The organism is Leifsonia xyli (assembly GCA_001647635.1).
Classification (GTDB): domain Bacteria; phylum Actinomycetota; class Actinomycetes; order Actinomycetales; family Microbacteriaceae; genus Leifsonia; species Leifsonia xyli_A.
The window spans coordinates 2,624,574-2,855,259 of the sequence record CP014761.1; the positions used below are offsets into that span (position 1 = coordinate 2,624,574).

Annotated in this window: 203 protein-coding genes, 2 tRNA genes and 17 pseudogenes (2 of these 222 only partly in view); 133 read left to right on the plus strand and 89 right to left on the minus strand. The window is 69.0% G+C overall.

What is annotated here, in order from left to right:
- From A0130_12985 to A0130_12995, 3 genes are all read left to right on the plus strand, one after another.
- Window positions 1–171 carry the end of an alcohol dehydrogenase gene (locus A0130_12985; protein ID ANF32468.1) on the plus strand. 786 nt of this gene lie to the left of the window's left edge, so the window shows 171 of its 957 coding nt (coding positions 787–957); the start codon falls outside the window, past its left edge; the stop codon is at window positions 169–171.
- An 85-nt stretch (window positions 172–256) separates the two neighbouring features.
- Window positions 257–331 (plus strand) — tRNA-Thr (locus A0130_12990).
- Window positions 332–378: 47 nt separating this feature from the next.
- Window positions 379–455: transfer RNA gene (locus A0130_12995), tRNA-Met, on the plus strand.
- Between the two features lie 206 nt (window positions 456–661).
- Here A0130_12995 and A0130_13000 read toward each other — a convergent pair.
- A pseudogene (locus A0130_13000) lies at window positions 662–1,078 on the minus strand (hypothetical protein).
- Between the two features lie 33 nt (window positions 1,079–1,111).
- Window positions 1,112–2,080: an NADPH:quinone reductase gene (locus A0130_13005; GenBank protein ID ANF32469.1), complete on the minus strand. Its 969-nt coding sequence runs from the start codon at window positions 2,078–2,080 to the stop codon at window positions 1,112–1,114.
- 168 nt (window positions 2,081–2,248) lie between these two features.
- On the opposite strand from A0130_13005, the gene A0130_13010 reads away from it, so the two are divergent.
- Both A0130_13010 and A0130_13015 read left to right on the plus strand, forming a co-directional pair.
- Complete coding sequence (locus A0130_13010) at window positions 2,249–2,920, plus strand: AcrR family transcriptional regulator (protein ID ANF32470.1); 672 nt, start codon at window positions 2,249–2,251, stop codon at window positions 2,918–2,920.
- A gap of 225 nt (window positions 2,921–3,145) precedes the next feature.
- Window positions 3,146–3,463: pseudogene (locus A0130_13015) on the plus strand (AAA family ATPase).
- A 21-nt stretch (window positions 3,464–3,484) separates the two neighbouring features.
- Here the strand turns inward: A0130_13015 and A0130_13020 are convergent.
- Both A0130_13020 and A0130_13025 read right to left on the minus strand, forming a co-directional pair.
- Window positions 3,485–4,204 (minus strand): hypothetical protein, encoded by a 720-nt coding sequence (locus A0130_13020; GenBank protein ANF32471.1) that lies wholly within the window; start codon window positions 4,202–4,204, stop codon window positions 3,485–3,487.
- A 2-nt stretch (window positions 4,205–4,206) separates the two neighbouring features.
- Entirely contained in the window at window positions 4,207–4,623 is a 417-nt protein-coding gene (locus A0130_13025; GenBank protein ANF32472.1) for a hypothetical protein, read from the minus strand.
- A gap of 454 nt (window positions 4,624–5,077) precedes the next feature.
- On the opposite strand from A0130_13025, the gene A0130_13030 reads away from it, so the two are divergent.
- Window positions 5,078–5,506: a hypothetical protein gene (locus A0130_13030; GenBank protein ANF32473.1), complete on the plus strand. Its 429-nt coding sequence runs from the start codon at window positions 5,078–5,080 to the stop codon at window positions 5,504–5,506.
- Between the two features lie 710 nt (window positions 5,507–6,216).
- Here the strand turns inward: A0130_13030 and A0130_13035 are convergent.
- Complete coding sequence (locus A0130_13035) at window positions 6,217–6,537, minus strand: AsnC family transcriptional regulator (protein ANF32474.1); 321 nt, start codon at window positions 6,535–6,537, stop codon at window positions 6,217–6,219.
- An 85-nt stretch (window positions 6,538–6,622) separates the two neighbouring features.
- Between A0130_13035 and A0130_13040 the strand changes: the two genes are divergently transcribed.
- Genes A0130_13040 through A0130_13060 form a run of 5 tightly spaced genes read left to right on the plus strand, consistent with a single transcriptional unit; the run spans window position 6,623 to window position 12,128 of the window.
- Window positions 6,623–8,143, plus strand: a complete 1,521-nt coding sequence (locus tag A0130_13040) for a hypothetical protein (GenBank protein ANF32475.1) — start codon at window positions 6,623–6,625, stop codon at window positions 8,141–8,143.
- The gene (locus A0130_13045; protein ID ANF32476.1) at window positions 8,140–10,554 is read left to right on the plus strand and encodes a hypothetical protein; all 2,415 of its coding nucleotides are present in this window, start codon (window positions 8,140–8,142) and stop codon (window positions 10,552–10,554) included. Before A0130_13040 ends, A0130_13045 begins: the two co-directional genes overlap by 4 nt.
- Entirely contained in the window at window positions 10,554–10,871 is a 318-nt protein-coding gene (locus A0130_13050) for a transcriptional regulator (GenBank protein ANF32477.1), read from the plus strand. The genes A0130_13045 and A0130_13050 overlap by 1 nt, the downstream gene beginning before the upstream one ends.
- On the plus strand, window positions 10,868–11,710 hold the full coding sequence (locus A0130_13055) for a hypothetical protein (protein ID ANF32478.1): 843 nt from the start codon (window positions 10,868–10,870) through the stop codon (window positions 11,708–11,710). Before A0130_13050 ends, A0130_13055 begins: the two co-directional genes overlap by 4 nt.
- 46 nt (window positions 11,711–11,756) lie before the next feature.
- Entirely contained in the window at window positions 11,757–12,128 is a 372-nt protein-coding gene (locus A0130_13060; GenBank protein ID ANF32479.1) for a bleomycin resistance protein, read from the plus strand.
- 615 nt (window positions 12,129–12,743) lie between these two features.
- On the opposite strand, the gene A0130_13065 is transcribed toward A0130_13060, so the two are convergent.
- Window positions 12,744–13,694, minus strand: coding sequence for an aldo/keto reductase (locus A0130_13065; GenBank protein ID ANF33437.1), 951 nt, complete (start codon window positions 13,692–13,694; stop codon window positions 12,744–12,746).
- Between the two features lie 134 nt (window positions 13,695–13,828).
- Between A0130_13065 and A0130_13070 the strand changes: the two are divergent.
- Window positions 13,829–14,706: pseudogene (locus A0130_13070) on the plus strand (transcriptional regulator).
- A gap of 294 nt (window positions 14,707–15,000) precedes the next feature.
- Here A0130_13070 and A0130_13075 read toward each other — a convergent pair.
- Window positions 15,001–15,234, minus strand: a complete 234-nt coding sequence (locus tag A0130_13075; protein ANF32480.1) for a hypothetical protein — start codon at window positions 15,232–15,234, stop codon at window positions 15,001–15,003.
- 32 nt (window positions 15,235–15,266) lie between these two features.
- Entirely contained in the window at window positions 15,267–15,821 is a 555-nt protein-coding gene (locus A0130_13080; GenBank protein ID ANF32481.1) for a hypothetical protein, read from the minus strand.
- Window positions 15,822–15,931: 110 nt separating this feature from the next.
- Here A0130_13080 and A0130_13085 point away from each other — a divergent pair, with 110 nt between their 5' ends.
- Window positions 15,932–17,032, plus strand: coding sequence for a Zn-dependent oxidoreductase (locus A0130_13085; protein ANF33438.1), 1,101 nt, complete (start codon window positions 15,932–15,934; stop codon window positions 17,030–17,032).
- A 19-nt stretch (window positions 17,033–17,051) separates the two neighbouring features.
- Here A0130_13085 and A0130_13090 read toward each other — a convergent pair whose 3' ends face one another.
- Window positions 17,052–17,933 (minus strand): hypothetical protein, encoded by an 882-nt coding sequence (locus A0130_13090; GenBank protein ANF32482.1) that lies wholly within the window; start codon window positions 17,931–17,933, stop codon window positions 17,052–17,054.
- Window positions 17,934–18,053: 120 nt separating this feature from the next.
- Between A0130_13090 and A0130_13095 the strand changes: the two genes are divergently transcribed.
- Window positions 18,054–18,974 (plus strand): hypothetical protein, encoded by a 921-nt coding sequence (locus A0130_13095; protein ID ANF32483.1) that lies wholly within the window; start codon window positions 18,054–18,056, stop codon window positions 18,972–18,974.
- Between the two features lie 47 nt (window positions 18,975–19,021).
- Here A0130_13095 and A0130_13100 read toward each other — a convergent pair whose 3' ends face one another.
- From A0130_13100 to A0130_13155, 12 genes and pseudogenes are all read right to left on the minus strand, one after another.
- Window positions 19,022–19,297, minus strand: coding sequence for a hypothetical protein (locus A0130_13100; protein ANF32484.1), 276 nt, complete (start codon window positions 19,295–19,297; stop codon window positions 19,022–19,024).
- A 107-nt stretch (window positions 19,298–19,404) separates the two neighbouring features.
- On the minus strand, window positions 19,405–19,611 hold the full coding sequence (locus A0130_13105) for a hypothetical protein (GenBank protein ANF32485.1): 207 nt from the start codon (window positions 19,609–19,611) through the stop codon (window positions 19,405–19,407).
- Between the two features lie 180 nt (window positions 19,612–19,791).
- Entirely contained in the window at window positions 19,792–20,064 is a 273-nt protein-coding gene (locus tag A0130_13110) for a hypothetical protein (GenBank protein ANF32486.1), read from the minus strand.
- Window positions 20,065–20,645: 581 nt separating this feature from the next.
- Window positions 20,646–21,755, minus strand: a pseudogene (locus A0130_13115) (hypothetical protein).
- A complete protein-coding gene (locus A0130_13120; protein ID ANF32487.1) occupies window positions 21,745–23,580 on the minus strand; it encodes a hypothetical protein in 1,836 nt (611 codons plus the stop codon). The pseudogene A0130_13115 and the gene A0130_13120 overlap by 11 nt, the downstream one beginning before the upstream one ends.
- 26 nt (window positions 23,581–23,606) lie before the next feature.
- Window positions 23,607–25,271 (minus strand): glucose-methanol-choline oxidoreductase, encoded by a 1,665-nt coding sequence (locus A0130_13125; protein ANF32488.1) that lies wholly within the window; start codon window positions 25,269–25,271, stop codon window positions 23,607–23,609.
- Complete coding sequence (locus tag A0130_13130; GenBank protein ID ANF32489.1) at window positions 25,268–25,900, minus strand: hypothetical protein; 633 nt, start codon at window positions 25,898–25,900, stop codon at window positions 25,268–25,270. Before A0130_13130 ends, A0130_13125 begins: the two co-directional genes overlap by 4 nt.
- A gap of 11 nt (window positions 25,901–25,911) precedes the next feature.
- A complete protein-coding gene (locus A0130_13135; protein ID ANF32490.1) occupies window positions 25,912–26,367 on the minus strand; it encodes a hypothetical protein in 456 nt (151 codons plus the stop codon).
- Window positions 26,364–27,695, minus strand: coding sequence for a pyridine nucleotide-disulfide oxidoreductase (locus tag A0130_13140; protein ID ANF32491.1), 1,332 nt, complete (start codon window positions 27,693–27,695; stop codon window positions 26,364–26,366). Before A0130_13140 ends, A0130_13135 begins: the two co-directional genes overlap by 4 nt.
- Before the next feature lie 66 nt (window positions 27,696–27,761).
- A pseudogene (locus tag A0130_13145) lies at window positions 27,762–29,471 on the minus strand (glucoamylase).
- Between the two features lie 26 nt (window positions 29,472–29,497).
- The gene (locus tag A0130_13150) at window positions 29,498–30,292 is read right to left on the minus strand and encodes a sugar dehydrogenase (GenBank protein ID ANF32492.1); all 795 of its coding nucleotides are present in this window, start codon (window positions 30,290–30,292) and stop codon (window positions 29,498–29,500) included.
- Window positions 30,293–31,305: 1,013 nt separating this feature from the next.
- Window positions 31,306–32,187: pseudogene (locus tag A0130_13155) on the minus strand (aquaporin).
- A 172-nt stretch (window positions 32,188–32,359) separates the two neighbouring features.
- On the opposite strand from A0130_13155, the pseudogene A0130_13160 reads away from it, so the two are divergent.
- Window positions 32,360–32,917 (plus strand): annotated as a pseudogene (locus A0130_13160) (flavin reductase).
- A 149-nt stretch (window positions 32,918–33,066) separates the two neighbouring features.
- Here A0130_13160 and A0130_13165 read toward each other — a convergent pair.
- From A0130_13165 to A0130_13185, 5 genes and pseudogenes are all read right to left on the minus strand, one after another.
- Entirely contained in the window at window positions 33,067–33,507 is a 441-nt protein-coding gene (locus tag A0130_13165; protein ANF33439.1) for a MarR family transcriptional regulator, read from the minus strand.
- A 976-nt stretch (window positions 33,508–34,483) separates the two neighbouring features.
- Window positions 34,484–35,548, minus strand: a complete 1,065-nt coding sequence (locus tag A0130_13170) for a sodium:proton exchanger (GenBank protein ANF33440.1) — start codon at window positions 35,546–35,548, stop codon at window positions 34,484–34,486.
- Window positions 35,549–36,750: 1,202 nt separating this feature from the next.
- A complete protein-coding gene (locus tag A0130_13175) occupies window positions 36,751–36,930 on the minus strand; it encodes a hypothetical protein (protein ID ANF32493.1) in 180 nt (59 codons plus the stop codon).
- Between the two features lie 369 nt (window positions 36,931–37,299).
- On the minus strand, window positions 37,300–38,157 hold the full coding sequence (locus A0130_13180) for a hypothetical protein (protein ID ANF32494.1): 858 nt from the start codon (window positions 38,155–38,157) through the stop codon (window positions 37,300–37,302).
- A gap of 11 nt (window positions 38,158–38,168) precedes the next feature.
- A pseudogene (locus tag A0130_13185) lies at window positions 38,169–39,355 on the minus strand (hypothetical protein).
- Between the two features lie 262 nt (window positions 39,356–39,617).
- Between A0130_13185 and A0130_13190 the strand changes: the two are divergent.
- The 8 genes and pseudogenes from A0130_13190 to A0130_13225 all read left to right on the plus strand — a co-directional run bounded on the left by A0130_13190 (window position 39,618) and on the right by A0130_13225 (window position 48,949).
- Complete coding sequence (locus A0130_13190) at window positions 39,618–40,835, plus strand: hypothetical protein (protein ANF32495.1); 1,218 nt, start codon at window positions 39,618–39,620, stop codon at window positions 40,833–40,835.
- 163 nt (window positions 40,836–40,998) lie between these two features.
- Window positions 40,999–41,862, plus strand: coding sequence for an ABC transporter permease (locus tag A0130_13195; GenBank protein ID ANF33441.1), 864 nt, complete (start codon window positions 40,999–41,001; stop codon window positions 41,860–41,862).
- Entirely contained in the window at window positions 41,859–42,683 is an 825-nt protein-coding gene (locus A0130_13200; protein ANF32496.1) for a sugar ABC transporter permease, read from the plus strand. The genes A0130_13195 and A0130_13200 overlap by 4 nt, the downstream gene beginning before the upstream one ends.
- Window positions 42,680–43,645 (plus strand): 1,4-beta-xylanase, encoded by a 966-nt coding sequence (locus A0130_13205; GenBank protein ANF32497.1) that lies wholly within the window; start codon window positions 42,680–42,682, stop codon window positions 43,643–43,645. Before A0130_13200 ends, A0130_13205 begins: the two co-directional genes overlap by 4 nt.
- On the plus strand, window positions 43,642–44,580 hold the full coding sequence (locus A0130_13210) for a hypothetical protein (GenBank protein ID ANF32498.1): 939 nt from the start codon (window positions 43,642–43,644) through the stop codon (window positions 44,578–44,580). Before A0130_13205 ends, A0130_13210 begins: the two co-directional genes overlap by 4 nt.
- Window positions 44,580–45,341, plus strand: a complete 762-nt coding sequence (locus A0130_13215) for a glutamine amidotransferase (GenBank protein ANF32499.1) — start codon at window positions 44,580–44,582, stop codon at window positions 45,339–45,341. Before A0130_13210 ends, A0130_13215 begins: the two co-directional genes overlap by 1 nt.
- 71 nt (window positions 45,342–45,412) lie before the next feature.
- Window positions 45,413–46,489 (plus strand): hypothetical protein, encoded by a 1,077-nt coding sequence (locus A0130_13220; protein ID ANF32500.1) that lies wholly within the window; start codon window positions 45,413–45,415, stop codon window positions 46,487–46,489.
- Window positions 46,490–46,504: 15 nt separating this feature from the next.
- A pseudogene (locus tag A0130_13225) lies at window positions 46,505–48,949 on the plus strand (beta-mannosidase).
- 307 nt (window positions 48,950–49,256) lie between these two features.
- Here A0130_13225 and A0130_13230 read toward each other — a convergent pair.
- Window positions 49,257–51,185, minus strand: coding sequence for a hypothetical protein (locus A0130_13230; GenBank protein ID ANF32501.1), 1,929 nt, complete (start codon window positions 51,183–51,185; stop codon window positions 49,257–49,259).
- Between the two features lie 301 nt (window positions 51,186–51,486).
- Here A0130_13230 and A0130_13235 point away from each other — a divergent pair.
- Window positions 51,487–51,966 (plus strand): annotated as a pseudogene (locus A0130_13235) (GCN5 family acetyltransferase).
- Between the two features lie 36 nt (window positions 51,967–52,002).
- Here the strand turns inward: A0130_13235 and A0130_13240 are convergent.
- From A0130_13240 to A0130_13255, 4 genes and pseudogenes are all read right to left on the minus strand, one after another.
- Entirely contained in the window at window positions 52,003–54,684 is a 2,682-nt protein-coding gene (locus tag A0130_13240; GenBank protein ANF32502.1) for a hypothetical protein, read from the minus strand.
- An 89-nt stretch (window positions 54,685–54,773) separates the two neighbouring features.
- Window positions 54,774–55,427, minus strand: a complete 654-nt coding sequence (locus tag A0130_13245) for a hypothetical protein (GenBank protein ID ANF32503.1) — start codon at window positions 55,425–55,427, stop codon at window positions 54,774–54,776.
- A 413-nt stretch (window positions 55,428–55,840) separates the two neighbouring features.
- Window positions 55,841–59,148 (minus strand): annotated as a pseudogene (locus A0130_13250) (glucan 1,4-alpha-glucosidase).
- A 73-nt stretch (window positions 59,149–59,221) separates the two neighbouring features.
- The gene (locus A0130_13255; GenBank protein ID ANF32504.1) at window positions 59,222–60,148 is read right to left on the minus strand and encodes a hypothetical protein; all 927 of its coding nucleotides are present in this window, start codon (window positions 60,146–60,148) and stop codon (window positions 59,222–59,224) included.
- Window positions 60,149–60,238: 90 nt separating this feature from the next.
- Here A0130_13255 and A0130_13260 point away from each other — a divergent pair, with 90 nt between their 5' ends.
- Together A0130_13260 and A0130_13265 are read left to right on the plus strand one after the other, a co-directional pair.
- Window positions 60,239–60,856 (plus strand): hypothetical protein, encoded by a 618-nt coding sequence (locus A0130_13260; protein ANF32505.1) that lies wholly within the window; start codon window positions 60,239–60,241, stop codon window positions 60,854–60,856.
- 278 nt (window positions 60,857–61,134) lie between these two features.
- Window positions 61,135–61,455, plus strand: coding sequence for a hypothetical protein (locus A0130_13265; protein ANF32506.1), 321 nt, complete (start codon window positions 61,135–61,137; stop codon window positions 61,453–61,455).
- Window positions 61,456–61,465: 10 nt separating this feature from the next.
- Here the strand turns inward: A0130_13265 and A0130_13270 are convergent, their stop codons facing one another.
- Window positions 61,466–62,206, minus strand: coding sequence for a transcriptional regulator (locus A0130_13270; GenBank protein ANF32507.1), 741 nt, complete (start codon window positions 62,204–62,206; stop codon window positions 61,466–61,468).
- A 9-nt stretch (window positions 62,207–62,215) separates the two neighbouring features.
- Window positions 62,216–62,866: pseudogene (locus A0130_13275) on the minus strand (hypothetical protein).
- A gap of 595 nt (window positions 62,867–63,461) precedes the next feature.
- On the opposite strand from A0130_13275, the gene A0130_13280 reads away from it, so the two are divergent.
- On the plus strand, window positions 63,462–64,559 hold the full coding sequence (locus A0130_13280) for a delta fatty acid desaturase (protein ANF32508.1): 1,098 nt from the start codon (window positions 63,462–63,464) through the stop codon (window positions 64,557–64,559).
- A 1,131-nt stretch (window positions 64,560–65,690) separates the two neighbouring features.
- On the opposite strand, the gene A0130_13285 is transcribed toward A0130_13280, so the two are convergent.
- The gene (locus tag A0130_13285) at window positions 65,691–66,329 is read right to left on the minus strand and encodes a hypothetical protein (protein ANF32509.1); all 639 of its coding nucleotides are present in this window, start codon (window positions 66,327–66,329) and stop codon (window positions 65,691–65,693) included.
- A 758-nt stretch (window positions 66,330–67,087) separates the two neighbouring features.
- Between A0130_13285 and A0130_13290 the strand changes: the two genes are divergently transcribed.
- Window positions 67,088–68,071 (plus strand): glutaminase, encoded by a 984-nt coding sequence (locus A0130_13290; GenBank protein ANF33442.1) that lies wholly within the window; start codon window positions 67,088–67,090, stop codon window positions 68,069–68,071.
- A 24-nt stretch (window positions 68,072–68,095) separates the two neighbouring features.
- Here the strand turns inward: A0130_13290 and A0130_13295 are convergent, their stop codons facing one another.
- Window positions 68,096–68,722 carry a TetR family transcriptional regulator gene (locus tag A0130_13295; GenBank protein ANF32510.1) on the minus strand — a complete coding sequence of 209 codons (627 nt, stop codon included), beginning with the start codon at window positions 68,720–68,722 and terminating at the stop codon, window positions 68,096–68,098.
- A gap of 75 nt (window positions 68,723–68,797) precedes the next feature.
- Here A0130_13295 and A0130_13300 point away from each other — a divergent pair, with 75 nt between their 5' ends.
- The 9 genes from A0130_13300 to A0130_13340 all read left to right on the plus strand — a co-directional run bounded on the left by A0130_13300 (window position 68,798) and on the right by A0130_13340 (window position 76,705).
- Window positions 68,798–69,556, plus strand: coding sequence for a short-chain dehydrogenase (locus tag A0130_13300; protein ANF32511.1), 759 nt, complete (start codon window positions 68,798–68,800; stop codon window positions 69,554–69,556).
- Between the two features lie 188 nt (window positions 69,557–69,744).
- Complete coding sequence (locus A0130_13305; protein ANF32512.1) at window positions 69,745–70,740, plus strand: ABC transporter permease; 996 nt, start codon at window positions 69,745–69,747, stop codon at window positions 70,738–70,740.
- On the plus strand, window positions 70,740–71,573 hold the full coding sequence (locus tag A0130_13310) for an ABC transporter permease (GenBank protein ANF32513.1): 834 nt from the start codon (window positions 70,740–70,742) through the stop codon (window positions 71,571–71,573). Before A0130_13305 ends, A0130_13310 begins: the two co-directional genes overlap by 1 nt.
- 37 nt (window positions 71,574–71,610) lie before the next feature.
- Window positions 71,611–72,678, plus strand: a complete 1,068-nt coding sequence (locus A0130_13315; protein ANF32514.1) for a spermidine/putrecine ABC transporter substrate-binding protein — start codon at window positions 71,611–71,613, stop codon at window positions 72,676–72,678.
- 35 nt (window positions 72,679–72,713) lie between these two features.
- The gene (locus tag A0130_13320; protein ANF32515.1) at window positions 72,714–73,853 is read left to right on the plus strand and encodes a spermidine/putrescine ABC transporter ATP-binding protein; all 1,140 of its coding nucleotides are present in this window, start codon (window positions 72,714–72,716) and stop codon (window positions 73,851–73,853) included.
- Window positions 73,854–73,891: 38 nt separating this feature from the next.
- On the plus strand, window positions 73,892–74,686 hold the full coding sequence (locus A0130_13325; GenBank protein ID ANF32516.1) for a carbon-nitrogen hydrolase: 795 nt from the start codon (window positions 73,892–73,894) through the stop codon (window positions 74,684–74,686).
- A gap of 32 nt (window positions 74,687–74,718) precedes the next feature.
- Window positions 74,719–75,387: a demethylmenaquinone methyltransferase gene (locus A0130_13330; GenBank protein ANF32517.1), complete on the plus strand. Its 669-nt coding sequence runs from the start codon at window positions 74,719–74,721 to the stop codon at window positions 75,385–75,387.
- 38 nt (window positions 75,388–75,425) lie between these two features.
- Entirely contained in the window at window positions 75,426–76,157 is a 732-nt protein-coding gene (locus A0130_13335; protein ID ANF32518.1) for a hypothetical protein, read from the plus strand.
- A gap of 59 nt (window positions 76,158–76,216) precedes the next feature.
- Window positions 76,217–76,705 carry an AsnC family transcriptional regulator gene (locus tag A0130_13340; protein ID ANF33443.1) on the plus strand — a complete coding sequence of 163 codons (489 nt, stop codon included), beginning with the start codon at window positions 76,217–76,219 and terminating at the stop codon, window positions 76,703–76,705.
- A gap of 10 nt (window positions 76,706–76,715) precedes the next feature.
- Here the strand turns inward: A0130_13340 and A0130_13345 are convergent, their stop codons facing one another.
- A complete protein-coding gene (locus A0130_13345) occupies window positions 76,716–77,234 on the minus strand; it encodes an AsnC family transcriptional regulator (protein ANF32519.1) in 519 nt (172 codons plus the stop codon).
- A 105-nt stretch (window positions 77,235–77,339) separates the two neighbouring features.
- Here A0130_13345 and A0130_13350 point away from each other — a divergent pair, with 105 nt between their 5' ends.
- The 4 genes from A0130_13350 (at window position 77,340) to A0130_13365 (ending at window position 81,813) form a co-directional block, all read left to right on the plus strand.
- Window positions 77,340–77,705: an META domain-containing protein gene (locus A0130_13350; protein ANF32520.1), complete on the plus strand. Its 366-nt coding sequence runs from the start codon at window positions 77,340–77,342 to the stop codon at window positions 77,703–77,705.
- 162 nt (window positions 77,706–77,867) lie between these two features.
- Window positions 77,868–79,031 carry a hypothetical protein gene (locus A0130_13355; protein ANF32521.1) on the plus strand — a complete coding sequence of 388 codons (1,164 nt, stop codon included), beginning with the start codon at window positions 77,868–77,870 and terminating at the stop codon, window positions 79,029–79,031.
- A 1-nt stretch (window position 79,032) separates the two neighbouring features.
- The gene (locus tag A0130_13360; GenBank protein ANF32522.1) at window positions 79,033–80,493 is read left to right on the plus strand and encodes a hypothetical protein; all 1,461 of its coding nucleotides are present in this window, start codon (window positions 79,033–79,035) and stop codon (window positions 80,491–80,493) included.
- Window positions 80,494–80,502: 9 nt separating this feature from the next.
- Window positions 80,503–81,813 carry an amine oxidase gene (locus A0130_13365; protein ANF32523.1) on the plus strand — a complete coding sequence of 437 codons (1,311 nt, stop codon included), beginning with the start codon at window positions 80,503–80,505 and terminating at the stop codon, window positions 81,811–81,813.
- 13 nt (window positions 81,814–81,826) lie between these two features.
- Here the strand turns inward: A0130_13365 and A0130_13370 are convergent, their stop codons facing one another.
- Window positions 81,827–82,411, minus strand: coding sequence for a hypothetical protein (locus A0130_13370; protein ANF32524.1), 585 nt, complete (start codon window positions 82,409–82,411; stop codon window positions 81,827–81,829).
- Window positions 82,354–83,019 (minus strand): hypothetical protein, encoded by a 666-nt coding sequence (locus A0130_13375; GenBank protein ID ANF32525.1) that lies wholly within the window; start codon window positions 83,017–83,019, stop codon window positions 82,354–82,356. The genes A0130_13370 and A0130_13375 overlap by 58 nt, the downstream gene beginning before the upstream one ends.
- 88 nt (window positions 83,020–83,107) lie before the next feature.
- On the opposite strand from A0130_13375, the gene A0130_13380 reads away from it, so the two are divergent.
- From A0130_13380 to A0130_13415, 8 genes and pseudogenes are all read left to right on the plus strand, one after another.
- Window positions 83,108–85,906 carry a hypothetical protein gene (locus A0130_13380; GenBank protein ANF32526.1) on the plus strand — a complete coding sequence of 933 codons (2,799 nt, stop codon included), beginning with the start codon at window positions 83,108–83,110 and terminating at the stop codon, window positions 85,904–85,906.
- A gap of 28 nt (window positions 85,907–85,934) precedes the next feature.
- Entirely contained in the window at window positions 85,935–86,705 is a 771-nt protein-coding gene (locus A0130_13385) for a hypothetical protein (GenBank protein ID ANF32527.1), read from the plus strand.
- 127 nt (window positions 86,706–86,832) lie between these two features.
- Entirely contained in the window at window positions 86,833–88,326 is a 1,494-nt protein-coding gene (locus A0130_13390) for an MFS transporter permease (GenBank protein ANF32528.1), read from the plus strand.
- 25 nt (window positions 88,327–88,351) lie between these two features.
- Complete coding sequence (locus A0130_13395) at window positions 88,352–89,956, plus strand: choline dehydrogenase (protein ID ANF32529.1); 1,605 nt, start codon at window positions 88,352–88,354, stop codon at window positions 89,954–89,956.
- Window positions 89,957–89,985: 29 nt separating this feature from the next.
- Window positions 89,986–91,313 (plus strand): annotated as a pseudogene (locus A0130_13400) (hypothetical protein).
- Between the two features lie 2 nt (window positions 91,314–91,315).
- Window positions 91,316–92,797 (plus strand): pyruvate formate-lyase, encoded by a 1,482-nt coding sequence (locus A0130_13405; GenBank protein ANF32530.1) that lies wholly within the window; start codon window positions 91,316–91,318, stop codon window positions 92,795–92,797.
- Window positions 92,798–92,807: 10 nt separating this feature from the next.
- On the plus strand, window positions 92,808–93,305 hold the full coding sequence (locus A0130_13410) for a hypothetical protein (protein ID ANF32531.1): 498 nt from the start codon (window positions 92,808–92,810) through the stop codon (window positions 93,303–93,305).
- Complete coding sequence (locus A0130_13415; GenBank protein ID ANF32532.1) at window positions 93,227–93,724, plus strand: hypothetical protein; 498 nt, start codon at window positions 93,227–93,229, stop codon at window positions 93,722–93,724. Before A0130_13410 ends, A0130_13415 begins: the two co-directional genes overlap by 79 nt.
- A gap of 1 nt (window position 93,725) precedes the next feature.
- On the opposite strand, the gene A0130_13420 is transcribed toward A0130_13415, so the two are convergent.
- A complete protein-coding gene (locus A0130_13420) occupies window positions 93,726–94,661 on the minus strand; it encodes a LysR family transcriptional regulator (GenBank protein ANF32533.1) in 936 nt (311 codons plus the stop codon).
- A 193-nt stretch (window positions 94,662–94,854) separates the two neighbouring features.
- Between A0130_13420 and A0130_13425 the strand changes: the two genes are divergently transcribed.
- From A0130_13425 to A0130_13540, 24 genes and pseudogenes are all read left to right on the plus strand, one after another.
- The gene (locus A0130_13425) at window positions 94,855–96,144 is read left to right on the plus strand and encodes a hypothetical protein (GenBank protein ID ANF32534.1); all 1,290 of its coding nucleotides are present in this window, start codon (window positions 94,855–94,857) and stop codon (window positions 96,142–96,144) included.
- A 95-nt stretch (window positions 96,145–96,239) separates the two neighbouring features.
- A complete protein-coding gene (locus tag A0130_13430; GenBank protein ID ANF32535.1) occupies window positions 96,240–97,160 on the plus strand; it encodes a sugar ABC transporter permease in 921 nt (306 codons plus the stop codon).
- 4 nt (window positions 97,161–97,164) lie between these two features.
- On the plus strand, window positions 97,165–98,007 hold the full coding sequence (locus A0130_13435; protein ANF32536.1) for an ABC transporter permease: 843 nt from the start codon (window positions 97,165–97,167) through the stop codon (window positions 98,005–98,007).
- 2 nt (window positions 98,008–98,009) lie between these two features.
- On the plus strand, window positions 98,010–99,521 hold the full coding sequence (locus A0130_13440; protein ANF32537.1) for a xylan 1,4-beta-xylosidase: 1,512 nt from the start codon (window positions 98,010–98,012) through the stop codon (window positions 99,519–99,521).
- Entirely contained in the window at window positions 99,518–101,683 is a 2,166-nt protein-coding gene (locus tag A0130_13445) for a glycosyl hydrolase (GenBank protein ID ANF32538.1), read from the plus strand. Before A0130_13440 ends, A0130_13445 begins: the two co-directional genes overlap by 4 nt.
- Window positions 101,680–104,307 carry a hypothetical protein gene (locus A0130_13450; GenBank protein ID ANF32539.1) on the plus strand — a complete coding sequence of 876 codons (2,628 nt, stop codon included), beginning with the start codon at window positions 101,680–101,682 and terminating at the stop codon, window positions 104,305–104,307. The genes A0130_13445 and A0130_13450 overlap by 4 nt, the downstream gene beginning before the upstream one ends.
- Entirely contained in the window at window positions 104,304–104,687 is a 384-nt protein-coding gene (locus A0130_13455) for a hypothetical protein (protein ID ANF32540.1), read from the plus strand. The genes A0130_13450 and A0130_13455 overlap by 4 nt, the downstream gene beginning before the upstream one ends.
- A 12-nt stretch (window positions 104,688–104,699) precedes the next feature.
- Entirely contained in the window at window positions 104,700–105,494 is a 795-nt protein-coding gene (locus A0130_13460; GenBank protein ID ANF32541.1) for a hydroxypyruvate isomerase, read from the plus strand.
- Entirely contained in the window at window positions 105,491–107,035 is a 1,545-nt protein-coding gene (locus A0130_13465; GenBank protein ANF32542.1) for a choline dehydrogenase, read from the plus strand. Before A0130_13460 ends, A0130_13465 begins: the two co-directional genes overlap by 4 nt.
- Before the next feature lie 51 nt (window positions 107,036–107,086).
- Window positions 107,087–107,485, plus strand: coding sequence for a flagellar biosynthesis protein (locus A0130_13470; GenBank protein ID ANF32543.1), 399 nt, complete (start codon window positions 107,087–107,089; stop codon window positions 107,483–107,485).
- Window positions 107,482–108,600: a sugar phosphate isomerase gene (locus A0130_13475; protein ANF32544.1), complete on the plus strand. Its 1,119-nt coding sequence runs from the start codon at window positions 107,482–107,484 to the stop codon at window positions 108,598–108,600. The genes A0130_13470 and A0130_13475 overlap by 4 nt, the downstream gene beginning before the upstream one ends.
- The gene (locus A0130_13480) at window positions 108,597–109,574 is read left to right on the plus strand and encodes a sugar phosphate isomerase (GenBank protein ID ANF32545.1); all 978 of its coding nucleotides are present in this window, start codon (window positions 108,597–108,599) and stop codon (window positions 109,572–109,574) included. Before A0130_13475 ends, A0130_13480 begins: the two co-directional genes overlap by 4 nt.
- Window positions 109,571–110,569 carry a sugar phosphate isomerase gene (locus A0130_13485; GenBank protein ANF32546.1) on the plus strand — a complete coding sequence of 333 codons (999 nt, stop codon included), beginning with the start codon at window positions 109,571–109,573 and terminating at the stop codon, window positions 110,567–110,569. Before A0130_13480 ends, A0130_13485 begins: the two co-directional genes overlap by 4 nt.
- Window positions 110,563–111,597 carry a sugar phosphate isomerase gene (locus tag A0130_13490; protein ID ANF32547.1) on the plus strand — a complete coding sequence of 345 codons (1,035 nt, stop codon included), beginning with the start codon at window positions 110,563–110,565 and terminating at the stop codon, window positions 111,595–111,597. Before A0130_13485 ends, A0130_13490 begins: the two co-directional genes overlap by 7 nt.
- 20 nt (window positions 111,598–111,617) lie before the next feature.
- A pseudogene (locus A0130_13495) lies at window positions 111,618–112,399 on the plus strand (peptide ABC transporter permease).
- Between the two features lie 9 nt (window positions 112,400–112,408).
- Window positions 112,409–112,825: a hypothetical protein gene (locus tag A0130_13500; protein ID ANF32548.1), complete on the plus strand. Its 417-nt coding sequence runs from the start codon at window positions 112,409–112,411 to the stop codon at window positions 112,823–112,825.
- Window positions 112,822–114,003: a dehydrogenase gene (locus A0130_13505; protein ID ANF32549.1), complete on the plus strand. Its 1,182-nt coding sequence runs from the start codon at window positions 112,822–112,824 to the stop codon at window positions 114,001–114,003. The genes A0130_13500 and A0130_13505 overlap by 4 nt, the downstream gene beginning before the upstream one ends.
- A gap of 15 nt (window positions 114,004–114,018) precedes the next feature.
- Window positions 114,019–115,026: an AP endonuclease gene (locus A0130_13510; protein ANF32550.1), complete on the plus strand. Its 1,008-nt coding sequence runs from the start codon at window positions 114,019–114,021 to the stop codon at window positions 115,024–115,026.
- Entirely contained in the window at window positions 115,026–115,895 is an 870-nt protein-coding gene (locus A0130_13515) for a hypothetical protein (protein ANF32551.1), read from the plus strand. Before A0130_13510 ends, A0130_13515 begins: the two co-directional genes overlap by 1 nt.
- A 1,046-nt stretch (window positions 115,896–116,941) precedes the next feature.
- Complete coding sequence (locus A0130_13520; protein ANF32552.1) at window positions 116,942–118,021, plus strand: hypothetical protein; 1,080 nt, start codon at window positions 116,942–116,944, stop codon at window positions 118,019–118,021.
- A 956-nt stretch (window positions 118,022–118,977) separates the two neighbouring features.
- Entirely contained in the window at window positions 118,978–120,312 is a 1,335-nt protein-coding gene (locus A0130_13525) for a hypothetical protein (protein ID ANF32553.1), read from the plus strand.
- Window positions 120,273–121,877: a hypothetical protein gene (locus A0130_13530; protein ANF32554.1), complete on the plus strand. Its 1,605-nt coding sequence runs from the start codon at window positions 120,273–120,275 to the stop codon at window positions 121,875–121,877. Before A0130_13525 ends, A0130_13530 begins: the two co-directional genes overlap by 40 nt.
- 80 nt (window positions 121,878–121,957) lie before the next feature.
- Window positions 121,958–123,841: a hypothetical protein gene (locus A0130_13535; protein ID ANF32555.1), complete on the plus strand. Its 1,884-nt coding sequence runs from the start codon at window positions 121,958–121,960 to the stop codon at window positions 123,839–123,841.
- 1,183 nt (window positions 123,842–125,024) lie between these two features.
- A complete protein-coding gene (locus A0130_13540) occupies window positions 125,025–125,312 on the plus strand; it encodes a hypothetical protein (GenBank protein ANF32556.1) in 288 nt (95 codons plus the stop codon).
- 1,263 nt (window positions 125,313–126,575) lie between these two features.
- Here A0130_13540 and A0130_13545 read toward each other — a convergent pair.
- Window positions 126,576–127,301, minus strand: coding sequence for a hypothetical protein (locus A0130_13545; protein ANF32557.1), 726 nt, complete (start codon window positions 127,299–127,301; stop codon window positions 126,576–126,578).
- Window positions 127,302–127,876: 575 nt separating this feature from the next.
- Between A0130_13545 and A0130_13550 the strand changes: the two genes are divergently transcribed.
- Both A0130_13550 and A0130_13555 read left to right on the plus strand, forming a co-directional pair.
- Window positions 127,877–128,332, plus strand: a complete 456-nt coding sequence (locus A0130_13550; protein ID ANF32558.1) for a hypothetical protein — start codon at window positions 127,877–127,879, stop codon at window positions 128,330–128,332.
- 834 nt (window positions 128,333–129,166) lie between these two features.
- Window positions 129,167–129,541, plus strand: coding sequence for a hypothetical protein (locus tag A0130_13555; GenBank protein ANF32559.1), 375 nt, complete (start codon window positions 129,167–129,169; stop codon window positions 129,539–129,541).
- A gap of 79 nt (window positions 129,542–129,620) precedes the next feature.
- Here the strand turns inward: A0130_13555 and A0130_13560 are convergent, their stop codons facing one another.
- Window positions 129,621–130,631: a restriction endonuclease subunit R gene (locus A0130_13560; protein ANF33444.1), complete on the minus strand. Its 1,011-nt coding sequence runs from the start codon at window positions 130,629–130,631 to the stop codon at window positions 129,621–129,623.
- Window positions 130,632–130,954: 323 nt separating this feature from the next.
- Window positions 130,955–132,220 carry a transcriptional regulator gene (locus A0130_13565; GenBank protein ANF32560.1) on the minus strand — a complete coding sequence of 422 codons (1,266 nt, stop codon included), beginning with the start codon at window positions 132,218–132,220 and terminating at the stop codon, window positions 130,955–130,957.
- 203 nt (window positions 132,221–132,423) lie between these two features.
- Between A0130_13565 and A0130_13570 the strand changes: the two genes are divergently transcribed.
- The 6 genes and pseudogenes from A0130_13570 to A0130_13595 all read left to right on the plus strand — a co-directional run bounded on the left by A0130_13570 (window position 132,424) and on the right by A0130_13595 (window position 138,597).
- Entirely contained in the window at window positions 132,424–133,443 is a 1,020-nt protein-coding gene (locus A0130_13570; GenBank protein ID ANF32561.1) for a catechol 1,2-dioxygenase, read from the plus strand.
- A gap of 5 nt (window positions 133,444–133,448) precedes the next feature.
- Entirely contained in the window at window positions 133,449–134,447 is a 999-nt protein-coding gene (locus A0130_13575) for a cyclase (protein ID ANF32562.1), read from the plus strand.
- Window positions 134,448–134,493: 46 nt separating this feature from the next.
- Window positions 134,494–135,627, plus strand: coding sequence for a 2-polyprenyl-6-methoxyphenol hydroxylase (locus A0130_13580; GenBank protein ANF32563.1), 1,134 nt, complete (start codon window positions 134,494–134,496; stop codon window positions 135,625–135,627).
- Window positions 135,624–136,621: pseudogene (locus A0130_13585) on the plus strand (hydroxylase). Before A0130_13580 ends, A0130_13585 begins: the two are co-directional and overlap by 4 nt.
- Entirely contained in the window at window positions 136,618–137,403 is a 786-nt protein-coding gene (locus A0130_13590) for a 3-oxoacyl-ACP reductase (GenBank protein ID ANF32564.1), read from the plus strand. Before A0130_13585 ends, A0130_13590 begins: the two are co-directional and overlap by 4 nt.
- A gap of 24 nt (window positions 137,404–137,427) precedes the next feature.
- A complete protein-coding gene (locus A0130_13595; protein ANF32565.1) occupies window positions 137,428–138,597 on the plus strand; it encodes a hydrolase in 1,170 nt (389 codons plus the stop codon).
- Between the two features lie 30 nt (window positions 138,598–138,627).
- Here A0130_13595 and A0130_13600 read toward each other — a convergent pair whose 3' ends face one another.
- From A0130_13600 to A0130_13610, 3 genes are read right to left on the minus strand one after another with little or no spacing between them, the layout of a single operon-like run.
- Window positions 138,628–139,179: a hypothetical protein gene (locus A0130_13600; protein ID ANF32566.1), complete on the minus strand. Its 552-nt coding sequence runs from the start codon at window positions 139,177–139,179 to the stop codon at window positions 138,628–138,630.
- The gene (locus A0130_13605) at window positions 139,179–141,176 is read right to left on the minus strand and encodes a tyramine oxidase (protein ID ANF32567.1); all 1,998 of its coding nucleotides are present in this window, start codon (window positions 141,174–141,176) and stop codon (window positions 139,179–139,181) included. Before A0130_13605 ends, A0130_13600 begins: the two co-directional genes overlap by 1 nt.
- A 12-nt stretch (window positions 141,177–141,188) precedes the next feature.
- On the minus strand, window positions 141,189–142,691 hold the full coding sequence (locus tag A0130_13610; GenBank protein ID ANF32568.1) for an amino acid transporter: 1,503 nt from the start codon (window positions 142,689–142,691) through the stop codon (window positions 141,189–141,191).
- 195 nt (window positions 142,692–142,886) lie between these two features.
- On the opposite strand from A0130_13610, the gene A0130_13615 reads away from it, so the two are divergent.
- Complete coding sequence (locus tag A0130_13615; protein ANF32569.1) at window positions 142,887–144,383, plus strand: hypothetical protein; 1,497 nt, start codon at window positions 142,887–142,889, stop codon at window positions 144,381–144,383.
- Window positions 144,380–145,051, plus strand: coding sequence for a hypothetical protein (locus A0130_13620; protein ID ANF32570.1), 672 nt, complete (start codon window positions 144,380–144,382; stop codon window positions 145,049–145,051). Before A0130_13615 ends, A0130_13620 begins: the two co-directional genes overlap by 4 nt.
- 27 nt (window positions 145,052–145,078) lie before the next feature.
- Here A0130_13620 and A0130_13625 read toward each other — a convergent pair whose 3' ends face one another.
- Together A0130_13625 and A0130_13630 are read right to left on the minus strand one after the other, a co-directional pair.
- On the minus strand, window positions 145,079–146,248 hold the full coding sequence (locus tag A0130_13625) for a hypothetical protein (protein ANF32571.1): 1,170 nt from the start codon (window positions 146,246–146,248) through the stop codon (window positions 145,079–145,081).
- A 127-nt stretch (window positions 146,249–146,375) separates the two neighbouring features.
- The gene (locus A0130_13630) at window positions 146,376–147,920 is read right to left on the minus strand and encodes a Puromycin resistance protein pur8 (GenBank protein ANF32572.1); all 1,545 of its coding nucleotides are present in this window, start codon (window positions 147,918–147,920) and stop codon (window positions 146,376–146,378) included.
- Between the two features lie 59 nt (window positions 147,921–147,979).
- Between A0130_13630 and A0130_13635 the strand changes: the two genes are divergently transcribed.
- The 3 genes from A0130_13635 to A0130_13645 are packed head-to-tail and all read left to right on the plus strand — an operon-like array spanning window position 147,980 to window position 151,465.
- A complete protein-coding gene (locus tag A0130_13635; GenBank protein ANF32573.1) occupies window positions 147,980–148,609 on the plus strand; it encodes an AcrR family transcriptional regulator in 630 nt (209 codons plus the stop codon).
- A 10-nt stretch (window positions 148,610–148,619) separates the two neighbouring features.
- On the plus strand, window positions 148,620–148,850 hold the full coding sequence (locus A0130_13640; GenBank protein ID ANF32574.1) for a hypothetical protein: 231 nt from the start codon (window positions 148,620–148,622) through the stop codon (window positions 148,848–148,850).
- An 8-nt stretch (window positions 148,851–148,858) separates the two neighbouring features.
- Entirely contained in the window at window positions 148,859–151,465 is a 2,607-nt protein-coding gene (locus A0130_13645) for a glucosidase (GenBank protein ANF33445.1), read from the plus strand.
- A gap of 193 nt (window positions 151,466–151,658) precedes the next feature.
- Here the strand turns inward: A0130_13645 and A0130_13650 are convergent, their stop codons facing one another.
- Window positions 151,659–152,765, minus strand: coding sequence for a hypothetical protein (locus A0130_13650; GenBank protein ANF32575.1), 1,107 nt, complete (start codon window positions 152,763–152,765; stop codon window positions 151,659–151,661).
- A 122-nt stretch (window positions 152,766–152,887) separates the two neighbouring features.
- Between A0130_13650 and A0130_13655 the strand changes: the two genes are divergently transcribed.
- A complete protein-coding gene (locus tag A0130_13655) occupies window positions 152,888–153,313 on the plus strand; it encodes a hypothetical protein (GenBank protein ANF32576.1) in 426 nt (141 codons plus the stop codon).
- Between the two features lie 10 nt (window positions 153,314–153,323).
- On the opposite strand, the gene A0130_13660 is transcribed toward A0130_13655, so the two are convergent.
- The 4 genes from A0130_13660 to A0130_13675 are packed head-to-tail and all read right to left on the minus strand — an operon-like array spanning window position 153,324 to window position 155,128.
- Window positions 153,324–153,587 carry a hypothetical protein gene (locus A0130_13660; protein ID ANF32577.1) on the minus strand — a complete coding sequence of 88 codons (264 nt, stop codon included), beginning with the start codon at window positions 153,585–153,587 and terminating at the stop codon, window positions 153,324–153,326.
- 52 nt (window positions 153,588–153,639) lie between these two features.
- Window positions 153,640–154,116, minus strand: coding sequence for an ATPase (locus A0130_13665; protein ANF32578.1), 477 nt, complete (start codon window positions 154,114–154,116; stop codon window positions 153,640–153,642).
- A gap of 15 nt (window positions 154,117–154,131) precedes the next feature.
- Complete coding sequence (locus A0130_13670; protein ID ANF32579.1) at window positions 154,132–154,788, minus strand: deaminase; 657 nt, start codon at window positions 154,786–154,788, stop codon at window positions 154,132–154,134.
- A gap of 1 nt (window position 154,789) precedes the next feature.
- A complete protein-coding gene (locus tag A0130_13675; protein ID ANF32580.1) occupies window positions 154,790–155,128 on the minus strand; it encodes a transcriptional regulator in 339 nt (112 codons plus the stop codon).
- A 48-nt stretch (window positions 155,129–155,176) separates the two neighbouring features.
- Between A0130_13675 and A0130_13680 the strand changes: the two genes are divergently transcribed.
- From A0130_13680 to A0130_13755, 16 genes are all read left to right on the plus strand, one after another.
- Window positions 155,177–155,374 (plus strand): hypothetical protein, encoded by a 198-nt coding sequence (locus tag A0130_13680; GenBank protein ANF32581.1) that lies wholly within the window; start codon window positions 155,177–155,179, stop codon window positions 155,372–155,374.
- Between the two features lie 280 nt (window positions 155,375–155,654).
- A complete protein-coding gene (locus tag A0130_13685; protein ID ANF33446.1) occupies window positions 155,655–156,563 on the plus strand; it encodes a hypothetical protein in 909 nt (302 codons plus the stop codon).
- 41 nt (window positions 156,564–156,604) lie between these two features.
- Window positions 156,605–157,498, plus strand: coding sequence for an ABC transporter permease (locus A0130_13690; GenBank protein ANF33447.1), 894 nt, complete (start codon window positions 156,605–156,607; stop codon window positions 157,496–157,498).
- Window positions 157,495–158,256, plus strand: a complete 762-nt coding sequence (locus tag A0130_13695) for an ectoine/hydroxyectoine ABC transporter ATP-binding protein EhuA (GenBank protein ID ANF32582.1) — start codon at window positions 157,495–157,497, stop codon at window positions 158,254–158,256. The genes A0130_13690 and A0130_13695 overlap by 4 nt, the downstream gene beginning before the upstream one ends.
- A gap of 5 nt (window positions 158,257–158,261) precedes the next feature.
- On the plus strand, window positions 158,262–159,473 hold the full coding sequence (locus A0130_13700) for a hypothetical protein (protein ID ANF33448.1): 1,212 nt from the start codon (window positions 158,262–158,264) through the stop codon (window positions 159,471–159,473).
- A 62-nt stretch (window positions 159,474–159,535) separates the two neighbouring features.
- Complete coding sequence (locus tag A0130_13705; protein ANF32583.1) at window positions 159,536–160,390, plus strand: RpiR family transcriptional regulator; 855 nt, start codon at window positions 159,536–159,538, stop codon at window positions 160,388–160,390.
- 38 nt (window positions 160,391–160,428) lie between these two features.
- Complete coding sequence (locus A0130_13710; protein ANF32584.1) at window positions 160,429–161,274, plus strand: short-chain dehydrogenase; 846 nt, start codon at window positions 160,429–160,431, stop codon at window positions 161,272–161,274.
- 353 nt (window positions 161,275–161,627) lie between these two features.
- On the plus strand, window positions 161,628–162,101 hold the full coding sequence (locus tag A0130_13715; protein ANF32585.1) for a hypothetical protein: 474 nt from the start codon (window positions 161,628–161,630) through the stop codon (window positions 162,099–162,101).
- Between the two features lie 99 nt (window positions 162,102–162,200).
- Window positions 162,201–163,364 (plus strand): 4-hydroxybenzoate 3-monooxygenase, encoded by a 1,164-nt coding sequence (locus A0130_13720; GenBank protein ID ANF32586.1) that lies wholly within the window; start codon window positions 162,201–162,203, stop codon window positions 163,362–163,364.
- Between the two features lie 9 nt (window positions 163,365–163,373).
- Window positions 163,374–164,138 (plus strand): protocatechuate 3,4-dioxygenase subunit beta, encoded by a 765-nt coding sequence (locus A0130_13725; GenBank protein ID ANF32587.1) that lies wholly within the window; start codon window positions 163,374–163,376, stop codon window positions 164,136–164,138.
- The gene (locus A0130_13730; protein ANF32588.1) at window positions 164,131–164,676 is read left to right on the plus strand and encodes a protocatechuate 3,4-dioxygenase subunit alpha; all 546 of its coding nucleotides are present in this window, start codon (window positions 164,131–164,133) and stop codon (window positions 164,674–164,676) included. Before A0130_13725 ends, A0130_13730 begins: the two co-directional genes overlap by 8 nt.
- Window positions 164,669–165,784, plus strand: a complete 1,116-nt coding sequence (locus A0130_13735; GenBank protein ID ANF32589.1) for a hypothetical protein — start codon at window positions 164,669–164,671, stop codon at window positions 165,782–165,784. The genes A0130_13730 and A0130_13735 overlap by 8 nt, the downstream gene beginning before the upstream one ends.
- Before the next feature lie 11 nt (window positions 165,785–165,795).
- Window positions 165,796–166,965 carry a hypothetical protein gene (locus A0130_13740; protein ANF33449.1) on the plus strand — a complete coding sequence of 390 codons (1,170 nt, stop codon included), beginning with the start codon at window positions 165,796–165,798 and terminating at the stop codon, window positions 166,963–166,965.
- A complete protein-coding gene (locus A0130_13745) occupies window positions 166,958–167,740 on the plus strand; it encodes a succinyl-CoA--3-ketoacid-CoA transferase (GenBank protein ID ANF32590.1) in 783 nt (260 codons plus the stop codon). Before A0130_13740 ends, A0130_13745 begins: the two co-directional genes overlap by 8 nt.
- 2 nt (window positions 167,741–167,742) lie before the next feature.
- A complete protein-coding gene (locus tag A0130_13750; GenBank protein ID ANF32591.1) occupies window positions 167,743–168,393 on the plus strand; it encodes a succinyl-CoA--3-ketoacid-CoA transferase in 651 nt (216 codons plus the stop codon).
- A gap of 1 nt (window position 168,394) precedes the next feature.
- Window positions 168,395–169,600, plus strand: a complete 1,206-nt coding sequence (locus tag A0130_13755; protein ANF33450.1) for an acetyl-CoA acetyltransferase — start codon at window positions 168,395–168,397, stop codon at window positions 169,598–169,600.
- 37 nt (window positions 169,601–169,637) lie between these two features.
- On the opposite strand, the gene A0130_13760 is transcribed toward A0130_13755, so the two are convergent.
- Together A0130_13760 and A0130_13765 are read right to left on the minus strand one after the other, a co-directional pair.
- Complete coding sequence (locus tag A0130_13760; protein ANF32592.1) at window positions 169,638–170,621, minus strand: alcohol dehydrogenase; 984 nt, start codon at window positions 170,619–170,621, stop codon at window positions 169,638–169,640.
- A gap of 104 nt (window positions 170,622–170,725) precedes the next feature.
- On the minus strand, window positions 170,726–172,114 hold the full coding sequence (locus tag A0130_13765; protein ID ANF33451.1) for a 5,10-methylene tetrahydromethanopterin reductase: 1,389 nt from the start codon (window positions 172,112–172,114) through the stop codon (window positions 170,726–170,728).
- Between the two features lie 142 nt (window positions 172,115–172,256).
- Here A0130_13765 and A0130_13770 point away from each other — a divergent pair, with 142 nt between their 5' ends.
- The 3 genes from A0130_13770 (at window position 172,257) to A0130_13780 (ending at window position 174,146) form a co-directional block, all read left to right on the plus strand.
- Complete coding sequence (locus tag A0130_13770) at window positions 172,257–172,673, plus strand: hypothetical protein (protein ANF32593.1); 417 nt, start codon at window positions 172,257–172,259, stop codon at window positions 172,671–172,673.
- 161 nt (window positions 172,674–172,834) lie between these two features.
- Window positions 172,835–173,842 (plus strand): hypothetical protein, encoded by a 1,008-nt coding sequence (locus A0130_13775; GenBank protein ID ANF32594.1) that lies wholly within the window; start codon window positions 172,835–172,837, stop codon window positions 173,840–173,842.
- A 13-nt stretch (window positions 173,843–173,855) separates the two neighbouring features.
- Window positions 173,856–174,146, plus strand: a complete 291-nt coding sequence (locus A0130_13780) for a hypothetical protein (GenBank protein ANF32595.1) — start codon at window positions 173,856–173,858, stop codon at window positions 174,144–174,146.
- Between the two features lie 77 nt (window positions 174,147–174,223).
- Here A0130_13780 and A0130_13785 read toward each other — a convergent pair whose 3' ends face one another.
- Window positions 174,224–174,673, minus strand: coding sequence for an ATPase (locus tag A0130_13785; protein ANF32596.1), 450 nt, complete (start codon window positions 174,671–174,673; stop codon window positions 174,224–174,226).
- A 60-nt stretch (window positions 174,674–174,733) separates the two neighbouring features.
- On the opposite strand from A0130_13785, the gene A0130_13790 reads away from it, so the two are divergent.
- Together A0130_13790 and A0130_13795 are read left to right on the plus strand one after the other, a co-directional pair.
- Window positions 174,734–175,327, plus strand: a complete 594-nt coding sequence (locus A0130_13790) for a hypothetical protein (GenBank protein ANF32597.1) — start codon at window positions 174,734–174,736, stop codon at window positions 175,325–175,327.
- A gap of 10 nt (window positions 175,328–175,337) precedes the next feature.
- Window positions 175,338–175,874, plus strand: coding sequence for a hypothetical protein (locus A0130_13795; GenBank protein ID ANF32598.1), 537 nt, complete (start codon window positions 175,338–175,340; stop codon window positions 175,872–175,874).
- Here A0130_13795 and A0130_13800 read toward each other — a convergent pair.
- Both A0130_13800 and A0130_13805 read right to left on the minus strand, forming a co-directional pair.
- Window positions 175,871–176,191, minus strand: coding sequence for a hypothetical protein (locus A0130_13800; GenBank protein ANF32599.1), 321 nt, complete (start codon window positions 176,189–176,191; stop codon window positions 175,871–175,873). The two genes, A0130_13795 and A0130_13800, sit on opposite strands and share 4 nt — an antisense overlap.
- 344 nt (window positions 176,192–176,535) lie before the next feature.
- Window positions 176,536–177,630, minus strand: coding sequence for a delta fatty acid desaturase (locus A0130_13805; protein ANF32600.1), 1,095 nt, complete (start codon window positions 177,628–177,630; stop codon window positions 176,536–176,538).
- 130 nt (window positions 177,631–177,760) lie between these two features.
- Here A0130_13805 and A0130_13810 point away from each other — a divergent pair, with 130 nt between their 5' ends.
- Together A0130_13810 and A0130_13815 are read left to right on the plus strand one after the other, a co-directional pair.
- Window positions 177,761–179,020, plus strand: a complete 1,260-nt coding sequence (locus tag A0130_13810; GenBank protein ANF32601.1) for a hypothetical protein — start codon at window positions 177,761–177,763, stop codon at window positions 179,018–179,020.
- 48 nt (window positions 179,021–179,068) lie between these two features.
- Entirely contained in the window at window positions 179,069–179,635 is a 567-nt protein-coding gene (locus A0130_13815) for a GCN5 family acetyltransferase (protein ANF32602.1), read from the plus strand.
- A 123-nt stretch (window positions 179,636–179,758) separates the two neighbouring features.
- Here A0130_13815 and A0130_13820 read toward each other — a convergent pair whose 3' ends face one another.
- From A0130_13820 to A0130_13865, 10 genes are all read right to left on the minus strand, one after another.
- On the minus strand, window positions 179,759–180,796 hold the full coding sequence (locus tag A0130_13820) for a hypothetical protein (protein ID ANF32603.1): 1,038 nt from the start codon (window positions 180,794–180,796) through the stop codon (window positions 179,759–179,761).
- A 424-nt stretch (window positions 180,797–181,220) separates the two neighbouring features.
- Window positions 181,221–182,072: an alpha/beta hydrolase gene (locus A0130_13825; protein ID ANF32604.1), complete on the minus strand. Its 852-nt coding sequence runs from the start codon at window positions 182,070–182,072 to the stop codon at window positions 181,221–181,223.
- Window positions 182,073–182,176: 104 nt separating this feature from the next.
- The gene (locus tag A0130_13830; protein ANF32605.1) at window positions 182,177–183,448 is read right to left on the minus strand and encodes a hypothetical protein; all 1,272 of its coding nucleotides are present in this window, start codon (window positions 183,446–183,448) and stop codon (window positions 182,177–182,179) included.
- 85 nt (window positions 183,449–183,533) lie between these two features.
- Window positions 183,534–183,770 carry a hypothetical protein gene (locus A0130_13835; protein ANF32606.1) on the minus strand — a complete coding sequence of 79 codons (237 nt, stop codon included), beginning with the start codon at window positions 183,768–183,770 and terminating at the stop codon, window positions 183,534–183,536.
- Entirely contained in the window at window positions 183,767–184,165 is a 399-nt protein-coding gene (locus A0130_13840; protein ANF32607.1) for a hypothetical protein, read from the minus strand. Before A0130_13840 ends, A0130_13835 begins: the two co-directional genes overlap by 4 nt.
- A gap of 59 nt (window positions 184,166–184,224) precedes the next feature.
- Window positions 184,225–186,381 carry an alpha-galactosidase gene (locus A0130_13845; protein ANF32608.1) on the minus strand — a complete coding sequence of 719 codons (2,157 nt, stop codon included), beginning with the start codon at window positions 186,379–186,381 and terminating at the stop codon, window positions 184,225–184,227.
- 80 nt (window positions 186,382–186,461) lie between these two features.
- Window positions 186,462–187,793 carry a sugar ABC transporter substrate-binding protein gene (locus A0130_13850; protein ANF32609.1) on the minus strand — a complete coding sequence of 444 codons (1,332 nt, stop codon included), beginning with the start codon at window positions 187,791–187,793 and terminating at the stop codon, window positions 186,462–186,464.
- Window positions 187,794–187,860: 67 nt separating this feature from the next.
- Entirely contained in the window at window positions 187,861–188,685 is an 825-nt protein-coding gene (locus A0130_13855; GenBank protein ID ANF33452.1) for an ABC transporter permease, read from the minus strand.
- A gap of 104 nt (window positions 188,686–188,789) precedes the next feature.
- Entirely contained in the window at window positions 188,790–189,719 is a 930-nt protein-coding gene (locus tag A0130_13860; GenBank protein ANF32610.1) for an ABC transporter permease, read from the minus strand.
- Window positions 189,716–191,737 (minus strand): beta-galactosidase, encoded by a 2,022-nt coding sequence (locus A0130_13865; GenBank protein ANF33453.1) that lies wholly within the window; start codon window positions 191,735–191,737, stop codon window positions 189,716–189,718. Before A0130_13865 ends, A0130_13860 begins: the two co-directional genes overlap by 4 nt.
- Before the next feature lie 204 nt (window positions 191,738–191,941).
- On the opposite strand from A0130_13865, the gene A0130_13870 reads away from it, so the two are divergent.
- The 5 genes from A0130_13870 to A0130_13890 all read left to right on the plus strand — a co-directional run bounded on the left by A0130_13870 (window position 191,942) and on the right by A0130_13890 (window position 195,877).
- The gene (locus A0130_13870; protein ID ANF32611.1) at window positions 191,942–192,952 is read left to right on the plus strand and encodes a LacI family transcriptional regulator; all 1,011 of its coding nucleotides are present in this window, start codon (window positions 191,942–191,944) and stop codon (window positions 192,950–192,952) included.
- Window positions 192,953–192,969: 17 nt separating this feature from the next.
- A complete protein-coding gene (locus A0130_13875) occupies window positions 192,970–193,512 on the plus strand; it encodes an RNA polymerase subunit sigma-24 (protein ID ANF33454.1) in 543 nt (180 codons plus the stop codon).
- Entirely contained in the window at window positions 193,502–194,275 is a 774-nt protein-coding gene (locus A0130_13880; protein ANF32612.1) for a hypothetical protein, read from the plus strand. Before A0130_13875 ends, A0130_13880 begins: the two co-directional genes overlap by 11 nt.
- Before the next feature lie 82 nt (window positions 194,276–194,357).
- Window positions 194,358–195,212 carry a hypothetical protein gene (locus tag A0130_13885; protein ANF32613.1) on the plus strand — a complete coding sequence of 285 codons (855 nt, stop codon included), beginning with the start codon at window positions 194,358–194,360 and terminating at the stop codon, window positions 195,210–195,212.
- A gap of 221 nt (window positions 195,213–195,433) precedes the next feature.
- Window positions 195,434–195,877: a hypothetical protein gene (locus A0130_13890; GenBank protein ID ANF33455.1), complete on the plus strand. Its 444-nt coding sequence runs from the start codon at window positions 195,434–195,436 to the stop codon at window positions 195,875–195,877.
- 16 nt (window positions 195,878–195,893) lie between these two features.
- On the opposite strand, the gene A0130_13895 is transcribed toward A0130_13890, so the two are convergent.
- The 3 genes from A0130_13895 to A0130_13905 all read right to left on the minus strand — a co-directional run bounded on the left by A0130_13895 (window position 195,894) and on the right by A0130_13905 (window position 197,297).
- Window positions 195,894–196,079: a hypothetical protein gene (locus A0130_13895; GenBank protein ID ANF32614.1), complete on the minus strand. Its 186-nt coding sequence runs from the start codon at window positions 196,077–196,079 to the stop codon at window positions 195,894–195,896.
- Entirely contained in the window at window positions 196,060–196,497 is a 438-nt protein-coding gene (locus A0130_13900) for a hypothetical protein (protein ID ANF32615.1), read from the minus strand. The genes A0130_13895 and A0130_13900 overlap by 20 nt, the downstream gene beginning before the upstream one ends.
- A gap of 65 nt (window positions 196,498–196,562) precedes the next feature.
- Window positions 196,563–197,297: a hypothetical protein gene (locus A0130_13905; GenBank protein ANF32616.1), complete on the minus strand. Its 735-nt coding sequence runs from the start codon at window positions 197,295–197,297 to the stop codon at window positions 196,563–196,565.
- A gap of 162 nt (window positions 197,298–197,459) precedes the next feature.
- Here A0130_13905 and A0130_13910 point away from each other — a divergent pair, with 162 nt between their 5' ends.
- Together A0130_13910 and A0130_13915 are read left to right on the plus strand one after the other, a co-directional pair.
- On the plus strand, window positions 197,460–198,191 hold the full coding sequence (locus A0130_13910; protein ID ANF32617.1) for an alpha/beta hydrolase: 732 nt from the start codon (window positions 197,460–197,462) through the stop codon (window positions 198,189–198,191).
- Window positions 198,188–198,550: a hypothetical protein gene (locus A0130_13915; protein ID ANF32618.1), complete on the plus strand. Its 363-nt coding sequence runs from the start codon at window positions 198,188–198,190 to the stop codon at window positions 198,548–198,550. Before A0130_13910 ends, A0130_13915 begins: the two co-directional genes overlap by 4 nt.
- Here A0130_13915 and A0130_13920 read toward each other — a convergent pair.
- Both A0130_13920 and A0130_13925 read right to left on the minus strand, forming a co-directional pair.
- On the minus strand, window positions 198,543–199,436 hold the full coding sequence (locus A0130_13920; GenBank protein ANF32619.1) for a hypothetical protein: 894 nt from the start codon (window positions 199,434–199,436) through the stop codon (window positions 198,543–198,545). The genes A0130_13915 and A0130_13920 overlap by 8 nt on opposite strands.
- 51 nt (window positions 199,437–199,487) lie before the next feature.
- Window positions 199,488–200,159, minus strand: a complete 672-nt coding sequence (locus tag A0130_13925; GenBank protein ID ANF32620.1) for a hypothetical protein — start codon at window positions 200,157–200,159, stop codon at window positions 199,488–199,490.
- Between the two features lie 322 nt (window positions 200,160–200,481).
- On the opposite strand from A0130_13925, the gene A0130_13930 reads away from it, so the two are divergent.
- Entirely contained in the window at window positions 200,482–200,778 is a 297-nt protein-coding gene (locus tag A0130_13930; protein ID ANF32621.1) for a hypothetical protein, read from the plus strand.
- Window positions 200,779–200,787: 9 nt separating this feature from the next.
- Here A0130_13930 and A0130_13935 read toward each other — a convergent pair whose 3' ends face one another.
- Window positions 200,788–201,231 carry a MarR family transcriptional regulator gene (locus A0130_13935; protein ANF32622.1) on the minus strand — a complete coding sequence of 148 codons (444 nt, stop codon included), beginning with the start codon at window positions 201,229–201,231 and terminating at the stop codon, window positions 200,788–200,790.
- Window positions 201,232–201,293: 62 nt separating this feature from the next.
- Here A0130_13935 and A0130_13940 point away from each other — a divergent pair, with 62 nt between their 5' ends.
- Both A0130_13940 and A0130_13945 read left to right on the plus strand, forming a co-directional pair.
- A complete protein-coding gene (locus A0130_13940) occupies window positions 201,294–201,662 on the plus strand; it encodes a glyoxalase (GenBank protein ID ANF32623.1) in 369 nt (122 codons plus the stop codon).
- A gap of 112 nt (window positions 201,663–201,774) precedes the next feature.
- Complete coding sequence (locus tag A0130_13945; protein ID ANF32624.1) at window positions 201,775–202,896, plus strand: hypothetical protein; 1,122 nt, start codon at window positions 201,775–201,777, stop codon at window positions 202,894–202,896.
- A 57-nt stretch (window positions 202,897–202,953) separates the two neighbouring features.
- Here the strand turns inward: A0130_13945 and A0130_13950 are convergent, their stop codons facing one another.
- The 4 genes from A0130_13950 to A0130_13965 form a co-directional block, all read right to left on the minus strand.
- Complete coding sequence (locus A0130_13950; protein ANF33456.1) at window positions 202,954–205,125, minus strand: glycosyl hydrolase; 2,172 nt, start codon at window positions 205,123–205,125, stop codon at window positions 202,954–202,956.
- 250 nt (window positions 205,126–205,375) lie between these two features.
- Entirely contained in the window at window positions 205,376–206,401 is a 1,026-nt protein-coding gene (locus A0130_13955) for a hypothetical protein (protein ID ANF33457.1), read from the minus strand.
- A gap of 57 nt (window positions 206,402–206,458) precedes the next feature.
- Entirely contained in the window at window positions 206,459–208,255 is a 1,797-nt protein-coding gene (locus tag A0130_13960) for a hypothetical protein (protein ANF32625.1), read from the minus strand.
- The gene (locus A0130_13965) at window positions 208,252–210,852 is read right to left on the minus strand and encodes an alpha-L-rhamnosidase (GenBank protein ANF32626.1); all 2,601 of its coding nucleotides are present in this window, start codon (window positions 210,850–210,852) and stop codon (window positions 208,252–208,254) included. The genes A0130_13960 and A0130_13965 overlap by 4 nt, the downstream gene beginning before the upstream one ends.
- 238 nt (window positions 210,853–211,090) lie before the next feature.
- On the opposite strand from A0130_13965, the gene A0130_13970 reads away from it, so the two are divergent.
- The 4 genes from A0130_13970 to A0130_13985 all read left to right on the plus strand — a co-directional run bounded on the left by A0130_13970 (window position 211,091) and on the right by A0130_13985 (window position 214,813).
- A complete protein-coding gene (locus A0130_13970) occupies window positions 211,091–212,398 on the plus strand; it encodes an ABC transporter substrate-binding protein (GenBank protein ANF33458.1) in 1,308 nt (435 codons plus the stop codon).
- Window positions 212,399–212,462: 64 nt separating this feature from the next.
- Window positions 212,463–213,347: an ABC transporter permease gene (locus A0130_13975; GenBank protein ID ANF32627.1), complete on the plus strand. Its 885-nt coding sequence runs from the start codon at window positions 212,463–212,465 to the stop codon at window positions 213,345–213,347.
- A gap of 3 nt (window positions 213,348–213,350) precedes the next feature.
- Window positions 213,351–214,253 (plus strand): ABC transporter permease, encoded by a 903-nt coding sequence (locus tag A0130_13980; protein ID ANF32628.1) that lies wholly within the window; start codon window positions 213,351–213,353, stop codon window positions 214,251–214,253.
- A 68-nt stretch (window positions 214,254–214,321) separates the two neighbouring features.
- Window positions 214,322–214,813, plus strand: a complete 492-nt coding sequence (locus A0130_13985; GenBank protein ANF32629.1) for a hypothetical protein — start codon at window positions 214,322–214,324, stop codon at window positions 214,811–214,813.
- Here A0130_13985 and A0130_13990 read toward each other — a convergent pair.
- On the minus strand, window positions 214,801–215,214 hold the full coding sequence (locus A0130_13990; protein ID ANF33459.1) for a hypothetical protein: 414 nt from the start codon (window positions 215,212–215,214) through the stop codon (window positions 214,801–214,803). The genes A0130_13985 and A0130_13990 overlap by 13 nt on opposite strands.
- Window positions 215,215–215,318: 104 nt before the next feature.
- On the opposite strand from A0130_13990, the gene A0130_13995 reads away from it, so the two are divergent.
- Together A0130_13995 and A0130_14000 are read left to right on the plus strand one after the other, a co-directional pair.
- The gene (locus A0130_13995; GenBank protein ANF32630.1) at window positions 215,319–215,861 is read left to right on the plus strand and encodes a hypothetical protein; all 543 of its coding nucleotides are present in this window, start codon (window positions 215,319–215,321) and stop codon (window positions 215,859–215,861) included.
- Window positions 215,861–216,868, plus strand: coding sequence for a hypothetical protein (locus tag A0130_14000; protein ID ANF32631.1), 1,008 nt, complete (start codon window positions 215,861–215,863; stop codon window positions 216,866–216,868). Before A0130_13995 ends, A0130_14000 begins: the two co-directional genes overlap by 1 nt.
- Window positions 216,869–216,931: 63 nt before the next feature.
- Here the strand turns inward: A0130_14000 and A0130_14005 are convergent, their stop codons facing one another.
- The 6 genes from A0130_14005 to A0130_14030 are packed head-to-tail and all read right to left on the minus strand — an operon-like array spanning window position 216,932 to window position 219,262.
- Entirely contained in the window at window positions 216,932–217,102 is a 171-nt protein-coding gene (locus A0130_14005; protein ID ANF32632.1) for a general stress protein CsbD, read from the minus strand.
- A gap of 40 nt (window positions 217,103–217,142) precedes the next feature.
- On the minus strand, window positions 217,143–217,772 hold the full coding sequence (locus tag A0130_14010; GenBank protein ID ANF32633.1) for a hypothetical protein: 630 nt from the start codon (window positions 217,770–217,772) through the stop codon (window positions 217,143–217,145).
- Window positions 217,769–218,341 (minus strand): hypothetical protein, encoded by a 573-nt coding sequence (locus tag A0130_14015; protein ID ANF32634.1) that lies wholly within the window; start codon window positions 218,339–218,341, stop codon window positions 217,769–217,771. The genes A0130_14010 and A0130_14015 overlap by 4 nt, the downstream gene beginning before the upstream one ends.
- Window positions 218,338–218,661: a hypothetical protein gene (locus A0130_14020; GenBank protein ANF32635.1), complete on the minus strand. Its 324-nt coding sequence runs from the start codon at window positions 218,659–218,661 to the stop codon at window positions 218,338–218,340. The genes A0130_14015 and A0130_14020 overlap by 4 nt, the downstream gene beginning before the upstream one ends.
- Window positions 218,658–218,849: a hypothetical protein gene (locus tag A0130_14025; protein ANF32636.1), complete on the minus strand. Its 192-nt coding sequence runs from the start codon at window positions 218,847–218,849 to the stop codon at window positions 218,658–218,660. Before A0130_14025 ends, A0130_14020 begins: the two co-directional genes overlap by 4 nt.
- Window positions 218,846–219,262 carry an alkaline-shock protein gene (locus tag A0130_14030; GenBank protein ID ANF32637.1) on the minus strand — a complete coding sequence of 139 codons (417 nt, stop codon included), beginning with the start codon at window positions 219,260–219,262 and terminating at the stop codon, window positions 218,846–218,848. The genes A0130_14025 and A0130_14030 overlap by 4 nt, the downstream gene beginning before the upstream one ends.
- A 144-nt stretch (window positions 219,263–219,406) precedes the next feature.
- Between A0130_14030 and A0130_14035 the strand changes: the two genes are divergently transcribed.
- From A0130_14035 to A0130_14045, 3 genes are read left to right on the plus strand one after another with little or no spacing between them, the layout of a single operon-like run.
- Complete coding sequence (locus A0130_14035) at window positions 219,407–219,970, plus strand: RNA polymerase subunit sigma-70 (protein ANF32638.1); 564 nt, start codon at window positions 219,407–219,409, stop codon at window positions 219,968–219,970.
- A complete protein-coding gene (locus tag A0130_14040) occupies window positions 219,967–220,560 on the plus strand; it encodes a hypothetical protein (protein ANF33460.1) in 594 nt (197 codons plus the stop codon). Before A0130_14035 ends, A0130_14040 begins: the two co-directional genes overlap by 4 nt.
- On the plus strand, window positions 220,557–220,844 hold the full coding sequence (locus A0130_14045; GenBank protein ANF32639.1) for a hypothetical protein: 288 nt from the start codon (window positions 220,557–220,559) through the stop codon (window positions 220,842–220,844). The genes A0130_14040 and A0130_14045 overlap by 4 nt, the downstream gene beginning before the upstream one ends.
- Before the next feature lie 2 nt (window positions 220,845–220,846).
- Here A0130_14045 and A0130_14050 read toward each other — a convergent pair whose 3' ends face one another.
- Both A0130_14050 and A0130_14055 read right to left on the minus strand, forming a co-directional pair.
- Window positions 220,847–221,302: a hypothetical protein gene (locus A0130_14050; GenBank protein ANF32640.1), complete on the minus strand. Its 456-nt coding sequence runs from the start codon at window positions 221,300–221,302 to the stop codon at window positions 220,847–220,849.
- Window positions 221,303–221,529: 227 nt separating this feature from the next.
- A complete protein-coding gene (locus A0130_14055) occupies window positions 221,530–222,711 on the minus strand; it encodes a TetR family transcriptional regulator (GenBank protein ID ANF32641.1) in 1,182 nt (393 codons plus the stop codon).
- Between the two features lie 124 nt (window positions 222,712–222,835).
- Between A0130_14055 and A0130_14060 the strand changes: the two genes are divergently transcribed.
- Together A0130_14060 and A0130_14065 are read left to right on the plus strand one after the other, a co-directional pair.
- Window positions 222,836–224,140: a hypothetical protein gene (locus A0130_14060; protein ID ANF33461.1), complete on the plus strand. Its 1,305-nt coding sequence runs from the start codon at window positions 222,836–222,838 to the stop codon at window positions 224,138–224,140.
- Entirely contained in the window at window positions 224,137–225,909 is a 1,773-nt protein-coding gene (locus A0130_14065) for a beta-glucosidase (protein ANF32642.1), read from the plus strand. Before A0130_14060 ends, A0130_14065 begins: the two co-directional genes overlap by 4 nt.
- A gap of 16 nt (window positions 225,910–225,925) precedes the next feature.
- Here A0130_14065 and A0130_14070 read toward each other — a convergent pair whose 3' ends face one another.
- Complete coding sequence (locus A0130_14070) at window positions 225,926–226,834, minus strand: polyphosphate kinase 2 (protein ID ANF32643.1); 909 nt, start codon at window positions 226,832–226,834, stop codon at window positions 225,926–225,928.
- 82 nt (window positions 226,835–226,916) lie between these two features.
- Between A0130_14070 and A0130_14075 the strand changes: the two genes are divergently transcribed.
- Window positions 226,917–227,357, plus strand: a complete 441-nt coding sequence (locus tag A0130_14075; protein ANF32644.1) for a hypothetical protein — start codon at window positions 226,917–226,919, stop codon at window positions 227,355–227,357.
- Between the two features lie 38 nt (window positions 227,358–227,395).
- A pseudogene (locus A0130_14080) lies at window positions 227,396–228,168 on the plus strand (3-oxoacyl-ACP reductase).
- A 3-nt stretch (window positions 228,169–228,171) separates the two neighbouring features.
- On the opposite strand, the gene A0130_14085 reads toward A0130_14080, so the two are convergent.
- Both A0130_14085 and A0130_14090 read right to left on the minus strand, forming a co-directional pair.
- Window positions 228,172–228,684 carry a GNAT family N-acetyltransferase gene (locus A0130_14085; GenBank protein ANF33462.1) on the minus strand — a complete coding sequence of 171 codons (513 nt, stop codon included), beginning with the start codon at window positions 228,682–228,684 and terminating at the stop codon, window positions 228,172–228,174.
- 68 nt (window positions 228,685–228,752) lie between these two features.
- Window positions 228,753–230,686, minus strand: a pseudogene (locus A0130_14090) (hypothetical protein) (it continues 663 nt past the right edge of the window).

A 230,686-nucleotide genomic window follows, 5' to 3' on the forward strand; every position in this document is an offset into this window, starting at 1 on the left:
GCATCCGTCGCTCTCGCCTGGCTCGCCGCGCAGCCGACCATCACCGCGCCGATCGCCAGCGCCCGCACCACGGACCAGCTGCCCGACCTGCTGGCCTCCGTCTCGCTGGAGCTGACCTCCGACGAGCTCGCCGCCCTCGACGGCGCCTCGGAGCAGGCCAAGGCAGCCTGACCCGGTGGTTCGGAGCAGGCCGTCGCAGATGGTATCCTCGTACGGTTGCCGAAAAGCGACGGCCTCTCCGGCCGGCTTCGGCTGCGCCCCCTTAGCTCATTGGTAGAGCACTTCCTTGGTAAGGAAGAGGTAGTGGGTCCGATTCCCACAGGGGGCTCCGTCTCCCCGCCGCGCGGCGCACCGCACCGCACGACGGAGGGATGCCACGGCGGGGTAGCTCAGGTGGTTAGAGCACACGGCTCATAATCGTGGTGTCGCGGGTTCGAGTCCCGCCCTCGCTACAACAGTTGAAAACACTGGAAACGGCGGTCCTCATCGGATCGCCGTTTCGTCGTTCTCCCGGTTTCGGAGCGCCTGGCACGAAATGTCGCGTCACCAGGGATCGCTCCGATCGGGCGCGGCTCGAATCAGCGCCGGTCTCTCCCTCCGGCGGGGAGCGTCCTCGTCGAGGTTCCGGTCCGCACGCGGTTGTCGCCCCGGGGGCTGCAACCCATGACCATCGCACGATGAGGGCGAGGAGCGCGAGCTCGACGCCGATGGAGAGGGCGTAGAAGGGCAGCCATTCGGCGGTGGCTCCGGCGACGTTGAAGACGGAGAACGGTGCGTAGAGCGCCGCGACGACGGTGTTCACGATGCGGTTCGCGCGGGCGGGAAGCATCACCGAGAGCACGACCATCACAGCGGGGATCGTGACGGAGGCCAGTATCCCTGTCAGAAGCGGCGGGCTGACTTCGAACTTCCAGACGAAGCCGTCGAGGATGCCGGCGACGACACCCGGCTTGTAGAAGTTGAGGACGTCCACGTAGAGGTACAGGAACATGAAGCTCGTCCACGCGGCGGCGATCTTGCCGTGAATCGGGACGATCGGGCGGGCGAGCGCAGGCTGGGGCTGATGGGTGAGTGACACGGTGGTTTCTCCTCGTTTCGGTGGGGCGTCGTCTCAGAGAGCGACGACGATCTTGCCGCGCGTGTGGCCGGTGGCCACCTGGCGGAGGGCGTCCGCGGCATCCGCGAGCGTGAATGCGCGGTCGATCACCGGGGTGACCTGGCCGCTTGCGAGCATCGCCGCGAGGGCGAGCAGGTCGTCCCGGTTACCGCGCGAGGTGAAGGGCGTCAACCGCTGCCGGGTGAAGGCGGACCGGACGCGCGCTGCGAGGATGCGGCCCAGCGGTCCGATCCAGGGGCCGCCGTTGCCGCTGTTCGGGATCAGGGTCCCGTTCGGGGCGAGGATCCGACGCATCGCCGCGAGCGGCTGCGCCTCCACGTTGTCCAGGATGACGTCGAACTGCGTGCCGACGCCGGCCAGGTCGGTCGTCCCGTAGTCGACGACCCGGTGAGCTCCGAGGGAGCGGACTAGCTCGACGTTCCGGCCGCTGCACACGCCGGTGACGTCCGCTCCCATCGCGGCGGCGAGCTGCACCGCGAAGGAGCCGACGCCGCCGGACGCGCCGGTGACCAGCACGGTCTGGCCGCGCTGCAGCTTCGCGATGTCGCGCAACGCCTGCAGGGCAGTCATCGCTGATGTGGGGACCGCAGCCGCCTGGGCCGCCGAGAGGCGATCCGGGAGGGGCGCGAGGTCCGTCTCACGTGCTCGGGCGTACTCGGCGACGGACCCTGTGGTGGTCCTGCCGAACACCCGATCGCCGATGCGCAGCGAGGTCACGTCCTGGCCGACGGCCGCTATGACGCCGGCCGCGTCCATGCCGGGAGTGGGGCGCCGCGGCTTCCGCAGCCCGAACGCCAGCCGGACGATCCGCGGCCGGCCGGACATGATGAAGACGTCGCCGGGATGCACGGACGCCGCCTGCACCTTCATGAGCACTTCGCCTCGGCCGGGCACCGGGATGTCGACCACCGTCGGTTCGAGGACGCTCGGCGGTCCGTAGCGGTCCTGGATCAGAGCGCGCATCCGTCCCGCGGAAGGCATCGCCCCCGCATCCGCCCCGCGCTGTGTTTCGAGCTCCACCATGCCGTCCTCTCGCTTGCTTCCAATTCGTACACCGTACGTCGTACACCGTACTATGAAACGTACGCTGTACGATTGTCAAGTCCTGGATCGAAAAAGAGAGGGAGTTCGATGGCACGACGACGTCAGCCTGCCGCTGAGGCTCCCAGCCTGAGCAAGGAACGGGTGGTGGCCGAGGCGATCCGCATCGCCGACCGCGACGGCGTCGACGGACTGAGCATGCGCGGGCTGGCCGGCGCGCTCGGCGCTGGCGCCATGTCGCTGTACCACTACGTCGCGAACAGGGACGAGCTGGTGGACGCGATGATCGACGTCGTCTTCGAGGAGATCGAGCTGCCGCCGCTCGACGCCGACTGGCGCACCGCGATGCGGGTGGAGGCTGAGTCGGCGCGCCGGGTCCTGGCGCGCCACCCGTGGGCCATCAGCCTGATGGAGTCGCGGACCACCCCGGGACCGGCGAATCTGCGGCACCGTGAGGCCGTGACCGCGTGCCTGCGCCGGGGAGGTTTCTCGGTTGTCATGGCGACGCATGCCAACTGGCTGATCAACAGCCACGTCTACGGGTATGCCCTGCAGGAGGCGACCCTGCCCTTCGCCACGGCCGACGAGTTGGCGGACATGACGGCGGATGTGTACCTCCCGCAGCTTCCGCCCGCCGAGTTCCCGTACCTGAACGAGTCCGGCGCTCACCTCATGGGAATCGGCTACGACCCGTTCGAGGAGTTCTCGTTCGGCCTCGAGCTCGTCCTCGACGCACTGGAGAGCCTGCGCACGGCGGACTGACTGGTATCGACCCCTCTCCGGGAGGCCCTCCGCATCAACACGGAAGGTCGGCGGTGAGGGGTCGATCAGACGCTAGCGGCCGTCGTGGCCGTGGCGGCGCCGATGACCCTGACACGTCACCCAGGTGTGAAGCGAAGAGGAAATCGGCGGGGTGTTCGACGACACCACCGGCCACTACCGCGACAACGTCATCGCCACCGCGACCCGGTCGCGGTCTGATCGGCCGTCGAGGCCGCCGACGAGAAACAACTCGCCCGCACGATCGCCCGCTACGGCCGCGTCGACCTGCTCTGCATCGACGAACTTGGCTACATGGAACTCGACCGCCGCGGCGCCGAACTCCTCTTCCAAGTCCTCACCGAACGGGACGAGAAGGCCTCCGTCGCGATCGCCTCCAACGAATCGTTCTCCGGCTGGACCAAAACCTTCACCGACCCGCGGCTCTGCGCCGCGATCGTCGACCGGCTCACCTTCAACGGCCACATCATCGAGACCGGAACCGAGTCCTACCGGCTCGCCCACACACGAACCAACAGAAGCTGAACTGATCGGGCCAAGAGCGCGTCAGCCTCGTTCTGGCGTCGAGGGCTGCAGGAAGCTGGTGATGGAGACCAGCCCGGAGGGGAGCTCCACCATCGCAGCGACCAGGCTCGCACGAATCAGTTTCACGCTGAGGGTGATGTGTGCTTCAGCGTCCTCGTCGTAACTCTCGCCCGCGGAGAAGAGTTCCCCTTCGGGAACGGACAGCGCCAGCCCTCTGGCTTTGCGAAGATGCTCGCTTGTCCACCTGCTGCGTCGAATAGTGAACTGATCGGGGGCCGCATGGCGGTCCACGATTTCGTGGGCGAGCTGCGGGTCGCTCACGCTGACCAGAACGGTGTCGCGCATAGGGTGATACTCAATCCGCCGACCGGAGAGGATGCCGGCCACGTCGAGTTCACGAAGTATCTGAGCTCCGGCGCCCGAAAACGGCTTCGGCGCGTCCGGTAACGAGGCCGACCCAACCGCGGTCGGTCGTATTGAGATCTCCTCTTCGGAGATGACCTCGGCAGCACTAAGCCGGCGACCATCCCATTGCCCAGTAATGCGGATCAGATCTCCGAGCGCTACACCATCCGGCAGGCTGGTCAAAGAGACGGCAGCAGCCCAGTCAAGCGAACCCACCTGTTCGAGCGGGACACGATCGTATGCCAGGAGCAGACCGGGCTGCTCCTGGCACACGATCAAACGCCCGACCGCGGTAACATCATCGCCCGCGCGAACAGGCGTCAGAGTGAGAGTCACGACTAGTAATTCGTCCCTACCATGACCATCCAAGAGGCGGACGACGATCCGCAGCCGCCCTGGTTGAACTGCTGGCAGTCTGAGTGGGTGATGTCAGGACGGATCCCCTTGAGATAGTTCATCCGGTTCAGGCACTTTTGATAGGTGGTGATCGCCGCCCAGTCATATGGATCCCACTGGATCATCCGAGGCTGGACCGAGTTCGTCGTCGAGTTCGCCGTCGCCGAGGACGGAGTGACGACCGCATGCGCGGGCCGGCTCTGGACCTGCGCAGTCTGCTCAGCCTGGCTCTGCACCGACAAACACGCAGCGGACGCGGCTGGAGCGCCCACCACAAACAGGCCCGTGACCAATCCGACGGCTGCCATGACCTGCGCCAACCGTCCCCCGACGCGGCCCAGCAACTTCTTCGTTAGCATCTGATTCGCTTCTTGAGGCAGGGAGCGTCCCCAACGCGATCGCGATGTTGACCCCCCAACGAGCGCGACCCTGACCCCGCGTTTTACCGTTCACAAGGACCGACAGATTCGCTTCTCTCACTCGCTCCCGCTTCACCTACACACCCACTTACAAACGGCCGAACTGGTCGCGCTGGCGCACGTCGGCTCCGCATCGACCCCAACGCTCGCGAGCCTGACCTGGGCCAAATGGAGGCGACGACAATGGGCCAAATGAGCTTGACAAAGCCAGACCTCAGGGTTCTGGGCAGTTCGGACAATAGTGCACGGTGCGCTCCTCCTCGTCGATCAAGTTGTCCTCGTCCGTCCGCTTGGCGGTCTTGGTGCTGTAACCGAAGATTTTGATCGATGTCTCGCCTTTGCGTACCTGGCGGCCCTTGGCCTGCCATTGCCTAAACCCGGCGACCATGGTCGCGTGCAAAACGTCGAGGACGCCAAGACGCTGACCGACCTGGGCGTGGACGGGATCGTGCTCTCCAACCACGGCGGCCGGCAGCTCGACCGCGCCCCGATCCCCTTCCACCTGCTCCCCGAGGTCGCCCGCGAAGTCGGCCACCACACCGAGATCGCGATCGACACCGGCATCATGAACGGCGCCGACATCGTCGCCGCCTACGCGTTGGGCGCGAAGTTCACGTTGATCGGCCGCGCGTACCTCTACGGGCTCATGGCCGGCGGGCGGGAAGGCGTGGACCGCACCATCCACATCCTCACCGACCAACTCATCCGCACCATGAAACTCCTCCAAGTCAACTCGCTCGCCGAGCTCACCCCCGCACACGTCACCCAACTCACCCGACTGCAGCCCCTGCGTCGCGAGCAATCTGAACACGACTCCGCATAACGTTGAGTTTCGCGTCAGCAGAGCAATCATCTCTTCGACGAAGCACTCTTTAGCGGCGGTGACCTCGACCGCATCCGACCGCTTGTCAGACGGGCTGGTGGAAACCAAAGATGGCGTTCCGCCTGATCGCCTTGGATCCTTCGGTGCGTAGTTCGGCTTGATCGGCGCGGCCTGTTTCCGGAAACAGGTTTCCGCCTAGTCGGCCCGTTCAGCGAGTACCTTGGTCGACACCGTGGGGACCTCCGCCAAGGAGGCACCCCCTAGTCAGCATGTCTACTTGTGTGGGCCCAACAGTCTCGTTCAGCAGATCACGCCCCTGCACGCAATGCGCCGTCTTGCCCAACAACAGCCGCGAAGTAACCTTCACTGTCGGCAGTCAAACCGTTTTCTGGTCCGACCCTGGCGAAACATTAGCGGACTGCGCAGAAGCAGCGGGAGCAGAGGTCCCGTCCTGTTGCCAACCAGGAGCTTGCGGACCTGCCGCACCCGCATCATCTCCGGTAGCGTCGCATACGTTCGCGATCCCCAGTACCCCATCGAGCACGGCTTCTGCCTTCCGTGCATCGCCGTTCCAGCATCCCGACTCGCACTCGACGCGTGAGCACGAGGAGTCCACCTCCACTCACGTGAACTGCAACCTTGGCCTCCGGCCCGTGTGCCAAAGGGAGAATGGGCGTGTTCGGACAAACCGCCCGATCAGCCGCGGAACCCTAGTCCTGTGGGGTGGGAGAGGTGGATGGCTTGGCGAGCAGGTCGACGAGTTCGCCGATGTGGTGTTCCTGGTCCATCGGGTGGCGCATGCGCACTCCGGGGTTGACCGAGTAGCGATTGCGGCGGCCGTCGCGCGTCTTGGAAATGTAGCCGGCTTCTTCCAGCTCGGTGAGGATGCGCTGCGCCGCGCGTTCGGTCACGCCGACGGTCTCCGCGATCTCCCGCACGCGGACGTCGGGGACCTCCGCCACGCACAGGAGCACGTGCGCGTGGTTGGTGAGAAAGGTCCAGTGCGTCACCCTCCCAGCGTAAGACGCCAAGTGACCGTTTCAAGAGATGGTTTACACGATTTCTGTTTCCGGTTATGGTTAACGCATCTTATAATTCCGGTATTGGAGGGCGCTGATGATTCTCGTGGGCATGACGGTTGCGGTCTGGCTGATCGGAGCCGGGATCGCTGCGATCCCGAAGATCGCCGGCGGCCGGGCGGCTCGTACGGCCGTCGGGATCGGGGCCCTCGGCGTCCTCGCGGCCGGGGTGCTCCTCGTGCTGCAGGGCACGGGCGCCGTCCGGGTCGGGTGGTTCGCCGCGATCGCCGCGGTGTTCGTGGCCGGCCTGAGCGTGTGGATCCAGAGCTTCTCCGTCGCGCACCTGCGCGCGGACACCCGCCAGCGCTGGTTCGTGGTCTGGGTGAACGTGCTCACGGCGGCGTCGATCGGGGTGGTGCTCTCGCCCTCGGTGCTATGGTTCGCCGCGGCCTGGACGGTCGCAGGTGCGGCCCTGCTCCTCCTGCTCGCCACCTACCCGGCCTCGCGGCAGGCCCGGCAGGGGATCGCGCGCACCGCCGCGCAGCTCGCCACGGGCGACATCGCGCTCTGGCTCGCGTCCGCGGCGCTGGCGGCGGCGGCGGGCGGCGACGTCACCTGGAGCCGGCTCGGCGCGGCGACCGGGGCGCTGCCCGGCTGGGCGGCGGTCTCCGTCGCGCTGCTCCTGGTCGTGGCCGGGGCCTCCCGGGCCGCTCAGGTGCCCTTCCACACGTGGCTGCCGGTGACGCTCGCCGCTCCGACGCCGGTCTCGGCGATCATGCACGCGGGTCTGGTCAACGCCGCCGCCTTCCTCGTCATCCGCTTCTCCGACACCATCACGGCGCACCCGGCCGCCGTGATCCTGCTCGCGGTCTGCGGCGCCGCCAGCATGCTCTCCGGCGCTGCCGGCTACCTGGTGCGCCCCGACCTCAAGGGCCGCCTCGTCGCGTCGACGACCGCGCAGATGGGGTTCATGCTCGTGACACTCAGCGTCGGGGCGTGGGGCGCGGCGGTGTTCCACCTGATGGGCCACGGCATCTACAAGGCGACCCTGTTCCTCCGCGCGGGCGACCACATCGACGAGAAGCGCCGGGCCCGGTCCGCCCCCGCCGCCGCCCCCGCCTCCGCCCGCCGGCGCGCGACCGCCGGGGCCGTCGCGGTGGTCGTCCCCGGTCTCGGCATCGCCGCCGCCGTGCTCCTGCTCGCGGCGCCCGTCACGACCTCCGGCCTGCTGCTGGCGGCCTACGGGTGGACCACCGTGGCGGTGCTGCTCTCCGGTGTGCTCACGCACGGCGGATGGCCGGGCTGGGCGCGCATCCTGGCCGTGCCGGCCGCCGTCGCCGTGACTGCGGTCTACGTCGCGATCGTGCACGCCTTCGACGTTCTCGTGTCCTCCGACATCCCCGCCGCCCTCCGCCCGGTGCCCGGCTGGGCGGTGCTCGTGCCGCTGCTGCTGGCGGGCGGGATGTCGCTGCTGCCGCGTCTGCGCGCCGGCCGCGCCGCGCGCGCCTACGGCTGGCTGACGCTCCTTGCCGGAGCGCCTGTGCCCCGGCTGCGACCCCGGCGCACCGCACGACCCGCCTTACCTATCACCCCGAGCCCTGTTCAGGAGATCGCATGAGCCTGCTGTCCGCACCCGAGATCCGTGCCCGCGTCGCGGGCGCCGCACGCACGGTCACCCCCACCTGGCCGCTCACGTCCTTCATCGCGGTCAACCCGGTCGCCGGGCACGAGAGCCGCCCGATGAGCGAGCTGGCGACCGCGCTGGGGGAGACTCCGACCCGTCCCGAGAGCGACTACCTCCGGTCGTACACGGACGGCGAGATCTCCCCGTCCGCGCTGCGGGCCGCCCTCCGCCAGCTGATCCCGGAACTGGCCGGTCTGGGCGAACTCGCGGCCGCCGGGCGCACGGTCTCCGCCCACGACGTGGCGGTGGCGGCGCTGCAGCATCCCCCGTCGGGCGCGACCGCGGGCGGGGGCGGGGTCGAGGACGACGCCGGCACGCCGCTGGACCAGTACCTGGCCGCTGCGCTCGGCCGGTTCTTCGCCGACCCGATCTGGGCGCCACCGGTCTCCGGGACGCTGTACAACCGCTTCCGGGAGCTGACCGCTCACGACCGGACCCTGCCCGGGCGCGTCCGGCGGATCCTGGCCGCGCTGCCGGACAGCCCGGAGGACGCGATCTCCCGCATCCTGCACCACCGCACCGGCGACCCGCGGGGCATCGAGCCCGTGCTCGCGGCGCAGCTGCGCGCTCTGCCGGGCTGGGCGAGCCACCTCGCGTGGCGGGCGACGCACGTCGGCGACGCCACGCTCACCGACTTCGTCGCGTGCCGCCTCAGCCTGGCCTCCGCCCTCGGCGTGGACCCGGTGGGCGCCGGCACGACCGGCCCCGCGGCCGCTGGCATCGACCCCGAGTGGGTGGACCGCATCGCGCAGTCGTGCTTCGGCGACCGTGGGGAGGCTGCGGCCGTCACCGTGCGGGTGCTGATGCTGCTGGATGCGGCGACCCGCGCCATGGTGTGGCAGACCGCCGCGGAGATCACCTACCGCGACCGGCTCTTCGACGCCCTCGAGCAGCCCGCGTGGACCGCACCGGCGGCGGAGGCGCAGCTCGCGTTCTGCATCGACACACGGTCGGAGGGCATCCGGCGGCACCTCGAACGGCGCGCCGACGTCCAGACATTCGGGTTCGCCGGGTTCTTCGGCGTGCCTCTCCGTCACACCGCGCTGTTCGCCCAGGAGGCGAGGGAGCAGTATCCCGCACTGCTCAGCTCCGGCTACGCGACCGGGGAGCGGGCCGTCGAGCCGGACGACGCCCACCGCGCCGAGGCCCGCGCCGCACTGGCCGGCGCCGCCCGCAGGACGGTCAAGCAGGTCGCCGGAACGCCCGCCTCCGCGTTCAGCTGGGCGGAGCTGTCCGGGTGGGGCGGTCTGCTCGCCTCGCTCGGCCGGGCCGTCGTCCCCGGCCGCAGCGGCGACCGGGAGGAGACGGTCGAGACGGTCGTGGACGTCTGCGAGCGGATGAGCCTGGACGAGCAGGCCGTCGCCGCCGAGGCGATCCTGCGCATGATGGGCCTCACCCGGTTCGCCCCGCTGGTGGTGCTGACCGGCCACCGCTCCGCCACGGTGAACAACCTCTACCGGGCGGCGCTCGACTGCGGGGCCTGCGGCGGGAACCCGGGCGGAGCGAACGCCCGCGCGGCTGCGGCGATCTTCAACAACCCGGACGTCCGGCGGCGGCTCGCCGACCGCGACCTGAGCATCCCGCCGACCACCTGGTTCGCCGCCGCCGAGCACGAGACGACGACCGACACCCTCACCGTCCTGGACCGGCAGCTCGTCCCGGAGTCGCACCGCGAGGCCGTGGCCCGGCTGGAGGCCGCGGCTGCGGAGGCCGCGGACGAGCTGACCAGGGAGCGCAGCATCGACCTCCCCGGTGCGGGCGGGGACACCCCGCTCGCACGGGTCCGCCGGCGGGCGACCGACTGGTCGGAGATGTATCCCGAGCTCGGGCTCGCGAACAACGCGGCCCTGCTCGTCGCCCCGCGGTCGGTCAGCCGGGGCATCGACCTCGGGCGCCGCGTCTTCCTGCACGACTACGACCCGGCGGCCGACCCGGATGGCTCGGCGCTGGAGAACATCATGACCGCGCCGCTGATCGTCGCGCAGTGGATCAACGCACAGTACTACTTCTCCACGATCCGCCCCGAACGCTACGGAGCCGGCAGCAAGACGGTGCACAACCCGGTCGGCGACCTCGGCGTGCTCGCCGGGCACACCGGCGACCTGCGCACGGGCCTGCCGTGGCAGTCCGTCGCGGCGGGGGAGCGCCTGCTGCACGCCCCGCTGCGGCTCAGCGTCCTCATCCAGGCGCCGCTCGACCGGATAGGACGGATCATCTCCGCGACCGATGCCCTGCGCGCGCTCCTCGACGGCGAGTGGATCAGCCTCCACGCGCGCGCGGACGCCCACCATCCCTGGCGGCGCTACGGCCGCTACGGCTTCACCACCGACGAAAGGACCTTCTGATGACGCAGCTCGCCGAGATGACCCGGATCGAAGTGATCGCGCCCGCCGACACGAGCGCGGCCGTGCGCGAACTCGTCCGCTCCGCCGGAGCCACCGGCTACACCAGCGTCGCGGGGGTCTCGGGGGTCGGCCACTCGGGCGCCCACAACGGCCCGCACCTGTTCAACGATCACGACGCGCTCGGCATGACCATCACCGTCCTGCCGCCGGAGCGCGCCGCAACCCTCATCGACGCGCTGCGCACCCTCCTGGACGGCGGAAGCGGCGTCATGTTCATCACCGACACCCGCGTCTCCCGCCCGGAGTACTTCCAGTGATCGACGCCGCTAACCCGTATCGGGGCGCCACCGTCGTGTTCGCCACCCGGCACGGCAAGGAACGGCAGGCCGCGGACGCCTTCCGCGACCGGCTGGCGGCCCGGGTCGTCGCCCCGGACGATATCGACACCGACCAGTTCGGCACCTTCACCGGCGACGTCGAACGCACTCGGACGCCGCTCGGCGCGGCCCTCGGCAAAGCCCTGCTCGGGGCCGCGCTGACCGGTCGCCCGTACGCGCTCGCCTCCGAGGCGACCTACACCAGCACGTGGTGTGTGCTCGCACGCCACCACGAGCTGCTGCTGTTCCACGACCGGGAACGCGAGATGACCCTCACCGAGAACGCGGTCGTGACCGTCCGGGGGCACGGCACCACAACGGTCGCCGGAGCGGAGGACGCGCTGGCCGCCGCCGGCCGGTTCGGGTTCCCCGCCACGTACGCCGTCGCGCTCGTCGAGGACGGGACAGGCGTGGTGGCCCGCAAAGGGCTCGCCGACCCGGACGCGCTCCGCGCCGCCGTGACGGAGCTCCTGGCGCGCGGCGGCCCCGTCCACATCGGGCCGGACTACCGCGCCCACGGGAACCCCGAGCGCCGACTCGTGCTCACGGGCCTCGCCGAGCGCATGGCCTACCGGCTCACCCAGTCGTGTCCCGCGTGCCGGACGCCCGGATGGGGCGTCGTCGGAGTGGAACGCGGCCTGCCCTGCGAGGTCTGCGGGGAGCCGACCGCCGGAATAACCGCCGACGTGTTCGGCTGCGGGATGTGCGACGCGACACGACCGTCGCCGCGGCCGCACGCGACGATCAGCGCGCAGTGGTGCGACGCCTGCAACCCGTGATGCCGGGGGTTCCCGGGAACCAGGGCGGGGTGGTTAGGCTTCGGATATGACCGATCGCACGGTGCCGAATCTGCCGTCCCGCGACTTCGACGGCACGGTCGCGTTCTACGGCGGGTTCGGATTCGAGACTGCCTACCGGGAAGACCGCTGGCTGATCCTGCGTCGCGGGGAGCTGCAGCTCGAGTTCTTCCCGCTGCCCGGTCTGGTGCCGGAGGAGAGCTCCTTCATGTGCAGTGTCCGCGTCGACGACCTGGACGACCTGTACCGGCGGATCGCGGCCGCGGGGGTGCCCGAGCAGGCCGCCGGCAGGCCGCGGCTGCATCCCGTGCGGCGGCAGCCCTGGGGTCAGCGGGCGGGATTCCTCATCGACCCCGATGGGACGCAGCTGCACCTCATCGAGAACGCGGTCACACCCTAGGTCCCCCGCCGTCGAACTGGTCGCGGTCCTCCACGATCGACGGTATCTGGCTACCCGGAAGCGGCGTCCTCCCGCTTCCACGACGCATCATCCTGCGGCGCATCAGCCGCGGACGACCACGTCGTCGACGGAGGCTGTCGAGGCGGCCGTGCGAAGCCCGACTGCGCCGGCGATCAGCTGCCCAAGCGGGGATGGAGGACGGCACACCGGCGCGGCGCGTTCTCAGCGACGCGGCCTCGACGAGGCTTACCGAAGGCGCGTAGCGTCATCGTGGAATTTCTTGTCGACGATGTCGACGGACTCATTCATAGTCTCCCGCTCGGCGAGGGTGAACTGGTGATGGGGCCCCGAACGATGCTCTGGGGGAATCGCTCCGCCTTCGTTCAGGACCCCGACGCCAACCTGGTCAACCTCCACTCGACGCCGTCGACGGACAACGAGTCGTCGACCGTGAAACACTGAATAGCTGCGGGGGGGGTCCCGACGCGGGCATCACCGCACAAATTCGTTGTAGTGTTTTTGTGACTGGTGCGGCCTTCGACGGCCGCCTCCGGCGTGGGGACAGCCGCCTTCGATGAAGAGGGCAAGAGGTGTCGGCGAGCCGGATTTTGACCTCTATGCGTGCTGCTCCCACCAACCGCGGGTGTCCACCCCGGTTGCGTCCGCAAGCGCCTCGAGGTCGGCGATCTCGTCGGCGTTCAGTGTGAGGGCGCGCGCTCTCACGAGACCGTCGATGTAGTCGGCTTTGGTGATCCCGATGATGGGCGTGGTGCCTTTAGCGATCGCCCACGAGGTGGCGACGTCGGCCGCGGAGGCGCCACGAGCGCTCCCGATTGCGTCAAGCCGTTCGGTCAACGCCTCCAAGCGGGGGAGCACGCTGTTGTATGCCGCTGCGCGGTTGGTCCCCGCGGGCATGGGCGACGAGGGGCTGTACCTTCCGGTGAGGGCGCCTTGCTCGAGAACCATGTAGGAGAAGAAGTCCATTCCACGCTCTCGGCAGTAGTCGAGGATTCCTGAGCGCTCCGAGTTCCGGTAGAGCAGGCTGAAGTGGTTCTGCACGGCCTCAACGCGGAAGCCGGCTCCCCGGAGGATCGAGTCGGCGAGTTCGATCTGTTCCAGGTCGTGGTTCGAGACGCCCACGTGCCGCACCGCGCCCTTCTCGAGCAGGGGGATCAGCAGGGGTGTCCAGCGTGCGACGTCCGCCGGGTTGTGGATCCAGAGCAAGTCGACGTAGTCCGAGCGCAGCCGCCGAAGGCTCTGCTCCAGCATGTCGGCGACGGGATTCTCCCCCTCACCGGCAAGCTGGGGCGTGAACTTCGTGGACAACCGGTACCCGCTGCGATCATGGCCCGCGAGCGCCTCACCGAGGGTGGACTCGGCTCGCCCCATGCCGTACGCCACAGCGGTGTCCCAGAGCGTGAATCCGCTGGCGTGCGCTCTATCGACGATGCCTTGAAGCGCCGGCCCGGTCAGCCCGCTCCCGAAGTACCCGTCACCGACATCGCCGCTGTCTCCCCAGGCCCAGGTGCCCAGTGCGATCGTGGGCGTGTGCAGCTCGTTCGTCATCTGTCGTTCCTCCATTGTTTCTTCCCGAGCCCCGGTGTGGTGCCCGACACCAGTACAACGCGTTCGGCGGCGGGCTTGGAGGTCGCGTCTATGGGGGTAGATCTACGACCCCTCTCGGGTCGCGGAGTCTGGGTATCCTGGGTCGCGTGCAGCCGGAACCCGTGCGCCGCGGCGAGATCCGCGATTTCCTTGTGAGCCGCCGCGCGCGGATCACACCCGAGCAGGTCGGTCTTCCGGCGAGTACCCGCCGGAGGGTGCCCGGGCTGCGTCGCGAGGAGGTCGCGGTTCTCGCGGGGTGAGCACCGAGTGGTACACCCGGCTCGAGAAGGGACACATCGGCGGTGTGTCCAGCGAGGTGCTCGCTGCTGTCTCCGGTGCGCTACGACTGAACGACGACGAGCGCCGCTACCTGTTCGACCTCGCGAGCGCCGCGCGGGGGCAGGGTCGCCCGCGAGCCGATCGGCGGGACATCGCGGTGCCGGCCGCGATGCAGTGGGCGCTCGACTCCATCACCCTCTCCTCGGCATTCATCCGCACCGGCCGCACGGACATCGTGGCGAGCAATGCAGTCGCTCGGGCTTTGTTCGCGCCCATGTTTCGGAGCGAGACGGTGGACCGGGCCGGTCGGCCCAACATCGCCCGTTATGCGTTCCTCGACCCCGGCGCTCGCCGCTTCTTCGTCGACTGGGAGGCAGCCGGCTCCTCCACTGTGGCGCTACTCCGGGCCGAAATCGCACGAGACCCGGGCGATCGGCCGCTCCGCGACCTCGTCCGGGAACTCTCAGCTGGCAGCGAGGCGTTTCGAAGCCACTGGAAGGCCCACGACGTGTTGATGCGCCACGACGGCCTCAAACACCTCGACCACCCCCATGTCGGGAATCTCGAACTGGCGTTCCAGTCGCTCGACCTGCACCTTCCGGAGGGCGGGGTGCGTCAGCTGGTCCTCTACACCGCGGAGCCGGGCACGCTGTCGGACGACCGCCTCAAACTCCTCGCCATCATCGCCGCCTCTGAGCTAGGCCCGGGTCGCCCCGGAGCGGGAACCCCCGGGGACGCCCAGATCAGCATCGCAAGCGACGAGATCGGCTGATGCCACCCGCCGGCCCTAGGCCGCTGCGGGCGCTCCGGCCGTTGGGGCCTGGGCGGCTTCGACGGCCGCGCATCGGAGGGCCCGTGGTGACCGTGGGAGCAGCGCGACACCGAGAGCGTAGTAGAGCGCTTCCGTCGCGGTCATCGACCAGATGACGCCCGTCATCCCGAAACGAGGACGGTGCTTTCTGAGTGAGGGGAACTGGGTGGCGCCGGCTCAGCCGCGAGAGCGACCGGCGGACGAGGGAGGCGCTGCCGATGGGTCGGCGTGCGGAACCTCCTCGAGAAGGGCGATGAGCTGATCCTGCTCGGCCTCGACGAGGGTTCCGAACAGCTCGCGCTGCGCGGCGGCCATGGCTGCGTTGTCGCGGACCCACGCGTCGCCGGCTGACCGGCCGGCGGAGCCGACGACTCGGACCAACTGGTTCAGTCGCTCGATCCTCGCCGACATGGTTAGAACTTCAATGCTTAGAATTCAAACTGTCATCGGCTCGGCAGGAGGTCGGCGCATGTTGCCTCGACGACGTCCGCCAGGCGGCGGGAGGGGTCGTCCAGCCATTCGTCGAGGCTCAGCTCGAAGACGAGCGCTGAGAGCCGGCCGAAGAGGAGCGCCTCCCGCGGGCCCGTCCTGCGCTCGAGGAGGGCCGCGCGGACGGCGTTCGATAGGCGGTCGTACTGTAGCAGCTCCCGCTCCCGGAGTTGCGCCTCGCGCCGGATGATCCGGCGCCGCCTGGCTATCGGCCGTCGCAGCGGCTCGAGTTCGAGTGCCGCATTGCGGAGGCCGAGGCGCACGAGGTCGAGCGGTCTCATCGTCTGGGGTGCAGCGGCCAGCGATGCGCCGACCACCTGGGGAAACTCTCTTTCCCGGAGGAACAGGACGTCGCGCTTGTCGGCGAAGTGGCGGAAGAACGTACGCGTGGTCAGACCGGCCCGCTCGACGATCTGCGGCACGGTCGTCGCCTGATAGCCCTGCTCGTCGAACAGGGACATGGCGGCCTCTTCGAGCCGGAGCGCAGCGTTCGGAGACCAGCGGGGCATGACCCCATGATGACACATCGTGTCGTCAGAGGTACAGTGATGACATTACGTGTCGTCACTCGAATGGAGCTCACGTGCCGATCCCCGCCTCTCTTCCCAACGTCGCCGCGATGCTCGATCGACCGTACGGCGAGCTAGCGGTGCGCGAGGCGCCGTTCCCCGAACCCGCAGTCGGCCAACTTGTCCTTCGAGTGCGGGCGGTCGCTATCAATCCGCTCGACGCAATCGTCCAATCGAACGGGCGGCTGATGTACGGCTGGCTCGATTACCCCGTCGTGCTCGGGGAGGACGTCGCGGGCGAGGTCGTTGCCGTCGGCCCCGGTGTCGACGCCTTCGCCGTCGGAGACCGTGTGTGCGCTTACGCAATGGGCATCGAAAAGGGCCGGGACGCGCGCGCGGGCGGCGGGTTCCAGCGGTACGTGGCTGTGGAGGCCTCGATGTCCGCGCGCATCCCTGCCGGACTTCCGTTCGAGCGGGCGGCTGTCCTCCCGCTCGCCTTTTCGACGGCTTCTGCCGCGCTCTTCGAGGCCGGGCAGCTGGGGCTCGACTACTCGTCTCTCGGGGCTGGGGCCGCGCGAGACGAGATCGTAGTCGTGTGGGGAGGCGCCACGTCGGTCGGCGGCAACGCCATCCAGCTGGCGAAGGCCGCCGGTTACCGGGTCATCACGACCGCCTCCCCAGCCAACCATGAGCGAGTGCGGGCGCTCGGGGCGGAGGCCGTCTTCGACTACCGGTCGCCTGATGTCGTTCGGGCGATCGTGGAGGCGGTGCGCGGCTCGGTCGTTGCGGGTGTGGTCGCCATCGCGGTCGGTTCTGCCGAACCGTGCGTAGCCATCGCCGCGCTAACCCGGGCGAGGAGGGTGGCGCTCACGAGCCCCTCCGTCTCCTTCTACGACCAACCGCGCCGTGGGGGACTCTCCTGGCAACGGAGCAGGCTGCTCGCACGGTTGGTGCTCTCCAATGTTTCGCTGCAGGCCAGGTGCGCTGTCAGCCGGGTTCGCGCGCGTTTCGTGTGGGGAAGTTCCATCGCGACGAGCCCCGTCGGGGCGGCGCTGTGGGGCGGCTACCTGCCCGTTGCGTTGGCCCGAGGGGAACACCGCCCCGTCCCGCAGCCGCGGGTGATCGGCTCGGACCTGGCGGCCGCGCAGCTCGGGCTGGATCTGATGCGCCAGGGCGTCTCGGCCGAGAAGCTCGTGATCGCACTCGAGTAGGAGCGCATCAGCGAGGGGCTCACGATCCGTTGCGATGGCGGAGGCTCGCCTCGACGAAGTCGGCGACCAGCTTCCGCTGCACGGGAGCCCGGAACGCGACCTGGACCGGTACCGCGATGCGCGGGTGCGTCGGCTGAACCCGGACGCTCGGGGGAGCCGTCAGCGGGGCCGATGAGTAGAGCAGCGTCCAGCACTCTCCCGCGGCGACATGCCCGCTGAGCGTGTCCTGGGGGGTCGTGAAGGCGGGACCGGGCCGGGGCGCGAACCCCGCGGCGGCGCACGCCTCCCAGATAAGAGCGTGGAAGCCCGGGTTACGGCTCCCGTCGGCGAGAGACAGCGGCAGGTCGGCGAGGCGCGCAAGGTCGATCGTCCCGGACGGGTCCGCCCACCCGGCCGGCACCGCGGCCAAGAGGTCGTCGCTCCAGAGCCGCCGCACGACGATGCCGGCGCGGGGTTCGGCGGCACGCACGAAGGCGACGTCGAGCCGACCCTCCTGCAGGTCGTCGAGCTTGGAGGCGGTCGGTTTCGAGTCGAAGCTCAGCCGGACCTGCGGGTGCCCCGCCCGGAAGGCCTCGAGGATCGCGTCGAGGCGCGGACCGAGAAGCTCGCTGGTGCCGATCCGCAGCTCACCGCGCCGCCCGGCAGACAGGTCGGCTGCGATGCGTTGCGCCTCGTCCGCCGCGGCGAGCACCTTCCGCGCGTGCTTCAGGAACACCTCCCCGTCGCGCGTGAGGGTAACCCGACGGTGCGAGCGGTCGAACAGCTGGAGGGAGAGCTCACGCTCCAACCGGCTGATCTGCTGGCTCACGGCGGCTTGCACAATCCCGAGGCTCTGCGCGGCCCGGCCGAAATGGAGGTACTCCGCCACCTCCACGAAGTAGCGGAGCTGTCGTAGTTCCATCGATCCTCCCGGGCCACGAACGATCACCGTGAGTGATCGTTCCGATTCCATTGTGGCCCTTGGTCGTGGGCTTTCCCGGTTCTTACCGTGGTCATGCAACGACAGAAAGGTAGGCATCACATGCGAGCAGTCTTCAATGCACCTGAAGATCCGGCGCGGATCGTGATCCGCGGTGACACGCCCGAACCGGCGGCAGCCCCCGATGAGGCGATCGTGGAGGTGCACGCCTTCAGCCTGAACCGGGGCGAGCTCGCTCTCCTCCGCTCTCGCCCGGTCGGGTGGCGGCCGGGTCAGGACATCGCGGGCATCGTCATCCGCGCCGCGGCGAACGGCACGGGCCCGGCGATCGGCTCGCGGGTCGTGGCGCTCGTCGAGCAGGCGGGCTGGGCGGAGCGTGTCGCCGTGCCGACGGATCGGCTGGCCGAGATCCCGGACGGGGTGGACCTCGCCGCCGCCGCCACACTCGGCATCGCCGGAAGGACGGCCCTCAACACCGTCCGGCTGGGAGGCGCGCTGCTCGGCAGGCGCGTCCTCGTCCTGGGCGCCGCGGGCGGCCTCGGTCGGTTCCAGGTGCAGCTCGCGGCTCTGGGCGGGGCGGAAGTGGTCGCGGTTTCACGGCGTGGTAGTGCTGCCGGGGAGCTCGCGGCCCTGGGAGCGCAGGAGGTGGTCTCCGACGCCGACGACGCCCCAGGACTGTTCGACCTGGTCCTCGACGGCATCGGCGGTCGTGCCGTCGAAGCCGCGATCCGGAAGGTCGCGCCGTCCGGGACGGTTGTCCTCGTGGGCGCTTCCGACCGCGAGCCCGGTCGGGTGTCCCTGACGAGCTTCTTCGGGCACGAGAACGCGACAATCCGGACGTACTTCTCGGCTTTCGCGCCATCGCCTATCAGCGCGGACCTCGGGTACCTCGTGGGGCGGCTCGGCGATGGCCGGCTGCGGGCCGACCTCGGGTTCAGCGCCCCCTGGGAGGAGCTCCCTCGCGCGATCGAGGCCCTGGCCGAGGGGCGGGTCGCCGGTAAGGCGGTTCTCACCCTGCGGTGATCCCTCCGGTGGCAGCGGGGCGGTTGCCCCGCCGCGCTGCCACCGACTCAGGCCGCCTTGCGCTCGATCCCAACCGCGTCGCCGGTGGACGCGTCGCCTGTCGACGCCTCGATCGTCGAGACGGCCCGTTCCCACGCGGACTCGTCGACCTTCAGTGCTGATCTCAGGTAGGCGGTGGTGAGGCGCTGGAGAATCGCGACGCGCTCGGGGTTCTCATCGGTGGTCTCGGCGACCTCGTACCCGGGGTGGAATATCGAGTTCGAGGGCGAAATGTCCGTTAGGGGAACCTTCCACGGCTTGCAGAGGTATGTCCAACCGGTCACCGAGGGCAATGGATGCGCTGTCAGGCGGCCCCATCCACGGAGGCGATGCGACCCCGACAATCCGCTGGCGTCTCTCTGCATCGCGTGGGACAATTGCGATATCGCAACTAGGAGGCGGTGACGTCATGGGAGAGCAAGAAGGGCGGGACGACCGGGAGGGTCGCTACACGCAGTCGGATCCCGAGGTACCTGAGCCACGCGGTGTACATGGTCAGTACACCGAGCGAGAGAGCGAGGGCCCGCAACCCGATGTCCTCGGTACGTACATTGGAACGGAACGCGAGGGGACAGAGCCGCTGGTGCGGAGCACCCACCAGCGGATCGGCAACTACCCGGCGTCGGAGCGTTATTCGGCAAGCGAGCAGGGTTCCGATTCTGCAGAGCACCAGAGAGAGCATCGCCACCACAAGCAGAACTGAGTCAGGAATATCGCATTCCCCGATTGCGAACGCTGCCCAGGCTCCGCCGGGGATGTTTGACGAGCGGGGCAACCGTCATCCGTGGTTAGCTTCAGCGTTGACGAAGTCGATGATGCGCTGCCAGTGTCGTCCGATGATGTCTGCACCGCCGCTGAGGCGTTCGACTCGCGCTTGGGGCGCGGCGTGGGCGTACCACTGTGCGTCGTGGACCGTGGCGTAGGCGTCCACGGTCCCGTACAGGATGAGCGTGTCGGCTTCCACGTGCAGGGGAGTCGGGCTGGGCTCTTCGAACGCGTGATGGTCGACGATGGTACCGGCCTCCCCTTGTGTGAACGCGGTGTTCAGCATCCGCTTCACGCGGTCGGGGTAACCGAGCGGCTCGCCGGACGCGCCGTTGGGGGTCAGTTCGGCCTGCCAGGCCGGCCCGTTGGCCGCTCGTGATGGGGCGGGCGCTGCGACTAGGACGAGCCGATTGACGAGGTGTGGGTGACGGGCGGCAAGTGCGGCTGCGTAGATTCCGCCTTCCCTCCAGCCGATGACGCCGATTCCGCCATAGGTGGTGTGCGCTGGCCGTTCTCGGGCGCTTGTCTCAGCTTCGCGCAGGTAGCCGGCGAGGTCGTCCACCCATTGGGCGACGCTGATGATTTCTTGTTCGGTTGCCCCGTAGCCAGGGCGTTCGAAGGTCAGCAGGTGGAGCCCTGAGCGCGCCGTCACATCGGGTGCGGGGTCGAAGCCGGAGGCGCCGGGTGTCGGGTGTAGGAGCACGGCTAAGCGTTCTCCGGCGGGGTCGCCGAGGCCGGTCATGCCCACTTCTCGGCCGCTGGGAAGCCGAACCAGCCGATATGTCATCTCGTTCCTCCTTGTTGTTCTTGCTGGATGTCGGGTGCTTCGCCGGCCGCGCTCGGGTCAGTTGCGCGGGTGAAGGATGCGACCCGATACGGACGGGCGTCCGCTTCTTTGAGTTCGAGCCCGTGTCCGGGGGCCGCCCGGTCCGGTACCAGGTCGCCATGGCGTAGGGCCGGGACCCCGTCGAAGAAGGCTCCTGCGATGCGGGCGTGGTCGTGGAAATATTCGACGTTGATCGCGCCGTCGAATGCGGCGGCCACGGAGGCGTGTAAGGCGGGTGCTGTGTGGGCGCTAAGGGGGATGCCGTGTGTGCGCGCGAGCGTGGCGGCGACACGGAAGCCCGTGATGCCGCAACGGGTGGCGTCGGCCTGCAGTACGTCGACGCATCCTGCCGTGACGAGGTCACGGAAGTCAGCCGGCGTGTATCCGTACTCGCCGGCCGCGACCCGGATTGGGGCGGGCATCCGGTCGCGGAGTAGGCGCAGACCGGCACGGTCGTCGCTGGACACCGGCTCTTCGAACCAGGTGACGCCGAGGTCGGAGAAGCGGTCAGCGAGGTGGAGGGCTTGTTTGCGTTCGTAGGCGCCGTTCGCGTCGACGAAGAGTTCTACGTCGGGGCCGATGGCCTCGCGGGCGAGGGCGACGCGGCGCGGGTCGTCGTCTGGCTGGGATCCGACTTTCATTTTAACGGCGCGGAGTCCGTGCTCGGCCCAGGAGCTCAGCTGTTCGGTCAGTTCTCGGTCGGTGTAGTCGGTGAAGCCTCCGCTGCCGTAGGCGGCGATGGTGTCGTGCGCTCCGCCAAGGTAAGAGGTCAGCGGTACTCCGGCGAGCCGAGCGGCCAGGTCGTGCGCGGCGATGTCGACGGCCGCGATTGCGCTCGCGCACAGGCCACGCCACCCGATGTTGCGGACGCCGCGGGCCATCGCCCAGAAGAGGCGTTCGGTGTCGCGGGTGTCCATCCCGTCGATGATCGGCCAGAGGACGTCGCGGATGATTCCGAGAGCGGCGGTGGGGGCGTGGGTGAAACCGAGCCCGGTTTCGTCGCCTGCGCACAGCCTCACGACGATCAGGCCGGTCGAGTTCCATGTGATTGTGCCGTCGCTTTCAGGCCGTTCGCGCCCACCGGTAGCAGTGGGGACGTCGAATGCATCCGTCGTGATGGCGCGGAGCCGCGCCCCATCATCAGTTCCCATGGTCGTGGTGGTGGTCGACGTGCAGTGCGTCCTTCACCCGCTCCACCCCCTCGGTGATGAGCGATGCGGCGGAGTCCTTGATCGCGCCGATGCCGTCCGGGTCGCCCTTCAGCAGTGCGAGGCCGGTGTTCTTGGCGAACTCGTACGTGATGTGTGGCGGAAGCGGTGGGATGTTCTTGCCCGTGTACGCGTCGATCACGGTCACACCGCGGTGGGCGAGCGCGGTGTCCCAGGCCGCCTCGATCTCGTCGTCGGAGTGCACGGCGATGCCCTGGAACCCGAGCAGCCGGGCCCAGCCCGCGTAGTCGACGGACTCGACGTCCTGCGACGTCGGCCACACGGGGTTGCCGTCCTCGGTCCTCATCTCCCACGAGACCTGGGTGAGGTCGTCGTTGTGCAGCACCAGCACGACGAAGGTGGGATCGTCCCACCTCGACAGGTACTTCTTGAGGGTGATGAGCTCGTTCATCCCGAGCATCTGGAACGCGCCGTCGCCGATGGTGCAGACCACGGTCCGGTCGGGGAAGGCGAACTTGGCTGCCTCGGCGTAGGGCATGGCGGCGAGCATGGAGGCGAGGCGGCCGGAGAGGTCGCCGCGCATCCCGTCGCGCAGCCGGATGTAGTGGCCGTACCAGTCGGCGGTGGTGCCGGCGTCGCAGGTGACGATGGCGCCGGCGGGGAGGCGCTTGTTCAGCTGCGCGTAGACCTTCCGCGGGTTGACGCCGTCGTCGTAGTGGTTCTCGGCCTGGGCAGCGAGCTCCTCATCCCAGTCCCGCATCTTCGCGGCGACCTTCTCCTGCCAGGACAGGTCGTCCTTCTGGCGCAGGAGGGGGAGGAGGCCGGCGAGGGCCGTCTTGACGTCCGCCCAGATGCTCACCTCGGTGGGGTAGCGCAGCCCCAGCTGCTCCGGACGGAGGTCGATCTGAACGGCCCGCGCCTGTCCCGTCTCCGGCAGGAACTGGCCGTACGGGTAGTTCGTGCCGAGCAGCACGAGCGTGTCGCACTCCCGCATCTGGTCGTAGCTGGGCCGTGAGCCGAGAAGGCCCACCTGCTGGGTGTGGAAGGAGATGTCGCCGGGCACCACCTGCTTGCCGCGCAGCGACGTGACGACACCGGCGCCGGACAGCCGCGCGGCCTGCAGCACCTCATCCGTCGCGCCGACCGCACCGGCGCCGACGAGGAAGGTGACGCGCTCGCCGGCGTTGATGATGTCGGCGGCTGCCTGCAGCTGCTCGAGTGGAGGCGCGATCGCGGTGGACGGGGCCACGGCGCTCGAGCGCGAGACCCACATCTCCGCTCCCGGCTCCGCCATCTTCAGCCCCTGCACGTCGTGGGGCAGGATGATCACGCACGGCTGCTTACGGGTGATCGCCGTGCGGAACGCCGTGTCGACCACGGCCTGCGCCTGCTCCGGCGACACGATCGTCTGCACGTACTCGGCGACGTCGTCGAACGCCCGCTCGAGGTTGCTCTCCTGCTGATTGAAGGTGCCGAACGAGTTCAGACCCTGCTGGCCGACGATCGCGACCACCGGCTGGTTGTCCATCTTCGCGTCGTACAGGCCGTTCATCAGGTGGAAGCCGCCGGGGGAGGAGGTGGCGATGCACACGCCGACCTCGCCGGTGAACTTCGCGTGCGCCGTCGCCATGAAGGCGCAGATCTCCTCGTGCGTGGGGCGGATGTACTCCAGGCCCTCGCCCGCGCGCTCCGCTTTGCCGAGCATCCCGTCGAACTCGCCGATCCCGTCGCCGGGGTAGCCGAAGACGCGTCGCACGCCCCACTCCCGCAGCCGTCCGATCACGAACTCGCTGACCGTCTGTGCCATGTGTGTCTCTCCTTAGGTCGCCCGATTCAGGGTTCCGGGCGCTCGATGAGCCGGTCGGCCGCGCGGGCGGCTACGGCCATGATGGTGAGGGCGGGGTTGGCGCTGCCCTGGGTGGGCAGCACGCTCCCGTCGGTGATGAGCAGGTTCGGGACGGCGAACGTCCGGCAGTTCGCATCCACAACCCCTTCCGTCTCGTCGGCGGCCATGCGTGCGCCGCCGACGAGGTGGGCGTAGCGCTGGACGGTCATGGTCTCCTGCGCGCCAGCGGCCTCGAGGATCCGCTCCATGGTCGCCTGCGCCGCCTTCGCCAGTGCCCGATCGTTGTCGCACTGCGTGTACGAGAAGTGCGCTACGGGAAGGCCGTACCGGTCCTTCTCGTCGGCGAGCGTCACCCGGTTGTCCGGCTGGGGGAGGAACTCGCAGAGTGCGCCGAGGCACGCCCAGTGCACGTAGTCGGACATGTAGCGGCGCAGGTCGGCGCCCCAGTGGCCCTGCGCCATGACGTGCTCGGCCCAGGTGATCGGCAGCGGGGACACCGTCTGGATGGAGTAGCCGCGCTTGTACGGCTTCGTCGGGTCGGTCTCGTAGAACTGCTCCGTGCTGACCTCCGGCGGTGGCGCCTTCCACATCCGGATCTCGTCGGAGAACCGGCCCGCGGTCTGCGGCGCGCCCTGGACCATCAGGTAGCGGCCGACCTGGTCGAATTCGTTGCAGAGGCCGTCGGGGAAGCGCGTTGAGGCCGAGTTGAGCAACAGCCGCGGCGTCTCGATCGAGTACCCGGCGATCGCGACCATCCGCGCCTGCTGGAACCGCGGGACGCCGTCGCGGAAGTAGTGCACGCCGATCGCGCGGCCGGTGCGCTCATCCACCTCGATGGAGGAGACCATGCAGTCGGCGCGCACCTCGGCTCCGTGGTCGAGCGCGTCCGGGATGTGCGTGATGAGCGGCGACGCCTTGGCGTTGACCTTGCAGCCTTGGAGGCAGAAGCCGCGGTAGATGCAGTGCGGCCGGTGCCCGAACCGGCCGTTGGTGATCGCGACCGGGCCGACCTTCGCCGTGATCCCGGCCACGTTCGCCCCACGCAGGAATGTCTCGCCGTTGCCGGAGACTGGGTGCGGTCCGTGCGGGTAGGAGTGCGGGTCGCCCCACGGCCAGTCCTCGCCGGCGACGGGGAGCTCGTTCTCGATGTCCTCGTAGAACGGACGGAGTTCGTCGTAGGAGATGGGCCAGTCGGCTCCCACGCCGTCGTTCGTCCGGGTGAGGAAGTCGCTCGGGTGGAACCGGGGGACGTAGCCGGCGTAGTGCACCATGGACCCGCCGACGCCGCGGCCGGAGTTGTTGGAGCCGAGCGGGACGGGGTCGCCGCCTCCGATCTGGCGCGGCTCGGTCCAGTAGAGGTGGTGCGATCCGGCCTCGTCGCTCACCCAGTCGCGGCCCGGTTCCCAGAACGGGCCGGCGTCGAACGCGACCGCGCTCCAGCCGGCGCGCGCGAGGCGCTGGAGCAGCACCGAGCCGCCGGCGCCGCAGCCGACGATCGCGATGTCGACCTCGTCGGTGTCGGCGTAGCGGCGCATCCCGTCACGGAGGTCCGGACGGGTGCGCGACCCGTCGGGCGTGAGCAGCCACGCCGACTGGTTGCGGTCGCGGACACCGTCGAGAGCCGCCGCAGCGGCCCCGCGCAGCGCGGTCACGAGTCGCCTTCGACCGTCGTGATGGGCAGCTGGGCGGGATGGGCGTCCTCCACCTCGAACGGCTCCCGCTTCCCTACTCCGAGGTTCTTGTAGCCGCGCGGGTACGCGGGACCGTCGAAGCCGATCTCGTCCCAGGCGCGGGGATGGCTGTAGAACGCGGTGCAGGCGTAGCGCGTCCACAGGCTCCACACTTGCCCGCGGTGGAGCCCGTGCCAGTCGCCGTCGCCGGTGTGGATGACCTCCAGCAGGGCGCGCCTGCGCTCGTGGTCGCAGTCGGCGAAGGTGCACCCGTGCGCCGCGCGCGCGTCGTCGTCGAGGGCGGCGAGGGTGCGGTGCCACGACTCCTGGTCCGTCGGCATGGTGTCGTAGTGCCAGCCGTCGGTCTGCTTCTCGGCGAGTCGCGCATCCACCATCGCGGTCACGGGGATTCGGTCGTCGCCTTCCTGGCCGAGGATCTCGTCGAACAGGGCGGTCGCCGTCGCCTGCTCCGTCACGTCGAAGAAGCGGATGTCGGAGGGGCGGCCCACGCGGGCCAGCACGACGGCCCGGGTCTCCTCGTCCCAGTGCCGCGCCTGGTCGAGCACACGGAACCCGGGGAACCGTTCCGGCACGTCGTCCCCGCGCTGCACTGGCGGGGTGCTCACTTCTCGCGCCTCAGGATCGCGGCGAGAAGTCCCATCCCACCGACGACCGTGACGAGCAGGGGCGCAAGGAGCGGGGGACCCATCTCCAGGTTGTAGAGGGCGTTACGCCACCCCCCGGGCTTCTGCGCGATGCCGCGGGCGTGCAGGTAGGTGCCCTGGAGGCCGTTCGCGACGATGGTCGCCGCGGCGATCGGGAGGAACGTCTTGGCCGCCCGCTTGCTGAACGCCCCGGCGATCCCGGCGGCGGCGCCGACCGGTCCGAGCGCGATCGGCGCCCACATCCACGGGTTGCCGAAGCTGGCCTTGTCGTGCTCGAAGTAGATCTCCGCCGCGGTCACCAGGGAACCGGCCGCTGACAGGCCGGACAGGGAGCGCTCGAAGCGTCCCGTCTCGATGTTCCGGACCATGCGGTCGATGCCATGGAGGGCCGTGGTGGTCTTGCGTGGGGTCATTTGCTGTCCTGTTCGTTCGCTGCCCGACGGAAACGGTGTTTCGGGTCCGGGAAGGAGCTGACCGGGGCGACCTGGTTGCCGGTGAGCCCGTTGCCGATCCAGCCGAGCACGAGCCGAAGCCGGCGTCCTGGGCTGGGGAGTGCGAGGGCGTGATACACCTTGTCGACAGCCCAGGCGGTCAGACCACGAAGCGGCAGCCCGCGCAGGACTGCGGCGCCGCGCATGCCCCCGTAGCTGGCGAGAGTGCCCAACGACCGGTGCCTGTATGCGACGGGCGCGTCGCCGGCGAGGGCGTTCCGGAGGCTGCGAGCGAGTGTCCTCGCTTGGCGGATGGCGTTCTGCGCGTTCGGGGGATAGAAGGCGGGCTGTTGATGCACGGTCAGGTCGGGCACCTGCGCGTTGTCGCCGAGACCCCAGGCTCCTTCGACGGGGGTCCCGTCGTTGCGGACGACGCGCAGGTACGCATCGCATTGCACGTGGCCCTTGCGGCCGCGGGGCACGTCGATGTGATCGAGGACCGGGTTCGGGGTGACGCCGGCGACCCACACGATGGTGTCCGACGCATGGGTGGAGCCGTCGCTCAGGACGACTTCGCCGTTGTGGCAACTGTTCATTTCGGTGTGGAGCAGCACCGTGATGCCGCGGCGGCGGAGGAGGTCGAGCGTCCACGAGGACAGTTTTTCGGTGAGTTCGGAGGCGATGCGCCCAGCCGCCTCGACCAGCATCCAGTGCATGCGTTCCCCGTACAGTTCCGGGTAGCGACGGAATTCTGTGACCGCGAGTCGTTGGAGTTCGGCGATCGCCTCGACTCCGGTGTAGCCGCCGCCGACGAACACGAAGGTCAACGCCCGCCGCCGCTCGGCCGGGTCGGTGCTGGCGGCGGCGAACTGGATACGGTCAAGGACGTGATCACGGAGGAAGGCGGCCTCCTCGATGCTGGAGAAACCGATTCCGTTCTCGATCAGACCGGGGATGGGCAGCGTCTTCGTCACCGCACCGAGCGCGAACACGACATGGTCATAGTGAATGGGTCGCTGTGTGCCGTCGAGGGTGCAGATGACCGCGACTCTGCCGCCCGTGTCGACCGAGGCGACCGACCCCGGCACCAGCTCGGCGTGCCTAAGCGGGTGGCGGAGGGGGACGACGGTGTCACGCGGCTGGGTCTCGCCGCCGGCGACCTCGGGTAGCAGCGGTTTGTAGGTCAAGTACGGCTGCGGGTCCACCACGGTGAGCCGGATCCGGTTACGGGCGGCCTCCCGTTGCAGCGCCCTGGCCACGGTGAAGCCGGCGAACCCGGCGCCGAGCACGAGCACATGGGGTGGGGTCATCGGTCACTCCTTGCCGATCGGGATGCGGTCTTGGGTGGTGGTCGTGGTGCCAGAGAGCAGATGGAAGGCGCTGCGTACGAGCGCGAAGTGGCTGTACGCCTGGGGCATGTTTCCCAGCTGCCGGGCAGTATGCGGGTCCCACTCCTCGCTGAGCAGGCCGACGTCGTTGCGTAAATCCAGGAGTCTCTGGAATAAGGCTTCGGCGTCGTCTCGTCGGCCGGCGCCGATCAGTGCGTCCACCAGCCAGAACGAGCAGGCGAGGAACACCCCCTCCCCGCCCGGGAGGCCGTCGTCGCTGGCTTGGGGGCGGTAGCGCAGGACCAGCCCGTCGTCGGTGAGGTCTTTCTCGATGGCTTCGATTGTGCCGACGACTCGTGGATCGTCGGGCGGGAGGAACCCGACCCGGGGGATCAGCAGCAGGGAGGCGTCTAGATCGCTCGACCCGTATGCCTGCACGAACGTGTTCCGCTTTGGGTCGAAGCCGTTTTCCAGGATGTCGCGGCGGATTTTCGCCCGCAGCCGCTCCCACTGGCGTACCGGGCCGGGGAGATTGAACTGGTGGGCGCCGTCGATCATCCGGTCGACGGCAACCCATGCCATGACTTTCGAATGGGTGAAATGTTGGCGTGGGCCGCGCATCTCCCACAGCCCGTTGTCCGGTTCTTGCCAGTGCTCAGCCAGATGGCTGACGAGGGCCCGCTGCACGTCCCACGCCTCCTCGCCTGCGCCGATCGTGGTGCGGGTGAGAGAGAGGCCATCAAGAACTTCACCCCAGACATCGAGTTGCAGTTGCTGCGCGGCGGCGTTGCCGACACGGACGGGCGTGGAATGATCGAACCCGGCCAGCCAGTCCAGTGTCTGTTCTGGGAGGCGGCGACGACCGTCCAGTCCGTACATGATGCGCAGGTCGGCGGGGTCACCGGCGACGGCGCGGACCAACCAGTTGCGCCACGAACTGGCCTCGTCGGTGTAGCCGGCGGTCAGAAGAGATTGCAGGGCGAGGGTCGCATCGCGCAGCCAGCAGAAACGGTAGTCCCAGTTGCGCGGCCCGCCGGGCTGCTCCGGCAGGGAGGTGGTCGGCGCGGCCACAATGCCGCCGGTCGGGAGGTAGGTCAGCGCCTTGAGAGTGATCAGTGAGCGCTGGATCGCGTCGCGATGTGCCCCGTACGCGTTGCTCTGACTGCTCCAGCGGGTCCAGAACAATTCCGTCGAGGCCAACGCCGTCTCCGGATCGGTTGGCTCTGGTTCCTCCTCGTGGCTGGGGTACCAGCTGAGCGTGAACGCGACGCGGTCGCCCGGGCTAACGGTGAAGTCGGCGACGGTGCGGAAATCGTGGCCGGCCAGGGGCACGTCTGAGGAGATCAGAACCGCGTCCGGGCCGGCGACGGCGCGAACCCCGCGGTCCGTCTTGGTCACCCAGGGAACGACATGCCCGTAGTCGAACCGCAGTATCAGCTGGAACTGCATCGCGACCGTCCCGGAGACGCCCTCGACGATTCGTACGAGGTCGGCCGCCCGGTCACGCACCGGCATGAAATCGATGATGCGCACGACCCCGTCCGCGGTCTCCCACTCGGTCTCCAGGACCAGGGTGTCGCCGCGGTAGCGGCGACGCGTGCAACGACCGCTACCGGCGGGTGCGATCCGCCACCGTCCCGCCGCCTCCGTGTCGAGCAGGGCGGCGAAGCACGCGGCGGAGTCGAACCGGGGCAGACACAGCCAATCGATCGACCCGGTAACCGACACCATCGCCGCCGTGTGCAGGTCGCCGATCATCGCGTAGTCCTCGATCCGCGGTGCGCTCACAGGCCCACACTTCCGTGCATGATGCCGCCATCCACGAAGACGGTGGTGGCGGTCAGGTACGAGCCGCCGTCGGAGATCACGAAGGCAACGACGTCGCCGATCTGCGAGGGGTCGGCCACCGTGCGCAGCGGGATGCTGTTCTCGAGCTTCTGGCGGAGCGAGTCGTCTTTCATCGTGGCGGAGTTGATCGGCGTGTTCACCGCTCCGGGTGCGACGGTGACCACACGCACGCCGTGCGGTCCCAGCTCCACTCCGGCGGTGCGGGTCAGCATCCGCATCCCGCCTTTCGCCACGCAGTAGCTGAGGTTGCCGGGCATCGGCCAGTCCTCGTGCACCGACGATACGTTCACGACGATGCCGCCTGAGCCTTGTTCGATGAACTGCTTCGCGGCCCGTTGCGTGCCGAAGACCGCGCTCTTGAGATCGACGGCCATCACCTCCTCGAAGGCATCCTCGGTGACCTCCAAAAGGCTGTGCCGCTTTTCGATGCCGGCGTTGTTGACGAACGCGTCCAGGCTCCCGAACTCGTCGACGGCGGTCCGGATGAGCTTGTCGATGTCTGCCGGTGAGCTGACGTCAGCCTCGACCCCGACTGCGCGTCCTCCCGCGGCGGTGATTTCTGCGACCAGGTCCGCGGTGTCCTCCGGCCGCGCCACGTAGTCGATGACCACGGCGGCTCCCGCCGCGGCTAAGCACCGTACGATTGCGGCCCCGATTCCGCTGTTGCCTCCAGTCACCACGACGCTTTTGCCGGTCAAGTCCACTGGGTCCCTCCTTGGTTTGCCGCCCATTGAACCATTCAGTTGCGCAAATGCAACTGTTTTCGGCGAGCGTCCAGCGAACGCCTCGCTCCCGCAGGGCTTGGGTAGTCGCCCGCTCTCGGAATCCGCTCAATAGAGCTTCATTTGGCTTGGGAGTCGGCGTGTGAACGCGTCGGAGCGAATGGTGGCTACGAAACCGTTCTTGGCATGGCAGTGTCGGGTCGGCGACCATCCCTGCAGGGTGTCGATCGAATGTTGTCGCCGAAGCTGAGCGTCCCGTCCTTCCTGCCGCCTCCGTTCCCGCGCGGCGCTCTGTGCGAGAGGTCGCCCCTCTGAGCGATTTCTCACGCTGACAGGATGGTCGCCGGGTAAGCCCTTCGGTAATATGCAGCCTGATGATTGCGGATGCGCAATGAGCTTGTCAGTGGACCGCAGTGGTCCGGTGCCCGGGAGCAGACGGTAGTCGAAGTGATGGTGTCGTACGTTCACATTCAAGGCAGGCGCTTCGGCCCTCTCGCTGACCTGGCGTCCGTACGGCAACGCATTCAGTCGGCTGTGATCAGTGGAGGTGACTTCGTCTCACTGCCGGTAGCGGGGCGGACGCTCGACGTATTGGTCACAGGGCGAATGCACCTGCGATTCGAGACTGTCGATGTGGACGAGGACGCGCCGACCGGCGGATCCATCGGCGTCGGTTCGCTTGTGCTCGACGAGGACAACTTCGATGAGTGGGGACTGTAGCTCACTGTCGCAACCCGGCTCTCCGCCCGCCGGTGGCAGGGCGGGTGCGGCGCCCGTGGATACATTCGGCTCTGCCCTCACCGTCAGCCGTCGGCCCGCGTCGGGGACTGTCGGGTAATCGCGTCTGCAAGGTTCCCGAAGCGGGGAGGGGGGTGGGGGAGCACCCCTCCCCGCCCGCACCGGTCGTTTGCCCGACGGGTGGCTCAGGCCGGGGAATGGGCCCGAGGTTCTTCGGTGTCCGGTCCGGGTGGCTGGAAGGGTGGCCCGGTGGTTTCCGGGGCGGGGCGCCCGGCGCGGAGCAGGCGGCTGTGCAGGACATCGCCGATGAACAGATCGTAAATCAGCACACCGATGACCCCGCCGATCAACGGTCCCAGGATGGGAACCCACATGTATCCGCTGAACCAGGGCCCGTTTCCGGGCACGGCCAGATCGCCCCATCCTGCGAGCCAGGCCAGGAGCCGTGGGCCCAGGTCTCTGGCGGGGTTGATGGCGTATCCGGCGTTGGCGCCGTAAGACATGCCGATCGCGGCGACCGCGAAGCCGATGATCAGTGGCCCCAGGTTCGATTGGACGGCGGTGTTCCTGAGGTCGATGACCGCCACGACGAGCAGCACCAGGAACATGGTCCCGACGATCTGATCGAACAGTGGCCCCCACATGTTGCCGTCATAGTACGGGGCGGGGAAGGTGGCGAAGATCGAGAAGGAGGCAAGCGTATGCCCGTTGACCTTGGGTCCCTTGCTCGCCGTATCGAAGGCACCGATCGCGGCCGCGTACACGCCCAGCACGAGGGCTGCTCCGACGAAGGCCCCGAGCAGCTGCGAGAGCATGTATGGAAGCACCTTCACCCACGCGAAGCCGCGGCGCACTGCGAACGCCAGTGTCACGGCGGGATTCAGGTGGGCGCCGCTAACCCCGCCGGCGACGTAGATGCCGAACACGACTGCCATCGCCCATCCCCACGTGATCAGGAGCCAGTCACCGGTTCCCAAGAAGAATGTGGTCGGTCCTTCAGTGCGGCCTGATCCCGGTAACGCGGCCACCGCCATCGCGACAACACCGTCGCCGAACGCGATGAGGACGAATGTTCCCAGAAACTCCGCGAGGCACTCGCCCCACAGGCCGCTGCGGCGTTTGAGCCCCCAGCTTCGGACTAGCACCGGGATGGTGTCATCGGACATTACACACCTCCAGGGGGAAGCGGCGTGTCGCCACGTCGATATGATGATTGTTACGCAACGTTTGCGATTGCGCAATGAAAACCTGGGAACCGAGTTGGATGGGGATGAAATCCAGGGCGGATACCTCTTGCCCGGCTACCGGGCTGGGGAAGGCGGGGGAGGAGCTCATTCCGTGGCGAACCCTCCGAATCTTTACGCGGCCTCACCGGTGGTGTTGCTGGCCACCAGCAACGGGGACGGCAGCGCGAACCTCGCTCCCGCGTCCTCGTATTGGGCGCTCGGTCGGATGCTGGTTCTTGGGCTGGAGACCGACGGTCAGACTCTGGTCAATCTTGGTGATCGGCCGCAGTTGACTGTGAACTTCCCGTCGCCGCCACTGTGGTCTGCCGTCGAGCGGATCGCCGGCCTGACCGGCCGGAGGGAGGTCCCGGAAAAGAAGGCCGACCGGTACGCATATAGTGCCGACAAGTTCGCCGCTGCGGGCCTGACCCGGCAGCCCTCCGATCTCGTCGGCCCGCCGCGGGTGCGTGAGTGCTTGCTGCAGCTGGAGGCGGAGGTGCGGAGACTGACGCGCGGCGTGAATGGTGACTACGCTATCGCTGAGGCCGAGGTTGTCCGCGTGCACGCCGATCCGCGCATCGTCGGTGCCGGCGACCGCATCGACCCGCTGGTATGTCAGCCGATCGTCTACAGCTTCCACAGGTATTTCTCGCTCGGCGAACCACTGGGAACACGTGGCTCCCCCGCTTCGGCGCCCGCCTACGAGAACGGAGCGGCCGAGGTGGAGGGCGGCGACGCGGCCTGCTGGCTCACGTCGGTGTGCCCTGAGTGTGGCGCCATGCGGGAGGGGCCCGGCGCCTGCTGGCGGTGCGGAGCCGCTTAGGCCTGCGCGTCTCCGGTAAGGCCCGGGCGGACAAGGGTGAACCGGCCGTCGTCGGCGTGCTGCTCTCCGGCGGCGCGGGCGAACGCGCGGAAGCCGTCGGTCGCGCGCGCCCGGTCTTCTGGCTTCATCGCTGCCAACACGTTCGCCAGCGCCTTGCGGCGGTGCCCGATCACCTGGTCGACAAGTGCGGCGCCTTGGCCTGTGAGAGTCAGCCGGACGAAACGTCGGTCGACGGGATCCTCGGTCCTTGAGATCAGCCCGGCGTGCACAAGCTTTTCGCTGGTGCGTGTTGCGTTGGAGGCGTGAACGCCGAGCTCTGTGGCGATCTCGCCGAGGTTCTGCGGGCCTCGGGTCGCGATGGTCACGAGCACTCGCAGCTGCGGGGAGGTGACGATGTCTTCAACCTCGGCCACCGATCGAGCTGCGACACCCATCATGACGTCCACGGCGATGAGCGCAGCATCCACATCCTGCAGTTCGACATTCTCGGCATCCACTCTCTCAGTTGTACCGCCAATCGTTTGCGCACGCGCGAGAACTGCGCAACCGCGCGGTCGTTCCCATCGTCCGCCGCCGAACAGGGTGTACCAGGCACCGAATCCGCCTGCGGCATACATGACGATCGCGGTGGTCCAGCCAAGGGTTTGTGACAGCCACCGATTACGGTATTCGCCCATGATCCTGCCGTCGCGGGCGATCAGCACAACGATGACGACGAAGGGTCCCGCGGCGATGCCGTTCACGATCGCAGAGAACACCAACAGTTCGGATGGGGTTACGAACATGTAGGGGCTAACCGTCGTGCCGAGCACCGCCACAGCAAGAGCGGGATAGGCCGGCTCCAGCCGGAACTGGGTTCCCAACACGCCGCGAAGCACGCTGGCCCAGTCGACGTGCGTGACGAACGGAACGCCGATATAAACCAGGAGGGCGAGGCACAGCCATTTGAAGATTCGTCCGATCCAGCGGAACGACCCTGCCTCCAAGGCGATAGCGATCTCGGCCCCGGCGATCGCTGACCACAGCGGTGCCGGGCCGGCCCCGAGAAGGCGCATGCCCGGCCGATGGCCATCAGGTCGGCTGAGAGGCTGAGCACGTTGGCAACGATGAGGGCAGCTAGAAGAACTCCGATGACAGTCTGTGCTACGCGACCGAACCGGCGCCGGATGAGTTTTCTGAGGCTGTCACCTGTAGCGAGCGCCACCCGGTCGCACCTCTCTCGGACCGCCATCATCATGGGCAGCGCGACCGGAACGGTCGAAAGCTGCGCGCTGCCGTAGGCGCCGCCCTCCTGGGTGTATGGCGCAACTCCGGCCGGGTCGTCGTCGGCGGCGCCAGTCACGATGCCCGGGCCCTAGACGCGCAGGAAGCGGGTTATCGGATTCCTTAGATGGTGCGATTTCTCTCTCCCCTTTAGGACGCGGCGACGGTAAAGAGGCCGGCGACGCCGAGCAGGTAGACCAGGAGCACAGTGAAGGAATCCACACCCATTCCGAGGATCCGCTTAGTTGGACGGAACACCAGCCCGACGCAGTAGATGAGCGTGAGGAGAGCCGCCAGCGCAGTGAGGTAGATGTCGCTGGCGTTCGCCTGGGGCAGTACCGCACGTCCGGAGATCACAGTTGCTATTAAAAAGAGCACCGGGAGGAAGGCGTTGCCACCGAAGATGTCGCTCATCGCCAGGTTGTCATCGCCCTGCTTGACCGCCTGCAGCCCCGTCGAGATTTCGGGCAGTGAGGTTGCCAGAGCGAGGACAGTGGCGCCGAAGAGAACCCCCGAGAGGCCCACCTGTTTCGACGCGGCATCTCCGCTCACCTCCAGAACGACGCCGGCTCCAAGCGTGGCGAGCGCGGAGACGCCGAATACGAGCCAGACGCGGGCGGTACTCCAGTTCTGATGAGGAGCTTCGGGCTTGCTACGGCGGTGCCCGGCGATATGGGGTGACGCGTCTGGCGGGTTTCCCTTCTGCTCCCACGGCAACTGCTTCCCCGCGCGCTTCACGAGCAGAAGCCCGACGACCCACACCACGGCGATCAGCACGACATCGGGAGTCAGGCGAAGGAATACCAGGGATGGAAGCTGGCTGCCTGCCATTACGATCGTCAGCACGGCGACGACCACCACTGCTTCAAGCACCAGGACCAGCGACGCCGCCCGATACGTGAGCGGTCGTAGGCCCTTTCCTCTCTTGCCGAACCCGTCCAGGATGACCAGCACCGCGGTCTGAAGCGCGATGCCGCCCAGGATATTGCCGAGCGCGACCGAGAGGTCACCGGAGAAGGCGGCGCTCACGGTGATCGCGATCTCGGGGAGATTTGTTGCCATGGCGAGAACGATCAAGCCGCCGAGCGCACTACCGATGTGGAGGCGCGAGTCAAGCACATCTGTAGTGCGGGAAAGCTGAATGCCGGCCACCCACACCACGGCTGCCGCGACAACGAAAACTAGGATCAACAGCCACATCGGCCACCCCATCATTTGTCTACCGCCGAACCGCATCGCTGGGTTTGCTGATGGCTAATCAAGAGACTCCTTCGCTCGTCGACGCGTCCACCTTCGGCCGCCGTTGCCATTGCAAACGTATGCTTTAGTTGCGTTTTCGCAAGTAGTCGGGCGATTCGTCGTCAGCGTGGTCCAACAAATGGCCTCGTGCTCGCCGGTGAGCCGTCGGGCCGGGTATTCCGGCGCCGCTGCCCTCCTCCGCGCTGGTGGTCTTCGTTGTGCTGTAGCCGAAGATTTTGATCGAGTGCTCGCCTTTGCGGACTTGGCGGCGTTTGGTCTGCCATTGCCGGAACCGGCGACCATCCTCGCGTCCGGTTGGGCGAGGATCACGAGGACGTTGTTCAGGCTGTACCTGCGGAAGGAGCGGGCGAAGTCGAGGAACCACCCCCATTGGCTGCTATTGGCGTGTTGTTGAACTTGGCGGTTCAGCGACGCGTTGAGTGCTTCGGCTTGGAATTCCTGCGGTGCGTTCCTTCGCGTTGTTCATGATCTGTGCTCCCTGGTGGTCAACCTGTTTGTGTGGGCTGTTCGATAGAGGGAGTCGGTGGGAACGGGAGCACCGTAAGTGCCAACCGCGCTCTGGCGAGGTAGCCCGAAGGGCGCGTCAGAGCGCGATTGGCACGGCAAGGTGCGTCAGCGACCTACGATGCACGCTCGGCCAGCTCACACCGCAGTTTGAAAAGCACTGCCCTCCGCAGCAGGACCACACCCGACGCTTGCAGATCTTGGTCGGGCGGTCGGATCCGCGCGATCCTCTCGACGGGATCCTGGATGCGGTCGCCGCCGACGTGGGTCGCACCGATTTCCGGGGCTGTCTGTTCGGGAACGCCGCCGCCGAATTCGCTGCGCCAGTGCAGCCTGCCTAACTGGCTGCTACTCACTGCCGAGCCGACGTGCGCACCGGGTTGATCGACCTGGTTCTGCGGTCCGGAGGCGAGCAGAGTCGTGCGGATGAGCTCGCGAACCTCATCGACGGCGTATACCTCAACGCGGCTCACCTCGGCGCCGATGGGCCGGCCGTCGCCGCTCTCGCCTTGGCGCGCCGCCTGGTCCGGCAGCTGCCTGGCTGATCACGGAAGGGTGGATCGGGGAGTATCGGCCTCGCCTGACACCGCGCACGGCAGGCTCAGTGTGACCGCTTGGGCCGCTGTCCGCAATGTTGTTATCTCATGTCAGCACTACGAGAGGTCGACAACCTCGGCGTCTTGCGCGTTGGTCTTCACGGATTCGATTCCGCTTTTTGCTGACGCCTTCGAGGAGTACCCCTCGGAAGTGGCGATGATCTCGCCGTTACCGGCCTTGAGTCGGAAGCGGTATTCGCCGTTCGAGGACTTGTACAGTTCGAATTTGCCAGCCATTATCTGCTCCCAGTTGCTCGAGGTGTACCTGAATCGGGTCACACGATAGCGCCGCGCTCGCTATCGGTGCCAGGGCCATTGCAGCGCCGCGGACATAGCTTCCTGAGAAGGCGCACAGTTCCCGGTAGCCGGGTGAGGGTCTGAGCAACCCGAATGCTCAGACCCTCGCCGGAACGGCCTAGGCCTCCGGCGGCCAACGTTTATGGGGGGCTTGGCGTCGGCCCCCCGGAACCTACTCAGCCGGGAAGCGTGGGGTCAAGGTCGCGCACTACGGACTATTCGATGAGCGATCGTCGACAATGCGCGACTCTCTGGGTCACCTTCGCCCGTGCAATGAGACCATCACCACGGGGGCCCGAGATGGTCTGGTCAGCTGCCCGTCGTCGAGGACTTTGAAGCTCGCCCCACGGACTCGCGTTTCACGAAGGTTGCTATCGCCCGCTCGTGCGACTCGCGGACCCCGGAGAGCTCGGAGAGCATCGATCGCGCGCACAACTCGCCGATGGACTGGATGTCATGGCCCATCACGGCTAGCGGGGGCTCGGAGAGCATGCAGAAGGGGGAGTCATCCCACGCCAGAATGGAGACGTCGCCGGGCACGGCGAGTCCGCGCGCTTTTAGCTCTTCGAGTCCACCGATCGCCATCACGTCGTCGTCGTAGATGATGGCGGTAGGCGGGGTCTCTCGTGCCACGAGCGCCGCAGTCGCGGCGCGCCCGTTCGCCTCCGTGTAATCGTGTGCTTCGTTGATGTCGCCGATGACGCCGAGTTCGGCGCACTTGGATTCGAACGAGGCGGTGCGGATGATGGTGTGCGCGAGCTGCGTTGGTCCGCTCACCCTGCCTATACGCCGGTGACCGAGGTCGAACAGTCGCTGAACCGCTAGCTCCATCGCCGACGCGTCGTCCGTCCAGACGGCGGGGAATTGTCCGGCGGTCTCGGGGAAGCCGACGACGACGGTCGGCAGGTTCAACTCGGTCAAGAGAGTGACCCGTGGGTCGTCGATGCGGAGGTTCAGGAGAAACACCCCGGCAACTGCCCCGGAGTCCTTCCAGTAGCGGTAGGTCTCCAGCTCGGTTTCCGCGTCCGGAACGATCTTCACCACCAGCGACGTGCCTGCACCCAGAAGGACATTTTGCATACCCGCTGTCAGTTCGTGGTAGTACGGCTCCTCGCCGTACTGTTGCTCCAGTTCCAGCACCAGACCCAGCGGCGCGTTATCTGTCATGCTGCGACTCCTCACGATCGCGGGGCCAGCTGATGCTGCAGGACGAGCGCTGACGCGCCAAGAGCTGCGGCGTCGCGCGGATTCTTGGAGAACCTAACGTCGATGGTGTGAGCCCGACGCGCGAAGAACCGGTCTTCGAGAACGGCGCGGATTGCGCCGACGTATATGGCGCTCGCGATAGCGAAGCCGGGGCCGGCGAGAACGACGAGGTCGAGGTCGGTGATATTCACCAACGTCAGCACGCCTTCGGCGATGTACTGTGCCGACTCCTGGATGAGTTCCTGGGCGAGCGGATCCTGGCTGACCGCACGCCTAGAGATCTCGTCGAACAGACGTGCTACCGGCATGGTGTCTCCGCCTGGTAGGTCCATTCCCCGAGCGCGCGCCTTGCGCACCACCTCGGTGGGTGCGGCAAAGAGCTCGAGGCAGCCACGATTCCCGCATCGGCAGGTGTCGCCGTGGACGTCGAGCGAGACGTGACCGATTTCGCCGGCATTCGATGCGGAACCGCGGAATGCTGAGCCGTTGACGACGATTCCCGAGCCGATTCCCTCGCCCATGTAGACGCAGGCGAAGGAGAGGGGTGCATCCACACGTCCGCCCCAGAACTCTCCGATCGCGGCGGCAGTGGCGTCCTTGTCTACGACGACCGGCAGCCCCGTCCGTCGGGAGAGCTCTTCCCGCAAGGGGTAGGAGGACCACTCGGCCGTGCCGGGGCCGCCGAGCATGCGGCCGCCGGGGTAGTCGATCGGTCCCGGTGCGACGATGCCGATCCCTACAACGCCAGCGGGGTCGACCGCGAGGGTGCGGAGGAGGGCGCCCACATCCTCGCTGACCACATCGACGGTCTCGGAAGGGGGAGCCGCGCCGGACGCGACACGCATTGAGTGCCGACGACGCGCCCAGCCATGTTGGAGACCACGTATGTCGTCTCGTTGGGTCCGAGGTGAACGCCGACCCCGTAGCGAGCGCCGGCGGTGATCGCGAGAAGCGTGCGCGGCTTGCCCCCGGCGGAGGCGACTTGGCCGACCTCTTCGATGAGGCCTTCGTCCAGCAGTGCGCGCACGATGAAGGAGACGGCGGCGGGGGTGAGGGCCATCCGTCTGGCGAGCTCGACTCTGCTGATCGGCCCGGCCGAACGGACGATGTCGAGAAGGCGAGTGCTGTTCGACGCGGGTCGCGCCGGCTGGAGTGTCACGGCCGTCTCCTTCAATCAGATCCGAACGCAGAGCGACTGTTGACATGGTCGCGCCGATAAGAGACTATCAGTGCAGCACCTTTGGTAAGTAACTAAATTTACATCTGGTGTGGACACGAAGCATCACCGCCTAGCACTCATTTGCAATGAAGGGAATGACATGCAAACCACACGAGCTCTCGGCGCTCTTGCCCTCGCCGGCTCGATCGCCCTCGTCGTTGCCGGATGCTCCTCATCCGGCAACGCGGCCGCCGGTGGATCATTGAAAGACAACGGCGATTGCAAGACCATCACCGTTCTGACGAACCGCACGGACATCGTGAAGACCACGTTCGCCGACTACGCCAAGACGTTCGAGAAGCAGAACCCGGGCCACACAGTCAAGTTCCAGGCCATCACGAACTACGACGGCGACGTCCGCACGCGGATGAACACGAAAGACTACGGGGATGTTCTGCTCATCCCGAGCACGATTACCCCCTCGCAGTTCCCCCAGTTCTTCACCCCTCTGGGCGACTCGAACGATCTCTCGAAGGACTACTACTTCACTGCGGCGGCTTCATACGGCGGCAAGACCTACGGGATCTCCCAGACCGGCAATGCCACCGGCTACGTAGTGAACAAGAAAATCTGGGAGCAGGCGGGGGTCACGACGCCGCCGACCACTCCGGATGAGTTCATGGCCGATCTGGCCGCCATCAAGTCCAAGACCAGCGCTGTCCCGCTCTACACCAATTACAAAGACGGCTGGCCGCTCACCAATTACAGCAACGAGTTCCTCGGAGCCGTCCAGGGCGCCGACGGACAGAACCAGCTGGCGACCGACAAAGCCCCCTGGACGGATGGAAAGGATCTCTACGTCGGCAACTCGATCCTGTTCGACGCCGTCCACGACAAGCTCACTGAATCAGATCCCGCCACCACCGATTGGAACACGAGCAAGACGCTCCTGGGTGGGGGCAAGATCGCCACGATGATGCTCGGCTCCTGGTCCGTCATTCAGATGGACGATGCCGCGAAGCAGGCAGGTGCGTCCGCCTCCGACATTGCGTTCTGGCCGCTGCCCGTGCAAACCGATGGCAAGTTCACCTCGGTGCTCTCGGGTGACTACAACGTGGCGATCAACAAGAGCTCGCAGTGCCAGGCGACCAGCAAGAAGTGGTTGGACTTCTTCGTCAACGACTCGGGTTACGCCGCGGACCAGGGCGGGATCAGCCCGAAGAAGGGCGGCACGATGCCGGCCACGCTGGCGGCATTCGACCAGCTGGGCGTGAAGACCTTCGAGCTCACCCCGGCCCCGAAGGGCAAGGAGAACCTGCTCCCGAGCATCCAGAAGGCGGCCAATCTGCAGCTGACCGACCAGACCTGGTACCAGAAGATGGTCGACATCGCCCGCGGTGCGGCTCCGGGAACGAAGGCGGACTACTTCAAGCAGCTCAACTCGGAATGGGCGAACGGCATCCAGACAGCCGGCAACTGACTCCCATCCCCGACGGTCCGGGCGCGGCGGGCGCCGCGCCCGGACCTTGAGAAAGGTATCGACGACGATGACCCTCTCCCGTCCGGTAGCCGGAGTCGTGAACGCTACAACCGACCTGGCATCTGCCGAGCTCAGCAACAAGACTCCGCGCAAGCGCAAGCCGCTGGTGCGTCAGCTGGTCCCGTGGCTCTACCTGGCGATCCCGCTCGCGTTCCTGATCGTGTTCACCTACGCCCCTGTGGGCAACATGTTCTGGTACAGCGTGACGTCCTGGGATGGCCTGGAGCCCGACAAGCCGTTCGTCGGACTCCAGAACTACGTGACGATTTTCACCAACCCGGTGTATTTCAACGTGTTCTTCGTCAGCATCTACTACCTCCTCGGGGCCGCCGTACAGCTGCTCTTGGCGCTCTACTTCGCTACGATCCTGAGCTTCAAGCTGCCGCTGCGGAATCTCTTCAAGGGCATCCTGTTCTTCCCCTATTTGATCAACGGGGTCGCGATTGCCTTCATCTTCCTGTTCTTCTTCCAGCCCGGCGGGACCCTCGACCTCACCCTGCAGTTCCTTGGTTTGAACGGGTTGACCCGCCAATGGTTGGGAGATCCCGCTGTGGTCAACTGGTCCCTTGCCGGGGTCTCGGTGTGGCGGTACATGGGATTGAACGTCGTCCTCTTCATCGGCGCGATCCAGTCGATCAATCCCGACCTCTACGAGGCGGCCGAGATCGATGGCGCCTCGTCCTGGCACCGGTTCCGCTACATCATCCTTCCCAGCATCAAACGCATCATCGGACTGACATCGATCCTCGCGATCTCGGGCAGCCTCGCCGTCTTTGAGATCCCGTACATCATGCTCGGGGGCGCGAACGGAACGACCACCTTCGTCATCCAGACGGTGAAGACGGCTTTCGTGAACAACAAGTTCGGGTTGGCGTCGGCCATGGCCGTCGTTCTCCTGCTGATCGTGGTGATCGTCACGGTCGTCCAGCGATTGCTGATCAAAGACGACGATGTGGACCTCGCATGAGCCGCGTCCTCTCCCGAACGCTGGTCTACCTGTCCCTGATCGTGGCGGCGATCGTGGTGGTATTGCCTCTGACCACCCTGTTGTTCGCCTCACTGAAGAGTTCGCACGAGTACGCAGTGACCACCGCGTTCACTCCTCCGTCGAACTGGTTCAACCTCGCCAACTATTCGCTTGCCTTCACCCAGGGCGGGATGCTGCTCGGCTTCTTCAACACGACCTTCATCCTGTTGTTCTCGATCGTCGGGACGATCCTTCTGGGAACGGCGGCCGCGTACGCGATCGACCGCTTCCAGTTCCGCGGCAAGGGCCTGGTGCTGTCCCTGTTCCTGCTCGCCGCGCTCGTGCCCGGCGTGACCACACAGGTCGCAACATTCCAGATCGTCAACGCGCTCGGATTGTTCGACACCCGCTGGGCGGCCATCGCTCTGTTCGTCGGCACTGACATCATCGCGATCTACATTTTTCTGCAGTTCATGGCTTCGATCCCGCGATCCTTGGATGAGGCGGCACGACTGGACGGCGCCGGTCACTTCCGGATCTATCTCCAGGTGATCCTCCCGCTGCTGCGGCCCGCGATCGCCACCGTGGTGATCATCAAGGGAATCGCGATCTACAACGAGTTCTATATCCCGTTCCTGTACATGCCGGATCCGGATCTGGGTGTCATCTCGACCTCGTTGTTCCGTTTCACCGGTCCTTATGGGGCCCACTGGGAGATCCTCTCGGCGGGAGCGATCGTCGTGATCGTCCCGACTCTGGTGATCTTCCTCATCCTCCAGCGGTTCATCTACCGCGGACTGTCGGCAGGAGCTGTCAAATGAGCCACCCCTCTCTCACCACCGAGAAGTTCGCAGGTGTCACCTGGGGATGGGTCGGCCACACCGAGGACTGGAGCTCGCCTGCGGCAGGGGAAAGCATGGAAGAGCTCGCCGGCCTGGGCGGCAACTGGGTGACGATCGCCTTCCAGGGGGTGCAGGAGAACGCGCAGTCGACGACGATTCGCTGGGGTTCGGCACCGCTGGTCACGGACGACGACCTCCGATCCGCGATCCGCCACGCACAGCAGCTCGGTTTGAAGGTGTGCCTGAAACCCGTCGTCAACTGCGCGTCCGGCACCTGGCGAGCGCACATCGGCTTCTTCGACGCCGACGTGCCCGGTGAGCCCACCTGGGCGGAATGGTTCGCCGCCTACACCGAATTCATCCTCCATTACGCCCGCATCGCCGAGACTGAGGGGTGCCCTCTGTTCTGCATCGGTTGCGAGATGGTCCGCGCCGACAGCCGAGAGGGCGAATGGCGAACCCTGATCGAGAAGGTTCGGCAGGTGTACTCGGGGGCTATCACCTACAACTGCGACAAGTACCAGGAAGACCGGCTGACCTGGTGGGACGCCGTCGATGTGATCTCCTCCAGCGGCTATTACCCGGCTGGAACTTGGACGGCCCAGTTGGACCGCATCCAGGAGACGGTTCTCAGCGCTGGAAAGCCGTTCTTGTTCCTGGAGGCGGGCTGTCCCTCGCGAGAAGGATCGGCAGCACGACCAAACGACTGGGAGCTCAAGGGTGACGTCTCCCTTGAAACCCAGGATGCCTACTACGCAGAGATGTTTGCAGAAACGGCGAAGCGGCCCTGGTTCGGCGGCTTCATGTTGTGGGACTGGCCCGCCCGGCTCTATGACGTCGTCGATGCTCCCCGGAACGACGACTATTGCCCGTTCGCTAAGCCCGCGGCGGAACGGATTCGCGCGCATTTCACCAGCATGATGGTCGGCGACGGGCGGTGAGGCGGCCACTGCTGGACGCCGGGCAAACGGGGATCCGGGCTCGGGTCGTCGAAGGAGGGGTCGTCATCGACACGACTCTCGGCCCCCTGCGAACGAGCGAGAGCATCCCCGAGCAGATCGTCAATGCGGTCGGCTCAGTGCTCGAGGGCAGCCCCGTCGACACGACGGTGTCCTGTGCGATTTCCGGTCTGACCGATCCGGAGCGGCTGGCCCGACACGTTGTGGCGCGATCATCGGGGCTCGGTGTCGTGCGTGTTCTCGTCGCCCACGACTCGGTGACCAGTTACCTGGCATGCGTCGGACGAGATCACGGTGCGGTCATCGCTGCCGGAACCGGAGTAGTGACCCTTGCGGTCGGTCCGACAGGCCAAGCGCGGATCGACGGATGGGGCAACATCATGGGCGATTCCGGGAGCGGCTATTGGATCGGCCGGGCGGGTCTCGAAGCAGCGATGCGAGCGCATGATGGGCGCGGACCGCACACCTCCTTGCTCGACGCACTCCGTCGCGACTTCCCGGACCCGGAGCTCGCCTATGTCAGCTTCCAGTCGGATCCGAACCGCATCGCACGGGTCGCCTCCTTCGCCCACAACGTCCTGGACAGTATTCAGCAGGATGCGGTTGCAGCACGCATCGCCCGGGCAGCGGCCTCAGAACTCGCGCTGTCGGTGACCACGGGCTTGAAACGCACCGGTTGGAGCCCCCAGGACTCCCCGGTGATCAGTTGGAGCGGGGGTGTGATGAAGAACCCGTTCATTCGCGAGCAGCTCGAGGTCGCCCTTCGGCAGGCTTGGCCCGCCGCCGCTGTCGTCGCTCCCCGGGGAGACCCGCTCGACGGGGTTGCCCTGCTCGGGGTGATTCCAGCCGATCATCCTCTGTCTTCCTCGATCACCGCGTCGGGGAACCGCCGATCGACCCCAATAGAAGGACGCTAATGACGCATCAGGGCCGCCCACTCCGAGTCACGGTATGGGGCGAAAACCGACACGAGCAAACCGACGCGACGATCGCCGAACGCTATCCCTCCGGGATGCACGGAGCCATCGCCGAGGGGCTACGCGAATCGCTCGGGACTGATGCGACTGTTCGAACGGCCACCCTCGACGAGCCTTCGCACGGGCTCTCCGACGAGATCCTCGACCAGACGGACGTGCTCACCTGGTGGGGCCATATGGCCCACGACGACGTCGCCGATGCTGTCGTGGACCGGGTCCACGAGAGGGTCCTGGCTGGCATGGGGCTTGTCGTCCTCCATTCCGGGCACTTCTCGAAAATCTTCAAGAAGCTGATGGGCACGACCTGCAGCCTGGCCTGGCGTGGCGCGCACGACACGGAGCTGGTCTGGACGGTGGATCCGACTCATCCGATCGCGGAAGGTGTCCCGCAGCCGATCGTCATTCCCGAACAGGAGATGTACGGGGAATTCTTCGACATCCCTGTCCCGGACGAACTGATCTTCATCAGCTCGTTCAGCGGTGGCGAAGTGTTCAGAAGTGGCTGCACCTTCCGCCGAGGGCGCGGGAAGATCTTCTACTTCAGCCCCGGCGACCAGGAGTACCCGGTGTACTTCCACCCTGACATCCGGCGCGTGATCGCCAACGGAGCCCGATGGGTTGGACCCGTCCACGGGGATGGCGAGATGCCCGAACTGCGCCACGCACAGACGGAGGCCTTCGCGCAGGCGGGTACCCGGTGAGTGCCAGCGCTTTTCGCACCCTGGAAGACCCGAACCGCCCCGTACGAATCGTCCAAGTCGGAGCGGGCGGGATGGGACAGACCTGGCTCCAGACCCTCCAGCTGCACTCTGATATCGAGCTCGTGGGTGTCGTCGACCTGAACGTGGACGCCGCCGAAGCGGCCGCCGGACAGTATGTGGCGGATGCGCGGGCATACTCGAACGACTTGTCGCAGCTCATTTCGGACGTGGCACCGGATGCGGTGCTCGACGTGACGATTCCGGCCGCCCACCATGCGGTCACAGTAGAGGCACTTTCCCACGGCATACCGGTGTTGGGCGAGAAGCCAGCTGCCGAGACGGTCGCGCAGGCGCTTTCACTAGCTGCCGCGGCTGACGTGGCCGGCGAACTGTTCATGGTGAGCCAGAGCCGACGATACGACCGGAACCTCCGCATTCTCCACGACGCGATCCGGAGGTGCGGGCCCGTCGGCTTTCTCACCTCAGAGCACTTCCGCGCGACGCGCTTCGGCGGATTCCGTGACCAGATGGATCATCCGTTTCTCCTCGAAATGGCGATCCATCCCTTCGATGCCGCACGCTATCTGCTGGACGCGGATCCGGTCGCCGTATATTGCGAAGAGTTCAATCCGGCCTGGAGTTGGTACAAGGGCGCCGCCGCGACCTCCGCGATCTTCGAGATGACGGACGGGAAGCGGTTCAGTTACCAGGGCAGCTGGTGCTCTCCGGGGCTGGAGACGTCGTGGAACGGGCGATGGCGTGCGAGCGGCCCGAACGGATCCGCTCTGTGGGATGGCGAGGGGGCGCCCGCAGCGGAGTACGCCGGCGAATCGTTCGATCCCTTCATCGAGCCTTCCCTGACCGAGGGCCTTGCCGGAGCGCTCGATGAATTCGTGGCCGCGCTTCGCTTCGGTGCGCTCCCTTCCACGATCATTCACGAGAACATCCCCAGCCTTGCGATGGTGGAAGCCAGCGTCAGCTCCGCTTTTCGCGGCGCCCGCGTCAGCATCGCCGACGTCTTGGATGAGGCAAGGGGGAGGCGCTCAGCACCGAGAAGGACGGCAACGTGCGAAGTCGGCTCGCCGATCCCGGTTTCATGGACAGACGCCACGACAGGCGATCGGACGACGACGATTCCCCAGCGCTGATCAAGGAGATGACTCATGACCAGGATTGAGTTCGACAGGCCGTGGCGGGCGCGCGCGGTCGCCGGTCCGGTCCCGGACGGTCTGACCGATTACTTCCCCGCGACCGTGCCCGGGAGCGTCCACACCGATCTGCTTGCATCGGGTCTGATTGCAGACCCCTACCTGGATTCCAACGAGTCGGAACTGCAGTGGATCGGCCGGAGCGACTTCGCATACGAGAACACCTTCGACGCCCCGGCTGGGACGTTCGAGCGCGTCGATCTCGTCTGCGACGGTCTGGACACGATCGCCGCAATCGATCTCAACGGGAGGAGAATCGGGGAAACCCGTAACCAGCACCGCTCTTATCGGTTCGATGTGGGAGAGCTCCTGCGCGACGGGGACAACGATCTGCGCATCACCTTCGCCTCGGCGCTCGATTGGGCTGAGCGCGCAGAGTCTCGGATCGGTGCGAAACCGTATGTCGGGAACGCTCACCCGTACAACGCGATCCGTAAGATGGCCGCGAACTTCGGCTGGGATTGGGGTCCAGATCTCGTGACCGCGGGAATTTGGCGGCCCATCTATCTGGACGCGTGGTCGAGGGCGCGCCTGGCCTCGGTCGTCCCCGTGACCAGTGTGACACCGGGGGGCCAGGGAGTGGTCTCGATTGCGGTCGCGATCCAGCGAACCTCGGATGCGCCGGTCACGGTGCGCGCGAGGCTGCGTGGGCACGGTGCCGAGGTCGCCACGATCTTCAGTGCCCGTCATGACGAGAGCTCGCTCAAGCTGCGGGTGGACTCTCCAGAACTCTGGTGGCCGCGCGGATACGGTGAACAGGCTGTCTATGATCTCGACGTCGAGCTCGTCCACGACGGGGTCGTGTTGGACGCGTACCGCCGGTCGGTGGGCTTCCGGAGTATCGAGGCGCGAGACGAACCGGATCAGTTCGGGACCGGTTTCTCCTTCTATGTGAACGGGGAGCGCATCCTGGTGAAGGGTGCTAACTGGATTCCTGACGACTGCTTCCTGCCCCGTGTGACGGAGAAAGATTACGCCGCCGGGGTGCGGGATGCGGTCGAGGCCGGTTTCAACCTTCTGCGCATCTGGGGTGGGGGGATTTTCGAATCCGACACTTTCTACGAGGAGTGCACCCGGGCGGGCGTGATGGTGTGGCAGGACTTCCTGTTCGCATGCGCGGCGTACTCGGAAGCGCCGGAGCTGTGGGACGAGGTGGAAGCCGAGGCCCGGGAAAACGTGGCCCGCCTCGCACCGCACGCCTCGTTGGTGTTCTACAACGGCAGCAACGAGAACATAGAAGGATTCTACGAATGGGGCTGGAAGGAGTTGTTGGCTCCTGGCGAGGACTGGGGGAACGGCTACTACTCGCGGCTGCTGCCCGAGGTTCTTGCCAGCATCGATCCGAGCAGACCTTATCGGCCCTCCAGCCCGTTCTCACCCACCGACCCCGCCCATCCGCAAGACCCCGACCAGGGGACCGTGCACAGTTGGGAGGTGTGGAACCGGCAGGACTACACCACCTACCGCGACCACGTTCCCCGGTTCGTGTCGGAGTTCGGCTTTCAGGCTCCGCCGGCTATGTCCACCATCCGGGAGGCAATCCATGACGAGCCGTTGGCCTCCGACTCGCCAGGTATGCTGCACCACCAGAAAGCCGAGGACGGCAACGGCAAACTCGAGCGCGGCTTCGTCCGTCACCTTCCCGCGCCGACCTCGTTCGACGACTGGCACTTCACAACCCAGCTCAACCAGGCCCACGCCATCACCTATGGCGTGGAACACTTCCGCTCTCATTTCCCTCGCAACACGGGGACGATCATCTGGCAGCTCAACGACTGCTGGCCCGTCACGAGCTGGTCCGCGGTCGACAGCAGCCGGCGCCGGAAGCCGCTCTGGTACGCGCTCCGTGCGCTCAACGCGCCGCGCCTGCTGACGATCCAGCCGCGGGGGGACAAGCTCGCCCTCGTTGTCGGAAATGACAGTCCCGCGCCGTGGACCGAGATCATCTCGGTGCGCAGGGTCGGCTTCGACGGCGAGGAGTACGCAGTCCAGTACGTCAGCGTTCACGTGCCGCCTCGTTCGGCGTCGACGCACGTTCTGGCCGCCGACATCGCCGTACCTGCGCGCCCCGACAGGGAGGTGCTTGTCGCGGAGAGCGGGCACGCACGGCTCGCGTTCTGGTATTTCGCCGAAGACCGATCGCTCGAGCTGAGCGCTCCGCGTTTCACATCGACGGTCACCCGTACGGCGGAGGGCTACGAGATCGAGATCGCTGCGGGCACGCTGCTGAAGGACGTGAGTCTTTTCCCTGACCGGCTGGACCCAGCCGCAACCGTCTCCGACATGCTGGTGACTCTGCTTCCCGGCGATCGGGTCACCCTGTCAGTCACCACCGAGCGTGATCTGGATCCGGACGCGCTGGTATCGTGGCCGGTCCTCAACAGCGTCAATCACCTGCTCATGGACGCTGCGGCCACCCGCGCCAGCGGCTACGGGCTCGGCGAGCAGCTTGACGTGCCGTTGTGACACGGTGAACATCGTCGATGCGGTGCAGCGCCGCACCGGAACTGCTGCACGGCTGGGATCCGAGGCTCGGTAAAGGTCTCCTCTTTCGCGCTCGACGACGAGCGATGTTCCGCGACCCCGCCGGCGGGCTCGCCGCACCGGTCGACGGAACCCGGCTGTCGGGCAACCCGGCCCGATTCCGCGGTAGAAATGGGACCGGCCCGCCGCCTGGATGGGCGACGGGCCGGTTGTTGCTGCTGAACTACTCTGCGTGGATATCGTCCAGTCCGATGCTGCCGCTTCGTGGCGCGCCGACACTGTTGAGATAGACCCAGAACTGCGTCACGCCCTGGAGCTGTGAGACAGTCGGAGCCGGGCGGGCGCCGGCCTTGTCCTGGAACTGTGACAGCGGGACGTCGAGGCTCTCGGGTGTCGTGCCTGCCAGCGACGGGTACGCCTCGAACGTGTGTCCGTCAGCGGTCGAGAACTGCAGCACGAACTTCTGGTTCGATCCGTCGGGTACCAGGTGTAGGTGCACAGCTGTGAATCCGGACCAGTCCTCCGTGGAGGCGAAGTTCTTGCCGAATCCCCCGTAGTCGCGCGTGGTGAAGTCGTACGCGAAGCGGATGCCGTTCTTGCCGTGCGACGCGGTACCGGGGTCGAGGCTGAGATCGGAGGGCTGAGCGTTGTTGTACGAGTAGGCGGCTTGGAGGGCGGCGTTGTCTCCGTATCCCTCGAAGTCATCGACGACGCCGTTGGCGAAGGTGGGCGGGGCACCCAGCACGACCCCGGAGGTGGCGGTTCGGGTGTCTCCCTTCGGGTACGTCGCCGTCACGGTCAGGGTGCTCGACGCGTTGGTGAGGTTCTCAGCGCCGATGTTCCATTTGGCCTCCCAGTACCCGTCTTGGGCGGGGCGAAGCACCAGTGGTGTCGCGGTGGTGGCGACTGCCGCTGTCACGGTCTTGGGTCGTTCGGCTCCCGCTTTGACACGGATGGTGACAGTCGGCTCGGTGATCCGGACGCCGTCGGCGGGGGCGACGATGTGGATGCTCGGGGCTTGTGGCGCCACGGTTGTGCGGATGTCGTAGCGGGTGGGCGCCAGGTCGTTGCGGAAGACCGTATAGGGGTCGGCGTAGAAGGCCTGGAAGTCGTTGAGCATCTCGTGGGCCGGCGTGGTGCCGAATGCCGGATACGGCGTGTAGAACTGATCGAGGCCCCAGTTGACCCAGGTCATCATGTACGCGATACGCCTCGCACCGGCATTCGCCTCGATGCCATGGATCACGTCGGTGAACCAGCGCACGCTCTTGTTGCCGGACGGCTTGAGCGTCCGGTCGCCGTTACGGCCGAACTCGGTGAGAGCCGGGATCTTGCCGTGCTCTTCTGCGATCGTCGAAAGCATCGACAGGTCGGCAACGGTGGAAGCGATGTAGGCGCTGGAGTCGTCCGGGGCGTTGTTGTAGTCGTAGGCGTCGTAGCCGAGCACGTCCACCCACTGGTCTCCGGGGTAGGTCGCCAGGTACCTCGACGAGTCGCCGCCGAATGACGCGTTCGGAGAGAACGCGCACAGCAGGTTGTGAAGGTTGTCCGCGTCGCGGAGGTGCTCCACTGTGTAGCGGAACAGCTCCTTGAACTCACCGGTCGTCGCATTCGATGTGCCCCACCAGAACCAGTTGCCGGTGTTCTCGTGGAAGGGCCGGAAGATGATCGGAATCGGTCGTCCGTGGTCGTCCTTCGCGCCGGCGAACACCTGTGCCAGACCGTCGAGGTAACGCAGGAAGTCGGCGTTCTTGTCGCCGCCGGGGAGGACGTGGCCGACGGTGCGCCCGGTCGTGTCGTAGTAGCCCTTGCCTGTGGCGAAATTGGGCATGTGCGCGCTGACCGTGACGATGCCACCGAGACGGTGCGCGTTCTGGATATCACCGACGAACCGGGTGATTTCGTCGTTCGTCGGAGGCGCGGGCTTGTCGTATCCGAAGTAGTCTCCGCCTTCGAATCCGAACACAGCGGGGTAATCGCCGACCGCGGCACGGACGTCGGATTGTGTTCCGTCACCGTGACCGGTGAAGGTGATGCCGTTGGTGGTCGTGTTCTGTTGACCGAAGAGAGCGCCGGAACCGAGCGTGGAGTCGAGGTATGCGCTCAGGGACCGCGTCTCCCGCGTGGCGTGGATGTCGGCCGTATGAACCACAGCAGGGGTTGTGTGGCCCGGGGGTTGATGATCGTCGGATCGGGGTGATGCCGCCGCTGCGGTCACGCCGGTCAGGGTGAGAGCTGTCGCCGCCGTGGCAGCGAGCAGCGCGAGGGCAGGGGTACGTCGGTGATTCGCCACGGCCTGTTCTCCATCGAACTCGGAAAGGGATGACCGAACGATAACCTAGTTAATTCATTTAATAAAGATCTGGGAAGGCAGTACTTCGCCGGGTTTCCCAGCCCTCTCTTCACCCGATCGTTGTGGTCGGGTTTCGGAGGGCAGCAGTACGCTGTGCGACATGGGTCACCCCTATACCGCTGGCGTATTGAGCGCCGCGGACGCCGGCGAGATCATGACGCTCCAGCGCGCGGCCACGTCACGGAGGCGGAGGCGTACGCGGACCTCAACCTGCCGCCGCTGAGACAGACCCTCGAAAAGCTTTGCGAAGAACTGAGCGAACCGGAGGTGATCGCCCTAGGGGTCCGCGAGCGAAGCCGCCTCGTCGGCGCGGTGCGTCTTCGTCATCGGAACGCGGTCGTGGAGCTCGGCCGGTTGACTGTGGCGCCCGACCGGCAGGGGAGCGGCATCGGCACCTTTCCCCTCGGCGAGGCCGAGACAGTCTTCCCCCACATTCAGGAGATCCGGCTGTTCACCGGGGGAACGATCCCATGCGAACATCCGGCTGTAGTGGCGCAGCGGCTACCGCGAGACAGCGCTCACTAGAGCCGGCGACTACTCACTCGTCCACTTCGCCAAGAGGCTCTCTTCGGCGACGTGACTGTCTCCGTCCGGGCGTTAGCCGTCAATGGTCTCGTCAACCGTCCTGATCGATTGCCGCAGCGAGCTGCGACCTGCTGGTTACGCCGAGTTTCGGGAAGATGCGGTAGAGGTGGGCGCTGACCGTGCGGTGGGAGAGAAAGAGCCGTTCCCCGATTTCTCTATTGGACAGTCCCTCGGCCGCTAGTCGCGCCACCTGGAGTTCCTGCGCCGACAGGGTCTCCCACGGACGGTTTCTGATAGCTGGTGACTCGACTCCGCTTGCGCGCAGTTCGCCGCGTGCTCGCTCTGACAATGGGTGCATCGCGTAGCTATCCGCGAGTTCGCGGGCGATGCGCAAGTGGTCGCGCGCTTCGGCGATGCGTTGGCGGCGCCTCAGCCACGATCCGTACTCGAGGGTCAATCGTGTGCGGTAAGTCGGCCATCCTGCCACGACACCCCTCAGGGCCGTCTGAAACTCGTCCTCCGTGGCCACGTCGCCGTCGGCGAGAAAGGGGCGCGCGTAGCTCTCCGCCATGGTCCGCCATGGGGAGGACGCCGGAGAGAGCCCTGGCAGTAGAGCCCGCACTTCCTCCACCCGGCCGGTGTGTGAAGCGCACTCCAACAGGTCTCCGATCATCCACGGTGTCTGCACCGGGTGATGCGAGGGGTCGCTGGGGTCGAACGGTCTGCGGAACGCGATGTAGGCGTCTTCGTATCGGCCTTGGGCGAGGTGGTTCACCCCCTTCGTGAGCTGCACTCCGGTGAGGACGCCGCTCGCGCCCGCGATCGTTGCGCCGTCCTCGGACTCACGGATGAGGTGATCGGCCCGAAGCCGGTCGCCGCGGATGGCGGCGACGAAGGCTTCGCCGATCAAGGTTCCAGTGGCCCATCGTGGGAGCCCGATTTCGCTTGCCAGCCGGGAGCCTTCCTCGGCGGACCGCGCTGCTTCGGGCCAGTTCGCCAGCGTGATCTCGATCCACGTGTGCACGGGTTGCAGGAACGCGATGGAACGGAGTTGTCCGCGTGACCGGTAGAACTCGAGGAGGCGTCGCTGCAGGTGAGCGAGCGCGGGGTCGGCGTCGACGTTGGAGCGCACCCGGATCAGCAGCTCGGCACCCCGAGTCATCCGAAGCGGGTCGATGGTGGTCAGAGCTTCGCTCACCTGCGGCAGATACCGGCCGGGATCAGCCGCGGCGAGTACTGCGAGCCTCCGAGGGTCATCGCCGTTCATGTGTGCTGCGATCAGGTCGGCAAGGTCGGATGCTGCCGTGTAGCCGGCGTGGTCGACGTTCTCGCTGACGACGAGGGAGACATCGATGGCGAGTTCCAGGTCTCCGCGGTTGACCGCGTCCCGCCCGCGTTGGATCAAGGAACGCAGTTCTGCGGGCGTTTGTGCGCGGGGTTGTACCGAAGCCTCCAGGAGCGCGAGTCGGGTGGCGTCGCTCGAGGTGAGGCTGTCGACGTGGATCTGAGTGATCACGTCTGATGCGACATCCGGTCGTCCGAGTTCGACCGCCACCTGTGCTGCCCGCAGTCGGCGGCGCGCCCGATGATCAGGGTCGGGGGTCCGTGTGGCAGAGAGATCGAGGGCGCGGTAAGCCACCGCGAGGTTGCCTTGAGCGAGCGCTCGGTCCGCCGCCGCCTCGAGATCGGCCGCCGATCCAGCGTCCGTGCCGCGAACCGAGGCTGCCCGGTGCCAGACCGAGCGGTCACGATCTTCGCGGAGAGCATCGGCGAGAGCGGCATGGGCCTGCCGGCGTTCGTCGGGAGTCGCCGCAGTGGTGATCGCTGAGCGGACGAGAGGGTGCCGGAACCGGTAGTGATCGCCATCGACACCGACGGTACGACGGGCTTCGGCTTCATCCAGGGCCGCGTTCACGATGTCTTCGGCCATACCCGTGGTGGTTGCCGCTTCCCGCACCTCGACGAGGCTGTCTCCATCGTTCACTGCAGCGATAAGGAGAAGTCGCCGCGTCTCCGGCGACGCATCCTTGAAGCGGTCGAGGAACGCGCGGTGCACGGTCCGGTTGAGGGTGCTCGTGTCGTCACCGGCGAGGTTCGGTGGCAGCTCGAGGAGCGCCAGCGGGTTCCCGCTCGCGAGGTCCGACACCTGGCGGCGTGCCCGCGGAGCGAGCTCGGGGCGTTGTTCGCGAAGCAACTCCTCAGAGTCCTCCGGGGTGAGGGCTTCGACGGAGAGGCTGTTCACGTCAGAGTCCAGAAGAGGGGACCGGTATCCGTCTCTAAGTGCGAGAACGATCGCCACGGGATCTGCGGCGATCCGCCGGGCGACGAAGCCCAGCACGCGAGCTGTGGAGCCGTCGACCCATTGGGCATCGTCCAGGAACACGAGCAAGCCCGTCTCCGCGGCGGCATCCCCGAGCAACTCGAGCACGGCGGTCGCGACGGCGAACAGATCGGGGGCGGCCCCGTCGAGAATTCCGAACGCCGCCTCCAGCACGGTGCGTGGCCGGAACCGCATCGCGCGGATGTTGACCTCGAACGGGTGGAGCAGGGCCTGCAGTGCCGAGTAGGGCACGCTGGCTTCCGACTCGGTGGCGGTCACCGACGAGACGGCGCACCCGCGCGCGGCCGCTCGACGGGCAGCATGCTCCCCGAGCGCCGTCTTGCCGATACCAGCCTCGCCGTGGATGACGAGTGCGCCACCCGCTTCTGGTAAACGATTCACCAGGTCGTCCAGCAGGCTCAACTCCTCGGAGCGCCCGTAAAGCTTGCCCATCCAGCACCTTCTCCATGCCTCGCGGGGTCCGTTGATGCTCAGCTAGAGCATGCCATCCGGACCCCGCGAGCACGAGAGTGCTGGTCGGTCTACTGCGGGACGGTGTGGCTGACCGGAGTACCCACTCCGTTGGCGACAGGGTCGCCGGGGAAAGTGTAGAACCGGCCGGGCTCGTCGGTCTCGACGCCGTAGCCGACGCCGAGCCCTTCGAGGGCATCACGGACCTGCCGGAGCGTACGCCAGTCGAAGTTCTCAAAGCCCACGTCGTTGGGCACGCCGACCTCGCGGCCGAGCTCATTCTGCGCGTGACGGACCAGGGCTCGGTGCACGGCCTCCGTCCCAAGGGCTTCGGCACACAGCCTGGCGCCGAACTCCTCGCGCCCGCGGGCGTACGCGCTGACGCCGAGCAGGTAGAGGCTGATCTCGACAGTCTCGATCACCTCCAGTGAGGAGAACAGGCCGACTCCGCCGTTGTCGAAGATCGCGTCGGGGAACCAGTACTTCTGCACCAGGGCGTTGCCGCCCGCGTCCTTAAGCGCTTCGACGTGGTGATACTCCTGCGTGACGGCGTTGCGCAGGACGGGAAGGAACGCCTCCGACGGCGTTCCAGGAGCGCGCTCGATCGCGGCGCTGACCAGAGTGACACCCAGGCCTTCCTCGGTCACGAGGAAGTCGAGGACGTCCTTCAGGCTCTCTTTGTCACCGCTGGTTGCCGCGTTCGCGGCTGCATCGAGGATGGACATGCTGCCTCCGGGGTTCGATGGGATCCAGATTGTCGCCCGCAACAGTGGCGGCATAAACGAGGCTAGGAATCCCTCAGGCGCGCGGCTTCAGTCGTATGACTTAATCCATCCGGTCGGCGTGCCCACATTTTGCCCACAACTGGATGCGAGACCTGGTGATCACAGTCGTCTCGAGTGCACCCGCTTCCCGTAGGTTTCGGCCAACTCTGGGGAGACACCGCCCCTCCGTGGGAGCCAACTAGAGCACACGGCTCATAATCGTGGTGTCGCGGGTTCGAGTCCCGCCCTCGCTACAGACTCGATACATGGGAACGGCGGCTGATGATCAGCCGCCGTTCTTCGGTTCCGGGGCGATTGGAGAAGTACCCGCGGGGATTCGCAATGGCGCGCCATCGCGCTGGATGCGAGACCGCTCAGGGCACCACCACGCCACGCACCACCACGGGGCTGTGCGCCGCGTAGTCCAGTTCGTCCGCCTGCGTCACTCCGCTGGGTGTGATCGTGTCCATGACCTTGGGCACCGTGTTCGGGTCGGCGGCGCAGAGCGGGCCCGAGCCTCCGGCCGCGCACTCGCCGAAGCTGTACGCCCCCGGCGTGCTCGTGAAGGCGCGGGTCTGGTCGACGCCGTGCGTGCCGTCTTGGCCGGTGAGCGTGACGGTGAAGGCCCATCCGGAGGTGGGCGTGCCGCCAAGAGCTGTCTTGGTCACGCTGAAGGTGGTGTAGCGGGAGACCTGGTTCGCGCTGACGGTCACGGTGCCGGTCGAGGCTCCGGAGGCATCCACGATCTTGCTGCTTGTGAAGCCCTGGGCTTCGACGAGGCGACTCCAGGCGGGCGCCACCTGGTAGTTCATCCCGGGATAGGAGGCAGTGGTGGAGGTGGATGCTGCGCCAGGCTGAGCGACGTACACGTCCACGAGCTGGGCGCCGTTGGTCGAGCCGAACGTGGGGGTCAGGTCGGCCGTCTGCACGCGGAAGGTGACGGTCGAGCCGGTGTCGTAGACCTGGAATCTGGTGAGATCGAACGCGCCGGGGTGGAAGTCGCCGGACGTCGGATAGGCGTAGGTTCCTGGGCCGTTGTCGTCGCCGGTCGGGTCGTCTGCACTGAACAGCAGCGTGCCGTTCACCACGTCGTTGACGACGGAGCGCACGGCTTGGGCAGTGCCGCCGTTGGGTGCGGTCGACGTGATGACGAGCACGTTGGTGCCGGCAGCGGACGTGATGGTCGCGGTGAACGAGCCGTCGGCGGCAGCCGTGGTGTGGCTGACCGTCGTGGCGGAGTCGCCGTCGGTCGCCACATCCGCGATGTCGACGCTTGCACCAGATGCGGCGGTTCCCGACACGGTGATCGTGCTGCCGGCTGCCGTCCCGTCGGCGGGGGAGGTCACCGTGAGCGGGGTGCTGCCTTGGGTGTGGGTGACGTAGCGGTCGCGGACCTGCGACGGCTGCTCGAGGCTGCGGCCGGCGGAGAGGTCGGCGGTCAGGCGGACCTGTGACGCCGAACCCCAGGTCAGGGGCGACGCGGAACCGTCGGCCCGGCCGTTGACGAAGCCGATGGAGGCGGTGGCCGGGTCGCTGCCGTACGGCGAGCGCGGCAGGTTCGGCTGGTCCCAGACCTGCTCGGGGACCAGTCCAGGACCGGAATTCTCGCGGTTGATGGAGGCCAGCACGGAGGAGGCGGCGCTCGCCTGCCCGATTGCGAGGAACTGCTGGGCGCGCTCGGCGGCCAGCACCGGCCACGGGTGGCCGGTGCCCACGTTGCCGTCGGTCCAGGGTGCGCCGGTGATGGTGCAGCTGGTGCCGGAACCGGCAACGCAGTCGCCGTACCCGTCGCCGTTGTAGCGCAGCCAGCCCGGTCCGCTGGCAGTGGGGCGCTGAATGGTCGCGTCGGTCACCGCCAACGAGTTCGCGATGACGGGGTCGGTGGCGGGGAGGATGCCGAGGCGCACGTACTCGAGGAAGCCGTTGTCCACCACAGCTCGTTGGTCGAGGGTGGGTCCGCCGTTGCCGACGTTGTAGCTGATGGCGGCGTTCGGATCCCCCGTCTTGGAGAGGCGGATGAAGTAGGGCGCCGGAGAAAGCGGTCCGTTCGTGGTGACGCCCCACGCCTTGATCGTGCGCTGGTACTGGTCGGCGGTGGCTCGGTAGACGCGGGCGCTCGCCGCATCCCCGTGGGTGTCGGCGATGCTGCCAGCGGCGACCAGACCGGCGATCTCGGCGGCGATGGTGGACGGCGAGTATCCGGTCTGCTCCTCCCAGCGCTCGACGCCGAAGCTCGGGCCGTGGCTGATCAGGAAGTTCGCCGCTGCCTTCACATGCGGCCAGAGGGTGTTGTCCCGGCCAGGCCGGACTGCAGGGCCATCAGGATGGGGTAGGCCGTCTCATCCAATTGGTCGTTGAAGGCGTCGGCGGCCTTCGTGCCGTCGAGGAGCGAGTTGCGCGGCTGGGAGCCGTTGGCCTGCTGGCTCTTGGTGAGCAGGTAGCGCACGGTGTCTCGCGCCGTCGCGAGGTCGCCGTCGGTGTAGAGGGCGGTCCAGGCCTCGTAGAGGTCGCGGGAGAACACTTCGCGGTAGCCGCTGGTGAACAGGTTGTTCGGGTCGTTGGCGGCGATGGACTGTCCCCACGGGGCGTCCAGGCCCGCGACGATGGCGCCGGGGAAGGTCTTGTCTTCGGACGCTTTGACGACGTTCGCGGACTGGTAGTAGTTCTTGACCGCCGTCAGCCGCTGACTCGGGGCGAGACCGGGGGCGGTGAGGATCGGCGGCTTGAGCGAGGCGTCGTACTTCACCCAGCCGGCGAGGTAGCCGGCTGTGAGCGCCGCGAGCTTCGTCCTGACTGTCGCCGTGGCCGTGCCGACCGCTGCGGCCTGGTCGGTGCCGAAGCCGAGCGCGATGGTGGCGCTCCCGCTGCGGTCGCGCTGGAGGCCAGCGGTCTGCTCGACGTTCCCGGAGGTGGCGGTGTCCGTCACGGGAGTCAGCGAGTGCGAGGCGTCGAGCTGGCTGATGGAGTCGCTGGCCGTTCCGACGAACCCGCTGCTGACCGACGAGAACGTCTGGTCCGCTCGAAGCGCCAGGTAGGAGGGCACGGCGTAAGCGGCTCGGTTGGCCTGGCTCGTGGTGTTGGTGTCGAACGAGACGGGCACGCGGGTGCCGGTCGAGGTGTCGACGACCGCGGTGTCGGCCCCGCCGTTCGCCGAACCGCCGCCGCCGTTGCCACCGGCGTTCGCATCCAGGCGCACGAAGAGCTGGTACTTCGTGGCGCTCGACTTCAGAGCGTCGTATCGGGTGTGGACGACGACGCTGTCTCTAGCGGGGTCGGTGAGGTACGTGGTCACGAGGCGGTAGGCCCCGCTCTTCGCGGTCGAAGTGACGGTGCACATCATGCCGGTGGGGTCCGAGGTCGCCGTGTACGTCATGTCGCGCGTCTGCAGATCGGTGAAGCTCGAGCCGTCGGTCACGAGGAACTGCATCGTCTCCACGTTCGTCGCATCGACGGTGGGAGCGTAGACGTCGCTGAGCACGCCATTGGCGATCGTGAACCAGATCTTCGAAGTCGTGTTGCGGGCGGTGCCGACGCAGTCCTTCCGCGACTGGGACTGGTGGCTCACGGCTCCCGGTGACCCGGAAGCTTCCGTGGTGGCGGATGCGCTGGTGGCGCTGAGTCCGACGGTGGCGAGTGCGAACGCCGTGACGATGGCGGGAAGAGTGAAGCGACGACGAATCATTCTCGGACTCCTTCGAGCTCGCACCGATGCGCACTCACCATCGGGAGGCTACCCCCGTCCGGGGCCCGAGCAATCAGAGTCGTGTCCGCCGTCGCTGGTTGATCCGCTGCACTATCAGGGTCGCTACCCCGCCAAGCGTGATCGCGGCGAGGTTGATGACCAACTGGATGAGCGCACCGACGGACTGCTCGGTGGCCCCGTAAGCCAGGGCGACGGCAGCATTCGCGGCAGCCGGGATCGTCGTCACCGAGATCAGCACCCCGATGAGAGCGCCCGACTTCGCGGTCGAGAGGGATAGCAGACCGGCGATGCCGGCGAGGAAACCGACCACCCAGCTGAGCACGTTCGGTCGCCAGATGAAGTCGGTCAGCGGCCGGGAGTGCAGCAGGTCGGCGGGCGACATCAGGTGGAGAGCGGTGAGCAGCAGGGTGAACAGGATGGTGATCGCGATGGCGACCGCGAATCCGACGGCGAGTGCGAGGACGGATTGAGCGATCATCCGGCCTCGCCGCCGCACGAGACCCACCGAGAGGGCAGCGAGCGGGCCGAAGTCCGGGCCGACGACCATTGCGCCGACGATGAGGATGGGTTCGTCGAAGACCACGCCGATCGCGGCGATCATGGTGGCGACGGACATGAAGGTCAAGAATGTGGGGGAGAGGCTGGTCTCCTCATGCGTGCGCTGCTCGATCTCCTGCCACACCACCGCGTCGGCGGCGTGCCCGGGCGCGGCGCGGCTTGCACGCTTGGCCGCATCCGAGATCTCGACGCCGATGTCGTCGACGGAGATCGAGCCCTCGTGCTGCACCCCGAGCTGCTGAAGCCGGTCGAGCAGGATGCTCAGCCCTTCGCGGGCGACATCGCAGAGCACCAGGTCGCCGGGCGGCCGCGTGGCGGCCTTCGGGATGCGAACGATGTTCGTCGTCGCAACGCTGTCCTGCAGGGTCGTGAGCACCTGGTCGACGAGGTTTGCGGGCGCGATGATTCGCAGATGCTGCACGTGGCAAGTGTTACCGCTATCGAGCCAGGCGTCTGGCGATCGGAGGCGTGTCGACGAACACGGCACCGCGCCGCACTCATGTCGTAGGGTGTGACCGTGAGTGACGAGGGGGCGGACGCGGCCCAGTTCCTCGGGGTCCTGAACACCGAGTACTTCGTGTTGCAGGGCGCGTCGAACGCGTCGATCAGCGAGTCCAGCAGCCGGTCGTCGCTCTACCTGGTGACGCTGTCGAGCGCACTGGTGTCACTCGGTTTCGTCTCGGGCGCGTCGCCCGACCTGTTCCTGCCGTTCGCGGCCGCGGCTCTGACGACCGTGTTCGTGCTCGGCTGGTTCACCATCGCCCGCCTCATCGACACGGCGATCGAGAACCTCCGGGCGCTGCGTGGGATGGCGCGCATCCGCCGCTACTACGCCGGGGTGCACCCTGCCGCGCCCCCGTTCTTCGTCTCGGCCGGGGACGACGCCTCCGATGCATACGACATGCTCGGCATGCGATCGTCGCGGCGATGGGTCGTGGGGACGATGGCGAGCATGGTCGGCGCAGTGAATGCGGTCGTCGGCGGCTCCGGTGTCGCGATCTTCCTCGGCGCAGCGGGTGCCGCCACGGCGATCTGCTTCGCGATGGGCGTCATCGTGGGCGCCATCCTCTTCGCCGTCTCCGCCGCGCTGCAGATCCAGAGGTTTAATCGCGCGTTCCCGTCGGGGTGAATGGAGTGGCTGTCCACGCGACGAGGCCGCGCCGGCGCATCTATCGGAGGGCGAGGACCGAGAATGGGGGCTCCGTCACGCCGTCGAGGTGCGCCCACCTCGCACGGTGTCGTGGCGAGCGCAGGAAGCCGACGAAACGGGTGATTGACCGATTGTCGGCCCTTCCACGGTGACGGCGAAGGTGACTAGAGTGAGTCACGACCCCGGACCCCGGTCACGAGCGTGGTACGCATGTCGCCTTTCCCAGGCCCGACCACGCGTCGACGGGGAGCGGCATCATGGGGATCCTGTACTACGGACAGTCCGATCACGAGATCGAGATCGACGATCGGACACTGGCTCACCTCAAGGTTGCGATTCTGACGCAACTCCGGAGCGCGCACGGGGTCGCCTTCACGTACAACCGAGGGATGAACGATGGATCCGGACGAGAGACCATCTGGATCCCGCCGACGGCCGAGATCCGATTCCAGTTCTCCGGGAGCCGTCCGCCGCGGCTGAACCGCCAGTGGATCGAGGAGATGCTCCGAGCGGCGTCAGGACTCTCGGGATTGACAGTGACCGAAGAACCGGTCGAGGCCACCCAGCTGGTGAACTAGGCGCCCGGGCTCAGGGCTCGATCCGCTTCGGATTCGCCGTCTCGTCGAACGGGTTGGCGACGATGTGGGCGGCGAGCACGGACAACCGGGTTCCTGTGCTGCGGGCGCGGGTGCGGATCATCTGGAAGGCGACGTCCATGTCGACGTTCTGGGAGTGCGCCACGACGCCTTTGGCTTGTTCGATGACGACCCGGCTATCGAGCGCGTGCTGGAGCTGGCTGCGCGCGATATGCGATTCGCGCAGCGAGCGCTCGTGCAGGATCCCGATGGTGGCGATGTCCGCGAACGCTTGCGCCGTGACAGCGTCGTCCTCCGAGAAGCCCCCGGTGCGATCGCGGAAGAGATTGAGCGAGCCGATGGTGTCCTTCCGAAGCCTGAGAGGGATGGCGTGCATGGACGCATAACCGGACTCCGCGGCCGCGACGGCGAACGACGGCCAGCGGGCGTACGACCCGGCGATGTTGTCCACCGTGACCAGCGACCCGCTCAGGTAGGCGTCGACGCACGGCCCCTCGCCTTCTCCGAGCTGAAGCAGACCGATGAGATGGCTGCGCTCGCTGCTGGACGCCGCGACCTCGAGCTCGCCGGCGGAGTTGGGGAGCAGGATGCCGGCATCCGTGGCATCGAGCATCGAGGCGCAGAGCTCGACGACCGTATGCAGCAGGTCGACCACGTCGTACTCGTCGACCAGGGTGTCGGCGAGCGTGACGAAGGCTTCGGCGAGTCGCCGCTCCTTGTTCCCGGCCGTCATGGATCTATTTTAGTCTCCGCCGGCGCCGTCGTTCGGGGTGAAGACGATTCGGCGGGAAACGACATCCGCCGCGACGTCGCGGACAGGTCGCCCGACGGCGAACGCATGGGCCCGGAGCAGGGCGAACGCGTCGTCGGCGTTGAGGCGCATCTGGGCGATGATCATGCCCGTGGCCTGGTGCACCTCTCGTCGCGAGAACGTTCCGGGATCGTCGTCGTCGTCGTGGCCGGCGACGGGAAGCTTGCGGACGACCTGGCGCACGACGTGGGCGGTCGCCGCGTCCGCCAGGGCCGAGGCGCGCTCGATCTGCGCGGTGTTCAGCGCGGAGGGCTCCAGCGCGTAGAGGTCGAGGGCCCCGACATCGAGGGGTCCGATCGTCAGGGGGAAGGCGTAGACCGCGCGCACACCCCTCTCGCGCAGCGCATTCCGGAGCCACGGCCAACCCGTCTCCGACGCCCGGTCGAGGTCCGCATCCACAAAGGGTGCGCGTGTTCTCAGTGCGTCCCAGCAGGGCCCGGCGCCGAAGTCGATCTGGAGTTCGTCCAGTCCCGCCGCGTGATCGTCGGACGCGCACACGGTCTCCGACCCGAAGGGCGCGCCGAGGGTGGAGATCGAGGCGTGCGAAACGGGGAGGGCGCCGAGGAACGGGAGGCAGAGGTTCGTCCCTGCGGCTCCTGCGGCCGAGAGCGCCGCGACCGCGTCGGCGAACCCCGGGTCAGACACGGGGACCACGCAGAGGCGGCGGCGATCTTCGAGCGGGTTCGATGGCGTCCTCCTGACCAGTGCGGCAGCGATCTGTGCCGGCGGCGAGCGGTCGGGGTCCAGGACGACTGTCCCTCCAGTCTACCTCCGCGGGGGTGGCGCGATCAGACGGACTTCTTGCGGCGCGCGCTGCGCCGGACGAAACCGAAGATGAGCGTGCCGATGAACAGGATGATGCCGATGATGGCCAACCAGAGCAGCCCTTGGATCGCGAACCCGACGACAGCCAGGACCGCCCACACCACGAGGAGGATCACGATTACCGTCAACATGCTTCTCACGCTACGCGCGTCCCGGCCGTCGGCCTATGGCGGGATGGTCCCGAAGTTGCCGACGATCACGGTGTGCGCCGACAGTGCGTGCGCGCGGCCCTTGTCCACCCGGTAGTGGAAGTGGATGTGGCTCGAATTCACAGCTGGCCCCGGTCCTGCACGAGTAGTCTGAGAGTACGTCGTCCCAGACCTTGACGCCCCGAACGTGATCGGACGTCACCATGTCTGAGGTCTCCGTCGGCCGGCCGAAAGCTCCGTCGGCCGGTGGCGAGTACACCGCCCTCGCATCCTTGATCAGAGACTCCGGTCTGCTGAGACGCCGCTACGGCTACTACTGGACGAAACTGATCCTGGTGCCGGTGCTCACGATCGCTCTGATGGCTGTCTTCGTGTTGGTCGGCGACAGCTGGTGGCAGATGTTCACCGGCGCGCTCTTCGCCTTCCTCTTCACCCAGATCGCCTTCCTGGGGCACGACAGCGCGCATCGCCAGATCTTCCGATCCGGCAGGTGGAACGACTGGGTGAGTCTCGTGCTCGGAGACCTGTTCGTCGGCATGAGCTACGGCTGGTGGCAGCACAAGCACACGCGCCATCACGCCAATCCCAATCAAGAGGGCTCCGATCCCGACATCGACCTACCGGTGATCGCCTTCACCCCGCGGCAGGTGGCGGACCGGGCCGCGCCGCTGCGCTGGTTCATCAGCCATCAGGGCTGGTTCTTCTTCCCGATCCTGCTGCTGGAGGGGCTGTCTCTGCACGCGTCCAGCGTGCGCCGCGTGCTGGCGCGCGAGCCGGTCAAGCGGCGGCCGGTCGAGATCGCCTTCCTGACGATTCGTATCGTCGGCTACCTGGCGCTGGTGGTGTGGGTCCTCTCGCCCGACAAGGCGGCCGTCTTCCTGGCGGTGCAACTGGGGCTGTTCGGCTTCTACATGGGGATGTCCTTCGCGCCTAACCACAAGGGGATGCCGCTGGTGCCTCACGGCGTACGGCTGGACTTCCTTCGCCGGCAGGTGCTGATGAGCCGCAACATCCGGGGCGGCCGCGTCGTGGACTTCCTGATGGGCGGCCTGAACTATCAGATCGAGCACCACCTGTTCCCGTCGATGCCGCGCCCGCACTTGAGGCGCGCGGCGCCGACGATTCGGGAGTTCTGCCGGGAGAACGATGTGGTGTACACCGAGACGAGCCTGTTCCGTTCCTACGCGATCGTGACTCAGCACATCAACCGGGTAGGGCTGGGCGACAAGGATCCCTTCAGCTGCCCGCTGCTGGAGCTGCGTCAGACACCCGCCGTGGCAGTTCCGCGACCTACGCGGTGAGGGAGGATCAACCGGCGATGTCGACCTGGGGCCGGCCGCCTCGCTGTCAGGAGCGATCCTCCGTCTCCGAGCGAGCCTGGGTCTCGCCCGTGTAATCGACGCTGTGCCAATGCTCCGCTTTGGCGTCAGTCCACCGCTTGTCGCGGTCGGTCCCACGGTTGATGTCGGTGTTGCCTTCAGTCTCCACACGGGACTTCATGGCCCCATCGCCGCCGCGGTCCGAACCCTTTCCCGTCTGGTGTGGTTCCTCTTGTGCACGCATCTTGGACCACCTGTCTTCCCGCCGCGGCTTACGACGCCGAGTGCGGCAATGAGGGTGTGGCGGGGTCGTCACGATCGGCACGAGGTCCGCCCACAGCGGCTGATCCGCCTTCATCCTCCCAGCGCGATTCAGGTTCTGGTGTGGCAGAGTCGGCTCGCACGAACGTGACGGCCGCAGCGGCAAGCGCGACAAGCGCTGTCCGATCGGCCTCCCGCTGCGTCCTCTCCAGGACTTCGGCTTCAAACCGGTCGTGGGCAGCAGCGGTACCCACGCTGATCTCGTGCAACCGCTCGGCGATCACCGAGGCGAGCCCGCCGGTGAGCTCTTCGAGGTTGGTGTTGGATATTTCCAATCGGCGGTCGGAAACCCGTAGTTCCACGGTGGGGTAGCCGGCTGTGCTGAGAGTCTCGCGTGTGCGGTTGTCATGGATAGCGTCGATCTCGGTCCTGGCGGGCCGTCGGGTGAAGACGGCGGCCACGGTGTACCGTTCGGGGGACTCCGGGGTGAGCAGGGTGGCGGGCAGTGCGTTGGCGAGAACGGCACCGACTTCGAGTTCTGCAGACGGTGAGCGATTTTGAGTGTTCATAACCGGACGGTACGCGCTCAAAATGTGCGCGCACACAGGCTCGTGCAACGAACCCAGCGGGTGACCGACGAGGCACACGTGAGATCGCGCCTCACGATGGTCGCGATCGCTGAGTCCTCCCGGAGGGATCACGACGACGGTCGAGGTGTCCGCTCGGCATGATGTTTCTAACTCAGGTTCCTCAGCATGCGCGTCGCCTCATGTGCTGATCAGGAGGGCGGCTCATCCGCCTGCTCGGAAGCGGCGCGGCGATTGCGTGTGCGCGTTCCGGATGGGTCGCCGTTCAAGCGGCGACGAGCTGGTCCATCGCGTCCGGTGGCATGGGCCGACCAAGAAGAAAGCCCTGTGCGCGGTCGAATCCCAGACGCGTGATTCGATCCAGCTGTTCGTGGGTCTCGATACCTTCCGCGACTGTCCGTACCCCGTTCGTGCGCGCCGCATCGACCGCTTGAGTGATGAGGCCCGCGGCGTTCTCGTCCACCACCAGCGACCGATCGATCTTGAGCTCCGTCGCGTGCAACCGGCGGAGTTGTTTGAGCGAACTCTGGCCGGCCCCGAAGTCGTCGATGGCGAGGCCGACGCCCAACGCCCGTAGGCGATCGAGCCGGCGCACCGCAGCGGCGACGTTCCGCATCGGCTGCTCCTCGGTGATCTCGATCGTGAGAGAGCTGTTGCCTGTGCTGACTCCTCGGAGCTGGTGTTCGAGCCAGTTCGTGAAGGCTGCGGTCTCCAGTTGTAGCGGCGAGACGTTCACGGAGATGTCGATGCGCCAGCGTTCGATGGCGAGGCAACTCTGTCTCGCCATGAAGACGCCGATTTCCTCGATCAGCCCGGATTCCTCGGCTGCGGGAATGAAGTCGGCAGGTGAGACCTGACCACGGACAGGGTGGACCCACCGGCATAGCGCTTCCGCCGCGACCATTCGGCCATCGCGAACGTCGAACTGGGGCTGGAACCATGCAGCGATCTCGCCGCGACGAACCGCCCCCGCCAGGTCCTTTGCGATCGTCGACACGACCCGATGGTAGACGGGTACCTGCCCGGGACAACCGATTCACCGCTGGTTCTCCGTGTCGGGGCCGGGTGACTGTTCGCACGGGATGCCAGCTGTGTGCGGCTGGTAATGCGGAACGCTTGCGAGTAGCGTCGAAAATACGGGCAGCTCCCGCGCCTCCCGCTGCTGCGATGCGGCAGCCTGGGTTGTGACGGCGACGGCCGATCGTTCTGGTCGGGTGGGTCGTGTAGCAGACAGCATCTGCGGGGAGCGTGTGCCATGGCAGATGAATTGTTTCCAGAGGATACTCCGGAACAAGCGGAGGAACGCGTCGACCGTGTCTGGGAGATGTTGCGGGCGACCCCGCTGGATGATCCGGACAGAATTCAGAAGGCGCGTGACGCGTATCTGATGGACCCGAACCTCGGCGGCGGGTGACGTTCTTCTGATCGGCCGGGATGGCAGACCGTTTCCGTGACTGACGCGGGGGCATGACACGAGAATCCGCGCGATGCGATGGAGTGCATCCGAGCCACCCTGCCCTCCGCCCGTCGAGCTGCCTATCATGAGCGTGCACGGGCGTCCCCGGGTGCCCTGCGGCGATCATGACGGAGGACCCGATGGCCTACCTCGAGCGACAGACCCCGCTGCCCGACTTCTCGACCGACGCCGTCCAGTCGGACGCCGTGCCCACGCCAGGGAACGCGGTCTCCACGGGAGCCCTACCCGGGGCCGCACGAGTCCACGAACTCATCGAGACGGCCCACGAGCGCTACCGGGGCCTGGACGACGGGAAGGTCGCCGACTACATCCCCTCGCTCGGCAAAGCGGACCCGGCCCTCTTCGGCATCAGCGTCTGCGGCGTCAGGGGGCAGACGACGAGCGTCGGCGACTCCGCCCGCCCCTTCTCGATCCAGTCGATCTCCAAGGTGTTCGTGTTCGCCCTGGTCTGCCACGAACTGGGGCACTCCGAGGTGTCGCGTCGCGTCGGCGTCAACAACACGGGCCTCCCGTTCAACTCGGTCATGGCTCTCGAACTGAGCGACGGCGACCCGCGGAATCCGCTCGTCAACGCCGGCGCGATCACGACGACCAGCCTCGCGCCCGGCTCGACGGCCGCCGAGAAGTGGGACTTCGTGCAGCGCGGCCTGTCCCGGTTCGCCGGCCGAGAGCTCGAGGTCGACGAGGAGGTCTACGCGTCGGAGTCGGCGACGAACCAGCGCAACAGGGCGATCGCACGGCTCCTTCAGAGCTACGGGCGGGTGGAGTTCGACCCGCTTCAGGCGACCGACGTCTACACGAGACAGTGCTCACTTCTGGTGACGGCCGAGGACCTGGCGGTGATGGGCGCCACCCTCGCCAACGGCGGTGTCAATCCGATCACCCGGGAGAAGGTGATCGACGCATCCGTCTGCCGTGACACCCTCGCCGTGATGGCGACGAGCGGGCTCTACGAGTTCTCGGGGGACTGGCTGTTCGAAGTGGGCATCCCCGGCAAGAGCGGCGTCTCGGGCGGTATCGTCACGGTCGCACCGGGCAAGGGCGGCCTCGGGACCTTCTCTCCACGACTCGACCCCGCCGGCAACAGCGTGCGAGGGCAGCGCGCGGCCCGCTTCCTCTCCCACTCGCTCGGACTCGACATCTTCGCATCGACTGCGGGTACAACCTGAGCCGTTCGGGCGCCGGCCGGCGTGCTACTGCAACCGGGGGATCGGCCCCGCCAGAACGACATCCAGGGCCTCCACCACCACCGACGCGGGATCGCCGTCGTCCCGGTTCGTCGCCCACCACAGCAGGGCCGAGAAGTTGGCCGAGCTGATCGCGTCGGAGAGGACGGCGACCTGCAGGTCGGAGAGGGGCCGGCCGAGCGTCCGGGCGACGAACTCCGCGAGCGCGTCGCGGTTGTCGCGGAGACGCGCGACACCGAAGGCGATGAGGGCCGGGTCGGAGGCCATCAACCTCAGTCGCAGCCGGGTCGCCTCCATGGCCTCGGCGTCCAGGGCGAGCGACTCGCGGACGGCCCGCGCCATGACCTCGCGAGCGCTCTCGTCGGGGGAGGCCGCGTCGAGGACCCGGCGCATGCGCTCGACGACGGGCTCCATCCCGCCCCACACCAGGTCGGGCTTGGAGGGGAAGTAGCGGAACAGGGTGCGGCGGCTGACGCCCGCCAGCCCGGCGATCTCCTCCATGGTGGTGGCGTCGTACCCGTGAGAGGCGAAGTGGCGCAGGGCCAGGAGGGCGACTCTCTCGGGGTCCACATCGGCGGGCCGGCCGCGGCGGGGCGCGCTCGACGCAGGATCGGCGGGGTTCACAGTCGTCATTATGGCACTCGGTGTTATAAATGGAGCGACGCCCGATCGAGCGCCGACGATGTCATCGACGAGGAGTACAGCACTATGAGCAACAACGAAACCGGACGCTTCGCCGGGAAGACCGCGATCGTCACCGGGGCGGGGTCCGGAATCGGCAAGGCGACGGCACTCCGGCTCGCGCAGGAAGGCGCCCGCGTCATCGCGAGCGACATCTCCGCCGAGCGGCTGACCGCGCTCACGGAAGAGAGCCCCGGCCTCGAGATCACCGTGGTGCCCGGCGACATCTCCACCGAGGAGGCCATCGCCGCCGTCCTCGACGCTGCCGGAGGGCGTGTCGACGCGCTGGCCAACGTCGCCGGGATCATGGACGGCTTCCTCCCTACGGCGGAGGTGGATGACGCCACCTGGGATCGGGTGTTCCTCGTGAACGTGACCGCCATCATGCGACTGACCCGCGCGGTCCTCCCGCTCATGCTGGAGGCGGGCAGCGGCTCCATCGTCAATGTCGCGTCCGAAGCGGGCCTTCGCGGCTCGGCGGCGGGCGCCGCCTACACCGCCTCCAAGCACGCGGTCATCGGCCTCACCAAGAACACCAGCGTCTTCTACGCGCCGAACGGCGTTCGCACGAACGCCGTCGCGCCCGGAGGGGTCGCCACCAACGTGGACGGCGCCTTCCGGTCCCAGCTCGCCGGCGAGCGCCTCGGGCCGATCATGCAGACCAACGTCGGATCGGTCGCCCAGCCGGAGCAGCTCGCCGCGGCGATCACGTGGCTCCTCAGCGACGACTCGGCCAACATCTCCGGCGTCGTGCTCGCCTCCGACGGCGGGTGGTCCGCGATCTGACGCAGGCGGCGGCATCGCTGCGCAGCCCCCGGAATCTCACGGTTCCGGGGGCTTTCTCGTGTCCGGGGGAGACACCCGCGCCGACCGACACCGGCTCTGGGCCGCTGCGATTCGCGAAAGCATGTAACGAGTACGCCACTGATTGCGAAGGCACCTCGCGTATCGGCCGGGTGAACAGGACACCAACAATGGAACAACCCCGCAGCCCCCGAGACCCCGCCCAGAGGAGGACCGACGTGACGACAGAGACCATCGTCCGCGCCGAACCTGACGCCGACCGTCCGCCTGTCGCCGCCGCGCCGTCCGCCCGACGACGCGGCGGAACGCGCGGCTCCCGACGGAAGGCCTCGATCGGTCTCCTGCTGATGGCGCCGGCGATCGTCGCGGTGCTTGGACTCGCGATCATCCCGATCGTGATCGTCGCCCGGAACTCCTTCGCCGAGAGCAACCTGTACGGCGGGATCACCGGAGGCTTCACCTTCGCCAACTACGCGCAGCTGTTCGATCCCGCGTACGGGAAGGTGCTCGGCTACAGCCTCGGCATGGCCGCGATCAACACCATCGTCTGCCTGGTGATCGGCTACATCGTCTCGTACTACATCGTCTCGCGGCCGCCGCACCGTCAGTCGCTCCTGTTGCTGCTGATCATCGTCCCGTTCTGGACGGACTTCCTGGTGCGCACCTTCGCCTGGATCTCAGTGCTCGGCCGCGGCGGCCCGGTGTACGGCCTCCTCGGCGCTCTCGGCGTGGACACCGGCAGTCTGTCGCTCATCCCCAGCCAGGGCGCGGTGATCATGGGACTGCTCTACGCCTTCCTGCCCACGGCGATCTTCCCCATCTACGCCAGCATGCGGGCGATCGACCCGTCGGTGAAGGAGGCGGCCGCGGACCTCGGCTGCGGCTGGTGGCAGACCCACTTCCGTGTGCTCGTGCCGCTGAGCAGCACCGGGATCGTCGCCGCGGCGATGCTCACGTTCGTTCCGACGCTCGGCGTCTTCGTCATCCCGGTCCTCCTGGGCGGAGGCAAGGACCAGCTGGTCGGCAACCTGATCGTCACGCTGTACACGGAGTTCCGCAACCAGCCGATGGGGGCGGCCGTCTCGATGGTGCTCCTGGTGCTCATGCTGGTCGCAATGGCGGTCGCGGGCCTCATCGCCCGCCGCGGACGGAAGAGGGTCGCCTGATGGATCGCGTCACCTCGTGGATCGCCCGCATCGTCTTGGTCTTCCTCTACATCCCGATCGTCGCCGTGATCGTGTACTCGTTCAATTCGGCGTCCGGCGGCTACCAGTGGAAGGGCTTCACCCTGGAGTGGTACGGCCAGCTCTTCGGCGACGGCGCCCTGCTGCAGACCCTCGGGATCAGCGTGATCGTGGGCGTGCTCGCCGCGTCGGTCGCGACCGTGATCGGGCTTCTGGCCGCCATCGGGATGGTGCGGTTCCCCTTCCGGGGCTCCGCCGCGATCCTCGGTGCGATCGCCCTGCCGCTGATCGTTCCCGAGATCGTGCTCGGCGTGGCGCTGCTCAGCGTGTTCAGCTTCCTCCACATCCCCCTCGGCATCCTCACCCTCGTCCTCGGGCACATGATCATCACGCTGCCGCTGACGACCCTCATCCTGATCGGGGCGTTCCGCACCCTCGATCCCAGCCTCATCGAGGCGGCGGCCGACCTCGGCTGCACGCCGTGGCAGACCTTCACGCGAGTGCTGTTCCCGCTGCTGCGGTCGTCCATCCTCGCGTCCTGGCTCCTCGCCTTCACGGTCTCGCTCGGCAACATCGTGATCTCGACCTTCGTCAGCGGCGTCGGATCCACCACCATGCCGCTGCGGGTCTACTCGCTGCTGAAATCCGGGCTCACCCCAGAGCTCAACGCCCTCGGGACTCTGCTGATCGTCCTGACCTTCGTCATCGTCCTCTCCGTCGGCATCCAACAGATGCGACGCATCCTGGCGAGCCCATCCGGCACCACCGCCGCAGCACCGCCCGACACCAGCACCACCTCCACCCCCACCCGCTAGCCCACCCCCCGCACCCCTGATGAACGGGAGAAGACCCATGAAACGCACCACAGCACTCGTCGCTGTCGCAGCCGTGGCCGCCCTCGGCCTGACCGCGTGCTCCTCCGGCTCCGGCGGTTCCTCCACAGGAAGCGCCTCCACCCAGCTCAACATCTACGCGTGGGCCGACGAGATCCCGAAGACGGTGATCTCGGCCTTCGAGAAGGAGACCGGGATCAAGGTCACCGTCGACACGTTCGACGCCAACGAGACGATGATCTCCAAGCTCGCTGCCGGCGGCTCCGGCTACGACATCGTCGAGCCCAGCCAGTACGCCGTCCAGCAGCTGGTCGGCCAGGAGCTCGTGCAGAAGCTCGACCACTCGAAGATCACCGGCCTCGACAACCTCGGCAAGAAGTTCGCCGACCCCAGCTACGACAAGGGCAACGAGTACAGCGTCCCGTGGATCTGGGGCACCACCGGTCTCGCGTACAACCAGAAGTGCACCGGCAAGGCCGTGGACAGCTGGGACGCGCTCTGGGACCCGGCCTACAAGGGCAAGATCTACATGCTCGACAACATGCTGAGCGCGTACATCCCCGCCCTGCAGTACAAGGGGCTCAAGGCCACGACGACCAGCGAGAAGGACATCGAGAAGGGCACCCAGGCGCTCCTCGACCAGAAGCCGCTGCTCGCCGGCTACAACTCCTCAAACTACGCCGACCTGCTGGCCTCCGGTGACGCCTGCGTGGCCGAGGCGTACGGCGGCAGCGGCATCGCCAAGGTCACCGCGGCGAACCCCGACGTGAAGTTCGTCATCCCCAAGGAGGGCGGCACGCTCTGGGTCGACGGTTTCTCCATCGCGAAGGACGCCCCGCACTCCGACGCCGCCTACAAGTGGCTCAACTTCACCCTCAAGCCCGAGATCGCGGCCATGGCCACGAACGACGGCGGCAGCGCCTCTGCGAACGAGGCCGCGAAGGCGAAGATCACGGACAAAGCCCTCCTCGAGAACGTCGCCGTGTACCCGACCGACGAGCAGCTCGCGAAGAGCGAGTTCATCGTCGACCCGGGCAAGGCGCTCGCGTGGTTCCAGCAGGGCTGGACCAAGGTCAAGGCGTCCTAGGCACGATCGATCACGGAACACGCGAGGAGGACACCATGACCACGCCCGCCAGCTCGGCACCGCCCGTCGTCCAGGACACGACCGGCGCGCAGCCCCCGGCCATCCGCCTCACCGGCGTCACCAAGACGTTCGGCAGCAACACCGTCGTCCAGCCCGTGGAACTGACGATCGGGGACAACGAGTTCTTCTCGATCCTCGGCCCTTCGGGATGCGGCAAGACCACGCTGATGCGGATGATCGCCGGTTTCGAGACGCCCACCGGCGGTTCGATCGAGCTGGCGGGCCGGTCGGTGGAGTCCCTCCCCACCCGTAAGCGTGACCTGAACATGCTCTTCCAGAGCTACGCGCTGTTCCCGCACCTCTCGGTACGCGACAACATCGGGTTCGAGCTGAAGGTCCGCGGCCGGAAGCGGTTCCCGGACCGGGAGTCCGCGGTCGACGCCGCGCTCGCCCTGGTGCACATGGAACGGTTCGCCGACCGAAAGCCGAGCGAGCTCTCGGGCGGACAACGGCAGCGCGTCGCGCTCGCCCGGGCCGTGGTCTCGCGTCCTGCGGTCGTCCTGCTCGACGAGCCGCTCGGGGCCCTCGACCAGCAGCTCCGCAAGGAGATGCAGGTCGAGCTGAAGCGCATGCAGCGCGAGGTCGGCATCACCTTCGTCTACGTCACGCACGACCAGGAGGAGGCGCTCACGATGTCCGACCGCATCGCCGTGATGTCGGAGGGCCGCGTCCAGCAGGTGGATGCGCCGCGCGAGATCTACGACCGTCCCGCGAACCGTTTCGTCGCCGGATTCATCGGCACGTGCAACCTCTTCGACGCCGTCTATCACGGCACGCCCGCCGGGGCGACCGTCGAGGTGGCGGGGCTCGGAACCGTGGCGGCCGCACCCGGTGCCGCCGGCCCCGGCGCGAACGTCACCGTGGCCGTCCGTCCCGAGCGGGTCGAACTGCGGCCGGGGGGCGTGGACGGCAGGTCCCCGGCGCACCCCGCGACCCTCCTCGACGCGGTCTTCCTGGGTGACGAGTGGCGGTACATCGTCCGCGCCGACCAGGGCCGCGAACTCGTCGTGACCCGTCCGAGCCGCCGCGAGGACGACGCGCTCACCCGCCTGCTCCCGGGCGACCCGGTCACCGTCTCCTGGCAGCCGGACGACGCGCGCGTCCTCGCCGCGTGACCCCGACGCTCTCCGAACAGACCCACGAAAGGACCGCCATGAAGGTCGCCGCAGGCCAACTCGCTCCCACCACGGATCTCGCCGTCAACCGCCGCACGATCGAGACGCTCGTGGAGGAGGCCGCGTCGGAGAACGTCGATCTGCTCGTCCTGCCCGAGGAGGCCATGCTCCTGGCCGACGGCGTGGATGTGCCGCTGGGCGAGATCGCGCGCGCCGAATGGCCGGGGTTCGTGGAGTTCGTCAGCGGCCTGGCCGAGCGCCACGGCATGGCGATCATCGCTGCGGGTTACGAGGGGACGGACGGAGACCGTCCGTACAACACGATCGTCGCGATCGACGAGCGCGGCAGTGAGCTGGCTCGCTACCGGAAGCTCCACCTCTACGACGCCTTCGCGTACCGGGAGTCCGACTACGTCACCCCCGGCGACGCCAATCCCGTCGTGGTCGAACTCGCCGGCGCGTCCGTCGGTCTGGTCAACTGCTACGACCTCCGCTTCCCGGAGCTCACGCGCAACCTGATCGATCAGGGCGCCGACCTGATCTCGGTCTCCGCCGCGTGGGTCTCCGGCCCGATGAAGGAGGACCACTGGCGGACGCTCCTGCGCGCGCGGGCCATCGAGTCGACGACGTGGCTCGTGGGGGCCGGCTCCGCATCCCCGGACTGCATCGGCCAGAGCATGGTCGTGGACCCGTTCGGCGTCGTCCGCTCCGCCCTGGGCGGGGAGACCTACGGCCTCGCGGTCGCGACCGTCTCGCAGCAGCGCACCGACGAGGTGCGCGCTGTGCTCCCGGTGCTCGAGAACCGCCGGCTCAACACCTCCATCAGCCTCTGACCCGCCCCGCACCGCCACACGAGGAGACCACTGTGCCCATCCGCATCGGCCCCACCCCGCCTGCACTCGACCGCGTCCTGCTGGAGAAGCTCGGGCGGGTGTCGTTCCCGACGCTCGGCCACTACCTGGAGGAGGGCTTCGCCGACCCCGGCATCTCGCGCCTCACCGGGTCGACCCGGGTGGTCGGACGCGCGGTGACGGTCCGCACCACGTCCACGGACTCGACGATGCTCCACCATGCCGCGGGGCTCGTGGAGGCCGGTGACGTGATCGTCGTGGACACGGGTGGCGACCTCCGGCACGCGCCGCTGGGGGAGGTCGTCGCGTCGGCGCTCTCGTTCCGGGGCGCCGCGGGCGCGATCGTGGATGGCAGCGCCACCGACCTCGATGAGATCGCGCCGCTCGGGCTACCCGTCTACGCGCGCGGGCTGAGCATGCTCACCACGAAGCTGCACGACATCGACGCGGGCGGCCTCAACATCCCGGTCGTCTGCGGCGGGGTCGTGGTGCAACCCGGGGATGTCGTGCTCGCCGACGTCAACGGCGTGCTGTTCGCGCCGCCCGCGGTGCTGGAGGCGCTCATCGACGTGGCGCTCGCCGACGATGCGGAGGAGCCGGAGCTCGTCCAGGCCCTCCGCGACGGAGCGCGCCTCGGCGACCTCACCGGCGCGAGCGCCACCATCGCCGGTTTCGTCTCCTGACCCCCCGCATCCCCGAACCACCACACCGAAAGGACCCCATGCTCCTCAAAGCCGCCATCAACGGAGGGAGGACTCGCGACGAGTTCCCCGCTGTCCCGCTGACCGCGGAGGAGATCGCCCAGGAGTCGGCTGCCGCGTGCGCCGCGGGCGCCGACGTCGTCCATGCACACGCGCGCACGCCGGACGGCGGACAGACCATCGACCCGGTGCACGTCGGTGCGATGGTCCGCGCCTTCCGGGCCGCGGTTCCGGGCGGGATCATCGGCACGACGACCGGTCTCTGGACGTGCTCGGGGCATGAGGAGAGGATGCGGCTCGTCGCCGCCTGGCCGGACGACGCGCTGCCCGACTTCGCCTCCGTGGCCTTCAGCGAGGAGGGTGCGGCCGAGGCCGCGCAGCTCGTCCTCGACCGCGGGATGGTACTGGAGAGCGCGGTCTGGTCTCTCGCCGACGTACCGGCGCTGCTGGCGTCGCCGACCCTCCACCGCAACGTCCGCATCCTCATCGAGCCCGAGGTGGAGGACCCGGCGGAGGCCGTCGCAGCCTGTCGCGAGATCGCGGCGGCACTGCGGGCGGCCGGTGTGGAGGCGCCCATCCTGTATCACGGGTTCGACGGCACGGTCTGGCCCGTGGTGCGCGCGGCGATCGAGGACGGCTGCGAGGCGCGTGTCGGACTCGAGGACGGGCTCACCCGAGAGGACGGCGCTCCGTGTGCCGGGAACGCGGAACTCGTGGCTGCGGTCCGCGCCCTCGAGCCGGTCGTCGCGTGAGGAATGAGGAGCGGTCGTAAGGGCGGCCGCTCCCAGGATCGCCGTCTAGGGTGCTCTCGATGATCGACGACACCGACCGCAGGCTCATCGAGCTGCTCATGCGCGACGGCCGGCGCCCCTTCACGGAGCTGGGCGCCGAGCTCGACGTGAGCGAGGCGACGGTGCGGGGTCGCGTGGCGCGCCTGCAGGAGTCGGGCATCCTCAAGATCGTCGCGCTCTGCAATCCGCTGACGCTCGGCCACCAGTCGGTGCGGTTGATGATCGGCGTCGCCGGCCATTCACCGCGCGCGGTCGCGAAGGCGCTCGCGGACATGGCGATGGTGAATCACGTCGCCCTCGGCACCGGCGCCCACGACGTCTACGTCGAGGCCACCTGCCGCGACCTCGACCAGCTGGTCACCCTCCTCGACGACGTGCGCCGGGTGCCCGGCGTGACGGAGATCGACCAGTTCGTCTTGCTGGAGCTGTTCAAGGACTACTCGTGGGTGGGACTGCGCGACAAGTCCGGCCAGAGCGCCGGGCAGAGCGCGGGCCAGGTCGCCGACTGAGGCAGCGTTGTCAGAGCTTCGGCAGCGGCGCGCGCTGCGTCCGGCGCTTGATGATGGCCTCGTCGACGGGGGCCGGGTCTTCACGGAAGCCCGCCCAGAGGTAGGAGTCCTTCATCACTTCGAGGACGGTCATCGTCTCGACGTGCTGCACGCCGTTCACCCGTCGTACCCGCTCGTTCAGGATGGTGGACAGGTGGACGACGTCGTCGCAGCGGAGGTCGGCGATGAGGTCGAACGCACCCACGGCGCTCGCGACGAACTTGATCTCGGGAACCGCGGCGAGCTGCTTGGCGACCGCCGAGACGCCCACCCCGCGGATGCGGATGGCGATGTGGACCTCGATCTCGCCCAGCTTCGGCGCGTCCGGCATCCCCACGACCTGCACGATGCCGGCCTTCGACAGCCTCCGGTAGCGCGCGCGGACGCTCGGCTCGGACAAGCCGACGTTCCGTCCGATGACCGCGAACGACCGGCGCCCGTCGATGCGCAGTTGATCGATGATCTTGCGGTCGATGGTGTCGATGTCCATGGGCGCTCCGGGGTCGGTGAAGAGAGTCTACGGCGTGAACTCCGGTAGGGCGTCAGGCGATCTCGGCCCTGGTGTGGCCGGAGCACCCTCCACTAGGGTCTGGCCATGAGCACCCGATCCGCCCGCGCGGGCTTCGCGATCGCTGCCGTTACGGCACTCCTCCTCCTTTCCGGATGCTCCTCATCCGCATCCTCCTTCGCCGGGGATTGGGGGCAGGTCGCGGCCGGGCAACCGTCGCTGACGATCCGGTCGGATGGGTCGTTCTCAGGCTCCGACGGGTGCAATCCGCTCACGGGCAAAGGGACGTTCTCCGGGGACACCTTCACGTTCGGGCCCTTCGCGTCCACGCTGAAGGCGTGCGAGGGGGTGACGCCGTGGCTCAACCTCGCCGACACGGCGAAAGTCGACGGGGACACGCTCACCGTCTATCGGTCGGGCGGCACGAGGATCGGCACGCTTCAGAAGCGCTGAGCCGCGCGAGCGTCGCCCGGTCCATCGGCGAGGCTGATATGCATCATCGGCGAAATCGGATTCCTCGGGTGTGGCCGTCCCGTGAGACTGGAGGACAGCCGATGCCCACATCGAGGTGGGCCGGGCGCTGTCGCCCGTGGTCAGGCTGGTAAAGGAATGCAGATGGGGAACCCGCAGAAGATCCTGGTGGTCGGAGCCGGCATCGGCGGTCTGAGCGCCGCGATCGCCTTGGCGCAGACCGGCGCCGAGGTCGACGTGATCGAGATCAAGAACGAGACCGCCGCGCAGGGCGTGGGCTTCGGGCTCCGGCCCAACGGCTTGAAGGCGATCGAGGAGATCGGGCTTCTCGACGAGTGCCTCGCCTTCGGGAACGTCACCACCGGGATCACCTACTACGACACCACGGGTCGCCACGTCTGCGATCTGGATTACGGGCACACCGACGGCCGACCCGACCACAACATCATCATGCCGCGCCTGGAGTATCTGGAGGCGGCGACCGCCCGAGCGCTCGCGGTCGGCTGCGACCTCCGGCTCGGCACGACCGTCGTGGGGTTGACCCAGGATGCGGACGGCGTGGACGTCGCCTTCAGCGACGGCGAGACCCGGCGCTACGACCTGGTCGTCGGGTACGACGGCATCCACTCGCAGATCCGCCACGACTACTTCGGCAGCCAGTTCGATCCGACGCCTGCCGGCGGAGTGGCCTGGCGCTGCGCTCTGCCACTCGCTCCCGGCCTGACCGACACCATGTTCATCCAGGGGCACGGCGGCAAGATCGTGCTCGCCCCGCTTGCGGGGGGCCAGATGTACATGGTGTTGACCGTCGCCGAGACCGGTCGCCCCCGGCACGACCCCGAGAAGTTCAGGCAGATCATGTACGACCGCGCGCGGGCGCTCCTGGGCGATTCGGAGTTCATGTCCGAGTCCATCGAGCACATCCTGGACTCCGACAATGTCGCCTACTCGCCGTACTCGCTGACCTGGGTTCCGTATCCCTGGTTCCGCGGCCGGGTGATGATCATGGGCGACGCGGTGCACGCGATGACCCCGTACCTCGGCTCGGGTGCGGCGATGAGCATCGAGGACGGCGTCGTCCTCGCCCAGGAACTGAGGAAGGACCAGTCCCTGCTCGACGCCCAGCTGGCCTTCATGGCGCGCCGGCTCCCGCGGGTGCGCGTCATCCACGAGCTGTCCACGCAGGCGATGCTGGCGGAATTCGATTCGGTCACACCCGATGCCCTGCAACGGCGCCTGGACTATCTGGCCACCGACGAGCCGATCGCGAACGAGTTCTCGAACCGCTTCCTGGCGCAGGGGTACTGAGATGCAGCAGACACGAGCCGATCAGACCGTCCGGGTGGTGGAGGTCGACGCTGGAGCCGCCCGGGAATGGAAACCTCTGCGGGGCGCGGCCGGCATCCCCGGTCCGGTGCCCGAGCATCCCGGCTTCCCCGACGTCACGCCCTTCTGGAAGGACGCGGGCGTGACTTTGGTGCGTTCCTACGACTGGGTCTCGCGGCTGGACACGCAGAACAATCCGCTGAGCCTCTTCCCCGACTGGGACGCGGACCCGGCCGATCCCGCCGGCTATAACTTCGCCGCCACCGACGCCTGGGTGGATGCGGTCCACTCCAGCGGTGCGGAGGTGCTGTTCACCTTCGCCAGCGCGATCCCCTCCGGCACCGCCCCCGCGGCCGACCCCGAGAAGTACGGGCGGGTTGTCGAGGGGATCGTCCGCCACTACGCACGCGGCTGGGCCGGTGGCCCGGAGCGGCCGATCCGGATGTTCGAATTCGGCGATCAGCCGGATTTCGGACTCCTGCACTTCTCTGGGACCCCGGAGCAGTTCTTCGAGATGTACGAGGCCTTCGCGTCCGCCGTCCGACGGGTCGGCGATGAGCTGATCGTCGGCGGTCCGTCCCTGGCGTTCCCGCTCAACGCGGACAACCCGTTCCGCGAAGACTTCCTGTCGTTCATCCGGGAGCGGCGCCTGCCGCTGGACTTCTTCTCGTTCCTCGCGTTCGCGGACGCCACCCGGGACCCGATGGACTTCCCGGTGGTGGCACGCGAACTGCGCGGACTGCTCGACAGCCACGGCTTCGCCGACACCGCGCTGATGCTGTCCTACTGGAACTATCTCGGGATCCCCACGAGCACGGCTCCTTCGGAGGAGCGAGCGGCATTCCAGGCTGCTGCGGCGATCTACCTGCAGGACGCTCCGCTCGACTACGCCATCTTCTTCCGTGCCGACAGCGGCGCCGACCCGCACTACGACGTCGTCGATCCGGCCGGGATCTTCACGGAGGGCGGCGACTCCGACGAGCAGGCCGTCGCCTTCTCGATGGTCGGCCGCGCGATGACCGGCGGGAGACTGGATGCGACGGGGAGCGACGAGTCGGGGTTCGCCTCCGCCGCGAGCCGCGACGGCGACACGGTACGCGTCCTCATCGCGAACTTCGTCGCCCCGGAGTCGGCGCTGGCGCCGCGGGCGAGCGACGAGCTGCGCTTCCGGGTGCCCTACGGCACGAAACATGTGGAGATGGCGTTCCGCCTGCCCCCTCAGCGGGACGGGCTGGCCTCCGCCGGTGTCGAGTCGGCGCACCTCCGGCTGACGAATCTGCCCTGGAAGGGGCAGCCTGTGTCGGTACGGCTCCGCACGCTGCGCGGTGAGCCTCGCGTGGTCGCGGGTGAAAAGGTATCGGAATCGGGCGCGCTGGAGCTCGACGTGCCGATCGAGCCGCAGTCCGTGATCCTGGTGGAGATCGCAGAGGCGCACATCCGGTAGAAAAGCGGTGTGACTTCGGAGCGGACGGATGTGGTCGTGGTCGGCGCGGGCGTCGCGGGGCTTGCCGCCGCATCCCGACTGGTGACAGCGGGGCTCGGTGTCGTCGTACTCGAGGCGCGGGACCGCATCGGCGGGCGCGTCTGGACCGACCGACGCTTCGGGACGCCGGTCGACCTCGGCGCGTCGTGGATCCACGGCATCACCGACAACCCGGTGTGGGAGGCGGTGCAGACCTCCGGCATCCGCACGCGCGAGTTCACCGTGGGGAGCTACCAGCCCGGCGGGCGCCCGATCGCCTACTTCTCGCCGGCCGGGGCACGGCTCACCGAGGACGAGGTGGCGGCGTTCGTCACCGACGTGTCGACCGCGACGGCGGCGCTCGAGCGCCTGGTCGCGACGCTCGAGCCCGGTGTGCCGTACGCGGCGGCGGTCGAGCAGGCCCTGGGAGCGCTTCGGTGGCCGCCGGAGCGGGCGCAGCGGGTGCGGGAGTTCCTGGGACACCGAGCAGAGGAGCAGTACGGTGTCTCGGCGGCGCGGCTCGACGCGCACGGGCTCGACGACGACGCCATCGAGGGCGACGAGGTCGTGTTCCCCGACGGGTACGACCAGCTCACGCGGATGCTGGCCGAGGGGGTGGATGTGCGGCTCGGCTCGGAGGTGTCGTCGGTCGCGTGGTCGGAGGCCGGCGCGGAGGTGGCGGCGGGGACGGTTGTGCTGTCGGCGCCACAGGTGATCGTGACCGTCCCGGTGGGCGTGCTCAAAGCCGGTGGCATCTCTTTCGACCCGCCGCTCCCCGAGCCCGTCGCAGGTGCGATCGACCGGCTGGAGATGAACCGATTCGAGAAGGTGGTGCTGCGCTTCCCGCACCGGTTCTGGCCGGAGGGCGTCTACGCGATCCGCCGACAGGGGCCGGCGGCCGCGTGGTGGCACTCCTGGTACGACATCACCGGCCCGGACGGCGCGCCGACCCTACTGACCTTCGCCGCGGCCGACTGTGCAGAGCAGACCGCGTCGTGGCAGGATGACCGGACCATCGGCGACGTGCTGGATGCGCTTCGCGAGGTCTTCGGCTCGGCGGTGCCGGAACCGACCGGCAGCGTGGTGACGCGCTGGCAGCTCGACCCGTACTCGTGCGGCTCGTACGCCTACCTCCCCGTCGGCGCACGGCGCCAGGACCACGACGACCTCGCCGAACCCATCGGGGGCGGTGTCCTGCAGCTCGCGGGCGAGGCCACCTGGACGGACGACCCCGCCACGGTCACGGCCGCCCTCGAGTCCGGACGGCGTGCCGCCGAGCGCATCCTGGCACGACGGCGCTGACCGGTCCGCGCGGTCAATTCTGCTTGGGCTGCCGCCACTGGTTCGCGCGGCGGTTCTGCTCCGCCTCGGCCACGATGGTCTCCAGGCGCCGCTGCCTCGTCGCGTCCGTCTTCGCACTGAGCAGCCACTCCAGGATGGCGCGGCGGGCCGATCGTGGGAACGCGTCCCAGTTGCCGCGCGCAGCCGGGGCAGCGTCGAGCGCTCGCCGCAGGTCGTGGGGCTCGGTCAGCTCCTCCACCTCGTCGAGCGCCGCCCATCGTCCGCTGCGGACGGCGGCCTCCACCACGGCCTCGCCCGCGGGGGTCATCAGCCCGCGCTCGCGCAACGACGCGACACGCTCCTTGTTGCGGCGCGACCAGGCGCTCGAGGGCTTGCGCGGGTTCAGGCGCAGCATGGCGTGAGTGTCGTCGAGAGACCGGGGCAGGCTGTCCACCCATCCCGCGCAGAGCGCCTCCTCGACGATCTCGTCGTAGCTCAGCGTCCGTCCGGCGCCCTTCTCGTACACGAGCCAGACGCCGGGCGAAGACTCGCCGTTCTCCGTCAGCCAGCGTCGGAGCTCGTCGCGGCCGGCGACGCTGATCCGTTCGAGTTCGGCCACCCCGTCCCTCCTCGATCCTCCCGCGCGGTCAGCACGCGCACGATCGACTGCACCAGCTCTCGTCGTCGCGCGTCCGTGCGGCCGTCCGCATCCTCCACCCGGAAGGGCGCGAGCTGCCACACCTCGCACAGGCCCCAGATGACGACATACAGGTCGCGGGGGTCCCACGCCCGCGAGACGCCGCCTTCGCGCTGCCACCGCGCGATCAGCTCCTCCGGCACCGGGAGCCCGCGCAGTTGTGCGGTCGCCTCCTCCCACGGGTCTGTCTCGAGGCGCGCCCAGGAGAGCAGACGCAACGTCTGGGGGTGGCCGGCGATGAAGTCGTAGACGCGTCCCGCGAAGTCGACGATGCCGTCCGCGTCGCCGCCGACCGTCTCGGCGACCTCGGTGATGACCGAGGCGATCGTGGCGACGAAGAGGGCGCGCTTGTCGCCGAAGTAGGCGTAGATGCGCTCCTTGTTCGCGCCGGCGCCCACGGCGATCCGGTCGATCCTTCCGCCGCCGAAGCCGTACTGGGCGAATTCGGCGCGGGCGGCCTCCAGGATGCGCTTGCGAGTCGCGATGGCGCGGTCGGAGATGGTGGCCGTCGCGTCCGTGGGTGCTGCCATCTCGTCCCGTCCTCGGCTTCTGTTGCTTTCCGTGTACGTAAGGGTATCATTGCCCAACCGAATAGTTGGTTGGCTTCGAAGGAGAACCATGGCCGCGCATCAGCCCGCCGTCTCGATCACACGTGTCGGGTATCGCGCAGATACCGTGTTCGCGGCGACGCCCGAGCCGCCGCTCACCTGGGCGACAGAGACCGACGCACCCGGATGGCGCCAGGCGTGGGCGGAGCTCGAGAGCGACGGCAAGGTCGTGCGGATCGAGAGCGATGAGTCGGTGCGCGTTCGGTGGCCGTTTCCGGCGCTGCGCCCCCGTGAGCAACGCGTCCTGCGGGTCCGTGTCGGCGGCACCGACGGCTCGGTCTCCACGTGGAGCGACGGCTGCGTCGTCCGGGCCGGCTTCCTCGCGCCGGGGGAGTGGACGGCGTCGATGATCGCCCTCGCCGAGCCGGTTCGTCAGGGTCAGCCGGCGCTTCTGCGCACCGAGTTCAGCGTCGAGAAGGAGGTCGCGTCCGCCACGCTGTACTCGACGGCTCAGGGGGTCTACCAGGTCGAACTCAACGGCGTCCCCGTGGATGCGGACACGCTGAAGCCCGGATGGACCTCCTACCAGTGGCGGCTCATCCACGAGACCCAGGACGTGACGCGTCTGCTGAAGCAGGGCCGCAACGCCGTGGGCATCGAGCTCGCCGCGGGTTGGTTCGCCCAGCCGTACGGGTTCGGCGACGACGCGATCCCGTTCTACGGCGACCAGCCGGGCGCGGCGCTGCACCTGGTGATCGAGTACCGGGACGGTGACATCGTGGTGATCGACACCGACGGCCGCTGGACGGGATCCGGGGAGGGTTCCGTGATCGAGGCGGGACTCTACGCCGGGCAGCACGACGACGCCCGCCGTGAGCAGAGGGGATGGTCGAGCGCGGGCTTCGACGACGGCGAGTGGTCGCCTGTGGCGACGCGCCCTGCGCCGGTGCCGGAGCCGCGGATCGCGCCGCCGGTCCGCCAGATCGAGGAGGTCTCTCCCGTCTCTGCGACGGTGTCGCCGTCCGGCGCGACGATCCTCGATTTCGGTGTGAACATCGTCGGGCGGCTCCGCGTCCGGGCGCAGCTGCCGAGCGGTACGAAGCTCGTGTTCCGTCACGCGGAGATCACGAGCGGCGGCGAGTTGGACACGAGCTCGATGCGGGGCGCAGCCGCCACGGACTCGTTCGTTTCGGCCGGCGAGCCCGTCGTCTGGGAACCCCGGTTCACCTTCCGCGGCTTCCGTTTCGCGAGCGTCGACGGCTGGCCCGATGGCCTCCCCGTCGACGCGATCACCGCCGTCGTGATCTCCAGCGACCTGGAGCGCACCGGCTGGCTGGAGACGTCGGACCCGCTGGTGAACCGCCTCCACGAGGCCATCGTCCGCAGCACCCGGGGCAACTTCGTCTCGCTTCCCACCGACTGTCCGCAACGGGACGAGCGCCTCGGCTGGACCGGCGACATCGAGGTGTTCGCGCCGACCGCAGCGACCCTGTTCGACGTCGACGGATTCCTCGCGAACTGGCTGCGCGACGTCGCTCACGAGCAGTCCGCCCTGGCAGGGATCGTGCCGTTCATCGTCCCCAACGTCATGGGTCTCTTCACCGCGCCGACGGCGGGGTGGGGCGACTCGTCGGTAGGGGTCCCCTGGACGCTGTACCAGCGCTTCGGGGACCGGACGGTGCTCGAACGCCAGTACCCGAGCATGAAGGCGTGGGTCGACCAGGTGGCCGAGCGGGCCGGGGACGGCCGCCTGTGGAAGGGCGGATTCCAGTTCGGCGACTGGCTCGATCCCACGGCCCCGAAAGACGATCCGACCGCCGCGAAGGCGGACAAGGAGCTCGTCGCGACGGCGTACTTCTACCGGTCGGCCGGCATCGTGGCTCAGACGTCGGCTCTCCTCGGGGAGGCGGAGGACGCGGAGTACTACGGCCGGCTCGCCGGGGAGATCAAGCACGCCTTCACCCGCGAGTACGTGACGGCGAACGGGCGCCTGAGCTCCGACGCGCAGGCGGCCTACGCGCTGGCGATCGCCTTCGGCCTGGCCGAGAACCCGGAGGTCGAGCGGTCGATGGGCGTCCATCTGGCGCGCCTGGTCCGCCGTAACGCCTACCGGATCGGGACCGGGTTCCTCGGAACCCCGGTCATCGCCGGGGCGCTCACGCGAACCGGGCAGCTCGAGGCGGCGGACCGCCTGCTGACCCAGACGGAATGCCCGTCATGGCTGTACCCGATCACTGCCGGAGCCACCACGACCTGGGAGGCGTGGGACGCCCTCCTGCCCGATGGCTCGCCGAGCCCGGCAGCCACGTCCTTCAATCACTACGCATTCGGTGCGGTGGCCGACTGGCTGTATGCCTCGCTGGCCGGTCTGAGCGCCGCGGAACCGGGCTACCGCACCATCCGTATCGCTCCGGTGCCCCTGCCGAGCTTCACGCGGGCATCCGCGGTGCACATCACCCCCTACGGCAGGGCTTCTGTGGAGTGGGAGCGAGACGGGTCGGGGCTACGGGTGCGCGCGGTGGTGCCGCCCAACACGTCGGCCATCGTCCAGCTGCCGGACGGCCGGGAGCCGTTCGAAGTCTGGGCCGGACGCCACGAGTGGTCTGTCGTCGACGAACGCGCGCCGCGCCCGTCGGTCGAGCGGCTCACGATGGAGAGCGACCTGGCCGACATCGTCGACGATCCGGCGGCGTACCGGGCGGTGCTGTCGGCCCTCGACAAGCATGCGCCCGACGCGGCGGAGGCTCTCCGCTCCCGCACCCGCTGGGACGAGGGTGTCGCTCTCGGCGTCGAGCTCTTCATCCTTCCCCGCCATGTCCAGGCCGCGGTCGACGAGGAGCTGCGGCTTTTCGTCCCGACCGCCCGGTGACACGAGAGAGAGAGAGAGAGAGACGGACATGCTGACCCTCACCGCCAACCTTGAACTGAACTTCCCGGATGTCGACGGCTTCCCCTCGCGTATCGAGGCCGCGACGACGGCCGGCTTCCATGAGGTCGATATCTGGTCGACCTTCGACAAGGATCTTCCCGGCATCCGATCGGCGCTGAACGCGACCGGCGCCCGCCTGATGTCCGTGCTCGCCGAGCCCCGGACCGACGTGGCGTGGCCGGACGCCGACCGGGACGCGTTCTTCGGCGGCCTGGAACGGACCGTCGAGAACGCCCGCTTCCTCGGTGCACCGTTCGTGATCGTCGACTCCGGACTCGGCTTCCCCGGCCAGTCGCGGCGCGTCCAGCTCGACCGCCTCGCAGACGTGTACGCCCAGGCGGTCGAGCGCATCCGCGGTTCGGGGATCACGTTGCTCCTGGAATCCGTGAACACCCGCATCGATCATCCGGGGCTGCTTCTCGATCGCAATGCCGACTGTCGGGCGCTGATCCGGGCGGTCGACGATCCGTCGCTCCGCTGGCTGTACGACGCCTACCATTCCTTTGCCGAGGGCGAGGACTATGCTGCCGAGCTGCAAGCGGGGGCCGATCTCATGGCATACGTACACCTGGCGGACGCCCCTGGTCGTCAGGAGCCGGGTACCGGTGCAGTCGACTGGAGCGGGTGGCTCGACGCCCTCGTCGCCACCGGCTACTCGGGATCGGTTCAGCTCGAGTTCGCGCCCTCCACCGACTTCGGCTCCGCGGTGTCGTACATCCGCTCGCTCGTGGATGCTTAGGTTGAAAAACAACCAAAGTGTGTCTTAGAATGGCAATGACGTCGGGGCTTCGGCCCGTTCCTCACCGCGATGTCGCGGCGAGGGCACAAACCGTCGCGTCGATCCCCCGATCGTTCGGGTCTCGCGTATGCCGCTCTCGCCAGTGAGGTTCCGTCTCCTCGTCATCTCCCTCCTCGTCGTCTCGTTCCTCGGGGCGCTCGACAACACCGTGGTCAGCACGGCGATCGCCACGGTCGCCGGGCAGCTCGGCGCGCTCGAGCACATGAGCTGGATCGTCGTCGGCTACACGCTGGCGAGCACGGTCCTCCTTCCGGTGCTCGGCAAGCTCGGCGACCGGATCGGGCCCCGCGCCGTGTTCCTCGCGTCCGTCGTCGTCTTCATCGTCTCGTCGGTCGCTTGCGGTTTCGCGAACGGCATCACCTGGCTGATCGTCGCCCGCGTGGTGCAGGGGATGAGCTCGGCCGGCCTGCAGCTGATGTCGCAGACGATCATCGCCGAGACCACGACGCCGAGGCAGCGGCCCAAGTACCTCGCGATCATCGGGGCCGCCTTCCCGGTGGCCATCCTCGTCGGCCCGGTGCTCGGCGGTGTCATCACCGACTACTGGGGCTGGCCCTGGGTGTTCTGGATCAACGCCCCGGTCGGGCTGGTCGCCCTCGTGCTCGCGCTCGTCGCCGTGCCGCACATCGAGCCCGGCCGCGCGGGGCGGTTCGACCTGGCGGGGACGATCGCGCTCACGATCGGGCTCGTCGCGCTCGTGCTCGCGGTGACCGCGGTCGGCGACGGCTCCCAGGCGGCCGTGACCGTGATCGAGTTCGCGATCGCCGCCGTCGCGCTGACCGCCTTCTTCGTCATCGAGACCCGGGTCGCCGAGCCGCTGGTTCCGCTCCACCACTTCCGCAACCGGACGGTGGCGACCGGCACCGTCATCTCGGCCATCGTCGGCGTCGGGTTGTTCTCGATCACGGCGTATCTACCCACCTACTTCCAGATGGCGTACCGGACGACGGCGACGGTGTCGGGCCTGGTGCCGATCGCGACGGTGTTCGGGATGCTCGTCAGCAACCTCGCGACGGGCTGGCTCGTCAGCCGCACCGGCCACTACCGCGTCTATCCGCTCATCGGCACCGCCCTCGGGGCGGCAGGCCTCGCCGCGATGGCGCTGCTCCCGGCCGGGTCCCCGTTGTGGGCGCCCACCGTGGCGATGGCCGTCGTCGGCCTCGGCACGGGAGCGTTCATGAGCCTCATCGTCGCCGTTGTCCAGAGCGCCGTCCCGCGCAGCGAGACGGGGACGATCACGGCAACCACGAATCTCGTCCGCCAGGTGGGCGCCACGGTCGCCACCGCCCTCATCGGAGGGATCATCGGCACGAGCGTCATCGCGCTGCTCCCGGCCGGACTGGACGCCGCCACCCTCACGCCGGCCGTGGTGCACGCACAGGATGCTGCGGCGCAGGAGCAGATCGCGCAGGCGTACCACGGCGTCTTCGTGCCGCTCTTCGTCGCGCTCGCCGCGACCTATCTCGTCGGGGTGGCGGCGTCCATCCTGCTCCCGAACAGCCGGCTGTCCGACGACCGCGTCACGGCGCCGGACGCCGAACCGGCATCCCTCACCACCTGAACACCGCACCGCACAGGAGACCAGCATGAGCACCACACCGGACACGACCGTCGCCGTCGTCGGGAGCGGCCCGATCGGATCCGCCTACGCCCGACTGCTGCTCGAGGCGCTGCCCGGCGCCCGCGTCGTGATGCTCGAGGCGGGACCGCAGCTCACCGCCATCGCCGGCGAGAACGTGCGCAACATCCCCGACCCGGACGAGAAGGAGCGGGCGCGCGAGCGGTCGCAGGGCCCGCAGGCGGGCGCGTTCCGCGAGTCGCTCGGCATCCCGTCCTCTGTCGTGGTGGAGGGGATGTTCACCGCCCGCGGCGGGACGCACCTCCTCGACTTCGGCGGCCCGGGGTCGGCCCACGCGGAGAGCTTCCCGGCGGCCGCCGCCTCCACCAACGTCGGCGGGATGGGCGCGCACTGGACGGGCGCGACGCCCAGCCCGGCGTTCAGCGAGCGCATCCCGTTCATCCCCGACGAGGAGTGGGACGACCTCCTCGCCGAGGCCGGCCGGCTGCTGCACGTGCAGACCGCGGCGTTCGCCGACTCGGCGATCGGCGAGGCGATCCGGTCGCTGCTGGCGGAGGAGTTCGCGGGCGAGCTGCCCGAGGGCTACGGGCCGAGCACGCTGCCGGTCGCGGGCGACCCCCAGCCCGACGGCACGATGCGCTGGGCGGGTGCCGACACGGTCCTCGGACCGCTGCTCGACCCCGCGAGTCCTCTCGCCGAGCGGTTCGAGCTGCGCGACCTCTCGCTGGTGCGACGCGTCGAGCACGCCGACGGCCGCGCGACCGGCGTCACCGTCGAGGACCTGCGCACGCACGAGGTCTACGAGCTGGATGCGGACCTCGTCGTCGTCGGCGCCGACGCCTTCCGCTCGCCGCAGCTGCTCTGGGCGTCGGGTATCCGCCCGCGGGCGCTCGGGCACTACCTGACCGAGCATCCGGTCGTGATCTCCACCGTCGCCCTCGACGGCGAGCGGATGGGCCGGTTCGCGACCGAGGAGGACCTCGCGCAGGAGCACGCCCGCCGTGCCGTCAATCCGGCCGATCCGGTGGCCGCGGTGAACCGCATCCCCTTCTCGGAGCCCGCTCACCCGTTCTCGCTGCAGGTGATGTACGTCGAGACTCCGCCGTTCCCCCTCGACCCGCAGCACCCGGCGGCCGGCAACCGGTGGGGCTACGTGAACATGGGCTACGGGATGCGCAAGCACCCTCGCTTCGAGGACGCGGTCACCTTCGACGACAGCGAGCCCGATTACCGGGGCTTCCCGAACATGACGATCACGTACGCGCTCACCGGCGCCGAGCAGGCGGAGATCGCCGAGGCGACCGAGCGCCTGCGCCGCGCCGGCAACGCGTTGGGGACGTTCGTCGCCGAGCCGCGGCTGCTGCCGAACGGATCCAGCCTCCACTTCCAGGGCACCATGCGCCTCGGCGAGGACGACGACGGCACCTCCGTCGCCGACCCGTACTCGCGGGTGTGGGGCTACGAGAACCTGGTTGTCGGCGGCAACGCGCTGATCCCGACCGCCACCGCCATGAACCCCACGCTGATGAGCGTCGCGATCGCCGTCCGCGGAGCCCGCGAAGCCGCCCGCCGGCTGACCGCCGCCGCCGAGACGGCCGAGATCGCACACTGAGCACACCCCGAGATCTGAGGAGGATCGAAATGCTCGAAGAACAGTTGATACAGACGGCGGGTTTCCGCAACGTCGGACCGGAGGGCGCGCGCACGGGCTTCCAGCTCCGGGTGCGCAGCCCGTACTACCGGGGCCTGTGGGCGGATCTCATCGAAAAGCCGACGGTGACCGTCGACGGTGAGCGCTTCGACGGCGAGACCATCCGCTGGACGCTGCCGGCCGGCGAGTTCTCGTTCGGCGAGCTGCAGGAGTCGACCGACGCGCGCTGGCCCCTGGGGCACGCGGCCACGCTCACGGTGCCCCGCGAGGGCGGGCTCTCCCGCGGCATCCACGACGTCACGCTCGAGCTGCGGCTGCGGATGTCGTACATCCCGGAGGAGCTGCAGCCGTCGATCTGGACCGCGTCGCGGAAGGCGGTGATCGTACTGTGACTACGGAACACGCAGGGACCACCGACGACCTGCCCTTCGGCCTCGGCGTCTCGCTGTACTCGTACACCGACGACATCGGCGTCACCATGACGGTCGAGGAGTGCATCGAGGATGTCGCCGACCTCGGCGCCTCCGGCATCGAGATCCTCGGCGAGGGCCATATCCAGGACTACCCGAACCCGTCGACCGCGTGGATCGACGCGTGGCACGCGCGGACCGAGCGGCTGGGCCTCACGCCCACGCTGTACGGCTCGTGGATCGACACCCGGCGGTTCCCGGGCCGTGACATGACGGCGGCCGAAGGCGCCGCGCAGCTGGAGCTCGACCTGCGCCTCGCCTCCCGGCTCGGCTTCTCGTTCGTCCGGCCGAAGATCGGCGTCATCTCGGAGGACCTGCGGGTCGACCCGATCTGGCAGGAGGCCGTCGAGCGCAACCTGCAGCTCGCCGCAGACCTCGACATCGTGATCTGCCCCGAGATCCACTGGCCGACCGTCATCAAGTCCCCGGTCGTGGAGGAGTACGTGGCGTTCAAGGAGCGCACCGGCTCGGATCACTTCGGGCTGCTCATCGACACCGGCGTCTTCGAGCTGTCGTCGTACCCGCGGCGAGGCGGCAGCGCGTCGTTCCGGATGGGCGACGGGACCGCCCGGCCCCCGGTGGTGCCGTTCGTGCCCGTGTCGGACCTCGCGGACGTGATGGAGCACACGGTCTACTTCCAGGCCAAGTTCTACGAGGTGGACGACGAGCTCGTCGACCACTACATCCCCTGGCGGGAGATCATCGACGTCGTCGTCGACTCCGGGTACACCGGGTGGCTGTCGAGCGAGTACGAGGGGCACCACGAGCCCTACCGCGCGCCCGACCAGCTTCGCCGCCAGCACGCCCTCATCCGCACCATCGCGGCCGAACGCGCCGGAAGGAGCTGATCATGCCCAACGGGCTCATCGACGACGCGAGCCTGCGCGTCCACCCGGACGGCCTCGCGCTCTCGCTCACCATCCCGTGGTACCGCAGCCTGTGGCTGTCGTCGGTCACGACGCTGCGGCTGACCCTCGACGGCGCGGAGGTGCCGGAGGAGGACCTCGCGTTCGAGCTGGACGGCGTGCGCTACGCGATCCCGGACCTTCCGCAGCAGAGCGACGTGCTCTGGTACCTGCAGTCGCATCCGTTGCTGATCGTCCGCCGGGACCCGGCCGTCGCGCTGGGCGAGACGCACGAGGTCGAGCTGCATGGCGAGCTCCGGCTGCCGTACATGCAGATCGCCCCGGGAGCCGACGGCGGTCCGGGCGTGTACGTGCCGAACGTCGTGCACCAGCGGCTCACCCTCAGCGCCGGTGACCGCGACGCGACGCCGCCCGCCCTCGCGACGGAGGTGCCGCCGGCACCTGCGGCGACCGACGAGGACCCGTTCCGGCTCGGCCTCACCCTCTACTCGGCGAGTGCGGAGTTTCGGGCCGGGTGGTACGACTTCGACGGCCTGCTCGACCGGGTCGCCGAGCTCGGCATCGGGCCGGGCATCGAGATCGTCGCGTCCCAGATGCTCCCGGCCTACCCGGCGCTCTCCGACGAGTTCGTCTCGAAATGGCGGGCCGCCTTCGACCGGCACGGCTTCGACGCCAGCTCGTTCGGCGCGAACCTCGACATGGGCAAGCGCCGCGACCGCGACATGACCCCCGACGAGGAGTTCGAGGTCAGCGAGCTGCTGTTCCGGGATGCGAAGACGCTGGGCTTCCCGCTGGTGCGCATCCAATCGGCGAAGCCCGAGCTGCTGCGGCGGCTCCTGCCCGTCGCGGAGGAGCTCGAGCTGAAGCTGGCCTACGAGATCCACGCTCCGATGGGCCCGAACTCGCCCGAGATCATGAAGGTGCGCGACGTCTACGCCGAGCTCGACTCCCCGCTGCTCGGCTTCGTCGCCGACTTCTCCTCGACGATGCACAGCATGTCGCCCACGCTGCTGCGCGCGGTGAGCCGCGCCGGGCTCGACGACGAGGGTGTGCAGCGCCTGCAGGACATCTGGGCGACGGACGCGCCCATGCGCGCGCGTCAGGAGGAGTTCATCCAGTACCTGCGCGGCCGCGACTTCGACCCCGGCCGGCTCGGCGCCTTCGCCCGTCTCGCGTTCAACATGCACGGACACGTCGACCCGCACGAGTGGGCGGACATCATGCCGCAGATCCTTCATGTGCACGCCAAGTTCTACGACATCGACGAGCGCGGCCAGGAGCCGGCGATCGACTACCCGGAGCTCGTCCGCATCTTCGTCGAGGGCGGCTACCGCGGCTACTGGTCGAGCGAGTGGGAGGGCCACGCCTTCGCGGAGCTCGGCGAGGTCGACCCGCTGCTGCTGGTGCGGAAGCAGCACGACCTCATCCGGGCGAGCATGCGGGCGCTGCAGCCCGCAGGACGGTAGCGGGGCGCCGATGACCGATGTGCAGCTCAGCGACCTGCGGACCATGCCGCTGCCGGACACGCTCGCCTGGCTGCGCGAGCACGGCGAGCCGGCGGACCCGCGGCCGGGAATCGACACGGCGTCGCTGCGACGGCGCTTCCCGCGGCTCGCGCATGTGCGCACTCGCGACCTGGTCGTGGAGGCGCCGAGCGGACCGCAGCCCGCTCGGCTGTACCGCGACGACACGGTCGCGCCCAGCGGAGCGGCGCTGGTCTGGGCGCACGGTGGCGGATTCATCGGCGGTCATCTCGACATGCCGGAGTCGAACTGGGTGGCGCTGGAGCTGGCTGCACGGGGCATCCCGTCGCTGGCCGTCGACTACACGAAATGCCTCGGGACGTCCATTATCCCGTGCCGTCCGACGACGTCCTCGCCGCCTGGCAGTTCGCGGTGGCGAACAGCGCCGAACTTCTCGGGGTCGGACCCGACGAGCTGCTCCTCGGCGGCGCGAGCGCGGGCGGCAACCTGACCGCGGGCGTTGTCGCGCGACTCCGCGACGCGGGGAAGCCGCTGCCGGCCGGCCTGATCCTGGTCTACCCGGCGCTCGACCCGGACGGTGCGCATCCGGGCGCGGCTCCCGACCCGGACTCCCCGTTCGCCCGGCTCTCGGTGAACTACGCCGGGTCGGCCCGCGCCCTGCAGAACCCGTACGCCTTCCCGGGCCTGGGCTCCGTCGGCGGCTTCCCGCCGACCCTCGTCGTGGTGAGCGAGAAGGACGGGCTGCGGCCCTCCGGCGAGACGTTCGCACAACGACTGGTGCGGGCGGGGCGCGACGCCACCCTCCATCTGGAGCCGGACGCCGACCACGGGCACATCGACGAGCCGTCGGATCCGGCCGCCCTCCGGACGATCGAGGCGATCGCGGACTGGGTCCGCGGCCGCGCCTGACTCAGGCGCGGACGCCGGCGGCGACGATGCGGCCCGCCTCCTCGAAGAGGCCGCGCATCCACGTGTGCTCGGGGTCGTGGGTGTGCACGGGATGCCACCACAGAGCGTTCATGATCGGCGTCGGCTCGAACGGGAGGCCGACGACGCGCACCGCGCCCGCCTGCTGGGCCAGCGGCACCAGCGCCCGATGGATGATACCGACGCGCCCGGTGCCGGCGATGAAGTGGGGGATGGCGAGGAAGCTCTCGACCACGACCTCCACGTTCGGCTCGATGCCGAGCTGCTGAACCTGGCGTTCGGCCGACGTGAAGGCCGAGCGGGACTGGTAGTTCATCACCCAGGGCAGCGTGGACAGCTCCTCGCGCGACAGTGTGTCGCCCACCGTGTCGTTCGTCTCGGCGACGATCGCGGCCCATTCGTCCTGCCACAGGTCGACGAACGGCAGCTCGGTCAGGAAGCCGTGGGGGATGACCATGCCGTCGACCGACCGGAGCCGGTTCGCCGCATCCTCGACCACGGTCGGGTTGTGGAGCATGAAGCGGAAGTGGACACCCGGCGCCTGCTGCGCGGCCAGCTCGGAGACCACGCGCCCGATGGTGGTGAAGCCGTAGTCGGACCCGAAGATGGAGAACTGGCGCACCGACTCCGACGGGTCCCACGCCGCCTGGCTCTCGAACACGCGGCGCGCGGCCTCCAGCGCGATGGTCGTGTGGTCCGCCAGCCGCAGGGCGAGCGGCGTCAGCTCGTACGTGTTGCCCCGGCGGGCGAGAATCGGGTCGTTGAAGTGGATGCGGAGCCGCGAGAGCGACGCGCTGAGGGCCGGTTGGCTCAGCCGGAGCCGTTCGGCGGCGCGCGTGACGCTGCGCTCGGTGAGCAGCGCGTCGAGGGCGATCAGCAGGTTCAGATCGAGCCGCGACATCAGCGGATAGTCGGTCACGACGGTGTGATCCTTTCCGACGAGGGCCAGGCGATCTCACTATAACGAGTCGGGTATCGACCTAGCTTATGTCTGGGATAAGCAGAAGGCGCGTTGTTTATCTGCTTTAGCGCTGCGACACTCAAATGGCACCCGGAGGTCGGCGCAGTCGCCGCCCTCGCCGACAACGAAGTCTTGGAAGAGGTCAAACCCGATGAAGATCACACGCAGGAGCCGGACCGCTCGGCTCGCCTGGCTCGCCATTCCGGTCAGCGCCGGACTCGTCCTCGCCGGCTGCTCCTCGAGCGGCACCTCCGGCAAGGAGCCCCAGACCATCACCTTCGCCTTCGGCGCCACCAACGACCAGGACAAGGCGGCGTACACCGGCCTCGCCAAGGCGTTCGAGGCCGAGAACAAGGGCGTCACCGTCAACACCGAGAACCTCCCCACCCAGAGCTACGGCACGACGATCGCCACCCGCGTCCAGGGCGGGAACGCCCCCGACACGTTCTACGCAGAGGGCGGCACGGGCCAGGCCCAGTCCGTGATCCCGTTCGCGAAGTCGGGACTCGTGCTCGAGCTCAACGACCCCGGCCTCACCTCCAAGATCCCGGAGGCCGCGAAGCCCCTCTGGACCTACAACGGCAAGACCTACGGCGTTCCGCTGGGGACCCAGCTCAACGGCACCATCTACAACGACGAGCTCGCCAAGTCGATCGGCGTGAACATCGACGCGACCACGAGCCTCGACGACATCATCGCCCAGTGCGGCAAGGCGCGGGCGGCGGGCAAGACGATCTACGGCCTCGCGGGCTCGACGTTCCAGAACAACGGCATCCTCGCGATCGCGATCGCCACATCGACGGTGTACGGACCGGACAAGGACTGGAACAAGAAGCGCTCCGAGAACAAGGTGACCTTCGCCGGGACGAAGGGGTGGGTGACCGCGCTCGAGTCGATCAAGAAGATGTACGACGCGGGATGCTTCCAGGATGGTGCGACGAGCGCCGGCTTCGACGCCCTCACCAACGGCGCCTCCTCCGGCAAGGTGCTCGGCTTCTTTGCTCCGAGCGCTGCGGCCGCGTCGATCATGCAGGCGGCGGGAGGCCACGTGAAGCTCGTGACGCTCCCGGTCGGCGCCCCGGCGGGCTCCAAGACCTACCTGTCGCTCAGCGAGGACCAGGGGGTCACGGCCAGCTCGAAGACCAAGAGCCCGAAGCTCGCGGAGAAGTTCCTGAAATACATCATCTCGGACCAGGGCCAGGAGGAGTACTCCAAGCTGGTCGGCACCATTCCGGCGAACGCCAGCAGGACGTCGGCGCTGCTGCCGCAGTACGCGCCGATCAAGGACCAGCTGGCAAAGGACGACATCCGTGGGTACGCCCCCACCGAATGGCCGAACGCCAAGATCTACACCGACCTCGGCAACGGCGTCCAGGGAATCCTGACCGGTCAGATGACCGTCAAGCAGGTGCTCCAGCAGATGGACAGCGACTGGGGTTGAACCGGTGACCTGAGGCGGCCGGCTCCGCGGGAGCCGGCCGCCCGATCCGGTAGGAAAGGAACGAGTCGATGACGACGCAGTCAGGGGTACGGACCATGACGAAGACCCAGACCCAGGTGCGCGCGCCCCACCGCGCTCCCCACACGAAGGCCTATCGTGTACGGCTCGGCAGCTGGTGGTGGGCCCTTCCGGCCCTCGTGCTGACCCTGATCGTCATCTACGTCACCACCGTGACCGGCGGCTTCTTCGCCTTCACCAACTGGTCCGGCCTCGGGCCGTTCGACTTCGTCGGGCTCCAGAACTTCGTCAAGATCTTCCAGACGCCGGAGCTCATCGGCTCCCTCTGGCACACGCTGTTCCTCGCGTTCGGCTTCCTCATCTTCACGAACGTCTTCGGTCTGCTGTTCGCCCTCGCCCTCAACCGCTCGCTGAAGTCGCGCTATGTCCTGCGGACGCTGATCTTCATGCCCGTGGTGGTCAGCCCGATCGCCGTCTCGTACATCTGGAAGTTCATCTTCGACTACAACGGCCCCCTCAACCAGGCGCTGACCGCGGTCGGCCTGCCCAAGCAGAACTGGCTGGCCGACCCGACGCTCGCGATCTGGTGCGTGCTGGTCGTCATGGTGTGGCAGAACATCGGTTTCGTCATGGTCATCTACCTGGCCGGCCTCGCGACCGTGCCGATCGAGATGGAGGAGGCCGCGGCGCTCGACGGGGCCGGCCCCTTCAAGCGGTTCCGCTTCGTCGTCCTGCCCCAGATCCAGCCGTCGGTCGCTATCGCCACCACGCTGACGCTCATCCAGGGCCTGCGGGTCTTCGACCAGGTCGTCGCCCTCACCGGCGGAGGCCCGGCCGGTGCGACGCAGACGCTGGCACTCGAGGTCTATGAGCAGGCGTTCACCTACCAGCAGTTCGGATTCGGCGCGGCTCTCGCCCTCATCCTCAGCTTGCTGATCCTGCTCTTCTCCATCGCGCAGCAGTACGCGACGCGCGACCGCTCGCTCAAGGAGGCGTGAGCCGATGTTCCGCTACACCAAGAAGACGCTCACTATCGAGATCATCACGCTGATCGCCGCGGTGATCATGCTCTTGCCGTTCTGGATCCTGCTGGTCGGGTCGCTGAAGACCCTCCCGGCCATCCTCGACTCCGCCGCCATCGCACCGCCGACGAGCCCGACTATCGACAACTTCGTCCAGCTCTTGTCGCCGGCGTCGTCGTCCTCGGGCAACATCTGGGCCGGCCTGTTCTCCAGCGTGATCATCACGGCGGGGAGCATCGTGCTCCTGGTCGCGCTCGGCTCGGTCGCCGCCTACGGTATCGCCCGCTCCACCAGCAAATGGAGCCGCCGCTCGTACTACCTGTTCCTCACGGCGATCATCCTCCCCACGCAGCTCGGCACCCTCCCGCTCTACATCGGAGCACGGAACGTCGGCCTCGTCGGCAACCCCTGGGGAATGATCCTCATCTACACCGGGATGCTGATGCCGCTGTCGGTGTTCCTGTACGCCAACTTCTTCCGCAACCTCACCCCGGAGTACGAGGAGGCGGCGATCATCGACGGCGCCAACCGTTACCAGGTGTTCCAGAAGGTCGTCTTCCCGCTGATGTCGCCGGCGACCGGAACGGTCGCCATCCTCGCCGGGCTCATCGTCTGGAACGACTTCTTCACGTCGCTGATCTTCCTGAACGGCACCGCCTGGCAGACGCTGCCCGTCGTGATGTACAGCTACGTCGGGTCGCTGGTCTCCCAGTGGAACCTGATCTTCGCCGTCGTCATCGTGTCGATGATCCCGATCCTGGCCTTCTACGCCTTCGCGCAGAAGCGGTTCATCCAGGGCTACGCGGGCGGGCTCAAGGGCTGACCGTGGCGACCGACAGCCGTCGCGGACCCGATCGAGGGGACGGGACGTTCCTCAACCCCGTCCTGCCCGGGGACCGGCCGGACCCGTCGGTGCTGCGCGTCGGCGATGCCTTCTACCTGACCTACTCGTCGTTCGACGCGTCACCGGGGCTGACGGTCTGGCGCTCGCCGGACCTCGTCAACTGGACCTTCGTGACCTGCGCGCTCGCCGAGCCGCACAGCACGGTCTTCGCTCCGGATCTGGTGGAGCACGACGGGCGGTACTTCATCTACTTCCCGTACATCCCGAGCGCCTGGTCGGAGGAGATCGCGGCGCCGGAGGTGTGGGTGGTCCACGCCGACAGCCCCGAAGGGCCGTGGAGCGAACCCGTTTTCACCGGGATCTCGGGTGCCATCGACCCGGGGCACATCCAGGGTGAGGACGGCGAGCGCTACCTGTTCGTCAACGGCGTCCGGCGCTGCCGGCTGAGCGCGGACGGGCTGACAGCGGTCACCTCGCTGGAGAAGGTCTACGACGGCTGGCGCTACCCCGACGAGTGGATCACCGAGGCCTACGCGCTCGAGGGGCCGAAGCTCTTCCGGCGCGGCGACTGGTTCTACCTCGTGAGCGCGGTCGGCGGCACCGGCGGCCCGGCGACCGGCCACATGGTGATCGTCGCGCGCTCCCAGTCCGTGCACGGCCCGTGGGAGAACGCGCCGCACAACCCCGTCGCCCGCACCTGGTCAGCGGACGAGGCATGGTGGTCCCGGGGCCACGCGACGCTCGTCGACGCCGGGGACGACTCCTGGTGGATGGTGTCCCACGGCTACGAGAACGGATACCGGACGCTCGGGCGCCAGGCTCTTCTCGAGCCGGTCGAGTGGACGGAGGACGACTGGCCGACGGCGCCCTCCCGCGACCTCGGCGCCCCGATCCGGAAGCCGGTCGACGGCGCGTCGCCGGTTGCAGTTCCGGCGCCCTCGGACGACTTCACGGCATTCGCATGGGGCGAGCGCTGGGTGTTCGACAACCCGGCCCGCGACGAGCTCGGCCGCGCACGGCTCGAGGGCGGTCTCGTCCTGCGTGGCAAAGGCCGCGGACCCGCCGATTCCTCCCCGCTGACGACCTGGTCGATGGATCGCGCGTACGAGGTCGAGGTCGAGCTGGAGGTGCGCGACGGTTCCACCGGCGGCCTCCTGCTGTACTTCGACGACCGGCTGTTCTACGGGATGGGCTGGGACGGCGAGGCCATGCAGAGCTACGCCGGCGGCATCCGGACACACTGGCGCGAGCCCGCGGAGCCCGGCGCGACGATCGAGCTGCGCCTGCGGAACGACCACCACCTCGTGACCGGCTGGCACCGTCGGCCGGGTGGCGAGTGGACGCGGCACGGCATCCGCTACGACACCTCCGGCGCCCACTCGGCGACGATCAACGACCTGAAGAGCCTGCGCCCGGCCCTCTTCGCCTCAGGCGACGGCGAGGTCGTCTTCCGGGGCTTCCGCTACCGCGCGCTCGGCGAGGTGGCGTCATGACCGTCGACCTCGACGCGCTCATCGCGCGGATGACCTGGGAGCAGAAGCTCCTCCAGCTGCAGATCGTGTGGCGGCCGGACGCCGCGGAGCGCGAGGCGCTGCTGCGGCGCGGTATCGGCTCGACGTTCTGGCCGCCGAGCGCGGAGGAGACCAACGCCGCGCAGCGGATCGCGGTGGAGGAGTCCGAGCTCGGCATCCCGGTGCTCGTGGGCCTCGACGTCATCCACGGGCAGTTCACGATCTTCCCGACGCCCCTCGCCCAGGCGGCGAGCTTCGACCCGGCGGTGGCGGAGCTGGATGCGCGGGTCTCCGCCTCCGAGGCGCGCTCGGCGGGCGTCACCTGGACCTTCTCGCCGATGGTCGATGTGTCACGCGATCCGCGCTGGGGACGGGTCGTCGAGGGATACGGCGAGGATGTGTACCTCGCCTCGGTCTTCGCCGCCGCGAAGGTCGCCGGCTATCAGGGCAGGACTCTCGCCGCGGGCGATGCCATCGCCTCCTGCCTCAAGCACTTCGTCGCGTACGGCGCGGGGGAAGCGGGCCGCGACTACAACAGCGCGGACGTCTCCGATCGCCGCCTGCGCGAGACGTACCTCGAGCCGTTCCGCGCCGGGGTCGAAGCGGGCGCGGCGACCGTCATGGCCGCATTCACTTCGCTCAACGGAACCCCGATGCACGCCAACCGCGCGCTGCTGACCGGTGTGCTGAAAGACGAGTGGGGGTTCGACGGCGTGGTCGTCGGCGACGCCGACGGCGTTGCGCAGCTCGTGCAGCACGGGGTCGCCGCGGACGAGAGGGCCGCCGTGGTCGCCGCGCTCGAAGCGGGGGTCGACATCGTGATGGGAGGCAGCATCCTGGTCGACGCCGACGGGGTCGCCTTCGTGACGCCCGAGGAGCTCTCGGAGGATCGCGTGGACGATGCGGTGCGCCGCGTCCTCCGTCTCAAGCAGCGGCTCGGGTTGTTCGAGCACCCGTTCGTCGACGAATCGGCGGCCGCACACGAGACCACGGAACGCTACCGGGATCTCGCGCGCCAGGCGGCCGAACGCTGCACCGTCCTCCTGACGAACGGCGGCGCGCTGCCGCTTCCCGACCACGGGCGCATCCTGCTCGCGGGGCCGTACGCCCGGAGCCTCGACCACCTCGGCACCTGGGTCCAGCACTTCGCGTCGCCGGTCCGCGAGTCGCTCGTGGACGCTGTCGCGACCGAGCTTCCCGCGGTGGACTGGGACGTTGTCGACGGCTGCGGATTCTTCGACGCCACCGACGCCTCCCTCGGCGAAGCCGTTTCACGTGCGGCTGACGCCGACCTCGTCGTCGTGGCCGTCGGCGAGCCCAGCCGCATCTCCGGCGAGGCCAGCTCGCGCGCCGACATCAGCCTCCCGGAGGCCCAGCGGCGCCTCATCCACGCCCTCTGCGACGTCGGCGCACGCGTCGTGGTCGTGCTGGTCACCGGGCGACCGCTCGTGGTAGAGGACTGGATCGACCGGGTGGATGCGGTGCTGTGCGTCTGGCACCTCGGCTCCGAGGCGCCGGCGGCCATCGCACGCGCGCTGTCGGGCCGCGTGAACCCGGGCGGCCGCGTGCCGATGACCTTCCCGCGGGCGGTGGGCCAAGTCCCCATCCACTACGACCACGAGCGCACGGGGCGTCCGGCGCGCACCGGCGGCGCGCTGCTGCCGGAGACGATCCAGGAGTTCACCGGCCCGAACAACACCGACGACTACTACACGTCGAAGTTCCTCGACCTCCCGCTGGGACCGCGCTTCGATTTCGGGCACGGCCTCAGCTACACCTCGTTCGCCCTCGACGGCGTCGTGTTGTCGGCCGACACCGTCACCGCCGACGGTCTGAAGGCGGGCCTCCGTGCGGAGGTGACGGTCGCCAACACGGGCGACCGCGCGGGCGACGACGTGATCATGCTGTTCGTCACCGACGAAGTCGCCACGGTGACCCAGCCGGTGCGCCGCCTGCGCGCCTTCTCCCGCGTGACCCTCGCGCCAGGCGAGAGCACTACGGTCGCGTTCCGGCTGGACGCCGACGACCTCACCTTCTGGGCCGACGGCGCCCGGCGGGTGCTCGAGCCCGGCGAGTTCACCGTCACCATCGGCGACGGCACGTCCGAGCAGCGGCTCGCGCTGCGCCTGACGGAGGCAGCATGACTCTCCCGCAGCTCCGCGACGCCGTCACCGGCAGCGTCCCCAACGCGATCATGCCGCTCTTCTGGCAGAAGGGCGGCCCGGTCGAGGCCGTCCGCGAGGAGATGGAGCGGATCGGCGACGCCGGGATCGGCGCCGTGATCCTGGAGGCGCGGCCGCATCCCGACTTCCTCGGCGAGGGCTGGTGGCGCGACGTGGACGCGGTGCTCGAGATCGCGCGCCGCCGCGGCATGACGGTGTGGTTCTTCGACGACGACACGTTCCCGACCGGCCACGCGGGCGGCGCTGTGGAGACCGCCCCGGCCGCCCTACGACGGCGCTTCCTGACCGAGCGGCACACGGACGCGGTCGGGCCGGCGCGCGGCGCATCCTTCATCGTCGAGCGCCGGAAGTTCTGGGGCCCGGAGGCCTCCCAAGGCACCGGAGAGCTGATCCGGGTGGTGGCCTTCCGCCGTGCCGAGGACTCCGACCAGCTCGTCGGCGACCCGATCGACCTCACCGACCGCATCGTCGACGGGACGCTGCACTGGGACGTCCCGGACGGCTGGTGGCGCGTCTTCTTCCTGTCCGTCGGCGCGGCCGGCGGCAGCGAACCGCACGCGAACCACATCGACTACCTGAACCGGGACTCGGTCCAGCTCCTCGTGGACGGCGTCTACGAGCGGATCCACGAGCGCTACGAAGACGAGTTCGGCACGACGATCGGCGGGTTCTTCAGCGACGAGCCGGGCCTCTACAACGACCCCGACACCTTCGACTTCGGCTCGGCGCTCGGCAAGCCCGTGCCGCTGTCGTGGAACGACGAGGTCGCCGCACGCCTGGAGGAGCGGCTCGGCCGCGACGCCGCGCTGCTGCTGCCGCTGCTCTGGGCTCCGGCCGGGGGTCGCGAGCGGCCGGTCCGCTACGCGTACATGGACACCGTGTCGCGGCTGTACTCCGAGAACTTCGGGCAGCGCCTCGGCGACTGGTGCCGCGCTCACAAGGTGGAGCACATCGGCCATGTCATCGAGGACAACGGCGCGCACGCGCGGCTCGGACCCGGCGCCGGCCACTACTTCCGGGCGATGGCCGGCCAGGACATGCCGGGGATCGACATCATCGGCGGCCAGGTGGTGCCGGGCTTCTCGCGCGGGCCCTTCGGCAACATGACCGGGGCGGCGGACGGGGAGTTCTTCCACTTCGGCCTCGCGAAACTGGCGTCGTCGGCCGCGCATCTCGATCCGCGCACCCACGGGCGGGCGATGTGCGAGACCATCGGCGCGTACGGCTGGTACGCCGGGCTGCGGCTGTTCACCTGGCTCACCAACCACCTGCTGGTGCGCGGGGTCACGCACGTCGTGCCGCACGCGTTCTCGCCCGCGCCGTTCCCCGACCCGGACTGTCCGCCGCACTTCTACGCGCGCGGCGCGAACCCGCAGTACCCGCACCAGCGGGTGCTGAGCGACTACACGAACCGGCTGAGCCACCTGCTGCAGGCGGGCATCCACGTCGCCCCCTTCGCGGTGCTCTACCACGCGGACGCGGAGTGGCTGGGCGACGCGATGCCGTCGGAGCGGCCGCTGCGGCTGCTGATGGAGGCGCAACTGGATGCCGACATCGTTCCGGCGGACGCGCTGCCCGAGGCTGTGGCGGAGGGCTCGCGACTCGGCCTGGGCGGCGAGACGTACGACGCGCTCATCGTCCCGGGCAGCGCCTACCTGCCGGCCGCCGTCGCGGCCGAGCTGCTCCGTCTCGACGACGAGGGCGTGCCGGTCGTCTTCGTCGGCTCGGTCCCGGAGGTGGAGGTCATGAACGGGTCGGTGGATGCTGCCGCGCTCCGCGTCCGCTTCCGCCACGTCTCGCAGAAGCGTCTCGTGGACTCCGTCGCGGGCATGACCGACCGGGCTGTCCGAATGGACAGGCCCGCCCCGGATCTGCGCGTGCTCCGCCGCGACCTCGGCGACGGCGACGTGCTCATGCTCGTGAACGAGTCGGTCCGGGATGCGGTGCGCGGGCCCGCGACGCTGCCGCGCGGCGGCGGAGTGGTCGCCTACGACGCCGTGACCGCCACCCTCACGGCGGTTCCGGCACATGCGGCAGGAGGGACGACCCGGATCGACGTCGACCTCGCGCCCGGCGAGGCGATCGTGCTCGTGGTCGGCGACCCCGCGCTGTGGGAGGGCCTCCCGGTGCGACCGGCCACCCAGGCCGTCGCGGAGCTCGAGCTGTCGCCGGAGTGGAAGGTCGCCACGGCGACCGCGGGGGAGTCCCGGTACTCCGACTGGGGCACGCTCGACGATCTCCGTCCGCTCAACGAACCCGACCTCCTGCCGCGCTTCAGCGGCACCGCGCGCTACACGGCCGAGTTCGAAACGGAGCAGACCGAGGGCGGCCACACTCTCGACCTGGGTCAGGTGTTCGAGCTGGCCTCGGTGCGGCTCAACGGCGTCGACCTCGGCACGCGGGTCGCGCCTCCCTACGTCTTCGACATCCCGGACGGGGTCGTCCGCGACCGCAACACCCTCCAGATCGACGTGACCAACACGCTGGCGAAGGCGCAGCCGGACTTCTTCTCCGCGTTCGCGCAGCAGGAGCCGAGCGGACTTCTCGGGCCGGTGACACTGATCACGAGGAGGGAGCGGGGATGAGCGGCGCCGATACGTCCGTACGGGAGGCGTTCGAGCGCTTCTGCGACCTCTTCTATACGCAGAAGCGCGTCTCGGACGCGTTCGCCTTCCTCGTGGCGGACGACTACCGGCAGCACAACCCGACCATCGCCGACGGGCCGGAGGCCGCCGTGGCGATGCTGACGCCGAAGTTCGACGGAAGCCCGGACGCCCGCTTCGAGATCCAGCGGATCCTCGTCGACGGTGACCTGGCGATGGTCCACGTGAAGGCTTCGCGACCCGGCGCCCCCGATGCCGCGGTCGCGGACATCTACCGATTCGAAGGCGGCCGGATCGTCGAGCACTGGGACGTGCTGCAGCAACTCCCGGCGCACGCCGCCCACGACCATCCGATGTTCTGAACAGGAGAAGCCATGTATCAACTCGCACCCAACATCGAACTGCTCTTCACCGAGGCGGGCGACTACCAGGACCGGGTGCGCGCCGCCGCCGCCGCGGGCTTCACCGCCGTGGAGATGTGGGGGCCGACGGGCGTCGACGCGCCCGCGACGCCCAAAGACCTCCCGGCGCTGAAGGCCGCGCTCCAGGAGACGGGGACGGTGCTCACCGCCCAGCTCTCCGAGCCCCGCACCCAGTTCATGATCCCGCCGTGGGACCACTCGGAGTTCTTCCGCAAGCTCGACGAGGGCGTCGCCATCGCGCAGGACCTCGGCTGCCCGCGCATCGTCGTCGGCAGCGGGACGGGCTTCGGCGGCTGGAAGCGGCAGGTCCAGCTCGACAAGCTGATCGAGATCTACCAGAAGGCGGTCGCACAGATCGACGGCTCCGGCGTGACGCTCGCGCTGGAGCCCGTCAACATCCGCGTGGACCACCCCGGCTCGCTGCTCGACCGCACGTCCGAGGCCGTCTATGTAGCACGCGGCGTCGACTCGCCGTTCTTCGGCGTGCTCTACGACATCTACCACTCGGCCGTCGAGGGAGAGGACATGGCCGCCGAGCTCCAGAACGCCGGCGACCTGATCGCCTACGTGCAGCTCGCCGACGCCCCCGGGCGAGGCGAGCCCGGCACGGGCGACCTCGACTGGACGGAACGGCTGCGCATCCTGCGCGCGTCCGGGTACGACGGGCCCATCGGTCTCGAGTACTACCCGACCCAGGAGTCCGCGGCTTCGGTCGCGCTCATCCGCGACCTGGCGGCTGCGGCATGAGCCGGTACCCGGACGTCGTGGACGTCGTCATCGTCGGGAGCGGACCGACGGGCGCGGCCTACGCGCGCATCCTGAGCGAGGAGGCGCCGGACGCGACGATCGCCGTGTTCGAGGTCGGCCCCACGGTGTCGGATCCGCCCGGCGCGCACGTCAAGAACATCGAGGACGCCGCGGTCCGTGCCCAGGCGCAGGAGCGCTCCGAGGGTCCCGGCGCCGGAGCGGACACGGTCAGCTCCCCGGGGGCGGTCACCGCCGGGCAGCGCCGGGCGCGACCGGGCACGTACCTGCTCGACGAGGGCTACCAGGAGCCCGGCGAGGACGGCATGCCCGTCGTCGCGTTCTCCAGCAACGTCGGCGGGATGGGGGCGCACTGGACGGGCGCCTGCCCCCGCCCGGGAGACAGCGAGCGCATCGCCTTCCTGCCCGACCTCGACGAACTCCTCGACGAGGCCGGCCGGCTGCTCAACGTCACGACCGACGCCTTCGACGGCGCCCCCTTCACCGCGCTCGTCCGCGAGCGGCTGGCGGCCGCGGTCGACGACGGGCGACCGGAGGAGCGGCGCGTGCAGCGCATGCCGCTCGCCGTGCATCGGCGCGACGACGGCCGGCTCGTCTGGTCCGGATCGGATGTGGTGTTCGGCGACGTGACGCGCAGCAATCCGCACTTCGGCCTCTACGACGAGTCGCTCGTCACGCGCGTCCTCCTCGAGGACGGCCACGCGTCCGGCGTCGAGGTGCGCGACCGGCGCAGCGGAGAGACCCACGTCGTCCGCGCACGGTTCGTGGTCGTCGCGGCCGACGCGCTCCGGACACCGCAGGTGCTGTACGCCTCCGGCATCCGCCCGCCCGCGCTGGGCCGGATGCTCAACGATCAGTCGCAGGTCGTCTACGCCACGCGCATCCGCGACGCGGAGAGCGCCGCGGGCGGCGCCGGCGGCAAGACGGCCGGCGAGCACGGCCTCGACGAGGTCGTGGACGGCGCGATCAGCGAGCGCAGCGGCGTCACCTGGGTGCCCTACACCGATGACATGCCGTTCCACGGCCAGGTCATGCAGCTGGACGCGTCCCCCATCCCGTTGGCGGAGGACGACCCGGTGGTGCCGGGGTCGATCGTCGGCCTCGGGCTGTTCTGCGCGAAGGACCTGCAGTGGGACGACCGCGTGGAGTTCCGCGACGACGAGCTCGACTGGTACGGGATGCCGGCCCTGCGCATCCACTACACGCTGACCGACCGCGACCGCGAGGCCCTCGATCGTGCGCGGGCGCAGATCACCGCGCTCGCCGAGGCGGTCGGGGACCCGCTCGGCGATCGTCCCTTCACCCTGCCTCTCGGCGCATCCCTGCACTACCAGGGGAGCACGCGGATGGGCGAGACGGATGACGGCCGCAGCGTCTGCAGCCCGGACAGCGAGGTGTGGGGCGCTCCCGGCGTGTTCGTCGCCGGCAACGGCGTCATCCCGACGCCGACGGCCTGCAACCCGACGCTCACCTCCGTCGCGCTGGCGGTCAGGGGCGCTCGCCGAATCGCTTCTTGCCTTTAGTAACAAATCGACATTAGTGTGTAGAAACAAGGAAGAAGTCAAGGAGGACTTGTGATCCCCGACCGCATCATCGAGCAGGGAACGCTCACCACGACGGGCACCCGTGCCGCCGTCGAGGTGCGCATCCCCTGGTACCGCGCGCTCCCGGCGTCCTGCATCGCAGGCGCGACGCTGTCCGTGGACGGCGTGCCCGCTCCGGCCGAGACGCTCCGCTGGGAGCTCAACGGCCGCGAGCGCACCTTCGACGACATGAAGGACGACACCGAGGAGTGGTGGTTCCCGCTCGACTCGGCCGTGCTCTCGGGGGACATCCCGGTCACGGCCGACGACAGCGAGCACGAGGTGGCGGTCGACCTGACCGTGTTCATCCCGTACATCGTCATCGGCGACGACGAGGTGCTCCACATCGAGGAGCAGGACACCAAGACCATGAAGGCGGTGACGGCATGAGCCCGACGACCTCCGGCCTCGGATCCCCGATCCAGGGCGTGACCCTCTACAGCTTCACCCGGGCGTTCCACGGCCGCGAATACGACCTGGAAGGCCTCATCCGCAAGGTCGCCGCCGACGGCTACGGCCCCGGACTCGAGGTCATCGGCTTCTCCAGCTTCCGCGGGTTCCCGGCGATCGACGACGCGTTCGCCGGCTGGTTCCGCGACCTGGTCGCCGAGCTCGACCTGGTGCAGACGTCGCTCGCGATCAACGCCGACATCGGCATCCACCGCGACCGGATGCTCAACCAGGACGAGCTCATCGAGTACATGCGCCGCCAGATCGAGGCGGCGGCGAAGCTGGGCTTCCCGATCGCCCGCGTCCAGATCTCGATCACGCCCGACTCGATGGCCGCCCTCGCTCCGATCGCCGAGCAGTACGGCGTGACGCTCGCCCTCGAGGTGCACGCCGACCAGTACGCGTCGCATCCGCGCATCCTCGCGCTGCGCGACCGCTACGAGGAGGTCGGGTCGCCGTTCCTCGGCTTCACTGCGGACTGGGGCGCGACCACCGTCGGCTTCGCGCCGTCGCTGCTGGAGGCCTACCGCCGCCGCGGGGCGAGCGAGGAACTGCTCGCCCAGGTGGTCGACCTGTGGAACGAGTTCTACGAGGCCGGTCCTCCCGCCGACCAGGCAGACCACGGCCAGCGCTTCGGCCGCTTCATCGGGCTCGCCGCGCAGAACGGCCGGCCCGACCTCGGCATCGACTTCGGCATCAACGGCACCGGCCTGTTCGGCCCGGCGCGCGTGGACGACTGGCTGGAGATCATGCCGTGGATCAAGCACGTGCACGGCAAGTTCTTCGGCATCGACGAGAACCACGAGGAGCCCTCGGTGCCGGTGCGCGACTTGATCGCCCTGCTCGTGCGGAACCGCTACAACGGCGCCATCTCGAGCGAGTACGAGGGCTGGCACTGGAACTACTGGGACTCGCCCTTCGAGATCATCCGCGACGAGCAGGCCGTGCAGCGGTCGGCGGCGCAGGACGCCGGGAGCCGCATGGTCACCGACGCGGCCGAGGCGCGCCTCCAGCTGGGCCAGTGGCTCCCGAGCACCGAAGGGGTGAACCGATGAGCCAGGACGCGCAGGCGACGAGCACGGCTCCGATCAAGTGGAGCTACATGGACCACTGGCGTGCGAACGGCCCCCGCGGTCCATACGACCAGTGGCACTCCCGCCGGACCATGACGCGCTTCCTCCGCCAGGTGAGGGCTGTCGGCTTCGACGCCATCGACACGTTCGACTTCCGGATCTGGCAGATCCTGGAGCAGTACGGCTCGGTGGCGAACTACCAGGAGTTCGTGCAGGAGCAGGGCCTCGAGCGGATCGTCAACACCTTCCACGGCGTCTACTACGACCCGGAGCGCTACGCGCCCGAGGTGCCCGCGACGCATGACAACATCATCGAAGACTTCAAGCGCACCCTCGACATGTGGTCGGGCATCCAGCTCGACAACATCATCGTCATGCCCGGTTCGCGGTTCTTCGACGAGCAGGGCGTGACCGACGACGGCCTCAAGCACGCGGCCGACATCTGGGGGAAGGTCGGAGAGCTCACGCAGCAGTACGGCGTCAACCTGACCTGTCACCACGAGTTCTACGGTGGCATCCGCACCCGCGCCCAGATCGACACGTTCTACGGCTATGCCGATCCGCAGTACGTGAAGTTCTTCGTGGACACCGCCCAGCACTGCATCGCCGACGTCGACCCGGTCGCCGTGTACGAGGCCCACCACGAGCGCGTCACGGGCTTCCACTTCAAGGACACCCGCACCAAGGACGTGAACGAGGACTACCGCCTGTGGCCGGACGCCGAGCTCTCGGCGGTCACCACCGAGAAGTGGTTCTACGAGATGGGCACCGCGGAGGGCCTGGTCGACTTCGAGTCGATGATGCGCTCGGTGCGCGACCACGGCTACACGGGCTGGATCAGCGTCGAGCACGACAAGGCCGACAAACTCGGCGGCGACTACTCCGAGAGCACGGCGGTCGCGCGCTGGTACGCCAAGAACGTCCTCGACCGCATCTACCTGGAGAAGACGGCATGAGCGACATCCGGTGGGGCTACGCCCTCAACCAGTGGGACACGAACATCGACGCGTTCGTGCGCAAGCGCGACCACGAGCGCGCCTTCAAGACGATCTCGATCAGCGGGTTCTCCGGGGTGGAGCTCACCGCCGAGAGCTTCGGCCCCTGGGAGCCGCTCGGTTCGCCCGAGCAGATCGGCAACCTCTACGGATCGCTCGAGGGCTTCCGCCAGGTTCTCGCCGACTGCGCGCTCGACGCCGTCTCCAGCTACGTCTACGACCCGTTCATCGGGTTCGACGTGGAGATGGGCCGCGGGCCCGATCCGCTCGATCCCAACGCCGCGCCCCGGATCACGGCCACTGCGATCTGGTTCGCGGAGGCCCTGGAGGCTCTCGGCGGCGCCGTGCTCGTCGTCCGTCCCTGCGGGTCGGCTTGGCAGACCGGCGCCCTCGACGACGGCCAGATCGCGACACTCGCGGCGCTGTGGAACGCCGTCGGCGCGGCCATTGCGCCCTTCGGAGTCTCGCTCGCGCTGCATTTCGACTTCCTCTCGGCGCTCCGCCTCGAGGACGGCCTCGCCCAGCTGCTCGACGCCACCGACCCCGCGCTCGTCGGGCTCGCGCTCGACACGGCCGAGTTCGCGGTCGCCGGCGTCGACCCGGTGGCGGTGCTCGAGCGTCACGCCGACCGTGTCCGCCACGTCCAGCTCAAGAACGCGTACGACGTCGTGGACGACGCCGAGGCCGTGACCCCGCACGCCGAGCAGTTCGTGCGCACCGAGGGCGGAAGCCGGCGCGTCGAGCGCTGGTTCTTCGAGCCGACCGACGAGGGCGGCCTGGTCGACTTCGAGTCGTTCGTCCGCACGCTGGCCCGGCTCGATTACACCGGCTGGATCGTCGTGGAGTCCGACCAGAGTCCCCACCCCGCCGAGAGCGCGATGGTGAGCGGCTGGTACGTGCAGAACGTCCTCGCACCGATCGTCGAAACAGCGCGGAAGGAAGTACCGACATGGTGAACGGCGGCATCGCGGGCTCGGGGATCGAGCTCGGAACGACCCTCTACTCGATGACGAGCGAGTTCGCGGCGGGCGTCTACACGCCGGAGACGCTCATCGCCGCCGTCGCCGAGAACGGCATCGGGCCGGGCGTGGAGTTCAACATCGCCCAGCTGCTGCGCACCTACCCGGATGTCGACGACGAGTTCGTGAAGCTCTGGTTCGACTCGCTCGAGAGGTACGAGCTGGAGCCGAGCGCCATCGGCACGAACCTCGACATGGGCCGGCGCAAGGACCGCGACATGACCCCGGACGAGGAGCACGACTTCCTCGCCCGGCAGCTCAAGACGGCGCACACCCTCGGGTTCAAGCGAGTGGTCATCCGCTCGGCCGGACGCGATCTGCTGCGCAGCCTCCTGCCGCTCGCCGAGGAGTACGACCAGAGGCTGGGATACGAGATCCACGCGCCGCAGGGGCCGAACGACCCGAAGGTGCTCGGCATCCGCGAGCTGTACGACGAGCTCGGCAGCGACCGGCTCGGCTTCACGGCGGACTTCTCCTCGACGATGCACAGTCTCTCGCCGACCCTGCTCTCGCAGCTGGAGAAGATGGGCATGGACCCGAAGCACTTCGCCGTGATGGACGAGATCTGGCACGAGCCCACGCCGATGCACGTGCGCAACCAGAAGTTCGAGGACTACCTCACGGGCGAGGGCGTCGATCCGGTCGGCTTCGGCCCCTTCACCCGCCTGGCGTTCAACATGCACGGCCTGGTGCCGCCGGAGGAGTGGCGGGACATCATGCCGCAGATCTTCCATGTGCACGCCAAGTTCTATGACATCGATGCGAATGGGCAGGAGCCCGCCATGGACATCCCGCGAATCGTCCGCCAGTTCGTCGAGGGCGGCTACCGGGGATATCTGTCGAGCGAGTGGGAGGGTCATGCCTTCCAGGACCTCGGGGAGGCCGATCCGATCGACCTCGTGAAGAAGCAGCACGCGCTCATGCGGCGCACCATCGAAGACGCCGTCGCCGGCGTCCCAGCCTGACCCACGAAGGAGTAGACACCATGTCGGACACCACCACCGAGACGTCCATCTCGGACCTCGTCGCCGAGGTCGCGCGGCTGCGCGAGGACGTCGCCGCAGCGCAGCGCCTCGCCCAGCGGGCTGAAGACCGCGGGCAGGTCGAGAACCTGTTCAACCGCTACATGTTCCTGCACAACGCGTTCGAGGACGAGCAGATCATCCCGCTCTGGGTCAAGGAGGGCACCGAGGGCATCCGCGCCCGGTACACCAACGCCGGGCAGTACACCACGTGGGAGAGCGTCACCCGCTACCACCGCGACCGGCCGCATCCTGTCGGCAAGCTCATCCTGCACGCGGCCACGACGCCGGTGATCGAGGTCGCCGGCGACGGCGAGAGCGCCAAGGGCGTCTGGATCATGGCCGGCACCGAGTCGGGCCTCACCGACCCTGCGGTCGCCGAGGAGTTCCCGGACATGTACTCGCCGAAGGAGGTGCTCGGCAAGAAGGTCTGGGCGCACTGGGTGTGGTGCAAGTACGCGGTCGACTTCCTCAAGCAGGACGGCGAGTGGAAGTTCTGGAAGTTCCGCTGCTACGAGCTGGCGCGGGCGCCGTTCGAGGAGAACTGGATCAGCTTCGGCCTGAAGAACCAGGGCGCGTTCGACCTCGACCTGATGTACTTCGGCGACGACGGCAAGCCCGTCTTCATGCCCCCGGCCGACGAGCCGGCGCCCAGCGAGAACCACCCGTACAGCCCGGAGACGGTCCAGAAGCTCGAGCCGGCGCCCCCGCGCGGTACGACACCTTCGTCGACACGTACGAGTAGGAGAGGACCATGGCAACCCACAACTCCCTCTTCTCCGAGAAGGATGTGCGGCGCACGGAGGACGGCATCGCCGTCTCGGTGCAGCTCCCCTGGTACCGCAGCCTGTGGCTGTCCGCGGTCGACGGCGTCGCCGCGACGGTGAACGGCGTGCCGGTTCCGCGCGAGGACCTGCGCTTCGTGCTGAACGGTCGTGCGTACCGCATCGAGGAGCTGCCCGAGCAGTCCGAGACCCTGTGGTTCGTCGCCGACCGCCCTGACATCCTCATCGCGCTGGGCCGTGCGCCCGAGGCGGGGGAGAAGCTCACAGTCGAGGTGGTGCTCACCATGCGCCTGCTGTACATGCAGATCATGCCGGGCGTCGACGGCGCACCGGGACGGTACGTGACGAACCGCGTGCCGGTCGAGCGGGAGCTGGTGCTCACATGACGCTCCGCGTGGCCATGATCGGCTACGGCTTCATGGGCGCTGCGCACTCGGTGGGGTGGCGGCAGGCGCCTCGGGTGTTCGACCTCCCGGAGGCCGTGGAGCTGGCGGTCGTCGTCGGCCGCAACGAGGAGGCGGTCGCCCACGCCGCCGAGAAGTGGGGATGGGCGGAGTACGCGACGGACTGGCGCGAGGTGATCGCGCGCGACGACATCGACCTGGTCGACATCGTCACGCCCGGCGACTCGCACGCCGAGATCGCGATCGCGGCGCTGGAGGCAGGCAAGCACGTCCTGTGCGAGAAGCCCCTCGCCAACACCGTCGAGGAGGCCGAGGCGATGGCTGCTGCCGCGGAGCGAGCGGCCGAGCGCGGCGTCCGTGCGATGGTCGGCTTCACCTACCGGCGCGTCCCGGCCGTCACCCTGCTGCGGGACCTGATCGCCGAGGGGCGGATCGGGCGCGTCCAGCAGGTGCGCGCGGCGTACCGCCAGGACTGGCTGGTCGACCCGGAGATGCCGCTCGCCTGGCGCCTGCAGAAGGAGCACGCGGGTTCCGGCGCCCTCGGCGACATCGGCGCGCACATCGTCGACATGACGCAGTTCGTGACCGGTCAGAGCGTGGAGGCGGTGTCCGGCATCCTCGACACCATCGTCAAACGCCGGCCCCTGCAGGCGTCCGGGTCCGGTCTCGCCGGGGAGGCGGGCGAGGGATACGGCGACGTGACCGTCGACGACCTCGCGATCTTCACCGGCCGCCTGACCGATGGCGCCCTGGTGTCGTTCGAGGCGACCCGCTTCGCAACGGGTCGGAAGAACGCGCTGTCGATCGAGGTGTCGGGGACGCTGGGCGCCCTCCGCTTCGACCTGGAGGACCTCAACGTCCTGAAGTTCTACGACCGCACCGACCGCGCCGAGCTCCAGGGCTTCACGACCATCCTCGTGACCGAGCCCGTGCATCCCTACGTCGCCGGCTGGTGGCCGGCCGGGCACATGCTCGGCTACGAACACGGGTTCGTGCACCAGGTCGTCGACCTCGTGGGGGCGATCGCCGAGGGGACCGACCCCCACCCCACCTTCGCCGAGGGGCTGAGCGTGCAGCGCGTGCTGGCGGCCGTCGAGGCCAGCTCGGAGAACCAGTCGTCGTGGGTCCGCGTCGCTGCGGACGCCGCGGTCGCCGTCTGAAAGAGGAGAACAAGCATGCCGCGTCCGATCACCCTGTTCACCGGCCAGTGGGCCGATCTGCCGTTCGAGGAGGTCGCCCGCCTCGCCGGCGAGTGGGGCTACGACGGCCTTGAGATCGCCTGCTGGGGCGACCACCTCGACGTCTCCCGCTGGGACGACGCCGACTACGTCCAGTCGCGCAAGGACATCCTCGAGCGCAACGGCCTGCAGGTGTGGACCATCTCCAACCACCTCGCCGGCCAGGCCGTCTGCGACGACCCCATCGACCAGCGCCACCGCGACATCCTGAACGACCGGGTGTGGGGCGACGGCGATCCCGAGGGCGTCAGGCAGCGCGCCGCGGAGGAGCTGAAGCTCACCGCGCGCATGGCCGCGGCGCTCGGCGTGAAGACGGTCACCGGCTTCACCGGGTCGTCGATCTGGAAGGCGGTGGCCATGTTCCCGCCCGCCTCCGACGAGTGGATCGCCGCCGGCTACCGCGACTTCGCCGACCGCTTCCACCCGATCCTCGACGTCTTCGAAGAGGTCGGCGTGCGGTTCGCGCTGGAAGTGCATCCCTCGGAGATCGCCTACGACTACTGGACGGCGAAGGCGACGCTGGAGGCGATCGGCCACCGCGAGAGCTTCGGCATCAACTTCGACCCGTCCCACTTCATGTGGCAGCAGCTGGACCCGGTGGCGTTCGTGCTGGACTTCGCCGACCACATCTTCCACGTGCATGTGAAGGAGTCGATCACCAACCTCGACGGCCGCAACGGCGTGCTCGGCTCGCACCTGCCGTGGGCGAACCCGCGACGGGGCTGGACGTTCGTGTCCACCGCGCACGGCGAGGTGCCGTGGGAGCCCATCTTCCGCGCCCTCAACTTCATCGGCTACACCGGGCCGACGAGCGTGGAGTGGGAGGACGCCGGGATGGATCGTCTGCAGGGCGCCCCGGAGGCGATCGCCTTCGTGCGCGAACTGAACGCGATCACGCCGCCCGACGCCGCCTTCGACGCGGCCTTCTCGACGAAAGCCGACTGATGACAGACCTGCTGAACGTCCTCATCCTCTCTGGGCACATGACCCGCGAGCACGACAACGAGCACCGCAGCTTCCGCCTCCACAACCAGTGGCTCACCACGCTCCTGGAGGACACCGGTCGCTTCCGCGTGCGCGTGGTCGAAGACCCGCGCGGGCTCGGCGCCGAGATCATCGACAAGTACGACGTCGTGATCGTCGTCTTCGAGGGACGGGACGGCTACTTCGACAAGGCGGTCGGGTTCGGCGCCGAGACGGACGCCGCACTGCTGAAGTTCGTCCGCGACGACGGCAAGGGCATCGTCTGGTTCCACGGGTCGGCCGCGCAGGAGCCCGACTGGGGCTACCCGGACGAGTACAACGTGCTCCGCGGCTCCCGGATGACCGTCGCGGGGGGCCTGCGTCCCCGGCCGTGGGGCGAGGCGCAGCTCGACACGGCCGAGCCGCGACACCCGATCACCGAGGGCATCAACTCACGCTGGACCGTCACCGGCGACGACATCCTCACCGGTGTGGAGATCCTCGACGGCGCCCAGGTGCTGCTCACGACGTACGACGACCTGGAGTCGTACGAGAAGGCGCCCGTCTGGCCGATGTCGCACTACCCGGTGGCCATCCCCGAGGAGGGCATCGCGGCCCTCCCGGGCATGAACACCGACCAGCCGATCGCCTGGATCAACGAGTACGGCGCGGGCCGCTCCTTCACCATCACGATCGGCCACGACATCGACACGTTCCGCCGGATCGAGTTCATCCGGATGTTCCCGCGCGGCGTCGAATGGGCCGCCACCGGCGAGGTCACGCTCACCGGCCCGGACCGCCGTGGCGAGCGGCGGTTCCTGCCGTGGCCGTACTACAACCGGGAGGGGTGAGTCCGGCTGTACCCGCGGAAAGGGAGGAAGTTTCGGCATCTCGTCGCAGCAGCTTCCTCCCTTCCGCAGTCTTCACGGACTGTCGCCCCCGACCCTCCTCCGTTCTGCGCTTCCTGGAGGATGCCGCACGCTTCCGTAGCCGCGCAAAACCCTTCCCCCTGGCTGCCCAAAAACGGAGGATGAGGGTCGGCGCGCGCGGCGCGTTGACGCGAAACGGAGGTGTTCGGTCCCGAGTGGCTCGAAGCCATCCTCCGTTTTGGACGCCGATCGGAGCTGTGACCCCATCCCGGCCCGGCTCGAACAACGGCTGCCTCCCTCTCCAGATGGCCGCTCAGCGGGGGTGCGCGTTGCGACTAGGGCGGGACCGGTGAAGAGCCTACCTGCGCGGGCCTCGGGCTACCCAGAAATCACTTTCACCCCCAAACGGGTGACTGGGTATCAGCTGAGAATTGCGTACGAATTCTCAGAAACGCTAGGGTTGCCCTCGGCTCCGCGACACTCACCGCGACCTTTAACCCGAAACCACCGCGTTGGTCGACGGGCAAGCGTATGCGTGGAACGCGCGCGGCAGCGACAACATCCAGGACTCCGCGACGTACTCACCCTGGTGCTACTTCGTGGTGGACAACACAAAACCGGGAATTCCCAGCCTCACTCTGACGTCTCCCTCGGAGCCGATGGACGGGGCCGTCAACACCTTGCAGGTGCCCTCTGGGCCCGGACAGCCGATCACTGTGACAGTCGCCCCGCCAGCGGGGGAGGCGATCGCGGGGTATCAGGTGTGGTGGACGGAGGGACGCCCGACCACCCCGAGTCGGGCTGCCCCGGTGACTGATTACACGACCAGCCTTCCGCCGTGCGACAGTGTTGCCGGAGCTGACGCCCGCATCGTGTGCGCAGCCGCAGATGGCACACTCGCGCTGACTGTCGCTCCTCCCTCCGAGCTGGCCACATTGTGGGTAGCCGCGTATGACCGCGCCGGCAACGTTTCGTGCGACAGCGCGGAAGACGCATGCGACACCGCCAACGCAACGTCATCGGCCGGCGTGGGAGTCGCCACCCAGGGCGAGATCGATTTGACGAGCGGACACCGGTGGACCGCGATGGATACCGACCAGGCGAGCATCGATGACGCTCTCAGTAACGCGAAGCTCAAAGTAGGGAGCATCGCGGGTTGGGAGGCGACGAACATCTTCGAGGACCCCCAGTTCCTCACCCCGGCGCTGGTGTCACTGAACCGATTCGTCAAGCCCGGAGTATCCCACGCGGTGGACTCAAGCGAAAACGGAACACCTGCCGGTCACGTGCTCGAAATGACCTTGGGACAACTGGCAAAGGTGATTCCCGGCCAGGACGCCCCGCTCGGCAGCCGAGCGCTGTACATCTGCGCCTACGGGCTGGGCAAGAACATGCTCTCGACCTATCAGAACTGCGAGGGAACCGGTGCCGCTTCCCGCCTGCTGGGCTATGGCTGGCCGAGCGCAGAGTCCGTGCCCAAGCAGTACTCGGCGCGAGAGATCTTCCGGTGCCGGGTCGGCACGGACTATTTCGTATCGCTGCAGAGCAATTGCGAGGGACAGATCAACGAAGGGTCCCGCGGATTCGTCGCGGTCTTCAGTGCGACGGTCTCCGACCAGCAGGTGGTGGACCTTCGGACGACCTTCTCCGTGTCGGCACGCGTCAAACCCGGATCGAACCAGGGCACTCAAAGCCTGGTCAGCGCCCCCGGCACCCGTGACTCCGCGTTCTCCTTGCAGAGCACCAACGGTTCCTGGCAGTTCTGCATACGTTCGCAGGGCCCAACCAAGACGAGTGCCTGCGCGACCCAGCCGCTGGCGCAGGTGGACACCACCAAGTTCGTCACGGTTACCGGTCATTGGGATGCGGTCAATCGGCGTATCGGAATCACCTTGCTGATCGGGAACACCGCTCAGGGGACGCAGTGGGCCAGTTATGTGCCGCCTGCTGACAACACCGCTGCCCTGAGCGCGATCACGGTCGGGTCCGCCGTGTCCGAGGGGTACCCCTCGAGCTTCTTCGGGGGCGCGGTGGCCGGTGTGGCGATCTACCCGTCGCTGCTACCGGAGGAAGCCTCGCGACAACCGCTTCCCGGACCGAACCTCTAACCGCACGCACCGCCCCCGCGTACTCACCTCACTGACACGAAGGCCACTGCCATGTCTGCACGTCACCGGCGCAACACGTCCCCGTCCCTCACCTGGCGGTCGATCATCGGAATGACTGGCGCAGTAGCGCTGACCGCTGGACTGGTTGCCTATGTGCCCTCGCTGCTGGCCGAAGGAGCACCGGCCATTCCGGGTTTCGCACCGGCCGTCACCGGCACAGCCGTAAACGAGGGGCTACAGACCTCAGTAACTGCCCCCCGTTCGGCTGCGATCGAGAACACCACACTGCGTCCTGGAACGTACGCGGTCGATCTCGGCAACGGATCCGGCGATACCGGGGCGAAGACCGTCAGCTCGGGCTCTTCATGGCGTCCGCTGGCGGACACGGGACTGTCCGTCGCAGCCGGGTCGACGCTGCCCGGGGACGGGGAGACGGCACGCGCCTCGACCACAGCCGTTTCGGGTGGGAGCGTCGCGGTCACCGTGTTGGACGGTCGGCGTTCTGCATCCGCGGCGGCCGGTGGGCTTGCCCTCAGTATCGCGGCCAAGCGTGAGTCCACAGCCGACAGCTCCATCAGTGTGCGTATCCCTCGTCGCGTCCTGAACGGACTGTATGGAGCGGACTTCGCCTCCCGGATCCGCTGGGAGCAGACCAGTCCCGCCGAGGCGGGAGTCATTCCGGCGTCGCAGATGACCGGCGTGTCCGGTGGTCGGGTTCCGGCTGCTGCGCGCACCAGCGGCGAGGCAGTCATCGTGACCGTGCACCTGAACGGGCGGTCCGCGACGGTGCTGACAGCGGCGGCGTCTCCGAGCAGCTCCAGCGGAACGGGGACTTCTCCGCGACCTCGCTCAAGCCGGTCTCCACGTGGGACGTCTCGGCGCAGACCGGGACGTTCTCGTGGGACTATCCGCTGCGGGTGCCGCCGGCTCCGGCCGGGCCCGCACCGGATTTGGCCTTGTCCTACGACTCCCAGTCCGTCGACGGGCTGACCGGGTCGACGAACAATCAGCCCAGCGCGATCGGGGAGGGGTGGGCCCTGGATGGCACCGGGTTCATCGAACGCTCCTACGTTGGCTGCGCCCAAGACGACGGGCCCACCGGGCCGGTCAAGACCAGCGGCGACCTGTGCTTCAAGAACGCGAACGCTTCCGTCTCGTTCGCCGGGCATTCCGGCCCGCTGGTCCGGGTCGGCGCAACCAACCAGTACCGCCTGGCTAACGATGACGGCACCCGGTTCACCGAGTACACCGGCGCCCCCTGCCAGGCCAACGGCACCGCCAACACCGCCTGCTGGCAGATGGTCACCACCGATGGGACGCAATACTTTTTCGGCCTGAACCGTCTGCCCGGATGGAGTTCCGGCAAGCCCACCACCAACTCCGCCTGGACGGTGCCCGTGTTCGGCAACGATCCGGGCGAGCCCTGCCACGCGGCCACCTTCGCCGCGTCGGCGTGTGATTCCGGGTGGCGGTGGAACCTGGACTACATCGTGGATGTCCACGGCAACGCCCAAGCGCTCTACTACAACGCCCAGACGAACCTCTACGCCCGCAACGGTGCCACACCAGTGTCGTACGTGCGCGGCGGAGAGATCGAGCACATCGACTACGGCCTGACCGCAACAACCATCTACGCGGCCAACGCCGCAACCGGCCGGGTGCTTTTCAGCTACGACGGCAACGGTCGCTGCTCGGATGGCGCGGGTTCCTCCTGCACCCCGCAACCCGTGACCGGACCCGCGGTCAAGCCGTCGAACCCGGCCTCCTACCCCGATGTGCCCTTCGACCAGCTGTGCACCTCCGGCACCTGTGCAGACCAGATCGCGCCGACGTTCTGGACCACCGCCCGGCTGGCCTCGATCAAGACCCAGGTGCAGACGGCTGGCGGGTACAAGGATGTGGACTCGTGGGCACTGAAGCACGCGTTCCCTGCGCCGGGTGATGGCACGTCACCGGCGCTGTGGCTCTCCAGCCTCACCCACACCGGCTACTCCGGATCCTCCTCGCTGACCGAACCCACCGTCACTTTCGCCGGCACCACCATGCAGAACCGGGTGTGGGCGATCGATGGGCTGGCGCCGCTGGACAAATGGCGGATCAGTTCGATCAAGACCGAGCTCGGTGGGACAGTGTCCATCAACTATTCCGACCAGGAATGCACTCCGCCGACCGTGACGCGATTTTCGCCAACCCGGCGGCGAACACGAAACGGTGCTACCCGCAATGGTGGTCCCCGTCCACGAACCCGCCGATGCCGGCGCAGCAGGACCTGTTCCACAAGTACGTGGTGACCTCCACCGTCGAAAACCCCAACACCGGCGGCGCCAGCGCCGCGGGACACCCCACCTATTACTTCTATGGAACCCCCGCCTGGCGGTACAACGACTCCCCGCTGACCCCCGCTGACCGGCGCAGCTGGTCCGTCTTCGCCGGCTACAACACCGCCGAGGAACGCGAGGGTGACGCCAACAAACCGGCCGAGCAGGCCGTGACCAAGTACATCTTCTTCCAAGGTCTGGACGGCGACCGCGCCGCCCCTGCGGGCGGTACCCGGTCCGTCAGCGTCACCGGCACCCCAGGACTGCCGGATTCGCAGCAGTACGCCGGCCGCACCCGCGAGGTGGTCTCCACCAACGGTGTCAGCGGAGCCGTTCTCTCCCGCACCGTAATCACCCCCTGGTCCTCCGCCCCCACCGCGTCCGACGGTGTGCGGGTCGCCCGCTACACGGGGGATGCTGTCACGGTCGAAAGCGAACCGGTGTCCACCGGAGGCGACCGAACCACCACCACCACGGTCACCTTCGACGCGTCCAGCGGTCTTCCGCTGACCGAGCAGGTTGCCCCCTCGGATGCCCCCGCCACGTGCACCACCACTATTTACGGGGCGAACAACGACAGCAAAGTCATCACCGGCAGCATCGCCGAGGTCCTGAAAACCGCCGGAACCTGCGACCAAGCCCCGACCGCCGGCGCCGACCGGCTGATCAGCGACGTGCGCACAAGCTATGACGGCCAGCCGGTCGGAGCGGCCCCCGTGCTCGGACTTGTTACCGGCACAGACGTCGTCACCGGCTTCACCGGCGGAACCAAGGTATGGACCACCTCCTCGACCACCAGCTACGACGCGTTGGGTCGCCCCACCGCGACAACCGACGCGTTGAAGCGGACGACGAAGACCAGTTACACGCCTGCCGGGCCCGGAGCTCCCACCACCGCCACCCAAACAACGAACCCGATGGGGTGGACCACCACCACGACAGTGGACCCGGCGTGGGGCGCCGAACTGACGGTGACCGACGAGAACGGCAAGGTAACCTCCGCCTCCTACGACGCTCTCGGCCGCCGCACCGGTGTGTGGTTGCCCAGCCAGCCGCAGTCGGCCAACCCAACCACCCCCTCGACCAAGTACACCTACACGGTCTCCCAGACCGCAGCCTCGGTGATCACCACGGAAACTGCCCTCACCGACACGGTCAAGACCTCCTACGAGATCGTCGACGGGCTCGGCCGAACCGTCCAAACCCAATCCCCGTCGGCCAGCGGCGGAAGTGTCGTGTCCGACACTGTCTACGACACGCAAGGCCGTGTGGTCACCACGCTCGGCCCGTATTGGGCGACCGCGTCCCCGTCAGGCACCATCTTCGTCCCGACCTCGTGGTCGCAAGTGCCCACCCGCACCGACACCCGCTATGACGCGGCCGGCCGAACCCTCGACACCGTCCTCTACACGTTCGGGGACGAAACCCGCCGCACCAGCTATGCCTACCCCGGCGCCGACCGTGTCGACGTGATCCACCAGCGGGTGGGATCCCCTCCACCACGATCAGCAACTCGCTGGACCAGCGCACCGCCCTGACCCAGTATCAGAACACCACGCCCACCGGCGATGGTCTCACCACCCGGTACGAGTACAACCCGTCCGGCTTAATGACAGCCATGACCGACCCGGTCGGGAACCGGTGGAGCTGGGCGTTCGACCTCCTGGGCAACCAGGTGTCCTCCACCGACCCCGACTCCGGAACCAGCACCTCTACCTACGACCTCGCCGGCAACGTGCTCACCACCACAGACGGGCGCGGCCAAACCCTCGCGTACACCTACGACGAGCTCAACCGGCGCACCGGCAAGTACTCCGGTTCCACGACTGGCCCGCTGCTGGCCTCCTGGGTGTTCGACAGCGTCGCCAAGAACCAGGTGACCTCCGCCACGAGCTACACCGGGTCCGCTCCCGGGAAACCCGGACTGGCGTACACCACCTCCGTCGCCGGCTACGACGACTTCTACAACGCCACCTCCACCACCGTCAGCATCCCCGCCGGAGCGCCCGCGTTCGCAGGGACCACCTACACGGTGGCCTCCTCCTACGGTCGTAACGGCGCACTGCTCGGCCGGGTCCTCCCCGCGGCCGGCGGGCTCCCGTCAGAGCGCATGCGCGTCCTCTACAACGGCGTCGGCGACCTGGACTCCATGTCCGGAAGCTCCACCTACGGCATCCTGTCCTACACACCGCTCGGGCAGGTATCCCAGATCGCCCGCTCCTCCACCTCCGCCCTGTACACCGGGTTCGGCTACCACCCCGGAACCGGGGAACAGACCGAAGTGGTCGACACCATGAAATATGGTGGCGTCTGGACCTCCCTCGCCGACCGGACCCTGCAACGCGACCAAGCCGGCAACGTGACCAGCATCGCCACCACAGGCGCCGCCGGGAACGAAACCCAGTGCTTCACCTACGACCGTCTGCAGAACCTCACCGACGCGTGGACGCCCACCTCCAACGACTGCGCGGCCGCACCCACCGCCACCGCACTCGGCGGGGCCGCACCCTACTGGATGTCCTACAGCGTCGACCCGGCTACCGGGAACCGGACCTCCACCACCAAGCACACCGCCACAGGCGACACGGTCAGTACCTACGCCTACCCAGCAGCAGGGGCTGCCCGGCCGCACGCGGTCACCGCGATCGATGGCGGCCAATACCAGTACGACGGTGCCGGTTCCGTGATCTCCCGGCCCGGTCAGACCCTCACCTGGGATGAGTCCGGGAAACTCTCCACCGTCACCGCCGGCACGAACTCGGAGTCCCGCATCTATGACGCGGACGGGAACCTGTTGCTTTCCGTGTCCACGACCGGGTCGACTCTGTTCCTGGGCGACACGGAGTTGAGCGTGGCGGCCGGGACCACGACCGTGGCCGGTGTGCGCACGTATGACCTGGCGGGTATCCCGGTCGCGGAACGCAAAGCGAAGGCGGGCACCACCGGTTCGACTCTGACTTGGATTTCCGGTGACCTGCAGCACACACAGGATCTCTCGGTCGGTGCCGCTGATGGGAAGGTCACCCGCCGTTTCTCGGACCCGTTCGGGAACCCGCGTGGGGGAGCGGTGTCGTGGGGATCCGCGCACGGGTTCTTGAACGCGCCGACCAGCGCGGTGACCGGGTTGACCCAGTTGGGTGCGCGGGCGTATGACCCGGCAGCAGGCCGGTTCCTCTCGGTGGACCCGGTGCTGGATGCCGCTGATCCGGCGCAGTCCAACGGGTATTCGTACTCCCACAACTCACCGGTCACTCTGTCTGACCCGTCCGGGTTGAAGCCGTCGAAGCAGAAGACGACCGCGAAGTCCAAGACGAAAGCCAAGACGAAGGCGGCGCCGGCGGGAAGACCAAGCCCAAGCAGTCGGCGACCGGGTCGAAGACGAAGTCGTCGTCGAAGGGTTCGTCGGCGAAGAAGAAGGAGGACTGGTGGAACCCGTTCTCCTGGTCCGGGAAGACCTGGCAAAGCGTTGGCGCTGTCGCGGGCGGCATCGGCGTCGGCATAGCGGTGACCGCTGCGGTCCTCGGGCGGCGGCGTGCACAGCTGCCACATTCGGTGCGTGCGGGGCTGCGATCCTCGCCGCGGGAATGATCGGTGGTATCGCGGCCGCCGGGACCACGTACGCACTCCAGCCCGGACCGAAATCCGTCCAAGGCGCCGTCCAGGCCATGACCTGGGGTGCCGCCGGAGGCCTCCTCGGCTCCGCCATCGGCGCCGCCGCCGGATCACTCGCCGCGGCAGCAGGAAGTAAGACTCTTGGCGCTGTTGCGAACAAGGTCGTGGGCAATGGTGTTTCACGCCCCGGAGGCAGTGCCGCTGCAACCACGGGCTCTGACGTTCCCACTCCGTACTCTGGGCAATCCTTGTACCGCGTTTATGGAGGAGACTCAAAAGCAGGTGGGGCCTCGTGGTCCCCGGTGAACCCTTCCACGGTGTCGAATTATCGAGACGCCGCGGGTCTGCCCTCAGGAGGGTCGAGCGGATACTTCAACTCCGGACGATTCGTACTGGAAGGGACGCTGACCGATCCCAGCAAAGTTGTTAAGACTCGATCCGCCGTGGAGCTAGACGGCATGCGTGGAGGGTTGCCCGAGTACATCATCCCGGGATGGCAGGATAGTGGCGCGGTGCGCCTGACAAGGGTGAGCGGTGCAAATCCGGAATTTTAGGAGAGCCATTGAAGGCGTACTACTACATGAGTTCCCTCGACAGTTCGCAATTCGAACAGGTCAGATGCTGCGAGGTCAAGGAAGTGTTGACTTTCGAGACGGGGAAGCCGGCGCTGCTTGTGAACGTAGAACCTGCGGTTCTTGGACAAGCGGTGGACCGGTCTGCTGACATTGACGAGTTGATCCTCACAGCAAGATTTGAAGGCGATAACGTAGCCGCAATCACAACGTTCCCGTGCTTTGTGTACGTCTGCCTGCCGAAGCCCGGCGGCACAATAGAGCATGGACTCAGAGCTGATTCGCTCGACATCGTTGCGTGGGCCGAACTTTATCGCACCGCTGAAGACGCCCGCCTGAAGCGATTTGACACGGGCGCGGGGTAAACAAGAAGGCTCGAGTGGTCTGACGGCTGGTCAGCCGACTACACGCCAGCCGGAGCTTCCAAATACACACTCAAAATACGAATTGGAAACCCGGGTGATTGACAACGAAAATGCCGAAGGCAGATTCGCGCAAGCGATGGACGAGTACAGCCAGCGGATACTACGCGGCGGTCCAGGGGACGTCTACGAGACACTCCTCGCCGGAGGGTACGCGTTTGGAGAAATGTTCGAAGCGCCGCACGGACCCGACACATATCGGATATTCATGAGCATCAGCGATCTCGTAGACGACCCCCAAGGGCCCCATTCGGAGGTTGACGCCTTCGAGGCAGCACGTAAGCTCGCCGAGGAGTGGAATGGGCTGGATGCGAGCGACGAGAGCCTCGTGCACGAATACTTCGAGCGTTGGAGTGCTCAGGTTTAGATATTCACCCAATAGACGCGAGGGATATTTCCCTATCGCATGCCAGCACGAAGTAGGACGACTGGTGGAACCCGTTCTCCTGGTCCGGTAAACCGGAACAACTGGGACGAGTGGTGAGGCTGCGTAATCGTGAGCGGCGTATTCGGCATATTGGTGACGCTCTCGGTCCTCGGGGCGGCGGCGTGCACAGCGGCCACATTCGGTGCGTGCGGGGCGGCGATCCTCGCCGCAGGAATGATCGGCGGGATCGCAGCAGCAGGAACCACCTTCGCACTCCAGCCCGGGCCGAAATCCGTCCAAGGCGCCGTCCAAGCCATGACCTACGGTGCCGCAGGAGGCCTCCTCGGCTCCGCCATCGGCGCCGCCGCCGGATCACTCGCAGGATCGGTTGCCGCCTCAGGAGCGGGGAAGTCTCTGGAGCCGTCGCAAGCAAGGCGAGCGGTGGAGGTAAAGCATCGCCCGGACTGCTTGCTATTGAGGCGCCCACACGGGTGAGCCCTTGGGCGGGCAATTCTGTGAGCCGCCTTTCCAGCCCCGGTGAGAGGATGTATCGCGTGTGGGGCGGCGGAGCTAGCGAGGAGGGTGCATGGCTCACGCCCGTCAAGCCAGCCACGTCCGCGGCGGCACGGCAGGGCCTGGCGTTGCCAGCGGAGAATGCAGCTACATGTCAGCGAAGTAACGCTGCCTGCGGGCGTGCGTATGCAAGTCGGGCAGGCCGCGCCGGCCTTCGATCAACTTGGAGGGTGGCCTCAAGTGCAGCTCCTCGAAAGAATTCCTTCTGGTTCATTTGGGTCGAAAGGAGCCCTGCGATGAAGGACGATCAAATCTTTGAGGTTGACCGTGGGATGCTTCGAATCAATCGCCGCTTCTACAGTTTTGACGAAATGCCGGTGGTGGACGCAAGGAGGACTCGAGACAACGATTCAGCGGTAGTGCTACTCAATGCTCCGTCAGGCGCTGGTCGTGTCCGCAATCTACTTCGTGTAGACCGTGCGGGCAACGTTATTTGGCGTGCGGAGCTCCCCGACAGGGAACCAACTGACTCCTTCACCGCCTTCGAAATACGAGACGGTGCCGTGTCCGCATCGACTTGGAGTGGGCATCGTGTCTTGATTGAAATGAGCTCAGGCCGCATCGTAGGCCAACAATTTACGAAATGAATGGGGGCTGCGATCCTCGCCGCAGGAATGATCGGTGGGATCGCAGCGGCCGCGTCCCGCTTCGTGGTGGAGTTTCTCGACACCGTGCGGGTCAGTTGTTTGATTATGCCGCAGCGAGTTCGGGGATGGTGGCCTCCTCGGGTTCACTGGTTAGTTGGGCCATGGAGTGCTCGCTGAAGTAGCGGCGGCCTGTGCCGTCCCATTCGTCGTGCTGCGCGAAGGCGGGCACCACCGGTTCGACTCTGACTTGGATTTCCGGTGACCTGCAGCACACACAGGATCTCTCGGTCGCCGCCGCTGACGGGAAGGTCACCCGCCGCTTCTCGGACCCGTTCGGGAACCCGCGTGGGGGAGCGGTGTCGTGGGGATCCACGCACGGGTTCTTGAACGCGCCGACCAGTGCGGTGACCGGGCTGACCCAGTTGGGTGCCCGGGCGTATGACCCCGCCGCAGGCCGGTTCCTATCAGTAGACCCGGTGCTGGATGCCGCTGATCCGGCGCAGTCCAACGGGTATTCGTACTCCCACAACTCACCGGTCACTCTGTCTGACCCGTCCGGGTTGAAGCCGTCGAAGCAGAAGTCCACGCCGAAGTCCAAGACAAAGGCGAAGACGAAGGCGGCGCCGGCGGGCAAGACCAAGCCCAAGCAGTCGGCGACCGGGTCGAAGACGAAGTCGTCGTCGAAGCGTTCGTCGGCGAAGAAGAAGGAGGACTGGTGGAACCCGTTCTCCTGGTCCGGGAAGACCTGGCAAAGCGTTGGCGCTGTCGCGGCCGGCATCGGCGTCGGCATAGCGGTGGCCGCCGCGGTCCTCGGCGCGGCGGCGTGCACAGCTGCCACATTCGGTGCGTGCGGGGCTGCGATCCTCGCCGCGGGAATGATCGGCGGGATCGCAGCAGCAGGAACCACCTACGCGCTGCAGCCCGGGCTGAAGTCCGTGCAGGGAGCCGTCCAGGCTATGACCTGGGGTGCCGCCGGAGGGCTCCTCGGCTCCGCCATCGGCGCCGCCGCCGGCTCCGTGGCGGGATTGGTCGCCGCCTCCAGCAGCGGGAAAACCCTCGGAAGCATCGCCAGCAAGGTGGAAAGCGCGGGGCCGGTTCGGCACCCCAGATCAAGGCGGGCTCTGCGGGCGGTCCTACGGCGGGCAAGTCCTTCCCGCGTAGCATCAAGGAGCAGACTCTCAACGAGAACCCTGACACGTGCGTCTACTGCCAAATGAAGACGGACAGCCCCCAAATCGATCACGTCATCCCCAAGTCGCGAGGTGGAAATGCAACCCTTGAAAATGCCCAAACCACATGCGGCTGGTGTAATCCATCCAAAGGCGCTAGGGACTTTCCAGTGAATCCTCCTCCGGGTTATCGCGGCGCTTGGCCACCAGAGTGGTGGCGAAACGAGTGAACGCGATGAGAGAGGCAATCCACCGGGATCCTGTTTGGCGCAGTCAAGCGGACTTCGTTATCGGGGTGTCGATCGATCCTCAGTCAACTTCCGTCTCTACCGAGCAGTTGTGGGCGAAGAAGGTGGGGCCGACGCGGTATCAAGTCTGCTGCGTCCCATTCTTCGCGTATGACTTGGCGCTTGGGGACATCGTCGAAGTGGACGCCTCCTACATGATCGAGCGGGTCGTCGCGCGTTCGGGCCGGTTCGTGTTCCGCGTTTATTTTCCTGAGGCGATGTTCGGTGTGCGTGACGAGGTGATTGCGGAGCTGACAGGGCTCGGTGCACTTGTGGAGTGGTCGTCGTCGAGCATGTTTGCTGTAGATGTGCCCCATGAGCGCAGCGCACGTGCTGTATCGGACTACCTGTCCGCGCAAGAAGCTCAAGGGCGGCTGATCTACGAGACGGGGAAGACGCGCTAATCGAAGCGCTGCGGCCGCTGGATCGGGCCGCACCACAGTTGGAAACGCTCCCGACACGCAAAATGGCGCCTGGGAGGCGGTAACGCGGCAAGGGATACCGATTGCGTGTACGCCGGAAGAGCTCGTGGCGATAGTTACCGAGATGCGATGAAGAGCGCCTTCATTCTTTCGGAGGACCCGGCTCTGTTCGAGACATTCGTTCTTGTCGTCGCGGAGAGTAGTAGCTGCGCAGTAGTGCTCGATAGATTTGGAGTTGGCCGATGACTGCGGACGAGATAACGGTGAGAGCGCGGGAGCGCGCCGACCATCATGGAGTCGCGCAGTGGGTCGGGCTGATGAGAGTGTTGCTAGACGAACTGGCTCGGACTCGCTTGCCGGTTGAGGTCCTTCCCGCATACACGTTTGCGCAGGGGTATTGGCGCGGCGAGACGAGCAATATCTCACCACTGGACGAACAAAGAGCCCACGTGTGGTCCTACCTTGACCAGTTTCCCGGCCAGACTGATGTGCAAGATAGAAATGGTCGAGTTGCCCGGGCACTTCTCTGCGTCCTCAGCCCAGATGGGGATGACGAACGTTTTTCGATGACCGCTGAATGGTTCGCGGCGATGACAGATCGCACTGTTCCCGAGCAGCCTCAAGGCGGCTGAAGTTCCTTCAGAAGCCGTACCGGCGCTCCATCGGGCGTGGGGACTTCCACCGCGGCATCGACCACTGGCCGCACTACAGTCGGATACGCGCCCGACATGCCGGTGCTTGGGAGGCAGCAGAACGGCAAGGAGTACCTAGCGGGCGTATGCCCGCCGAGTTCGTAGGGATCTTTAAGGAGATGCGATGAAGAGCGCCTTCATTCTTTCGGAGGACCCGGCTCTGTTCGAGACCTTCAGTGCTCTTATCGTCGCGGAGGGCGGCCGGACCGCCGGCCACGACTACGCTCAGATCTCTGACCGTCAGGGACGAATCATGACGGTATTCGCGCTCGAATCCGACGACGACCTCTCGATACCGCCTGATCGAGTTGTCGGCATGCCGCCGTTGTCGCCGCTCTCGTCTCTTGCTGCATGCTCGGTCGAATTCAGGTGGGAGCAGATCGTCGTTCATTGGTTCAAGGCGGTTGCACGTGAAGTCGAGGGCGGAGCCTGGTTACTGGACAGTGACGGAGTGCTTTGGTCGGTCCACTCAATCGATCCGGAGCATGTGAACCTGTGAAACCAGAATTGCGGTTGCAAAGGGCGCAGTGTCAGGCGCGCTGCACAATCTAGAGGGGTGTGAACGGAAGCACTCTGAGTCACAGGATTGAGCGCTGCGGGTCGCCGAGGGAGGCACCCGCGAGCGCCAGGTGCGCGCGGGTCTGCTCGGCGGGGTCGGCGTCGAGCCACTCGTGGCCGCCCCACTCGCTGCACAGGATGCCGTCGAAGGCGGGAGCCGCGTCGCGCAGCAGTGCGCCGAGGTCGCGCAGCGGCTGGGAGACGCGGCCGTCGGCGTCGTCGAGGTCCCAGAACTTGAGGTGGAAGCCGCCGACCAGCGGCAGGATCTCGCGGACGACCCCCACCGGGGAGCGTCCGAACCGGACGAGCAGGTCCATGTACAGCGCCATGGAGGTCGGCGGCACCGCGCCCGAGCGCAGGTGCGACGCGACCGCGTCCAGCGTCTCCGGCTCCAGCCACGCGACCGTCAGTCGCTCCAGCAACGGGCGGGGGATGCTCGGCGCGAGCGCGGCGAGGTAGGTGACCGGCAGCGCGGGCATGAACATGCTGGTGTCGACCAGCAGCCGGATGCGCGCGTCGTCCAGCGCCACGATGTCATCGAGCGCGTGGGCGACGTGCGGCGCATCCGGGGTCTGCTGCCCCTGCACCTCTTCGTACAGGGTCAGCCCGAGCTCGTGCAGCACCGGCTGCAGGCGGCGCAGCAGCGCCGGTCCCGCCTGGCCGATCGGCAGGCGCACCCCCTCGGCGCCGAGGTCCTGGGCGGTCCGAAACTGGGGGAGGAGGAAGTCGTAGCGCTCGTCGTCATCGCGCCGGCGGGTGGGACTCAGCCAATCGTCGAGGCTGGCGCCGACGATGCCGACCCGGCCGCCCGCGGCCGCGATCCGCTCGCGCAGATCGACCGCCTCCACGCTCGAGGTCCCGGGGTACGAGCGCCACAGCTGGCCCGGCTCCAGCTCGACGACGGGTGCGATTCCAGTGGCGACGATCCCGACCGCGATGTCGGTGGCGGGCCGTTCGGCGCGGAGCACCTCGGGCGTCCAGTTGAACGCGCTGGCGGCGAGCGTCCACGGCGCGCCGCCGGTCGCCTCCACCTGCCGCTCGTCGCGGAAGTCGAGTACGAGCGGCGCGTCCGGGCCTCCCGGGAGGTACGGGATGAGGAGCCGGAACGACACGACGACGTGGTGCGAGCCGACCCGCAACGGTCGGGATCCGCGAAGCGCGATGCGGTCCTGGAGAAACCACCAGCCGTCGCCGTCCGGTACCTCGACCGTGCACTCGTCGCCGTCGATGCGGACGCGGACGTCGGAGACGCTGGAGAGCGGCAGCGACCGGATCCACGGCAGGCTCACCCGCAGGACGAAGCCGGCGGCGTCGGCCGTCAGCGCGTCGTCCCGCAGGATCGGCAGGGCCATTCTCAGGCAGCCGCCTTGACGCCATCGACCGTCGGGCGGCCGTCGGCGAACCAGCGGGGGAAGGTCACGTCGAACAGCTCCTCGATGGCGAGCTGGGCGCCTCCGCGCAGCGGCTCCTTCTCGTCGCCGATGGAGCGCACGATCGACAGATCCCGCGTCGCCAGCGGGAGCGAGAGCTCGTAAACACGCTGCCGGACCTCGGCCAGGAAGATCTCGCCCGCCGAGGACACGGCACCGCCGACCACGATCACGCTCGGGTTGAACATGTTGACGAGAGCCGCAATGGACTCGCCGATGAGCCGTGCGGACCGCTGGACCAGCGAGATCGCCAGGGCGTCGCCGTCCATCGCCGCGAGCGCGATGTTCGCCGGAGTGATCGGCTCGCCCCGCTCGGCCAGGCCGGCGAGGATGCCGCCCGCGCCGTCGGCGATCGCCTGCTCCGCGTCGCGTGCGATCGCCCAGCCGGAGGCCTCCGCTTCGAGGCAACCGATCTTGCCGCACCGGCACTGAGCGGTCGAGTCCTGCACTCGGACGTGGCCGATGTCACCGGCCGCGCCGTTCGCACCCCTGTGGATGCGGCCGTGCGAGACAAGTCCGGCGCCGATCCCGCTGCCCACCTTGCAGTAGATGAGGTCGACGTTGTCGTCGTGGCGGTGGCTGCGCTCGGTGAGCGCGAGGAGGTTGACGTCGTTGTCGACCCAGACCGGTGCGTCGAAGCGCTGCTCGAATCGGCCCCGTACGTCGAAGCCGTTCCAGCCCGGCATGATGGGCGGCGCCACGGGGGAACCGGTCTCGAAGTCGACGGGACCGGGGACGCCGACCGCGACCGCCCACACGGGACGGCTCTCGCTCTGCGCCAGGAGCTCGTCGAGCATCCCGAGGGCCGTCTCGATGGTCTCCGTCGGACCGCGGCCGATGTCCCAAGGACGATGGGCCTCGGCCGACACGTTCCCCGCGAGGTCGGAGAGCCCGACGCGGATGTGGAGGGCGCCGAGCGCGCAGACGACGATGTGGCCCTGATCGGCGCGGAAGCGCAGTGTCCGCGGCGCGCGACCTCCCGACGACGGTCCGTATTCGCCGTCCTCGAGGAATCCCATCTCGATCGCCGCATCGACGCGCTGCGTCACGACGCCGCGGCCGAGGCCCGTGAGGCGCCCGATCTCGGGGCGCGTGTCGGCCTCCCCTGTGCGCACGAGATTGACCACGCGGAGCAGGCTCATCACCTCGTCCGTCTGCGCGCCGAATCGGAGTGCGGATTCCCTGGCCATGCTCGATTCTGACACAAGAGCGGGTGCTTTCGTCGCGCGCGCCCCCTTCTTGAGTCGTACTGCGACTGAAGTTTGACCGATACGCACCTTGGAAATCACTCTCATTGATCCCCCGCATAGCCGATATGCGGTTCCCCGATGAAAGCGCGCCCCCGAGAGTTGATACCGGGCACCCACCTCCGCCCGTCTGGAAAGGATCAAGGATGATCAAGCTTCTCTCCCACCTGTCGTATGTGGAGATCACGTCCCCCGATGTCGAGGCGTCCGTGAAGTTCTACGAGGAACAGGTCGGGCTGACCGTCGTCGATCGCATCGACGGCTCCGTCTACCTCCGCTGCTGGGGCGACTACTACGCCTACTCGGTCGTCGTCTCGCCCGGCCCCGAGCCGACGCTCGTGACGATGGCCTGGCGCACTTCGAGCGCCGAGGCTCTGGAGGAGGCGGCTTCGCGCGTCCAGGCCGCCGGCATCGAGGGCGAGTGGCTGGATGACGTGCACACCATCGGCCGCGCATTCCGGTTCACGGGTCCGTGGGGTCACTCGATGACCCTGCACTGGGACGTGACGCGCCACCAGGCACCCGGCCACGTCGCGTCGATCTACCCGGACCGCCCGGAGAAGCGCAGCAAGGTCGCGGGCGCTCCGCGTCAGCTCGACCACGTCACGATCGCGACCAGCGACGTCGACGCCTTCGCGGCCTGGTACAACGACGTGCTCGGCTTCCGCATCATGGCCCGCACGGTGCTCGACGAAGCGCCGGTCTCGATCTTCTCGGTGCTGACCACGAACGAGAAGTCGCACGACCTCGGAGTCGTGCTCGACGGATCCACCCGGGCCGGCCGCGTCAACCACTACGCGTTCTGGGTCGACACCTACGAGGAGCTGCTGATCGCGGCCGACACCCTGATGGAGAACGGGGTGCCGATCGAGTACGGCCCCTCCATCCACGGGATCGGCGAGCAGACGTTCCTCTACTACCGCGAGCCGTCGACGCTGCGGATCGAGCTCAACACCGGCGGCTACCGCAACTACGTGCCGGACTGGCAGCCGAACACCTGGAAGCCGTCGCTCGGCTCGAACAACTTCTACCGCAACGGCGCCATGCCGATGTCGATGACGGAGTCGTTCCCCGCGGCCGACGGCCCGAGCGCGACGGAGGAGGGCGTCCCGGACGAGATCAAGGACGCGCTGCTCAACCCGTACGCCGTCCAGGGCCGGGGCTGACCGCCGTGGCAGCGCCGAGCGCGAGCCCTGCCGACCTGGACCGCAACGACCCGGAGGCCGAGATCGCCGCGCGCGCCGACGCCTACCGCAACTGGGGCCGCTGGGGTGAGGACGACGTGCTGGGCACGCTCAACTTCATCGGCGCCGACGTACGGGCACGCGCTGCCGGGCTGGTCCGCGAGGGCATCGCGGTGTCGCTCTCGCAGTCGTTCGACATGAACGGCCCGCAGAAGGGATGGCGCCGCCGCACCAACCCGGTGCACACGATGCTCGACACCGGGACCGACGCCGAGCGCGGCAGCCAGGGCTTCCCGCACGGACTGGGCGGCGCCGACGACGTCATCGCCATGCCGCTGCAATGCTCCACCCAGTGGGACGGCCTCGGCCACATCTTCGACCACGGCTTCGCCTGGAACGGCCGCCGCGCGGGCGACGTCGTGACCAGCGACGGCGACCTGGTGACCGGCATCGAGAACGCGGCCGCCGCGATCGTCTCGCGCGGCGTGCTGCTCGACGTCGGACGGCACCTGCGCCCCGAGTCCGGTGAGCTGGAGGACGGCTACGCCATCACGGCGGCCGACCTCCGATCCTGCGCCGAGGCTCAGGGTGCGACGAGCACGGTGCGCACCGGAGACATCGTCCTGGTGCGCACCGGCCAACTCGCCCGCGTGCGGCGGGACGGCTGGGGCGAGTACGCGGGAGGGCCGGCGCCGGGGCTCTCGCTGACTACGGCGGGCTGGCTCCACGACTCCGAGATCGCCGCGATCGCGACGGACACCTGGGGGTTCGAGGTGCGACCGAACGAGTTCGACGTGCCCGCCTTCCAGCCGCTGCACCAGGTCGTCATCCCGAACATCGGGCTCACGATCGGCGAGATGTGGGACCTGGAGGAGCTCGCGTCCGAGTGCGCGCGGCTCGGGAGATACGATTTCCTCCTCTCGGCGCCGCCGCTGCCGATCACGGGAGCGGTCGGATCGCCGGTCAACCCCATCGCAGTGCTGTAGTCGCCCCACGCGGGGCCGCTGAAGAGAGAACAGAGAGGTTCTTGACGTGACCGCTGTCACCAAGGTCGCCATCGCCGGAGCCGGCGTCGCCGGTCTGGCCGCCGCCATCCAACTCGCCAAGGCGGGCGTCGACGTCGACGTGTTCGATGCGAAGCCGGAGCTCAGCGCGCTGGGCTCGGGCATCACCCTCCAGGGCAACGCCCTGCGGGCGTTCGACGCGCTGGGCGTCTGGGAAGACGTGCAGTCCGCGGGCTACTTCTTCGAGGGGCTCACCCTCCGCGCGCCGGGTCCGGATGCGCCGGTCGTCGCCGAGCTGCCGGATGTGAAGACGGGCGGCCCCGACTTCCCGGCGACCGGCGGGATGTACCGGCCGGATCTCGCGCGCATCCTGCTCCGTCACGCCGAGGCCGCGGGCGCGACCGTCACCTTCGGCGCCCCCGTGACCGCGGTCTCCGAGGGACCCGACGGGGTCGCCGTCGAGGTGGGCGGACGTCCGGCCGGCACCTACGACCTGCTCATCGGCGCCGACGGGCTCAACTCGGGCGTGCGGCGGCTGATCGGCATCGAGACCGAGCCGCAGCGGACCGGCATGGGGATCTGGCGCGCCTTCGTCTCGCGGCCCGCGTCGGTGGAGCGCAGCGAGCTCTACTACGGCGGCCCGGTCTACATCGCCGGCTACACCCCCACCGGCGAGGACACGATGTACGCCTTCCTCGTGGAGGCGGCGCAGGACCGCCAGGGCCTGACGGACGAGCAGGCTACGGCGATCATGATCGAGGAGTCAGCGGCGTACGGCGGCCCGTGGAACGACATCCGCGCCGACCTGGAGCGCGGGGCGCACGTCAACTACACCTGGTTCACGCACCACATCGTCCCCGCTCCCTGGAATCGCGGCCGCGCCGTGGTCATCGGCGACGCGGCGCACAGCTGTCCGCCCACGATCGCGCAGGGCGCCGCTCAGGCGCTCGAGGACGCCGTCGTGCTGACCGAGCTGCTGGTCTCGGCCGACGCGCTCGACGACGCGCTGTGGGATGCGTTCCACGCCCGTCGGGTGCCTCGCGCCCAGGCGGTCGTCGAGGCGTCGGTGCAGCTCGGCCAGTGGCAGATCGACCACGACCCGGACGCGGACGCGCCCGGGCTGATGTTCGGGATCGCGCACCGGATGGCGGAGCCGGCATGAGGATCGCGCGCTGGAGCGACACGACCGGGGCTGTCGGCGAGGGCTTCGTCGTCGGCGACGCGGTCGTGCCGTTCCCGGACGGCCTGACCGTCTCCGACGTGCTGGCGCGCGGTCTCGCCGAGGCCCGGCGCCTGCACGCCCAGGTCGCGGACGCCGTCGGCCGCCCCCTGCTGGACGTGCGTCTGCTCGCGCCACTGGTGCCCGCATCCATCCGGGACTTCGTGGCGTTCGAGGAGCACGTCGAAGGCGTCAGCGCCTCCGTCGACGGCAAGAGCGAGGTGGTGCCCGAGTGGTACCAGGCGCCCACCTTCTACTTCACCAACCCGCACACGGTCCTCGGCCCCGGCGAGCCCGTGCGGCCTCCGGTCACGCAACGGCTCGACTTCGAGCTGGAGTTGGCGGCCGTCGTCGGCGGCACTCCCGGCTCGCGGGAGGCGAACCTCACTCCGGACGAGGCCAGCGCGGCGATCTTCGGCTACACGATCATGAACGACTGGTCCGCACGCGACCTGCAGTCGCGGGAGATGAAAGTGCGCCTGGGACCGGCGAAGGGCAAGGACTTCGGGATGAGCCTCGGCCCGTGGATTGTCACCGCCGACGAGTTCGAGCCGTTCCTCGACGCCGACGGCTTCCTCGCGATCCGCGCCGAGGTCTTCGTGAACGACGAGCTCGTCGGGCACGACCTGGTCTCCAACATGGGCTGGCCGTTCCCCGAGCTCGTCGCGTACGCCTCCCGCAACTCCCGCGTCGTCCCCGGCGACGTGCTCGGGTCGGGGACGACCGGCAACGGCGGCTGCCTCGCCGAGCTGTGGGGGCGCCGCGGGAGCTCACCCCGCGCCCGCTGGTCGAGGGCGACACGGTGCGCATGGTCGTCGAGGGCATCGGCGAGCTGATCGGCCCGGTCGGCACGGCGGTCGCGGCGCCCGACCTCCCGCCCGCGCGGCACCGCTCCCGCCGGCGCGAGCGGGCGCAGGCGGACCAGGTCGCGCCATGACCTCCGGCCCGGAACTCACCGGCGGTCTCGCCGGCTCGACCGTCGTCGTCACGGGGGCCGCGCGAGGCCAGGGGCTCGCCGAGGCCCTGCTGCTCGCCGCGGCAGGTGCGCGCGTGATCGCCACCGACGTGGTCGAGGCGGAGGGCGGCCTCCCGTCGGGCATCGACGTGTGGACGCTGGATGTGACGGATGAGGACGGGTGGGCGGCGCTCGCCGCGACGATCGAAGCCGAGCTGGCCGGCGTTCCGCTCCGCGGCCTCGTCAACAATGCGGGCGTCACGCACCGCGCGGGCATCGCCGACACCGCCCGCGACGACTGGGACCGCGTGCTGGCCGTGAACCTGACCGGGCCCATGCTCGGGATGCGCGCCCTCGCACCGCTGATGTCCGCGGGCTCGTCGATCGTGAACGTCGGTTCGGTGGCGGGCCTGACCGGGCACTACACGGCCGCCTACACCGCATCCAAGTGGGGCCTGCGCGGCCTCTCGCGCGTCGCCGCCACCGAGTACGGCCCGCGCGGCATCCGCGTCAACACCATCCACCCCGGCTTCATCGAGACCGGCATGACCGCGAACGCGCCCGGCGCCATGCGCGAGGCGCAGCTCGACCTCACCCCGCTCGAACGGCTCGGCGAGCCCGCCGACGTGGCGGGCCTGGTCGCCTTCCTCCTCTCGGACGCGGCGGCCTACATCTCCGGCGCCGACATCCCCGTCGACGGGGGCTTCGCCTCGTCGGCCGGCGCCAAGCACCTCGCCGACCGCATCGCCGCCGGCGCCCGCTGACCACAGGCAAGAAGGAGTCCCCTCGTGTTCATGTACTTCCCGACCAACTATGTGTGGAGCCTCGCGGTCGTCGCGACGCTCAACAACGGCGGATACATCGACGAGGTCGACCGCGCGTGCAAGCCGGTGCTGCTGGCCTCGCAGAACGGGGACGACGCCGGCACCGCCGAGCTGTACGCCGCGTGGGCCGCGGTCGCCGACCGGCTGGTCGCGAAGGCCGCCGCCGACGAGGCCGCCGGGCGGCGGATCGGCGCGGGCGAGACCTACTACCGCGCGTCCCTCTACACGTCCCAGGCCGAGCGCCTGCAGTCGCCGCGGTGGGAGGGACGGAACGCCGCCTATCAGAAGTCCATCGACCTGCTGCTGAAGCACGTCGAGCTGAGCCGCATCCCGCTCACCCGCGTCGAGGTGCCGTACGAGGGGTCCTCGCTGCCCGGCTACTTCTACCGCGCGCCGGGTGACGGTCCGCATCCCGTCGTCATCCAGTGGAACGGTCTCGACTCGACCAAGGAGATGATGTACTACTCAGGGTTCCCGAAGATGCTCGCCGAACGCGGCATCTCCACCCTCATGATCGACACGCCCGGCTCCGGCGAGGCGCTGCGGCTGCGCGGACTCACCGCGCGCTACGACACCGAGGTCTGGGCGGCGGCGATCGTCGACTGGATCGAGGCGAACGCGTCAGAGCTGAACGCCGACGTCGACCGGCTGGGCATCGTCGGCTGGTCGCTCGGCGGCTACTACGCGCCGCGCGCCGCCGCCTTCGAGAAGCGGCTGAAGCTCGCCGTCGCGTGGGGCGCGAACCACAACTGGGCCGCGGTGCAGGAGGCGCGCCGCAACCGCGAGGGCGAGAACCCGGTGCCGCACTATTGGGACCACGTGTTCTGGGTGTGGGGCGTGGACTCGATGGACGCCTTCATCGAGAAGACCGCGGGGATGCACCTGAACGGCGTCGCCGAGCAGATCACTGTGCCGCTGCTGATCACCCACGGCGCCGGCGACCGGCAGATCCCGGTGCGGTATGCGCATGAGACGTTCGACCAAGCGGTGAACAGCCCCAAGCGGGAGCTGCGGATCTTCGACGACCCCGAGGGCGGCACCGAGCACATCTCGATCGACAACATGCCGTACGTCGCCGGCATCATCGCCGACTGGGTCGCCGAGACGTTCGAGACGGTGGGCCAGGACTCCTGAAACAGATCCCTGCGTTTCAGGGGTACCAGCTCACACGAGCGCCGCGACCGTCATGGCCGCGATCGCGAACCCTCCGAGCGCGGCCTCCGCACGGTCGAGCCGGCGCGCGCCGCGTCGCGCTAGCAGTCGGGCGGAATAGGCCGCGAAGGCCAGTGCTGCGCCGGCCAGAGCCAACGGAAGCCACGTCGCGCCCATGGCGTGGGCTGCGTGCGCCGAGGTCGTCGCCTGCGTGACCAAGCGACCGGCGTGCTGGTGGGCGGACATGACGAGGAGGAGTCCGGCCATCAGCAGGCCCTGGAGGGCGCGGTGCAGTCCCATGGTCGGGTGGGTCTCGCGGGCTACGGCAGCGCCGGTCCGGGGCCGCGTCCGCGCCGCCGTCGCGATCGCCAGCACGACCAGCAGCGCCGCCCACGCGACCGGGGGGAGGAGCGGCGCGGGCAGGACCATCGTGTCCGTCATCGCCGCCAGCATGGCGAGCATCCCGAGCCAGGCCGTCGCCGAGCGCCGGTCACCGCCGCCGGCCAGGCAGCATGCTCCCAGCGTGGCCGGGAGCATGCTGCCGAGGTGGAGCGCCTCGACCATCAGTGATGGTGGTGACCGTCGTGGCCGTGACCGGCGTGACCGTCGTGACCGGGCGCGCAGTGCTCCGGCGCCTCGGCCGGGACGTTGAGGGCGGGGTTGCGGCCGAAGAAGCCGTAGGGCTTCAGCGTGAACTTGGCGTAGTCCACGGGCATCACCGGCCAGTCCTCGACACGGGGGAAGTGCGTCGGCCCGAACGTGTGCCACAGCACGATGTCCTCGCCGTCGAGCGAGCGGTCGGCGGCCATGTAGGCCGGCAGCCCGTCGCCGCCCGGGTTCTGGTTGACGAACTCGCCCGCGGGGTACCGCTCGTCCGAGGCGTACTGGGTCACCCACACCTGTTTGGTGGTGAAGGCGGCACGCGCGGTGACGGAGGCGGACGGGTCCGCCATCAGCGTCGGGTTCTGCTCGGCGTGGAGGACGTAGCCGGTCGGGCGACCCAGACGGTTCGTCTTCTCCGTGTTGACGATGTGCCAGGTCCGGCCGACGGAGGCGTCGGCGTCCCGCGCGCCCTCGGACTCGCTCAGGATGCGCGTGGTCCGGCTCGTGAAGGCGTTGCCGTAGGGGTTGCCCTCGCCGATCGGGAGGCGCACCGCATCCACCTCCTCGACCGCGTTGGCGAGTCCGTCCACCATCATGTCGAGGCGCGCGGAGAACAGGTGCTGGTGGTACGGGGCGCCGAGTCCGGGCGCGACCTCGCTCGCGGTGGGGGAGCCCTCGATGTACGACGATGTGAACAGGATGCCCGTGAGCTTCGCCTCGCACTCGATGGTGCCGTCGAGGTAGAGGTACCAGTAGAAGCCGTAGTCGTAGTTGCCGACCGTGGTGAAGAAGCTGATCACCAGCCGGCGGCTGCGGCGAACCTCGTTCGCGCCGGTGAAGAGGTCGGTGTGCTTCCAGAGCGTCCCGTAGTCCTCCTCGTGCATGCAGATCGCGTTCTCGATCGTGCGCGGCCGGCCGAACTCGTCGGAGAGGACCGCGTCGAAGTAGCGGATCTCGCCCAGGCAGTCGCAGCCGAGCGTGAGGGAGTTCGCGAAGCGTCCGAACAGGTACTCGCCGGTGTCGAAGTAGTTCTGCCAGTAGCGCGTGGGCGACGGGTCCGCGTACGGCACCACCATCTCGGCAATGGATGCGCGGTAGATGACGGGCCGCACGGCTCCGTCCTGGTCGGGGTCGGCGAAGGCCAGGTTCCGCAGGATGAGCCCCTCGCGGGCGTCGAAGCCGAGGGAGAAGGACCAGTTCGCCCAGGTGACGGTGTCGCCGTCGACCGAGAAGCTCGGTCCCTCCGGCTGGGTGATGGAGATCGGCTTGAGACCGGTCAGGGGTGCGGGGCGCTCGGACTCCAACTGGAAGTTGCCCGGTTCCTCCGGCACGGGCAGCGGAGCGGCGTCGACGACCTGGGTGACCTCCTTGGCGATCACGTCGACGTAGGCGCACAGGCCGTCGACCGGGTGCGCCCACGGGTGGTCGTCGGCGTGATCCATCCGGAAGGCGAAGACGCGGATGATGCGCCGGCCCTCCTCCCCGGCGATCGGGTAGGAGCCGGGGGAGAGCGGTGCGTAGACCACATGCTCCGGGTCGAGGCCCCGGGCGGTCAGCGCCGCGAGCCAGCCCGCGTCCGCTTCGAGGATGCCGCCGATCGCCTCGAACTCCTCCTCGAGGATCGGCACCTGACCGCGGGAGCCGTCGATGGGGACGAGGGTGACCACATCGTCCTTCGTGAGCGAGACGGTCGCATCCCAGCTGGCGCCGGTGGAGACGTCGAGCAGCAGCGCCCGCGCCTCGCGGTCGGGGACGGGACCGCCGTCGAGGGCGGCGAGCACGTCGGCCTTGTCGGGCTCGAGCAGCCCGACGTAGACGAACCGCGTGGTCGGGGAGACGAGACCGGCGATGCCGAGGATGCGGGTGACGTCCTCGATCTCGGCCGCGGTGAGGCTGGACAGCACTCCCGCGGGTGTTCCGGGGCCGGAGGACAGGGTGAGGGGCAGTTCGGTCGTCATGGCGGGCGTCTCCTAGGCGCTGATGGTGTCGATGATGTTCTCGTACGCGGCGCGGTTGCGACGCCGGAGCACGACGGCCTGCACGATCCCGAAGACGGGGAAGGCGAGCATGGCCAGGAAGAAGGCGATCGAGAGCGGGCCGAGCACGGGCGTGCCCTTCGCGTCCACGTCGCCGATGAGGAGCGGGAAGTTGTCGACGATGATGAGGGTCACGCCGACGAGGCCGAAGAGTCCGATGATCGGCGCGATCACCGTCCGCCACAGTCCGGCGCCGGTCTTCTTCCTGGCGAAGTAGACGATCACGGCGAGGCAGGTCAGGGCCATCAGGACGACGATGGCGAGCGTCGCAATGCCGCTGAACCAGGTGAACACCTGCAACACGGGGTCCAGGCGGAACAGGGCGAACGCGGCGATCAGCACCGCAGCCGTGACCGTCTGGACGAGCGACGACACGTACGGCGAGGAGTGTCGGCCGTGCACCCGGCCGAGGCGCGCCGGGAAGACGGACGCGTTCGACATCGAGTGCTGGTAGCGGGTGACGACGTTGTGGAACGAGAGGACGCACGCGAACAGGCTGGTGACCAGCAGCACGTTGACGATGACGCCGCCAACGGTCCCGAGGTAGTGCACCGCGGTGTTGACGATGAATCCGCCCGTGTCCTTCGCGACGACGTCCACGATGTTCGCCGGACCCCAGCCCATGACCAGCGCCCAGGACGTGAAGGTGTAGAACAGCCCGATCGCGATCACCGCGATGTAGGTCGCCCGCGGGATGGTCTTCTCCGGCTCCTTGGCCTCATCGCGGAAGATCGCCGTCGACTCGAAGCCGATGAAGCCGGCCAGAGCGAACATGAGCCCGATGCCCGGCGAGCCGGAGAGCACCGTGGCCGGTTCGAACGGGGCCAGCGACAGGCCCGTGGCGCCGCCGGTGGCGATGATGACCAGCGACAGCACGATGACGATGCCGACCTCGGCGATCAGCAGGACGCCGAGCACCCGCGAGCTCAGCTCGATGTGGCGGTAGCCGAGCACCCCGACCAGCGCGATCATCGCGAGCGAGTACACGTACCAGGGGAGGTCGGGGCCGTGTAGGGCGACGACCGACGACTCGAGGGTGGCGCCGAGGTAGCCGTACACCGCGACCTGCACGGTCGTGTACGTCAGAAGGGCCAAGTAGGCGGCGGCGAGGCCGAGCGGGCGCCCCATCCCGTACCCGACGTAGGTGAAGAAGGCGCCGGGCCGCGGGATGAACCGGCTCATGGCGCTGAGTCCGACCGAGAAGAACAGCAGGATGACCGCGCCGATCGCGAACATGCTCGGAACGCCTGCGCCGTTGCCGAGCAGCACAGCGACGGGGAAGCCGCCGCCGATCACGGTGAGCGGGGCCGCCGCAGCGACCACCATGAACACGATCGAGCCGACGCCGAGCCGGCCGGAGAGCTGGCGCGCCGCGCCGGGCCCCCGGACCGCGGTGGGGGCGCCCAGCAGAGCCTGCGGCTCCTGTGCTGCCGTCATGGGAATCTCCTCCAGGAGTGGTGGGATGGGTGCGGCCAGTCTCGATGGCCGGTGTTGCACCCGGGTTCCGCTCCCGTGAAGAGTCCGCGCCCGCCAAATGAGACGCGTCTGTCGCATTCGGCGGTCACCGGATCGTGACGACGGTGAAACGCGCTCGCAACACGCGCTGCATAGCCTCGCGGGCAGGAGCAGCACGTGACCGCACTCAACAGGACGGCCCTCAGCCGAGCGATCTCCGACCCGCGGCCGGTCGATGGTCTCCCGTCGCGCTCGCCGATGGCCGGGCTGGACCGTCGCAGCCTCGGCTTCGTGGATGTGCTCGCCCAGTCGGTCGGCGCGGTCGCGCCGTCTGCTGCGGCCGCGACCTGCCCGGCCCTTGTCGCGGCCCGCGCCGGTTCGGGGACGCTCCTGGCGTTCCTGCTCGCCGGTGTGCTCATGGCGCTCGTCGCCTACGCGATCAACCAGTTCACCCGCCGGATGGCGGCGACCGGCTCGCTGTACACCTTCGCCGCGCGGGGTCTCGGCGTCCGGGCGGGCTTCGCGACCGCTGCGGCGATGCTGGTCGGCTACGGCTTCGTCGCGATGTTCGCGCTGCTGGGTGCGGCCTACTACACGCTCACGCTGCTCCGGCGCACGGAGGCCGGCGTCGCCGGGTCCGAGCCGCTGGTCATCGTGCTGCTGCTGGTGTTCGGGGGCGTGTGCCTGCTCGTCCTCTGGCGCGGCATCCGCATCTCCGCGCGCGTGACCCTCGTCATCGAACTCGCCTCGATCGCGGCCATCCTGGTCCTCATCGGCGTGCTCCTGGCCACGGTGCCACCCACCGCGTTCTCGGCCGTCGCCGTGCCCCGGGGGGTGAGCGGACCGGAGCTGGCCGCGGGCACGACGGTCGCCATCACCGCCTTCGTCGGCTTCGAAAGCGCGGCGACGCTCGGGGTGGAGGCGCGCCGGCCCTTCGCCACCGTGCCGCGGACCATCCGCTGGACCGTGATCGCCGCCGGAGGTCTCTACCTCCTGTCGGCCTACACGCAGCTCGCGGGGTTCGACGCGTTCGGCGGCTCGCTGGCGAGCAGTTCGAGCCCGGTGAACGACCTGGCCTCCCGTGCCGGGGTCGGCTGGATCGGCCTGCTGCTCGATGCGGCCCTTACGTGCTCGTTCATCGCATGCGCCCTGGCGTCGACGACCGCGCTCGGCCGCGTGCTGTTCTCGCTCGGGCGGGAGGGGATCGCGCCGCAGGCGCTCGGGCGCACCCACCGCCGGTTCCGCACGCCGCACATCGCGCTCGCGTGGGGCGTCGCGGTCGAGGTCGCCGTCCCGGCAGCCCTGGTCCTGTTCGGGATGGACCCCTGGCAGGCGATGGGGATCGTCGTCGTCTGCGCCGCCGCGGGGTACATGACCGCTTACGCGCTCGTCTGCGCGGCGACGCCGTTCTTCCTGCGGCGCATCGGCGAGTTCACCGTGGGACCGGCCGTGGCGGCGGGCGTGGCGGCGACCGGTCTGGTGGCTGCGCTCGGGCTCGACATCTGGCTGGAGGTGTCCGGACCGCGCTGGCTCGCGGTCTTCATCCTCGCGGTGGCCGCCGTCGGGGCCCTCCTCGCGTATGCGGTCTGCCGGCGCACGCGCACCCAGGCGCTGGCGCGGATCGGGCTCTACGACGAACCCACGCCGAAGGATGTGCTCGGTGGCGCGCCATGACGGCGGTGAGCGAGCTCAGCGGTCGGCAGCCGGGTGCGATCCACAGCGCGCTCGCGGTCCTGGAAGCCGTCGCCCACGCCGGCCCGGGAGTCACCGCTCAGCAGCTCTCGGATCGGTTGGGCCTTCCCCGCGCCACGACCTACCGGCTGATCAACCTGCTCGTGCAGGACGAGTATCTGGTCCGGATGCCCGACCTGCGCGGCTTCGCCCTCGGGCGCAAGGTCGCCGAGCTCGCCGACGTCGCCCATGCGCAGGATGCCGCCCTGTCCGTGCGGGAGACGCTGGCGGACCTGCGCGGCCGCATCCGCGGGGGCGTCCACCTCGCGGTGTTCCGCAACGGACACGTCGTGCCGGTCGACGTGGACCCCGACTTCCCGCTCTCCGACCCGCGGCGCATCACGACCGACCTGTCCGTGTCGGCTCTCGGGAGGCTCCTCCTGGCGGAGCGGGCCGCGCGCACCATCCCGTCGCCGACCCGCTACACCACGCAGGAGGGGGAGCTCACGCCCGGCTTCGGCTGCCTGGCCATCCCGGTGCGCGGAAAGGACGACCGGCTCGTCGGCGGCCTCGCGCTCGCCATGCCCGCTGCGCGCCTGGCGGACAGGGACGGTCTGCTCGCCCTCGTCGCGGACTCGGCGGCGCGCATCGGCCCCCTGATCGACGACTGACGTGGGGCCGCCGGGCTGGCCGGTGTACTACCCGGCCTCGACCGCGTCCGGCCCCGGGTCATCGGCCGGGAGCGTGCCGTGGGCCACCCGGACCATCGCGGAGATCATGGCGTTCGCGACGGCGATCAGCGGAACGGCGAACAGGGCGCCCGGGACACCGGCGATGCCGGTCCCCGCAGCGACGCCGACCACCACGGCGAGCGGATGCACCTTGACCGCGCCGCCGACGAGCAGCGGCTGCATCACGTGCGCCTCGAGGAGATGCACCAGGAGCACGCCCGCGAGCATGATGATCGCCTGCACCGGACCGGCGAATACCAGGGCGATGGCCACCGCGATGATGCCGGACACGATCGCGCCGATCACGGGGATGAAGGAGAACAGCAGCACGATCACGCCGATCGGGATGGCCAGGGGGAGCCCGAGGAAGAAGGCGACCAGGCCGATCCCGACGCCGTTCACGACCGCGACCAGAATCTGGACGCGCACGAAGCTCGTCAGCGTGCGCCAGCCGGCGTCCCCGCCGGCGTCGAGGGCCGGGCGGCCGCCGCGGGGAAAGAGGCGGGTGATCCACTGCCAGATCCCGCGTCCGTCGATGAGCAGGAAGATGGTCGCGAACAACGCGATCAGCGCGCCGGCCAGGATGTGCCCGGCCGTCGATCCGACGCGCAGCGCTCCGCCGAGCAGCACACCGCCGTCCTTCTGCACGAGGGAGCCCGCGTTCTTGATGTACCCGGCGAACTCGGCGTCGGAAACGTTCCACGGCGGCTGGCGGAGCGCCTCCCGGGCGCGGTCGTAGGCGGCCGCCGACTGCTTCTCGAGATGCGGGAGGCCGGCCCGGACCTGCCAGACGACGAGGCCGATCAGCGCCGCGACGACGGCGAGGAAGGCCACCAGGCTGAGCGTGATGGCGAGCCACTTGGGCCAGCCGTGCCGCCGGAGCGAGGCCACCGTCGGCTGGAGGAGCGCCGTGACCAGCAGCGCGACCAGGAGCGCGATGACGATCTCGTGGAACTGCACGACGAGCAGGATCACGACCCACGCCAGCCCGACGATCGTGAGCAGCCGCCACGACCACTCGGACGCCGTACGCACCCCCGACGGGACGGAGCTTCGCGGCTCGGAGCGGTGCGCCCCCGCCTGCCGGATCGGCTCCACTGCTCCTGTCGACGGCCGGACACGCGAAAACCGATTCATGGCGACTCCTTAGGGAAGTCGCCCGAGCATACGCTCGCCGCGGCCCGTCGAACGTGACGCGACGGGCACCGGCTGAGGTCGCCGTGAACCACGAGGGGCGCGGATCGCTCCGCGCCCCTCGCCGCCCTCAGTGAGCCACCACCGGCTCCGGCGCGTCCGTCGGCTCGCCGGACGCCTCGCCGCGGTCGATGGACGCAGGTGCGGCCGAGCGACGGCGGTACAGGAAGGCGGTGAGCACCGCGCCGAAGGCGAAGAAGCCCGCGCCCCACCAGTACGCCGTGGCGTAGCTGTGCACCGCCGCCTCGGCGACGACGGACGGGGTCGGGGGCAGGTGGGCGGCGAGGTAGTCGGTGGCGGCGGTCGCGGCGAGTGTGTTCAGGAGCGCCGTGCCGATCGAGCCTCCGACCTGCTGGCTCGTGTTGACCATCGCCGACGCGACGCCGGCGTAGCGGCGGTCCACCCCGAGCGTCGCTGTCTGGATGGCCGCGGGCATCGTGGAGCCCATCCCGAATCCCAGGATCATGAGCGGCGGCAGGAGGTCGGCGGCGTAGTTCGCCGTCACGCCCAGGTGCGTCAGGTAGACCATGCCGGATGCGGCGATCGTCATGCCGATCGGGACCATGACCTTCGGGCCGAAGCGCGGGACGAAGATGTTCGTCGACAGCTGCGCCGCGAGCACCAGCATCACGATCATCGGGAGGAAGCCGAGGCCGGTCTGGATGGGGGTGAAGCGCAGGGTGGCCTGGAGGTAATACGTGACGAAGAGGAAGATCCCGAACATCCCGGCGCCGGCGATGAGGATGGCACTGTACGACGCGCCGCGGTTGCGGTCCAGGACGATGGGCAGCGGCAGGAGGGGGTGCGCGGCCCGGCGCTGCCACAGCACGAAGGCGATCAGCAGCACCCCGGAGGCGGCGAGGAACGCCCAGGAGAGCGGCGAGTCCCAGCCGTCGGACTCGGCGTTCGAGAAGCCGTAGACGAGGGAGAACAGGGCGGCGGAGACGAGCAGCGTCCCGGGGACGTCCAGCTTCGGCCGGGGTCCGCTGCGCGGGACCGTGGTGACGAAGAGGGCCGCGCCGACGATCGCGACGATGGCGATGACCACGTTGATGTAGAGGTTCCAGCGCCAGTCGAGCTGCTCGGTGAGCACGCCGCCGAGGAGGAGGCCGACGGCGCCGCCCGCACCCGCGATGGCTCCGAAGATGCCGAACGCGCGGGCGCGCTCCTTCGGCACGGTGAAGGTGGTGGTCAGCACGGCGAGGGCGGTCGGGGCCAGCAGCGCGCCGAACGCGCCCTGGAGGGCGCGCGCTCCCACGAGCATCCCGAACGTTCCGGCGGCGCCGCCGAGCGCCGACGCGCCCGCGAAGCCGATGAGGCCGATGATGAACGCCCGCTTGCGGCCGATGAGATCGGAGAGGCGGCCGCCGAACAGAAGGAGGCTGCCGAAGGCGAGGGAGTAGGCGGTCACGACCCACTGCCGGTCGGCGTTCGAGAAGCCGAGGTCGGCCTGCGCGGAGGGCAAGGCGATGTTGGCGACGGTCGAGTCGAGCACGACCATCAGCTGGGCCAAGGCGACCGTGACGAGCGTCCACCAGCGCCGGGTGGAGGGCGCGGGCGCGTCGGGTGCGGCCGTCGGTGAGGAGGGGGAAGTCTGCGACATGGGGGTCAGCATATACGAAACTGGCAAGTTCCGGATCTCTTTTGTTCAGAAATTCATCTAGACTTTATTCCGTGACGGACACTTCAGCCCCGGCGACGAAGCTCGGGCGCAAGCGGGACCACACCCGCGACCCCGAGATCCTCGACGCCGCCCTCGATGTGCTGGCCGAGGTCGGCTACGACCGCATGACCATGGATATGGTCGCCGCACGCGCAAAAGCCGGGAAGGCGACGGTCTACCGCCGCTGGCCGTCGAAGGCCGATCTGGTCGTCGAGGCGGTCGCGTGCATGAAGAAGTCGGACCTCGACCCGTCCGACCTTCCCGACACCGGAACCCTCCGCGGCGACCTCATTGCCATCATGAAGCCGCACAACGTCGTCGACGCCGAGAAGAAGCTGCGGGTCATGGCCGGCCTCGTCTCGATGCTCGCCGAGAATCCGGAGTTCGGCGACGCCGTCAACGCAGCCATCGTCGAGCCGCGCGCCGCGATCAACCGCAAGCTTTTGCAGCGGGCTGCCGACCGCGGCGAGATCCGGCCCGACGCCGACATCGAGCAGCTGGCGCTGCTCGGCCCGTCCATGGCGTCGTACCGGGTGCTGGTGCTGCGCAAACCTGTCGACCGGGCGTTCCTGCTCAGCGTGCTCGACGACATCCTGCTGCCTGCGGCGGGGGTGCGGGAGCAGACGGCGGCAGGTCAGTAGCCTGACCCACATGAGCATGGAGCCGGAGCCGGTACTGGACCTCACCACGCTGACCCCGAAGCGCGCCTACGTGCTGCGCTCGCCGACGGGGGAGGAGCTGCTCGCGGTCTTCGGCGGTCCCGCGGAGGACTCCGACGGCGCGACGTTCTTCGCCCACGCACCGGGGTTCGACGGCGAGGTGACCGTGCTCCCCGCGGACGGCTGGAACGTGCTGCGGGAGCATCCGGCGGCCGACGAGTGACCGACGCCATGCACGGAGCCGAGTCCGAGCGCCTCCAGCAGGCCGAGGACGGCACGGCGGCGTGGCGGGACTGGGGACCGTACGTGTCCGAACGTGCCTGGGGCACGGTGCGGGAGGACTACAGCGCCGATGGGGATGCCTGGGAGTTCTTCCCCCACGACCACGCCCGCAGTCGCGCATACCGCTGGAACGAGGACGGCATGGCCGCCTTCAGCGACCTCCGGCAGAACTGGTGCCTCGGGCTCGCCCTGTGGAACGGGACGGACCCCATCCTGAAGGAGCGGATGTTCGGGCTGACCGGACCGCAGGGCAACCACGGCGAAGACGTCAAGGAGTACTGGTGGTACCTCGACGGCACGCCGACGCACTCGTGGAACACCTGGCGGTACCACTACCCGCAGGCCGCCTTCCCGTACGAGAACCTGATCGAGACGAATGCGGCGCGGGGCCGGCTCGAACCGGAGTACGAGCTCGTCGACACCGGGATCTTCGACGACGGCCGGTACTGGGTGGTGACGGTCGACTACGCGAAGGCCGGCCCGCACGACCTGCTCATGCGCATCACGGTCGAGAACGCGGGCCCGGAGGCCGCGTCCCTCCATGTGCTGCCTACTCTCTGGTACCGCAACACGTGGTCGTGGGGTTACGACGTGGCCAAACCGGAGTTGCGGTGGGATGGCGCGAACGTCGTGGGCACCGGACCCGGCGGTGCGGTGACCCTCGGCGGCGACGGCGCACCGGACCCCCTGTTCTGCGAGAACGAGACGAACACGGGCCGGCTCTTCAACGCCGCGGGCTCGCCTCCGTACCCGAAGGACGGGATCAACGATCACGTCGTGAGCGGCGCCGCGACGGTGAACCCGGACCGGGTGGGGACGAAGAGCGCCCTGCACTACGAGCTCACCCTGGGCCCGGGGGAGACACGCGAGATCCGGGTGCGGCTGGCGGCGCCGGATGCGGAGGCGGACGCGTGGGACTTCGGCTCCGGTTTCGAGGAGGTCATGAGTCGCCGCAAGGCGGAGGCCGACGCCTTCTACGCGGCGATCCCGGGGAGCCCCTCCGACCCGGACGAGGCCCGCGTGATGCGCCAGGCGTTCGCGGGTCTGCTGTGGTCGAAGCAGTACTTCCACTTCAACGTGAGCAAGTGGCTCGACGGCGATCCCGCCGGTCCCACCCCGCCCAGCGGCCGGGGCCTCGTCCGCAATGGCGACTGGCGGCACTTCGACGCCGACGACGTCATCCTCATGCCCGACCCGTGGGAGTACCCCTGGTTCGCCTCCTGGGACCTCGCCTTCCACTGCGTGACCATGGCGCACATCGACCCGGCCTTCGCCAAGGCCCAGCTCATCCTGCTGCTCCGCGAGTGGTACATGCACCCGGACGGCCAGCTGCCCGCCTACGAGTGGAACTTCTCGGACGTCAATCCGCCGACCCACGCCTGGGCGGCCCTCCAGGTGTTCCTCATCGACGGCGGGACGGACGAGCGGTTCCTCGCCCGCGTCCTGCACAAGCTGCTGATGAACTACACCTGGTGGACGAACAGCAAGGACGCCGATGACGACGACCTGTTCGAGGGCGGCTTCATGGGCCTCGACAACATCGCGCCGCTGAACCGGTCGACGCTCTCCCCGAGCGTCGGCATCCTGGAGCAGGCGGATGCGACAGGATGGATGGCCGCGTACGCGCTCGACCTCCTGGAGATCGCCCTGCGGCTGGCCCGCTCGGACGACGTGTACGAGGACATCGCCGTGAAGTTCGCCGAGCAGTTCCTGCGGATCGCCGCCTCCGCCAACGGCTCCGGGATGTGGGACGAGGACGACGCGTTCTTCTACGACGTCCTGCACCTGGCGGACGGTCGCGACGTCCCCTTGAAGGTGCGCTCCCTGGTGGGGCTGGTCCCGGTGGTGGCGTCCCTGTCGTTCGACGACCCGGGGATCAGCACCCTTCCCGAGTTCCGTGCGATCCTGCGTCGGTACCTCGACAGGCACCCGGAGCTGGGGGCGGCCTTCCACCCGCGGCGGTTCGGCGCGCGAGCGACCTATCTGCTCGCTCTGGTGTCGCCGGAGCGGCTGACGAGCGTCCTGAAGGAGGTGTTCGACCCGGCGGCGCTGCTGAGCGACCACGGCATCCGGGGCGTCTCCGCGTACCACCGGGAGCATCCATTCGTCGTGGAGGTCGGGGGAGTCGAGGCGTCGGTCGACTACGAGCCCGCCGAGTCCACCTCCGCGCTCTTCGGGGGCAACTCGAACTGGCGCGGACCGGTGTGGTTCCCGCTCAACGCGCTGCTGATCGCATCCCTGAGGCAGTACGAGTCCCACGGCGAGACCGGCGTCCGGATCGAGGATCCGCTCGGCTCGGGGACGGCGATGACGCCCGGCCAGGCGGCGGCCGACCTCTCGCGGCGTCTGATCTCGCTGTTCCTGCCGGGCGAGGACGGTGTCCGGCCGTCGGATGCGCGCTACCCGCTGCTCTCCACCGATCCGCGGTGGCGCGACAACATCCTCTTCTACGAGTACTTCGACGGCGACACCGGTCAGGGGCTGGGCGCCTCCCACCAGACCGGATGGACGGCGATGGTGGCGCATCTCATCCTGACCCGGAGGCGCGGACGATAGCGGTTCGGTTCATACGACCGGGAGCGTGCATTCACAGGTGCGGCGGTTAGCTTCCCTGCATGGACGAACCTGTTCTGCTGCTGCCCCAGAAGGCCGCCGCATACCTGGGGATCTCGGAGCTGGCCGTCCACCGGCTGATCGCAGCGGGGAAGATCCGGACGGTCTTCTTCCGCGGGGTTGTCCGCCTTCCGGTCTACGAATTGGACAAATACCGGGAGAGCGAATCGGCCGACTGATCGACGACGGCCGCCGCGAGCAGGTCGCCGACGAGCGGGCCCATCGTCAGCCCGGCCGCGCCGAAGCCGGCGTTGAGGTAGACGCCGTCGACGCCGTCGAGGGCGCCGACCGTGGGTAGCTCGCCGTTCGGGAGCGGGCGGAGGCCCACGCGGGTCTCGATCAGGGTCGCGTCCGCGAGTCCCGGCGCGACCGCGAGGGCGTTCTCCAGCACCTGGCGCTGGCCCTCGGCGGTGACGCGCGGGTCGAAGCCGCTGCCGGTCTCCCGGGTGGCGCCGACGGCGACGCGGGAGTCGTCGAACGCGACGAGGTAGTGGCTGGCGACGGGATTTACGGAGGGCCAGTCACGCGTGTCCGCGGAACCGACCCGGAGGTGGGTGATCTGGCCCCGCTGCGGCTCCACCCCCACGCGGCGGCCGAACGGCTCGAGCACGCGGTCGGTCCAGGCGCCGGTGGCGAGGACCAGGGCGTCCGCCTCGAGGGCGCGCCCGTCCACCCGCACCGACCATCCACCGGCGTCGGTCGGGGACACGGCCGCCGTGCCCGGTACGACGGACGCCCCGAGCGCCCGCGCGCCCGCGAGGAGCCCGGCCCGCAGCGCCCGTCCGTCCACGCGCGCCCCGCCAGCGATGTGGATGCCCGCGAAGCCGTCACCCAGGGGAGGGAACAACTCGCGGGCGCGTTCCGCGGAGACCCGGGTGACGTCGCCCATCGCGGCGGCCGTGGTCCTACGCGCGGCGAGCCGATCCTCCACCTCGTCGATGACGGCGGCGTCGCGGTTGACGACGAGCGCTCCGGACCGCCGGTAGCCGATGTCGGGCACCCCGACCGCGGACAGCTGCGCGATCAGCTCGGGGTAGAAGTCGGCGCCCGCGGCGTACAGGTCGTAGAAGGCCCCGTCGGCGGCGGAGCTCCACGGCTGGATGATCCCCGCCCCCGCGGCTGTCGCCTGGCCGGTGAGCTCGGCATCCACGAGCGTGGCGGCGACACCGTGCCGGCTGAGGGCGAACGCGGTCGACGCCCCTGCGACTCCCGTTCCGACGACGACGGCGGTTCTGGTGCGCATGCTGCTCCCTCTGGGCGGTTCGGCGGTCGAGTCCATTCAAACGGATCCGCTCTCCCCGGACGCGCCCCGACGGAGCAGAATGTCCCCGACCGCAGCCGATCCGCAACCACGAGGAGGACGGCATGTCCGCATCCACCGCTGCGAGCGACGCGCCCGATCGCCTGCGCCGCCGGTCCCGCGAGGCGCTGATCGCGCTGGCCGTGCAGTACCTGCTGGGCATGGCCGCCAATCTCATCGGCGAGCCGGAGGGCGGCTTCGCCGTGGCCGTCGACTGGGTCGTCATCATCCTGCACATGCTGATCGCGATCGGCCTGGTCGTGATCGCCGTCCGGCTGCTCCTCGCCGCCCGGCAGGCGCAGCTCGGCATCCGGTTGGCGGTGTGGGGGCTCGTGGTGATAGCGATCACGTTCCTCGCCGGGGTGCTGACGATCTCGATCGGGAGCGATTGGGCGTCCTACGTGATGGCCACCGGCTTCCTGGTGGCGGCAGCGCTCTACGCGGGCACGTTCCTGGCGTCGTACCGCGCGCAGGTCGCGACCCGCGGGTGACGCGAGCCGATCAGCGGCGCGCCTTGCGGGCCGCGCGGTTGCGGGCGAGCACCCAGCCGGTGATCCCCCCGATGACGAAGACGATCAGCACCAGGAGCCACGTCGGCAGCTGCACCTGACCCCACAGCACGAAGATGGTCGCCTTATCGCCTCCCACCCCGTTCTGAATCGCGATGACGATGAGCAGGACGACCAGCACGATGGCGAGCCATTTGCGTTTGAGGAACTCGACGAACCTGTTCCCACCCGATGCGCCCCGCCCCGTGTCGCTCATGCGGTCAGTATGGCGTCGGTCGCCCTCCGCGGGAAGCGGGAGACGGGACCGGTCAGCGCGAACCCGTCGCGAGGTAGCGGCCGAGCGTCTCGATCAGGCCCTTCGTGCCCTGCTCGCGCCCGTCTCCGTCGTCCCAGAACCGGTCGAAGAAGACGCCGTGCTCGGTGTGGGTGTACCGCGTTCCGCCGTCGACCGGTTCGAACTCGAGCGAGGCCACCGAGGTGGACATGTGGTCGCCGTCCAGCCACATGTCGTACGTGGTCACGATGCGGTTGTGCTCGACGATGTCGGTGTAGGTGGCCACATAGCGGGACACCGGTCCGTTGTGGAACTTCGCCTCGGCGATGTCGCGGCCGCCGACGCGGAAGTCGAACGCCCACTCGCGGGCCTCCTCCATCGCGTCGCCGGCGCCCCACCAGCGGAGCTTCTCGTCCTCATCGGCGAACGCGTCCCACACGCGCTCGATCGGTGCGGGGTAGTCGCGGCTCAACGAGAAGCCGGAGCGCGCGATCCGTCGTTCTGTCATCATCCGTGCCCCCTGCCTCTAGCGGGTGAGGGTGACGTGGATCACGCCGGTCTCGGCGACCTCCGACGTCACGGTGTAGGCGGAGTCGAACCCGGCGAGGTCATCGAAGAGCCGATGTCCGCGGCCCAGGAAGATTGGGGCGACCATCAGGTGCAGGTCGTCGACCAGCCCGGCGCGGAGGAAAGAGCGCGCGGTCTCATAGCCGCCGCCGATCCGGACGTCCTTCCCCGACGCGGACGCGGCCTCCGTCGCCTCGGCCAGCACCTCCTCGACCGAGGTGTCGCGGAAGTGGAACGTCGTCCCGCCCTCCATGTCGATGGGAGGCCGCTGCGCACTGTGCGTGAGCACGTACACGGGCGTCCCGAACGGCGGCCGGTCGCCCCACCATCCCTTCCACTCGGGGTCGTCGGGGAACGCGTGGAGGCCGAACATCCCGGCGCCCATGATCTCGGCGCCGATGTTCTCGAAGAAGGCCCTGGCGTATGCATCGTCGACGCCGGTCGTTCCGGCACCCGCAGTGTCGCCGAAGATCTTCTCGTGGAAGGTGCGGGTGCCCGCCCAGGCTGCGGTGAGACGGCCCCAGTCGGGACCCATGGGCTCCTGGGGCGTGGCGCCCTCGGGTTTCGGCGTATAGCCGTCGAGTGAGGCGAAGAGGTCCATGCGGACGCGTGTCATGTCAGTACTCCTTCGGAGCGGTGCGGATGAGGTGGATGCCGAGCTGGTCGGCTTGACGCTCGGCGGGCGTGCGCTGCTCGCCGAGCCAGACGTGGAGGACGTCGAGCGCTCCCGGGCGCAGGCTGACCGTGCGGACGCGGCCGTGCTTCTCGGAGACGACGACGCCGGCCCGCTCGAGGATGCCGAGGTGCTGCAAGAAGGAGGGCAGCGCCATGGGGAACGGCTCCGCGAGCTCGGAGACGATCGCCGGTGCCTTCGCGAGCCGCTCGACGACCGCGCGTCGCGTCGGATCGGCGAGGGCCCGCAGCACGGCATCCAGCTCGACGGAATAGTTAGGCACATACCTAACTATGGAGGTCTCGGGGTCGGAAAGCAAGAGCCGGATGAGATGTTGCACTCCGTCGAAGGGCACCACCAGAATGTCGACGTGGAGGTCCGTCTGCCGGGAACCGGCCGCGTCGAGGCGTTCAGTGACGGGGTCTTCGCCATCGCGATCACGCTGCTCATTCTCGAGATCCACGTGCCGTCGGACGCGGCGCATCTGCTCGACGAGCTGCTGCAGCTCTGGCCGTCGTATCTGGCCTAGGTCGTCACGTTCCTGCTGATCGGCCTGGTCTGGGCCAACCACCACGTGATGTTCGACTTCCTGCCGATCGGCGGGATCGTGGTGTTCGCGTTCCTGATCCTCTTCTACTGGCTCCCGCCGCAGCGGGCGCACCGACGTACCGGGGATTACAAATCAAGAAAAATCTAGACAAATAGAAACGTTTGTTACAAGCTGGCGGAGTCCCTCATCCCGACCAAGGAAAGGCCCGCCCGTGGCTCCTTCGTTCCGCACACCTCTTCGTCTCAGCGCCGCGACGATCGTGCTCGCCGCTCTGTCGGCGACCGTCGTCGGATGCTCCTCGACCGGAGCGGCCGAACCGGCCGCCGCCGCATCCGTCACCGTCGACGGCGTCAGCATCTCCGTCGACAAGGCGGCTCGCGCCCTCCTCCCGCAGAAGTACGTGGACGCCGGCACCGTTGCCGTCGCCTCGGACGTCCCCTACGCGCCGTTCGAGTTCTACGCGTCCGAGGGCAGCGACACCATCACCGGAGTCGACTACGACCTCGGCCAGGCGATCGGGGCGAAGCTCGGTGTGAAGCTCCAGTTCGCGCAGCAGACGTTCGACGGCATCATCCCCGCGATGCAGGCGGGCAAGTTCCAGGCCGCGATGTCCGCCATGACCTCGAGCGTCGCCCGGATGGACGTGCTCGACTTCGTCGATTACTCCGCCTCCGGCACCGGCATCCTCGTGAAGAAGGGCAACCCCGACAAGATCCGCACGTTCCTCGATCTGTGCGGCAAGCCGGTCGCTGCACAGAGCGGGACGAAGCAGGTGGAGCTCGTCGCGACCTGGCAGGACGAGTGCAGCGCCAAGGGCAAGAAGCCGATCGCGCTGTCCGAGTTCCCCAAGGACTCCGACGGCCAGCTCGCCATCACCAGCGGCAAGGTCGTCGCCAGTGTCGCGACGAAGCCGAGCGCCGGCTACGTCGCCAAGTCGACGAACGACGGGAAGACCTTCCAGGTCGTCGAGGACCCCGCGGCGCCCACCGGCTACGACGCCACGCTCAACGGCATCGGCGTCATGAAGGGAGACAAGCTGGCGGACGCCATCCAGGGGGCCCTGCAGTCCCTCATGGACGACGGCACCTACGGCAAGATCCTCGACCACTACGGTGTCGCCGGGATCGCGGTTCCGAAGGCCACGATCAACGGGGCGAAGCAGCAGTGACGACCGCACCGCACACCGCGCTCCCGCCGCGGCACGACGCCGTGCGGCCGATCGCGCCCATCCAGACCGTCCCGCTGCGTCACCCGGGTCGATGGATCGCGGCGATCGTCGTCGGGGTGGCCTCGGCGCTCTTCGTGATCGGCTTCGCCCAGAACCCGACCCTGGACTGGCCGACGGTCGGCGCGTACCTGTTCGCCCCGACCACTCTGAGCGGTCTCGCGACGACCATCTACCTGACGATCGCCGCCATGGCGATCGGGCTGGCGGGCGGCATCGTCATCGCCGTCATGCGGCTCTCGCCGAACCCGGTGCTGCGGGTCGTGAGCGGCCTCTTCGTCTGGGTGTTCCGCGGAACGCCGGTGCTCCTCCAGCTGATCTTCTGGGGCTTCATCGGCGCGTTCATCCCGAAGCTCGTGATCGGCATCCCGTTCACGAGCATCCAGTTCTGGTCGGTCTCGACGGCAGACCTCATCCCGGCGACCGTCGCGGCACTCCTCGCCCTCGGGCTGAACGAGATGGCGTACGCGGGCGAGATCGTCCGCGCGGGCATCCTGGCCGTCGATCCCGGCCAGACGGAGGCGGCGCACGCGCTCGGCATGACGTCGGGCACGACGTTGCGCCGAGTCGTCCTCCCGCAGGCGATGCGGATGATCGTGCCCCCCATGGGCAACGAGGTGATCACGATGCTGAAGACGACGTCGCTGGTGGCGGTGATCGCCGGCCACGACCTGATGAGCAACATCCAGACCGCGTACGCGCAGAACTTCAAGATCATCCCGCTGCTGATCGTGGCCGGGATCTGGTACCTGATCCTGACGAGCATCCTCACCATCCCGCAGATGTGGTTGGAGAGGCGTTTCGGGCGCGGCGTCGTGGCGCACCGGCCGAGCCTCGCCGACCGGATCGCCGGCCTCTGGAAGGGAGCCGACCGATGAGCGCGATGGTGCAGGCGGAGGACGTCCGCAAGCGCTTCGGCGCCCTGGAGGTGCTGAAGGGGATCTCGCTCGAGGTGGAGCGGGGACAGGTCGCCTGCCTGCTCGGTCCCAGCGGCTCGGGCAAGTCGACGTTCCTCCGCTGCATCAACCACCTGGAGCGGCCGGACGCCGGCCGCATCCGGGTCGACGGTGAGACGGTCGGCTATGCGGAACGCGGCGGCAAGCTGTTCGAGCTTCGCGAGCGCGAGGCGGCCGCGCAGCGACGGCGTGTCGGCATGGTGTTCCAGCGCTTCAACCTCTTCCCGCACATGACTGCGGCCGAGAACGTGGTGGAGGCGCAGATCCAGGTGCTCCGCCGGCCGAGGGTGGAGGCGCGGGCCAAGGCGATGGAGCTCCTGGAACAGGTGGGCCTCGGCGCGAAGGCCGGACAGTACCCGTCCGCGCTCTCCGGGGGCCAGCAGCAGCGCGTCGCCATCGCTCGGGCGCTCGCGATGGATCCCGAGCTGATGCTCTTCGACGAGCCCACGAGTGCCCTCGACCCCGAGCTGGTCGGGGAGGTTCTCGACGTGATGCGGGGACTCGCCGAGTCCGGGATGACGATGATCGTCGTCACGCACGAGACCGGGTTCGCGCGCGAAGTCGCCGACACGGCCGTCTTCATGGACGGCGGCGTGGTGGTCGAGTCGGGGACCCCGCAGCAGGTGCTGGTCGAGCCGCAGGAGGCGCGCACGCGGGCCTTCCTGTCGAAGGTGCTGTGAGCGGCATGACGGACACCGTTCCGGCCGGGCCGCGTCTCACCAGCACCGAACTCCTCGCACTCAGGGATGCGGCCGCCGCCGCGATGCCGTCGTTCCGGGCCGATCTCGCCCACCTGGTCGGAATCGACTCGGGCTCGATGGATCGCGCGGGCGTGGACCGGGCCGGTGAGTGGGCGGCCCGCAGCCTCAGCGCGTGCGGCTTCTCGGTCGAATCCGTACCCACCCCGGCCGTCGCAGGGCAGCGCTTCGGGGCGGTCGTCGTGGGCCGCAGGCAGGGCAGCGGAACGGGGGTGGTGCTGGTGTTCGCGCACCTCGACACGGTCTTCCCGCGGGGGACGGCGGTCGCGCGGCCGTACCGGGAGGAGGGGGCGCGAGCCTTCGGCCCCGGTGTCTGCGACGACAAGGCCGGGGTCGCGGCCACGCTCCACGCGATCCGCACCCTGGCTTCGTCCGGGCGCGACGACTTCGGGGAGCTCATCGTCGCCTTCACGCCGGACGAGGAGGTGGGGTCTCCCGCCAGCCGTGAGATCCTGCACTCGCTGGCGACAGAGGCGGACATCGCGCTGTGCATGGAGTCGGCGCGCGAGAACGGAGACCTGGTCGCCGCGCGCAAGGGCATCGCCGAGGTGCGCGTCCAGGTCGAGGGGCGCGCCGCCCACTCCGGCGTCGAGCCGCAGCGCGGAATCAACGCGGCGCTCGAAGCGGCGCACTTGACCGTCGAGCTGCAGGCGCTCTCCGGATCGCGGGAGGGTCTGACGGTGAACGTCGGACGGCTGGAGGCGGGAACCCGCTCCAACGTGGTGGCCGCCGAGGCGAGCCTCTCCGTCGAGGTGCGCGCCGAGCGTCGCGCCGACCTCGTGGCCGTCCTCGACGCCATCGACCGCCGGGCGGCCGCACCCGCGGTCGCCGGGGCCGTGATCTCGGTGGTGCGGGACGACGTCTGCCCGCCGCTCGAAGCGGCATCCACCGGCCGGCTCCTGGCGCTCGCGCAGCAGCTCGGTGGCGAGCTCGGCCTCCCGCTCCGCGGCGCTGCGACCGGCGGGGCGTCCGACGCCAACTTCGTCGCAGCGGGCGGCATCCCGGTGCTCGACGGCGTCGGCCCGGTCGGGGGCGGCGACCACTCGCCGGCCGAGTGGCTGGATCTCGCAGGGGTGCCCGATCGGGTGGCGCTGCTCTGCGGACTGATCCTGCGCGGGGCGCGCGCGGGGACACCGTGAACAGCTCGTCCACGGCATCCACGGTGACCGGACCCGCTACTGTCGGAGCCGGAGGTGGAGGCATGTCGCAGCCCGGGGTGGCCGAGTCGATCCGGCAGCGGATGGGGGAGTGCTCGCCCGCCGAGCGCAAGGTCGCGCGCGTGCTGCTGGCCTCCTATCCGTCGGCCGGGTTCGAGACGGTGGCCCGGCTTGCCGAGCGGTCCGGGGTCAGTGGGCCCACGGTCGTCCGATTCGTCACGCGGCTCGGCTATACGGGGTTCCCGGACTTCCAGCGTGCGCTCCGCGAGGATCTGGACGAGCGGTCGGCGTCGCCGAGCACGATCTACGCGCGCGGCGAGGTCCCGGGCGATCCCCGCGTCGACCTCGTCGAGCGTGCCGCCGAGATCGCGGTCGGGACGCTGCAGCGAACGTTCGAGCGGCTGGTCCCTCACGATCTGGACCGCTCGATCGCCCTGCTCGCCGACGCCCGCCGCGTCTTCGTCGCGGGTGGACGCTACAGCGGACTGCTGGGTCAGCTGCTCGCGCAGCACCTGCAGCAGCTCCGCCCGGGGGTGTCCGTGCTCGCTCCCGAGCCGTCGGCGCGCGCCGCCCAGGCCGCGGATCTCACGCGGCACGATCTCCTCGTGGTCTTCGACTACCGGCGCTATGAGCCGCACCTCCTCGCCCTCGCCGCGCAGGCGCACCGCGATCACCTGCCGGTCATCCTCTTCACGGATGCCTGGCTGTCGCCGATCGCGTCCGATGCGGATGTGGTGCTGCCGAGCGAGACGGCGGCGCCGTCGCCGTTCGACGCCCTGACTCCCGTGCTCGCTCTGGTCGAGACGGTCGTGGCGGGAGTCCTGGAGCGACTGGGGAGCGTCGCGACGGAACGCATGGCCGCCACCGACCGCGTGGCGGATGAGCTCGGCCTGTACTGAGCGTCCGTGAGCGGCGGCGGCGGGTGCAGAATGCGGACATGAGCGAATCCGTCGTGCTCGTCACGGGCACCTCCTCCGGCATCGGTCTCGCGACCGCCGTCCATGCGGCGCAGCGGGGCTTCCGCGTCGTCGCGACCATGAGGGACACGGGGAGGGCCGGTCCCTTGCGGGCGGCGTCCGAGGCGGCGGGGGTGGAGCCCGACATCCACGCCCTGGATGTGACCGATCCGGACTCGATCGAGGCCTGCTTCGCGTACCTGCGGTCGACGTACGGCCGTCTCGACGCCGTGGTGAACAACGCCGGCGCCGGCCACCTCGGCAGCATCGAGGTCGAGTCCCTTGCGGCCGTCCGCTCGGTGATGGAGGTCAACTTCTTCGGCGTCGTCGCGGTGACCAAGGCCGCACTGCCCCTCCTGCGGGAGGCCGGCGGTCGGCTCATCACCGTCTCGAGCGTCGGCGGCGTCGTCGGGCAGCCTTTCAACGAGGCGTACTGCGCAGCGAAGTTCGCCGTCGAAGGCTTCATGGAGTCGCTGGCGCCCGTCGCGTCCGCCCTGGGAGTGCGGGTGACGGTCGTGGAGCCGGGAGCCGTGAGCACGGAGTTCGTCTCGAACGTGCAGGCGCAGGAGCCGCTGCCGGTGCAGGGGACTCCGTATGCCGGCCTCCTGGACGCGTACCTCGCCCGGACCGCCGCCGCCTTCGATCCCGCTGCCGCTCAGACCGCCGACGGCGTGGCCGAGGCGATCGTCGCGGCCCTGGCCGACCCGGATCCGGCTGCTCGCATCCAGACGTCCGAGGCGGCCCGGAAGTTCGCGGGCATCAAGCTGAGCGATCTGGACGGCTCGCACGTGCAGAACGTCACCCGCCATTGGATCGCCGGAGCCTGAATCAGCCGGCCGTGCCCCCGGACGGCTGATCAGCCCGAGCGGGTCCGGGGTCTGATCTAGGCTGACGGCATGGCGGGAGGGGCAGCGGATCACCGGAGCGTCGCCGCTCGGGTCTTCGCGATCGCCGACGCCTTCGAGCGTGGCGACGAGCTCACGCTGAGCGAGGTGTCCCGCCGCGCCGCCCTGCCGGTCTCGACGACGCACCGACTGCTGTCCGAGTGGGTCGACTGGGGTGGTCTGGTCCGCGGGAGGACGGCCGCTACCGCGTCGGCATCCGGCTCTGGCGACTCGGCGCTCGACAGCCGACTGCGCGGCGGCTGCGCGAGGTGGCGCGCCCGTACCTGGACGATCTTTTGGAGGCGACGGGGGAGCACGTCCACCTCGCGATCCGGGACGGCCTCGGCGCGGTCTACCTGGATCGTCTCTCCGGTCGCGGCGCCGTCCCGGTCATCAGCGACGTCGGCACCGAGCTGCCCTTGCACGCGACGGGCGTGGGGCTGGTGCTGCTCGCGCACTCGCGGCCCGAGGTCTTCGACGCGGTCGTCGCCGCCGGACCGCGGAAGTTCCTGCCCAACACGATGACGGGCGAACGGGAACTGCGGTCGCGCCTGGCGGAGATCCGGGCGACCGGCCTCTCGGTCACGGTCGAGGAGCTGACGCGCGGCGCGTTCTCCGTCGCGGCGCCGATCCGGGATGCGGGCGGCGAGGTCGTCGCGGCGGTCTCGATCATCGCGCACGCGGAGCGCAAGGACGAGCCGCAATTCGCGCTGGGCGTGCGAATGGCGGCCCGCGGGATCACGGACGCCCTGCGGTCGGCCGCGCCGTAGGGGACGGGATTCGTCTTCCACTGGACGGAAACCCGTCCGCGCACGCCTCCCGGCGCGGCGAGCATGGACACACCTTCCCGACGTCGTGAGAGGCAGAGCATGCGCACCCAGGTCGCCATCGTCGGAGCGGGTCCCGCGGGGCTCCTCCTCGGCCACATCCTGCGCCGTGCGGGCATCGACTTCGTCATCCTCGAGCAGAAGAGCCGCGAGTACGTGCTCGGGCGCATCCGCGCCGGGGTGCTCGAGCAGGGCTCCGTCGACATCCTGCGCGACCTCGGGCTCGATGCCGACCTGGAGGCGCGCGGACTCACCCATCACGGCATCTACCTGCAGTACGAGGGCACGCGTCATCACCTCGACTTCGTGGACCTGGTCGGCCGCACGGTCACCGTCTACGGCCAGCAGGCCCTCGTGGCGCACCTGCTGGCGGAGCACGACCGTCTCGGCTCCGACGTCCGCTTCGAGGTGGAGGGCGTGAGCCCCCGCGATATCGACACCGACGCGCCGTACCTCCTCACGGGCGACGGCGAGCGCATCGACTGCGACCTCGTCGTCGGCGCGGACGGCTACCACGGCGTCTGCCGTCCGGCCATTCCCGGCGTCACCGCGCTGGAGCGCGGCTACCCGTACGCCTGGCTCGGCATCCTGGCCGATGTGGCGCCGTCGACCGACGACCTGATCTACGCGCTGCATCCCGACGGCTTCGCCATGCATTCCATGCGTTCGCCGCAGGTGTCGCGGCTCTACCTCCAGGTGGATCCGTCGGAGACCATCGACGAGTGGTCAGACGACCGGATCTGGGACCAGCTCCAGAACCGGCTCGGCGTCGACGGCTGGACGCTGTACGAGGGGACGATCACGGAGAAGTCGATCACGCCGATGCGCAGCTTCGTCGCCTCGACGCTCCAATACGGGCGGCTGTTCCTGGCGGGCGACGCGGGCCACATCGTGCCGCCGACCGGCGCCAAGGGGCTCAACTCCGCCATCGCCGACGTCACCCTTCTCGGCCGGTCCATCGCCGCGTCCTACCGGGGTGACCCGTCCCTCCTGGCCCGCTACAGCGCGGCGGCCCTGGCCCGGCAGTGGAAGGTGCAGCAGTTCTCGCAGTGGATGACGGAGATGCTGCACGTGCACCGGGAGATCGAGGATGCGTCGACCCGCGCCTTCCGGTACCGCAGCCAGGTGGGGCAGCTGGAGTACACGACCGGGTCCCGTCACGCTCAGGCGGCGCTCGCCGAGCAGTACGCGGGCCTTCCCTTCTGAGGTGGAACGATGACCGAAGCGACCCAGGACCAGATCACGCGCGAGATCGCGGAGGCGCAGGCGGCCGCCGCCGCGTCGCGACCGCTGCCGACGCATCCGTTGCGCGATTTCGCGCCCTACCGCAGCTCGACGCTGCGCCACCCGAAGCACGAGCTGGTGCGCGCGGACCCGGAGGAGATCGAGCTCGTCTCGCCGGCGTTCGGCCACTCGGATGTGGCGCCGGAGGAGAGCGACCTGACCATCCAGCACAGCGGCGAGCCACTGGGAGAGCGGATCATCGTGTCCGGCCGGGTGCTCGACGGCGAGGGGCGGCCGGTGCGCGGGCAGCTGATCGAGGTGTGGCAGGCGAACGCGTCGGGCCGGTACGTGCACAAGCGCGACCAGCATCCCGCGCCCCTCGACCCCAACTTCACCGGGGTCGGTCGCACCATCACGGGCGACGATGGTTCGTACCGCTTCGTCACCATCAAGCCGGGGCCGTACCCCTGGAAGAACCACCGCAACGCCTGGCGGCCGGCGCACATCCACTTCTCGCTGTTCGGGTCGGAGTTCACCCAGCGGCTCGTGACCCAGATGTACTTCCCGACCGACCCGCTGTTCGCCCTGGACCCGATCTACCAGTCCATCGTCGATCCGGCCGCCCGCGAGCGGCTCAAGGCGAGCTACGATCACGACCTGAGCGTGCCGGAGTGGGCGATGGGCTACCGCTGGGACATCGTGCTGACCGGCAGCAGGGCCACGTGGATGGAGCCGGAGGAGGGCGACCATGCCTGAACAGACCCCCTCGCAGACGGTCGGGCCGTTCTTCGGCTACGCGCTGCCGTACGACGGCGACGCGGAGGTGGCGTCGAGGGCGGACCCCGCGTCCATCCGCCTGCACGGCACGGTGTACGACGGTGCGGGCGAGCCGGTGCCGGATGCGATCCTCGAGATCTGGGGCCCCGACGCCGCAGGAAGGCCCATCCGCCAGCGCGGGAGCCTGCACCGCGACGGGTATACGGTGACCGGCTTCGGCCGAGCCGCGGTCGACCGCGCGGGGCACTACACCTTCACCACGGTGCGGCCGGGTGCGCCCGCCGACGGGCGCGCGCCGTACATCCTGGTGACCGTGTTCGCGCGAGGCCTGCTGCACCACCTCTTCACGCGCGCGTACTTCGCGGAGGAGGACCCGTTCCTGGAGCGCGTCCCCGTCGAGCGCCGGCGCACCCTGCTGGTCGAGCAGGACGGCGAGCGCAGCTACCGCTTCGACATCCACCTGCAGGGCGACGACGAGACCGTGTTCCTCGACTTCGTAGGGGACGGCCGTGGCTGACGCGTTCGACTGGGGGCTGCTGGAGCCCGCGGGTGAGGCGGGGACCATCGCCTCCGACGACCGGATCCTGGACGCCATGGTCGATGTGGAACGCGCGCACCTCGGCGCCTGGGGCGGCCTGCTCGGGGTGGAGACCACCTCCACGCTGGAGGCGGGAGACCTGGACCGCGCGTCTCTGCTTCGCGACTCTCGGCGGGCGGGCGTTCCGATCGTCGGCCTGGCGCAGGCGCTCCGCCAGCAGGGCGGCGCGCTCGTGCATCAGGGCATGACGAGCCAGGATGTGATGGACACGGCGCTCATGCTGATCTCCCGCGATGTGCTGACGACCGCACGGGCTGGTCTCGTCGCCGCCGGGTCGAGCCTCGCCGCGCTGGCGCGCGAGCACCGCGGCACGCCGTTCGCGGTCCGCACCCTGACGCAGGAGGCGGAGACCTCCACCCTCGGAGCGGTGATCGGCGGCTGGCTCGATGTCATCTCCTCCGCCCTCGAGACGGTCGACGCGGTCGCGTTCCCGCTGCAGCTGGGCGGCGCTGTTGGCGACGGCGACGCGTTCGCACGGCTCTCCGGGCATCCGGACGCCGTCCACGAACTCCGGCGACGGATGGCGGCCGTGCTCGGGCTGACGGACCCGGCGCGCGCCTGGCATACCGACCGCTCACCCGTTCTCGCGGTGACGCGCGCGAGCGCGAGCGTCTGCTCGGCGGGCGGACGCATCGGCCGCGACCTCGCCCTGCTGGCGCGGGACCAGATCGCGACGCCGATCCACGGCGGCGGCTCATCGGCGATGCCGCACAAGCGGAATCCTGTGGACGCCGTCCTCCTCGTCGCGAACGGCCTGCGGGTCGGCGGTCCCTTGGCCGTCGTGCAGACGGCCTCGCTCAGCTATGACGCCCGGCCGGCCGGGGAGTGGCACGCCGAGTGGCAGGCCTGGCGTGAGACACTGCGGCTGGCGGCCGAGAGCGCGTCGCTCCTCGAACATGCGGCGGGTGACCTCGTCATCCAGGTGCGTCGCCCGGACGGCCCGGCAACCGGGATCCCGCGTGCAGCAACCGTCGTGGACGCGGCGCTGAGCAGGTTCGAGCGGCTCGCGGACGGAGGACGATCGTGACCGCCCTCCGACTGCGGGGGTCGGTCGCCGCTGCCGCGCCGACCGCGGAGGCCACGCCGCTCCTCGTGCTCCTGCCGTCGCTGGGAACGACCACGGAGTTGTGGGACGGGGTCGTCGCCGCCTTCGCGCGCTCGGCCGACCGCCCGCGCGTCCTCCGCGTCGACCTCCCCGGACATGGGGCGTCGCCGGCGGCCCGGGGCGCCTTCACCGTCGGGGACCTCGCCCGGGGCGTCCTCGACGTGGTCGAAGAGGTCGGGGGCGGCGCCTTCCACGTCGCGGGCGACTCCCTCGGCGGTGCGGTCGCCCTCGAGCTCGCCCTCACGGTTCCGGAACGGGTGCGCAGCCTGACGATGTTCTGCTCAGGTGCGGCGATCGGCACTCCGGAGGGATGGGCGCAGCGCGCCGCGCAGGTCCGCGCCTCCGGGACCGCCTCGGTCGTCGCCGGCAGCGCCGAGCGCTGGTTCGCGCCCGGCTACCTCGACGCCCACCCGGACGGACCCGGCGGACAGGCGCTCCGGACGCTCCTCGACATCGACGACGAGTCGTACGCGCTGTGCTGCGAAGCGCTCGCCGCCTTCGACCGCCGCGCGGACCTCGGGGCGGTCGGCGCTCCCGCGGTCATCGTCGCCGGCGCGCACGACGCCGTGACGACGCCCGCCCTGATGCGCGAGCTGGCGGCCGGCATCCCCGGCGCACGGTTCGCCGAGCTTCCGGACGCTGGCCACCTGATCCCGCTGGAGGACCCCGAGGCCGCGGCGGACCTGCTGCGGACGGCCATCGCCGACCCGGGGACCGCCGAGGCCGGGATGCGGGTGCGCCGGGCGGTGCTCGGCGACGCCCACGTGGACCGGGCCACCGCGGCGATCACCCCCGAGACCGCCGCCTTCCAGGACTTCATCACCCGGTACGCGTGGGGCGAGGTGTGGTCGCGCCCGCAGCTGTCGCGCTCGCAGCGGTCGATCGCGACTCTCGCCAGCCTCATCACCGGCGGCCACGAGAACGAGTTCCGGATGCACGTGCGCGCCGCCCTGCGGAACGGCCTCACGCGCACCGAGATCGCGGAGGTCGTGCACCACACCGCGCTCTACGCCGGTCTGCCGGCCGCGAACAGCGCGATGGCGGTCCTGCGCGAGGTCTTCGCAGAGACGACTTCAGAACAGACGGAGGAGCCGAATGGATAAAACGTACGAGTCGGCGGCGGACGCCGTGGCCGACATCCCGGACGGCGCCTCCCTCGCCGTCGGCGGCTTCGGCCTGTCCGGCGTGCCGATCGTGACCATCCGCGCTCTGCTGGCGCGCGGGGTCGGCGGCCTGGAGGTCGTCAGCAACAACTGCGGCGTGGACGGCTGGGGGCTGGGCGAGCTGCTCGCCGCCGGCCGCATCCGCCGCGTGATCGCGAGCTACATCGGCGAGAACAAGGAGTTCGCCCGCCAGTACCTCGGCGGCGAGGTCGAGGTGGAGCTGACTCCGCAGGGCACGCTCGCGGAACGGCTGCGGGCGGGCGGCGTCGGCATCCCCGCGTTCTTCACCGCGACGGGAGCGGGCACCGCGGTCTCCGACGGCGGGATGCCCATCCGCTACGCGCCGGACGGCTCGGTCGCCGAGGCCAGCGCGCCGAAGGAGCTGCGTCCGTTCGACGTCTTCGGACACGCGCGCGAGTACGTGCTGGAGACTGCGATCCGCACCGACTTCGGCCTCGTGCGGGCTGCTGTCGGCGACCGCCACGGCAACCTCCGGTTCGAGAAGTCGACGCGGAACTTCAACCCGCTCGCCGCCATGGCCGGGCGCATCACCATCGCCGAGGTGGACGAGCTGGTCGAGCCCGGGGTGCTCGGCCCGGACGACATCCACCTGCCCGGCATCTACGTGGACCGGGTGGTCGCGCTGACGCCCGAGCAGTCCGCCGACCTCCCGATCGAGAAGACCACCGTCCGCACCCGTCCGGAAGGAGCCTGAGGATGCCGCGCACCCGCGACGAGATGGCCGCCCGCGCCGCCCTGGAGCTGGAGGACGGCTCGTACGTCAACCTCGGAATCGGGCTGCCCACGCTCATCCCGAACCACCTGCCCGACGGCGTGCACGTCGTGCTGCACTCGGAGAACGGAATCCTCGGCGTCGGCCCCTACCCGTGGGAGGGCGAGGAGGACCCGAAGCTCATCAACGCCGGCAAGGAGACCGTGACCGTGCTCCCGGGCGCGAGCTACTTCGACTCGGCCGCCAGCTTCGGGATGATCCGCGGCGGCCGCATCGCCACCGCGGTGCTGGGGGCCATGCAGGTCTCCGCCACCGGCGACATCGCCAACTGGGCCGTCCCCGGCAAGATGGTCAAGGGGATGGGCGGCGCGATGGACCTGGTGAACGGCGCCGAGCGCGTCACCGTCGTCATGGAGCACGTCGCGAAGGACGGAACGCCGAAGCTGGTGGAGCAGTGCACCCTCCCGCTCACCGGCCGTGGATGCGTCGACCGCATCATCACGGACCTCGCGGTCATCGACGTCACCGATGACGGCCTGGTGCTGCGCGAGCTCGCACCGGACGTGACCGAGCAGCAGGTCGTCGAGGCCACCGGGGCGCCCCTGACCGTCGCGCTGGAGGCCGTCGATGCCTGAGCTGCGCGAGGTCGTCATCTGCTCGCCGCTGCGCACACCGGTGGGCCGGATGGGCGGCGCGCTCGCGCCCGTCCCCGCTCTGGCGCTGGCGGAGATCGTGCTGCGCGCGGTGCTGGAGCGGACCGGCGTCGATCCGGCCTCGGTGGAGGGCGTGATCGGCTCCCAGGGGTACCCGACCATGGAGGCGCCCGCGTTCGGGCGCGTCGCCGCGCTGAACGCCGGCTTCCCGGTGACCACGACCGGCTACCAGCTGGACCGTCGCTGCGGCTCGGGGCTGCAGGCGGTCATCAACGCGGCGATGGAGGTGCAGACGGGTGCGAGCGACGTCCTGATCGCCCTCGGCGCCGAGTCGATGTCGAACGCGCCGCTCTACACCGAGCAGGGGCGACGCGGGCTGCCGCCCGGCGGCCTGCTGCTGCACGACGCTCTCGCGCGCGGACGCGAGACGGTCGGCGGACGCAACTTCCCGACGCCGGAGGGCAATGTCGGCTCGGCGGAGGAGATCCGTCGCCGGTACGGCATACCCCGGGAGGCGCAGGACGCGTACGCGCTTCGATCGCACCAGCGCGCGGTCGCCGCCCAGGAGTCCGGAGCGTTCGACGCGGAGCTCGTGCCGGTGACCGTGCCCGGCCGACGCGGCGAGGTCGTCGTCGACCGTGACGAGCACCCCCGCGCCGATACGACGCTCGAGGCGCTCGCCGCACTCCGGCCGATCCTCGGCCGCGACGACCCCGACGCGACCGTCACGGCCGGCAACTCCAGCGGACAGAACGATGCGGCGGCCGCCGCGATCGTCACCACGCCGCAGCACGCCGCCGAGCTGGGGCTGACGCCGCTGCTCCGCCTCCGCTCGTGGGCTGTGGCGGGCAACGACCCGGCGATCTTCGGCGTCGCGCCCGTCCCCGCCGCGAACCGCGCCCTCCAGCGCGCCGGCATAGCCTGGCCGGACCTCGACATCATCGAGCTCAACGAGGCGTTCGCCGTGCAGGTGCTCGCCTGCCTGGCGGACTGGGGCATCGACGCGGAGGACCCGCGGGTGAACCCGCGGGGGAGCGGCATATCGATCGGGCATCCCATCGGGGCCACCGGGCTCCGGATGCTCGCGACGCTCGCGCACGAGCTCCCCGCTCTCGACGGGACGCTGTCCCTCGAGACCATGTGCATCGGCGGCGGGCAGGCGCTCGCGGCGGTGTTCGAGCGGGTGTGAGCGGGGCGACCCAGAGGCGTCCTCAGCGCCGTCCCGGTCAGAACCCGGCCGGCTCCCGCGGCGTGTAGGCGGCTTCGAGCCGGGCGACCCCGTCATCCGTCAGCGCGAGCTCGAGCGCGGCGACGGCGTCGTCGATGTGGTGCGGTTTCGTCGCGCCGACGATCGGCGCCGTGACCGCGTCGCGGCTCGCGACCCACGCGAGCGCCACCTGCGCCATCGGGACGTGCCGTTCGTCGGCGATCGCGGCTACCGCGTCCACGATCGCGCGGTTCGACTCCTCCTGGGCGCGGTACAGCGTCTTGCCGAACTCGTCCGTGTCCGCGCGGCTGCCGGAGCCGGGCGCATCCCACGGGCGGGTCAGCCGGCCACGCGCGAGCGGGCTCCACGGCAGCACGCCGACACCGGTCGCCCGGCAGAACGGGTGCATCTCCCGCTCCTCCTCGCGGTCGAGGAGGTTGTACTGGTCCTGCATCGACACGAACTTCGTCCAGTGGTTCACCTCGGCGACGCGCTGGAGCTCGGCGAACTGCCACGCCCACATGCTCGACGCGCCGATGTAGCGCGCCTTGCCCGCCTTGATGACGTCGTGCAGTGCCTCCATCGTCTCCTCCATCGGGACCGTCGGGTCGAACCGGTGGATCTGGTACAGGTCGACGTAGTCGGTTCCGAGCCGGGTGAGCGACGCGTCGATCTCGTGCAGGATCGCCGCCCGGGAGAGACCGGCGCCGTTGCGCCCGCCGCGCATCCGCTGGAACACCTTGGTGAAGATCTGCACGTCCTCTCGCGGACCGAGCTCCGCGAGCAGGGCGCCGGTGAACTCCTCGCTGGAGCCGAGGGAGTACACGTTCGCCGTGTCGAAGGTCGTGACGCCCGCCTCGAAGGCCTTCCGCACGAACGGACGCGCCTCGTCGATGCCGACGCTCCACGGGTGACTGCCGCGTCCGGGGTCGCCGTAGGACATCATCCCGAGGACGAGCCCGCTGATCTCCAGGCCGCTGCTGCCGAGTCGAACCGTGCGCACGGGGTCCTCCGATCGTCGGGATGGGTGTGAACCCGACTCTATGCCTCCCGCAGGATGCGCTCGGTCACACGTGAGCAGAACCGCAGGTCACGAGGCGATCGAGGTCATGCTTCCGCGGCCGCCGCTGCGCCCACCTTGTACCGCGCACCGCGGTGTGACGCCGGCAGACGGTCGCCCGCGCCGTGCAGCTTGTTCCGGAGCGTTCCGGGTGCGTACTCCTCCGGGTAGGCGCCGCGCTTGCGCAGCTCCGGGATGACGAACTCGACAATGTCCTCGAAGGTGCCGGGGGTGATCGCGTAGGCCAGGTTGAAACCGTCGACGTCGGTGTCCTCCACCCACTCCTGGAGAGTGTCGGCGACCTCGGAGGCCGAGCCGACGATGAAGGGGCCGAGGCCGCCGATCGCGCCGTTGCGGCCGATGTCGCGGACCGTCCACTCGCCGCCGTCCGCATTCGGCCGCTGGAAGTTGGAGACCGCCGACTGGATCGCGTTGCTGTCGACGTTGCCGATCGGCTCGTCGAGGTCGTACTGGGACAGGTCCACGCCCATCCACCCGGACATGAAGACGAGCGCACCCTCGTCGCTCGTGTACTGCAGGAAGTCCTCGTACTTCGCCTGCGCCTTTTCGCTCGTCTCGTCGGTGATGATCGTCAGAAGCGTGTAGATCCGCGCCGAATAGCGGTCGCGACCGGCGGCTTCGAGCGCGTCGCGGAGCTTGCCGACGGTGGCCTTCAGGCCCTCCTTCGTGGAGGCGGCGACGAAGATCGCCTCGGCGTTCTCGGCCGCGAAACCGATCCCGCGCTTGGACGCGCCGGCCTGGTAGATCACCGGGGTGCGCTGCGGGCTCGGCTCCGACAGGTGGATGCCGGGGACCGTGAAGTGCTTTCCCTTGTGCCCGATCTCGTGCACCTTCGACGGGTCCGTGAAGACGCCGGACTCGCGATCGCGGATGACGGCGTCGTCCTCCCACGACCCCTCCCACAGCTTGTAGAGCACCTCCAGGTACTCGTCGGCGTGGTCGTAGCGGTCGTCGTGCTGCAGTTGGTCGTCGTGGCCCATGTTCCGTGCGGCGGAGGGCAGGTATCCGGTGACCACGTTCCAGCCGACGCGGCCGTTGGTGAGGTGGTCCAACGTCGACATCCGGCGGGCGAATGGATACGGGTGCTCGTACGCGGTGCCGGCGGTGATCCCGAAGCCGAGATTCTCGGTGACCAACGCCATCGCCGAGACCAGCAGGAGCGGGTCGTTGACAGGCACCTGGGCGCCGTGCCGGATCGCGGCCTCGTTGCTGCCGCCATAGACGTCGTAGGTACCGAGCACGTCGGCGATGAAGATGCCGTCGAAGGTGCCGCGCTCGAGCAGCTTAGCGAGCTCGGTCCAGTAGGTGAGGTCCTTGTAGCGCCAGGCCTGGTCCTCGGGGTGACGCCACATCCCGGAGGACTGGTGGGCGACGCAGTTCATGTCGAAGGCGTTGAAGCGGATCTGGCGGGTCATGCAGACCAGCATGGGAGGCCGCCCGGAGAGAGCGCACCCGCTCCGTCATGCGGCGTAACGCGAATCCGACCCTGCGGGGCTCGCGCAGGTTGCCGCAGCGACGATAGCGTTCGAGAAGGCGAGACGACCGGAGGAGGAGCGGATGAGCGACACCGACAGCGGGGGATTCGAGTACCCGGATGAAGCCGGCTACCCGGACGGCACCGGGACGCTGAGCGAGACGCAGCAGGTCCTGGTCGACGAGGTCGCGTCGGACGCGGAGATCGGTCCGGGCATCGAGTTCTACGTCGAGGACAACGAGCAGACCCGCACGTACGACGCCATCAGCGGCGACACCCTCCTCGGCGGGATCACGTACTCGCGCCAAGGGGACGAGGTGACGCTGATCGCCACGTCCGTGTTCCCCGAGTTCCGCGGACAGGGCGTTGCGACTGCACTCGTGCGCCGGGTACTCGACGCGCTGCGTGACGAAGGGCTCAGCGTGCGCGTCGAGTGCCCGATCGTCAAGACGTTCGTCGACGGGCACCCCGAGTACGCATCGCTGGTCGTGCGCGACTGACGGCGGTCCTCGCTACTGCAGCGGGGACTGCCCACAAAGAGTCCACCATCTGCGCATCATGTATGACGCCTTTCTAAATCTGCGCGCCATTCGTACACCGCTGCGTCACGTTCGCGTGTCCTGTGCGTCTCATTGGGTGACGGAGGTTCTCTCCGTCTTCGATGATGAACGACGGGAGGTGCTTCATTCGTATGAAGCAGCGATTCGTGATGGTGGTCGCTGTGGCCGGTAGTGCTGGTGTCCTCGGGGCCTTACTGACAGGGTTCGCGGCGAAGTCGACAGATGAGACGAAGGCAGCGGATGCCGTGGCGGCAGTGCAGCATGTCGCGCCGGCTACCTTGTCGAATCTGGCCGCGACGACGTCCAATTCCACTGAGGCGGCCAAGGCGAACCTGGATGACGGATCGGTGGTGCTGGTGTCCGAGAACGCGTCATCTGGCGTGAAGCTGGAGACCCCCGGAACGGGCTCGGATGTGACCATCGGGCTGCCATTCGCGGGCAAGGCCAGCAAAGCCGTCCGCTCACAGAAGGCTGGGGTGGTGGTCTATAACAACAAGAACGGGTCCTCCACTGTCCCCGTCGTACATAAGGACGGCCGGGTGCAGATCAGCACCGTCATCGACAACGCCAAAGCACCCAAACGGTACGACTACCCGATTGAGGTTCCAAGCGGGGCCTCGCTCGTCCAGTCGCCTCAGGGTGTCATCGCCATCGTCGCTGGCGACGGAGCACCGCTGCGTGTGTTCGGCAACGCATGGGCAAAGGACGCCCACGGAAAAGCTGTACCCACTCACTACGAGATCGTGGGAAACACCCTCACCCAGGTGATCGACTTCACCGAGCACACCGCCTTCCCCGTCGTGGCCGATCCCTCCACGAGCGCGTACTCCTACAACTGCGTGCTCACCAATGGCAGCAGCTACTTTCTCAAGCCAGGCACACCGCTGACCATGTGTAAGGGGTCGCGCCTCCAGATGTACTACAACGGCCGGGTGGCCTACACGTATTACCTCAAACTCAACGGGCAGCCGGGCAACCCCAAGCGAGCGAGCTTGGACTGCATCATCGCCATCGCCGGGGCGGCTGCTGGACTTGTCAGCACGACGTCGGGGATTGCCGTATGGGCGACGTTGTCCTCGATCTACGGCATAAAAGCGTGTATCGCCTAGAAAAGACGTCCACATGACTACCACCTCACGCGCACGCCGTTGGTCCGCACTCTATGTCGCGATGTGCGTTCTCATCGGAATCGTGATCACGAGCATCGCCGTCCAGATCATCCTCGGAATCGGAAATCACGGTGATCTGGCGCGCCTGATCGATCCCGTCACGTTCGGCACGCTGTCTGCCTTCTTCGTCGTCTTCGGCGTCTACAACGGAAAGAAGGGCAAGCCCGTTCAAAGCGTCGGAGGCTACATCGCCGCCGGATGCTGGGCGATCTACACGGCGCTTCTCATCGTGGGGGTTATGTAACATCCACAGGAGCCGCCTGATGATCCCAAACGGCTGGCCAAGCGTCGCTGGTCGTGCGCGACTGACGGCAGTCCCCGCTACTGCAGCGCTCGGTGGTACGCCTCGAGCACGGGAGGCACGCCCTCGGTCAGCATCTTCTTGCGGACGTTGCCGAGTAGCTTCGACATCGCGTAGCCGCCCACGCCGGTGAACCCGCTGTGGTGCCAGGTGAAGCGGGTGCCGTCCGGAATCTCTTCGAGGAGGTAGGTCACGTCGGTGACCTCGTCCGAGTCCTCGTCGCCCTTCCATGTGTAGTGCAGCGAGCGGGGCGCATCCACCGCGATCACCTCGCAGTAGACGACGCCGGCCCACCCCATCGTCGGCTTGCCCACGAATCGGAAGCGGGTGCCCGGCACGGCGGCGAAGCCCTCGGGTCTGCCTCCCCGCCCAGTGGTGGTCCACCGGGCGACCTGTTCCGGCTCGGTCAGCACCGCCCAGACCTCATCGATCGGGTAGGGGTAGTCACGGACGATGGTGTATTCGGTCACGGGCTCTAATCTACCTAACGATAGGTAGATTATCTACCCCGCAGTAGGTAGGCTGGGAGCATGGAGACTCGACGTCGTGGCGGACGCACCAGGGAGCTGGCGCAGCAGGTCGCCCTGCGGCTGTTCACCGAGCAGGGCTACGAGGCCACCTCGTTGCGGCAGATCGCCGACGAGCTCGGCATCAACAAGGCGTCGCTCTACTATTACTTCGACGGCAAGGAGGCGATCCTCCGATCCCTCCTCGACCAGCGCGGAGACGAGGCCGAAGAACTCGTCGCATGGGTTCGCGATCAGCAGCCGGAACCCGCCCTCGTTGCAGCCGCGGTGTCCCGCTGGGTGGACTCGTTCACCGCGGAGAAGCTGCAGGGCATCCGGTTCCTGGCGGCGAACCCGCGACTGCTGGCCGGTCTGACGGGCGACGGCGAGACACCGCGCGCCGCTTCAGGGCTGTCCCGGCTCGCGGACGAGCTGAGCGCCCTACTGCCGGACCGCACGCCGGAGGATCTGGTCGTCCTCCGCATGGCCCTGCTCTCGATCAACGCCGCCGTGCAGGCCGCAGCCACCACGAGCGCGGACGACGCCGCGATCGTCGGCGCCGCCCGTCGCGCAGCGCGCATCCTGACCGATGACCTGGTGGGCGGTCGGTCTCGATAGGGTTCGGTGTATGTCAGGCCCGATCGACGTCACCCTGAGGCCGCGCACCGAGGCGGACCTCGATGTGCTGTACGCCATCGCCTCCGATCTCGGAACGTGGGACGAGCGCACCCCGTCGATGCCGTCCCCGCTCACCCGCGACGCGTACGAGAGGCGCCTGGCCCAGCTGGACGGCGGCCCGGACAAGAGCGTGAGCTTCGTCGTGGAGGTGGACGGCGCGGCGGTCGGCAGCGTGTCCCTGTTCTCGTTCGATGACCTCGCGCGCCACGCTGAGGTCGGGATCGCCCTCCTTCCGGAGGCCCGGGGGAGGGGGGTCGGCACGGCCGCGATCCAGCGCATCGTCGAGTTCGCCTTCGTGCGCTGCAACCTGCGTCGTGTCCACCTGCAGGCGATCTCGTCCAATCAGGCAGCGATCCGGGCCTACGAGAAGGCCGGGTTCGTCCTGGAGGGGCGCCAGCGCGAGCACGCCTGGGTTCGAGGCGGGTACGAGGACATCGTGGTGATGGGCCTGCTGCGGTCGGAGTGGCGCGTGGGCAGGGCCGGCTAGGACGCCGGCTGCAACGCGGCGATGGCGTCCTCTTCGCGGGCGACGACCAGGCCGCGTGAGCCGTCAGCCGACTCGGCGAGCTGCGTCAGCCACGCGCGGTTCAGCGCGGGCGTGCGCGAGCCGTCGAAGTGGAAGACGACGTTGCTCGTGGGGTTGATCCACACGCTGGTGCGGCCACCGCCCGCCGACTGGGTGTCCTTCCAGCTCAGGGCGAAGCTCTGACCGTGGCGGAGTTTGTTGATGATGACGACGTGCAGATGCGCGAGCATGCGGTCGTCCATGGTGAACTCGTGGTTCTCGTAGCTGAGGAAGCCCATCGTGTTGCCCTCCTGGATCGGTCCGGAAGGGGGCAAAGATCGTGCCAATCGAAGCTTCACGTCTACCGGAGGGTGTTCTTCGAGTCTGCCTGCATTCGGGTGGCCGCGTCTACCGGATGGAGGGGACTGTCAGGCGTGGAGGAGGGAGCTGTCCACCACCGTGAAGTCCTGAGACGCCTCGGCCGCCGCTTCCGCCTCGGCCAGCTCGAAATACACGCCGACCACCATGGGCGTGATCTCGTGCGGGATCATGACGACGTAGACGGTGACATCCATCTCCTCACCGTCCTCCTCGATCGTCCGACCGCACCTGGTTGACACACCCGGACGCTGGTGGGGGCGTCTCACGCACGCCGGAAGCGGTGCGCGGCGGGGCAGTCGAAGGGGTCGCGGGCGGCGAGTCCGACGCGGTTGAGGTAGCGGATGACGATCCGGTAGGAGTTCACGAGCCCGGTCTCGGTGTACGGGATGTCGTGCACCGCGCAGTGCTCGCGCACGAGCTCGCGTGCCCGGCGAAGGGCGGGCCGGGGCATGTTCGGGAACAGGTGGTGCTCGATCTGGTGGTTGAGCCCGCCCATCAGGATGCTCATTCCGTGCCCGCCGCGGATGTTGCGGGAGGTCAGAACCTGCTTGTTGAGGAAGTCGACGCGCGATCCGGCCGGCAGGAGCGGCATCCCCTTGTGGTTGGGGGCGAACGAGGCGCCCATGTAGACGCCGAACACGGCGAGCTGCACCCCGAGGAAGGCGAACGCCATGCCGACCGGCAGCATCAGGAACACGATGGCGACGTAGACGGAGAGCCGGAGGCCGATCGCGACGAGTTCGCTGCCGCGGCGTTCGACCGGTCCCCGCGCCAGCAGCGACCGGACGGAGGTTATGTGGAGGTTGACGCCTTCCAGCAGAAGCAGCGGGAAGAAGAGGTAGCCCTGCCTGCGCGTGATGACGGCGAGCAGGCCGCGCTGGCGGGCGGCGTCCTGTTCGGTGAACGAGATCGTGTCCCACGCGATGTCCGGGTCTTTGCCCGCGGTGTTGGGGTTGGCGTGGTGCCGCGTGTGCTTCGTCATCCACCACTGGTAGCTCATCCCGACCAGCCACGTGGCGATGAGCCGTCCGGCGCGGTCGTTGACGGGTCCGGAGGCGAAGACCTGCCGGTGGGACGCCTCGTGGCCCAGGAAGGCGAACTGGGTGAAGATCAGCCCGAGGGCGGCCGCGATCAGCAGCTGGAACCAGGAGTCGCCCAACAGGATGAAACCCGCCACCGCGCCGCCGAGGCCCACGACGAGGGCGGCGAACACCCCGATGTAGAAGCCGCGGCGCCGTTCCAGGAGTCCTTCGCCGCGGACGCGGCCGAGCAGCTCGTTGTAGGTGCTGGTCACCGCCGGGCGGTCGCCAGTGCGAGGCTTGGTCCGCAGGACGGGGCCGAGGGTGGGTGCGGTCATGCTGTCCTCCGCGGGTGCGACGACTTCCCAGCCGAGGATGTGGGCAAACGCCCGAGATGTTCTCAGCGTAGGCGCGCTAGCTGGGTGTTCGTCGGTCCCTTGAGGTTCGGGCGCGAGTACCGTTCCCACCGTGACCACGCTCCCCACCGACGCCGAACGACGGCTCGCCCTGCGGCGGATGAAGGCGCTCGCCACGAGCCTGCTGGTGGTGGCCGCCGTCGTGTTCGCCGTGTCCTTCGCGCTGCAGAACCGCTATCCCTGGCTCGGCTTCGTGCGGGCGGCCGCCGAGGGCGCCATGGTGGGCGCGCTCGCCGACTGGTTCGCCGTGACCGCGCTGTTCCGGTATCCGCTCGGTCTGCGCATCCCGCACACGGCGATCATTCCGAACCGCAAGGACGAGATCGGCGCGACGCTGGGCGCCTTCGTGGAGACCAACTTCCTGTCGGACGAGGTCGTGGCCGGCAAGCTGGGCACGATAGACCTGGCCGGCGCCGCCGCCGACTGGCTCGCGGAACCCCGGAACGCGCGGCGGGTGGTGGCCGAGGCGTTCCAGGGGGTGACCGGGCTCGCCGGCCTCGTCGACGACGACCGGATGCGGGAGGCGATGGAGGCGGTCGTCCGCACGCATGTGGTCGCTCCGCTCTGGGGACCGCCCCTCGGCCGGCTCGGCGAGCGGGTGCTCAGCTCGGGCGGACACAGGGACGCCGTGGACCTGCTGCTGGATCGGCTGGACGAGTGGCTCGCCGCGAATCCCGAGGCGTTCGGATCCGTGGTGTCGCGGCGGCTGCCGTCGTGGCTCCCGTCGTTCGTCGACCGTGCGATCGATGAGCGCCTCCACGCCGAAGCGCGACATCTGGTCCGGACCGTCCGCGACGACCCCGACCACCGCCTCCGCCGCTCGCTCGACGAGTACCTCGCCCAGCTCGCCGACCGGCTGCAGCACGACGACGCGACCATCGAGCGGCTCGAGGCGGCGAAGGGCCGCGCGTTCGACGATCCGCGCATCCGGGAGCTGGCCGCCTCCACCTGGCAGGCCGCCCGCGCAGCGGCGATCGACGCGCTCGCCGACGAGGACGGCGAACTGCGGCGCCGCGTGGATGCCTTCGTCGCGGATGCGGCACGTCGCATCCGCGCGGACGATGAGCTGCGGGCGTCCCTGAACGCCCGGCTGACCGGCGCGGCGCTCCACCTCGTGACCAGCTACCGGAGCGACATCGCCCACGTCATCACCGAGACCGTGCAGTCGTGGGACCCGGCCGAGACGACCGAGAAGATCGAGACGCAGGTCGGCCGCGATCTGCAGTTCATCCGCATCAACGGCACGGTCGTCGGGGCGCTGGCGGGGCTCGCGATCTACAGCGTGGCGACGGGAGTCTCGGCGCTGTTCTGAGCGCCGATCGAGAGGCGCGGTGTCTGACGCACCCGCTACGCTCGGCCCATGAGCATCGAAGTCCTGCCCGCGACGGGCCGCTTCGACGACTTCGCGACGTTCATGGTGCCGCGCAAGCCGGGCGGCGGAGGGTGCGTGTGCATGTCGTACCGGGACGCGCGGCTCGGGATGCCGGAGCGCGTCGCCTACATGCAGCACGAGTGCGAGACGCAGCCCGGACCGGGCGTGCTCGTCTATGCGGACGGCGAGGTGGCCGGCTGGTGCAGCGTCGCGCCGAAGTCCACGTACCGCCGCCTCATGAACTCGCGCACCATCCCGCACGTGGACGAGGACCGCGACCCGTGGTCGATCGTCTGCTTCGTCGTGCGCGGCGGCTTCCGCAAGCGCGGGCTCATGCACGAGCTCCTCGACGGCGCGGTCGACCACGCGCGGGCGAACGGCGCGGCCCTGGTCGAGGGCTACCCGGTCGACACCGGGGGCGACCGCGTGGATGTGATCAGCGGCTACGTGGGGACGGTCGACCTGTTCGAGCGCCACGGCTTCCACCGGCTGCAGGCCACCGACGCGCACTCCGGCGGCGGCGTCCGGTGGATCATGCGCCGCGAGCTGGGCTGAGGCGCTGTCTGGCCCCGCGCACGGCTCCCGAGACACGTTCTCGGACGTCGACCTCTTGCCAGCCGTCCCGGATGAGCAGCGCGCCGATGCAGAAGGCCCCGCAGATTTCTGCGGGGCCTCCGTTCAAGGGGTGTCGGCGGGGAAGTAGGTCGGGGGTAGAGCGTCGCAGCCGGGCTCTGTGACGGTGTCGGTGAGGGACTGTGTTCCACCAACCGCGGTGAGGTCGCTGATGCCGCGTTCGAGCATGCTGTACCAGATGGGACAGGTCAGGCTCGTTGGCCGGGTGATGTAGAGGGGTCGCTTGCTGGCGCCGGCGATGACAGAGCCGACGAGGGCGTCGGGGTAGTTCAGGCCAGAGGCGATGTATCCGGTGGCACCCGCCGGGAACGTATCCGCGACTTTGGCCGAGGTTTCGAACCGGTCGCTTCCTCCTAGCCGAACTACCGAGGCGGCCAGCGTTTTCGCTTGCGTGAGCGTGCTCTCGGGAACGGCTGCGGCACCGCCGACCACGGCGATCGACGAGGGCTGGAGCTTTCGGATGACGGCCGTCGTCGCGGCGTCGAGTGCGCCGGTGCGGGTGTCGAGGAGAAGTACCGGGCCGCCTGTGGTGCCTGCGGCCGCGCCAGCGGAGAGGGCGTCTGGGTAGTCGAATCCGCTTGCCAGGTAAACGGTGTCTACCGGACCGGTGAAGGTATCCGCGAGAGCTCGCGAGGTCGCGAACCTGTCTGCACCACTGACGCGTTGCACGGTTCCGGCGAAGGTGGTGAGGGCGCGCTCGACCGTGGTGCTGACCGCGGCGGTTCCTCCAACGATGACGATGCGATCCGGGTGCAAGCGGGTAAGTTCTGCACTGACCGCCGCAGGAAGCTGCCATGGCAGCGTGAGCAGCAGCGAGCCATCGTGGCCTACGGCCACAGGTGCGCTGGAGAGGGCATCTGCGAAGCCGAGAGCGCTCGTGATGTATGCGACCGTGGCGCCGTCGGGGTGTCCGGCTTGTGAAACGGCGACGGAGGTTTCGAATCGGTCGCTGCCGGCATGACGGTCCACGAGTTGCGGTGCGTTCGGGAGGGGGTCGGCCTGGGCTGCTGCCGGGGCGACGAATGCCGCCGTCGCTGCGATGGAAGCTGCAATCGCCGTGGCGAATGTGCGCTTGGAAGACACGATGATCTTCGTTCCTTTCTGGGTTCGCAGACACTCGCAAACATTCCAGACATCAATCCGTGAAGAGCATCTATAGATAGGAGACGTCGTCCAGGAGCTAACGTGACGCCGATTCCTCGGCCGATCTCGACGTGACTAGACGTCGACTATCGACCGCATCGAGGTTGGCGGGCTGAGCACCAGGAACCTGCATCGCCAGGCGAACAAGACCCATGCCGAGGCGATCGGGAAGACCCTCTGGCTGCGTCAGAAGTACCACTTCGGGCAGGCCGAGGTCGCCACGTATGCGCCCACGTGACTCCACCCGACTTCGAGTGTTACGCGCTTACCTGCATTGCCATCAGAAGACAGCGATGCCGTCCACCGATCATGTCCTCTCCGAGCTGCCGCTCCAGGTCGAGGAAGTCCAGACCGATAACGGTGACTACGCGGCCGCCGGCGCGTGCCGCTGCACGAACTCCAGCGCCTCGTCGGCGACCTCGCGCCATCCCGAGTCGATGATGAGCGAGTGGCCGCGGTTGGGGATCACGACCAGCTCGGTCACGCCCGGGTTCTTCTGCTGGATGCGGTACTCGTTCTCGACGACGGACTGCGGCACCGTGTGGTCCTCGGAGCCGGCGATCAGGAGCAGCGGTCCGCGGTCGTGGTTGTCGGTGACGACCTTCGTCTCGGCGAACGGATTGAAGTTGGCCGTGGCCGCCTGGAAGATCGGCACACCCGAGGCGGGCACGTGGTACTTCTCGTACAGCGCGCGACCCTCCTCGTCGGAGACGGCGTTCGTCCAGCCGTACGCGAACTGCTCGTAGGTGAGCGTGACGCCGTGCTTGGAGTGGTTGAACTTCAGCAGCGCCGGTGCCCCGGCCTTCAGGGCCGACGCAGGGAGCGCCGTGACGCCCTTGAACTGCGCCGCGTCGATCGCTACCGTGACCGCGTTCTTCGACTCGCCCGCCAGCTTCTGGGCGATCAGGCCGCCGAAGCTGTGGCCGATCACGACGGGCGCCTGGTCGAGGGCGTCGATCGCCTCCGCGTAGTGGTCCGTGACCTGGCGGACCATCTTGCCGGCGAAGACGTCCGGGTCGGACTTGGCCTGCTCCACCGTCTCGGGGTCGTCGGGCCAGCCCGGTGCGATCGTCGCGAAGCCCTGCTCCTCGAACAGGGCGCGCCACGGCTGCCAGCTGCTCGACAGCAGCCACAGGCCGTGGACGAAGACCACGGGCGTGCGTCCGGAGGCGTTGGCGGCGTCGATCTCGTCGCGTTCGGCGGAGGTCAGGGGCATGGTGCGACTCCTTCGGGTGTGAGGAACCGGGTCGCTGCGCGGACCGGCAGCGTACGCGACGAAGTCTGCTGGGCGACCGGGCCGCCGCACAAGATCCCTTCTCGCTAGAGTCCCTCGGCCACCGCCGCCGCCGCGTGCAGCCACGCCCGCCGCGTGCGCGGCGCGAGCGACTCGAACGACAGTCGGCCACCGTGCATCTCCGGGTCGAACGGGATGGTCACCGCGCTGCGGGCGAGCGGCTCGAAGCCCGCGGCGACCCGGCGGACGTCGGCGGCCGGTCCCGTGCGCTCGGACTGGGACACGATCACGACGGCCTCGTGCGCCAGCCGAGCCGAGTGCGCATCCCGTTGCAGCAGAGCCTCGAGGAGGAGCGCGCCGGCCTCCGCGTGCTCGCCGAGCGCGGTGGTCGCGATGACGAGCTGGTCGGTGTGGTCGATCATCCGCAGCCAGCGCTCGGCCGACTCGTCGTTTCCGCTGTCGATGATCACCAGCCGGTAGAACTTGGTGGCCACGGTGTGGAGGCGATCGAAGTCCTCGCTCGAGATGCGCTGCTCGGTGGCGAGCATGGTCGGGTTCGAGCGCAGCACGTCGTACTTGTCGGCGTTCTGGTGGTGCACGAAGTGCCCGATATCGGCGGTGCGGGCGCCGGCCGACATGAGGGAGTCGGTGGCGGGCAGCAGCGACTGCACCGTCGCGTCGTGGTCGTCCTTCTCGGTGCGCCAGCCGAGGGTGCCGCGCGTCTCGTTGTTGTCCCAGGCGAGGACGCCCGAGCCGCCGTTGCGCGCGAAGACGGCGGACAGGAGGGCCGTGGTCGGCGTCTTGTTGGCGCCGCCCTTGCCGTTGACGATCGCGATCGTGCGGGGACCGGCCCAGTGGCGGCTCACCGCATCCAGCTCCGCCCGCTCCCGCAGCTCGGCGGCGGAGGGGGAGAGGGGCATGCCGGCGCGGGCGAGCGCGCCGCGGAGGCCCTGCTTGGCCCGGTCGGGACGCGGACGCTCGACGTAGAGGAACGACTCCCGCGGGAGCGCCTCGCGCGTGGGTGCCTCGGTTGTCGGAATCTCGCGCGTGGTGGCCGGGCGCGACGAGACGGGCGCGAGCTCGGCGCCCTGGGCGACGGACAGCGCCTCCTCGTCGCCGATGCTGCCGTCCGGATGCACGGCGAGCAGCCAGTCGCCCTCCTCGTCCGAGACGGTCAGGCGGACGGGACGGCCTGCGGCGGCCGCGATCTCGCCGACGCGGCCGAGAACGGCCTCGCGCAGGCGCTCCGTGCTCTCCGCGGCGAATCTCTGGGGCACGCCGTCGACGATCAGCTCCCCGGTCGCGTCGGGCGAGAACCGGGCGCTGAGCTGGGGTGAGGGGGACAGATCAAGGGACACGTGCTTCCTTCCGCGGCCCATGCGAGGAGACGACATAGACCGACGACAGACGGTAGACCGGTTCGGGAGGCGCGTCCAGCGATGCTCAGGATCTTGACAGGCTGCCCGTTCCGGCCAGCAGGCCCAGGTCGCGCAGGCTCTCCGCGGTCTCGACGATCGTGTCGACGGTCGGCCGGAAACGGAGTCCGAGCTCCCGCTTCGCCCGTTCGTTGTGGATCACCAGCGGTGCGGGCTCGTCGCCGGGCAGCTCCTCCGTCGTGACCCGGGAGGCGAGCGCGCCGAGACGTTCGCGCAGCACGTTCGCGACGTCGAGGAACGTCATCGTCGGGCCTTCGACAGCGGGTAGGCGGGCAGTCCGGGGGTGGCCGGGTCGGTCCAGTCGCTCTCGTCGTACTTGCGCACCGGTTTGGGCGAGTAGCCGACGGCGGCGAACGACGAGGTGAGCACGACCCGGCGGGCAACGGCGTCGCGGGCGGCGCGGAGCACCCGCAGGGCGCCATCGCGCGCCGGGACGACCACCTCGTCGGGCGTGGTCGCGAGGATCATCGGCGAGGCCGTGTGGTGCACCTCCTCGATGCCGGCGAGTGCGTCGGCCCATCCCTCGTCGTCGGTGAGGGACGCGGCCGCGAACGAAAGGGCGGCGTCGTCCGCGCCGGTACGGCGCACAGCGGCGCGCACCTCGTCCTCGCGGTCGAGCGAGCGGACGGTCGCGCGCACGGCGGCGCCGGTGGCGAGCAGGTCGGCAAGCGCTTGAAGTCAAGCGCGGAGCACATCCGTCAGTCGACCGCGGTCGCCTCCACCAGCCACACGGTGTCGGGATACGACACCGGCGACATCACGCCGGCCCGCGTGAGCGCGGCACCGGTCAGCACGACGCCGTCCGGATCGGCCGCCCAGGCGGGTGTCTCTCCCTCGCCGCGGGGCGCGCCCAGCGGCAGGAGGCGGACGCGGTAGCGGCGCTCGGCGTCCAGCCCGCGCAGGGTGATGAGGCCGATCGGAGCAACGTCGGAGCGCGCCACGTATGCCAGTGCGAACAGCGCCCGGCGGCGGTCCGGCGCGACCACCCCGCTGATCTGCAGCGACGGGTCGACCTCGTCCATCCGCACCAGCTCACCAGCGTGCAGCAGCTCGCGGTTCTCGGTGTGGAACGCGATCCACTCGCGCAGCTGCTCCAGCTCGGCGTCGGACGCCTGCGTCAGGTCCCACTCGATCCCGAGGTGGCCGAACAGCGCGCTCGCCGCACGGAACGCGAGCGAGTGGACGCGGTGGGTGGTGTGCGAGCGACCGGAGGCGATGTGTGCGCCGAGCAGCTCCGGCGGGAGCAGCTGCTGCGTCCAGCGCATCATGCCCTGACGCTCCAGCGGGTCGATGCAGTCGGACACCCACACCCGGTCGGTGCGTTCGATCACCCCGAGGTCGACGCGGGCGCCGCCGGAGCTGCACGACTCGATCTCGAGCGCCGGGAAGCGCCCCTTCAGCTCGTCCATCAGCCGGTACGCGGCGAGGGTCTGCGCGTGCACGCCCGGGCGGCCGGAGGGCCAGCTGCCGGCGTCCACCAGGTCGCGGTTGTGGTCCCACTTGATGTAGGCGATGTCGTTGTGCGACAGGATGTCGACCATCCGGTCGCGGATATGGTCGTACGCCTCGGGGATGCCCAGGTTCAGCACCTGCTGATGCCGCGCCTCCACCGGGAGACGGCCGCCGGTCTGCATGATCCACTCGGGATGTGCGCGGGCCAGGTCGGAGTCCACGTTGACCATCTCGGGCTCGAACCAGAGGCCGAACTCCATGCCGAGCGCGCGCACGTGGTCGATCAGTGGCGCGAGTCCGTCGGGCCAGACCGTCTCGTCGACGTACCAGTCGCCGAGTCCGGCGCGATCGTTGCGGCGGTGCCGGAACCAGCCGTCGTCGAGCACGTACCGTTCGACGCCGAGCGCGGCGGCGCGGTCGGCGAGCGCGGTGAGCTTCGCCAGGTCGTGGTCGAAGTAGACCGCCTCCCAGACGTTGAGCGTGACCGGACGCGGGCGGCGGGGATGCTGTGGACGCGACCGCAGCCAGCGGTGCAGCCGACCGGCCTGGTCGTCGAGACCGTCGCCGTAGACGCCGTAGACCCACGGCGTCCGATAGCTCTCTCCGGTGCCGAGCACGATCTCGCCGGGGAGCAGCAGCTCGCCGCCGCCGACGACCTGTTCGCCGCCGGAGAGTCGCTCGGCGTAGTGGCGGTGGTCGCCGCTGAAGCCGACGTGGAGGCCCCACACCTCGCCGCGCGCGAAGCCGAACCCGGGCTCGCCGACGGTGAGCAGGGTGGCGGCGTCGGCGCCGGTGTGGCCGCGCCGGCCCTCCCGGACGTGGGCGCCGACCGTCAGCGCCGAGCGCTGCGGGGTGCGCTCCTTGCCCCAGCGGCCGGCGAAGTCGAGCAGCTCGCGGGCGCGGGCGGGGACGGGCAGGGCGAGCGAGAGGTCGTCGAGCCGGTAGGTCGCGCCGTGGTTGGTGAGGGTCGCTGCGATGCGGAGGACGCCCTGCGGCGTCAGCTCGATCTCGAAGGCGACCTCGAGGGCGGCCTCGTCGTCGCGGGCGACGATCCGCACCGTTCCGCCGGGAAGGGTGGCCAGCGCGTCGCGCACCGTGGCCGTGCCGGTGTCGACCGACACCACCCGGAACCACGGCGACCAGGCGCCGCCGTCGTCGCGGTTGCCGCTGAGACCGGGACGGCCGAGCCAGCCGGTGTGCTGCTCCGGGAGCAGCGAGAGCCGAGTCGCGACGTCGGGGGTGTTCGCCACGACCGGGCGTGCGCCCGCGGTGACGACATCCCGCGCGGCCGCCGCATCCAGCTCTCCGAGCGCCGCGCCCCAGTAGGCGACGGCGGGCAGCCGGTCGTCGGCCACGTCGAGCAGTACGCTCACGCCGCCGGCCGTCAGGTGGATGCACTGCATGGGCACGCGGTTCTCCTCTTCACATGCGGACGGGGCAGGCTCGGCGCCTGCCCCGTCCATCTTCGTCGCGTCGGGCGCGATCAGCCCTTCACGGGGATCGACTGCGCCTTCAGCGCCTTGATCGTCGACTCCTGAGCCGACTTCAGCGCGTCGGTGAGCGTGCCGCTGCCGCTGACTGCACCCTTGAACCCGTCGGAGACGTCGGCGTACGTCTGGGTCATGGTCGGGCCCCAGGTGAAGTCAGGCTTGACCTGCGACGAGGCCTGAGCGAAGACGTCGTAGATCTTCTGGCCGCCGTAGAAGTCGACGCCCTGCTGCAGCGCGGGGAGCTTCAGCCCCTTCTTGGTCGCCGGGTACAGGTTGGCCGCCTTGTTCAGGGCGGTGAGCGCCTCGTCGGAGGTGTTCAGCCAGAGTGCGAACTTGGTCGCCTCATAGAGGTGCTTCGAGCCGGTGAACGAGACCACCGAGCTGCCGCCCCAGTTGCCGGCCGCGTCGTCGCCCGCCGACCACTGCGGCGACGGCGCGACGGCCCAGTCGCCGGCGGTGTCCGGAGCGCCGGACGAGATGGAGTTGGCTCCCCAGACGGCCGAGTTCCAGGTCCAGGCCTGGCCCGAGTTGTAGGCGTTGTTCCACTCGTCGGTCCACGCCGGGACGGTGGATACGAGGCCGTCCTTGATCAGGCCGTTCCAGTAGTCGGCGACCTTGGTGGACTCGCTGCTGGTCAGGTCCACCGTCCAGTCCTTGCCGTCGTTGGCGAACCACTGGCCGCCGGCCTGCCAGACGAAGCCGGCGAACTGGTTGATGTCGGTCTGCGAGAAGTTGGTGATGTAGCCGCCGAGCGCGCGGATCTTCTTCGCGGCCTCCTTGTACTCGTCCCAGGTCTTCGGGACGGCGATGCCGTTCTTCTCGAAGAGGTCCTTGCGGTAGAACAGCGCCATGGGGCCGGAGTCCTGCGGGATGCCGTAGACGCTCTTGTCGGAGCCGAGCGAGACCTGGTTCCAGGTCCAGTCGACGAAGTCGCTCTTCGCCTTGACGACCGCGGAACACGCGCTGAGGTCCGCGAGGGCGTTCTGCACCCGGAAGTTCGGGAGGGCGTCGTACTCGACCTGACCGAGGTCGGGGGCGTTGCCCGCCTTGACCTCGTTGAAGAAGTTCTTGTAGGTGCCGTTGTTGCCGTTCGGGCCCTCCTGCACCTTGACCTGGATGTCGGGGTTCTTGTCGTTCCAGAGCTTCACGACGTCGGCCATGCCGGGCACCCAGGTGGTGAAGTCGAGCGTGACCTTGCCCTTGGCGGGGGCGCAGGCGGCCGCGGTGTCGCCGGAACCCGACGACGACGAGGAGCAGCCGGCCAGGGCGACCGTCGCGCTCACCGCGAGGGCGGCGATGGCGGCGATTCTCTTCGGGTATCGCATTGTGATCCTTCTCTCGGTGTGATCCACCCGGCTTCGATGCCGGGAGCTTGGGGTCGTCGGGCGCCGGCTACTTGAGCGAGCCGGAGCCGAGGCCGTTCCGCCAGTAGCGCTGGAGCAGCAGGAACGTGACGACGAGGGGGATGATGGACAGGAAGGCGCCGGAGAGCACGAAGGTGCGCAGCTCCGGGACCTGGTTGATCTGCGTGTTCCACGTGTAGAGGCCGAAGGTGACCGGGAACAGCTCGGTGGATCGCAGCATGATCAGGGGCAGGAAGAAGTTGTTCCAGATCGCGACGAACTGGAACAGGAACACCGTCACGAGCGCCGGCGTCATGAGCCGCACCGCGATGGTGAAGAAGGTCCGCAGCTCGCCCGATCCGTCGAGCCGCGCAGCCTCCATGAGCTCGTCCGGCACGCTCGCCGCCGCGAAGATGCGGCTCAGGTAGACGCCGAACGGGCTGACGATCGAGGGGAGCAGCACGGCCCAGATCGTGTCGGTGAGCTGCACCTTGCTGAACAGCAGGAACAGCGGGAGGGCCAGGGCGGTCGCCGGCACCAGCACGCCGCCGAGGACGACGTTGAACAGCGTCTCGCGGCCACGGAAGCGGTACTTCGCGAGGGCGTAGCCGCACATCCCGGCGAGCAGGGTCGCCAGGAATCCGCCGACGCCGGCGTACAGGATGCTGTTGAGCATCCACCGGCCGAAGATGCCGTCGCCGTAGGCCAGCATGTCGCCGATGTTCTTGAACAGGTTGAAGTCGGCGAACCACAGGCCGTTGGTCGTCAGCAGCTGCCCGCGCGACTTGGAGGACGCGACGACCAGCCACCACAGCGGGATGAGCGTGTAGAGCGTGAAGACGACCATGACGGTCATCGCCACGGCACGGGACACCGGGCTCTGCTTCGGTCCGGTCCCGCGGGAGCCGCGACGGCTGCGGCGGCGCTCCTCGCGTTCGGCACGCTGGCCGGTCGGGACGGGGATGAGGGTCTCGGCGGTCATGCGTCCTGCCCCTTTCGCTGCGTCACCTTCAGGAAGGTGAACGAGAGGATGAAGGTGGCCAGCGCCAGCACGACGCTGAACGCGGCGGCGAGGTTGTAGTTCGGGAGCGAGCTGGTCGCGTAGATCGTCATGTTCGGCGTGTAGGTGCTCGTCACCGCGGAGCTGAAGGACGCGAACACCTGCGGTTCGGCGAGCAGCTGCAGCGTTCCGATGATCGAGAACACGGCGGTCATGAGGATCGCGGGCCGCACGATCGGGATCTTGATCGACCACGCCATCCGGAACTGTCCGGCGCCGTCGAGCCGCGCCGCCTCGTAGATCTCCTGCGGCACCGCGAGCAGCGCCGAGTAGATGATGAGCATGTTGTAGCCGACGTAGACCCAGGTCACGACGTTGGCGATCGACCACAGCACGAGGTCGGCGCCCAGGAACGGGACCGCCTTGGTCAGCGCCGCGAACGGCGACAGGTTCGGCGAGAACAGGAAGCCCCACATGATCGCCGCGATGACGCCGGGCACCGCGTAGGGGACGAAGTAGGCGAGACGGAAGAACCGCTTGCCCTTCACGAGCGGGGAGTCGAGCAGCAGGGCGAACACGAGCGCGAGCCCGAGCATGACCGGCACCTGTACGACGCCGAACAGGAGGACGCGGCCGACGGATCCCCAGAAGGCCTGGTCCTGGAACACCAGCGCGTACTGCTGCAGACCGCCGAAGACCTCGGTGGCGGGGCCGAAGGTGCCGTCGCGCTGGACGACGAGGAGCGACTCCCACACCGCGTAGGCCACGGGCAGCGCGTAGAACAGGGCGAACAGCACCAGGAACGGCGCGACCAGCGCGATGATCGCGCGCTTGTGCGGAGTCCGGATGCGGCGGCGGGGCGGGCGCGCGGGCGCCTCGGCCCGCGCGGTGGCGGACGTCACGGTCATGACGCCTCCTCTCTGCTGATCCCGGCATCGCCGGCGGGGACGAGGACGGGCGCGGCGTCCTCGCGGATGATGCGGACGCCGCCCGCGGGGACGACGACGGAGGTCTCCAGGCGCTCGCCGGAGAGCAGGTCGACGCCGGTCGAGGCCAGCTCCACGTCGTGGTCGCCGTGGTTGATGGCGAACAGGAACGAGGTGCCGTCGCCTCCGACGCGGCGGGTGACGTCCAGCTCGGCGGCGCCGGCGGCGAGGGGGGCGACGCCGGCGCCGTCGAGGGCTTCGCGGACCAGGTCGTCGAGGTCGAGCTGGTCGAGCTCGGTCGCGACGTACCAGGCCGTGCCGTCGCCGTACGCGTTGCGGGTGATCGCGGGACTGCCGGCGGCGGGGCCCTCGGCGAAGGTGTCGACGACGGCGGCCGTTGTCGCGCGGCCGCGCTCGCTCCAGACCGCGCCGGCGCGTCCCGACGCGAGGCGCACGCTGTCGCCCGGCACGAGCGGGGTGAACTCGTCCACCCGGACGCCGAGCAGGTCGCGCAGGAGCCCGGGGTAGCCTCCGGTGACGACCGCCTGCTCCTCATCGACGAGGCCGCTGAAGAACGTGACGACGGCGTGGCCGCCCTCTTCGACGTAGCGGTGCAGGCCGGCCGCCTGGCTCTCGGTGAGCGAGTACAGCGCTGGGACGGCCACCAGCCGGTAGCCGGTCAGGTCGGAGCCCGGGGCGACGACGTCGACGGTCACGCCCGCCGCGCGCAGGGCGCGGTAGACCGCGTGCACCTGCTCGAGGTAACGGACGTTCTGGCTGGGCAGGTTGTCGCCGTTCGCGGCCCACCACGACTGCCAGGAGAACACGATCGCGACCTCCGCCCGCACGGTGGTGCCGGTCACCTCGGAGAGGGCGCCGAGCGCACGGGAGAGCTCCTGCGCCTCGCGCCAGGTCGCCGAGTCGGTGCCGGCGTGCGGCAACAGGGCCGAGTGGAACTTCTCGGAGCCGCGCACCGAGGCGCGCCACTGGAAGAAGCAGATCGCGTCGGCGCCGCGCGCCACGTGCGTGAGCGCGTTCCGGAGCAGCTGGCCGGGAGCCTTGGCCAGGTTCACGGGCTGCCAGTTGACGGCTCCGGTGGACGTCTCCATGAGCATCCACGGACGGCCCTGCGCGAGGCCGCGGGTGAGGTCGGCGGCGAAGGCCAGCTCGGTGGTCGGGTCCTCCAGGCGGTCGTCGAGGTAGTGGTCGTTCGCGATGAGGTCGAGGTCGCCGGTCCAGCTCCAGTAGTCCATGTTCTGGATGTGGGCGGCGTTCATGAGGTTGGTCGTCACCGGGCGGTCGCTGTGGCGGCGGATGACCTCCGCCTCGGCGCGGAAGTGATCGAGCAGAGTGTCGGACGAGAACCGGTGGAAGTCGACGACCTGGGCCGGGTTGCGGGTGGACAGCGTGGCGAGCGGCGGAAGGATCTCGTCCCACGCTCCGTAGCGCTGGCTCCAGAACGCGGTGCCCCAGGCCTCGTTGAGCCGCTCGACCGTCTCGTAGCGGTCGCGGAGCCAGCCGCGGAACGCCGCCGCGCTCTCGTCGCAGTAGCAGAGGGCGTTGTGGCAGCCGATCTCGTTCGAGACGTGCCAGAGGGCCACGGCGGGGTGGTCGCCGTAGCGCTCGGCGATGCGCTCAACCAGTGCGAGAGCGTAGCGACGGTAGACCGGCGAGCTCGGACAGAACGCCTGACGGCCGCCGGGGAAGCGGCGGGTGCCGTCGATCGCGACGGGGAGGAGTTCGGGGTGCAGCGTCGTGAGCCACGCCGGCGTCGACGACGTGGCGGTGCCGAGGTTCACCCGGATACCAGCATCGTGGAGGAGTCCGATGATCTCGTCCAGCGCCGAGAAGTCCCACACGCCCTTGGCGGGGTTGACCTGCGCCCAGCCGAAGATGTTGATGGCGACGAGCCCGACCCCGAGCTCGCGCATCAGTGCGATGTCCTCGTGCCAGACGGCGCGATCCCACTGCTCGGGGTTGTAGTCGCACCCGAGGATCATGCCGTCCGCGTCGGGGATGAGCACTGTGGCTCCTTTGCCATTCTGTGAACGTGCACACACCGTGGCGAGCGCGTTCCGATCGATCTTGTGGGAACGTGCACAGTCTGTGTCGCCGAGAACCAGTCAGGGCGGGACTGTGAACGTGCACAGACTAAGCAGGCCGCATTCCGTCTGTCAAGCTCCCGCATCCCCTAGACTGCCTCCATGACCGAACCCCGCCGCCGCGCCACCGTGATGGACGTGGCGCTCGAGGCGGGCGTCTCCCGCGGGACCGTATCGCGCTACGTCAACGGCGCCCACTACGTCTCGAGCGAGGCGCGGCAGGCGATCGAGGCGGCGATCCGCAAGGTCGGCTACACCCCGAACACGGCGGCCCGGAGCCTGGTGCGGCAGCGCACGCAGGCGGTCGGCTTCATCGTCCACGAGCCGCACTCGGTGTTCCTGGAGGACCCGAACATCGGCGTCATCATGCTCGGCGCGAACGCCGCGCTGTCGGACCACGACTACCAGATGGTGTGCCTGATCGTGGACTCCGACCGCGACACCGACCGGGTCTCGCGCTACCTCAGCGGCGGTTTCGTCGACGGCGCCATCGTGGTGTCCGCGCGCGACCGCGACCCGATCCTCTCGGTCATCGAGCGCCTGGGCCTGCCCGCCGCGTTCGTCGGACACCCGCCGGGCATCACCGCGCCCTTCATCGGCATCGACAACCGGGGAGCCTCCGCCGCGATCACCCGGCGCCTGATGCAGACCGGCCGCCGCCGGATCGGCATGATCGCGGCCGCCCTCGACCGCGACTCCGGGGCCGACCGCCTGGCCGGGTTCCGTGAGGCGCTCGGGATCGCCTACGACCCCGAGCTCGTCGTGCCCGTGCCCCTGTACTCGTTCAACGACGGTGCCGACGGGATGCGCACCCTGCTCGAGCGCGCTCCCGACATCGACGGGGTGGTCGCCGCCTCCGACGCCGTGGCCGCGGGCGCCATACAGACGCTGCACGAGGCCGGCCGTCACATCCCGCGCGACGTCGGGCTGGTCGGCTTCGACGACAGCTCGTGGGCGACACGCACCACGCCGCTCCTGTCGACGGTCCACCAGCCGGCCGAAGGACTGGGCCGCTCGGCCGCGGACGCGGTGCTCGAGCAGATCCGCACGGGCGACACCAGCGCCGGCGGCCTCGTGCTCGACACGCCCATCGTGTGGCGCGATTCCGCCTGACGGGCGATGATGAACTCGTGGATGACACCGAGCGTTCACTGATCGCGGGGCTGCAGTCCGGCGAGGTGGACGCGATCGAGCGGCTGTACCAGCGCTGGGGCAGGCTGGTCTACACGCTCGCGCTGCGTTCGCTCGGCGACATCGCCGATGCGGAGGACGTGACGCAGCAGGTGTTCGTCGCCGCGTGGCAGAGCCGGGCCTCCTTCGATCCGTCCCGCGCGAAGCTCAGCACCTGGCTGATGGCGATCACGCGGCACAAGATCGTGGACGCGTACGAGGCCCGGGCGAAGCGGCAGCGCGAGCTGCAGGCGCTCATGGAGAGCGTCTACCTGCAGTCGCTGACCTGGACCGACGAGATCGCGGACAGCGTCGAGATGAGCCAGGAGCTCGAGCAACTCGACCCCGTTCCGCAACGGATCATGCGGATGGCGTTCTACGATCGGCTGACGCACACGCAGATCGCGGCGCAGCTCGACCTGCCGCTGGGCACCGTCAAGAGTCACATCCGGCGCAGCCTGCTGCGGCTGCGAGCGCGATTGGAGGACGGCGATGACGCATAGCGATCCCGACGCCCTCGCCATGCTCGCGCTCGGCGATCCCGACGTCGACGAGGCCGACGTCGAGCACGTGATGGGCTGCGAGGAGTGCCGGTCCGAGCTCGACCGGCTCATGCGCGTCACCCGCGCAGCACGTGAGAACGGGCCGGTGGACTTCCCGCTCATGGAACCGTCCCCGGCGGTGTGGGAGGGGATCCGCGCCCAACTGACGATGGAGGCGGCCCCCGAGACGGCCCGTGCCGGCGAACAGCGGGCAGAGGATTCCGTTCCGCCGCCGCAACCCGTTCACACCGTGCCTCGGCGCGGCCGTCGGAGCACCGCGTCCCGCCGTCGCTGGGTGGCAGTGCTCTCCGGGATCGGCGTCCTGGCGGTGGCCGCTGTCGTGGCGGCCGTGCTGTTCCTCCGGCCGACGGCCCAGGTGGAAGCGCAGGCGACGCTGGCGGGCCTTCCCGCCTGGTCGACCTCGAGCGGCACCGCGACGATGGAACGCCGGCCGGATGGCACCACGATCCTCGAGATCGACCTCGAATCGCCGGCCGTGGACTCCGGGAGCTCGGACTACCGCGAGGTCTGGCTGATGAGCAGCGACCTGACGAAGTCGATCAGTGTCGGCCTGCTGGACGGTGGCTCCGGGACGTTCGTCATGCCTCCCAACATCGCCGCGGCCGACTATCCGGTCGTCGACATCTCGCAGCAGCCCCTGAACGGGAAGCCGGGTCACTCGGGCAACAGCATCGTTCGCGGCGAACTCACAGCCTCCAGCTGACCGCACTGCATCCGAACCCGCGTTCCTCCGGAAGGTATGGGCATGCGGCGCTGACCGGCGCCCGACATCCCAAGGAGGATCGATGAAGATCAGAGCAGTCTCCGCAGCCGCCGTCGCGGTCGCGGCCTTTGCACTCGCGGTCGGCGCCGCGCCCGCCACGGCGGCCGGATCCGACGCCCAGCTCTCCGTGATCCACGGAGTGCCCGGCACCCCGGTCGACGTCTGGGTGAACGGAACGGACACCGTCAAGAACTTCCAGCCGGGCACCATGGCCGGCCCCCTGACGCTGGCGGCCGGGACCTACAGCGTCTCCATCACCAAGGTCGGCGCCGCGTCGGCGACCGACAGTCCGGTGATCGGGCCGATCGACCTCACGCTCGGCGCCGGCGGCAACTACTCCGCGGTCGCGCATCTCGACGCCTCCGGCAAGCCGACCGCGACCCTGTTCGCCAACGACACCTCGGCCACCGCGGCCGGGCAGGGCCGCCTGACGGTGCGCCATGTGGCCGCCGCTCCGGCGGTGGACGTGGTCGCCGGCGGCAAGGCGGTCGTCAGCAACCTCACCAACCCGAACGAGCAGAAGCTGGAGCTGCCCGCCGGAACTGTGTCCGCGTCCGTGACGGCGACCGGGACCACCGAGCCCGCTCTCATCGGGCCGGCCGACGTGACCATCAAGGACGGCACGAACACGATCGTGTACGCGTGGGGCAGCGCGACCGACAAGAACCTCGCGCTGATGATCCAGACCGTCGACGGCCTGGGGACCCCGCCGAACGGCGTCCAGGCGGGCACCACCGGCGCCGCCTACCGGGCCGACCAGGCGGCGCAGGGCGAGCAGGTCGCCCTCTGGGCGGGTGCCGGGATCGCCTTGCTCGCGGCGGCCGGCGCTGTCCTAATGATCGCCCGGCGCAAGCGGGCGGAGTCCGTCCGCGGATGACCCGACGTCCGGGGACCCTCGCGGGGGCGGCGGCTCTGGCCGCCGCCCTCGTGCTGGGCGCGCTCACCGGCTGCGCTTCGGGCGCGTCGACGGTCGCGGCATCCGCGGCCCCGTCCCGCACTCCGCCCGTCTCGCCGACGCCGACTCCCTCGGACCCGTCGCTCGGGCCGATTCCCCGGACCGACATCGACAGCCGCGCGAACCCGCAAGGGCCTCCGCCGGTGGCTCCCGAGCGTGTCGCCGTGCCGGCGCTCGGCATCGACATTCCCGTCGTCGCGGTGGGTCTCGACGGGAGGGGCGACGTCAGTATCCCGGCGGAGTCGCACACCGCCGGGTGGTACCGGTTCTCCTCCGGAATGCGAGACGAGCGCGGCACGATCGTCGTCGTGGCGCACGTGGACGCGTGGGACGGCATCGGTCCCTTCGCGAAGCTGAAGGACGCGAGCCCGGGTACGGAGGTGACCCTCGCCGGAGCCGACGGCACCCGGTCGTTCCGGATCGACGGCGTGGCTCAGCCCGCGAAGGCGCCCGGCTCGCTGACCTCCTACTTCGTCTCGGGCGGACCGGCGAAGCTGGTGCTGATCACCTGCGGAGGGGTGTTCGACGACGCCACCGGTCATTATCGGGACAACGTCATCGCGACCGCGACGCCCGTAGCCGGCTGATCGTCGACCCCGGGGGTCAGCCGGCGGCGCTCAGTCCGCGCTCGCCCTCGGCCAATCGCTCGAAGAACAGCGCCACCACGGCGCGCTCGCGCCTGCTCAGGCCCGCGAGGAGCGGCGCGACCTGCTCCTCTGTGGGCTCGCCCGGCAGGCTGCCCGCCAGTTCGGCGACCGCCCGTGCCAGGTCATCGGCTGTCTTCGACATGGTCCATCCCATCCCCTCGGTCGGTGGTGTCGGCGACGGCGAGTACCGCGCGGGTGCGTCCGCCGTCGCATTGCAGGAAGCAGAGTCGCCCGGCCAGGCAGGAGACCAGGGCGCCCTCGCGGCTCTGGAGCACCCGGTGCAGGGCGGATGCCAGGTCGGTCACCTCGTCCTCCAGCAGGCCGTCCTTGACGAGCACGCACTCCTCGGGCGCTCCGTGTGCGCGGAGCAGGGCGAGCACGTCGGTCTCGGTCATCCGCTCGACCCCGGTCGCCTCGCATCCGGGTCTCAACTCGACCGGTCCGGCTAGCCGGCGGCGGAACTCCCTCCGCCCCGCGCGGGTGGCCCGCGCCGAGAGGAGGACGACCCACGACGGGCCCAGGAAGGCGTGCACAGCGGCGCCGACGTGCTGCTCGACCATCCGCCTCCGCGGGGCGGGCGTGCCCGGCAGGCGGGTTGGTGCTGTGCCCGCCGGCCGGGTGGTACTCAGTGCCGGATCATCCATGGGAAGGACAGCAGGCTCCCTTGTCTCAGTGTCTGGACGGCGACCGTCAGGTTTCCGGCGGACGCGCTGCCCCAGGCGTAGACGATCGTGTTCTGGCGGGACGCGACCGGCACCGCCGCCGGGCCGATCACCGGTGCTGTGGTCCCGGCCAGGGCGACCGACGCGTTCACCGTCCCGGCCGGCAGCACGAGCGCCGCCTGGTTCGGGTTGGTGAGCGACCGGATGACCGGCGTGCCGCCCGCGAGGACGTCCACGGCGGGCGCGGCGGCGGTGTGCCGCACGACCAGCCGACCCTGGCCGTACGGCGTCTTCGAGAGGTCGTTCGTGAAGACCGACGCGGTGGGTGCGCCTGCGGCGGTGAGATGGGCGGCGACGGTGTAGCTGGTGTTGCGGGCGAAGGTGACGGTGACCGGTCCGATGACCGGGCTGCTGTCGTTCTTCGCGTCGGCCGCCGTGATCGCCAGCCGGTAGGTGCCGGAGGGCAGCAGGTACGGGCCGGCGAACGTCCCGGGCTGGAAGTCGTTCAGCACCCGGATGTGGTTCACGTACACGTCCACCGGCGTCGCCGGGACGCCGTGGAAGACCGACACCTGCGAGATCCCGAACGACCGCCAGGTCTGCTGGGGAGCCGCGTTCGCGGGTGCCGCCGACACCCCGATCAGCGCGAGCACCGCGGCGGAGATCACCCCGATCCGCCACCACCGCTTCCTCATCATGATGAACCCCTTCGTCTCATCGGCGCTCCGGGCGGAGCCCCTCGTGAAGTCATTCCCCGCGATGGGGTCGATCGGATGCGCAGACCACGAATTCTTCTAGCCGAGCGAGGTAAAACCGCCCTACTCTGTGCGCATCGTCGGGATGATCGAAGGGGAGAAACCATGTCGGATACTCGGGAGGGCGATGTCACCGTCGTCCTGGTCCATGGCGCATTCGCCGACGGCGCCAGCTGGGCGGGCGTCACGCAGTTGCTTCAGGAGGCGGGCGTGCCCGTCCTCGTCCCCGCGATCGCCCTGCGGGGCATCGCGTTCGACTCGGCGTACCTGCGGAGCGTGATCGAGCAGCTGGGCGGTCCGGTCCTCCTGGTCGGCCACTCCTACGGCGGCGCCATCATCAGCAACGCCGGCACGGGGCTGGACGCGGTGAGGGGCCTGGTGTTCGTCTCCGGTTTCGCGCCCGACGACGGCCAGGCGCTCGGCGAGATCGAGGGCACCTCGCGCGACAGCGCCCTCGGGCCTGCGCTGGTGCAGAAGAACTTCCCCGGACCCGACGGGCAGCCCGCGGTCGAGCTGTTCGTCGCCGAGGCGGAGTTCCCGCGCGTCTTCGCCGGCGACCTCCCGCCCGAGGTGGGGAAAGTGCTGGCCGCGTCGCAGCGTCCCGTCGCCGCCTCCGCGTTCGAGGAGAAGAACGGCGCACCCGCGTGGAAGCACGTGCCCTCCTGGGCGGTCGTCGCGACCGGCGACAAGGCGGCCGGCTCCGACGTGCTCCTCGCGATGGCCAAGGCCGCGGGTGCGGAGCTGACCACGATGGAGGGCTCGCACCTGATCATGGTCTCGCAGCCGCGGGCGGTGACGGACGTCATCCTGCGTGCACGCGAGGCGGTCGGCCGATGACCGCCGAGCAGCGCGACGACCTCACTGCGCGCCTCCACCGCACCGAGGTGCAGCGCGCCCCGTCGTCCATCCCGGGCCGGATCATCGTGCAGGTGCTGACGGAGATCCCGGAGGGCGTCGAGTCCGGCTGGCACACGCACCCGGGGGAGGAGGTCGGCTACATCCTGGCCGGGACGGTGGAGATGCGCATCCACGACGCCGAGACGCTGCACCTCGAGGCGGGAAGCGGCTTCCTCATCCCGCCGGGGACGCCGCACAACGCGCGCGACCTCGGGCCGGGGACCGGGCGGATGCTGTCGACGTACCTCGTCGACCCGGAGGAGGCGCTGGCGACGTTCGTTGACCCGGCCGCTACCTGAGGGCCACCGTCGCGCCGTCGCCGCCCCACCAGTCGGTCATCAGCTTGACGCGGTCGAGGGAGGCTCCGGGAGGGACGTCGAAGTACACGGTGCACGGGACGCTCAGGCCCGGGTTCACGGTGGTCGAGAAGTAGCTGTCGCCGAATCGGCCGAGCTGGTCCTCGGCCTCGTAGCGGCTCTTGCCGATGTACCCGTAGATGTCCCAGCGCGTCAGATCCTGAGGCTGCGGGCTGCCGTTGGCGACCGTGAAGTCGAGGCGGCAGAACTGCCCCTTCGGGGTGATCGTGTCGATGACGCCGTCCTGGGCGTCGAGCCCGCACTGCACGGCGGTGACGGTGAAGCCGACCCCGGCACGGCTCGTCACCGTCTGGCCTACCCCCGGCAGCGGCGACGCGGAAGGAGCGGGTGGCGGGGTGGGGGAGGGAGCGCTTGGCGACGCACTCGGGGTCGCGGTGGTCGCCGGTGGGGCCGCTGCCGGCGCCGGATCCCGACTCTGCGACAGGGCGCCGAACGAGCCGAGGCCCATGACGAGGGAGATCAGCCAGCCGACTCCCACGATGATCAGGGACGCGATGGACATCCCGCGCCCACCATCCCGTCGCGTCAGCGAGCGGACGGCCAGGATGACCGAGGGCACGAACAGCAGCCACGCGAACCAGGCTGCAAAGGGGATGATCCCGAGGACGAAGCCGAAGATGGCGAGCACAAGGGCGATCGTCGGGAGGGACGAGGCCGTGGCAGTCGCGGTCGCCGCCGGAGCCGGAGCCGCCGTCGCCGGAGCCGCCGTCGCGACCGGGGCGCGGTTCGCCGTCCAGGCTGAGCCGTCCCAGTAGCGCTGCTGGCCGGGGTATTCGGGGTCCGGGTACCACCCGGCGGGTGCATTCATCATCGGAGGATGCCGGTCGCCCCGGCGGCGCGGCCGCCGGGGCGATGCCGGTTACTTGTCGCCGGTGCCCGTCGCGACGCAGGAGGCGATGGCGTACTGGCCGGATGCCTTCTGCTCGGACACGACCTTGCCGGCCACGGTGATCTTGCAGTCGACGTCTCCGCCGTCCGCGCCGGTAGTGGCCGTCAGGCTGAAGCTGCTGAAGTCGAAGGTGCCGCCCTTCTTGACGGTGATCGACTTGGTCCACGGCAGCGCCTGGCCGTCGGCGCTCTCCGACTGCGAGCCGCCGTCGGTGTACGTCGTGTAGGTGATCGAGGAGGCGGCAGCCGACCCGGTCACGTCATAGACGATCTCGACCGGCTGCGACGCGGCGGCGGCGTCGGCCGCGTCCTGCTTCTTGATCTCATCGTGCACGGCGCTCGCGAAGGCGGCGGTGTAGACGATGGACAGCACGATCGAGAGGATGATCGCCACGCCCGAGAGGATCGTCCCGGTGAGCGCGGTGCCCTTCTTGCGGTTCTTCTGAACGAGCCCGATGATGCCGAGGATCAGGCCGATGAGGCCCAGGAACCAGGCGCCGTAGTTGAGGAACGGGATGAAGGCGCCGATGAGCGCGAGGATGCCGAGAACGAGCGCGGCGATGCCGAGGCCGTTCCCGGCCTTGGTCGGTGCCGGCGCGGCGTACTGCTGCTCGGGCGCGGGAGGAGGGGGCAGGGTGCTCATGAGGGGTTCCTTTTACTCTGGTGAATGCCCGCAGGAGGTCCGGCCCCCGACGGAACCTGTCCATGCTCTCAGAAACGAGAAATGCTCTCTCGCCCCATAAATGGTTACGTTATGTAAAGCACGTGGCATGTCCTCTGCGATCTCTCAGCCAGGATGTCGCAGGATATCCCGGTTGTCTTCAGCACGTTAGGAACCACCATGAGCTCGCTTCGCGACCACATCGAGCGCACCCTCGTCGAGTCCGACTCCGCCGTGTCGGCGGAGGGCGCGATGACCGGCGCGATCACCCTGCCGCCGCACGAGTAGGCGTATCGTCGGCGGCATGTGCCGCAACATCCGCTGCCTTCACAACTTCGAGCCGCCGACGACCGACGATGAGGTGCGGGAGGCCGCGCTGCAGTTCGTCCGCAAGGTGAGCGGCTCCACGCGTCCTTCCCGCGCGAACGCGGCCGCGTTCGACCAGGCCATCGACGAGATCGCCGCCGCCACCCGCACGATGCTCGACCAGCTGGTCACCAACGCACCGCCGAAGAGCCGGGAGCTCGAGGCGATCAAGGGCCGGGAGCGGCACGAGAAGCGGATGGAGCGGGAGGTGCGCATCCGCACGGCGTCGGTCTGACGCCGCCGGTCAGCCCCGCAGCGACGTCACCATCCCGCGGAGGATGCGGAAGGCGGCCGCCTGCTCCTCCTCCGTCAGGCCGGCGAGCATCCTCAGCTCCACCTGGCGTACCGCGGCCGTCGCGGCGCCGAGCCTCTGGCGACCCTTCTCGGTGAGCCGGGTCGGCAGGGCCTTGCCGACGGGCGCCTCGGCGGCGCGGACGACCTCGCCGTCCCGTTCGAGGGCTTGGAGGAGCACGTTCATCGTCTGGCGCGTCACGAACGTGCCACGCGCGAGGTCGGAGTTCGAGAGCCCGGGCCGCTGGGCCAGCAGCTCGAGGCACGAGTAGTGGGTGATGTTCATGCCGAGCGGGCGGAGCACCTCCTCCATCGCCGCGCGCAGAGCGCTGGATGCTTCCTTCAGCAGATAGCCGAGGGACGTGTCGAGGTCGATGCCGGCGCGCTCTTGACTCATGTCAGTATTCTGACATACAGTGAGTCATGTCAGAAAACTGACACGCGACGAAGGAGAACACCATGCCCGCCATCGGACCCGACTTCATCTCGCTGCAGGTGCGAGACCTCGACGCCTCACAGCGGTTCTACGAGCGGTACCTCGGGCTGGTCCGCTCGCCCGCCGGCCCTCCGCACGCCGTCGTCTTCGAGGCGTCGCCGGTCGCCTTCGCGCTGCGCGACCCGCTGCCCGGCACCGACCTCGCCTCGCTGACGCAGCCGGGGATCGGGGTCGCACTCTGGCTGAAGGCGACCGACGTGCAGGCGATCCACGACGCTCTCGAGGCGGATGGCCACACCATCGTCTCCGAGCCGGTCGACGGGCCATTCGGCCGGACCTTCACGTTCGCCGACCCCGACGGCTACCACGTGACACTGCACGATCGCAGCTAGCGCCCGCGAGGACCAGAGCCGGACCGATCGCTCGACCCGGCTCTGGCACTGTTCCCCATACCCGTAGCTACGGGGAGCCCCAGAATATCGCTTCACCGGCGTGTCATCGGGTGTGGGTAGCATCCGTCCCATGAGCGATGGGGAACTGACGGTGTACCGCTCGGGAGCGCTGCATCCGTACTGGGGGAAGACCGGGCACTACACGATCGCGTCGTTCGCGTGCGAGCAGGTCCCGGAGGGTGCGCTGCGGACGCTGCTGGCGGCGAACGCCGACCGGATCAGCGTGCGCATCGGACCGCAGGGGCGGGAGGTGTCGGCCGAGCTGCGCGACGCGAACGCTCAGAAGGGATTCGTCCCGCTGGCCGACGTGCCGGACCTGATCTGGAAGAACCTGCCCTCGGCGGTGCCGGGCGGCCGCGACACCGCCTTCCGCTCCGGCCCTGAGCACCCCAACCATTACGCGGACATTGACCAGCCGCTCGTCGGCGCCACCCTGCGGGAGCGCTGCGTCGCCGATCCGGCGCAGGTCACCGTGCCGGTGTGGCAGGACTACTACACGCGGCTCGGGAAGACGGCGCCGGACGACCGCGGGCTGCTGCCGTTCCGCGTGCAGCAGTTCTTCGGCGAGCTGGTCGCCGCCGCGCGGGCGGGAGACGCGGTGCGGTTCGTCGCGGCGGCCGGACTCGTCGCCCACTACGTCGGCGACGCGTGCCAGCCGCTCCACGGGTCGTACCTGTCCGACGGGCTCCCGGACGGCACCGGCAAGGGCGTGCACTCCGCGTACGAGACGACGATGGTCGACCGCCACGAGACCGAGCTCGTCGAGGGGATCGCGGCGGCGCTCCCGAAGGCGACGTGGCCGGCGCCGCTCGGCACGGCCGCGGACGCCGCCGTCGCCGTCGTCGCGCTGATGGACCGATCGGCCCGGGCCGTCGACCCTCGCGCGCTGGTGGAGGCGTACGCCGCGGTCGCGAGCAAGCCCGACGACGCCTCTGTCGCCGTGACCGACGCGCTGTGGGGCGACTTCGGCGCGCAGACCGCGGGCCTGATGGTGGACGGCGCGGTCACCCTGGCGGGGCTGTGGCACAGCGCGTGGACTCTGGGCGGCGGGGACGACACGGTGGACGCCTCGCGTCTGGTCGCCATCGACACCGAAGACCTGCAGCACCTGTACGAGCAGCCGACCTTCGTGCCGTCCCTCACGCTGGACGAGATCGGGGCGGTGCTGGGCTGACGCCAGGAAGCGGCAGCCCGAGACGGACTGCCGCTTCCCGATATTCGCTAGGGTACGTCAGCCTGCGACCGTGAAGGTCGCGGCGAGCGACGCCTTCGACGAGTCGCCCACCGTGACGCGGTAGGTGCCCGGGGCCGTGGTCCAGGCGTTCGCCGCGGTGCTGTAGTACGACAGCGGCTTGTCGACCGAGGTCGGATCGATCGTCACCGTGACGCGCTTGCTCTCGCCGCCGCGCAGGGTCACGGGCTCGAACGACACCAGGCGGGAGCCCGGCTCACCGGTGGACGCCGGAAGAGTCAGGTACACCTGCGGCGTCGTCGTCCCGGTCGTCTTGCCGGTGTTCGTCACCGTGAACGACACCTTGAGCGACGTGTTGGCCTTGTTGATCACGGCCGGCGCGAGCTGCAGCTTGCTGTAGTCGAACGCGGTGTACGAGAGGCCGTACCCGAACGGGAACAGCGGCTCCACGCCGTTGCTCTGGTACCACTTGTAGCCGATCGCCAGGCCCTCGCTGTACTGCACCTGGCGGATGGACTTGTCTCCGGCGGGGCGTGCGACCTGCCCGTTGACGAGTCCGGGGTACTGCGCCGGGGTGTTCGTGGGCGTCTCGGCGAGCGACTTCGGGAAGGTGATCGGGAGCTTGCCGCTGAAGTTCGCGTCTCCGTAGATCAGCCGGGCCAGTGCTGTGCCGCCCTGCTCGCCCGGGTACCACGCCTGGATGACGCCCTTCACCGACGAGAGCCACGGCATGTCGGTCGCGGATCCGGTCTCGAGCACCGCCACGGTGTTCGGGTTGGCTGCGGCGACGGTCGCGATGAGAGCGTCCCCGTTGCCGTCGAGCGAGAGCGAGGTGCGGTCGGCGCCCTCGCCCTGCACGTCGTAGCCGAACACGATCGCCACATCCGCCTTCGCCGCGGCTGCGGCGGCGGCCGCCGGGTCGGAGCCGCTGTCGAACGTCACCGTCGCGCCGGCCTTCGCGGCTCGCTCGGTGATCGCATCCAGGGGCGCCACGACGTTCGGGCAGGCGGTCGCCGGTCCGAAGTTGTGGATGGCGCAGACTGTCGCAGCGCTGACGCCGTTGGTCGGGGTCTTGGACGCGGTCGGGCCGATGATCGCGATCGTCTTCGTCTTCTTCGTGAGCGGCAGGACGCTGTCGGTGTTCTGCAGCAGGACGGCGCCGCGCTCGGCGATCCGCTCGGCGACGCTCCGGTTGGCCGCGTTGGAGGCGCTGGTGCTCGGCGTGGTGGGCAGCGGGTGATCGAACAGCCCGGTCCGGATGTACGACATGACTACGCGCGACGCCGCGGCGTCCACCTGGGCGATGCTGGTCGAGCCGTTGTCGATCGCCGCCCGGATGTTGGCCGGCGTGTAGTAGATCGGGCGGTTGAGCTCCTGGTCGAGACCCGCGTTCAGCGACGGCGCGGTCGAATGGACGGACCCGAAGTCGGAGACCACGTAGCCGTCCCAGCCGCCCGCCTTCAGCAGGTTGTTCAGGATCGTGTTCTCGCACGCATACACGCCGTTCACTTGGTTGTACGAGCACATGACGCCGGCCGGATCGCTCTTCTGCACCGCGATCTGGAAGGCCAGGTCGTACACCTCGCGCAACGTGCGGCCGTCGAGGTTCGACGAGCTGGTCTGGCGGTCCAGCTCCTGCTCGTTGGCGATGTAGTGCTTCAGCACCGACATCACCGGCTCCTCCGGGTTGCCGGTCTGGATGCCGGAGGTCTGCGCCGCCGCCAGGTCGCCGCTGAGCAGCGAGTCCTCGCCGAACGAGTCGGTGATCCGACCGTCCAGCACGGTGCGTGCGGAGGTGATCTGCGGCGAGAGGAGGCCGTTGAGGCCGGAGCGGAACGCCTCGTCGCCCTGCGCCTTACCCTTCGCGTAGGCCAGGTCGGCGTCGAACGACGACGCGAGCGACAGCTGGGCCGGGAAGATCGTGACGCCGGATGCGCCACGGACGTAGTCGGGACCGTCAGAGTAGACGACCTTGGGCGTGCACGGCACCTGCGCCGGATAGGTCACGCCGTTGAACGTCGTCTGCGTCGGGTTGTTCGCCGCCTGCTCGTCCAGCCAGCGGAGCTTCTGGTCCAGCGTGCTCGCCGCGAGCAGCAGCTGGGCGCGCTTCTGGGGCGACTTCGTGGTGTCCATCCACGGGCAGCCCGCGGGCACCTTGTCGGAGCGGACCGCGGGGTAGGGGCCCGATGCGAGCGCCGGCCCGGCGGTGATCGCGCCGGCGAGCAGGCCGACCGCAGTGGCGGGAACGACCCACCGCCGGAGTCGGGTGGTGAACGGTCTGGTCATGTGAACTCCTCTTCGTCGAGAATTCCGGCCGGGCGATCCCCGTACCCGTCAGAACGATTTAAACGTTCTAATGGTGGGCGACGGTATCGCATCACTCACGCGGAACGCAAGGGTTTTTAACGTTTCAGAGTTCTCCGGGCGAACAGGCCCGGCTACCCCAGGGCGGGTGACGGGCTCAGACGGCCGACGTCGCCACCCGCTCGCGGCCCACAGTGCTCTCGCGCACGACCAGGTGGGGAGCGAGCAGCACGCGGCGATGGACATGCCCGTCCTGCTCGTCGCGTAGCTCTCCCAGCAGCAGGTCGACGGCGGCCCGGCCCATCTCCTCGCCCTGCATGGCGACGGAGGTGAGCGGGATCGCGCCGCCCCACGCGGCGGAGTTGTGGTCGCAGCCCATGACCGCCACGTCCTCGGGGACGCGGATGCCGGCACTGGTGAGCTCGTTGATGATCGCCATGGCGAGCAGGTCGGTGACGGCGAGCACCGCATCCGGTCGTTCGTCCTCCGGCATCGCGGCGAGCTGACGTCCGGCGTCGGCGCCGCCGGGCGGGTCGAGGTCGTCGGTGTCGAGCTCCACCAGCTCGACCGCCCCGCCGGCCTCCTCGACGGCACGGCGCGCGCCGCGGCGGCGGTCGTGCACCGGCTGATAGTCGTCTCGCGCGGCGACGAAGGCGATGCGCGTCCGGCCGAGGTCGATGAGGTGCTTCGCGGCGATATAGCCGGCGCGTTCGTTGTCGATCAGCACGCGGCACGAGTCCGTCAGCCGCGAATCGAAGTTCACGACCACGACCGGGCGGCCGTGCCGTCGCACGCGGGCGATCTGCTCGTCGGACTCCTGCATCGGCGCCAGCACCACACCCGACACGCGAGCGCTGTCGAAGAAGGCGAGGTGCGCGTCCTGCATCTCGAGGGAGTTGTTCGCGCTCGCGAGCTGGAGGGTGAAGAGGTTCGCCTGCGCCTGGGTCTGGGCGCCGCGCGCCACATCGACGAAGAGCGAGTTGGTGAGATCGACGACGACGAGACCGATCGTGCGCGCCTCGCCGGAGCGCAGGGCGCGGGCGGTCTGGTTGAGCGTGAAGCCGAGCTTCTCGATGGCGTCCTCGACCTTGCTGCGCGTGCTGTCCGCCACCTTCTCCGGATGGTTCAAGACGTTGGACACCGTCGCGACCGACACGCCGGCCAGCTCGGCCACATGGTGCATGTTCGGCGGCCCGGAGGCGCCGCCCCGCACGCCGGTCTTGCGCATCATGCGAACATCCTAGGCGGAAGGCAGCCTCACGGAGAGCGCGGCGGCCCGCTCACCGCCCGGCACGACCAGCACGGCGCCCGGGGGCGCCTCCACGCTCACGCCGCGAGCGTCCGCGCGGACCACGATGTCGCCCTGGGGCGCGGGGATGCGCGCCTCCGCCCACTCCAGGTCGCCCAGGTGCGGGGCGACCGAGAACCGGGTCCAGCCGTCGGCGAGGGGGCGGATGCCGAGCACCGCCTCGGGCAGCAGGGCGGCGGGGGAGGACGACCAGGCGTGGCAGAGGCTCTTGCCGAATGGCCGGCCGTACATCTCGTAGGGGGAGAGTCCGGGCCGGTCGTCAGCGAACTCCTCCCAGAAGCTGCGTGCGCCGGCGTCGATCATCCCGCCCCACAGCGCGCGGATGCGTTCGACCGCGGCGTCCTCCTCCCCGAGGGCGATGAGCGCGCGGAGCAGGAAGCCGGTCATGAACGGGGTGCCCGCCTGCGGCGTGCCCAGCAGGAGCTCTCGCCCTCCGGCGGTGAGACCGTCGTCGATGCCCGCCAGGACCGCGAGGAAGTTCGGGTACGACGACACCGGCGAGTTGCCGTCCGCGTACTCGCGCCAGGCGCCCGCCTCGGCGTCCCATGCCGTGCGCCGCAGCGAGGCGAGGACCGTCGCGGCCAGCGCGTCCCACCGCCATCCGGCGGGGTCGCCGACGGTGCGCAGCACGCTCGCGGCGGAGCTCAGCGCCCAATACCAGAGCACCTGCAGCGCGGTGGAGTCGCGGCCCGTGTCGATGTGAACGCCCCAGTCGATGAAGACGAGGCGCTGGAAGTCGTCGCCGGTCGGCGCGGGACGAAGGAAGCCGTCCGCGCCCGCGAGACCGGCCAGCCGCTCGACGAAGTCATGCACGTGGTCCGCCTCCGCTGCGAGGTAGGCGGAGGCGTCGAACGAGCGCGCGTAGAAGCCGGTCGCGATGAGCCACCAGAGCGAGTAGTCGGCGATGCCGTTCACGTAGCCCGAGGTCGGCCGGCCCAGCGCGGTGAGGCTGTCGGCGACGATCTCCCCGTCGCCGAAGGCGTAGGCGTTGGCGAGGACGTTCAGCGCCTGGTCGCCGATCCACGGCATCCGGTCGCGCTTCACTCCGTCGAGCATCAGCCCCTGCATGCAGGCGTGGAGGGTGTCGGCGCTGACCTCCCAGATCCGGGTCAGGCGTTCGTCGGAGCAGGCGAACGAGCCACGGCGGCGTACCGGACGCTGCGCGGCCTCCACGCTCACCGAGCCGAGCGGTCCGTCGCCCTCCACGCGGAGATAGCGGAAACCCAGGCGGTGCACCGTGGTCCACAGGCCGTCCGGACGACGGACGACATCGTGCCGCGTCTCGGCCAGCTCGGGATCCGCCAGTGCCTCCTCGCGCGACTCGCCGGAGGCGACCACCGGCTGCCCGGCCGCCGCGAACACCGGCCGTCCCAGCAGCGGCCCGTCCGCCTCCCAGAGTCCGTCGCGCAGTTCCAGAGGGATGCGGACGATCGGCTCGGGCTCGACGTGCGGTGCGGCGTCGCCGTGCGCCCGCAGCTCGCGGGCCGGCGTCCACTCTCCGCCGTCGAGCCGGGCCTCAACGGTGGCGGCGGGACGCTCCAGGACGAGGACGGGCGGCTCGCCGATGACGCGGAAGACCGGTCCGCCGTCGACCCGGAAGTCCGCCGCCGTCGCCATCCGCCCGGCGTTGCCCGTGTAGTCGACATGCCGGTTCGCCGCGAATCCCGCGCGTACGAGCTCGTGCAGCAGCCCGAGCTCGTACTGGCGCGGCGGGTAGTACCAGATCATGGCGTGGGGATGGGAACGGAGGCGTCGGCCGGCTCGGCGAAGCGATGACGGCCCGCGTGGACGATCTCGACCCGGCCGCTCGGCAGCACGACCTCGGCCTCGGTCCCCGTAGGCACCTCCACGGACAGGTCGAACACGTCGTCGCGCAGCGTCCACGAGACGGCAGCCCGCCCGTACGGCGTATCGAGCTCGCGGGAGGCACGCGTCATCCCGCCGCCCGGCTGCGGTGCCACCCGGATGCGGCGGAACCCGGGCGCCGCCGGCGCGAGACCTGCAACCGTGGTGTGCAGCCAATCCGCGACCGATCCGAGGGCGTAGTGATTGAACGATGTCATCTCGCCCGGATTGACCGTGCCGTCGGGAAGGAGGCTGTCCCAGCGCTCCCAGATCGTGGTCGCTCCCGAGAGCACGGTGTAGAGCCACGACGGGCACTCCCGCTCGAGCAGCAGACGGTAGGCGGTCTCGGTCTGCCCGCCCTTGCTGAGGGCGTCGGCGATGATGGGCGTGCCCGCGAAGCCGGTGCCGATGCGATACCCGTCCTCCGCAACCAGAGCGGCCAGGCGCTCGCCGGCGGCCGCCAGCTCGCCGGCGTCGAAGAGGTCGAAGGCGATGGCCAGGGCGTACGCCGTCTGCGCCTCGTTCGTGAGGGCGCCGTCCGGGCGCACGTACTCGTCGCGGAACGCGGTGCGCGCCTCGGCCGCCAGCGCCGAGTACCGGCGAGCGTCGGCCTCGTGGCCCAGCTCGGCCGCGATGAGGGACAGCACGGACGCCGACCGCGCGAAATAGGCGGAGGCCACGAGGTACTTGTCGGTCTTCGCGACCGTCGGATCCTCCGGCGGCGCGGTGGGGTCGAGCCAGTCGCCGAGCTGCATGCCGGTGTTCCAGAGACGGGTGGGGCCGGCGAGACGCTCCAGCAGGTCCACCCAGCCGCGCGCGCTGTCGTACTGGTCGGCGAGCACCCGCCGGTCGCCGTAGTGCTGGTACAGCGTCCACGGAGTGAGCACGGCCACGTCGCCCCAGACGGCGCCCGGCTGGATCGGCGTCCAGAAGTCGCCACCGGGGACGACCGGGACGTACCAGGGGATGGTGCCGTCCGGCAGTTGCTCGGCCGCGACGTCCTTCAGCCAGGAGGCGAGGAAGCCCGAGACGTCGAAGAGGCCGGCGGCGGTGGGGGCGAACACCTGGATGTCGCCGGTCCAGCCCAGTCGCTCGTCCCGCTGCGGACAGTCCGTCGGGATGTCCACGAAGTTGCTGCGCATGCTCCACACGACGTTCTCGTGCAACCGGTCGACCAGCGGATCGGAGGACGCGAAGGTGCCGGTCCGGCGCATGTCCGAGTGGTAGACCCTCCCGACGACCTCGAGGTCGCGCGGGTCGCCGGTCCAGCCGGACACCTCGGCGTACCGGAAGCCGTGGATGGTGAACCGCGGCTCCCAGTCGATGGGGCCGCCGTCGGCGACGTACTCGTCGGTCTGCGCGGCCAGCCTCAGCGGCCGGGTATAGAGCTCCCCGTCCTGCAGCACCTCGGCGTGCCGGAGCGTGAGCTGCGCGCCGGCGGGGGACGAGGCGGCCCGCAGCCGGAGTCGTCCGGCGAAGTTCTGGCCGAAGTCGAGGAGGATGCGGTCGCCGTCCAACAGGGTCGCGGTGACCGGACGCAGCTCCCCGGTGCAGCGGACCGGCGGACCGTCCGGGTTCACCAGGAGGCCGGTGTCGAGGGGGACGACCTCGACGGGCGCCCATCCCGTGTCGTCGAAGCCGGCCCGCGACCAGCCTGGCAGGTGGGCCGCGGCGTCGAAGCGCTCGCCGTCGTACAGCCCGGTGCGCTCGATCGGGGAGGAGTGCGTGCGCCAGGAGGCGTCGGTCACCACGGTGGTGACCGTGCCGTCGGCGGCGGTGAGCTCGAGCTCGGCGAAGAAGGCCGTGCGGTCGCCGTACAGTCCGCGCGTGCCGCCGTTGAAGCCGATGCGCCCGCGGTACCAGCCGTCGGCGAGCCAGGCGCCGATCGCGTTGCCGCCGGGCCGGACGAGGTCGGTGACGTCGTAGGAGACGACGCGCAGACGGTGTTCGTACGCCGTCCATCCCGGCGCCAGGGCATCGTCGCCGATGCGGCGTCCGTTGAGCTCGGCCTCGAAGACGCCGAGCGCGGTGGCGCGCATCACTGCGCGGACGGTGCCGTCCGGCAGCTCGAACTCTCGGCGGAGCAGCACGGCTCCGGCGTCGCGGTCGGCGGGCAGGGCGCCGGGACCGACGGCCTGCGCGGTCCAGCCGGCCGCGTCGAGTACGCCGGCGTCGACGAGCGCGGGCTCCGACCATCCGGAGACGACACCGCCGTCGCCGCGGACCCGGATGCGGATCTCCGCCTGCTCCCGCGAGCGCAGGGGAGCGTCCGGCCAGGGCACGTAGAGCGAGTCCGCGCTGTCGACCGGGAACACCCGCGCCTCGCCGCCGCGACGCACCTCGACGTCGTAGCCGGTCTGGGTCCACTCCGGGTCGTCGGCGCGCGTGCGCCAGCTGAGGCGCGGTTCGGCGGTGCCGATCCCGAGCGCCGGTCCGCTGTCGCGGCGCTCGAAGCGCGGCTGTTCGACGGCGACGGTCATGTACTCCTCCTCGAGTGGATGCAGGTCCCCGGCCGGATGTGGGACCCGGCCGATTCCTCGAAGGCTACCGCGAAAAGTTAGAACGTTTCAAGGCGGCGAGCGAGCGACCATCCCCAAGCAGGATAACGACTTCGCCACGAGTGTTGACAGTCTGCGGAGGCGTATGCTTTCATACCGCTTGAAACGTTCTAATCACGTTCGCGACTTCGGACGCGACCCTTTTCAAGGAGGAAAAGTGATCACAGCACACCGACGCTCACGGCGGCTCGCCGTCATCGGCGCCGTCATCGCCGCCGGAGCGCTCGCTCTGACCGGGTGCTCGGGGAGCGGCGGGGGCGGTGGCAGCAGCAGCGGCAATTTCACGACGCTCGGCCTTACCAGCAACTCCACCCCGAACGACACCCTCAAGGCTCTCTCCACCGCCGGCTGCCAGGCCGCGCAGAAGTCGAACGCCATCAAGACCGACGCGGACGAGCAGACCCAGCACGACCAGAAGCTTCAGCTGCTGGCCGGTCAGAACGCGCTCCCCAGCATCTTCGTCAGCCCGAACACCCCCGACCTCGCGAAGCAGTTCATCAAAGGCGGCAAGCTCGTCGACATCAGCGCCGAGCTGAAGAAGGACGGCCTCGAGGACCAGCTGCTCCCGGTGGCCAAGTCCACCATCTCCAAGCTTTACGGCCAGGACGACGCCTACGCGCTGCCCAACGAGCTCAACATCGAGGGCATCTGGTACAACAAGAAGATCTTCAGCGACAACGGCATCGAGGTTCCCGGCACCTGGGACGAGCTGACCGCCGCGGCCGAGAAGCTGCAGTCGAAGGGCATCCAGCCGTTCGCCGGCGACGGCAAGGACGGCTGGCCGATCACGCGCTTCGTCGGCGCCTACATCTTCCGTGACCTCGGACCGGACGCCCTGCAGGATGTCGCGGACGGCAAGGCCAAGCTCACCGACTCGAAGTACGTGAAGGCCGCCGACGAGGTGTCCAAGCTGGGCAAGGCCGGCGCGTTCGGCCAGGGCGTCGCATCCACCGACTACAACGGAGCGACCAACCAGTTCCTCAGCGGCCAGGCCGGCATGTTCTACATGGGCTCATGGATCCTCTCCAACTTCAACGACGCCTCCCAGAACAAGATCGGCGCCGACAACATCGGCTTCATGCCCTTCCCCGAGGTCTCCGGCGGCAAGGGCAGCATCGACCAGACGCCGGCGAACGTCGGCCAGCCGCTCATGATGAGCAAGGCGGCCTACAGCAAGGGCGGCGCCGCCTGGCTCAAGTGCATCGCGCAGGGCTATGGCGACGAGGTGCTCAAGAAGAGCGGCGTGATCTCCGGCTTCAAGCTGAGCTCGACGCCGAGCGACCTGCCGGCGCTGACCAAGACCGTGCAGGACCAGATCACCAGCTCGAAGTCGTCGGTGCTGTGGTTCGAGGCGCTGTTCAACTCCAAGGCGACCACCGCCAGCCAGTCCAACGGCGGCTCCCTCGGCAACGGCTCCCTCTCCGGCGCGGACTTCATGCAGCAGGTCCAGTCGGCGCTCGGCCAGTAATGTGCAACGCGGGGTGCGGCGCGCGAATCGCCGCACCCCGCGTCTATCAGAAAGCAATCGCACCATGAACTCTGTGCTCGGGAGTCGGCGCACCGCCCTCCTCCTGGTCGGCCCGGCGCTGCTGGTCTACACGGCCATCACGCTCATCCCGATCCTCTGGTCGTTCGGCTACACCTTCTTCTCGGGCGGACTCATCTCGGGGTTCACCTTCGCCGGGTTGAAGAACTTCCAGACGTTCTTCACGGATCCGAACGCGTGGAACGCCCTGGGCTTCACCCTCAGGTACGCGATCGTCGTCACGGTCGGCCAGGTAGCCGTCGGCTACCTGCTCGCGCTGCTGTACGTCTTCTTCCTCCGGCGGGCGTCGAGCTTCGTCCGCACGGTCGTGTTCTTCCCGGTGGTGCTCCCCACAGTGGCCGTCTCCCTGCTGTTCCAGCGGATGTTCCAGCTGACACCCCAGCCAGGCCCGGCCAATGCGCTGATCCAGGCCTTCGGTGGCACGGGGACGGACTTCCTCGGCCACGCGGACAGCGCCTTCTGGGTGCTGATCATCATGGACATCTGGCGGTCGATGGGCTTCTACGCCGTGCTGCTGTTCGCCGGCCTGGTCGACATCCCGGATGAGATCATCGAGTCGGCCCGGCTCGACGGCGCGGGCGGCTGGTCGCTCGTGCGACGCATCATCCTCCCGCTCTCCGCGCCGGTCCTGCTGTCGAGCATCATCTTCAGCATCAACGGGACGCTGAAAGTGTTCGACTCGGTCGTCGCCCTGACGAACGGCGGCCCCGGCAACGCGACCACTCCACTCACGCTGTACATGTTCCAGACCGCCTTCACGTACGGCGACTACGGGTACGGCTCGACCATCGCCCTGATGCTGACCATCCTGTGCCTCATCGTCACCGTCTTCATCTTCCGCGGCTCCCGGCGCGACCTCACGAAAGCCTGAACCATGACCGCTGTCACCGACGACCTCGACCGCGACGTCTCCTTCAAGCACCCCGCCGAGGAGCGCAAGCCCGGCGCCGGTCGGTTCCTCCGCCGGCTGCCTATGAACATCGTGATCATGCTGTTGCTGATCATCGAGATCTATCCACTGATCTGGATCTTCCTCGGCTCGTTCAAGACGCAGGACGAGTTCCTCAACGACCCGTTCTGGACCCTCCCTAACAGCTGGGATGTCGGCAACTACGTGAGCGCGTTCACGACCGGCAACCTCGGCCGCTACATCCTGAACAGCATCCTCACCGTGTTCCCGGCGCTGTTCATCACTCTGGCGATCGGCGTGGCAGCGGCGTTCGCGCTCGAAGTCCTGGTGTGGAAGGGACGCGGCACGATCCTGCTGCTGTTCCTGGCGGGAATCATGGTGCCGGGCCAGATGGTGCTGCTGCCGCTGTTCTCGATCTACTTCAACCTCGGACTGACCGGCAGCCTGTGGCCGCTGATCATCACGTACACCGCCTCCGGGCTGCCGCTCACGGTGTTCATGGTCGCGACGTACTTCCGTGCCGTACCGCGTGAGATGTTCGAGGCGGCGACGCTCGACGGCGCCGGGGTCATCCGTCAGTTCTGGTCGATCGGCGTGCCGGTGGTGCGCAACGCGATCTTCACGGTCGGGCTGGTGCAGTTCTTCTTCCTCTGGAACGACCTGCTCATCGCGCTGACGTTCACCAACAGCGAGGACCTGCGCACCATCCAGGTGGGGCTGCTCAACTTCACCGGCCAGTACGGCCAGATCCAGTACGGGCCGCTCTTCGCCGCGATCTGCGTCAGCATCTTCGGGACGCTGCTGCTCTACCTGTTCCTCAATCAGCGGGTCATGAAGGGACTCGCGGCGGGGTCGGTCAAGGGCTGACACGGGAGGGGGGCCGTACGACCCGGGTATGGCACCGGGCCGCCTCCCCGGAGTATCGTCCCCGCCCGATGGTGCATACGATCCTGATCCTCCTGCACGCGGGGCTGGCCGTCGCCTCGTTCGTGCTCGGGTGCCTTCTCCTCGCCGCCCTGCCGGAGTCGGAGCGCTCGGCGCGGTTCGCCGCCTTCTGCTGGTGCACGCTCGCGGCGATGGTGTGTCTGATCGCCGTGGTGCTGCTCGACTGGCCGGGTCTGCCCACCACGAAGCGCATCGCCTTCGCGATCCTGGCCGTGCTCGCTGTCTACCTGATGGTCCGGACGGTGCAGGCGTGGCGCACGCTGATCCGGAAGCCGGCCCGGTGGCGGAAGTCGTTCATCGGCCATGTCGGCTTCGTGATGATCTCACTGTTCGACGGCTTCTGCATCGTCGCGGCCATCGACCTCGGGATGCCGCCCCCGGTGACGATCACAGTCGCCGTACTCGGCGTCGTGGTCGGCGTCCTGATCCTGCGGGCACTGGTGCGACGGGACGTGGCCCGGCATCCCGCTCAGGCATCCTGAGCGGAGCGGCGGGCGTAATGGCGGCGGGCCTTCATCCGGTTGCCGCACGTCGCCATGGAGCACCAGCGTGCGGTGTTGGGCTTGCTGTGGTCGATCAGGAACTTGGTGCACTCCGGGTTCGCGCACGGTCGCAGCCGACCGGGCGACTCCTCCTGGAGTCGCGCCCACTCGAGCACCAGGCCGGAGTACTCCGCGCCGTCGGCCGGCGACTCGAGCTCCCATTCGATCCCGTCGGGAGTCAGCGTCGGGCGCTGCTTCACGCCTCTCAGGTACGGCGCGAGGGTGGTGGCGTCCGCGTCGCCGCGGATCACGGCCTGCAGGCGATCGCGCACGCGGACCATCCGCGGGTCGTCGAGGGTCTCGACCACACGGCCCTCGATCATCGGCGCACTGTTCAGCATCGCCAGCAGGCGCTCCTCGCTCTCGATCACCTAACCACTATAACAGACTTGACAGGTTAGGCACGACACGCTACGCTCCTGCTCCTACGAAAGGAACCATTCCTGTGAGCATCGCTCTCATCGTCGGACACCCCGACCTCACCGTCTCGCGCGTCAGCGCCGCTCTCGTCGAGGAGGCGCAGCGCGTCCCCGGTGTCGACATCCGCATCCTCACCGAGCTCTATCCGGACGGCGGACCCGATGTGGCCGCCGAGCAGTCCGCCCTCACCGCGGCCGACGACATCGTGCTGCTCTATCCGACCTACTGGTACTCGACGCCGGCGCCGCTGAAGCGCTGGCTCGACGAGGTGCTCGTGCGCGGGTGGGCCTACGGGACCGGAGGCGCGGGGGCACTCGCTGGAAAGACTCTCCGTGTGGTCACCACCACCGGCGGGGCCGAGGCGGCTTACCGGACCGGCGAACTCCACAGCTTCGAATACGACGCGATCTTGGCGCCGCTGAAGGCGACCGCGCACCGGCTGGGCATGCACTGGCGGCCGCCGCTCGTCGTCCACGGCGTGCGCGACCTCGACGACGAGGAGCTCCGTGAGCTGGCAGGCGCGTTCGGCGAGCTGCTGGGCGCGCCGACCCTGAGGGAGGTGGCGTGATGACCGTAGGCGCACGCACCGCCAAGCGCATACCGCTCAACACCCTGGCCATCGCGTTCGGGCTGGCGGGCCTCGCGGCGGTGTGGACGACCGCCGGGCGACTGCTCGGCGTGACCGACGTCGTCGGCCAGGTGCTGTGGGGCGTCGTGGTGGTCGCCTGGGCCTGGCTGATCGTCGCGCACCTGCGGCGGGGTGCCAAGAGCTCCGAGTCGTTGGCCTCGCAGCTACGGCATCCCGCGCAGGGACCGATCGCCGCGCTCGTCCCGGTCGTCGGGATGCTGATCGGGGCCGACCTCTACCGTTTCGTGCCGTGGGCAGGCGCGGTGCTCGTCATCGCATCCCTCGTCGTCGCAGCTGTGTTCGCCGGGTGGATCCTGGCGTTCTGGCACGCGGGAAGCCTTCCGCCCGAGGCGTTTCACGGCGGCTACCTGCTGCCGACGGTCGCCGCGGGCCTCATCGCAGCGACCACGTCGTTCAAGATCGGGCTGCCGGGGCTCGCGATCGGCGCTTTCGCGGTCGGCGTCTTCTTCTGGGTCGTCATCTCGACCGTCCTGCTGGCGCGACTCGCGTTCTTCCCGCCGCTGCCTGCCGCTCTCACCCCGACCTGCGCGATCCTGCTGGCACCGCCGGCGGTCGCCGGAACCGCCTGGTTCACGATCAACGGCGAGCGCGCCGACCTCGTGTCGACCGCACTGCTCGGCCTTCTCGTGCTCATGGCGCTGCAGCAGTTAGCCCTCATCCCGCGCTACCGGGCCCTGCCGTTCTCACTCGGCTTCTGGTCGTTCACGTTCCCTCTCGCGGCCGCGGGAGGCTACGGGATGCAGTGGCTGGCGGTCGTGGGCTTCCCCGGCTGGCAGATCGTCGCGTGGCTGCTCGTGGTGCTGGTCACGGTGGTCATCCTCCTCGTCGCGGGTCGTTCCCTGGTGCTGGTCAGCTCCGTCCGCCTCGGAGCCCGGCGCGCCGAGAACGTGCTGCGCCGAGCCGACGACGCGGTCGAGTCCCGCTGATCCGGACGGACGACGACGGCGGATGCCGCGCTCGCGCAGCATCCGCCGTCATCACCCCCAGGATTACTTGAAGGCGTCCTTGACGTCCTCGCCGAGGTTCTTGGCCTTCGCGGCCGTCTGGTCGGCCTTGCCCTCGGCGACCTTCGCGTCGTCGCCGGTCAGCTTGCCGATGGCCTCCTCGGCCTTGCCCTTCAGGTTCTGGGCGGCGTTCTTGATCTTGTCGTCAGCGCTCATGGCTGTCTCCTTCCAGTTGTGGTGCGGGTGTTACCGGGGATCACGAGGACCGGACGGTGCTCGTGGACGTGTCGACGCGGACGGCCGGCGCCAGGCGGGCCCGGAAGCCGCCGACCAGTTGCGCGAACACGGGAACGGGGGCGCCCAGTGCCTCCTGCATCCGGACGACGGCGTCGTCCAGCGCGTCGGCGACGATCCGGGCCGAGGCGCCGCGGCGGCAGCGGACGGTGACCTTCAACACCGGCTGCGCGCGGACGCGGTACGCGCTCACGCTCACGCCCGCGACGCCGGGAACGCCCGACAGGCGGTCGTCGAGCAGGGCGGACGGGACGGCGGCGTCGACCTCGATGGAGCCGTCGTCGCCGTGGAGCGTGAGGACGGTCGACGTTCCGCCGCGGCCCTGGCGCAGGATGAACGCGACCAGCAGCAGGACGAACACCAGCGCCAGCGCGAGGCCGATCGCCGCGGCGAGGCTGACGGTCGTCCCGGCCCAGAGCGGCGTCCCGAACAGCGTGTCCGCGGTGCGGACGATCTCACGTCCGGCGGTCATCCATCCGGCGGTCAAGCCGGGCACGACGAGCAGCGCGACGGCGGCCGCCGATGCGGCGAGGCCGGCGAGACCCACGATGGCCAGCAGGATGCGGTTCAGCGCACGATTGCTGTTGTTCACGATCCGACCCTTCCTGTCGCTGCGATGAGCACGGAGACCTTCGGGGGACGCCCGGCGCCCGACTCGGCGAACTCCTCGCCGACCGCACGGCGGACCTCGTCGCGGTCGATCCGCATCCCGGAGACCGGGACCAGGCGGACGACGGCGCTGCGCCGGCCGAGCGAGACGTTGACGGCGTCGGGGGAGACGCGGGCGGTGCGGGCGGCGCGACGGGCCAGCCCGGACGCGAGCATCTCGTCGTCCGCGACCACCGCGACCGTCGCGGCCTCCAGGCGGCGCCGGGGCCGGCGGCCGGGCAGGATGGCGAGCGCCACCAGCCAGAGGCCGACCAGCCCCGACGCCAGCGCCGCGACGATCAGCACCGGGGCCCCGGCGGAGGGGGTGGCCGGAACGGCCTCGGCGATCGTGCGCGGCGCGACCAGCAGCGGGCGCAGGCCCAGCAGCTGGAGCACGGATTCCGTGGCCAGGTACACCGTGGCCACGATGAGGAGGAGCGCGACGACGACCGCGGCCGTCGTGCGCGGCGAATGCGTCTCGCGTCGCACGATGCGCGCTTCGAGCTGGTTCATCGGACCCTCCTCTCTCTGATGTCTGCGGTGGTGGCGCGGATGTCGACACTCGCCACCTCCAGGCCGGTGAGCTCGCCGAGACGCGCCCGGATGAGCCCGCCGGCCTCGGTGAGGGCGGCGGTGACGGGCATCCGGTCGCCGCCGCCCTCGGCGAGAGACGGGAGGGGGACGGGCGACGCGACCCGCACCGCGAGCGCGCCCCGCGCATCCCGGACCCGGACCCGGACCTCGCGGAGCGCGACGCCGAGCTCGTCGGCGGCGACCGCCCGGGCGAGATGCTCGAGCGCCACCGCCGCGAAGCGGTCCCGCCCGGCCGTCATGACGACGAACGCCGTCCGCGCAGGGCGTCGGCGACGCGGGCGAGGTCGAGGTCGCCGCCGAGCAGGCGTGCGACCAGGTACCCGATCAGCATCGCCACGGCCGTGCCGACGAAGACCCAGAAGCCGAAGGCGGCCCAGACGACGGCGAGGGCGCCGCCGATCAGGACGCCGAACATGGACCGGGTCACTGGACTCGCGCCTCCTGCTCGTCGTCGTCGCCGGGGACGTGGACGTCGTTCACGGTCACGTTGACCTCGGTGACCTCGAGGCCGACGATGCGCTCGATCGCCTGAACGATGGCGGCGCGGACGTCGGAGGCGACCTTCTGCAGGGCGACCGGGTACTCCGCGACGATCGTCACGTCGGCGGCCACCTGCTTCTCGCCGACCTCGACGCTGATGCCCTGACCGAGGTCGGTGGCGTTCATCGCGTCGCGGAGGGCGCCGAGCGCCCGGGCTGCTCCGCCACCCAGCGCGTGGACGCCGGGGACCTCGCGGGCTGCGATGCCGGCGACCTTGGCGACGACGGCGTCGTTGATGACCGTCTTGCCGAGGACCGCGTCGGTGGTCGGGGTGGTGGTGCCGGTGGTCGTGGTGGCCATGTCGTTTCCTTCCGTTCGGTGACTTACGGCTCTATGACGAGCCGGGGCGCCGGTTCGTCACGCCCCTCACCTGTGAGATCACTCAAAAACCTAGATCGGCTAGTTACTAACCGTTCTAACAGAATCGCGGGTAGTGTCACAGGGGTGACCCGGCCCGATGTCCACGCCCTGTCGCAGGCGAGCGACGATATCCTCGCCGGGCGCGCGGCGGACGGCGACACGGTCGCCTTCGAGGTGATCGTGCGGCGGCACGCTCCGCTCATGCGCGCGTACGCGGCACGGATGCTCGGGTCGACTTACGAGTCCGACGACGTGGTCCAGGAGACCTTCGTCACGGCCTGGAAGCGGCTCGGTGAGCTGCACGAGGGCGCGGCGGTGAAGGCGTGGCTGATGCGCATCCTCAGCCGCCGCTGCATCGACCGCATCCGCGCGCGCCACGACTACGACGATGTGACCGAGGTGGATGCCGCCGCCCCGGCCGACCAGAGTCCGGACCACCTCGCCGAGGTGCGGACCGCGAACGAGGCGCTCGGGCGGGCGCTCGACGAGCTGCCCGCGCTGCAGAGGAGGTGCTGGGTGCTGCGCGAAGTCGGGCAGTACAGTTACGAGGAGATCGCGCAGGAGCTGGACCTCCCGGTGTCGACGGTGCGCGGCCAGCTGGCGCGTGGACGACGGCGGCTGCTCGAGGCGATGGAGGGATGGCGATGACCGATCCGCTCCTCCCCGGCGACGACATGATCGACGGCCACACCCTCGACGAGCTGAGCGACTACCTCGCGCGCGGCCGCACTCCGGTGGATCCGGCGATCGAAGGGTCCGCCGAATGCCGTGCGGCGCTCGAGGCGCTGGAGCGGCTCAGCCGCACCACCCGCACCATGCTGGAGGCCGACGCCGCGAACCGGCCGGCCGACGACGGGTGGGTGGCGCGCATCCTCGATGGCATCCGACTGGACGTGCAGGCCGGCCGGCGCATCCCGGTCGCCCACCCCGACCCCGCAGCCGATCTCGCGCTCACCGAGGGCGCGGTGCGCGCCCTGATCCGCGGTGTCGGCGACGGCATCGACGGCGTGATCGTCGGACGCACGCGGATCGACGGAGACGTCGAGACGCTCGGCGCACCGGTCGACGTGCACGTGGAGATCTCCGTGCGTTACGGCGAGCCGTTCGCCGAGCTCGCCCGGAGGATGCGGGAGGCGGTCGTCGCCGAACTCGCCCGCCACGCCGAGCTGACGGTCGCGGCGGTGGATGTCACGGTGACGGATGTGCGGGACCGCGAGCCGGAGGAGGAGCGCCCATGAGCGACGGGGACGTGCGAACCGGGACGACGCTGGCGGCGGCGGTCGCCGCGGTGCCCGGTGTCGCTCGGCTGTACCCGGCCGGCTCGCTGATCGGGAGGGTGGCCGGCGCGGGCGAGGACGTGGCGATCAGCGGCGAGCGGATCCGCATCCGTCTCGGAGTGGCGCCCGAGAACACGGCAGCGCAGGTCTGCCGCCGCGTCTACGAGGTCGCCCGGGCGTGGGCGGTCGACGCCGGGATGCCGGACGCCGTGATCGAGGTCACGGCGGCCGGCATCGACGCCTGAGCTCAGGCGGCCAGCTCGTGCGCCCGGCGGAACAGGGGCGCCGGGATGTGCTCGCCCTCGCCGATGCAGACGAAGAAGGCGAAATCCGCCTCGGACGGCACGGTGATGACCGCTGAGACGCCCGACCACGGATCTTCGGGCAGCTCGACGAGCCGTCCCATCTCCAGGGCGCGGCGCTCGGCGTCGCGAGCGGAGCCCTGGAACGCGAAGAACGCGTCCAGGCTCTCGTCGTCGGACGCGTCGGCCAGCCAGCCGACCAGCGGCACGGTCGAGCGGTCGCTGACCGGGACCACCTCGAACAGGGCTTCGGCGACCGCCTCCACGGAGGCTTCGCTCTCCACGACGTGAGGCTGCGGAGCGACACTCCGCGAGGTGACGGCGATCCAGCTCCCCGAGGGAGCGGCGCCGAGCACCGCCAACGGGCGGCCGGACAGGACAGGGTTGAGCATACGGAACATGGAAGTCGGGCACTTTCCACGAGGCGTCCGCGCGCGCGTCAGCATAGCGTTCCCCCAACGCGCCACCGAACGCGACCAATAACGGGCGGGTCAGTCGCCCGGGTGAGCGACTTCGGCAGTGGCATACCGACCGGAGTTTCGGGTTCCGGAGGGTGTGTTGAGTCTAGGGCCGTGTCCACTGAAGTGGGGACACCCGTTCGGGGGTGATTTTAGGGAACGGCGGCGCGTCACCCCGGCAGCACGTCCGTGAGGTGTGTACGCAACGCCCCGGCGACATCCACCGACCCCTGGTCGTACAGCCACAGGTACTGCACGCCGTCCCACAGCGCGAGCACCCACAGCGCCTCGTGCGCCGGGTCCCGGTGTGCGGGCAGGTCGCCCGCGTCCTGCGCCGACTGGAACATCGCGGTGAAGCCGTCGAGGGCCTGCGCGAAGCGGTGCTCGAAGTGCGCGTGGGCGGGATGGTCGGCGACCGTCGCCTCGGACGAGATGACGGCGTAGAGCTCGATCAGGCCGGGCTGGTCGCGCTCGTTCGCCGCGGCGGCGTCCGCGAAGCCGCGGAGGACCTCTGCCGCGCTGCGGGCGGGGGAGTCCGCGACCGTGTCGTCAATGCGGTGGTCGCGTTCCCGGAGCACCGCCAGGAGCAGCGCGTCCTTTGACGGGAAGTGGTGGTAGAGCGCCGACTTCGAGACGCCTACGCGGGTGGCGATGTCCTGCAGGCTGGTGTCTCCGTAGCCCTCGCGGGCGAACAGCGTCATCGCGTCGTCGACGATCGCGGCGCGGCGGGCTCGGCCGGTGCGGTAGCCGGCGGGCGCCTCGGGCTCGTCCTCGATGAGCGGGGGCAGGGACGGTCCTGGCGGCGCGGCGGATCCACGGCGCTCGTCGCCGGGGGTGCGCCAGCCGGCTGGACGCGCGATCAGCCGTCCGTGCGCGTCGAGCGCCCTGCCGACGTCCACCCGCTCGGGCAGGTAGCGGTGGAGTATCCGGAGGCCGGCCCGCGCGGCGACGAGGCGGGTGGCCTCGGCCCCCGGGTCGCGCCCGTCACCCAGGCGCCCCTCCGCCAGCTCCCGAGTGCGCTCGGCGACTGCGGCGGCCAGCCGATCGCGCATCCATCCGTGCAGTGGATGCGGCGGTACGGAGGCCTCGCCCGTCAGGGCGGCGAAGAACGGGTCGCACCCCTCCGCCGCGGGCGCCCGGTCGTAGCGCTTCGCGACCTCGGCCAGCAGCTCCTCCTTGTCAGCGAAGTGCTTGAGGACGGCGGGGTGCGAGATGCCCGCCCGGACGGCGATCTCGCGGAGGGAGACGAAGCGGTAGCCCTGCTGGGCGAAGAGCTCCGCGGCGGCGGTGATGATCGCCTGGCGGGTGGCCGCGGCGCGCGCGAAGCGCGTCCCATCGACGACCGACGTCATGGAGCACCTCCCTCGGCACCATCGTAGTGAGATTACCGCACGGTCGGATTTCAGTTACCACGCGGTCGTTTTTGTGTGTATGCTGGCGCCCATCGTCAAAGCGGACGACACGAAAGGACCGATGATGACAGAGCTGTCTCCCGCGGCGACCGCGGCCTACACGGGAACCACGGGTATCAAGGCGCCCGGCACCACCCCACCGCGCACCCCGCGCGGGTATACGCCGGGGCTCGCCGCCGTGAACTTCGGCGTGCTGCTCGCCCTGCTCACGCCCGTGCTCGTCTCGATGGCGTTCAAGGTGCAGCACCTCACCTCTTCGACCGGCGAGGCGACCGGACAGCTCGGCCTCATCCTCGGCGTCGGCGCCCTCTTCGCGCTGGTCGCCAACCCGCTCGCCGGGCGCCTCTCCGACCGCACCACCTCCCGCTTCGGGATGCGGCGCCCGTGGATTCTCGGCGGCAGCATCGTCGGCCTCGGCGCCTTCGCGCTGATCGGCGTCGCCACCTCCCTGTGGGTCGTGCTCATCGGCTGGTGCCTCGCGCAGGCGGCGTTCAACGCGGTCCTCGCGGCGGCCAACGCTACGCTCCCGGACCAGGTGCCCGGCCCGAGCCGCGGCAAGGTCTCCGGCATCGTCGGCGCCACCACGCCGCTCGCGATCCTCGGCGGCAGCTTCCTCATCACCTTCATCAGCGACGACGTGCTCCGGTTCGTCGTGCCCGCGCTGCTGGCGCTCGCGCTCTGCGTGGTCTTCATCCTCGTTCTGAAGGACCGCCGCCTCGGCGAGAAGCCGCGCCAGCGCTTCACCATCGGCCAGTTCTTCGGTTCGTTCGTGTTCAACCCGGTCAAGCACCGCGACTTCGGCTGGACCTGGCTCACCAAGTTCTTCGTCATGTTCGGCTACGCGGGCATCGCCACCTTCCTGCCGTTCTTCCTCACCGAGAAGTTCAAGCTGGACGAGCAGGGCGCGATCACGACCATCCTGCTCGCCAACCTGGCCTCGACCGTCGCGATGGTGATCTCGAGCCCGCTCGGCGGCTTCCTGTCCGACCGCATCGGCAAGCGCCGCCCGTTCGTCGCGGCCGCCGGCCTCATCATGGTGGTCGGTCTGGTCGTCCTCGCGTTCGCGCCGAGCATCGGCGTCGTCATCGCCGCCCAGGCCATCATCGGCCTCGGCGCCGGCTCGTTCTTCTCCGTCGACCTCGCCCTGGCCACCCAGGTGCTGCCGAGCCCCGACGATGTCGCCAAGGATCTCGGCGTGCTCAACATCGCCAACGCCCTGCCGCAGTCGATCGCCCCCGCCATCGCCCCGGGGATCATCGCCCTCGGCGCCACGACGGCCATCGGCGGCTACTCGGTGTGGTACCTCTTCGGCGCCTTCATCGCCCTGCTCGGCGCCGTGCTCGTCTACCGGATCAAGGGAGTGAAATGACCATCGCAGAGACCACCGCCACCCGACCCTGGCTCGACCCCGAGCTGCCCGTCGCCGAGCGCGTCGAGCTGCTCCTCAACGAGATGACCCTGGCTGAGAAGGCCGGACTCTTCTTCCACACGATGATCGGGATGGGGGAGCTCACCGAGCCGAACCCCGTGTTCTCGACGCCCTCCGCCGTCGACTACGTCGAGCAGCGGCGTCTGACCCACTTCAACCTCATCGGCGGCGCGCAGACCGCCCGGGAGATCGCGGAGTGGCACAACGCCCTGCAGCGGCTGGCCGCATCCACGCGCCTCGGCATCCCGGTGACCCTCTCGACCGACCCGCGCCACTCGTTCACCGAGAACGTGGGCACCGCGTTCCTCTCCGGGCCGTTCTCGCAGTGGCCGGAGCCGCTGGGGCTCGCGGCGATCCGCGACGAGGAGACGGTCGAGCGCTTCGGCGACATCGCCCGGCAGGAGTACGTCGCCGTCGGCATCCGCGTCGCCCTGCACCCGCAGGTCGACCTCGCCACCGAGCCCCGCTGGGCACGGCAGGTGGCGACGTTCGGAGAGGACGCGGACCTGACCGGCCGGCTCGGCGCGGCGTACGTGCGCGGCTTCCAGGGCGCGGCCTTCGGCCCGGGGTCGGTCTCCACCATGACCAAGCACTTCCCCGGCGGAGGCCCGCAGAAGGACGGCGAGGACCCGCATTTCGCGCACGGCCGCGAGCAGGTCTACCCGGGCGACGCGTTCGAGCTGCACCTGAAGCCCTTCGCGGAGCTGCTCGCCGCCGGGACCCGGCAGATCATGCCCTACTACGGCATGCCCGTCGGCACGGCGTACGAGGAGGTCGGCTTCGGCTTCAACAAGTCGGTGCTCACCGGGCTGCTGCGGGAGCGCTTCGGTTTCGACGGCGTGGTGTGCACGGACTGGGGCCTCATCACGGACGCGGACATCTTCGGTCAGCCGTTCCCCGCCCGCGCCTGGGGCGTCGAGCACCTCACGCCGCTCGAGCGGATGAAGAAGATCCTCGACGCCGGCGCCGACCAGTTCGGCGGTGAGGCGTGCCCCGAGCTGCTCATCGAGCTGGTCGAGTCGGGCGAGGTCGCGGAGGAACGGCTCGACGAGTCCGCGCGCCGCATCCTCCGCGAGAAGTTCGAGCTCGGCCTGTTCGAGTCGGCGCTGGTGGATGTGGATGCGGCGGATGCGGTGGTCGGCCGCGACGAGTTCCGCGAGGCGGGGGAGTGGGCGCAGCGCGCATCCATCACCCTGCTCTCCAACGGCACGCCCGGCGCTCCGGTGCTGCCGCTCGCCGCCGCGACCCGCCTCTACGTCGAGGGCATCGACCCCGAGCGAGCCGCCGCCTACGGCGAGGTCGTCGCCTCACCCGCCGAGGCAGACGTCATCGTCGTGCGCCTGCAGGCGCCGTTCGAGGAGAGGGAGACCGTCTTCGAGAGCCTGTTCCACGCGGGCTCGCTGGACTTCCCCGCGGAGACCATCGCGCACGTCCGCGAGCTCGCCGCTCACGCGCCGGTCGTGGTCGACGTCTATGCCGACCGCCCCGCCATCCTGGAGCCGATCGTGGAGGCCGCGACCGCCGTCACGGTCAACTGGGGCGCGAGCGGCGAAGCGCTGCTCGACGTGCTCACCGGGCGGTTCGCGCCGCAGGGCCGGCTGCCGTTCGACCTGCCGCGGTCGATGGCCGCGGTGGAGGCGTCGCGTCCCGACGTGCCGTTCGACACCACGGAGCCGCTGTTCCGCTTCGGCGACGGGCTCGGCTACTGAAGGCCGCCCGATCCGCTCACTCGTCGGCGTCGAGGCGCTTGCCGCGCATGACGATGAGCGGATCGGGCCGCTTCGCCACCGACGGATCCTTGCCGTCGTAGTCGAACTGGCTGAGGAAGTAGCGCATCGCATTGACGCGGGCGCGCTTCTTGTCGTTCGAGCGCACGATCGTCCACGGCGCGTGCCGCTTGTCGGTGCGTCGGAACATCTCCTCCTTCGCCGCGGTGTACTCGTCCCACTTGTCGAGTGAGGCGATGTCCATCGGCGACAGCTTCCAGCGGCGCACCGGGTCGAGCTGGCGCATCGCGAAACGGGTGCGCTGCTCGGTGCGCGACACCGAGAACCAGAACTTGGTGAGGTGGATGCCGGAGTCGACGAGCATCTTCTCGAACGCCGGCGCCTGCGCCATGAACTGCTCGTACTCCTCGTCGGTCGCGAATCCCATCACCCGCTCGACGCCCGCGCGGTTGTACCAGGACCGGTCGAACATCACGATCTCGCCCGCCGTCGGCAGGTGCTCGATGTAGCGCTGGAAGTACCACTGCCCCTTCTCGCGGCTGTTGGGCTTGGAAAGCGCGACGACGCGAGAGGTGCGCGGGTTGAGGTGCTCCATGAAGCGCTTGATCGTGCCGCCCTTGCCGGCCGCGTCCCGCCCCTCGAAGAGGATGACGGCGCGGCGGTCGTTGTCCTCCAGCCAGTACTGGAACTTCAGGAGCTCGACCTGGAGCTGGTACTTCTCGAGCTCGTAGTCCTCGCGCGACATCCGCTCAGAGTAGGGGTACCCCTCCTGCCACGTGTAGACCGGGTTGCCCTCCGGGTCGATCAGGTCGGGGTCGGGCGTGTGGCCGCCCTCGACCGTGTACCCGGCCGAGCGCAGGTGCTCGATGTACTCCCGCAGGTCGCTGGTGGGCAGCTCGTCGGCCATGGTTCCTCCCGGTCGCCGGTGTCGATGCCCGGAGTGTACGCGGCGGGGATGAACGGCCGGGGCCCGCGGGTACGTTGGGGGCGTGCAGACGTTCCTGCCCTATCCGTCCTTCGCCGAGAGCGTGCGCCTGCTGGACCGCGCGCGGATGGGGAAGCAGCGGGTGGAGGCCCTGCAGGTGCTGCGGGCGATCACCGTCCCCGGCTACGGCTGGCGCAACCACCCGGTCGCGAAGATGTGGCGGGGCTACCTCCCCGCGCTGACGAAATACGCGGTCGAGTCGGCGGACGCGTGGATCGAGCTGGGCCACGCCGACACCGTGCGCCCGCAGGTGCTGGCGTTCGCGCCGGACGTCGAGCACCTGCGCCAGGACGAGCTGGACCTCCCGCCGTGGATCGGCGACCCGGAGTTCCACCGGAGCCACCAGTCCAACCTGGTGCGCAAGTACCCGGAGTTCTACGGTCCGCTTTTCCCCGGTGTCCCGGACGACCTCCCCTACGTCTGGCCGGGGCCGACGCGGGACTGACCCTAGCCACGCGGTGGCCCATCGCCTAGCCTCCGGATGTGGATCTCCAACTCTCGGGCACGCACGCCGTCGTCACCGGCGCCAGCCGCGGCATCGGCCTCGCCATCGTCCGCGCCCTCCTCCGGGAGGGCGTCTCCGTCGTCGGGATCGCGCGGAAGGGGACGCCGGACACGGCGGCCGCCGAGCGCGACGGCGACTTCCGGCTCGTCGAGGCCGACCTCGGGGAGAGGACGGCATCCTCGCCGCCGCCGCCCAGCTCGACGGCCCGGTCGACCTCCTGGTCAACAACGTGGGGTCGGCGCCGCCGCGGCCCGGCGGATTCCCCAGCATCACCGACGAGCAGTGGACGGGCACCTACGCCCTCAACGCGCTCGCCGCCGTGCGGACCACGCGCGCGCTGTTCGACCGCATCCCCGACGGCGGATCGGTCGTGAACATCGTCTCGGAGAACGCGATCCTCGCCGACCCGCTCGTCATGGATTACAGCGCGGCCAAAGCGGCGCTGCTCAGCTTCACGAAGTCGCTGTCCAAGGAGCTCGGGCCGCGCGGCATCCGGGTGAACTCGATCAGCCCCGGGCCGGTCGCTACCGATCTGTGGCTCGGCGACGGCGGCGTGGCCCGCACCGTCGCGGCGGCCACGGGCGGCGACCCCGACGCCGTGAAGCACGGCGCGGAGGCGTCGATGCCGACGGGTCGCTTCACCACACCGGACGAGGTGGCCGCGCTGACCGTGATGCTGGCCAGTCCTCTGCTCGGCAACCTGACGGGTTCCGACGTCGTGATCGACGGCGGCCTGCGCCAGACGATGTGAGGGCTACGCGGCCAGGTCGAGCACGAAGGTGAGCAGTTCGAGGCGCCGGCCGTCCGGCAGCTCGATGACGCGCTCGCGTTCGCCGCGGCGGCTGAAGCCCAGCTTGCGGTAGAGGGCGTGCGCGCCGAGCATGTCCGGTCCGCTGTTGAGGACGACCGCGCGAGCCCCGCGCGCGTGCGCCTGTTCGATGGCGAACTCGGTGAGCGCGATGCCGACGCCACGACCGCGGGCCGTCGGGCTCGTGGCCAGGAGGCGGAAGTACAGCTCCCCCGGTGCGATCTCGCCGTGCATGTCGAAATCCGGGCGCAGCAGCGCCACGGTGCCGACCAGTTCGCCGGTGGAGGCGTCCTCGGCGACGAAGAACTCGAACTCGCGGGTCAGCGCCTCGGGGTGCTGCAGCTCCTCGCGGTAGTTCGCCGGGAGGTCGTCGTAGTCGTGCGTGTAGGCGGCGTGCGTGAGTGCGCCGATCGCCGCGTACTCGTCGTCGGCCGCTGCCCTGATCCGGATGCCGTTCATCGTGTTCACCGTAACGGACAAGCGCGGAGGGGGCCGGGGCATTCCCCGACCCCCTCCGACGCGTGCCGTTATTCGGCGCGCATCCGGCGACGAACGGCGAACAGGGCGCCACCGCCGACGAGCAGCGCGAGGGCGATGCCGATCGGCGCGAGCGGGGCGGTCGAACCGGTCGACGCGAGCGCGCCTGGGTCGCCCGCGGCGGTCGCCGCCGCAGCCGTCACGGTGATCGCGGCCGACGCGACGACCGTGCCGCCGACGGAGGCCGTGACCGTGTGCGCTCCGGCCGGCACGCTCGGCACCGAGAACGAGAAGGTCAGCGTGCCGTCGGGCGCCACCGTCGCCGTGCCCAGCGCCACGGGGGTCGAGTTGAACACGAACGACACCTGCGTGCCAGGGGTGAAGTGGCTGCCGGTGGCCGTGATCCGGTCGCCGACCTGCGCCGAGCCGAGCGACAGGCTGAGGGCCGCCGCCGGGGTGCCCGGGTCGGAGACGCCCTGCGCGCCCAGCTGCAGGTCGCACGAGATCCGTCCGCTGTAGAGGGCGTGGCCCTCGGTCGCGCTGCCGGGGCCGGCGCCGTAGACGCCGTCATCCGACCACAGCACCTCCCTGGTCCCGCCCGCGCAGGTCGAGCTCGGCGCGAGCGCGAAGCCCTCGAGGTTGTTCACCGGCAGGCCGGCCGGCTTGCCGTAGACGACCTGCGGCACGATCGCGCCGACGCCGTCCACCTTCAGCACTGTGGAGGCGACGCCGCAGGTGTTGTCGCAGAGCGCCCAGATACGCTGGGTGTCCGCGTCGAACTGCACGTCCATGACGTGGCCCATCTTCGTGTCGACCACGGCGACGCGGTGGAAGCTGTGGTCGCTGTTGAGCGCGTATGCGTACAGCTTGCCGTCGTTCTCGAGCGCCGCGAAGTACAGTCCGGTGCCGTGCAACGGGTAGTCCGCCGGCTTGTAGGTCTTCCCGGTGGACTGGTCCACGAAGCCGTTCCCGGTCAGGTAGGAGTCCGGCACGAAGGTGACGCCCTCGAAGCCGAGGTTGGCCTCCGTCTTGTTGCCCGCGTGCAACTCCGGGAACTCCGCCGTCAGGTTCCACTGGTCGGTGGCGACCAGCGGTGTCGCCGACGAGGTGGGGTCGATGCGCAGGATGGAGTTGAGCGGGTTCGTGTTGGACGCGTTGTTGCGCTCGGTCGTGACGTAGAGCGCTCCGTCCGGGCCGACCGTCAGGCCTTCGGAGTCCGGCTGGTTCGTCGCGGTATCGGTGCTGCCCGGGAAGAAGATCTGCTTGCCGGCGCCCCAGCCGTTCGCCGTGTCGGAGACCCACACGCCGCCCTGCTTGACCATGCGGAACACCCAGCTTTTGTTCTTGACGCTGTAGAGCACGCTCGGGTTCTTCGGGTCGAAGACCAGGCCGCTGACGTCGCGGCCCTCGGGGCCGGTCGTGGTCTCCCACGCGCACAGGCCATCGGCCACCGCGACCGTGCCGCTGCCCGGCCACGCGACCGGAGTCTGCGCGCCGGCGGAGAGCGTCCCGGTGCCGGACGGCGCCTCCGGCTGGCAGGTCAGCGTCTGACCACCGCCGGCATTGCCGTCGGCCGGGTTGGTGAGGACGTCCTGGCAGGCCGCTGCGTTGGACGCGCCGAAGCTCTTCGCCGCGACCGAGGCGAAGGCGCCGGTGCCGTCGGGGCAGCGGGCGTACGCGCCCGCGCCGAAGCCGTTGGTCTCGTCCGTGCCGGCTTCGCCCGCCGTGTAGTCGACGGAGTCGACCAGGGTGGTGCCGTCCGGGAGGTACAGCCGCACCCCGTCGCCGCCGCTGCCGAGTCCCTTCGTGGACGAGAAGTAGACGTAGCCGTGGGCCGGGACGACCGTCGTCGGTGTCCCGTCGGCCAGCGTCGCGGAGAACGCCGCGGGGCGGAGGCGCTGCTGTCGACCTGCAGCCACCCGGTGATGTCGACATCCGACGCGCTGCTGTTGAACAGCTCGACCGCATCCTGGACCGGCGTCGC

Bases quoted from the DNA above. Each gene is read 5' to 3' on its own strand.
- A0130_13150 (ANF32492.1), bottom strand. From the start codon at position 30,292: ATGGGCGGCAAACCAAGGAGGGACCCAGTGGACTTGACCGGCAAAAGC.
- A0130_13865 (ANF33453.1), bottom strand. From the start codon at position 191,737: ATGATCCTCGGGTGCGACTACAACCCCGAGCAGTGGGATCGCGCCGTC.
- A0130_13315 (ANF32514.1), top strand. From the start codon at position 71,611: ATGAAACGCACCACAGCACTCGTCGCTGTCGCAGCCGTGGCCGCCCTC.
- A0130_13990 (ANF33459.1), bottom strand. From the start codon at position 215,214: ATGCTGAACAGTGCGCCGATGATCGAGGGCCGTGTGGTCGAGACCCTC.
- A0130_13900 (ANF32615.1), bottom strand. From the start codon at position 196,497: ATGGTCGAGCAGCACGTCGGCGCCGCTGTGCACGCCTTCCTGGGCCCG.
- A0130_13600 (ANF32566.1), bottom strand. From the start codon at position 139,179: ATGGTCGAGGCGCTCCACCTCGGCAGCATGCTCCCGGCCACGCTGGGA.
- A0130_13930 (ANF32621.1), top strand. From the start codon at position 200,482: ATGTGCCGCAACATCCGCTGCCTTCACAACTTCGAGCCGCCGACGACC.
- A0130_13870 (ANF32611.1), top strand. From the start codon at position 191,942: ATGACCGAACCCCGCCGCCGCGCCACCGTGATGGACGTGGCGCTCGAG.
- A0130_13010 (ANF32470.1), top strand. From the start codon at position 2,249: ATGGCACGACGACGTCAGCCTGCCGCTGAGGCTCCCAGCCTGAGCAAG.
- A0130_13325 (ANF32516.1), top strand. From the start codon at position 73,892: ATGAAGGTCGCCGCAGGCCAACTCGCTCCCACCACGGATCTCGCCGTC.
- A0130_13215 (ANF32499.1), top strand. From the start codon at position 44,580: ATGACGCATCAGGGCCGCCCACTCCGAGTCACGGTATGGGGCGAAAAC.
- A0130_13425 (ANF32534.1), top strand. From the start codon at position 94,855: ATGAAGATCACACGCAGGAGCCGGACCGCTCGGCTCGCCTGGCTCGCC.
- A0130_13455 (ANF32540.1), top strand. From the start codon at position 104,304: ATGAGCGGCGCCGATACGTCCGTACGGGAGGCGTTCGAGCGCTTCTGC.
- A0130_13815 (ANF32602.1), top strand. From the start codon at position 179,069: ATGAGCATCGAAGTCCTGCCCGCGACGGGCCGCTTCGACGACTTCGCG.
- A0130_13725 (ANF32587.1), top strand. From the start codon at position 163,374: ATGACCGAAGCGACCCAGGACCAGATCACGCGCGAGATCGCGGAGGCG.
- A0130_13985 (ANF32629.1), top strand. From the start codon at position 214,322: ATGGTGCATACGATCCTGATCCTCCTGCACGCGGGGCTGGCCGTCGCC.
- A0130_13175 (ANF32493.1), bottom strand. From the start codon at position 36,930: ATGGCTGGCAAATTCGAACTGTACAAGTCCTCGAACGGCGAATACCGC.
- A0130_13120 (ANF32487.1), bottom strand. From the start codon at position 23,580: ATGGCACAGACGGTCAGCGAGTTCGTGATCGGACGGCTGCGGGAGTGG.
- A0130_13385 (ANF32527.1), top strand. From the start codon at position 85,935: ATGCTGACCCTCACCGCCAACCTTGAACTGAACTTCCCGGATGTCGAC.
- A0130_13625 (ANF32571.1), bottom strand. From the start codon at position 146,248: ATGAATCGGTTTTCGCGTGTCCGGCCGTCGACAGGAGCAGTGGAGCCG.
- A0130_13910 (ANF32617.1), top strand. From the start codon at position 197,460: ATGTCGGATACTCGGGAGGGCGATGTCACCGTCGTCCTGGTCCATGGC.
- A0130_13845 (ANF32608.1), bottom strand. From the start codon at position 186,381: ATGCAGTGCATCCACCTGACGGCCGGCGGCGTGAGCGTACTGCTCGAC.
- A0130_13360 (ANF32522.1), top strand. From the start codon at position 79,033: ATGCAGCAGACACGAGCCGATCAGACCGTCCGGGTGGTGGAGGTCGAC.
- A0130_13590 (ANF32564.1), top strand. From the start codon at position 136,618: ATGACCTCCGGCCCGGAACTCACCGGCGGTCTCGCCGGCTCGACCGTC.
- A0130_13645 (ANF33445.1), top strand. From the start codon at position 148,859: ATGCACGGAGCCGAGTCCGAGCGCCTCCAGCAGGCCGAGGACGGCACG.
- A0130_13805 (ANF32600.1), bottom strand. From the start codon at position 177,630: ATGACCGCACCCACCCTCGGCCCCGTCCTGCGGACCAAGCCTCGCACT.
- A0130_13825 (ANF32604.1), bottom strand. From the start codon at position 182,072: ATGCCCCTGACCTCCGCCGAACGCGACGAGATCGACGCCGCCAACGCC.
- A0130_14020 (ANF32635.1), bottom strand. From the start codon at position 218,661: ATGACGGCCGGGCGGGACCGCTTCGCGGCGGTGGCGCTCGAGCATCTC.
- A0130_13005 (ANF32469.1), bottom strand. From the start codon at position 2,080: ATGCGCGCTCTGATCCAGGACCGCTACGGACCGCCGAGCGTCCTCGAA.
- A0130_13655 (ANF32576.1), top strand. From the start codon at position 152,888: ATGTCCGCATCCACCGCTGCGAGCGACGCGCCCGATCGCCTGCGCCGC.
- A0130_13045 (ANF32476.1), top strand. From the start codon at position 8,140: ATGAGCCTGCTGTCCGCACCCGAGATCCGTGCCCGCGTCGCGGGCGCC.
- A0130_13485 (ANF32546.1), top strand. From the start codon at position 109,571: ATGAGCGACATCCGGTGGGGCTACGCCCTCAACCAGTGGGACACGAAC.
- A0130_14005 (ANF32632.1), bottom strand. From the start codon at position 217,102: ATGAGCGCTGACGACAAGATCAAGAACGCCGCCCAGAACCTGAAGGGC.
- A0130_13850 (ANF32609.1), bottom strand. From the start codon at position 187,793: ATGCGATACCCGAAGAGAATCGCCGCCATCGCCGCCCTCGCGGTGAGC.
- A0130_13065 (ANF33437.1), bottom strand. From the start codon at position 13,694: ATGACGAACGAGCTGCACACGCCCACGATCGCACTGGGCACCTGGGCC.
- A0130_13835 (ANF32606.1), bottom strand. From the start codon at position 183,770: ATGACGTTCCTCGACGTCGCGAACGTGCTGCGCGAACGTCTCGGCGCG.
- A0130_13790 (ANF32597.1), top strand. From the start codon at position 174,734: ATGGAGACTCGACGTCGTGGCGGACGCACCAGGGAGCTGGCGCAGCAG.
- A0130_13405 (ANF32530.1), top strand. From the start codon at position 91,316: ATGCCCAACGGGCTCATCGACGACGCGAGCCTGCGCGTCCACCCGGAC.
- A0130_13305 (ANF32512.1), top strand. From the start codon at position 69,745: ATGGAACAACCCCGCAGCCCCCGAGACCCCGCCCAGAGGAGGACCGAC.
- A0130_13770 (ANF32593.1), top strand. From the start codon at position 172,257: ATGAGCGACACCGACAGCGGGGGATTCGAGTACCCGGATGAAGCCGGC.
- A0130_13975 (ANF32627.1), top strand. From the start codon at position 212,463: ATGAACTCTGTGCTCGGGAGTCGGCGCACCGCCCTCCTCCTGGTCGGC.
- A0130_13670 (ANF32579.1), bottom strand. From the start codon at position 154,788: ATGACACGCGTCCGCATGGACCTCTTCGCCTCACTCGACGGCTATACG.
- A0130_13895 (ANF32614.1), bottom strand. From the start codon at position 196,079: ATGTCGAAGACAGCCGATGACCTGGCACGGGCGGTCGCCGAACTGGCG.
- A0130_13090 (ANF32482.1), bottom strand. From the start codon at position 17,933: ATGGAACTACGACAGCTCCGCTACTTCGTGGAGGTGGCGGAGTACCTC.
- A0130_13320 (ANF32515.1), top strand. From the start codon at position 72,714: ATGACCACGCCCGCCAGCTCGGCACCGCCCGTCGTCCAGGACACGACC.
- A0130_13465 (ANF32542.1), top strand. From the start codon at position 105,491: ATGAGCCGGTACCCGGACGTCGTGGACGTCGTCATCGTCGGGAGCGGA.
- A0130_13480 (ANF32545.1), top strand. From the start codon at position 108,597: ATGAGCCAGGACGCGCAGGCGACGAGCACGGCTCCGATCAAGTGGAGC.
- A0130_13960 (ANF32625.1), bottom strand. From the start codon at position 208,255: ATGATCTGGTACTACCCGCCGCGCCAGTACGAGCTCGGGCTGCTGCAC.
- A0130_13435 (ANF32536.1), top strand. From the start codon at position 97,165: ATGTTCCGCTACACCAAGAAGACGCTCACTATCGAGATCATCACGCTG.
- A0130_13660 (ANF32577.1), bottom strand. From the start codon at position 153,587: ATGAGCGACACGGGGCGGGGCGCATCGGGTGGGAACAGGTTCGTCGAG.
- A0130_13880 (ANF32612.1), top strand. From the start codon at position 193,502: ATGACGCATAGCGATCCCGACGCCCTCGCCATGCTCGCGCTCGGCGAT.
- A0130_13500 (ANF32548.1), top strand. From the start codon at position 112,409: ATGGCAACCCACAACTCCCTCTTCTCCGAGAAGGATGTGCGGCGCACG.
- A0130_13310 (ANF32513.1), top strand. From the start codon at position 70,740: ATGGATCGCGTCACCTCGTGGATCGCCCGCATCGTCTTGGTCTTCCTC.
- A0130_13665 (ANF32578.1), bottom strand. From the start codon at position 154,116: ATGATGACAGAACGACGGATCGCGCGCTCCGGCTTCTCGTTGAGCCGC.
- A0130_13430 (ANF32535.1), top strand. From the start codon at position 96,240: ATGACGAAGACCCAGACCCAGGTGCGCGCGCCCCACCGCGCTCCCCAC.
- A0130_13380 (ANF32526.1), top strand. From the start codon at position 83,108: ATGGCCGCGCATCAGCCCGCCGTCTCGATCACACGTGTCGGGTATCGC.
- A0130_13050 (ANF32477.1), top strand. From the start codon at position 10,554: ATGACGCAGCTCGCCGAGATGACCCGGATCGAAGTGATCGCGCCCGCC.
- A0130_13025 (ANF32472.1), bottom strand. From the start codon at position 4,623: ATGCTAACGAAGAAGTTGCTGGGCCGCGTCGGGGGACGGTTGGCGCAG.
- A0130_13375 (ANF32525.1), bottom strand. From the start codon at position 83,019: ATGGCAGCACCCACGGACGCGACGGCCACCATCTCCGACCGCGCCATC.
- A0130_13490 (ANF32547.1), top strand. From the start codon at position 110,563: ATGGTGAACGGCGGCATCGCGGGCTCGGGGATCGAGCTCGGAACGACC.
- A0130_14000 (ANF32631.1), top strand. From the start codon at position 215,861: ATGACCGTAGGCGCACGCACCGCCAAGCGCATACCGCTCAACACCCTG.
- A0130_13535 (ANF32555.1), top strand. From the start codon at position 121,958: ATGACCGACCCGGTCGGGAACCGGTGGAGCTGGGCGTTCGACCTCCTG.
- A0130_13730 (ANF32588.1), top strand. From the start codon at position 164,131: ATGCCTGAACAGACCCCCTCGCAGACGGTCGGGCCGTTCTTCGGCTAC.
- A0130_13205 (ANF32497.1), top strand. From the start codon at position 42,680: ATGAGCCACCCCTCTCTCACCACCGAGAAGTTCGCAGGTGTCACCTGG.
- A0130_13745 (ANF32590.1), top strand. From the start codon at position 166,958: ATGGATAAAACGTACGAGTCGGCGGCGGACGCCGTGGCCGACATCCCG.
- A0130_13475 (ANF32544.1), top strand. From the start codon at position 107,482: ATGAGCCCGACGACCTCCGGCCTCGGATCCCCGATCCAGGGCGTGACC.
- A0130_13925 (ANF32620.1), bottom strand. From the start codon at position 200,159: ATGAGCACCCTGCCCCCTCCTCCCGCGCCCGAGCAGCAGTACGCCGCG.
- A0130_13300 (ANF32511.1), top strand. From the start codon at position 68,798: ATGAGCAACAACGAAACCGGACGCTTCGCCGGGAAGACCGCGATCGTC.
- A0130_13135 (ANF32490.1), bottom strand. From the start codon at position 26,367: ATGACCCCACGCAAGACCACCACGGCCCTCCATGGCATCGACCGCATG.
- A0130_13140 (ANF32491.1), bottom strand. From the start codon at position 27,695: ATGACCCCACCCCATGTGCTCGTGCTCGGCGCCGGGTTCGCCGGCTTC.
- A0130_13340 (ANF33443.1), top strand. From the start codon at position 76,217: ATGATCGACGACACCGACCGCAGGCTCATCGAGCTGCTCATGCGCGAC.
- A0130_14015 (ANF32634.1), bottom strand. From the start codon at position 218,341: ATGAACCAGCTCGAAGCGCGCATCGTGCGACGCGAGACGCATTCGCCG.
- A0130_13765 (ANF33451.1), bottom strand. From the start codon at position 172,114: ATGACCCGCCAGATCCGCTTCAACGCCTTCGACATGAACTGCGTCGCC.
- A0130_13505 (ANF32549.1), top strand. From the start codon at position 112,822: ATGACGCTCCGCGTGGCCATGATCGGCTACGGCTTCATGGGCGCTGCG.
- A0130_13080 (ANF32481.1), bottom strand. From the start codon at position 15,821: ATGCCCCGCTGGTCTCCGAACGCTGCGCTCCGGCTCGAAGAGGCCGCC.
- A0130_13680 (ANF32581.1), top strand. From the start codon at position 155,177: ATGTTGCACTCCGTCGAAGGGCACCACCAGAATGTCGACGTGGAGGTC.
- A0130_13510 (ANF32550.1), top strand. From the start codon at position 114,019: ATGCCGCGTCCGATCACCCTGTTCACCGGCCAGTGGGCCGATCTGCCG.
- A0130_13935 (ANF32622.1), bottom strand. From the start codon at position 201,231: ATGAGTCAAGAGCGCGCCGGCATCGACCTCGACACGTCCCTCGGCTAT.
- A0130_13610 (ANF32568.1), bottom strand. From the start codon at position 142,691: ATGACGGCAGCACAGGAGCCGCAGGCTCTGCTGGGCGCCCCCACCGCG.
- A0130_13075 (ANF32480.1), bottom strand. From the start codon at position 15,234: ATGTCGGCGAGGATCGAGCGACTGAACCAGTTGGTCCGAGTCGTCGGC.
- A0130_14050 (ANF32640.1), bottom strand. From the start codon at position 221,302: ATGTTCCGTATGCTCAACCCTGTCCTGTCCGGCCGCCCGTTGGCGGTG.
- A0130_13555 (ANF32559.1), top strand. From the start codon at position 129,167: ATGAAGAGCGCCTTCATTCTTTCGGAGGACCCGGCTCTGTTCGAGACC.
- A0130_13710 (ANF32584.1), top strand. From the start codon at position 160,429: ATGAGCGAATCCGTCGTGCTCGTCACGGGCACCTCCTCCGGCATCGGT.
- A0130_13695 (ANF32582.1), top strand. From the start codon at position 157,495: ATGAGCGCGATGGTGCAGGCGGAGGACGTCCGCAAGCGCTTCGGCGCC.
- A0130_13620 (ANF32570.1), top strand. From the start codon at position 144,380: ATGACGGCGGTGAGCGAGCTCAGCGGTCGGCAGCCGGGTGCGATCCAC.
- A0130_13540 (ANF32556.1), top strand. From the start codon at position 125,025: ATGGACGAGTACAGCCAGCGGATACTACGCGGCGGTCCAGGGGACGTC.
- A0130_13915 (ANF32618.1), top strand. From the start codon at position 198,188: ATGACCGCCGAGCAGCGCGACGACCTCACTGCGCGCCTCCACCGCACC.
- A0130_13085 (ANF33438.1), top strand. From the start codon at position 15,932: ATGCTCGATCGACCGTACGGCGAGCTAGCGGTGCGCGAGGCGCCGTTC.
- A0130_13355 (ANF32521.1), top strand. From the start codon at position 77,868: ATGGGGAACCCGCAGAAGATCCTGGTGGTCGGAGCCGGCATCGGCGGT.
- A0130_13565 (ANF32560.1), bottom strand. From the start codon at position 132,220: ATGGCCAGGGAATCCGCACTCCGATTCGGCGCGCAGACGGACGAGGTG.
- A0130_14030 (ANF32637.1), bottom strand. From the start codon at position 219,262: ATGGCCACCACGACCACCGGCACCACCACCCCGACCACCGACGCGGTC.
- A0130_13650 (ANF32575.1), bottom strand. From the start codon at position 152,765: ATGCGCACCAGAACCGCCGTCGTCGTCGGAACGGGAGTCGCAGGGGCG.
- A0130_13720 (ANF32586.1), top strand. From the start codon at position 162,201: ATGCGCACCCAGGTCGCCATCGTCGGAGCGGGTCCCGCGGGGCTCCTC.
- A0130_13240 (ANF32502.1), bottom strand. From the start codon at position 54,684: ATGGGCAAGCTTTACGGGCGCTCCGAGGAGTTGAGCCTGCTGGACGAC.
- A0130_13410 (ANF32531.1), top strand. From the start codon at position 92,808: ATGACCGATGTGCAGCTCAGCGACCTGCGGACCATGCCGCTGCCGGAC.
- A0130_13460 (ANF32541.1), top strand. From the start codon at position 104,700: ATGTATCAACTCGCACCCAACATCGAACTGCTCTTCACCGAGGCGGGC.
- A0130_14065 (ANF32642.1), top strand. From the start codon at position 224,137: ATGACCATCGCAGAGACCACCGCCACCCGACCCTGGCTCGACCCCGAG.
- A0130_13920 (ANF32619.1), bottom strand. From the start codon at position 199,436: ATGAATGCACCCGCCGGGTGGTACCCGGACCCCGAATACCCCGGCCAG.
- A0130_13265 (ANF32506.1), top strand. From the start codon at position 61,135: ATGGGGATCCTGTACTACGGACAGTCCGATCACGAGATCGAGATCGAC.
- A0130_14070 (ANF32643.1), bottom strand. From the start codon at position 226,834: ATGGCCGACGAGCTGCCCACCAGCGACCTGCGGGAGTACATCGAGCAC.
- A0130_13965 (ANF32626.1), bottom strand. From the start codon at position 210,852: ATGACCGTCGCCGTCGAACAGCCGCGCTTCGAGCGCCGCGACAGCGGA.
- A0130_13110 (ANF32486.1), bottom strand. From the start codon at position 20,064: ATGCTGAACACCGCGTTCACACAAGGGGAGGCCGGTACCATCGTCGAC.
- A0130_13335 (ANF32518.1), top strand. From the start codon at position 75,426: ATGCTCCTCAAAGCCGCCATCAACGGAGGGAGGACTCGCGACGAGTTC.
- A0130_13630 (ANF32572.1), bottom strand. From the start codon at position 147,920: ATGCTGACCCCCATGTCGCAGACTTCCCCCTCCTCACCGACGGCCGCA.
- A0130_13550 (ANF32558.1), top strand. From the start codon at position 127,877: ATGAGAGAGGCAATCCACCGGGATCCTGTTTGGCGCAGTCAAGCGGAC.
- A0130_13605 (ANF32567.1), bottom strand. From the start codon at position 141,176: ATGACGACCGAACTGCCCCTCACCCTGTCCTCCGGCCCCGGAACACCC.
- A0130_13800 (ANF32599.1), bottom strand. From the start codon at position 176,191: ATGGGCTTCCTCAGCTACGAGAACCACGAGTTCACCATGGACGACCGC.
- A0130_14060 (ANF33461.1), top strand. From the start codon at position 222,836: ATGACAGAGCTGTCTCCCGCGGCGACCGCGGCCTACACGGGAACCACG.
- A0130_13860 (ANF32610.1), bottom strand. From the start codon at position 189,719: ATGACCGTGACGTCCGCCACCGCGCGGGCCGAGGCGCCCGCGCGCCCG.
- A0130_13285 (ANF32509.1), bottom strand. From the start codon at position 66,329: ATGGTCGCGGCGGAAGCGCTATGCCGGTGGGTCCACCCTGTCCGTGGT.
- A0130_13395 (ANF32529.1), top strand. From the start codon at position 88,352: ATGAGCACCACACCGGACACGACCGTCGCCGTCGTCGGGAGCGGCCCG.
- A0130_13095 (ANF32483.1), top strand. From the start codon at position 18,054: ATGCGAGCAGTCTTCAATGCACCTGAAGATCCGGCGCGGATCGTGATC.
- A0130_13450 (ANF32539.1), top strand. From the start codon at position 101,680: ATGACTCTCCCGCAGCTCCGCGACGCCGTCACCGGCAGCGTCCCCAAC.
- A0130_13515 (ANF32551.1), top strand. From the start codon at position 115,026: ATGACAGACCTGCTGAACGTCCTCATCCTCTCTGGGCACATGACCCGC.
- A0130_13775 (ANF32594.1), top strand. From the start codon at position 172,835: ATGATGAACGACGGGAGGTGCTTCATTCGTATGAAGCAGCGATTCGTG.
- A0130_13640 (ANF32574.1), top strand. From the start codon at position 148,620: ATGAGCATGGAGCCGGAGCCGGTACTGGACCTCACCACGCTGACCCCG.
- A0130_13280 (ANF32508.1), top strand. From the start codon at position 63,462: ATGTCTGAGGTCTCCGTCGGCCGGCCGAAAGCTCCGTCGGCCGGTGGC.
- A0130_13245 (ANF32503.1), bottom strand. From the start codon at position 55,427: ATGTCCATCCTCGATGCAGCCGCGAACGCGGCAACCAGCGGTGACAAA.
- A0130_13885 (ANF32613.1), top strand. From the start codon at position 194,358: ATGAAGATCAGAGCAGTCTCCGCAGCCGCCGTCGCGGTCGCGGCCTTT.
- A0130_13750 (ANF32591.1), top strand. From the start codon at position 167,743: ATGCCGCGCACCCGCGACGAGATGGCCGCCCGCGCCGCCCTGGAGCTG.
- A0130_13700 (ANF33448.1), top strand. From the start codon at position 158,262: ATGACGGACACCGTTCCGGCCGGGCCGCGTCTCACCAGCACCGAACTC.
- A0130_13530 (ANF32554.1), top strand. From the start codon at position 120,273: ATGCCGGCGCAGCAGGACCTGTTCCACAAGTACGTGGTGACCTCCACC.
- A0130_13040 (ANF32475.1), top strand. From the start codon at position 6,623: ATGATTCTCGTGGGCATGACGGTTGCGGTCTGGCTGATCGGAGCCGGG.
- A0130_13795 (ANF32598.1), top strand. From the start codon at position 175,338: ATGTCAGGCCCGATCGACGTCACCCTGAGGCCGCGCACCGAGGCGGAC.
- A0130_13390 (ANF32528.1), top strand. From the start codon at position 86,833: ATGCCGCTCTCGCCAGTGAGGTTCCGTCTCCTCGTCATCTCCCTCCTC.
- A0130_14040 (ANF33460.1), top strand. From the start codon at position 219,967: ATGACCGATCCGCTCCTCCCCGGCGACGACATGATCGACGGCCACACC.
- A0130_13955 (ANF33457.1), bottom strand. From the start codon at position 206,401: ATGCACCATGTGGCCGAGCTGGCCGGCGTGTCGGTCGCGACGGTGTCC.
- A0130_13780 (ANF32595.1), top strand. From the start codon at position 173,856: ATGACTACCACCTCACGCGCACGCCGTTGGTCCGCACTCTATGTCGCG.
- A0130_13165 (ANF33439.1), bottom strand. From the start codon at position 33,507: ATGATGGGTGTCGCAGCTCGATCGGTGGCCGAGGTTGAAGACATCGTC.
- A0130_14085 (ANF33462.1), bottom strand. From the start codon at position 228,684: ATGAACGGCATCCGGATCAGGGCAGCGGCCGACGACGAGTACGCGGCG.
- A0130_13060 (ANF32479.1), top strand. From the start codon at position 11,757: ATGACCGATCGCACGGTGCCGAATCTGCCGTCCCGCGACTTCGACGGC.
- A0130_13445 (ANF32538.1), top strand. From the start codon at position 99,518: ATGACCGTCGACCTCGACGCGCTCATCGCGCGGATGACCTGGGAGCAG.
- A0130_13170 (ANF33440.1), bottom strand. From the start codon at position 35,548: ATGATGGGGTGGCCGATGTGGCTGTTGATCCTAGTTTTCGTTGTCGCG.
- A0130_13295 (ANF32510.1), bottom strand. From the start codon at position 68,722: ATGACGACTGTGAACCCCGCCGATCCTGCGTCGAGCGCGCCCCGCCGC.
- A0130_13200 (ANF32496.1), top strand. From the start codon at position 41,859: ATGAGCCGCGTCCTCTCCCGAACGCTGGTCTACCTGTCCCTGATCGTG.
- A0130_13980 (ANF32628.1), top strand. From the start codon at position 213,351: ATGACCGCTGTCACCGACGACCTCGACCGCGACGTCTCCTTCAAGCAC.
- A0130_13270 (ANF32507.1), bottom strand. From the start codon at position 62,206: ATGACGGCCGGGAACAAGGAGCGGCGACTCGCCGAAGCCTTCGTCACG.
- A0130_13705 (ANF32583.1), top strand. From the start codon at position 159,536: ATGTCGCAGCCCGGGGTGGCCGAGTCGATCCGGCAGCGGATGGGGGAG.
- A0130_13905 (ANF32616.1), bottom strand. From the start codon at position 197,297: ATGATGAGGAAGCGGTGGTGGCGGATCGGGGTGATCTCCGCCGCGGTG.
- A0130_13940 (ANF32623.1), top strand. From the start codon at position 201,294: ATGCCCGCCATCGGACCCGACTTCATCTCGCTGCAGGTGCGAGACCTC.
- A0130_14045 (ANF32639.1), top strand. From the start codon at position 220,557: ATGAGCGACGGGGACGTGCGAACCGGGACGACGCTGGCGGCGGCGGTC.
- A0130_13220 (ANF32500.1), top strand. From the start codon at position 45,413: ATGGGACAGACCTGGCTCCAGACCCTCCAGCTGCACTCTGATATCGAG.
- A0130_13345 (ANF32519.1), bottom strand. From the start codon at position 77,234: ATGGACATCGACACCATCGACCGCAAGATCATCGATCAACTGCGCATC.
- A0130_13180 (ANF32494.1), bottom strand. From the start codon at position 38,157: ATGACAGATAACGCGCCGCTGGGTCTGGTGCTGGAACTGGAGCAACAG.
- A0130_13350 (ANF32520.1), top strand. From the start codon at position 77,340: ATGAGCACCCGATCCGCCCGCGCGGGCTTCGCGATCGCTGCCGTTACG.
- A0130_14055 (ANF32641.1), bottom strand. From the start codon at position 222,711: ATGACGTCGGTCGTCGATGGGACGCGCTTCGCGCGCGCCGCGGCCACC.
- A0130_13570 (ANF32561.1), top strand. From the start codon at position 132,424: ATGATCAAGCTTCTCTCCCACCTGTCGTATGTGGAGATCACGTCCCCC.